Consider the following 230,686-nt stretch of genomic DNA (forward strand, 5'->3'; position numbering starts at 1 on the left):
ATCCCCTGTATAAAACTTTCCCGTCAACAATAGAACCTTCCATTTTGAAGTAATACCATTTCTTGGGTTCGAAAGTCTGATAAATACCCAGATCTGTCCACGGCTTAGGATTATGAGGATCCCAGTATCTCCACTGAGGAGCCCCTTCTCCCACATTCTGCCATTGAAGCGCGAATTCATATCTCTTTGATAAATCCCACTTGCTCATACTGAATTCAATTGCCTGTATAGTGGACGGAGCTCCTTCATTGTTAAATGTTGTTTTGGGGCGAAACATAAAATACAGGGATAAAGAAAAATCAACCGCTTCAGGCTCAGGAAACAAATCGGCAAAAAAATGGACATTCGCATAAGGGGACCCTTTAAGTATCGAAATCTTCAGGGCATCCCCGTCCAGAGAAGGGTTATTGACCTTTTTTATGGACCATGCCGGGGCTCCTTTGCAAAATGTAAACCAGGAAGAATCATATTCTTCTAAATCGTCAATCGCGGAAATATAATGCCTGACATTGTTTTCAGTCGAACAACCAAACGGAAAGAACAAAACACATAAGGCCAGTAAAACCGCCGTCTTAATCTTGAAAATATATTTCATCAGTCCCTCCTCAAGGAAGCAAATCTCATATAAACCGCGTAAAAAACCCTTTGAACGCAAACACAACACAAAAAAGCGCAAATACGCTGATCGGCAGCAATCCCCAAAGTATTTTTTGATATAAGGGGCTTTCTCTCATATTAACTATTGTCCTTATCCCGTCCGGCCGGCCTTTTGTCCATACCGAACATTCCCTGCTTTTTTTCCCGATTTCCGCTTTCAATGTCCACCCCGTACTTTTCAGGAACGGGATATAATACCCGCTGAAACAGAATACATAATTAAGGTCGTAATCCTCGGAATCCTCCAGTATTTCAAGTAATGCCGCTCTTCCCTGTTCTCCGAAATATTTCGTATTATCTATCTTTTCAATCGGATATCTGTTCAGGATATCAAGCTCCCTTGAAGCATGGAGGTTGCCGTCCAGCGTTTCGGCCTTCGTCAGATACGAAATGTTTGAGATCTTGTCTCCTAAGCCGAGAGTAATATATCTCGCGTTATTTTTGACCGTATTATTTATAAAATCCACAGTTTCTTCAATACTGCCGCGATACTCCTGATGAGGCAGCCAGAACGAAGAAGTTTGACAAACGACAAACGCCGCCAGCACCAATATGCAGAGTACATAAAAATGGAAGCGCCATTCTTTTCTAAGGCCGTATAATATCGAAGATGCGACAGGCAGGACAAAAATCGTCGCCCAAAGAGAAATCCTGTCCAGCGTTATTATATAAAACAGCCTTCCGAGCACCCTTTTTGAAAAAGCAAATGTATCTCCCAAAGATACCAAAAACGAAAAAATAAAAACCATTAGAAGAAAACGGTCTCTTTTGCTTAATCTGAAAACAAACAGAAAGGGAATAAAGGGAATATAAGTCAGGTACGGCAGAAAACAGAAAACGAGAAAAGCTCTGAAATCTCTCAGGTAATTTGCCCGGCTTAAATGATATATCGACTCCGCTGATTTTTTTATAAAAAGCTGGAGATTCCAATAAGGATACAGGACTATAAAATCAAATACCAATAAAAGGAGCCCGAAGCAGAACAGGTGTTTTAAAAACATCCCGCGCATTGCATATTTTCTGAATTTATAAAAAACATTTACGGCGAAAAAAACAGGGAAAATCAAAATTCCGGTAAAATGATGAGAAAAAACAACAATTAAAGCCGCCAGAAACGATATAAAAAAATACAGTCTTTTGCCTGTCCTGTGCCAAAGAACAAAATAAACAAGCGAATACATGGAAAAAGGCAGGCTCCACATGGTCGTAATCTGCCCGTTTCTAAAAACGGTAAGAGATATTGAAGAAAGAAATACGGCGAGGAAAGCGGCATAAACGGCCCGGCGCTTACCCTGCCACAACCTGGCAAAAAGATATATGGAAGAAGGAAGGAGAAAATATATCAATACCAGAATAAAAGAATAAGACGCCTTAAGCCCTATGAACAGCGAAAATACGGCGATAAGCTGATGGAGCAGGGGAGGATAATGCGCAATGGAAAATCCGCCGTACCAGCTGCTGTCCCACAGCGAGAAGAAATTGTTTGAGTAGTGTGAACCCAAAAAAACATGCGTGTAAGCGTCAAATGTATTCCACTGCCAGCCAAGACAAACAAACAGCAGGCATACAATCGCTGATGCCAGGGATGCAAAAAGTAAAATTTTAAAAACTGATTTATCCATAAATACTATCTTTTAATTTTCGCGTGCATTAGTTCTTCCACCATTTCTCCGGCAATATTCGAAATATAAATTTTCTGACCTATCCTGAAATTATGCGTTCCGTCTGTCCTTTGTTTTTCAAAATCATTAAGATACTCTTTTATTCTGGCTTTAAAAGCTGTTTCGTCCCCTATGGTAACCCGGGAAATCCTGGCACCTGTATTTTCGATAAGGTCTTCTATTTCAAGAGAATCATAAGCCACTATGGGACGGCCGTAATTAATCGCAAGGTGCGCGATTCCCGATGTTCCGGTATAAAAATCGTACGGTATTACAACTACATTAACGTCTGAAAAAAGCGCCGGCAGATGTTCCTCAAGGACATATCCGCGGAAATCGATGAAATTATGCAGAGAATGTTCAATAACTTCTTCCACATGACCTTTAAAATAAGGATGGCTTCTTCCCGCTATTATCAGTTTGACTTCACAATCTTCTTCAAACAGATCCTTCGCTATCTCAATTATACGGTCGAGTTTTTTATATGCGCCGAATTTACCCATTACCAGCACATTTTTTGATTTTTTGTGCGGAAGGGGATCTTTTAATTTTAGAAAACAGCCGTGCGAAACATACCTCACATTTCCGGCCTTGTATCTGGATTCAAGGAACTCCTTATACCTTTCCACAAGAACAAAAACCTTATCGGCCAATTTGAATGACCTTGTTATAAGGTTGCATCCCATTTTAAAGATCGTGGTTTTTGTCTTTCCATAAATACCCATATCGATATTTTCATAAAGATGATGCAGGATTACCCCTGTTTTAAATCCCATGATTTTAATCAGCGCAGGGGTCAAAAGGTTAATAAAAGACCTGTATCCCCTGAAACTGAATGAGCTGAAGATCAAACTGAATATCACCAGATCAGGCTGTTCTTTTCTGATAAGTTTTGCAATGTTGTACCATGAAGAATATGAATCGAACTTCCACACTCTTCTTATTACGACTTTCGTGCATTTAACCTTTTTAAGGTTCTTTTTCTCTATATCCGTAAGCATATTGGATATAGCGATACATTTATGCCCCAATTCCCCGATAGCCCTGCTTAAATGGCAATTATACTCGTTCAGCCCCTGTTTGCTCGGGGGAAAACATCCTACTACGGCTATTTTTAATTTATCACCAGAAATATCTTGATTCACAATACACCGTGGTTAAATTTTTATCTCTCGACCTTGGAAATCTATGGAATATGTCAGCCTTATAACCTATTATAAACTCAACAGGGTTTTGAAAATTTATTTCCCTGCCTTCAATAACCTGTTCGTTACGCACAAAATCCTTATAAACAAACTCGCCTCTTAACTCCCAGTAATCAAATGTATCATACCCCGGGCAGTGGAAATAACTCCCCGACGCCCTCAAAGAAAAAATATCATTAAGTTTAAATTTTATGCCCGCTCTCGGTTTTATTATAATCGTATCTATATCGGGACCCGTTTTAATCGTATCAAGATGATAAACAGCTTCCAGCTCGGCAAATATCCTCAGCTTTTCATTATTAATGTTTTTATCAAAAAACAGGACCCCTTTATATCTGTAATCATAGTTCGGATAATCAGGACCCTGTATCGAATAGTAAACTTCGCCGTCACAGAAAAAATAAGACTTATCGGGAAATTCCTTCAGCAGCCTGGCTCTCAGCTGATGGCTCCTGAAATGGTCCGGGTCGTCCCTGTAATCACCGACTCCAAAGACATATTCAGTCTCTAATTTAACGCCTATATCTTCAAATATCCAGGCAGGCAAAGCTCTTATTCCGAAGTTATAGATATCTATCCTGAAATCGGACTGGAATATTTTATCGATACTGAAGTTGGACCCGTGAAGATACGCATATTTAAAATAAGGGAATACCGTGATATCACCCATAAATGTATCAGGAAACGTATGCTCCAATTCAGTCCTGTTTATCAATTCTATATCTTCAACAAGAGGATCTTTCCTGTTTATTTTCCTGTCATATGAAAAATAATTATGAATAAGCGGAAGGTTGCTGAAATTCAGGTTCACATTACTTTCGACAAAGTTTCCTTTTGTCAATTGGGCGGGGGGAAGATCTTCGCTGTTACGGGAAACCTTATCGAATCTTAAGCCCCTTATCATATTTTCTATATTGCTGAGCTCGGGTTCGTATCTGTAACCGAAAGATACCGAGGCAGGCAGGCCAAAATGATAACCGCTCGTACCCGTCTGAGAAAAATAATCATTCCTTATACTACGGTTGATATCGGCGAATTCCTCATCATCGGCTTTCCGGACAGCTTTTTTCAAATACATATTTCCTTCTTTGTATAAGCGTCTTGAGCGGTAATGGTAAGAAAGAGCCATTAAAAGATGCGGATCTTCGGGAGATAACGCCAGGGCCCTCTTCAGTTCGAGTTCAGATTCTTCCATATCAAAATTTCTCAGGTTCCAGGCCCTGATCTCGTGAAGATACGGCATGGCAGGATTCAGGCCGATAGCTTTCTGATATTCCTTATCCGCTTCTTTATATCTGTTCCGGCTCCTTAACACTTCTCCTTTAAGCAGGTGCACCTCATATGTATCTCTTATGCTCTGTATTTTGTCAATTATTTCATTGGCTTCGCTTATCCTTCCTTCTTTTATGAAAATCTTTGCGAGAATTAACATCGCCCATTCATAATTGTTGTCTATATTATTTAAAATATACTTACAAATTTCTTCCGATTCTTTTATATCCTGTTCATTTTCTTTTCTCAGTAAAATATCGGCTTTCGCCGCGAGAAAAACCTTATCATCTTTATATGAATCAAGCGCTTTATCTATTTTCCCTTCCACTGAATCATATGTGCCCCGCCGTGTTAAGCCTCCCTCCTCTTTCTGTTCCTCTTTTTCTTCGGCAAGCACAATCTTATATTTATCCGGCTTGAGTTCATCTTCTATTCTCTCCGCCATCAAGACCTTCTGGGATTTATCTTCTACCAGTACATACCGGTCGCCGGCATCCCCGGTAATATCCGATATTTCCGTATCTATCTGTTTTGACAAAGCGATAAATACATCCAGATTTTCGGGATTAAGTTTAAGAGACCTTCTGAATTCGGCTTCAGCGGAAGCCGGGTCATAATTTTTCAGGTTCCATGCTCTCATCTCGTGAAGATAGGCGTCGTCCGGCTTCATCCCGATGGCTTTCAGGAATTCAGAGTCGGCTTCCCTGTATTTTCCCTCCCCGCCCAATGTCTGCGCCCTCAGGAGATGTATCTCGTACGTCTCTTTTTTCTTCTCGAGTTTATCAAGCAGGCTGTAAGCTTCGCCGTACCTCTTTTCCGCCGTGTATATCTTGGCGAGAGTCAGTATCGGCCAGTCATATTCGCTGTCAAGTTTGCTTAGAATGTAATCGCACAGGTCTTCGGATTCTTTAAAATCGCCGCGGATAAAAAGCTGGTCGGCTGCCTGCGCCATTAACAGGGTGCTGTTATCTTTTCTCAGTTCCTCTGAATATTTTTTCTCAATGTTTTCTATCTTTTCTTTTTCGTATTCGATCTCTCTTTTCCTGTTTATTTCAACCAGGTTGATAATCTCTTTTCCCGCATTCTTATTTCCCGGGTCCAGTTCCAAAACTATCTCGAATTCTTTCTGAGATTCAGCCGGGTCATAATTTTTCAGGTTCCATGCTCTCATCTCGTGAAGATAGGCGTCGTCCGGCTTCATCCCGATGGCTTTCAGGAATTCAGAGTCGGCTTCCCTGTATTTTCCCTCCCCGCCCAATGTCTGCGCCCTCAGGAGATGTATCTCGTACGTCTCTTTTTTCTTCTCGAGTTTATCAAGCAGGCTGTAAGCTTCGCCGTACCTCTTTTCCGCCGTGTATATCTTGGCGAGAGTCAGCATCGGCCAGTCATATTCGCTGTCAAGTTTGCTTAGAATGAATTTGGAAAGGTACTCGGATTTATTATATTCTCCTTTCTGAAAAAGATCGTCCGCCTTTTGGGCAAGGAGCATCACTCCTTTATCCGATTCAAGTTCATCCTGATATTCAACTTCAATCTCATCAAACTGTTTTTCCTCAAATTTCCGCTGTCTGAGCTCTTTCTCCGAAGCAATCTCCGATAAGACAACGGCTAATCTTGAATTTTGCGGGTCGGATCTGATGAGTTTCTGAAAAAGTTTTTCGGCTTCGTCTATATCATAATTTTTCAGGTTCCATGCTCTCATCTCGTGAAGATAGGCGTCGTCCGGCTTCATCCCGATGGCTTTCAGGAATTCAGAGTCGGCTTCCCTGTATTTTCCCTCCCCGCCCAATGTCTGCGCCCTCAGGAGATGTATCTCGTACGTCTCTTTTTTCTTCTCGAGTTTATCAAGCAGGCTGTAAGCTTCGCCGTACCTCTTTTCCGCCGTGTATATCTTGGCGAGAGTCAGCATCGGCCAGTCATATTCGCTGTCAAGTTTGCTTAGAATGTAATCGCACAGGTCTTCGGATTCTTTAAAATCGCCGCGGATAAAGAGGATTTCCGCTTTCGCAGAAAGTAAAATAGGATTATTCCCGATTATTTCCAGAGATTTATCGATTATTTCGGCGGCTTTATCTTCGTCTCCTTCCGACATCAGCTTATGATAAGCCCCGATAACCTCTTCGACACCGGAAATATGAATGTTTCCATCGGCAAACAGAAATGAACAAAACGCGAAAATCCCAAACACCAAAATAAAAAAGACGCCTTTGTGCATTTCCATTATATATCCGCTTTCTCACCGATTTTTAATTCGATATTGTATCACAACGGATAAATCGTATTCAATCTTTGTTCCGTGGATAGCGAGAATAGGGGCAAGGTATTATTTGAAAAGACCGGCCGCGCGGTCCGCCAGCCGTAAAGATTCGTTATCTCCGATATCAAACCATTTTCCCTTAAAAACATACCCGTAGACTTCTATCTTTTTATAAAGCCACTGATTAAAAAAACCGGGGGCGTCAGGATTGCCGCCGGCATCAAGATAATCAGTTATCATCGGTAATACACCGCCGGGATAATAATAAATGCACATCGAGATCAAAGTAGTTTCCGGGTTTGCCGGTTTTTCCTCAAATCTGACTATTTTGCGTTCCTTATCCAGAGTAACAGACGCATATTTCGCCGCCAACTCTTTGTCTCTCACATCATAAAGGCATATTGCGGCGCCTTTTGATTTTGCGAATGAAACAAAGTCCGCCAGATCCAAATCAAACAGATTATCCCCTCCGATAACCAGAAGGTCGTTTTTTATCTGAAATTTATCGATGGTCAGGCGGATATCCCCGATTGCGCCAAGTTTTCCGCCGTCTTTTTCCGATTTATCATTTAATATTTTGATGGGAGTCCGGGAAGGGCTGTTTTCGGCCCAATGGATAAAATCGCCATTGAACTTATTATTACAAACAACGTTTATTCTCTTTAAACCGTCAATCTTATTAACATTATCAACTATATAGTCTATTATACGCTTGCCGCCCACCTTAAGAAGCGGTTTAGCCCTGTTTAATGTGAGAGGATACAATCTCGTAGCATATCCGGCGGCTAAAATTAAAACTTCCATTGATAGTCCTCATTATTCAAAACATAGATATTACCGGCTTATAAAACCCGATTCCTGTAATACATGGAGCGTATCCTGCGCAATTTTCAAGTCTTCATGTGTGGGGATAACCATTATTCGAGAATTGGATTTATCAGCGCTGACCACCATTTCATTCTTCTCATTTTTGCTTACATCCAGTTCATAGCCCAATGGTTCCAGCCCGCTGCATACTTTTTCCCGCACTACAGGCACATTTTCTCCTATGCCGGCAGTAAAAACCAACGCTTCGACTTTGCCGATTACAGCAGTATACGCGCCTATATATTTTTTAATCCTGTAGCAAAATACATCAAGCGCCGCTTCCGCTTTCTTATTGCCGTCTTTAACAGCCTTTAATATATCCCTCATATCGCTTGTTCCTATCTCAGCCAATCCCAGCAACCCGCTTTTCTTATTCAATAATCGGTCAATTTCATCTCTGGAATACCCTTTATGTTCCATCAGATGAAAAACTATCGCAGGATCGATATCACCGCACCTGGTTCCCATAACCAAACCTTCAAGGGGAGTAAAACCCATACTTGTATCAATTGATTTGCCGTCTTTAACCGCGGTTACGCTGCATCCGTTGCCGAGGTGCACCGAAATTATATTGACGCCATTTTTACTCTCGGGCAACAATTCTGCGCATTTACCCGCAATAAACCTGTGGGATGTGCCGTGGAAACCATATCTCCTTATCCCTTCGTTTTCATATAATTCAATGGGCAAACCGTATAAAAAAGCGTGTTTCGGTATGCTCTGATGAAAAGCGGTATCAAAAACACCGACCTGTTTTATCCCGGGAAACATCTCTTCGCAAGCTACAATCCCCATAAAATTAGGCGGATTATGCAGCGGCGCCAGTTCAAAACAGTTTTTTATAATTCTTTTTATCTCCTGATCTATAAGAACAGGTTTTGATATAAATTCGCCGCCGTGCACTACACGATGGCCTATTGCCTGAATTTCATTCTTCGACTTTATAACTCCGTGTTTCTTATGCAACAGAAATTTTACCGTCTCGGCAAGCGCGTTTTTATAATCACTGCCTTTTACGGATTCCTTTATTTCTTCCTGTCCGTATTTTTTATATTTACATGTAGAGCCTTCCTGCCCGATCCTCTCGATTATACCTTCTGCAAGGACCTTATGCTCAACCATTTCAAAAATGGAAAATTTCAAGGAAGAACTGCCCGCATTAATCACTAAAATATTCATGATAACCCTCTTAATAAACCGTATTTGCCAACCGGATAAAAACAAAGAATATAACAAAATGAAATTACATTAAAGGTTTTTTTCATTTTCAATGTTATGTTCTTTCATCTTTTCCCATAATGATTTTCTGCTGATACCAAGTATTTTCGCCGCAAGAGATTTTTTTCCGCCGGCTTTCTTCAAAACCTCCGCTATATGCCTCGCCGAAAGCTTCTCGACGTAATCCCTGAGTTTCAGATTATCCGCAATTCCGTATAAGGCGTCTTTTTTCTGCGACAGGAACAGGTGCTCCTCTTTCAGCCTTTTGTTTTCTCCCGACAACGCGATTGCCCTTTCGATTGCATTTTCAAGCTCCCTCACGTTTCCGGGCCAGCTATAAGTCATCATCTTTTCAAGAATCCGGGGCTCTATACTGTAATCCACTCCTCTGCCGTACATCTTTATAAAATGTTCCGCCAAAAATTTTATATCCTGCATATGGTCTCTCAGAGGAGGGATGAATATAGGGATCACATTCAAACGATAATATAAATCCTCCCGGAAAAAACCCTTTTCAACTAATTTCCCGAGATCTTTCTTGGTAGCGGCAATGATTCTTATGTCTATATGCACGGTTTCCGTGCCTCCCAGCCTTTCAAAACACCTTTCCTGAAGGACCCTGAGAAGCTTAACCTGAATTTTCGGGCTTATATCATCGATATCATCAAGAAATATCGTGCCTCCGTCCGCCTGTTCAAACCTCCCTATTTTTTTTGCTTTTGCATCCGTATACGCGCCCTTCTCATGTCCGAATAATTCATCTTCAAGAAGTGTTTCGGGAAAAACAGCACAGCTCAGCTTAACAAGCGTTTTTCTTTTTCTTAAGCTTTTCGCATGTATAAGATTTGCCACGAGTTCCTTGCCTGTACCCGATTCACCGCACAGCAAAACAGATGAATCCGCCGGAGCGACCGTTTCAATCAGGTTAAAAATCTCTTTCATTTCCCGGCTGCGGCCTACCAGATTGCCAAATCCGGCATCTCCCGATATTTGTTGCTTTAATTTAAAGTTTTCGACCTTCAGTTCATGCAATTCCTCTATCTTTTTTACTTTCAGGATTACTTCTTCGTTCATAAACGGTTTTACAATATAATCATTCGCGCCCAACTTCATAGCCTGCACAGCCTGTTCAACATCTCCAAACGCCGTAATCAGTATCACCTCCGTCTCGGGCATTTCATCTTTAATGTATTTAAGCAAAGATATACCGTTCATACCGGGCATGCGGATATCGGAAATTACACAGTCGAATTTCCGTTCTTTGAGCATATTAACGGCTTCATTCCCGTTTTCAACGGCAAAGACCGAAAATCCCGATTCTTCAAGGCTGTCTTTCAGCGTCAGCCTTATGCCCTGTTCATCATCAGCTATAAGAATTTTCACGCGTTATCTCCGGCAGAAGGAAATTTAATCACAAATTCCGTCCCGTAATCTTTTTTGCTCCTGACATCAATCATACCGTTATGATTTCTGATTATGTTATGTGTGATAGACAATCCAAGGCCTATTCCCCGGCCTGAGATCTTAGATGTATAGAAAAGGTCGAATATCTTAGGCAGTTCAACATCGTCTATTCCGCAGCCGTTATCCTTAATTTTCACAATCACAAAACCGTTTTCCGTTTCAGTGCTTATCTCTATTTTCCCCCCTTCGGAAACCGCGTCAACCGCATTAAGCAGGAGGTTAAGGAAGGCCTGCTGCAAATCGGACATATCGCCCGTAATTTTAGCACCTGAAATTTTAAACTTTGTTTTAACTTCAACCTGTTTCTCTTCTATCTTGTGCTCTATAAAAGCCAGCGATCTTTCCAATGCTTCGTTAATATTTACAGGCGCCGCGCTTGTTTTGCTCTGAGAAAATTCAAACCTTAAAATTTTTCTTACAGTATCGCGTATTTTCTGCAATCCGCTGTAAACCATATCCAGATATTCAATCTCCTTTGATGAAAGGTCCTGCTGTTTTCTCAATTGGGCAACAGCATTTATCATGCCCCCGAGAGGATTATTAATTTCATGGGCTATACCGGCTGCAAGCTGCCCGGTCGCGGCCAGCCTTTGAGCAATAATCATCTGCCTTTCTTTTTTATCAACTTCATTGTGAAGGCTTTCAAGCTTATTTTGATTTATATCCTTAAGGTTCTGCAGCTCAGTCGTCATCTTATTAAAAACGTTTATAAACGATGATATTTCATCTTGCCCCTTAAAAATTTCTATTGTTTTGCCGTAATCCTCTCTGGATATGCTTTCCAGCCGTTCTCGAAGGCGTTCAAGAGGCCTCAATATAAAACCTGAAATCATCATATACGCGGCCCATGATATTACAAGCATGCTCAATATAAAAATCAGTATTGAAAAATTAAAAGTGTTTGCTATTATTTTGCCCGTGAAAGGTTCCCTGTCTATGCCGGCGGAAATAAACAACGAGTTTTTATTATTCGAAACATAGATATCGCTGCCAGGCCTTATCAGGCTATTTTCCTTTTCGCTGACATTCACATTTACTATATAAGGGAACTTCTCGGACAGGGAAGCGAGTTTCTGATTCGCGGCATCGGGAAGGTTTATATCCGATACATTTAATCTGATGATTTCTTCCGCAAGACCGCTAAAATCCGAAACCGTGTTCCTCTCTATGATAAGCGCCTTTGTATAGAGGGCTGTGAAATAGGCAATGAACAAACCGCAAATAAGCACCATAAAAGCAAAGATAACAATTATAAACTTCTGTTTCAGGCTCATGGAATAGAAGACCCCGAGAAGCAAATACCAAAACAAGAGGATTCAGGAATAAGCTTTCTCGTTTTGTGCCCGCCTCTTTTATAAGTATCAAAAACCTGTTTTGCTATCCTGAAAGCTTCTGGATTAAAGCAATTAAAGGTAAAAACAGAGCTATGACAATAAAACCGACTATCACGGCCAATGAGACAATCAGCACAGGTTCCAAAAGAGAAGTCAACCCGGCAACCGCATTATCAACATCCTCATCATAATTGTCGGCTATTTTTATCAACATTTCCGCAAGTTCACCTGTTTCTTCGCCGACGTCTATCATACTTACGACAACAGGCGGGAAAACTTTACTCTGCTTCAGCGGTTCTACTATCGATTCTCCTTCCCTGATGCTGTCATGGACACTTTCGACAGCCGTTGATATCACTTCATTACCGACAGTATCTTTTACTATCGACAGCGCCTGCAGAATGGGAACTCCGCTCGTAATCAGCGTGCCGAGTGTTCTGGTAAACCGCGCAATCGCGACTTTCCTCACCAGCGACCCGAAAACCGGAGCATTGAGTTTCAGAGAGTCCATGGCAAACTTTCCTTTTTTGGTTTTCGCGATTAATTTTATCGAAACTACTATTCCCGCAATGGCTATAATAGGGACATACCAGTTCTCAATGCAAAAATCACTGGCATTAATCAAAAATTGTGTAACAGGCGGTAGCTCAAGTTTCATATCCTTAAACATATCTCCGAACTTGGGCACGATAAAAGCCATAAGGAAAGCCAATACGCCAAGAGCCACTATTATAACGAAAGCGGGATATATCATAGCCGATTTGACCTTAGCCTTCAGTTTTTCGCTTTTCTCCATAAAATCGGCAACCCTGTTCAGAACAAGCTCGAGAACTCCTCCCGCTTCGCCCGCTTTTACCATATTTACGAATAACTTTGAAAAAATCTTCGGATAATGAGCCAGCGCTTCGGAAAAGGTGCTGCCCCCTTCAACCATATCCGAAAGTTCGTTTACGGTTCTCTTCAATGTCGCGTTCTTCTCCTGACTCTTCAATACATTAAGACACCTTAAGAGCGGAAGCCCGGCATCAATCAATGTCGCAAGCTGTCTTGTGAACATAGCAAGATTTTTGCTTTTTACACCGCCGCCGAGAAAACTGAGTTCCATCTGCATAAAACTTTTCTTTCCCTGCTGAGGAGAACCCATCACCGGTTTTTTTGCATCCTGCTGTGTAACTTTAGTGGGAAATAAACCTTTATCTCTTAATTTCGCGATAGCATCATTGACATTGCTCGCATCAATTGTCCCGTGAATCTCTTTCCCCTTGGAATCCATGGCATTATAATTAAACATTCCCATATCGTTATCCTCCGAAGGATTTAACTGATTTCAGTCCACAAAGCCACTTCTTCTATGGTCGTGTCCCCGTCAAACAATTTTATCATGGCATCTTCATGCAAAGTCCTCATTCCGAGTTCTTTCGCTTTTTCTTTTATTGCCACCGCGGGGGCTTTTTCCATAATAAGTTCCCTTATTTCATCCGTTATGATAAGAAGCTCAAATATCCCCGCTCTACCCTTATATCCGGTATTGTTGCAGTTATCACAACCTTTACCGAAATAGAATTTTTTCCCTTTTACTTCATCGGGAGTCAATCCCACCTGTATAAGCATCTCTTCAGTCGGTTCAAACTCGGTTTTACATTTCGTACAAGTCGTTCTTACCAGCCGCTGCGCAAGAATCGCCTGGAGCGTCGACGTTATAAGGAACGGTTCAACATTCATATCTATCAGCCTGGTAATACTTCCTGACGCATCGTTGGTATGGAGCGTGCTGAAGACCAAATGTCCTGTCAGGGACGCCTGGATAGCAATTTCCGCCGTTTCAAGGTCGCGGATTTCCCCAACCATTATTTTATCGGGGTCCTGCCTCAATATGCTCCTGAGACAGCGGGCAAAGGTCAATCCTATTTCTTCTCTTATGGCTACCTGGATAATACCTTCTATATCATATTCAACGGGATCTTCCGTTGTTATAAGTTTTTCTTCTATCTTGTTTATTTTCCGGAGGCAGGAATATAACGTGGTTGTTTTCCCCGAACCTGTCGGACCTGTTACTATAACAATACCGTTTGGTTTGATTATCAAATCTTCAATAATTTTCATGGTGTCTTCTTTGAGTCCAAGCGCCTCGAGGTCAAGCTGGACATTGCTTCTGTCAAGAACTCTCATAACGACACTTTCGCCGAATTGCGTCGGAAGCGTGGAAATTCTCAAATCAACATTTCTTCCGCTTATATTCAACTGTATCCTGCCGTCCTGGGGAAGCCGCCTTTCCGCAATGTCAAGGTTCGCCATAACTTTTATTCTTGAGGTTATGGCCAGCGCCAGATGTTTAGGGGGCGGAACCATCTCATACAAAACTCCGTCTATCCTATAACGTATTTTAAATTCATCCTCGAAAGGTTCAAAATGGATATCGCTCGCCCTGTCTTTAATAGCCTGAATTAAAACAAGATTGAGGAGCCTTACTACGGGCGCTTCGCTCGCCAGTTCTTTCAGGCTTGTAAGGTCCATATTCTCCGAATCTTCAACCGAACCTGAAGGCATTTCTTCTTCTATCTCTTCCAAAAGTTCCGTAAATGTCTCGGTCTCATCTCCATAATATTTTTTAATAGCATCCTCTATATCCTGTTTGTTGCTGATAGCGCCTTTTATATCCATATCAATCATAAATCTCAAGTCATCAAGCATATTGGGATTGAGAGGATCCGCCATAGCAATAATCAAAGTATTGCCTCTTAATTCACAGGGTAAAATTTCATACAGCCTCGCCATATTTGAAGGAATCTTATCTATAACTTCTTTGGGGATCTCGGCTTTTTTTAAGTTAACTGTTTCCATGCCGAGTTCCTGGCCGAGAGCCATTATAATATCTTCTTCCGAAACATACCCGAAATCAACAAGAACATGTCCGAGCAGCCTGCCGGTACGCTCATGTTCATCTTTGGCTTCTCCAAGCTGTTCCTTTGTAATAAGCCCTCTCTCAACCAAGAGCTGTCCTAAAAAAATACTGTCGGTGGTCATCCTGTGTCTTACCTCTTGCCCTTGTTAAGTTTCTCGATAATTTCACCCGGGTCCTGAGCATATGCTATCAAATCCTCATACCTGATAAGATTGGCCCTGTAAAGTTCATACAGATGGGCATCAAGCGTATGCATTCCGAGTTTCTGTCCGGTCTGAAGATCCGAAACGATTCTGAAAGTTTTCTTCTCCCTGATATGAGCCCTTATCGAATCTGTGGCAATCATAACCTCAAAGGCGGCGATTCTGCCTTTGCCGTCGGCTTTTACCAATAACTGCTGGGATATCACAGCCTGGATGGACGCCGCAACCTGCTGTCTTATCTGCTCCTGCTGATTTGCGGGAAACGCATTGATTATCCTATCCATCGTCCTGACCGCGCCCGTCGTATGTAACGTCGCAAAGACAAGGTGCCCGGTTTCCGCCGCTGTTATCGCAGCCTCCATCGTGGTAACATCTCTCATTTCACCTACAAGCACTACATCCGGGTCCTGCCTTAATGCTCTCCTCAGCGCTTCGGAAAAGGATGGGACATCCACCCCTATTTCTCTTTGTGTTACAATACAGTTTTTGTGCTTATGATAATATTCAATAGGATCTTCAATAGTTATAATATGCGCTTTCCTCTCATCATTAATAAAGTCGATCATGGTGGCAAGCGTCGTGGTTTTTCCCGACCCGGTCGGGCCTGTAACCAGAACAAGTCCTCTCGGTTTATACAAAAGGTCTTTAAGTCCGGGGCCAAGCCCTATTTCTTCAAAACTCATAAGTTTAGACGGTATCAACCTCAAGCTTAATGCATACCTGCCTTTCTGACGGTAAACACTTACCCTGAACCTTGCCTGTTCTCCGAATCCGAAACCGAAATCGGTGCCACCCTCTTCTCTCACCCTCTGGATATGGACTTCGGATGTCACGGCTTTCATAAGACGTTCCGTGTCTGCGGGCGTAAGTTTTTCCCCTTCGATAGGGCACAGTTCCCCATCCATCCTTAAAACGGGCGGAGAATCAACGGTTATATGAAGGTCCGAAGCACTCTCATCCACAACCAACTGCAGAAGATCTTTCATCTCATACATATTTTTTCCCTCTCAAATTCATACTATTCAATATCCATCTGTGTAATGCGAAAAACTTCATCCAAAGTAGTAATCCCGCCCAAAACTTTTCTTATACCGTCTTCCCGCAAAGTTCTCATCCCCACTTCTCTTGCTTTCTGCCTTATAACTCCGCTCGTACATTTCTGATATATCATCTTTCTTATTTCATCATTGACTATCAGCAACTCATAGATTCCTATTCTTCCTCTATATCCCGTATTGTTACACTCGCTACAGCCGGCGCCTTTATAAAATTTCATATCTTTTATTTTCTCAGGGTCAAGTTTCGCGGCGGACATTTCATACTCGCTGGGCTTATATTCCTGTTTACACGCATTACAGATTTTCCTGACCAGCCTCTGAGCTAAAATAGCCTGTACGGAAGACGCAACCAGGAACGGTTTAACACCCTGGTCTATCAGCCTCGTAATGGCCCCCGATGAATCATTGGTATGAAGCGTGGAAAATACCAAATGACCTGTCAGGGACGCCTGTACCGCAATATTTGCCGTTTCAATATCACGGATTTCACCGATCATTATAACATTGGGAGCCTGCCTTAATATTGATCTCAGCACATTTGCGAATGTAAGACCTATATCCTCATTAACCTGCACCTGATTTATCCCTGACAGCATATACTCGACAGGGTCTTCAACCGTTATAATTTTTCTGTCAGGCCGGTTTATATAATTCAGAGCGCCGTACAGCGTCGTGGTTTTTCCGCTGCCGGTAGGGCCTGTTATAAGCAATATCCCGTTGGGGAGAGCTATGAGACTTTCAAAAGTTTCCTGGTCGTCGGCAAAAAATCCGAGTTCGGAAAGGCCCAGGAGAAGGCTTGATTTGTCAAGCAGCCTCAATACAACACTTTCCCCGTGATTGGCGGGCAGGGACGAAACACGCAAATCTATCTCTTTTCCCATCAGATTGATTTTTATCCTGCCGTCCTGAGGAAGCCGTTTTTCGGCAATAGACATATTGGACATAATTTTTATTCTCGAAATAATGGAACCCTGAAGTCTTTTGGGCGGAGACTGCATTTCATGAAGGACACCGTCTATTCTGTAACGGACCCTGAATTTTCTTTCCAGCGGTTCCAGATGAATATCGCTTGACCTCATCTTGAACGCTTCTAAAATCAGCAAACTTACAAGTTTTATAACGGGAGCTTCTTCGGCTACTCCTTCTTCTTCCGCATTGCGCGTTTTTTCATCTAAAAAAGTTATATCCCCCTCGCTGAGTTCGGCAATCATTTTATCCACTGTTTCTTCGGTAACTCCATAGTATTTATCAAGAGCCGCCAGGATGTCCTCTTTTGTGGCTACTACCCCTTCTATATTACACTTCAGAACAAAACTTAAATTATCAAATATATCCGCATCAGTGGGTTCGAACAGCGCAACCGTAAGAGTGTCTCCTTTCTTTTTGATGGGAACAATCTTGTACTTTTTTGCGGTTTCGGGCGGGATTAATTTTATTATGTCCTTGGGAATATCTATATCGCTTAACTGGATGAACTCCATTCCGAATTGGACTGCCAGAGCTTTAAGAATGTCAATTTCCCTGCACAAACCGAGCTCAACAAGGGCTTCCTGAAAACTTTTTCCTGTTTTGACAGAATGTTCCTTGGCCTTTTCAACGGATTCTTCATCAACCAGGCCGACATCCATCAGAATACTGGCAATATAATCACTTTGTTGGGTCATAAATATCCATCAAAATTTTAAAATAGAAATAAAAGCAAAGCCAAAAGAATCAGAAAGACCGTTACAAAAATGTAACATGTCTCACCTATAAGTTCAACTAATTACTATATTTTCAGATTGGGGTCTGCATGAAATCCGCCGTTCAGGCCTCTTCTGATAATTTCAAATCCCAAGCCGGCAACCATCGCCGCATTGTCAGTACACAAATCTAAAGGAGGGATAAAAAGCTCTATATTGTTTTTTTCACAATCTATCGAAAATTTCTCTCTCAGCCTGCTGTTGCATGCGACCCCTCCGCCTAAAATTATTCTGTTTATGCCGTATTTAAAGGAAGCCTTTATGGTCCTGGAAACAAGAACATCCGCTACCGCTTCCTGGAAAGATGCGGCGATAGACGGAATGTCCAGCCCGGATTTTTCGTTATCTTTCACATAATATAAAACCGCCGTTTTCAATCCGCTGAAACTGAAAAAATAAGGGTTCTTCTTCACTCTTGCTCTTGGAAAATTAATTAAAGAAGGGTTTCCCCCCGCGGCAATTTTTTGTATTGCGGGCCCGCCCGGATATTCAAGCCCCAAAAGTTTGGCGACTTTATCAAACGCTTCACCCGCAGCATCATCAACTGTCGTGCCCAATAGCTCATATTCGTCAATATCTTTCGCTATACCGAGTAATGTGTGGCCTCCGGAAACAAGAAGCCAGATAAAAGGCATTTTTAAAGAATCTTCCGAAAGGAAATTCGCATACACATGCGCATGCAGGTGATTGACGCCTGCAAGGGGTTTTTTTATAGATTCGGCAAATGCTTCGGCAAAAGAAATGCCTACCAATAATGCTCCAATCAAACCCGGGCCCCTGGTAACAGCTACACCGTCTATATCCGAAACTTTTATGCCGGCAGACTGTATCGCGATATCCACAATGTTCCCTATGCTTTCAAGATGAGCCCTGCTGGCTATTTCAGGGACAACACCCCCGAATCTCCTGTGTATATCGACCTGTGAAGAAATGATATTGGATAATATTTTTTTACCTCCGGAGACCACGGCGGCTGAAGTTTCATCACAGGAAGTTTCAATACCTAATATTTTCAATATCCATCCCCTATTATTACCATTTCGGACGCGGGAACGATTTTTAAATCATTATATTTTATCACATCCAGATAAGAAATCAGAATCTTCAGCGTCTGTTCGCGGTAATGCCCAATACCAACCGCTTTGCCTTCCTTTTTTGACAGCCTTATTAAATTTTCAAAAGCATCCCTTATCGCTTTATCTTCTTTGACATTGTCCAGGAAAATATCCCTTTTTATGACAGGACACCCGATTTCTTCCGCAACCTCACAGATGACGGAACTACTTGAGGTAAGGCTGTCGACAAAGAAAAGACCTTTTTCATCCGTTTGCTTCAGAACCGTCCTGATAAGATTCTTTGCCCCGCAGGCTTTTGATCCCATATGATTATTTATTCCGGCGGCAAAAGGAACGGATTCAAGGTTTTTTTCCAGAGTTTCCCTTACCTCCTGTTCATTCATATCCGAAAGGATTACCCCTTTACCCGCATCAACTGTCATGGATTCAGGCTCCATCGGACAATGAAGCATAACTTCAAAACCCATTGAGTTCAATTTAGCCGCGCTCTCTTTCGAATACCGCAGGTGCGGAAGCACGGCACAGTCAACAGGTTCTTTTATTTTTTCAAGCAGACGGAAATAATTCAAACTGTTGCCGAAATCATCGATTATTATGGCCACGTAACCCGAATATACGCGGTTGAACCTCAAAACCCCCGTTTTCTTCCTTTTAATGAAAATAAGATGTTTTTCAAAACACCCAGTCCCATCCGACAGCTCTATCTTTTTCGCCGGCTGAACTTTCGCCCCGGATCTGACGAATATGCTTTTCAAGCCGTCCGTTATATCCTTTGCTAAATAATCCTCAGAGGGTTTCAGAAAAATATCGACACAAAAACCCGTATTCCTCTTTTCTGCGAAGCTGATTTTATTGGCAATACCTTTCTGGCGGAGGTATAAAGAAACTTCTTCCACAAGTTTTACCGGCTCTTTTCCGGAAGGCCCGGAGAGCGTTCTTTTTTTCCTGGCGGACAACGATTCTGTTGGGAGAAACAGGATAAAAACCAATAAAATAGTCAGAGAAAAACGGCACAATACGGAATTAGTTAACACTTTTCTCCTTGGCAAAAGAAGCATCCGACAACGTCTTATCAAATATATCCATAGCTTTTAAAAGGTCTATTGCCCTTTGAAGCTGTATGTCTTTGACTTCTTCTTCATCTACTGCATTTTTTTCGGCATTATCAGTCTGTTCACTCTGCTTCAAAGCTTTTTCAAGCTCCGCATATTTCTTTAAAACAAGTTTTACTTCCTCTTCATCAGAAATGTCAACTTCAATATCGGGAATAATTCCCACCCCGTGTATGGTAACTCCGCTGGGAGTAAAATATTTTGCGGTAGTCAACCTTAATGCTGAACCGTCATTCAGGGGTATAACACTCTGCACAGATCCCTTGCCAAATGTTTTTTCCCCTATTAAAATAGCTTTTTTATAGTCCTTAAGCGCGCCCGCAACTATTTCAGAACCGCTTGCAGAACCATTGTTTATAAGCACCGCGATAGGGTATTCTTTATGGGTTGTCCTGTCTTTCGCGTTAAAAACTACGTTTTGCGAAGGCAACTTGCCCTGTATGGACACTATGACTTTGCCGTTTTCCACAAACCTGTCAGCCACTTCAACGGCTGTCTGCAATAACCCGCCGGGATTATTTCTTAAATCAATTATCAATGACTTCATGCCTCTGGTTTCCATATCCGTTAACGCTTTTTCAAAATCTCTGCCTGTATTTTCCTGGAACTGTACAATCCTGATATAGCCGATACTATTCTCAAGTATTTTGGCATCTTTAATGCTTTCGACTTTTATGATGTCCCTTACAACATCAAAATCCAATACTTTTTGATTTGACCTTAATACAACAATATGCACTTTTGTGCCCGGCTTTCCCCTCAGCTTGCTGACGGCTTTCATTAAAGTCATATCCTTCGTGCTTTCACCGTCGATTTTAATTATTTTGTCGCCGGTTTTTAAACCTGCGCGCTCGGCAGGCGTTCCTTCCATCGGCGCAATAACCGTAAGCAGGCTATCCCTGACTGTTATTTCTATCCCGAGGCCGCCAAACTCACCTTCCGTTTCAACTTTAATTTCCTTATACATTTCCGGTTCCATGAACTGGCTGTGAGGATCAAGTTCCGCAATAATCCCTTTCATAGCCCCGTAAACAAGCTTTTTCTGGTCAACATCATCAACATAATCTTTCTCAACAATCGCAAAAACAACAGCAAGCTGTTCCATCTGTTTATAAATATCATCGTCAGGCTGGGATGGAGCTTTCTCGCCGTCTAAAGCTGAATAAGATAACGTTGCAATAAGCAAAATTGATGTTATCAATACAAATATCTTTTTCATCAGAGTCTCCTCATAATAATCATTTTTTCATTTTTATGACTTTTCTGGCTCCCTTACATATGTTTTCAGGAGTCATATTATATTCTTTCAAGAGCGACGCCGGCTCACCGGATTGCCCAAAACAATCCCGCGTTCCTATTCTATAGACAGGCAGCGGATGGTTTTCGCTCAAAAATTCACATACAGCCCCGCCCAAACCTCCAATAATACTATGTTCCTCGGCCGTCACCATACAACCGGTTTTCCGGGCATATTTCATTATTATTTCAGTATCAACAGGTTTTATCGTATGCATATCTATTACCGAAGCTTTCACTCCATCTTTTTGCAGGATATCCGCAGCTTTTAAAGCGGCATCCACCATTATCCCGCAGGCAATAATACTTACATCGTCTCCGTCTCTTAACACTTCAGCTTTACCTACCCTGAACTTGTGTTTTGGATCGGTAATCATAGGGACTTTTTCCCGTCCAAGCCTTATATAAAAAGGTCCGGGCGCGGCAGCCGCCGCCAACACCGCATTATGACTTTCATTAGCGTCACACGGAACTATAACCTTCATATTAGGGATGGCTCTCATTATCGCAATATCTTCAAGGCTTTGATGGGAAGAGCCATCCGCGCCTACGGATATTCCTCCGTGCGATGCCACAATTTTGACATTAAGATTCGAATAAGCCACCGTATTTCTTATCTGTTCCCACGGCCTTCCGGTAGCAAACAGGGCAAAACTGCTGGCAAAAACAATCTTTCCGCAGGTTGAAAGCCCCGCAGCAACATTAATAAGATTTTGCTCGGCTATTCCGATATTTAAAAATCTATCAGGAAAATGCTTCCTGAATTTCGCGGTTTTTGTCGAAGCAGATAAATCAGCGTCCAAAACAACAATATTTTTATTGTTTTTGCCTATTTCTACAAGCGCTTCCCCATACGCATCCCTGGTTGCTTTTAACTCAGTCATCAATAACTCCTGAACAATTATGGGTTCATTTTATCCAATACTTCTTTAAGTTTAACCGAAGCGTCCTTGCCTTCTTCTTCTGTAGGTGCCTTTCCATGAAAACCAACAACATTCTCCATAAAATAGACACCTTTTCCTTTTACCGTTTTCGCAATTATAGCTGAAGGTTTACCGTCGTTTGAGGACCGAGCCCATTCCCAGGCGTCAAAAATCTCATTAAAATTATGTCCATCAATAGGCCTTGTCTTCCATCCGAAAGCCCGGAATTTATCTTCTATCGGGTAAGGACTCATCACTTCTTCCAGCCTGCCGTCAATCTGAAGTCCGTTATTATCAACCGCAATCATCAAATTGTCCAATTTATAATGGGCCGCTGCCATAGCCGCTTCCCAAACCTGGCCTTCCTGTAATTCTCCGTCTCCTAAAAGAGCGTAAACCCCGTAATCCTTTTTGTCCAATTTGCCGGCGATAGCCATCCCGACAGCCACGGATAAACCCTGCCCCAATGACCCTGTAGATATATCTATCCCGGGGACTTTTCTCATATCAGGATGCCCCTGTAAAATGGATCCAATCCGGCGCAGCGTGGATAATTCCTTTTTAGGGAAAAACCCGATATCGCTTAAGATACTGTATATGGCGGGAGCGGCGTGCCCCTTGGACAGTATAAATCTGTCTCTGTCCTCCCACCCGGGATTTTCAGGTCTTATATTCATCACACAGTAATATAATACGGCAATCAAGTCCACCGCGGACAATGAACCGCCCGGATGACCTGAGCCCGCTTTTGTTATCATTTCCACAATACTGAGCCTGAGTTCCGCCGTTTTCCGCTTTAAAAAACTTTCATCGAATTTCACGTTACAAACCTTTCTAATGCTGTTTTATCTTTTCTTCAAACCATTTTATGGTTTTCATCAGCCCTTCCTCAAGGATTATCAGCGGTTTCCAACCCAATTCCTGCGCCGCTTTCGAAATATCAGGCCTTCGCACTTTCGGATCATCCACAGGTAATTCTTTTTTGACAACGGCACTTGCCGACCCGGTTAATTCAATAACCTTACGGGCAAAATCCATAACTGTCATCTCATCAGGATTGCCGAGATTGACAGGATCGTTCAGAGTCGAACTGGCAAGAAGAAATACACCGTGAATCAAATCCGAAACATAGCAAAAACTTCTTGTCTGCCTGCCGCTTCCGAAAACTGTCAGCGGGCTGTTCTGTAAAGCCTGGCAGATAAAAGCCGGGACCACTCTTCCGTCGTTAATTCTCATCCTTGGCCCGTAGGTATTGAATATCCTGACAATTTTGGTATCGACACTATGCGTTCTGTGATAAGCCATGACCATCGCCTCGCCAAAACGCTTTGCTTCATCATACACGCCTCTGGGGCCTATCGGATTGACATTACCCCAGTAAGTTTCGGGCTGGGGGTTAACAAGCGGGTCACCGTAAATTTCAGAAGTAGAGGCAAGCACATAACGCGCTTTTTTATCTTTCGCCAAACCAAGCGTTTTATGAGTTCCCAAAGAGCCGACTTTCAATGTCTGGATAGGAAACTCCACATAATCAATCGGAGAAGCGGGGGATGCGAAATGAAAAACAAAATCTATTTCGCCTTTTATCGAAATCTCCTGTGTGACATCCTGTTCTATTAACTTAAAATTCTTCTCTTGCCCGAGATGTTCTATGTTGTTCCTGGAGCCCGTAATAAAATTATCTATACAAATCACTTCATGATTCTCTTTTATAAGATAATCACAAAGGTGGGAACCGAGAAAACCGGCTCCTCCAGTAACAACCGAACGGACCATAATAAGAACTCCGGAAATCCAATCTATAAATTACAATATTTAAAATACAAGCAAAAGAATATACATTATATTTTCATCATGCCGCAATTATCAACAAAAAATTATTTTTATGCATCAATAACCTCGAATACCTGCTCCGGCGCGTGCATAATATATCTGGCCCCCGCCGCAATAAGTTTTTCAGCCGCTTTTTCAGGTTGGTTCAGGGCATAGACGCAACCTACGGGGATAACTTCATATTTTCTGCAATTAACCGCTGATATCATATCATCCGTAGTATCGCCGAAATAATAAATTTTGCCCGAACAGCTGCTTTTGCTGATAACTTTTTCAATAATATGGGGATTCGGCTTGGACAGCCCCTGCTTACCGAGACTTTTCTCATCTTTTCCTACGTCGTCGTCGTTTATCACCACAGAAAAATATTTGCCTATCGAGAACCTTTTCATAACCATACCGCACTCATACGCGTCCCTGCCGGTTGCGACAGAGAGGGCAAGAACTTTCCGCAGCTGATCCAGGAGAGCAGATGTAAACAGCAATTTCTCTTTTATAAAAAATCCTTCCTGCCTGTTAAATTCAGGTTCAAGTCCAAAACGCTGCCTGAATTTCTCCGCGCCGAAATAATACTCCTGAAAAATCCTTTTTATAACATTGCCGCCGCATACATCGCCCGAATACTTTACTCCCGGAGGCACCCCTCCCAGCACTTTTTCAACCGCTGGAAATCCGCCGCCGTTCATCTTAACAGACTTCAGAAACTCATCCAGTCCGGACTTAATGTCATTCCTGCTTACTGAAACGACGTAACTGATGATTGAGGCCGTAAGGTCCCAATCGTTATTAAATCCGCCGCACTCCTTAAAAGAGCTGACAACCGCGTCATTAACGGTAAAAGGTATGCGGAAATCCAACTTTAAATATTCCGTCAAATAAGTAAGGGTTGTCTGGACTATGGCTTTCCTGTACGATTCTCTCACATCAACCAGAACACCGTCTATATCAAAAATTCCCAAACCGGCTTTCAAAGGGTTACCTCAATCTTTGCCGGGACAGAACCGAATTGTACGCTGTTATCTGATATTTCAACAGGTTTCCCGTTTAGTGACGCTTTGACTGCCCTGAATCCGGCAGGAAGCAGAATCAAAAATCCTTTTGGAGGCCTGGCATCCCCGCTGAATTCAAACACTATCTTATTCTGCCTCTTTTCCGCAGAATAACTTATTTTCCCGTACATAGTCGAAAGACTTGAAACTCTTATTCCTTTATCAAACCATTCCGGCAGAATCCCGGATCCTGTAATCAGCATTTCTCCTTTTTCATACACCAGCATTGTTCTTACGGCGCTTATGTAACCGGAGCCTACCCATGTATGCGGCATATCTCCGATATATGAAGGCGCTCTGGGGTCTGCGTGCACTACTTCGGCGAAATGGTTCCACGCAAAAGGCCTGACTGAATCCGTAATAAAATATTTTAGCATATTGACCGCTCTTTCTCTATCATTCATTCTCAGAAAGGCGTCCGCAGATCTTACTTCGTACGGGGTAAAAGTGGCCGCTCCTCCCGGTAACAGTCTTTTACTGAAATCCTCATAATATTTATCGAAGGTATATCGCAGCGGTTCCTTCGGCAATAAATCCTCTTCACCGCATGCCATAACAGCTATGGCTGTTGAGGTAGCGTCAAAGTCCCCTTTTTCAACGCAACCGGGAATATATTTAATGCCGTCACGCTGCATTACCCGGTCAATCGATGAGTACAGGCACCGGCGGAAATCCAGCTCCTCGTCAGTCAACCATTTTAAATCCGAACTCCTGTTAAGCGCCTGCGCCAGATGAATACCGTCTTTCAGCCCTCTCAGATACCAGAAATCGTCCCAATAACTGTGAACCGCCGGAAAATATCCCTCATGGCTGTTTGATTTCGGCAATATCCCATAAAAAGGCGTGTCTTTCAAAGATTCAATCTTATTCTCAGCCCGGAGCGAAGCGGCAAACCTCAGGGCCCTGATAACCGCGGGGTATAATCTTTCAAGATACATCGTATCTTTGCTGTAATCATAATACTGCCTGACCAGGAAAACATATTCCCCCTGGCTGTCATATTCATGGCCCTCTCCGCTCTTATCAGCATTAAAGCCGACAGGATTTTTCCCGTTAAAGAAAATCCAGGGGACCCATCCGGAATCACCTATCATAGGAGTAACCGCATCGATATATTTTTTAACTTCATCCGTCAACCCCGCTCTCAGCAGCGCAACACATGTCATGGTCCCGTCTCTCACCCATGAATGGTCATAGTTTCTTGGGCCGGGTTTGATAAAAGGCCCGTCTTTATTTATAAGTATATAAGCTACATTGCTTTTCATTATGTCAATAAACCTCTGTTCCGGAATCCCGATATCATATTTATCCAGAATAGTGTGCCAGTATTTCCTTCGAGCCTGCCATTCGCTGTTAAAATAACCGCTCTTATCGGCGGTTTCGATCCAATCCTGAAAACGCGAACCGGCATGTAACGGAAACAACAAAATAACATCTTTCGATTCTCCGGCTTTAAGTTTTATATCAAACAACAAACCCGCGCTTACTTTCCCCTCGGGATCAACGGCATTTTTAGCCGGCGGAACATTAAAATCACCGATATACTCCGATATGTCCCCTTCCGCAAGCGCCGCCGCTCCGAATCTATCCGGTTTTACCAACGGCACCAGCGCAGTCCTTCCGTTGATGATTAAAGACACCAGACCGTCTTTCTCAATAAAATCCGCCGAATTTATCGGAGAAAATCCGCCGTGCTGCCAGACGGGATTCAACTGCACGGGCCTGATACCCAATATTAACTTCGACGATAAATCCGCGGGCGAATTGTTTCTAACCGTATATTTAACCGCCGCGTAAGAATGTGAGACATCTCCCGCTGAAAGCACCGATATTTCGATATCCCAATCTTCCCCTTCCCATATCACCGAAGGCATCGGCAGATATGAATCTTTCAGATACTGATGCAGCCTCACATCAGACCAGGTGTAAACTTTGCCGTCGTTACATAGAAAAGGCATTATGCTGAAACTGTTAATTTTCGGTTCAAATGTGCCCGTTTCCCCGATAAGGGATTCATGTTCATCATTAATAACGCCGGAAACAGTCCAGAACTCCTGTTTTCTTCTTAACCACATAGGGAAAAAGCCTTCTCTCAGGTCTTTAGCCAATGCCTGATAATTTTTAACCGGAGTAGCCTGTTCTTCCCCGCTTTTAAGCTCGAATTCCGCAATTTCGCAGGCTCCTGATTTTCCGGGTTCCAAAAGACAGAATCTTATGAAATTCGCATTCCGGGCATTAAAAAAAATCCAATCCCTGGCTCCGTTCCCTTTTTCTTCAAGAAAAACCCTTTTCCATTCTCTGCCATCTGTAGAGACTTCAACGGCATACGACCGGGCGTAATTTTCCCCCCAAAGTATTTCCACACCGCCCAGATTAAATGTCCGCGGCAATTTTACAGTCAGGCATTCATCCTCTTCAGCCATCGATTTCCAATACGTGTCCTTATCTCCATCCGCGGCAAATTCAGGTTTATATTCACTGCCCGGACTTTCAGCAATAAATTTTAACGCATCCTGTTCGCGGAAAAATTCAATTTCAAAAATAGAATATCCCCATCCTGTCCCTCTCTGATAACCTTCCATTTTGAAGAATTTCGCTTTCACCGGCTTGAAAAAAATTATATCCGTTTTTCCGTCCCCGTCCGATGTTTCATAAACTTTTTCCCAGTTTTCGCCGTCTGATGATACCTGCAAGGCGTACTTTTCGCCAAAGGCCGTTTCCCATATGATTTTTGCGCCGGCGAGTATGATTTCGTCTTCAAATTCCCCGACCCACCATTCATCATCGGTAAAGCTGCTGCTCCATCTTGTCTTGAAATCTCCGTCAACCGCTCGTTGCGGATCGTATGCTCCGTCACCCGAAGAAGCCGAGGCATGGATTTTCACAGGATCCGGCTCGTTGAACATAATCTCAAATAGTGAACTACCCCATTTGGTGGCTCTTTTCAGGCACATTATTTTTATAAATCTCGCTTCAGCGGGTTCAAACCTGATAATCTCCTTGCCCCCCGCCGAATCGTTTTTCGAAACGATATCTTTCCATCCCTGCCCATCGGCAGAAAAAAGTATTTTGTAATCCGACGGATACGCATCTTCCCAATAAATCGTGATTTTACCGATCGTTTTAATCCCGCCTAAGTCTATTTCAAGCCATTCCCCGTCATTAAACCGGCTGCTCCACCTTGTAGCCAGGTCCCCGTCAATCGCGCAGGACGCCCTAAAATCATTCTCCTGAGATGACGCAAAGGCTTTCCAGTTATCTCTGTCGATAACAGGATACAAACCCGCGGAAAAACATTCACATGAAAAAATTACCGCCAAACAAAACAAAGCCGCTTTGAGGCTTCTTCCGAATATATCCTTCATTAATCCTCCCGGATGTAAATCAGTAAATTATGCCCTCGGATGAGCTTTATCATAGACTTTCTTTAACTTTTCGGTCGTGACATGTGTATATATCTGCGTTGTTGAAAGGCTTGAATGGCCTAATAATTCCTGAACTGAACGCAGATCCGCCCCGGCATCAAGCATATGAGTGGCAAACGTATGCCTGAATACATGCGGCGATATTTTGTGTTCAAGCGCAACGTTCCGTATATATTTATCAACAATCCTTCTTACGCTCCTGTCTGTTATCCTCTGCCCGTATTTATTCAGAAAAACGGCGGTAAAATCAGCCCTCCGTCCTTTATAGTCACCCTTCTTCCTCTTATTGATATATTCATTCAGTATGTTGACCGCGACAGAACCTATCGGCACAAGCCTTTCTTTTTTACCTTTTCCTTTTACTTTCAGCACCTCGCCGATTAAATCCACACTTCCGGCGTTCAGGCCTACCAGCTCGCTTACCCTGATCCCCGAACTATACAATATTTCAAGAATAGCCCTGTCCCTCAACCCGTCCAGGATATTAACATCCGGAGCTTCAAGTAATTTACCGATTTCCTTCATATCCAGGAAATTGGGCAGTTTTCTCTCTTTTTTAGGCATAATCATACCCACGGCGGGATTCGCTTTTATGAAACCTTCCCTGAGCATATACCGGAAAAAAGACCTTAAAGCCGCTATTTTCCTGACGACCGTTGCCCGGGAATAATTTTTGTCTTTAATATTCGCCAGGAAATTTCTTATCGTTATATGGTCTATCTCGTTAAGCCTGTCCAGGACGGAATAACTTTTATCTGAGATAAATTCCACAAATTGAAGAAGGTCATTCCTGTAATTTCTTATGGTATGAGAAGACGCGTCTTTCTCAACTCTCAAATAATTAAGAAACTGGGCAATCTCATTAATCATCGGTTTTGAGTATCCACCCTTTATTGCTTCTTCTTTTTGTCCCGCTCCATTCTCTCTTGAATACACGGCAGGCTAAATCCGCGCTGAAATCGGGCACCTCTATCTTCATCAGCCCATTCCGCGATTTAACTTTACCTTTCTTGAACCATCCGCCCTTATAAGTATCCCACCATTCTATACAGTAAAATCCGTCTTCCATTCCTCTTAGATTAAACACGGTATTTTTTATTTCCCCGGGTTTAACGGAATTATAGGAAGATGAGGCGTTATTAGCTTTATTCTGAACCCACAGGATGGATTCTTCATCCCTTTTTAAACCCAAAACCCTCACTTCAGGAAAAGAAGCGTCTTTATATCCGGTTAACTTTATATTGACTATCTGCATCCAGTCTTTCCCTTCGTTTTCAAGCATTATAGTGTGTTTCCCTTCGGGAATATCAACGGCATATGCGGAATTATATATAGCCTGATAAATATTCCATTGCTTCTGAAATTCGGTTTTTTCCCAGCCGCCTTCCGTTTTCGTTTCCGGGGCCGTCGGAAAATATTTTCTGAAAATTTCCCGACCATCGGCATAAATCCTAAGGTCTCCGCTCTGGGATACCTTGCCGATAGTTACAATAAACCGGCCGGGCACCTGATAATCAACATGGAAAACCGGCTTTATCCTGATATCTTCCTTGTCGGTTCCATGAAGATACATGTTTAACTGTCCGCCGCTTACCTGTCCGTCGCTGCCCACCGCGAATTCGCGCGATGACATATCCCCCCAGATATTGGAAGGCCATATCACCATATCGGTATATTTGACTTCATCGTTATCCGATACTATAACCGGAATCGTTGTTTCGGCTTCCGAAAAATCTCCTTTTAACCAGTCAATCTGTTCAATAAACCCGCTGAATGGAAGGTAGTGAGAATAAAGATTTTTTCTGTATACATACTTATCCCACCACCAGTTTATGGTGCCCCCGAATGACCCGGACATTGCGGAAGACCACAATCCATTATGCAGATTCACCCCTTCCCCTTTAGTGTCATAATAGGCATCATCTTTATGAATGTCTATCCCGTATTCGGCGACAAGGCACGGCTTCCGGTATTTATCAACCATAGCGCCGACATTTTTGGCGATATTCCCGACATGATCTTCAGTCACAACTTCGCCGTAGATATGCAACTGAGTAAAATCTATATTCTCAATAGACCACGTCTTGTCCTTGTCATAATTTTCTCCCCACGGGTATCCCAGGCTTAGAGACACGCAGTGTCCGTAAGGGTCTGTTTTCTTAACATAATCCGCCATTTCTTCAAGCCATTCATGTCTCGCATTAACCTCATTCCAAAATTCTATACACATGAGATTCGGCAAATGCCCCCATCTTGAAATCACATAGGAAAGCTGTTTTTTGTAAAATTCCCGGGCTTCCGCATTGTTCCAGAAATCTTCCGGCTCATCGCAGGGTCCGCCGTTTACCTTATTATAAGGATTATTCTCCCAGTCTTCTTCACCCCAGTGCCCTTTTTCCCGCATAAATTCCCCGTAAGTTCCCAGGGTTAACATTATATAAATACCTTTTTCTCTTGCTTCTTCAAAAATATGGTCAAGCCTCCATGAATTTTCCAGAGAATAAAATCCTATCCCATACAGGTCTCCCGGGGCTTTTCTTTTTTCGGTCCATTCAAGGTCCAGGTTCCACCTGACAGACCAGATTCTTGCGAAATTGCATCCGTTCTCCGAAAGCTTGCCGAAATACCTGTCATAATCAAACGTCTGCCTCATATCATCAGCCCAGGCAATATTCATCCCAACCGCAAAGAACGCTTTCCCGTTTTCAAAAAAAGGATATTTCCTGGTTTTTGATAAATCAACGCGCACAAAACCGTTTCTGTCTGACGGTTCAACGCCAAAAGAATACCGTTCGGATTTTAATCCGCCGGACTTGTCCTTTAAACAAATATAGAAGCTGTAAGCGCCTGTTTCCTCAGGGGTAAAACATATTTTCCAGCGGGGACTGTCTTTTTTAGACAACTCTTCCTTGTGGAACGAACCGCCTCTTTCAAATTGCTGAAAGAAAAAACCTCTTATGTTCTTTTCCGAGCCGGAAGGGGAGATAAATATTCCGGATAACTCGATTTCATCGGCATCAAAAGGGTTATTATATGAAGCTGTCAGCTCCACGGTTATTTCAAATGGTTCATACAGTCCCACTGTCTCCGCCGACTTAACGACCTTTATCAAAGAAAGCTGTCCGTCTGAAGAAAACATGCCGGGTTTTTCTTCGGGAAACGCAAAATCCAAATACGCGGAGATAAAAGTGAAAAAAATAATCAGAAAGCAAATTCTTCTCATATAGATAAAACCCCTGCCGGAACAGTATTTTAGTATTTTATATCAAACGGAATGATTTTGTAAGACAAAACACACTTATTTTATATCTTCAAGATTTTTTGCGGAGAAAGTACAATCCGGATAATTACCGCAACCGTAAAAAAACCTTCCTTTAAACCTTTTTTGTATGATTTTTCCGCCGCATTTAGGGCACTTTTTGCCGGTTGGAAGAGGTTTGGTATTTTTACAATTCGGAAAATCAGAGCAGGCAATAAAAGGGCCGTATCTTCCCATTTTAACCACCATCTGTTTCCCGCATTTATCACATTTAACTTCTTCTTTTAATTCCGGAAGCTTGATTTCCTTAGAGCCATTCCCGAGAGGTTCCGTATAAGTGCAGTGTATAGAAGCATCCTCAGACGAAAAATTTTCGCACCCAAGGAATTCCCCGCTTTTCCCGAACCTTTTCACAAGATAAGCTGTTACTCCTTTTTTCCCGCACTCGGGACAAATTTTGTCTGTTTTTGTAACTTCTTTCTTTACTTCGGTCATCTTCTCGGATGCGAGGGACAACGCTTTTTTAAACGGCGCATAAAAATCATCAAGCACTTTTACCCAGTCTTCCTTTCCTTCTTCTATATCATCGAGTTCATTTTCCATCCGCGCGGTGAAATCATAATTGATTATCTCCGGAAAAGCGCTTACCAGCATGTCATTGATGACTTTCCCCAGTTCTGTAGGCAATAATCTTGATTTCTCCTTCAAAACATACTGCCTGCGCATAATGGTCTGTATTATCGGCACATATGTACTGGGCCTTCCTATCCCTTTTTCTTCCAGTGTCTTTACAAGCGTGGCCTCGGAATACCTTGCCGGCGGTTTCGTGTTCATCTCTTTACTGTCGATGTTCAGCAACTTTAACCGTTCCCCCTCTTCCATTTCAGGCAATATCACACTGTCCTCGCCGTTATTTTCATCCGATAAATCATCCCGCTCGCTGTTAACTTTTTTCTTTGCGGATGACAATGAGTAGACTTTTCTGAAGCCGTCGAATATAATAATGCTCCCGCTTGCGCGAAAAAGGTATTTATCAGCCCGGATATCAACCGAAGTCGTCGCAATCTCAGATTGCGACATCTGGCACGCGACAAATCTCTGCCATATAACTCTATAAAGCTTATTTTGATCGGCGTTAAGAGCATTTTGAAGTCTTTCCGGGGTCATGAAAACGGATGTCGGCCTTATAGCTTCATGCGCATCCTGGCTTGTTTTCTTTGTTTTATAGCGCCTGGGCTGGTCAGGCAAATACGAATCTTTGAAGTTTTCCTTTATGTATCGCCTTGCATCCTGAACCGCATCATCCGATATTCTGACAGAATCGGTCCTCATATAAGTTATTAATCCTACATGTCCTTCTCCGGGAATATCCAACCCTTCGTAAAGGCTCTGGGCCACATCCATAACTTTTTTTATGCTCCAGCCCAGATAATTCACTCCAACCTGCTGCAGGATGCTTGTGGTAAAAGGGGGGGGCGGCGACTTTGAAATATTCCTTCTTGAAATCTTAGAAATCAAAAAATCTGTTTTATCAAGTTCTTCCTTTATTTTTTCGGCCTGCTTTTCAGACTCGATGGAAATTTCACCTTCGTTTTTCTTATCCTGAACCACCTTGCGTGAATCTATGCTGATCAATTTAGCCCTGAAAGAGTTTGCCTCCCCCTCCAGCTTTTTTAATTCAGCAAAAATATCCCAGTACTTTACGGATGTAAATTTATCAATTTCAGATTCTTTTTCGCATATTAATCTTAGAGCAACGGACTGAACCCGTCCGGCGCTCTGTGAACCCCTTATTTTTTTCCACAATATGGGGCTTATCTTATAACCTACTATCCTGTCCAGTATTCTCCGCGCCTGCTGTGAATTAACTTTTTTCATGTCAATTTCATGGGCGGAATCAAAGGCTTTTTTGACGGCGCTGCTCGTTATCTCATTAAAAGTCACTCTCTTTACCTTATCCGCGGCGGCCTTGATGACTTCTGAAAGATGCCATGCAATCGCCTCCCCTTCCCTGTCCGGATCAGGCGCGAGAAATATCTTTCCCGACTTTTCCGCGGCTTTCCTGATTTTGGAAACAACGGTTTTTTTACGCTGGATAGTGACATATTTCGGCTTGAATTTTTTTTCTATGTCCACACCGATTTCCTTCTCCGGCAAATCCCTTACATGGCCTTCGCACGCCATAACTTCAAAGTCTTTTCCTAATATTTTATTGATTGTCTTTGCTTTCGCAGGCGATTCAACTATAACAAGCGACTTCATCTATTCTCCCGTTTTAATTTTTAACTTTCTTTTAAAAGCGCAAAATACTAACAGATAAAAACTTTTTTGTAAACCCTATAAAATATTTTTAACATTTCCCGAAGATATTTCCGGGAAGTTTTTTTATCAGATGCTTCATCTGAAGGTTGAAAAGGATTGTTGACAAATCCACAGTCCCCATCCCACTCAACACAGAAATATCTTCTATGCTCAATTCATCCGCCTCAAGCAATCCCATAACCTTTCGCTCGTCATGGGAAAGGACCTGTTCGCCGTCATAAAGTTTGTTTCCGCGCACATAATCGTCCGCCAGGCCAAAAATGAAATCGTCATGCACGGCGACACAGTGAGCGCCGTCTTTTATAAGCTGGTTTGAACCTTCGGACAATTTTGAATCGATTCTGCCGGGTACAGCATACACGTCCTTCCCTTCTTCCAGCGCAAAATTCGCAGTTATAAGAGACCCCGACTTCAAAGAAGCTTCAATAACCAGGACTCTTGAGCTTAATCCGCTGATTATCCTGTTTCTTCTCGGAAAATTGCCGGGATTGGGATTGCTTTTTAACGTGAATTCGCTGATGACCAGTCCTTTTTCGGAAATTTTTCCGGCAAACTTACCGTTTTCCCGCGGATAGACATTGAGAATCCCGCTTCCAAGAACAGCAACTGTCGCACCGCCCGCATCCAACGCTCCTTTGTGGGCGCTTATATCAATTCCCCTTGCCAAACCGCTGACAATATTTATTCCTCTTGAAGCCGCTTCATAGCTTATTTTATACGCTGTTTTTTTCCCGTAATCGCTTGCCCTGCGGGAACCGACAATGGCAACAGACGGTTTTAAAAGACATGAAAGGTTTCCCCTCGCATATATGACAGGCGGCGGCTGCCGGAGATTCAGCAATGAATCAGGATATTCCCTGTCAATAACAGTGATTGCGTGAATTCCGTTCTCCTCGCATAACTCTTTCTCAGCCCGCAAATCAAAACATTCTTCATTTCTTTTAATGATGCTGATTTCATCTCGGGAAAGAGCGGAGTTTTTCAATCCTGCCGTTCCGTTAACCTTGAATAAATCGGCGGGATTACCGACCGCATCCAGTATTTTTCTTATCTTGACCGGGCCAAAACCCGGAAGCGCGTTCAAAATAATGATAGCATCACGATCTGTCATCGCATCCCACTTTTCGCTAAACCCGGAATAATAATGACGCTAAAATACCTGTTGTAAATAAAATCTTCAAGGAAAATCTGACATATGGCCGGAAAATCAGATAAAAACCGAATCAACAGCTTTCAATATCAAGGCATCATCAACATCGTCCGTTATTATAACCCTGCCGATTTTTACGGGAAGGACGAATCTGATTTTGCCGTCTTTAACTTTTTTATCATTCTTAAGAGCCCTGATAATATCCCCCGGACTGAATTTCGACTGTGACACCGGAAGACCGGCATCCCGAAGCAGTCTGTTCTGTCTTTCAAGTTCTTTTTCCGGAAATATCCCCTTTAATACCGCTATGCGCCCCGCAACAGACATACCTATGGAAACAGCCTGGCCGTGCAAAACAGACCTGTACGAAGAAAGGGATTCAATAGCATGGGCTACCGTATGCCCGTAGTTGAGGATCGCCCTCAGCCCGGATTCCTTCTCGTCTTTCGAAACTACTTCCGCCTTAATCCTGCAGGAAACGGCGATCATCTTGATCAGCAGATTTTTATCCCCGGCAAGGATACCCTTCAGGTTTTCCTCAAGGAATCCGAAATAATCCGCATCTTTTATGACCCCGTGTTTAATAATCTCCGACATGCCTTCCGCAAACACATCCTTCTCCAGGGAATCAAGGACATCAACGTCTATAAATACCGCTTTGGGCTGATAAAAGGTCCCTATGAGATTTTTTCCCGAAGGAAGATTAACCGCCGTTTTGCCGCCGATACCGGCGTCAACCTGCGCGAGCAAAGTAGTCGGAACCTGGATAAACGGGATTCCCCTCATATATATTGAAGCGGCGAATCCGGTTAAGTCTCCTATTACGCCGCCTCCCAGAGCCATGAGGGAATGAGTTCTGTCTATATTGTTTTTGATAAGCTCTTCGCAGATATGTTTTGCGGCTTCCACTGATTTCTGCTCTTCTCCGTCCGGAAGCGCAACAGTCACGACTCTGAAACCGGACCGCTTCAGCGAAGCCCTCGCTCTTTCAAGGTAAAGAGGGGCCACGATATCATTGGTTATAACTGCAACAGTGCTTCCCTGCAATACGTCCTTAACATATGCGCCGATATTATCCATCAGTCCCCTGCCTATACTGACAGAATAACTGTTCTTGCCGAGCTTCACGATAATTTTTTCCTGTTTCATCTATATTACTCCCTGTCTGGATAAATATACCAAATTTAACGGGAAATAAAAAATTAAATTAAAAAATAATGGATTTTTTTGCCATGAGATACTATTCTTATTATTATGAAAAAGATATTTATCTGCGCCGGTTTGCTGCTGTTATCATGCAGGATAACAACATCCTGCCCGGCCGAAGATGTTGTGCCTGTCAATAACTCCGATTACGGGGCCGTGCTGGAAAGAGAAATCGCGCTTACAAGAAAAAACATTTATATAATCCATTATTCTTTCTATGACAGCGGAACCCCGGGGAAGCTGATAAAGTTATTGAAAGACGCTTCGATAAAGGGAGTGGATGTAAAAATACTGCTGGATGACAATTCCAGGCACAGCAAATCATTTGTCAAAAAATATTCTTCATATTTCAAAATCAAACTTGACTCTCCCGAAAAGACAACCCATTGCAAACTGATAATATTTGACTCAAACAGGGTGCTGATAGGCTCAACCAACCTCAGCGATAATTCAATAAGAAATAATAATGAAACAAATGTTTTGATTTATTCTCAGGATACCGCAAACTATTTCACGGATTATTTCAAGGAGATGTGGAGAAAATCGGACGAAGATATAACTATCGGGAAAAACGGCTCCGCATCTATAGAACCTCTTGCAGACAGGGACATATACCCCGCATTAATAAGCCTCATCTCGGCAACAAAGGATCGTTTATATGTCTGCGCATATATTGTCAATTCGGACCACGAAAAACCGGATGACAAAACCAAATCAATTCTCGATGAGATTATAAAGGCTAAAAACCGCGGCGCTGAAATCAAATTTATTATGGAAAAAAATGATATGGACGATTATGTAAACGCCATCAACAAAAACACGTTTGCCTACCTTAAGAAAAACGGCATCGATGTCCGATTCGACAACCCCGAGACTATCACCCACGCAAAACTGCTGATATCAGACAATAAAGTAATGCTGGGTTCCGCCAACTGGGGATACGGAGGCCTCAATCTTTATCATGAATCGGGCGTTATCATTAATATTCCCGAGGTGACGGCGGGTTATGCCGTTTACTTCAATGAATTATGGGAAAACAGCAAATGAGAATAAGTCTCTCTGACCCCAAAAAGTTCTTTGTGTTTTCCCTGTTGATTATATTCACGCTGATAACTATTCTGGTCTTTATCCAACACTCCCTGGAAAACATTAATTCCTTCTGGGAAATAGAACTCGGCGAAGGGATTACCTTAAATGAAGTTTACAGATTAAACGCCGGTCTCCCGATTTATAAAAGCCTGGACACTTATCCGCTCATACAGGTTTGTTATCCTCCCCTTTCTTTGTGGTTGATGTCTCTTATTATTCCGGAGAATCCGGATTTTATGTTCGGCGCATGCAGGATTCTTGTTTTCATCTCATCGCTTGCGGTATCATTGATCATCTTCCTCATTATTAAAAACCTGACCGACAACTGGTTTTCGGCTTTTATGGGACTGGGGATTTATTTCTCATTTACACATATACTGATGTGGGGTTCATTGCTGCGCGTAGATTTTCCGGGAATCCTCCTTATGATGTTTTCCTTATACCTGTTTATGCTTACCGAAAATAGAAACGGTTTTTTAAGATACCTTTTCGCATTCCCTTTGATACTGGGACTGCTTGCAAAACATTCACTTCTCGCCGTGCCCGCAGGCCTTTTCACATTCTGCCTGCTTGAAAAGGATGGCAGGAGATTGCTGGCTCTTATAGGCAGTTTTGCCGCCGCAGGCATTATTTTCGTAATAATAAACATAACAACCCGCGGAGAATTTTTCCGGCACATATTTCTATATACATCGCCCATATGGAGCATCGACCTCTTGATTCTGCAGCTGCCGCCGGTCATAGTAGATTTCATTCTGTATGTCCCGATTCTTTTTTTCTGGTTCGCCGGTAAATTGCGGCTTTATAAGAAATACCTGCTTCTCTCAATCCTGCTGGTATTTTCCGCTCTTGAACTGTTCGCGATGAGCAGGGTCTGGTGCACATCAAATTTCAGCCTGGAGTTATTCTGCATCCTTTCCGTCATTATCCCTGTCGCGGCGTTTGAACTGGAAAAACATTATAAAAACCTTATCGCTTTAACATATATCCTTCTTGCGATAATCAGCTCTTTCATCATAAGAAACTCCTACTATGCGGCCAATCCGATGTATTCCTACCACCTGTACAGACACAAAAGCAATCTTTATGAAACGCCGAAAATCATCTCAAAAATAAAAAAAGAACCCGGCGATGTGCTGACACAGAAAGCCAGCTGGTCTTTGTTAAGCGGTAAAAAATTTATTTTCGACCCGATGGCAATGAGCCTGCTTGAGCAAAAAGGCCTATGGGACCAAAATAATTTCCTGAAGGACATCAAAAACAAAAAGTTTTCCCTTATCGTGTTAAGATTTAATGTGTCTGACTGGCCGAATGTCGACAGTAAATATGATTTTACGGATGAAATCCCTTTTGCGATAAAACAAAATTACGACCTTGATGGGATTGTGTATGACGCCTTTATTTATAAACCTAAACCTGAAAATAAAATTATCCAGAAACGGAAATAGGCCGCTATGAAAGAATTGAATCTGTCCTCCGAACAGACTGTTTTGGCTGTTCTGCTTGTAATAATAATAATAGCCGTCCCTTGTTACAGGTTCCTTTCTTACTCCATCGATTCTGTTTTCTACCCGACAGAAATAGATCCGGGTGAAGGCATAACACTCAATGAAGCTTATATGATAAAGGGAAACATGCCGATTTATAAGGATATTGACAGCTATCCTTACATCCAGGTCTGTTATCCCCCGTTATACCTGTGGTTCTTATCAATTATAATGCCCGAAAATACACTGACATATTACGCCATCGGCAGGGTCATGGCTCTTATAAGCTCAATAGGCGTCGCGCTGCTTATATATCTTATCCTGAAGCATTATACAAAAAGTTACCTGATAAGCATTGTGGGTATAGGTATTTATGTCTCGTCACTACTCATTATTCAATGGAGCTCCCTCGCAAGAATCGATTTCCCGGGAATATTTATGATGATGCTGGGTTTGTTCATGTACATAAAAAATCTCGAAAATAAAAACACAATCGCAAGATTCTATGTAATCCCCCTTATATGCGGCATACTAATCAAACACACCCTGATAGCAGTCCCCCTTTCCATTATATCCGCAAGCATCCTTTCCAAAGATGAAGAGAACATAAGAACGGTTCTTTTCGGTTTCATAATAACGGCAATAACATTTTTAACGATAAACTTTTTTACCGACAACGGTTTTTTTAACCATATTTTTATTTTTTCGAGCAGCTTCTGGGATATAAATTTAATTCTGAGAAAGTTCTTTATAATAAATATCCTGATGGCTTTGCCGTTTATAACAATCTGGTTCGCCGACAAGAGCCGTTTCTACAAGAAATATTCTTTGCTGACATTCCTGGTTATTTTCTCGCTCATCGAAACTTTCGCGATGGCGCGGGAAGGATGCAATACAAACTTCAGGCTTGAGTTCAGCATCGCCATGACAATAATAATATCAATCCTCCTTTTTGAGTTTTTAAATGCCAGACATCTCTTCGGCGCTGTTATGCTTTATATTTTAATTCTTCTTTCATGGTTTTTCCCAAATGGAGAACCCAGAAAACTTGCGGAGTGGAAAAATTACCATGCTTTACAGAAAAGGGTGGATAATATAAACCGGATCATAAAAAAATCGGAAGGGCCGGTCCTCACGCATTACGCCTGCTGGGCGCTGTTTAACGACAAGGATTTTCTTTTTGACTCTTTCGGTATGAGCTCAATGTCATGGGCAAAACTCTGGGATGAAAAACCGGTTATTGATGATATCAAAAACAGTAAATTCTCCCTGATCATCCTCCAGAAATCCGTGGACACGCCCCAGTATGAACCCGGATACCGCACATGGACAGGGCAAATCCTGAGAACAATCAGGGATTCTTACAAGTTATACAAAGAAGATATCGGCACGTACATCTATATACCCAAAAAGGCGCAGCAGAAACAGGATAAAGACAGCCGTCAGAACAAAGGCTATATTACAGGAAAAAGACCGCCGAAGATAAGATAGCTTACTCTCCCCGTTTAATCAAACCCGCAAAAAATCCGCTGTTCCACGATATAAATCCGGCGGCGGCCAGGCCGGCCATCACAGTATCAAAGCCGGTAAATACCAGCAGGGATAACGCAAGTAACACATTAAACAGAAGAAAAGCGGGAAAACCCGAAAAACATAATAAGATGATATAAACAACCGTTATCGCCAGCAACGCCGACGGGACAAGATAAATCTTCCTGAATACCCGGTGTTTTTTCATAAGTAAAGACTGAACCAGCCCGTAATTATAAAGCTTGGACATAAAAACCGAAAACTTACCCGGAGGATAATGCATGACTACCGATTCAGGATTAAAAAAAATTTTATATCCTTTTTTCTTCATTCTGATGTCAAGGTCAATATCTTCTCCCGGCCACATTCCCTCTTTGAAGCCTCTCAGTTCAAGGAACGCCTCGCGCCTGTACATAACATTGCAGGACGGATTATGCGACACTTCAACCGGTCCCCGGAAACTATCTTTCTTCATATAATCGGTAAGAGAAACCGCTTTCCTGTACAATTTGAATATTCTTCTCTCAAAATCAGAGGCGTCAGGCGGTAATTTTTGTGTGCCGCCGCAGGAAACAGCTTCAGGTTTTTCAATGAATACCCTGTGCAATTCATAGAGCCAATTTTCGTCCGCAACACAGTCTGAGTCGGTAAAAGCCACAAATTCGGAGCCGCATTTTTTCACGGCGATATTACGTCCGCAGGAAGGCCCCTTATGTTCACTCGAAACGATCCTGACTTCAGGGTATTTTTCCCTTATAAAACTGCCCGAATCAAACGATAAGCCGTCATCAACCAGAATTACATCGAATCCAAGCCCCTTCTGGTTGAATACAGACTCCAGGCATTTCCCGATATATTCAGGGTATCCCTTTGCCGCTATTATCACTGATATTCCTTCAGCCATAAAAACCACGCGGGTACTGCAGTTTAATCATTGCCGGACTTCTTAAAAATGAATTTTATGTGGCGCCAGGCATCGGGCAGGGCTCTCAGTTTCGACTTCCCCTCACGGGGGAAATAATTCACGGGTACTTCTTCGATGGACATATGATTGTTTATCGCCTCCATGACCATTTCAGCCGCAAATTCCATCCCTTTGCATTTAAGATCCATCTTTTCATAAGCTCTTCTTGTAAAAGCCCTCATCCCGCAGTGAATGTCGGAAATTTTTGTCTTAAAAACCATCCTGTACAATCCGGAAAGCACCGGATTGCCGAAATACCTGTTAAAAAAAGGCATGGAACCTTTATGTATCCTGCCCTTGAACCTGTTGCCTATAACAAAATCAACATCTCTTCTCAGAGGGTTGATAAACTTCGGTATTTCAGAAAAATCATATGTATTATCCCCATCCGCTATTATTATAAGATCTCCCTTCGCTTCTTTCAGCCCCGTAATATACGCGGATCCATAACCCTCTTCATTCTCAAAAACGACTTTTGCCCCCGCAGATAAAGCTATTTCGCCTGTTTTGTCGTCCGAACCGTTATCAACGACAATAATTTCACCCTTAATATTTTCTTTTTTAAATACTCTTTTCGTTTTTTCCAGGCAAATTTTGATACCCGCTTCTTCATTCAGGCATGGTATTACAACAGATATTTCCGGATTGCCGCTCATTCCATCACCATTTTATTCTGTAGATACAAAGTCCGCTTCCGCGGTCACAATAAACTTTTTTGAAATATTCGAGATTATTCCCGTCAAGAAACATTGCTTCCGAAAACAACGTGTTGATTAAAGGCTCATCCAGAACGACAGAAAAATAATCCCTGTCTTTTCTGTATATCCAATATGCCTTCCGTCCGGGACTTTCCCCGTCTGCAATTCCTGAAAGCCTGATCTTTCTTTTACCTTCGCTGACAAATACAAGTTCCGGAACCGTATAACCGCCTTTTCCCGCATTATACAGCTTTACCTGTTTTGCTTTCACATTATAGACCAGGCCGTTTTCGAAAAACACAACGCCCTCTTTCTCCGTTCCTTTCGCAGGTGTTGAATAGAACAGGCAAGGCTGCGACAGCTCATCGTATCCCTTTCCGACAGATCCTTCTTTTATTTTTATAACTTCCGCTTCAGCTTCGCTAAACGGCATATTAAAATTTTTAACAAGATAGGATATCAGGTCACTATTCTCTTTTTCAATATTCCTGATTATATAAAGCCTTCCGAAATTCCAATTGCCTATGTAGGATATAAAAGGCATCTTAGCCAGTAAACCCTTCTCCAGAACCAGATACGCGCTGCCGGGATCTTCATTCAGGTAGTTTAATATATTTGCGGTATCTTCGTTTGTAAATCCATGACCCTCTAACATCTTTCTCCTCTCATCATTGTCCGCTTTGATCAAATCATTTAAAATGACATGGCTTTCAAAAGAGTCCTTTGTTATCGAATTAATCTTTTCGTACGCGCAATATGAAGCGTTATTAAGCATCCGCAGTATATTTCTGGCTTCCTTTTCATCCGAAAGCAGCGCTCTTGCAAACCAGTAGGCAACAATATCATTTTGATTCTGGCCGTCAAATATAACCCTTCTTTCCGAAACGGCTTTATACAAATCTCCGTAATCCCACCAACAATTGATTATTGCATCGCTTGCGGTATCGCTTTTTATCCAGAGCAGGGTTTCCTGCAGGTCATCATCGACGCACGGATAAACTTTTGTAACCATCCCATATGCCCTGATAACAGTTCCCGTCGAAACAAGTAAAACCAGAAAAGCCGCTGCCGTCCACATAAGGTTTTTCGCAATCCCCTTGTCCCGGAAACACAAACTGACAACTTTTTCCGCGAAAAAACCGAAGAAAAAACCTAAAGCCACTACAAAAAATACAACAAAACGCACACCCGACAAAGAGGCAAACCACATAAACACCAGCCATATGAACATCAGAAGAAAAAAATCAAATGATTTGTCATCCTTTTTTTCTTTTAACAATAATAAAAATCCCGCGAAAGAAAGAGCAACCCCCCATATCCCGCCCGATGAATTTATCACCTGCAACGCTTCTGTTTTCTCAAGCTCGCTGACCGTATAAAACACCGACGGATAAAAAGACATTTTTGAAGAAATAACGAGTCCTATCGTTTCTCTCAGGCTGTTTACGATAAGACAGACAGGATTAAAACCCGTCAAAAGAAAAGCCGCGGCAAAACCACCTGAGATTACAATTGTTAATAAAACAGCTAACTTCATATTATCTTTGTTTCTGCCGATACGGTCTCTGCGGGAAAGAAAAATATTGTTGGCTATAAGGAAAAACCCGTAAAAAACAATTATTAAAAAGGAAAACCACCACCCGGACCATGAAAAAGCGAATAGGCCGGCCAACAGTGCGCTTATAAAAGCAAACGACCGGCTTTTTAAGTTATTATCCCTGTTCCTTATCGAAAGATAAAAGAACCAGATTGAGGAAAAAGGAAGGATAAGATTAAGCGCGTCATAATCATACCGGCCCGCGGATGTCCTGACAGCCAGCATCCCGTTCAACCCTATATAAAGACCGGTTAAAAAAGAACTGACCGGCGAATAAAACGTTCTCGCGGCAAAATAAACGATCGCCACGAAGACCAAGGCATAGAAAACCGGCACGAAAAAGAGAAAATTCTGCAGCGACAGATTATCCGCAAACAAAGAACAAAACCTGAAACAAAACGCGCTCAAATAAAAAAGAAACCGCGCATTCGATATCTTATTGCCAACAGGCGCCAGCGTAAAACTGTCATACGCGTCCCCGTCTTTCTTTATATCCCCGGGGAATCCGTTAATCAGGACGTTTTTTGTCCGCAACAGGTACTGGTATGAGTCTACGTCAAAGAAATACCTGTCGCCGTTTTCGTCAATATAGTTTTTAAGCGGATATTCATATTTTTTATCCGTTAGATCTCCGCGATTATCTTCCGGCGCCCCCCGTATGGACAGCTGCCCTGAAATGTTTTCCTTAAGCTGCGGCATACAGGAAGGGATATACCTGACATATAAATTCACCGCTATACATAAGGCAAAAAAAATAAAATCAACTGTTTTCTTATTCATATCTGAAAAAATCCGGTTTAAAAACAATAAAGAATTAACTGTTTACAACTAACTATAAGCCAAATTGTTACGGGCGTCAATATATCGAGCAGCGCTATTTTCTTTTTTACTTATCAGTCTATTCTGCTATAATTTATCTTAATCAATAACGATTTGAGAGGAAATGATAATGTTGAAATTTCTTTCTGCGGGCGAATCCCACGGGAAATGTCTTACCGGAATCCTTGACGGCTTCCCCGCCGGCATAACAATCGATACAAAATTTATCAACACCGAGCTTGCCAAAAGGCAGTCAGGATTCGGCCGGGGCGGGAGAATGCGCATAGAATGCGACAGGATTACAATCAATTCCGGTGTCAGAAAAAAAATCACGATAGGCTCCCCGATTTCGTTTTGCATAAGGAATAAGGATTTTTCGATAAACTCACTGCCTGAAATACATAATGTGCGGCCGGGACACGCCGATTTGGCCGGTTTGCTCAAATATTCCCGGGATGATGCCAGAGATATTCTTGAGCGCGCCAGCGCGCGGGAAACCGCAGTGAGAGTGGCGGCCGGCGCTTTCTGCAAACTGTTATTGTCCGAATTATCCATCAGCGTCTTCAGCCATGTGGTATGTATCGGAAGTACAAGCGCGGACTGCTCGAAACTAACACTGGAAGAAATCAAAGAGAGGCAAAAAATATCTCCGCTTAGATGCGCTGACCTTAATGCCGAAAAGAAAATGCAGAAAGAAATCAAAGGGGCGTTCAGTTCAGGGGATAGCCTGGGCGGCTGCTGTGAGATAATTGCCGTGAATGTCCCTGTGGGTCTGGGAAGCCACACCCAGTGGGACAGAAAACTCGATGCTTTAATTGCCCGGGCCATGATGTCTATAAATGCCATAAAATGCGTTTCCATCGGCAGCGGCGACAGTTCATATAAATTAAAAGGGTCTCGCGCTCATGATGAAATTCTTTTCTCAAAAGATAACTATTCAAGAGCGGGCGGATATTACAGGAAAACCAACAATGCGGGGGGCATAGAAGGCGGAATATCAAACGGCGAACCCATATCCGTTAAAATTTTTATGAAGCCGATTCCGACTTTGGCAAAACCCCTTAATACAATAAATGTTAAAACTCATAAGATTACAAAAGCTTCTAAAGAGAGGTCCGACTGCTGTGCCGTTCCTTCCGCGGGTATCATCGGAGAATCCATGCTGTCTTTTGTCCTGGCAGATGAAATTATCAAAAAATTCGGCGGAGACTCCATTGCCGAAATAAAAAATAATTTCAACGAATACATCATCCGCCTGGGGTGCAGATGAATATAGTGTTATTCGGTTTCATGGCTTCGGGAAAATCAACGGTTGCGAAAATCCTGTCCAAAAAATTAAACATGAAGTATATAGAAATGGATGATGAGATTGAAAAAGAAGCCAACATGTCCATCCCGGAAATTTTTAATAAAAAAGGCGAAAAATATTTCAGAAACCTTGAGAAAACACTGTCAAAAAAACTATCCGGTTCCGAGAATTTAATTATATCTACGGGCGGAGGAGTTGTGCTGGACGAAGAAAATATAAAAAATTTAGGAAAAAACGGGATAACCTTTTCTCTTATAGTCTCACCGGAAAAAGTTATTAAGAGAACGGAAAAAAGCACTCACAGGCCGCTGTTAAACACATCTGACAAGAAAAAACAGATCGGCAAACTCCTTCAACAGAGAAAAACTTATTACGAAAAAGCTGATTACATCGTGGACACAAATAATCTTTCTCCGGAAACCGTTGCGGACACAATAATAGAAAAACTCAACAGGACATCCTGATATGTCTAAAATAGTTATAAATTTCTGGCTTATGCCGAATGCGGATTTCGATACACTGGGCATCCTGCAGAAGGAAATATCGAAGTTCGAGCAGCAAAACCGGAATATCCATATTGAACCCACGATTATTCCCTGGGCACATGCATGGGACAGGCTTATGAATTATTATAAGCACCAGGATGAATTGGCGCCTCCTGATGTGATTCAGATAGGGACAACATGGGTTCCAAGCCTTACATACCTGGGAGTATTAAGGGACATGAGAGATTTCTTCGATTATTCGATAACCGAGGATATTATCGAACCGCTAAAAAATGTTCCCAAGTCGCCAAATACCGATATGATTCTTTGTATCCCATGGTTTTCCGACATAAGGCTTCTCTATTTCAGAAAAGACATACTGAAAAAGTTCGGTTTCGGCGTAGCCGATATCAGCGACTTTGAATCTTTCAGAAATGTATGCATGACAATACAAAACAGCATAAAATCCGACAATGATATTATGGCTTATAAGCTGTCGGGACATCCCGAAACCATCTTTATCCATGATATCGCCCCGTGGTTGTGGGGAACGGGAGGCAATTTCCTTTCCTCCGACCTGAAGAGAATAGCTTTTGATAAACCCGAAGCAAGAAACGCTTTCAAATGGTATTTCCGACTGGTAAATGACCTGTTTGCCGGAACGGAAGGGAAGTACGGGATAATCCCGCCCGGAACATTTTTCTCAGGCAGATACGCGATGGAGATAAACGGAAAATCTCCGTTTTACAATTTAGCAAACTTAAAGCACTCTGATTTTTCTCCCGAGGTAGTTGAAAATTACGACCTGACGCAGGTTCCAAAGGGCCCGAAAGGGAGTTTTCCTTTTGTAGGCGGGAGCTGCCTTGCAATGCCCAGATTATGCCGTTATCCGGAAGAAGCATCCGAATGGATAAGATATCTGATTTCGCCGGAATCCCAGCTCAGGCACTGTTATATAATAGGAGCATTCCCTTCCCGGACATCCCTTTTGAAAGAATTCTTTAAAGGTCATGAACAATACCATGAAGCTATAACTACCGCGCTTAAAAACGGTATAACGTTTTTATATACGCCGTATTCATCTCTTGTCGGTTCTCTTGAAAAAATAATAACCGCATTCACCGACAGGGTGCTGCTGCAGATCCGAACCGGGAAATTTTCCGAAAAAGCCGTTGATGAGGAAATAACCAAAGCGGCGGCGGAAGCCAATTACATAACATCAATACATAGTTAGGATATATGTATATGCCAGAGAACGCCGGAAAAAAGAGAAAAAAGATAAACACAGCCCCTTCAAGTGTTGTTTTTTCGAAAGAATCCATTCATCTTATAAGCCAGGACAGGGATACGGATTCTTTATTCACTCATGCGCTTTTACTGCTGGGAAGGTCACTCGGAAAAATCGAGGCGACAATATTCGCATGGGACAAACATGAAAATATTCTGCGCTGCCAGAAAGTTCTTTTTATGGGGGTTATACAGGAAGGGGCCGAACTTATCGCCCTGACAAAAGAAATGCCCCTTTGGCAGCTTGTAACCGGCACAACCGATATTGTAATCGACAGGGGCCGGCATAAAAGCGCCTGCTTTGCGTTAAGGTTTAAAAATGAATTTCTCGGAATGGTCCGGGTTTCACTCCTGACCGGAACCAGCCTCACTCAGAATATAATCTCACAAATTCACACATTCTGCATGGAACTTGCCATTTCCCTGAAGAACCTTACCCTGTTTCTTCAAAACGAAATTCACATGCGGCAACTTAAAGGTTCTTTCGAAATAACTTCCAATATTGTAAAAAGCATCTATTTAAATAAACTCCTGGGGCTTGTGGTAAAAAGCATAGTCAAAAACCTCGGTTTTGACAGGGTGCGCCTTTACCTCGTAAATAAAGATGAGAAATTATTAAAAGGCGAAATATCCTACGATATGAGAGGAGAAACAACTTCCCTGGAAAAAGAATGTTACTCTCTTGAACACGGTATCCATCCCTTTGTAGATATGGTTTTACAATTTCCGGACAGGGAAACGGCTGTTGAGTTTCATGACAGGGTCGTCTATGTGCCTCTTCACGTTAAAGACCAGGTTGTGGGGATCCTGGTTGTAGATAATATACTGAGCCAGGAAAAAATCAGTTCCGATGAAATACAAACAATAAAATCATTTGCCGGCCAAATTGCCATGGCAGTAGAAAATGCGCGGCTTTTTGAAAAAGTTCAGGAGTTGTCCATAACCGACGGCCTGACAAGATTATTTATTATAAGGCATTTTAAAGCCCGGCTCGAAACCGAACTTTACAGGTGCAAGAGATACGGCGATGTGTTGACATTATTTATTCTGGACGTAGATAATTTTAAATCCGTCAATGATACATACGGGCATCCCAACGGGGATGCTGTCCTTCAGTCCATAGCAAAAAATATAAAAGAAAACCTGAGGAAAACCGATTTTGCCTGCAGATACGGGGGAGATGAATTCATGGTCTGCCTTCCAAATCTTAAATCACAAGATACAATTGAGTTCGGAAAACGGGTTTTAAATTCCATTCTTCTAACCGCTCCCATTGTTAACGGCGCAAGGATTCCCGTAACACTCAGCATAGGAGCATCCTGTTTCCCTGAAAATTCCGAAGACATCGAAGAAATTATAAAGCAGGCTGACAGAGCCCTGTATAAGGCAAAAAATCAGGGAAAGAACCAAATTTGCATATGGACGCCGGATCTGCGGTAAAACCTACGATATCCCGCAAAAAGAAAAATACCAGCTGATAATGGCCTTTCCGAAGAGAACCGATATGACAGCCCCTGCCGCCAGATAAGGCCCGAACGGTATTCTCCCTTTCAGGTTCCTGGTTTTGAAAAGCATAAGCGCCCCGCCCAAAACCGCCCCGATAAAAGACGCTGTCATAATCGTAAGCAATACCATCTCCCAGCCGGTGAAAGCGCCTATCATTGCGATAAACTTAACATCCCCAAAACCCATTGCATCCTTTTTCAGCAGCCTGGAACCCGCAAACGATACGAATCCCAATGTCGCAAAACCCGCAAAAGCCCCCAGCAAAGAATCCCCCAGAGCCAGATACCATATATCACGGCCCTGGAGATAAGGGAATAATATGGACATCGATACGGCAAAAATAAAGCCTATCAGATTAGATTCATCGGGGATGACAAAATGTTTTATATCGATAAAAGAGGCAAGCACCAGGACCGAAAATAATACAATTTTGAACATTACCGCCGGAACAGTATATGAAAACAGATATGCCGACAGGAAGAGGATCGCCGTAAGAACTTCGACTATCAGGTAAAGGGGGGGAATCGGTTTGCAGCACTGCCTGCACCTTCCCTTCAGAAACAAATAGCTTACGACGGGTATGTTATCGTACCATAATATCCTTGAATTGCACTCGGGGCAGTGAGACGGGGGCGCTATTATCGAAAGTCCCCTGGGCATCCTGTAAATGCAGACATTCAGAAAACTTCCCATTATAAGTCCCAGAATAAAATATATTACAGACCAGAAAAAAAACGGGCTCATAATTCATCAACACCGAAATGTTTTTTTAAAGCATCTTTCATCCTATCATGAACGGCATTATCCGGACGCAGTTTTAGTCCTGACCGGACGTTATATTCTTCTATCCAGAGCCTGAACGCATGCCATCCCTGATAAAAAAGCATTGAAAGGCCGTTACAGCAGATAACACCTTTTCCTTTAGCTTTTTTCAGCAAAACCGTCTCAACGGGATTATAAACTACATCAAATAAATACTGGCCTTTATGCAGCAAATCCGTATTGATTGGGGTCCTTGTGTCTTTCCCCGTCCCAAGAGGAGTGGCATTTATGATAAGGTCGGCTTTTTGTATCTCTTTATCAATATCATCCGCGCTTTTCGCGGCAAAATCAATGCCGGGCATCCCTGCTTCAGCTTCTATCCGGGCAGCTTTAGGCAAATCAATATCCGCTATTACAACACCTGAGGGTTTATCAACTTCCAAAGATAATCCTACCGCGGCAACAACCGCCCTTCCTGCCCCCCCGGCGCCGACTATTAAAATGTTCTTACCGGCAAAATCAATTTTCAGCTTTCTTTTCGCCGCTTCCCTAAAACCTGTCACATCCGTATTATAACCGCATAATCGGCCATCCTGTCTGCGAACAACAGTATTAACCGCGCCTGTTATCCCGGCAAGACCGCTGTCATCAATCTCATCCAATAATTTGATAATATCGGTTTTATAAGGAATTGTAATATTACAGCCAAGATATTGGTCGGATTTCCTGATTTCATTGATTTTATTATCCAATTCCCCGGGACCAATATCGCAATTCTCATAGGAAACATCCATGCCGAGAGCACTAAAACCGGCATTCTGGAAAATCCCGGAGGCGGAATGTCCCAGAGGATGACCTATAAGCAATACCTTCATAATTATATAAGCCTTCCGGTTTTTACGGAAACCCTGCCGGATATCAACTTATTAACCGCATTAAGATATGCTTTCGCGCTTGCTTCAACAACATCCGTGCTGGCGCCGCGTCCGTTAACGATACGACCGTTTCCGAAATCTACTCTCACCAGAACTTCTCCTATAGCATCTTTACCGGAAGTCACCGAATGAATACTGTAATCAAGCAGTAACCCATTTATTCCTGTAATCTTATCTATAGCTTTGTATATTGCGTCCACAGGGCCGTCACCCGATGATCTTCTTGTTATTTTTATTTTTTCCTTGTCGAGAATAACAGTAACCTCGGGAGTGCTTCCTGTTTTATAGCTTATGTCAAGCGTGCGAAGCCTGAAAACCTCTCTGACCTCCGCTATTTCGTCGGTTACTATCGCAATAAGGTCATCATCATAAACGGTTTTTTTCTTGTCGCAGAGCACTTTGAACCTTTCAAACGCTTTTTCGGCATCCGGCTCACTGAGGTCAAAACCGAGTTCTTTCACCCTTTCCTTAAACGCATGCCGGCCGGAATGTTTTCCAAGCACAAGTTTGCTTTTTTCGACACCGACATCCTGAGGAGACATTATTTCATAAGTCTTTCTTTCCTTAAGTACGCCATCCTGATGTATCCCCGCCTCATGGGCAAAAGCATTTTCCCCCACTATAGCTTTGTTCGGCTGGACGACAATACCCGTAACGCGAGTGACCAGACGGCTCGCTTTCATTATTTCCGTAGTGTCCACACCGGTGCTGCACTTAAAGATATCGCGCCTTGTTTTAATTCCCATCACGATTTCTTCGAGTGAACAATTTCCTGCCCTCTCGCCTATCCCGTTAACGGTGCATTCAACCTGTCTGGCGCCATTAACAACGGCTTCAAGAGAATTAGCGACAGCAAGCCCGAGATCATTATGGCAATGGACACTTACTACCGCCTTATCTATATTATCCACATGAGAAAATATATATTTGATAAGACCGCCGAATTCCATGGGTATGGCATATCCGACGGTATCGGGTATGTTAACGGTGGTGGCTCCCGCCTTTATCACCGCTCTTACAACCCTTGCAAGGAATTCAGGTTCGGTCCTTGACGCATCCTCAGGCGAAAATTCTATATCATCGCACATTTTTTTCGCATACTTCACCGCATCAACAGCCTGAGAAAGTATTTCTTCCCCGGCTTTCTTGAGCTTGTACCTCATATGTATCTTGGAAGTCGCGAGAAAAACATGGATTCTTCTTCTTTTGGCTTTTTTCAGAGATTCATAGGCCACATCTATATCTTTAGGCAGAGACCTCGCAAGGCCCGAAATAACCGGGCCCTTTATCTCCGATGAAATAAGCTTCACGGCTTCAAAATCACCGGGAGAAGCTATCGGGAAACCCGCTTCTATCGCATCAACATTAAGCCTGAGAAGCTGTTTTGCAACTTCAAGCTTCTCTTTTATGTTCATGCTTGCCCCGGGCGACTGCTCTCCATCCCTGAGCGTGGTATCATAAATTATTACTTTCTCGTTACCGTTTCTTTTTATCATTTAGAACCATCACCTCATTTACTTACTGAGCCACTTCATCATAGCTCTCAGTTTTTCCCCGACTTTTTCAACCAAATGTTCTTTTCCCTGTCTGACAAGCGCATTATATACAGGCCTTCCCACTCTGTTCTCAAGCAGCCATTCCCTTGCAAATTCGCCATTCTGGATTTCAGTCAGAATTTTCTTCATTTCTTTTCTTGTGTCTTCCGTGATAATCCTCGGACCCCTTGTAACATCACCGTATTCGGCCGTATCCGATATGGAATATCTCATGCCCGCCATTCCTTTGGCATACATGAGGTCAACTATGAGTTTAAGCTCATGAAGACATTCAAAATATGCTATTTCAGGCTGGTATCCCGCGTTTACAAGGGTATCAAAACCCGCTTTTACAAGTTCGGTAGTTCCCCCGCATAATACACATTGCTCGCCGAAAAGGTCTGTTTCGGTTTCTTCTTTAAATGTTGTTTCCAAGACTCCTGCGCGGGTTCCGCCGATCCCCTTTGCATAAGACAGAGCCATCTTTTTGGCGTTCCTGCTGGCATCCTGATAAACAGCAATCAGGCAGGGCACACCTCCGCCGCTTTCGAAAACGGACCTTACCAGATGTCCCGGACCTTTAGGTGCTATCATAATTACATCGATATCTTTCGGAGGCACTATCTGTCCGAAATGGATATTAAACCCATGTGAAAAAACAAGTGTTTTCCCTTTCTTCATATATTTTTGTATCATCTCTTTATATACCATGGCCTGAACCTGATCGGGAACAAGCATCTGGATTACATCAGCCGACCGGGCGGCTTCATCCGCGTCAACCGGCTTAAAACCATGTTTTACCGCAAGTTTATAGTTATCGGTACCTTCAAGTTCGGATACGATCACTTTAACTCCGCTGTCACGAAGGTTCTGAGCCTGGGCATGCCCCTGGCTTCCGTAACCGACTATAGCCACCTTTTTGCTTCGGATCAGCTTAATATCCGCGTCCTTGTCATAATACATCTTTGCCATTTCCAGTTTCTCCTTTCTCAGTGATTGAAATTTTTATCCTCTCGCAATAGCGATTTTACCGGTTCTTGCAAGCTCTTTTATCCCGAAAGGCTTCAGCATATCTATAATAGCATCAACTTTGGAATCGCTGCCCGTTGCCTCAATAGTCATGCTTTTTGCCTTAATATCTATTATCTTTGCCCTGAATATTTCAACTATCTGCAGCACTTCATGTCTTGTTTTGCCGTCTGTTGAGACCTTTAACAGTATCAGTTCTCTGTCTACGAAATCTTTTCCCGCAAAATCCTGCACTTTAATGACATCAACCAGTTTATTCAGCTGTTTGCAGACCTGCTCCAAAACAGCATCATCACCCCGGACTACTATAGTCATTCTCGAAATAGCGGCGTCCTGAGTTTCCCCTACCGCTAAACTATCTATATTAAATCCTCTTGCGCTGAATAAACCGGCAATTCTCGCGAGGACGCCGGACTTATTTTCAACCAACGCGCTTATTGTATGTTTCATCATAACCCCCGTTTTCGCTTTCGATTTTTGTATTTCGATATTTGAATCCCGAATTTACATTTTTTACGCCATTGATTCTATCATCTCATTAAGCGAAGCTCCCGCAGGAACCATGGGAAAAACATTTTCCTCAGGATCAACAATACATTCTATAATATATGTTTTATCCGATTCTATTGCTTTCTTTAAAGCGGGAATAACTTCGGAATCTTTCGAAATTCTCACTCCTTCCGCGCCAAAAGCCCCGGCTAATTTTATAAAATCCGGCAAGTAAGGATGGCATTTGTTTTCCTCGCAGAATGTAATGCCTTTCTCGCCGTCAGGCCCCTTGGAATTTAAAATCGTGGAAGAATATCTTCCTCCGTAAAACAGTTCCTGCCACTGGCGGACCATTCCCAGACAGCCGTTATTCAATATGATAATTTTAACCGGCAGTTTATTTAATACACAGGTAGTCAATTCCTGTATATTCATCTGAATGGAGCCGTCGCCGGCAATATCAAAAACCAGTTTGCCGGGACATCCCGCCTGAGCTCCCATAGCAGCCGGAAGCCCGTATCCCATCGTACCCAGACCGCCTGACGAGAGGAACGTCCTTGGGCGGGTATACTTATAGAACTGCGCAGCCCACATCTGGTTCTGCCCGACCTCAGTCGTTATAATCGCATCCCCTCTGGTCAGTTCATATATCTTTTCTATGACAAACTGCGGCTTAAGCCCGCCTTTTCCGTAAGAAAGAGGATATTCTTTTTTCCATCCTGCTATCTTTTTCAGCCATGGCTGTGTATCACACTTCTTTATGTTTTTTATAAGCTCCGCCAGAACCTTTTTAACATCTCCGACAACAGGAATGTCTACGTTAACATTTTTCCTTATGGATGTCGGGTCAATATCAATGTGTATAACTTTCGCATGAGGCGCAAACTCGGAAACTTTACCCGTAACCCTGTCATCAAACCTTGCCCCGACAGCTATTAAAAGATCCGTATCCTGAACCGCAAGATTGGCATATTTTGTCCCATGCATACCAAGCATTCCGAGAGATAAATCATCTGTCGACGGAAAAGAACCGAGTCCAAGCAATGTGGTAGTAACGGGTATCCCCGCTTTTCCGGCAAGCTTAGTCAGTTCTTCCGAACCGTTAGATATTATTACGCCGCCGCCCGCATAAATAACAGGCCTCTGGGCCGCCATTATCATCTCGGCCGCCTTTTTTATCTGTTGGATATGCCCTTCGTAATTAGGCTTGTATCCGCGCATTTCGACAGAATCAGGATACTTATTATCAGTCGAAGCATTCTGGATGTCCTTGGGTATGTCAACCAGGACGGGACCCGGCCTTCCGGTATTGGCTATATAAAAAGCCTCTTTAAGTATTCTGGGCAGTTCATCAATATCTTTAACAAGATAATTATGTTTGGTGATAGGCCTTGTAATCCCGGTTATATCAGCTTCCTGAAATGCGTCATTTCCTATCATCCTTGTAGGAACCTGCCCTGTTATAGCAACCATGGGAACGGAGTCCATATATGCCGTAGCGATTCCGGTAACCAGGTTAGTCGCCCCCGGCCCGGAAGTCGCAATGCAAACTCCTGTTTTCCCTGTAGCTCTGGCATATCCGTCAGCCGCATGCGCGGCGCCCTGTTCATGCCTTGTCAATATAAAGCGCAGGCCTGATTTATAGATAATGTCAAAAATATCAAGAACAGAACCTCCCGGATAGCCGAAAACAACATCGACTTTTTCTTTCCTAAAACTTTCAATCAGAATCTCAGCACCTTTCATATTTATCCCCTTTAAAATAACTTCACTTTTTAAAAACCGCGCCGGTCCCGGCAGATGTAACCATGTCGGAATAACGGGCAAGATAACCATTGTTTATCCTGCGGTTTTTAATTTTCATAGTTTTTTTTCTTTTTTCTATTTCGTCTTTCCCTACCTCAAGTTCAATTTTACGCGCGCGGATATCCAGCCTTATTTTATCCCCGTCTCTTATATAAGCTATCAGTCCCCCGGCAGCGGCCTCAGGCGACACATGTCCGACACAAGGGCCTCTTGTGCCTCCGGAAAAACGCCCGTCTGTCATAAGCGCGACCGAATTCCCAAGTCCCTTTCCCATCAGGGCAGCGGTGGGGGAAAGCATCTCTCTCATACCAGGCCCGCCCTTAGGACCTTCATATCTTATGACAACAAACATTCCTTTCCTGATTTTGCCTCCGACTATCGCTTTCATAGCGTCTTCTTCCCTGTCAAAACATTTTGCGGTACCTGCAAACTTCATCATATCGGAATCAACCGCAGACTGCTTGACCACAGCACCGCCTTCTGCCAGGTTACCCCGCAGAACAGCTATACCTCCCTGTTTATGATGAGCCTTATTCATCGGCCTTATAACATCATCATTTCTTATTTCCGCTTTTTTAGCTATTTGAGCCGTGGTCAGGCCGGAAACAGTCGGCCTGGCCGCAATCTTTTTGCCCAATCTTTTAAATACGGCCGGAATACCCCCGGCATAATGCAGATCTTCCATAAAATATCCGCCGGGCGACGGATTCATTTTAGCTATATGCGGCGTCTTCATGCCGATTTCGTCAAAAACTTCCAGAGGCAACTCTATTCCCGCCTCATGCGCTATAGCCGTGATATGCAATACCGTATTAGTTGAACCTCCCAGGGCCATATCTACCTTAACGGCATTTTCAATAGATTTACGGTCAACAATCTTTTTCGGTGTAATATTTTTTCTCGCCAGTTCAACTGCTCTTATCCCGCTCTCATGCGCTATTCTCTTTTTCTGCGCCGAAACAGCAAGCGCGGTCGCGCAATAAGGCATAGACAGTCCCATCGCTTCGGTGACACAAGCCATCGTATTGGCCGTAAACATCCCCTGGCATGATCCGGCGCCGGGACACGCGACTTTCTCCAATTCACATAATGTATGTTCTGATATCTTTCCGGCTTTAAATCTCCCGACAGCTTCAAAAGTATCGCTTACAAGCGATGTCCTTCTATCAAAATACCTGCCAGTTAACATCGGGCCCGCAGTAACGACCAACCCGGGAATGTTAAGGCGGAACAACGCCATTATCATACCCGGTGTAATTTTGTCGCAGTTTGTCAGCAAAATAATCCCGTCAAGGGCATGAGCCGTAACTATAGTCTCAACCATATCGGCAATCAGTTCCCTTGAGGGGAGAGAATATTTCATGCCGTCATGACCCATGGCGATGCCGTCACAGATTCCGGGTATTCCGAATATAAAAGGCCTGCCTCCGCCTGCATAGACGCCATTTTCTACCGACCGTTCAAGCTGCTTCATATCAACATGACCGGGTATCAGGTCTGTTACGGAGGATGCTATACCGATAAACGGCTTTTTTAAATCTCCATCAGTTACCCCTGTCCCATAAAGCAAAGCCCTATGGGGAGCCCTTTCAATCCCTTTTTTGACAGCATCACTCTTCATAACAGGAACTCCTTCTTATGGTTATAGATTTTTGAAAATAACAGAACACTCAAAGCTCTTATAATACTTAAATTAAAACACCATGTAAATAAAAAACCCGCTGCCTCTCTTCGAGGCAGCGGGTTTAATTCCCACTCGATCTCTTTATTAAAAACGCACAGAGATCACCGCTACCTCGTCCCTTTTAAGGACAAGCACTAACAACACCACAATAATAGCTTTGATAGCGGTAATCATAATTTTCCTTTCAAAATATCATTTATAAAATAATATCAGGGAGAGAAAATGTCAAGATATAATTTTTCAGCCTGCTGCCCGGATATAAATACAAGATAAAAAAATCACATATAATAAAAGAAAAAAAACACCCTCTCTTCTCCCTATCTTCCTTCTCTTATAGGCTATAAGGCTGATAAGAACAGACCCTGCCAAAAGGTACCAGTTGTCAAATCTTATAATATCCTTTGAAACGGTAAGAGGAAAAAACAATGAGACAATACCGATGACAAAACATATGTTAAAAATATTGCTTCCCAATACATTTCCTATAGATATGTCGCCATGTTGTCTAAAACTTGCGACAGAGCTTGCAAAAAGCTCCGGAAGAGATGTCCCGACAGCCACGATAGTCAAACCTATGAACAGTTTGTTTATATTAAAAGCGTCGGCTATCCCCAACGCTCCTTTGAGCGTAAGGTCTCCGCCTACAATCAGAACGGCAAGGCCCGAAACCGCTACAGTCAAATCCCGCGCTATTTTCCTTTTTTTGACTCCCAAAACAGTATTGTCCCCTATTGATCCTTCTCTGCCGTTCTTTACAAGCAGTAACAGATACAGCAGCAAAAAAATGACCATTATTAAACCCGTTATCCGTGTTATTTCCCCCAAAAAACAAACTGCCGTAAAAAATCCGATGGTGATCAAAAATACGGGGAAATCTATCTTTAGAAGCTGGACATCGATTTTAATCGGTCTTATGATAGCCGCAATACCAAGGACAAGGAAAACATTCGCTATGTTGCTGCCCACCACATTTCCCAGGCAAACATCGTAAGATTTATTAAGCCCCGCCAGAAAACTAACTATGAACTCAGGCGAAGACGTCCCGAACGCGCATAGAGTAAGCCCTATTATCACCTTTTTTATCCTTAAACTGAGCGCGATATTTACCCCGCCCCTTACAAGAAATTCCGAGCCGAAATAAAGCATGACAAAACCGGTAAATAATTTAAGTGTATCGAAAACCATTCATATCCTTTCAGTTTTTTTCAGGCAATCATTTTAAGTGAATAGCGTTCTTTCTTTTTCAATTTTTTTACTATCTGCAATCCTGTATATATCCGTCGGCCTGTCCTGCCATGTTAATATGACATCTGTTCCATTTAACACCTTGTCGGACAGCACTCCTTTTATAAGGCCCGCAACCTTTTCAGGGATATTATGGTCACGGCTTAAATGAGCCAGGAAAATAAACTGCAGTCCTTCATCGGCGACTTCATGCAAAAGAACCGCAAGGTCATCATTGGACAGATGACCTTTCCTTCCGACAATTCTTTGCTTGACATCCCATGGGCGGCTGCCGTTAAACACAAGATTCTCTTCATGATTGGCTTCTATCACAATAATATTGCTGCCTTTCAGTTTCTCCTTAACAAGGTTGGAAGGATAACCTATATCCGTCACTATGCAGATTTTGCCGTGCTCATGGATCACCTCATAACCAACCGGATCAACCGCATCATGTGAAATGGGAAAGGAACTTATCTTAAATTTGCCGAGTTTCACTTCTTCCCCGTTTTTGTAAGGGCTCAGGGCATCGGCGCCGCCGAATATTTTTCTTATTTCACCGGCCGTAAGTTCATTTGCCAGTACGGGACATCCGAAAAAATCCGATATGGGAATTACTCCTTTTATGTGGTCTGAATGTTCATGTGTTATAAGAATGACATTAACCGGCCTGCGGGAAAGCCCCTTCTCATGAAATCTTTTCAGAAATTCTCTTTTGCTTAACCCTGCGTCTATAAGAAACCCTTTGTTCCCATCGCTTATATAAATGCAGTTGCCCCTCGAACCGCTGGCCAGGACACAAATTTCCACCATATCATCCGCCTGTCGACAATTCAGTGTCGTCACATCATTTTCACGGTTGTCTGTTTTTTTATAAAATCCATTTTCATATTTCATTTGTTAGATTGACACTCTGTGTTGGTAAATGATAGTTTAATATTAAACACAATCAGAGGCAATATGCAATATGAATTAGGGCAAATACAGTCCCAGCAGCAAAAATTAATGATGAGCCCCCAGATGAGGCAGGCTCTGGAAATTCTCCAGCTGCCTCTGCTCGAACTCAGGACTATAATCCAGCAGCAGATTCAGTCCAACCCCGTGCTTGAAATCGAAGAAAACGCCGAAAAAACCGACGCCGAAGAAACGGAACCGGAAGACACACCCGATAAAATCGAAGAACTGGATTTTAAAGAGGAATTCGATTCTCTCGTCAGCGCGGACGAAGAAATGAAGGAATATTTCAAAAGCAGCGGGGAGTTCAAAAAATATTCAAACGCGGATAAAGAAAGAAGGGATTACCTTGCGAGCCTTATAACACGTCCCGAAACATTTGAAGAATACCTGGAATTCCAATTGAATATCATGCTTGATTCAGATAAAGAAAAAACCATAGGTAAAATCATCATCGGGAACCTTGACAAAAACGGTTATCTGAAAGCTTCTCTGGAAGAATTGGCAAAAGAAAGTTCCGAATCCGAACCAGAAGTATCAGCAGTCCTTTCGAAAATCCGGCAATTTGACCCGCCCGGAATCGCGGCCAGCAACATAAAAGAATGTCTTTTGATTCAAGTTGAAAGGAAGGGGATAAAAAATAAAACCGTTGAAAGTATTATAAACGGAAATCTTGAACTCTTAGGGAAAAAACAGTTTGATAAAATATCAAAGGACCTGGATGTTTCCATTAATGAAATCAGGGAAGCCGAAAAGATAATATCATCATTGAATCCGAAACCGGCAATTTCTTTCGAACAGGCTGAGATACCCTACATAAGCCCTGATGTTACGATAGAGAAAACGGACGACGGGTTCGAGGTAATATTGAATGACGAGTACATCCCGCATATAAAAATCAGCAATTTCTATAAAAAATCCATGCAGGATGAAAGCACACCGAAAAATATCAAACAGTATATAAGGGAAAAAATCAGCGAAGGAAAATGGCTCATAAAAAACATTTATCAAAGGCAACAGACCCTGTATAACATTGCGACAGAGATACTCTCATGCCAGCTTGATTTTTTTGAAAGAGGGCCTAAATCTCTGAAGCCGATGGTTCTCCAGAACATCTCATCCAGGCTTAACATACATGAATCAACCGTGAGCAGGGCGATAAACAGCAAATACCTGCAGTGTTCATGGGGCCTTTACCCGATAAAATATTTTTTCACTTCATCGCTTAATACCGCAAGCGGCGAAACGGTTTCCGCGCAAAGAGCAAAAGAACTGATACGGGAAATTGTATCATCCGAAGACAAATCAAAGCCCTATAGCGACGACGCCATTGCCGAAATGGTAAAAAAAGAAGGAATAGATGTCGCAAGAAGGACAGTGGCTAAATACCGCGAGGAGGCGGGCATTTATTCCTCCCGCATGAGGAAAAGATACTGATATCAATCCCTCCTTTTCCTTATTTTGCCGTCCGAGACCCTGTTCCTGCTGTCCCTTTTCTTTTTAACGTCTTCAAACCTTTTCTCCAGATCTCTTTTCAAAAGAGTGCAGGCTTTAATTAAAGCTGCTCCGGCATTACCGGAATTTTTTCTTATACTCACACTGGCGGACCATATAACCGTACCGGTCTTAACATCAACCAGCCTTATGTTAAAGGACAAATCTGTCCCCCAGAAAACAAACTCCTGCCAGGAAAAATACTCAATGACATTTCCCAAGACAACAGCATCACAGCCCAGAATATTTCCTACCTCCTGTACGGATTTATTTTTTATGATGTCTGTCATCTGCAGGTCCTGTTCTTCCAGTATGTGCTTCACCTGGTCTCTTTCTATCACCTTATAATCCGGAAATGAAAGAAGCATCGAAGCCACTCCGTCCGCCACAAGTTCCCCCGCATTATCAACTCTCCATGTCTTACCGCCCGGCAGCTCAGATTCATAGCGCTCGGTATTCCCTTCAAGATTTAAGACCGCAACCTTAACTGTTTCCGGATTATAAGCGGAGACGGACATATTTATCATCACCGAATCCCCGGCGTATAAACACACCGGCATAAAAAGAACCGCGAAAAAAATCAAATAAATAATACTTTTTTTCATTTTATCTTCCCTTTATCATTTACCTGGTATAAGCGATTTCAAGGTATCTGTTACTGATTTCCCGACTGCTTTTGTCGCATCAACGGTGGTTTCCGCCGCCGATTTACCGACATCAACAGCTGTTTCGGAAGCTTTTGTGCCTATTTTCGCCGCTTTTCCCGTCACATTCTGTATCATCTTAAGACTGTTTTTTATCAGTGAAGATATTGAAGCGGATATTGCGTCTGTAAACTGCCTTTCTATGTTAAACTGCGGATTATTGATATCACCCGAAACAGTAAATCCGACCTTAAAAGACCCTTCCTCATTTTTCAGGAATTCTATAAATGCCTGGGCGGAAAAGCCAAAAACAACAGAATTCAAATCAGCCGTTTTATCAACCTCAATATCCTCAAAGACAGCGGTGTTTTTCGCTTCTATATTATCTTCCCTGCACCTGACGCTGCTTGTGAGGCTCATATAACCTTTGCTCAGCGATAAAGACATTTTTTCGCTGTAATAAGGTTTTACCCTGGTTAAATCGAGTCTTCTGATTTCAATATCGGCGTCAAAATTACGTTTATCAGACCACAATAAAATTTTACCTTTCGCGGCGCAGGACCCTCCATTTTCCGGATTGACCGCGCATTCCATGTTAAAATAAGAATAATTATCCTTATCTTTTTCTCCGGTCCCGATTTTCTTTATGTTGAATCTAATGCCGTCGAACACGGTAAGATGCGGGGGACGGGATATATGGCCGTCATAAAAATTGATTTTCCCGTCATTAATGCTTATCTCATCAATAAAAAAACAGGCTGATCTGCTGGTCTTCTTGCAGTCTATATTCCCCACCAGGTTTTTATATTCGCCGGTATTTTCAATATTGTCTCCTATTTTTAAATCAAACTCAATGCCGTTCAGGCCCAAAGACCTGACCAACACCTCTTTTCCGAAGAATGAACCGAACGACAGGTCCGCGTTAATACTGTCCGCTTTAAACAGTATATTTCCGTCATCTTTTAAAAGCTTGAAATCCGTCAGATGGACCCGGCCGATAAATAGATTCACGTCCGCCCGGTTAAAATCAATGTTTAGAGATAATTGCTTCTTTACAAGAGGAACCGCTATTTTTTTAATCACAGAGCTCATATGTCTCTGGGCTATAAACAGGGCAAGCGAAAAAACAAAAAATAATATTACCGTAAACTTTAGGATTTTCTTCATTCAACACCTTGCCGCATCTTGTCTTTTTTCCTTAAAAACCTCAACTGCCCGCATGCCGCGTCGATATCCGAACCTTTCGACCACCTCACGGTAACTTTCAAGCCGGCATCCGATAATTTTCCGCAAAATAACTTCAGCGTTTCATTATCCGGCGGAATAAACTCTGAATACAGTGCTGCGTTATACGGGATAATATTTATCCTGCTCTTAAAACCTTTGACCAGTTTTACAAGGTTTTCCGCATCTTTTTCGGAATCATTCATACCCTTAAGCAACACATATTCGAAAGTCACTTCTCTTTTTGTCTTATTATAAAAATATTCGCACGCTTTTAACAATTCTTTTAACGGGTATTTCTTATTAACCGGCATAATCCTGTTTCTTGTTTCATCCGCCGCCGCATGCAATGAAACCGATAATTCATACTGTTTTCCCAAATCGGCAAACTTTATTATCTGCGGGGCTATGCCGCATGTTGAAACCGTTATTTTCCTCTGGCCTATGTTAAAACCGCTTTCCGAAGTAATGATTTCAAGACTCTTTGCCACATTTTCAAAATTGTCCAGAGGTTCCCCCACACCCATATAGACAATATTATTCAGCCTGCCGGCGGCTAACCTCTGTTTCGCGACAAGAACCTGAGAAATTATTTCCCCGGCATTCAGATTTCTTGAAAAACCGGATTTTGCGCTTGCGCAAAAAGAACACCCGTATTTACACCCGGCCTGCGTCGAAAGGCATAGAGTATTTCTTCCTGAATGCTTAATCAGGACGATTTCTACGGCTTCTCCGTCCTCCAACCCGCAGAGCAATTTAACACTGCCGTCCGCCGATATCCTTTCATCTGAGATTTTAACAAGGCATATGTCAAACCTGTTTTTTATCAGATTTCTCGTATCAAGTGAAAGGTCTGTCATCTTCTCAACATCGCTAACGGACTTCTCATAGACCCACCGGCAGAACTGCTTCCCTTTATAGGGAGGCTCCCCCATATTTTTCAATATGCGCCGTATTTCTTCAGGCGTAAAATTTAGAACCTTGATCTTATCATCCATTTTATTTTTCAAGAAAATGATGTATATGGGAAACAGAATTAACGGACATCACTATAACTCGCGTGGCTGAAACACGGACATGCGTTATTGAACCGTTATCAATGACAAGTCTCAATATCAGTGTGTCAAAATCAGCTTTGAGCCACCAGGCAAGCAGAGCTGTTATAACCCCGCCGTGCGTAACAATAATAGAATTGCTGTCATGCAGCTTTGGGAAAAGGGTATCCCATGCTTTTTTTACCCTTACCTGAAATTCTTCTATGGTTTCCGCCCCTGGAATAACAATACGCGAAGGTTTTAAAAGCCATTTTTTAAACCCGTCGTCAAAATGGAAATCCACCTCTTCGGGAGTCATCCCCTCCCAATCACCCAGGGCAATTTCTCTTATGCCCTTTTCATACAAAATTCTTTTATGCAGGACGTCGGAAAAGCATTTTGCCGTTTCTCTCGCCCTCTTCAAATCACTGGAAAAAACTTTAAAGTCCGTTCGGCTGAGACGGGAAAAATATTCGGCCGCGGCTCCGGCCTGTTTTCTTCCAAGTTTTGTAAGCGGAGGATTTTTCTGGCCCTGTATTTTTCTTGAAAAATTCCAGGTCGTTTCTCCATGTCTTACCAAATAAACGTCTTTTCCGCTTTTTTCAAACATGCAAATCCGTTGGATTGCCGGAAAGGCAACCCTTCCCGACAGTATTAACAATTCTCTGTATAATATTATTTATTGTTTCGTCCGGGACCCCCTCATAATAGAGGGATTTAAGCCTCAGGTCACACGGGTCATTGACATAATCCACCACCACAAATTTATCCTGTCCCGAATAGCAGATCTCGGTCGAAAAAATATCCAGCCTTGATACAAGGGCGATCTTATGGACTATCTCCCGGATTTCGCCAAGGTTAAACCTTTTTTCATCCTCATCGCTAAGGATCTCATACACATGAGTATTGTCATCCCACCAGGATATATATATTTCTCCACACACATAAATCGGCCTGAACCACGCTCTTTTGCCGTCAAGATACAATGGTTCAACTTTCTCCTGGATAAGGTATTTTTCGTTCGGGTATTCCGATCTGGCCCTCTGCACATCATCAATAGTGCAGGCTGTCTGGACCCCCTCCCCGCCCCCAAAAGACGAAGGTTTTATTATGAACGGCATGTTAATCTTCTCAATTCCCGAAAGGTTTATTTCGTTGAATTCATTAAAAGGCGGCAGCAGAAATGTATAAGGAACGTTTAAATTAGCGGCAAGAAATTCAAGATGCATGGTTGATTTGTCGGAAGCCCTCAGCGCATAAGAATTCTTATTGAATATCTTTCCTCCCCTCATTTCGATGATATTCTCAATCGGGAGAAACCTGTTATCCACATCCGACGCCCTGTCGAGATAATAATCAAACGTCATTCCATGTTCAAGGAGTCCGATTGTCTCAAATACGTTGCCCGGATTAATAACATAGGACGATAATCCGTTATCTATCAATTCTTTGTCCAGTTTGCTGATAAAAACATCATCGTATTTCCATTCCCATGCGATTCCAAAATTCAATTTTGTCCTGCGCTCATTTTCCATAATTCAATCTTAAATTATATCAGTCTGATATTTTCTGTTTCGCGGTTTTTTCCAAATCGGCAATATTGAGTATATCCGCCAACCCTGATTTTTCAAGCACGCGCCTGACATTATCATTGAAACCCCAGAAACAATACCTGCCGCCGCATTTGTCTATCATCTTGACGCAATTCAAAAGCTCTCTGATGCCAAAACTGCTCAGATAAGGAACTTCTCCCATATTGAATATGATTTTCCTGTTAGTTCCGTCATTGCACAGAGATTCAAGTTCTTCTTTGACATCCTCGGCGCCTGATTCGTCAAAATCCCCTTTGAATATCACGGATAAAATATCTTTTTCTTTTGAAAACCCGATTTTCAACATCGCACCTCATTTTTTAAAGGATTTAAAACAGGTTTATATTATAGCACAACAAAAAAGAAGTTTGCTATTTTAAAGGGGTGTCGGGTATTTATATCAGAAAAATTAAAACCAGCCCTGGGATTTAAAAGGTTGTTCGTAAGGATGTTCTGTCCCGCTCATAGGAGTATCCAGCGAAAAATAAATTCTTTCAGGAACAAAACCCACATGCCCGTCAACATACAATACGTTTATACCGTTATGGGGAAGCTTCGGTTTCCCGGCAACATCATCCCAATCTCCCCAGCAAGTGTCAAATACAAGACACGCTTCAGACTGATGCGGGACATTCTCTATTTTTCTCCCCTTGCCAACCGCATTCTGGGAAGATGTCCCTCCTCCACACGAAAACCAGTAATTATATCTGTAATACTTTTCATTCTGCGGCTCTGCTCCTCCCCATTCAAGCAACTGTAAATCGGCAGATCTGCATATCCAGACTTCGCCCAGTATGCCGGCTTCGCCGGATTTGGAGGCTGCCAGCAGGTAGGGTTTTAAAACATCGTGGAGATAAGCCGAACCGGGATTGGGGTTCCATGCTCCTGTATTGTCAGGCTCCCATGAAAATGTCACGGCAAAAGGCAGTGTGCCGTCATAATCGCAGGTATACATGTATATCGCATTGCCTATCTGCTTTAAGTTAGACTGGCACATAGCGTTATACGCCTGCTCCCGGGCCTTTTTTAATGCAGGAAGCAGAAGTCCCGCCAGAATGGAAATTATGGCGATAACAACCAGAAGTTCTATCAGCGTAAAGCCACGATTTTTTATATCGTATACACCGGCCATCTCATCTACCATACGTTAAATATAACATTCATTTAAAGATCATTCGAAATAAATATCATCAATAACCGTATATCCCCCGCATCCGGTTTCTTTATATTATGATTTTGTCAAATTCTGAAAAAGGGAAACGTCTCGGGGAGTCACATCATGCGTCAGCCCGGTTTATTGCAAAACCCGGGCTTTGATATTATACATTCAATTCAATTCAAGCCGCAGCCGGGGCACCATTCCGCTTCACCGTTAGAAAAATAACAGTTAACACCGTTAGGATGATTCCCTTCTTTGTCGCATATCATAGGGGTTTTCCCGTTATCATCATCCGCGCAGTCACAATCATAAATATAACTCGAATACTCATCGATTTCTTCAGCGGAAGAAATGCGGTCGCAGGTATTCGGACAGGTAAAAATTTCCAAATCGGAGATGTATTCAGGATAAAGCCTTGATAATGTGTCGGGATATGCCATATAACCCATCTTATATACCTGACATGCCGTTCCTATTTGCCGGATACGGCTTATACACATCACCTGTTTTGCCTCTTTCGCGGCAGCGGTGAACTTCGGAATGGCGATCAGTGAAAAAAGTATCCAGATTACGGTCAATGCTATGCTTATATAACCTATTATAAGCCCTGTTACAGCCATTCCGCTTCCGGAAAACTTGCCGTTGGAAGACTTGATTTTTGAGAGGGCTATATGTCCGCATATTACGGCAGGTATTCCAAGGACCGGGCCAAGACAGATACAAAAACCGACCAATCCGATAATCGAAAGGACCATGCTTATAATAGCCAGATTACTTGTTTCTGATTTTTCTGCAACATTAACTGATATGTTTTCAGCCATAATCTTCCTTCTTTTGTTGATTATTTGACTTTTAGTTCTCCTGAATTCTGCCACAGGCCATGGATATTGCAGTAACTTGAAGCATATAGAACCCCGGGCTTATCTGTCTTAAAAGCAAAAATACACCGGTAGTCGGAATAGACAGAACTTGTGTCGGGACCTTTTACCGAAGCCCCGTGGGCGTTAAATTCCGCCATTCCTATCTGACAGGGGAATTTTTCCCCTTCGGGCTGAAAATATAGCTTTATCCAATTTATATGATGCTCGGTTTTATTCGGATGCGGAATTTCCTTGCCTACCGTTACCTTCACTTCAAAGACCTTTCCTTTTTCAACCGTCTCAGGCATATCTATTACCGGCACGTGTTTTTCGCTTTTCCAATCGGCCGACTGGAAAAGATTCCCCATGTTATTCATAACAACCTCCTTATTGGATTGAGATTCAGGTTACATACCGAGTAAAAATGCGATTATAACAAAAGACAGGGAAAAAGATAAGTTCTTTATTCAGGGAAGAAAATGGCGACCCCAACGGGAGTCGAACCCGTGTTGCAGGGATGAAAACCCTGTGTCCTAGGCCACTAGACGATGGGGTCGCGGAAAATAAATGGTGAGCCAGCTGGGACTCGAACCCAGGACACCCGCCTTAAAAGGGCGGTGCTCTACCAACTGAGCTACTGGCCCGAAAAAACAAAAAGAGCAAGGCAGCAATTATATACAAAAAAGGGGTTATGTCAATTAATTTATATGCAAACACACGGAAGGAAATTCAAACTTCCATTATTTCTTTTTCTTTGTGTTTTACCAATTCATCAATCTCTTTTATATACTCATCGGTCTTTTTTTGTGTTTTTTCAACGGCTTCGAATTTCTCATCCTCAGTAACAGCCGACTCCTTAAACTTCATCTCGATTTCATGATTGGCGTGGCGCCTGATATTCCTTATGGAAACTTTCCCGTCTTCCGCCATCTTCCTGACAAGCTTTATCAAATCTTTTCTTCTTTCTTCATTAAGTTCGGGGATGGGTATGCGCAAGATCCTGCCGTCATTATTAGGGGTAATTCCCAGATCCGATTTCATAATCGCTTTCTCAATCGCCGAAACCGCGCCGACATCCCACGGCTGTACAACAATAAGCCTGGGATCCGGAGTCGTAATACCGGCAATTTCTTTAAGCTTCATCTGGGATCCATAATACTCAACCATGATATTTTCCACCAATGCGGGGGAAGCTTTCCCGGTCCGGATTGAAGAAAATTCATCATGAACATTTTTTGCGCTTTTTTTCATATGATCTTCCATTTCAGCAAGAATTTTTTTAAGAGCCATTGCTACCTCCCTGTCTAAAATCAGCCGTGGACAACCGTTCCTATTTTTTTACCAAGCAGGACATTCCTGATCGCGCCGGGGTTTGACATATTAAGGACTATTATGGGCATCCTGTTATCCATACAAAGTGATATAGCCGTGGAATCCATAACTTTAAGGTTCTTTTTCAGCACATCAATGTAAGTCAGGTCTTTAAAAAGCTTCGCTTTTTTATTTTTCATGGGGTCATCCGAATAGACTCCGTCAACTTTTGTAGCTTTAATAATCGCATCCGCGTTAACTTCGCTGGCACGAAGCGCCGCAGTAGTATCTGTCGAGAAAAACGGGTTGCCTGTCCCTCCGGCAAAAATTACGACTCTCCCCTTTTCCAGATGACGGACAGCCCTTCTTCTTATGTACAGCTCCCCGATAGCTCTCATTTCAAAAGCCGTCATAACACGCGTCTGAACGCCTATTTTTTCAAGGTCAGACTGCAATGCCAGTGCATTAATAACGGTCGCAAGCATACCCATATAGTCGGCTGTTGTCCTGTCCATGCCCTTCTCGCTTGCCGATAATCCCCTGAAGATATTACCGCCGCCTATAACAATACCTATCTGTGTGCCTATGCGGGAAATATCCTTCATTTTCTTTGCGATTTCAAGCGTTTTATCCCTGTCTATGCTATATTGGTCCCCTTCGAGGGATTCCCCGCTGAGTTTTAGTATTATCCTCTTATATTTCGTAAACGGTTTAGAGCCGGACATAACTATTCTTCCCCGATTTTAATCCTGACAAAACTGCTGACGTTTATTTCTTTCCCCGTTTCTTTTGATTTCTTTTCAAGATATTGTTTGACCGACATATCCTGATCCTTTATAAAGGGCTGTTCCAAAAGGCATATCTGGTTAAGAAACTTTTTGATTTTCCCTTCCACGATTTTATCAACAATGTTCGCCGGCTTGCCCTTCACCTGATCGGCAAAAATCTCGCGTTCTTTCTCTATGACATCTTTGGGGGCCTGTTCCGCATTCACACAGAGAGGGTTTGCCGCCGCCACCTGCATGGCGATATCTTTACCGGTTATCCTGACTCCATCATCCAGTTCCGCCGAAAGTTCCACGATAACACCGAGTTTATTGTCAAGATGTATATACGGGACAAAACAGCCTTTAGTCGAAAGGACTTTTACCCTGCCGATTTTAATGTTCTCGCCTATGCTTGCCCCGATATCGCCGATTAAATCAATAACTTCTTTGCTCTCTCTCGCCGATTCTCCGTTTTGATAGACTGTTTCAAGCACTTTATCCGCAAAAACCCTGAATTTATCATTATTTGAGACAAAGTCTGTTTCGCAATTCAATTCGACCAGCGCGGTTTTTTTACCGTCAGCTGAAACTTTTATCCTGATCAAACCTTCTTTTGCGGCTCTGCCCGAGCGTTTGGAAATCGCAGCGAGTCCTTTTTTTCTTAAGACATCCACCGCTTTTTCCATATCGGCGCCGGTTTCTGCAAGCGCTTTTTTACAATCCATCATACCCGCGCCGGTCTTATCCCTCAATTCCTTAACCTGAGCTGCGCTAATTTCCATCTTTTACTCCTCTCCAACAAAAATACAAGATATTAAAACAAATTAATTCTGCCGGCCTGATGCAGAAAACTGTTTATTCCGGTTTTTCGTTTTTCTTTAACCTCGTTAACTTTCTCTTGGGCTTTTTCTTCTCTTCTTTCTTTTTCTTCTTTTCAATGACATCTTCAATCGTTTCTTCAACTTCCGGTTTCTTCTGCATTAAAGATTTCTTCTCTTCCTCTTCTTCCGCTATCCTCTTAACTTTGCCTTCATTGCCTTCAAGCGCCGCATCGGCAATTTTATTGGCAATCAGAGAAATAGTCCTCATGGCATCATCATTACCCGGTATAGGAATATCCACAATGTCAGGATCGCAATTAGTATCAACAATAGCGATAACCTTTATTTTGAGTTTTTTTGCTTCCAAAACAGCTATTCTTTCCCTTTTGGGATCAACAACAAAAAGCACCCCGGGCAGCTTTTTCATATCCCTGATTCCCTGAAGATACTTCTTAAGCCGTTCTTTTTCTTTTAATATGCTTATAACTTCTTTCTTGGTAAGGGTTTCAAAAATCCCTTCTTCTTCCTGTTTTTCGATTTCATTGAGCCTGGATATGCTTCTTCTTATTGTAACAAAATTGGTAAGCGTCCCTCCAAGCCATCGTTCGTTTACATAATACATACCGCATTTATCCGCGGCATCTTTTATGCATTCCTTCGCCTGTTTTTTTGTGCCCACAAACAGCACATCAAGGCCCGCGGAAACGGTTTCTTTAACCAAACGGTACGCTTCTTCAAGCTGTAAGGCGGTTTTCTGGAGATCGATAATATATATTCCATCGCGCGATTCGAATATATAACGCTTCATTTTCGGGTTCCACCGGTGAGTTTGATGCCCGAAATGAACCCCTGCTTCGAGCAACTCTTTAATAGTGACTACTGGCACAACTTCCTCCTTTTGCTTTGGGATTCCGGCTCCATTTTTTCCAAATGCCCCGCTTTCCGAAAGGATACTTTTCGGTTCCTGTTAATTTTAATTGACCAAAAACCGGAATCCAATCCCCTGTTAAGTATCCTGATCAACAGAAAGCAGGGTTTATATTAACAAAAATCAGTGTATTTTCAAGGGTTTTTTAACTGCCGCTAAATTAAGCGGTTATATTTAACTGTTCGGCGCATAAATTATCAAGACGCCTCAATGTTTCTTCAAGTTTTTTCCTGTATTGCTCTGTCATCTCCGAAGTCATGTCTTCAGGCACATTAACCGGGTCTCCAAACGCGATATGGACTCTGCCGAAAGGTTTTAAGAGAATAAATTTATCCCAGCTTTTCAGCACCCATTTCCCGCTCGCATCATAACTAACCGGAATTATCCGGGCCCCGGTCATCTGCGCAATTTTAATTATGCCGTCATTTACCCTGAAAGCCGGGCCTCTGGGGCCATCCGGGGTAATGGCAACATTATTTCCGCAGGTAATCTTTGAAGTTATCTCTTTAATCGCTTTCTGTCCGCCCCTGCTGGAAGACCCCCTCACTACATCGAATCCGAGGCTCAGAGCTAAAGCCGTTCCGTAATCTCCATCCCTGCTCATACTTATAAGCACTGATATTTTTTTCTTTTTGCAATGGAGGAAATAATAATATGTGTGAAAAAAAAGCCTGTTATGCCAGAATGCGAAGATGTTGCTTCCCTCTTTCGCATATTTATCGAAAATATCACCGCGTGTTGCGGTTATTTTACTTGTACTGCAGACCAATCTCAAAAACAGGCTGAAAATAAAACCTGATATCTTAGTTAAAAAATTTTGCATAGCTGTATACATCAGAGGTTAAACTGAAGATTATAAAGTTTTTTATAAAGTCCTTTTTCGTCATTTAAAAGCGCGCTGTGTGTGCCATGCTGCACTACTTTACCGCGCTCAAGGACAATTATAGAATCAGCATTTTTAACTGTTGAAAGCCTGTGCGCTATCACAAATACGGTTCTTCCTTTCATCAGGACATTTAATGCATCCTGCACAAGTTTTTCGGATTCTGTATCGAGAGAGGATGTAGCTTCATCCAATATAAGTATGGGAGGATTTTTCAGCAAAGCCCTGGCAATCGTTATCCTCTGCTTTTCCCCTCCGGAAAGCTTGACGCCTCTCTCCCCTATTACGGTATCATACCCTTTCTGAAACGATTTTATAAAAGAATCCGCATTCGCTTTTTTCGCCGCATCTGCAATGTCTTCAAGTCCGAGTTCCCGGTTTCCGTAACTGATGTTATTCGCTATTGTATCGTTAAACAATATGGTATCCTGTGTCACTATTCCTATCTTTTGCCTGAGAGATTCAAGTTTGAACCGCCGTATATCTTTACCGTCTATCAAAACAGCACCCGCGACAGGGTCGTAAAACCTCGGGATAAGGTTCACCATAGTGGATTTTCCAGCCCCGCTCGGACCGACAATCGCCAATATCTTACCTGTTTCAACTTTGATGGAAACATCATTAAGAACATTCTCATCGCACCCGCCGTATTTGAATGAAACATCCCTGAATTCGATATTATTCCTGAAACCGGAAAGTTCAACGGCATTATCCTCATCTTTTATATCGGGCTCTTTGTCCAATATCTCAAACAGCTTCGACGCGGCGGCGGCGGCCCTCTGGATATCCACATTTGTCTTTGCCAGAGTCTTAGCGGGTTTCAGACAGGATACAACCAAACCGTAAAAATAAAATAACCATCCGGCTGTCATAGCGCCGGCAACAACCTGTTTGAACCCGTAAATACTTATTCCGGCAAGAACAACTATTCCGACCAGTTCAACAATAGGGCTTACAAATGCTTCCCTTTTAACAGCTTTTATCATAAGCCGGTAGAATTTCTGGTTCTCGACACCGAACCTCTCTTTCTCGTATTTTTTCATATTGAATGCTTTAACTATCCTTATGCCTGTAAGAGTTTCCTGCATTATAGAGCTTATATCCGCCACCCTGTCCTGCGAACTTGACGCAAGCTTTTTGATTTTTCTGCCGATAACGGAAACAGGCCCTATTATGGCAGGCGAAATCAGCAAAACCATAAGTGACAATTTCCAGTCTATAATAAAAATCAGAAACAAACATAAAAACAGCTGCATCCCCTCAAATATTGATTCCGCAACCCTTCCGGAAAGGCCTTCTCTCAACAAGGAAGCGTCATAGGTAATACGCGACATTATTTCCCCTGTCCTGCTTTCACTAAAATACCCGACTGAAAGATCATGGATATGGGCATAGACATCCTCTCTTATATCCCTGACCACCCCTTGCCCCATTTTTTCCATAAGCACTTTCTGCGCAAATGTAAAGACTCCCTTGATCAGCAGAGAAATAAAAATAAATATGATAGCTCCGTAAAGAAGGTTTATTCTGTCGACCGTGTTAAGATAATCCAAAAAAGAATGAAGGATGTGCTTGAAAGGGAAATTAAGAGATGTGGAATCCACAAGCTCTTTGCCCATTAACACCTTGTCCATAATGGGAACCAATGTCCAGAGCGAAATAATACTGAAAATCGTAGCCAGAAACATGCTTAACAGCCCCAGGACAAGGTAGGTCACATAAGGTTTGACATATTTAAAAAGCCTCATGTATTCTCTCATCGGCTTGCCATATTAACGGCAATTTCAGCCGCCCTTCCGCTCGCGCCGGGATCTCCCAGAAGTTTCTTTATCCTTTCAAGTTTTCTTTTGATTTCCATATACCTGCTCTTATCATCCATTATATCCGAAACCTGTTTTGCAATTTTCACAGGGGTCACATCATTCTGAATCAATTCAGGCACAACCCTTTCCCCTGAAACAACATTAGCCAGTCCTATATAAGGTATTTTTATCAGCTTTTTTCCGAGAAAATAAGTGAACCAGCTTACCTTATAAACTATAACCATGGGTGTTCCAAAAAACCCAGTTTGTAACGTAGCGGTCCCCGATGATGCGATAATAAAATCGCTATGCTTCATTATATCAAAAGCCAAATCCATGCTGATTTTTATTTCCAGAGGGATTTTTTCCGTTTCACCGCGTATAATAGGCTCAAGTTCCTTTGAAGCGCATCCGATAACATATTGTTTAATCCCGGTTTTTTCACATAAAATCAGGGCCGCCTTTAAGATTGCCGGCAGAAGCTTTTTAATTTCGTTTTCCCTGCTTCCCGGCAAAATACCTATAAGCTTCCGGTCCGGCCTGAAACCGAGGGCGTCAAAAAAATCTTCTTTTTTCATCCGCGTTTCCAGAACATCCACAAGCGGGTGGCCGACAAATTCAACATCCAAAGATGTTTTTTCGTAATATTTCTTCTCGAAAGGAAATATTACCATCAATTTATCCGCGATTTCGGCCATTTTAATGACCCTGTTCCGTTTCCATGCCCACACCTGCGGACTGATATAATAAAGGACTTTTATTCCCATCTTTTTTACAATTTTTGCCAACCGCATATTAAAACCCGGATAATCGACAAGTATAACCAGGTCCGGTTTATCAGCATGTATAATGCCGGCGATGGAGGAAAAAACTTTTCTAAAATACCCGAGGTGTTTCAGGACTTCAACAAAACCGATAACCGATACCGCCGTTAAATCATAATGAAGGGTCACCCCGTTTTTTTTCATCAGAGGCCCGCCGGCGCCGGCAAAAACCGCCGAGGGGTCTTTTTCCCTGATCTGCCTTACAAGATTTGACGCGTGAAGATCGCCGGAATGTTCTCCGGCAACTATAAAATATTTATTTCCCATATTGCCCTTTTTCTATCTGGTCGGCTATCTGGACAGCGACTTCAAGGGCTTTTGCGCCGTGTTCACCGCTTACAACAGGGTTTATCCTGTGTTTAACACAATTTATGAAAGATTCCAGCTCTGCTTTTAAAGGCTCTACCCGTTCGAAAGGAATCTCCTTTTTCGCTATTCTGAACATTTTTTTCTGATAAAGAACCCCTTGCTGTTTCTCATAATCGAGGGAAATATAAGTATTCGGCTGAAATATCCTGATTTTTCTGAGATTGCGAGGGGAAACCCTGCTGGTGGTCAAGTTAGCTATACACCCGTTTTCGAATTTTATCCTTGCATTGGCAATATCCGCCGTCTTATGTATTACTCCCACTCCGACAGCTTCTATCCGGTCAATAGGCCCGGGAACCATATTAAGTATTATATCTATATCGTGTATCATAAGGTCCAAAACAGCGCTTACGTCCGTGCCCCGGGGATTGTATTTGCACAATCTGTGCGCTTCTATAAACTTCGGCTCGGTCAGAATCTTCTGGAAACTCATTATTACGGGGTTGAACCGTTCAATATGCCCGACCTGAATTATACAGCCCTTTTTCGCCGCCCTCTCCAAAAGGTCGCGGGCCTGGCTTACTTCCGATGTAATCGGTTTTTCTATAAGAATATCTTTTCCGTATTCAAGAACCTCTTTCGCGACTCTATAATGAAGAGTTGTGGGAACCGCAATACTCAGCACATCAACTTCACCCAACAACTTTCTGTAATCCCTGTAAGCTTTGCATCTGTACTTCCGGGCTATCTCAAAGCCCTTTTTCTTGCTCGTATCGGCAATTCCGGTCAGCTCGACATCTTCCAGACCCGCATATATACGCGCATGATGCTGGCCCAGATGCCCGACACCTATTACACCGGCTCTTATTTTTTTATCGCTCATTGCCCAACCGCCTATAAAGCTTTCCGGCTGTCCACGCCCATTATTTTAATGTTATTCTTTTCGGCCATCTCTATTACTTTTTCCTTATCAAAAAAGACCGTTTTCCCCGCTTCCAGAGCTATCACATGGACACCGGCCGAAATCGCGTTTTTGACGGTTTCCAAACCGATGACAGGAACATCGAACCGCATATCCTGCTGGGGTTTCGCAACCTTTACGACAACTGTTCCCGACCCGGCAATTTTTCCGCTTCTCTTTATTGTTTCATCAGTGCCGTCCATCGCCTCAACAGCAACTACAGACTTATTTTTTACAACCACGGTCTGCCCTATATCCAGGCCTGAAATTCCTTTGGCCATCCTGATGCCGAAATTTATATCCATCTTCTGGGCGCGGCTTAACGGCCTGCCTGTAATCAGACCTTCCGGGGCGATAAGCTCTTTAATAAACACCGTCGAGTCTTCCAGCGTTATCCCCTCTCTCTCCATCTCATCCGCTATGCTTTTCAAAACAGTGTCCGCTCTCCTGTCCTTAAGGCGGAAAATCAGCCTGATTAACCTGAAGTCCAGCCCTATAAAATTCCTCAATACTATTCTGGGATTTATCTGTCCTACCATAACCGCGGATTTTACCCCGCTCTTCTTGAAAATTTTTATCAGTTTCGAAAACTGGCCTACTTTAAGCCAATGGAATTCATCAACATATTTTGACAGTTCTTTCATTGTTTCGCCGTAGAAGCCCACGGCGACAATCTTTTTTACGCCTTCCGCCCTGGCCGCTTTCGCGAACTGGACAGGAAACGTATTATTTCCCGCTATCAAGCCTATTTTTTCTTTAACCACAATTTTACCCGTCCGATAAAAAAACACAAAATCCCAATATCTGAGGATTTACCCGGAATTTGCAAAATTAGAATTTAAAATTCCTGCCTGTGGCAGGTGTTTTCGGATTTCGAGATTCGGATTCCATATTTTGTATTTAAAATTTTTTAACTTATTTATCTGCAGAATCCCCGTTCTGATGTTTCAATAGCTTTCGCAAATTTTATAATCTCTTCAGAATCTCCGCATTCGGTTTTGATTTTATCAATAATTTTCCGCAGGTTCTGTGTAAGCTTTACGATTCTAACGGCTTTCTTCAGATGGGATATCACTTCGGGTTCCTTTCCCCGTCTTTTCAGACCTATTGCGTTAACTCCGTAAAGTTTGGCGGGATGCCCGTCGGCCATACAAAACGGGAGCACATCCTGAACAACTTTTGAGCACCCTCCGATTATAGAACTTTCTCCGATTACACAGAATTGATGTATGGCTACAATACCGCCTATAATCGAAAAATCCTGTATTGTTACATGTCCGGCGATAGCCGCGTTATTCGCAATGACTACATTGTTCCCTATAACCGAATCGTGGCCGATGTGGGAATACGCCATTATAAGGCAGTTAGACCCCAGTGTGGTCTTATAATCCCGGGAACTCGCGCTGTTGATAGTCGCGTATTCGCGCACTGTGGTATTATCCCCTATAAGGATTTCCGTTTTTTCGCCCTTATATTTCAAATCCTGATTGCCAAGCCCCACACATACACCCGGCAGCATAACACACGATTTCCCTATTTTCGTTATACCGTCTATATTAACCGATGATATAAGTCTTGTCCCGGCTCCGATAACCGCATCATCTCCTATGATACAGAAAGGGCCTACTTCAACATCATCGCCCAATTCGGCTTTGTGTGAAACAATGGCTGTATTATGGATTTTTTTCATATTAAATCGATGCCGTTAACTGTTTTTCAGAAATAACCGGTAATCATGATTCCACAAGGGCAAACTTTAATTCAGCTTCTGAAGCAAGTTCATCGCCGATATAAGCCTTACCCGACACGATACCGGTTGTGGAGCGCATTTTTATTACTTCTATTTCAAGCCTCAGCTGGTCACCTGGAACAACAGGTTTCCTGAATTTTGCCTTATCAATACCCATAAAAAACGCCAGTTTTCCCGCGTTATCGGTTTTTTTCAGCATAAGTATTCCAGCAAGCTGCGCGAGAGCCTCAATCTGAAGGACGCCCGGCATAACAGGCCTTTCGGGAAAATGCCCGTTGAAAAATTCTTCATTTACGGTTACATTTTTAATACCGACAGCCCTTTTGTCATTCTCGATTTCAATAACCCGGTCAACAAGAAGAAAAGGATATCTGTGAGGGAGAATCCTCTTTATCTGCGATATATCCAGAATTGTTTCCTCATATCCGGAAACGCTTATCGGGACGGCGGAACGTTCTTTCTTCTTAACGGCGGCATTTATCAGGCGCGCAAATTTTACATTGCAGGGATGCCCGCTTTTAACAGCAATGACATGCCCTTTTATTCTGATCCCCGTAAGAAACAGATCTCCCACAAGATCAAGAATCTTATGGCGGACGAATTCATCTTTGAACCTGAGAGCTTCTTTGCTGTATATCGCGTCATCTCCTATGACCACGGCATTATCAAGACTTCCTCCTTTTATAAGTTCCTTATCCATAAGCGCCGCCACTTCGCTATACAAACAGAAGGTGCGGCTCGGAGCGATTTCTTTCTCAAACGTTCCCCTGTTTACGGAAATGGAAAGGTACTGGGATCTTATAGCCGGATGTTCATAAGAAATAGTATATGAAACCTTAAAATCATCGGAAGGCAGCAGTATAAGGATTATGTCACCCTCAACAACGGAAATCGTCTCTTTGGGCGCGAAATATTTTCTTGGATATTCCTGATCCACAACCCCTGCTTTGTTTATCATATTGACAAAAGGCATGGCGCTACCATCCCCGACCGGAGGTTCATTTGAGTCAAGCTCTATAAGTAAATTATCGATTCCGCACGCAAAAACAGAAGCAAGGACATGTTCGACCGTATGGACTTCCACCCCGTTTTCAGCTATAGTAGTCCCTCTCGTAACACCTACTACATTTTCAACCGAAGCCCTTATCGTTGAAGATTCGGCCAAATCAGTTCTGGAAAACTTAATGCCCGAATTCGCGGGAGCGGGCTTGAATGTAATGGCGGTAAGATTCCCCGTATGAACACCTATGCCAGAAAAACTTGTTTCTTTCGCGATTGTTTTCTGCGCATCCATATCATTCTTCCTTTTTGTTTATCATCTCTATTATGTCGGATGTAACATCAAAACCGGGCTTTTTGTAGAGCATAGCCCTGTCCTGGAAAATAAATGTATATCCTTCTTTTTCCCCTTTTTCCTTTACCACAGCCTCTATTTTCTGAATTATTTCGATGTTCATCTTGTTTTTCATAGCTATAAGTTCCTGCTCAGCTTTAACCCTGGCTTTCCTGAGCTCAGCTATTTTTTGCAGTATAAGATTTTCTTTTTCCTGTTTTTCTTTCTCCTTCAACAGTTCCGCTTCCTTCTGCAGATTCCTGATTTCGTCGGTCAGGTTTCTCAGCTCAGCTTCCCTTTTCTTCTCTTCCTGTTCAAATTTATCCTGGGCCACTTTGGTTTCTTTATATTCGGTAAACACCCTTTCAATATCTACATAAGCGAATTTAAACTGCTCGGCGCTGAATGACCTGCCGCAAAAACAGAATATCGAAAATACAAAAAAGAAAACTAATAACCTTTTCATTTTTCCTCCCTTTTTAAATAAACCATAGCTAGAAAGTATATCCCATATTAAAATGAAGCACTCCGTTTTTCTCATAATTGAAATCATCATATTTTATCGGCCAACCGTAATCTATTCTTATGGGACCGATGGGAAGATTCAGCTTTATGCCGATACCCGCCCCCATATTATAAGCAACATTGTAAGGATCCGGGCCGCCTTTACTGAAACTCCACGCGTCAGACCAGACATTGCCTATATCGATAAAACATGCCCCGAAAACTATTCTTTCATAAAGAGGGAACGTCACTTCCGCAGAACCCCAGGCCATTGTTTTGCCGCCTACCGGTTCTCCCCTGTTTATATCATTGTTGCTTTTCGGTCCGCACTCCCTGTAATTGAACCCTCTTATGGTCCCCGAACCGCCGGTGAAAAATCTCTCAAAGAAAGGCACATCATCCGAGCCTGAATGCTCTTCAACTACACCCGCTTCTCCGGCAAGCCTCAACACAATTCCGCTATCATAGTCTATGAGGGGAAAATATACGCTGGTCTGGGCGAAATATTTAACAAAATCAACGTTGCCGCCCAGAAAATCTCCCGCATAGGTAACTACAACCGTATTTTTCATGCCTCTCGAGGGATTATAGAAATTATCCCTTGTATCTCTTGTAATACCCGCGGCGATACTACTTACATCATGTGTCCCTTCCTGCGCTCTTATGATGTCAGGGGCAGACTGGTCAATATTTTTAATTTTTATCTGCTCGTACTTATACATAGTATCCACTCTTGTAAATTCTCCCAGCGGCTTAGCCAGGCGAACATCAAAACCCCTGTCAGCCTGCTCATAATCAGTGCTCAAGTACTTATATTCATTGGCAAAAAGGTCAAAACCAAACGAAAGTTTTTTGCCTAAAAACCAGGGTTCGGTCCAGCTTAAAAGCAGGTCGTATCTCTTGTTTCCCGCCTGAGCCTTAATTCTCAGTTTCTGACCCGCGCCGGTAAATGTAGGCCAGTTCTTCCAATCAAAGTTGGACTGCGTCAACTCGACAAAACCTACAACATCATCAGTTGAGCTGAATCCAGCTCCAAATCCCACCGTACCCGTCTTTTTCTCTTCAACATTTACGACAAGGTCTTTGGTATCAAGTTTTGAACCCGGTTCATAAATTGTCGCTACATCTTTAAAATAGCCGGTGTTCTCAAGTCTTGCTTTGCTTGTCTTTACTTTTACGCCATCTATAATCTCTCCGGGATATACATTTAATTCCCTTCTGACGACAATATCCTTCGTTTTTGTATTGCCCTCAACCCTGATCTGCTCTATTCTGAACTGCCTCCCTTCATCCAAAAAATACGTTACATCTATTTTATCCGTATCAACATTATATTTTGTGTCCTGGTTGACATTCGCGTCAACATACCCTCTTTGCGCATAGTAATTTTTTATCCTGTCGGCATCATCCCTTGTGTCGGTCGGGGTAAATAATATGCCGGGTTTCATTTTCAGCACGCTTTCAATGGAATCAACCGGAAATACATTGCATCCTGAAATTTCCACATCACCCGTATCATATGTCCTTCCTTCGCTTATTTCAATATCCAGCGTCATCCACTTGCCTGTTTTATCCATTATTTTCCTGACATCAAGCACTTCCATATCTATATAACCGATAGAATTGTAGTACATAACCATGCGGTCAAGGTCATATTTCAACATTTCTTCCTGATATAATCCTCTTCTGATAAACAGGAAGTATGTTTTCATTTTCATCCTTTTCAATAATTCTTTTGTTTTTACATTCTTATTGCCGATAAAATTAATTCTTTTAATCCTTATTTTATCATTTTCCTGTATTTCTATTGTCACTATTGCCTGTCCGGCTTCTTTATCTTCAACAAGTTTGTAATCTATTTCAGCATCCGGAAATGCCTTTGTTTCATAAAACGTTTTAATCGACTGCACATCGTTTTTCAGCTTTCTCTCGCTTGCTATCTCTCCCACAGCGCTTTCCATCTGTTTTAACAGAAGCCTGTCCTTTATCTTTTCGTTCCCTTCAAATATAATCTCTTTTAAAATCGGTTTTTCTTTTACGATAAAATAAACATTCACCCCATCTCCGTCTTCGTCAACATCAACGGTTATATTCTCAAAAAAGCCGAGCGAATATAATCTTTCGATATCTTCATTGATTGTTTTCTGGTCAAATACCAGTCCGGGGTGGACTTTTATTTTATTTATGATGACGTTTTCGCTTATAGATTTATTCCCAAGAATGCTGACTTTTTTTACCTCAGGCGCTTCGACGCTTTCCTGGGCGGGACATACAGATGCGGCAAAAAACAAAATCAGGCAAAATAACGCAACCGATTTAACAGAAAAATTCATGTTTTCTCCTTGTGAAATCACAAAATTGATTATGCTTAATAATACCCGTCCTCATCAGCGACCTGCTGCTGTTCAACATAAGCTGAATCCTTTTGAACAAAAATCATAGAATCTTTTTTGAAAACAAGGTCCACATTTCCCTGAGGGCCATTCCTCTGTTTCGCGATAATAAGTTCCGCCTCAACAACAGGCTTATTCACTTCCTCTTTATCATAAATATCCGGCCTGTGGAGCATCAGGACAACATCCGCATCCTGTTCTATAGCGCCGGATTCTCTCAAATCGGAAAGTCTGGGACGATGCCCCTCTTTGCCATGCGCCCTGGTCTCAGGGCCCCGGTTTAACTGAGAAAGCACCACAACAGGGATTTCCAGCTCGCCGGCAAGCGCTTTAAATCCTCTGGAAATCTCGCTTACTTCCATCTGCCTGGACTCTTCCCTTGTACCTGACTTCATAAGCTGAAGGTAATCCACAAATACAATCTTTATCCCATATTGTTTCTTCCATCTTCTTGCCCTTGCTCTCAGCTCCAAAACACTCATATTAGTGCTGTCATCAATATATAATTTTGACTCGGAAACTTTTCCGGCCGCTATCAAAAGCCTGCTGCTGTCTTCTTTGTCTATATACCCTGTTGATACATTATGGTAATTGATCCCGGCATGCGCGCAGATAATCCTCTGGACAATGGAATGTTTATTCATTTCCAGGCTGAAAAAACCAACCGGAATACTGTTATCAACGCCTATGTGATCTATAAAATTAATTGCCAGGGATGTTTTACCCATAGAGGGCCTGGCGGCAAGCACAATAAAATCATTATTATGGAATCCGGCTGTAAGGGTGTTTAATTTAGTTATACCTGTAGGTATCCCTGTAACCGAACTTTTGTTCTGCCTTGCCTGTTCTATCTGCTCAAGAACTTTATTGACGATTATATCAATGCTTTCAAACCTTGTATCAACATTCTTCTCCGAAATCTCAAAAATCCTGCTTTCCGCTTTATCTAAAATCGAAGAAACTTCATCGGAAGACTGGTAACACTCTTCAATAATCTCACCGGAAGCGGTGATAAGTCCCCTTAAAATCGCCTTGCTTCTGATTATCTGAGCATAATATCTGATGTTTTCCGCGGTAGGGACATAATTTATCAGCTTTGATAAATATGAAGCGCCGCCGGCCGATTCAAGTTCTCCGCTGCTCTTTAAATAATCATTGACGGCAACGAGATCGGGTATCGCGTTGCTGTCATTTCTCAATTTGACAATAGCATTAAATATCCTGGCATGCGCGTCCGAATAAAAATATTCTTTTCGCAACAATTCGATGGCAATTTCAATCGCGTTTTTATCAAGCATCATCGAACTTAATACAGCTGCTTCAGCATCGCTGCTGAATGGAGGAACCCTTGTCTCTGTATTTTTTTTATTTTTTGCCATTGAAACCAGCCAAAATATTACTTCTTAACCACCCAAAGTTTGAACGTGGCTTTTACATCTCTATAAAGGTTAACAACTACATTATATACACCGAGTTTTTTAATCGGAGAATCTAATTCAATCTGTTTTTTATCTATCTCCAGGCCTTCATCCTTAAGGACTTTCGCAATATCGGCCGTAGTAACAGAACCAAAAAGCTTGTCTTCCTCTCCCGCTTCGGCGGATATAGTACAGGACACATCGGATAATCTGGTTACCATATCCCTGGCGCTTTGCACAATCTGCTCTTCTTTCTTCTTCTCTTTTTCGGATTTTTTCTTAAGAAACCGCATATTCGCATCCGTTGCCGCCACAGCCAGTTTTTTCGGAAAGAGATAATTCCTGGCATGGCCGGGCGCGACATTCGCGACATCTCCTATTTTCCCCAATTTATCAACATTTTCTGAAAGAATAACCTTCATTTAACTTCCTCCGACAATCAGTTTTTAATCATACACTTTTCGTAAAAATTAATCCATAACATAAGCAACCAATGCCATGTACCTGGCGTGTTCAACTGCGGCGGCAAGCTGTTTCTGGTGTTTTGCGCATGCCCCTGTTATTCTTCTCGGAAGTATTTTTCCTCTTTCCGTCAAATACTTCTTGATTAAATTGACGTCCTTATAGTCAATTTCCCGGACTTTATCCTGGCAAAATCTGCATTTTTTCTTTTTGAAAAACTTTAAGTCATTCATTTTCTGTTAACTCTCCTTTTTTTAAAACGGTATATCATCTTCGCTTTGCTCAGACCCTTCATCCTGCACATCCGAGGGGACATCGCCTGAGACCTGGCTGCTTTCAGTCTTTGAACCTCTAGACAAAAATTGCACCCTCTGGGCCCTTATCCTGATCTTGCTGCGTTTCTCCCCGTTACTGGTTTCCCATGTGTCCTGCTGTAAACTGCCTTCGATAAGAACAGGAGACCCCTTATCAAGATATTCAACGCATGTTTCCGCCTGCCTGGCCCAAACAACAACATCAACGTAACAAACTTCCTCCTGCTTTTCCCTGTCCTTATTAAGAAAATTTCTTGAGACGGCAATGCGCAGGTCGGTTACGGATGAACCTTCTTTTGTAGAACGAAGTTCGGGTTTCTTTGTTAAATTACCTATTATAAAAACCTTATTCAAACTAGCCATAATTCACTCCTTGTGTAATTAGCTTTTCTTCAAAATAAGATTCCTTAAGACTTTCTGGTTCAACTTAAGCTTTTCCTGAATTTTTTGAAGGGATGGGCCCTGTAACTTAAAGTTAATCAGGACATAAAATCCTTCTGAATTGCGCTTAATCACATAAGCAAGCTGTCTTTTGCCCATGCTTTTACTCTCTATTATCTCTCCTTTGTTTTTTTTGATTTCATCTTCAATCTGAGAAATAACATGCCCTAAATCATCATCGCTGGCTTTCCCTTCAACAATAAATAATCCTTCGTATTGGCTCAATCTGCACCTCCCGAAATACTCTCATTCTGATCTTTTCTTTCTTTTCTGTTAAACTTATCCATAGCTTCTTGAATATCTCCCATAATAATCATTTCAACTGCTTCGGCAGCCTTTGACAACGCTTCGGCGATAAAACCGGCCTCGGTTTTTCTGAATTTACCCAGCACATGGTTTACTATGTTACCGGAACCGCCTATCCCGATTCTCACTCTGGGAAAATCACTGTTTCCCAGACAATCTATTATTGATTGAAGCCCTTTATGGCCCGCGGAGCTTCCGCCGCTGCGCACTCTTATATTGCCCACGGATAAACAGGCGTCGTCCAGAACAACAACCAGGTCTGAACACCGGCATTTAAACCAGTTCAACGCGCTTACCGCCGAACGCCCGCTGTTGTTCATAAAAGTATGAGGTTTTAAAAGAACTATCTTTTTTTTATTTAATGAAACCCTGGCGCTTTCGCCGAATAACCTGGAATTGGATAAAAGTTTTACATCAAGCTTATCAGCAAGATAATCTACAACCTCAAATCCTACATTGTGCCTGGTATGGATGTATTCGTTTCCCGGATTTCCAAGTCCAATAACTATCTTCATTTATATCCATCGCGAAAAAGAACAAGAGTTCCTTACTTTTGTTCTTTCTCTTTACTTTGTTCTTTCTCTTTACTCTGTTCTTTCTCTTCCTCCGGTTCTTCTTCCTCTTTACCGCCTTTTCCGATAACTTCAGGTTCTGCGGCGGCGGCTCCTTCTTCAGAAACTTCTCCGGCGGCAGGTTCTTCAATCTCTTTCGGTATGGCAACGGAGAAAATCGCTTCTTCAGGATCAGTAAGTATCCTGACGCCCTTGGGAATCATCAGGTCAGATACATGTATTGATGAGCCAAGTTCCAGATTCGAAATATCAACATCGATCTTTTCGGGAATTTCCCCCGGCAAACATTCTATTTCAAGCTCGCGGAGAATATGTTCAAGTATTCCTCCCTGGTCTTTTACTCCCCTGGCTTCGCCTTTTTCAACAACCGGCACATGCGTCTTTATTTTTTCATCCATATAAACTTCTTTAAAGTCTATATGGATTATCTTATTGGACAGGGGATCTATTTGCGCTTCTTTTATCAGGACTTTTCTTTTTTTCTTCTCCTGCTCGATTTTTAAATCTATAAGAAAATTTTCGCCGCTGTGTCCATGCGTAGCTTTATTGAACTGTTTTTCATCAACCGCAATGGGAACAGATTTATCGCCGTGCGAATATATCACAGCCGGTATTTTACCCGCTCTTCTAAAAGCCCTGGCGCTGCCTGTGCCGCTGACTTCTTTCAATTGTGCATCCAGATGAACTTCACTCATAATTTTATAATCCTCCTAATTAATTTTAATCAAATAAACAAAGAACTGACCGATTCGTTCTCATGAATTCTCTTTATGGCCTCCGCAAGCAATCCGGATACAGACATAACCTCTATTTTGGAACAGCCGGCCAATTTATCTCCCAGCGGAATTGTATCCGTTACAAGAAGTTTGCTTATCACGGAATCATTCAGCCTGTCCAGGGCCGGACCCGCCAAGACGGGATGGGAAACCGCGGCATAGACCTCTTTCACTCCCTGTTCTTTCACCATTTTTGCCGCATCACATAATGACCCCGCAGTACTTACGATATCATCCACTATTATCGCCGTCTTGCCTTTGACGGCTCCCATTATGTTATACACCTGCGTCTCTGTTCCGGTTATTCTCCTTTTATCTATCGCCGCAAGCGCCGCATTTAATCTTTTCGCCCAGGCATGAGCTGTTTTTATACCGCCCTCATCCGGAGAGACGATAACTATTTCTCCGTCTCCCAGATTCTTCTTTCTGAAATAATCTATAAATACGGGCGCCGCATACAGATGGTCAACGGGTATATCAAAAAATCCCTGTATCTGGTCGGCGTGAAGATCCATCGTCAAAACCCTGTCAGCTCCCGATGCCGTAACAAGATTTGCCACCAGCTTGGCTGTTATAGGAACACGAGGCTGGTCTTTCCTGTCCTGCCTTGCGTAACCGTAATAGGGAATAACGGCCGTAATCCTGTCCGCCGAAGATCTTCTTACAGCATCAATCATAACAAGAAGCTCCATCAGATAATCATTCACTCTGGGCGGACATATGGGTTGGACGATAAAAACATCCCTGCCCCTGACATTTTCAAGTATTTTGACCATTATCTCGCCTTCAGGGAATGTCTTAACATCACATCCGCACAATTTTGTTTTAAGATTTTTCGCGATTTTTTCCGACAATTCAGGATTGGCATTTCCGGTTATTATTTTCATAGAACCATCACCCCAGCTTTTGCAAAACTGTTTAAAGATTAACGATTTTTTCTTATTAACATTCATATTATGCTCTGAAATATATACACTCAGGTAAATATTCTGCTGAATTTTATATGAAAAACCCCTTTATCCGGGCATCCGCTGTAATTTAAGATGCTATTTTTACGAAGCCCAAATTTGGCTGCCCGGCCAGGACTCGAACCTAGACAGAGGGCTCCAAAAACCCTTGTGCTACCATTACACTACCGGGCAATCAAAAGAACAAAAAAATAGCTGCGGAACAAGACCCACAGCTAATAAAGAAAAAAAATCAAACATTCTTTCTGAGTGTGGGTAAAATCCTCTTAAAATCAAAGGATACTCAAAACACCGGATTATATAAAAAACAAAAAATATTGTCAACCATCAAAATGAAAATCAGTACTCAGGGTTTCCCGCGACCTCTCCGGGCTGTCTTTCCCCTACATTCTGAAGGTCTTCCTTATACGCATCGATTACTCTGCCCTGTATATATTCCCTTGATTCAGGCGTTATAGGATGAGCAATATCACGATGCTCATTCTGGCGGACTTCTTCATCGAATTTTTCTTCTCTCCTGGGAATTATTTTAGATCCGCAGTTAGCGCAGAATTTATCTTTTGAAGCATTCCTGTGTCTGCACCTGTCACAGGGATATGTGACTTTTCTGCTGGGCATAGCTACAAAAAGGCCTTTCTTCCCTTCAATCACCTTAAGATCCCTCACCACAAAAGCATTATCAAAGGTAATTGTTGCAAAAGCCTTAAGCTTCCCGTCTTCCGATCCCTTTAAAGTTATCCTGACCTCAGTAATCTCCATAATCAATCCCCCCAGACAGATATTTTGAACATGTGTTAAAAAGAGTCAACAACAAATATGGAAATTTTGCCGCCGTAATGTTCAAGAATGGATATTTTAGCACGCTGAGCATCAGATGCTGTTCTATAGAGTCCAAAAACCGTCGGTCCGCTTCCGGACACCATTGCCTTCAAAGCGCTATTTTTATAAAGAACATCAATAATATCGGTTACAAAAGGTATTTTCTCTTCACAAACCCTCTGCAATCTATTAAACATATTTTTTGCCGAACTTTCTATGTCATTATTTTGCAGGCTGCGAAGTAATATGTTAATGTTTTTAACCTGGCCTGTCAAGAATGATTTTAGGCTCGTATAACTATCGGCTGTAGACAATGTTACATTTGGATTTACCAGAAGAAAATGCATTTTAAAATTTATTTCAAAAGGATTTAATATATCTCCTATGCCATGACAAACAGCGCTCTTCGTGTCAATAAAAAAGGGGATATCCGCTCCAAGCTTTGAACTTATTTCTTTAAGTTTTTCATTGCTTAAACCCAAATTACATTCGGTATTCAAAAATTTTATTGAAGCGGCGCAGTCACTGGATCCTCCGCCGAGACCGGCTGCCACAGGTATGTTTTTTTTCAAAAAAACGCGGACGCCTCTGATTTTTCCGGGAAAAATAGATTTCAACAAAGAAACAGCCCTGTAAATGAGATTTCCGGTCCCTGAAAGTTCTTTAACATCGCACAGCACTTCTATCTCATCCTTCCCGGTCACGGATATTTCAAGCTCATCAAACAGCGTAACAGGAACCATCAGTGTTTCAATATCATGGTACCCATCGTTCCGTTTTGAAAGGACTTCCAGAAATAAATTTATTTTGGCGGGAGCTAAAACTTTCAATCATTAACTTCTTCTAATTTATCTTTTAATTCGCTTCTGCCGGGATTAAGCTCCAAGGATTTCTTCCAGTGCTTTATCGCAAGTTCTTTCATCCCCCTTTTATAATAAACATCTCCCAGATGTTCTATAACAACCGGGTCATTATCAACAAGCTCCGCCGCTTTTTTCAAAAGCCGCGTCGCGTCCAGAAGCCGGCCCTGTTTATAGTACACCCAACCCAAACTGTCTATAAAAGCCCCGTTTTCAGGGTCTTTATCAATGGCTTTTTTTATTAAACGGACGGCTTCTTCGAGATTTTCACCCCGTTCCGCATACATATATCCCAGGTAATTCATCGCATTTGCGTTCTCAGGATCATTTTCAATTACATACTTAAATGTTTCAACCGCTTTTTGATATAAGCCCGCCTGTTCATATGCGGCTCCAAGGTGAAAATAAACCGAAGACCTGTCTCCCCCGAGTTCAATCGCCCTCAAATAAGCGTCTATGGACTGGTCTGTTTCCCCCATTTTAAAATATATAAGGCCAAGAAGCAGAAATAACTCCGGAACTTCAAAGTTTTTTTCTCTTCCTTTCTGGACAATGCTCAAGGCATCCTGAAGTTTGTCTTCCTGCAGATAAATACTTCCGAGAGAAATATAATTTCTAAGATTGCTGGGATCAAGATAAACCAGAACGCTGTAGTATTTTTCCGCGTCCTCCAGATTGTTTTTAAAATCCGATAATTCCGCAAGACGCCTGTAAATGTTAACGTCACCCGGATTTATTAAAACAGCTTCTTTATAGATTTTAATAGCTTCTTCGTATTGTTCATTTATCTCATACGCGACAGCAAGCGCCAGTTTTGATTGAAGCCATTCGGGGTCCAGTTCGCATGATTTCAGCAGGTATTCGATGGCCTTATTTAATTTCTTCTCCTTGCTGTAAAGCAGCCCTATCTTAAAATACAGAGTGGGGTCTTCGGGAAAAAATTTTAACGCTTTCTTATGAATTTCTATCGCGTCCGCGATTCTTTTTTCCTGTATATACAGAGCTCCCAGTCCAATATAAGCAGCCAATTCCTCATGATTTTCTGAAATAGCTTTTTTATAAGTCCTTTCCGAATCCCCCACCTTTCCCTGCGCATAATAAATAGTTGCCAGCATTATATGTCCCAGATAGTACTCAGGAAATGCCTTGGAAGCTATTTCAAATGTTTTTTGGGCTTCGGGAAATTTTTTAAGACGGTACTGGGCGTTACCCAACCTCAAAAGCACATTAAAATTCGAAGGGTCTTTTTCAAAAGCTTTTTCGTATTCGTCCAGGGCTTTCTCCATGTCGCCAAGCGCTTCATATCTCATTCCCGCGAGATAATGAGCTTTTGCCATGGTAGAATTAAGCTTAAGGACATTGATTTCTTCGTCGGGGAAGAAACTAACGATGTGCTTCGAGGCATAGGAAGGGTAAGCAGACCCCAGCATTGCCATACACACGGCTAAGATTATAGTGCCTTTCTTCAAAAAAACCACTTCCTTTATTTCTTCTTGTGGCGATTAGCCCGGCTTCTTTTTTTTCGTTTGTGTTTATTAATTTTAGATTTTCTGTGTTTTCTTCCACAGGGCATTTTACTTCCTCCTTTTATAGACGTTTTAATCGATGACTTTGTTCAAAGGGTATTCAATTATACCGCGCGCGCCCGCTTTTTTCAGCGAAGGGATAAGATCCCTGATAATTTTTTCATCAACAACAACTTCCAGGGCACACCAACCCTTTTTATTAAGATGAGAAACCGTCGGGGAAGTGATTGAAGGCAGTGTTTTAATCACTTTATCTATGCTGCTTTCGGCTACATTCATCTTAACTCCCACTTTACCCGCAGCCTTAAGCGCTCCCTCCAGAAGAAGGGCTATTTTCCCGATTTTCGCCCTTTTCCACCGGTCTTCCCATGATTTTTTATTAGCGATAAACCTTGTTGTAGATTCAAGCACCGTATCCACTATCCTCAGATTATTGGCTCTCAGGGAAGAACCTGTTTCCGTAAGTTCTATTATTGCGTCAACAAGTTCGGGAGCCTTAATTTCAGTAGCGCCCCATGAAAATTCAATTTCAGCGGATACACCGTTCTTTTTAAGATATTTCTTCGCCATATTCACCGCTTCCGTAGCGATCCTTTTGCCTTTAAGGTCCTTAACCGACTTTATCGCTGAATCGGCGGGAACAGCCAAAACCCATCTCACCGGCCTTAAACCCTGTTTCGCATAAATAAGGTCTGATACTTCGACCACTTTCGCCCCGCATTCCTCTATCCAGTCTTTCCCGGTAATCCCCGCATCAATTACACCCTGCTCAACGTATCTGCCCATCTCCTGAGCCCTTATTAGAATCACAGACACTTCCGTGTCGTCTATTACAGGTTTATAAGACCTGCTTGAAACAGATATCAAATAGCCCGCTTTCCTCAGCATATCGAAAGTAGACTCCTGCAAACTTCCCTTAGGGAGCCCCAACTTTAATATTTTTCCCATATTCTACCTCCTGATTAACTAAACCCCTTAAAAACCCGACAGGCCAAGAACAATACCAGAGAACCGGCCTAAAGGCAATGATATTTTAGACAAATCCATATTTTAGATGAAAAAAATATTTTTATACAGCAAAAAAACTTACTAATATATAATATTAGCAATATAGGGAAAGAGAAATAATCATCCAGCTAATAGGAGATTAACCGCACGGAGGAAAACATGATGACGGAAAACAAAGGTAAAATAAGAAAAATAGCAGTCCTGACAAGCGGCGGCGACAGTCCGGGAATGAACCCTGCCATCAGGGCCGTTGTCCGGACGGCAATGTATAATAAAATCGAAGTGCTGGGAATAAAAAACGGATATGACGGGCTTATAAATGACTGGACGGTTCCTCTGACAAGCAGAAGCGTGGGGGGCATAATAAACAGGGGCGGAACCATACTGTTTTCCGCCAGAAGCGAAAAGTTCAAAACACCCGAAGGGAGACAGCAGGCGTTCAAAACCCTGAAAAACCATAATGTCTCCGGACTGGTTGCCATAGGAGGAGACGGGACATACCGGGGCGCGCATGAATTCCATAAAGAAACGGGCTTCAGCGTAATAGGCGTTCCCGGGACAATCGATAATGATATCGCCGGCACCGACTATACCATAGGTTTTTATACGGCAATAGATACGGCAATGCAGGCAATAGATAAAATCCGCGATACCGCAATATCCCACAACAGGCTTTTTCTTGTTGAGGTTATGGGAAGACACGCCGGTTTCATCGCAGTCGCAAGCGCTATTGCCGGAGGCGCGGAAGACGTGCTTATTCCTGAAACGAAAACCGACATTAAAGATTTATGCAAACGGCTGAACGAAGGCAGAAAAAGGGGGAAAATCAGTTCTATAATAGTGGTTGCCGAAGGCGATGAAGAAGGAAATGCGATGGAAATCGCAAAAAAAATAGAAAAAGACGAGGAATATGAAACCCGTGTATCGGTCATAGGTTATCAGCAGCGCGGCGGCAGCCCTTCCGCGCTCGACAGGATACTCGCCACAAGGCTCGGAAGCTCAGCAGTCGAAGAATTGCTTAAAGGCACACAATCGGCAATGGTGGGCATTCATCAGAATAAAGTTGTAACCCATCCTCTCGAAATGGCATGGAAAGAAAAGAAGCCGATAAATGAGGATATCATAAAACTTGTTGAAATAATGTCAAGCTGAGAAACCTTGCGATGTCTAAGAGCAGATTTTATGAACAACAGGTTTTCAAGCCCTCGGTAGCAGCCTTGTTAATAGCTAATATCGCTCCGGTTTACGGAGTCGTTTTCCTCGGCTGGACGGTTTTCCCTCTGATGCTTCTTTTCTGGCTTGAAAACATAATAATAGGGGTTTTCAATGTTTTCAGGCTTCTGGCCTGTTCTCCCGGCAATGTCAGACTGTGGTTCGCAAAGATATTTTTGATACCGTTCTTCTGTGTGCATTACGGGATGTTCACCGCAATACACGGAATATTTGTAATAGCGTTGTTCGGGCACAAACCATTCAGAAATTCTCCCCTCTCGGATTTGAACCAGATCATCCATATTATAAAATCGGAAGATCTGATATACGCTGTTCTCATCTTATTCTTAAGCCATGCTTTTTCGTTTTTGTGGAATTTCATCGGACAAAAGGAATATGCAAAAACCACTCCCGAAGAACTTATGACCAGGCCTTACGGACGGGTTGTAATACTTCACTTCACTATTATACTGGGCGGATTTTTCGCTATGGCCTTCAGGTCAGCCACACCGGCACTGATACTGCTTATCGTAATAAAAATTATTTTCGATATCAAATCGCATGTAAGGGAACATTTTCCGAAAACGCCCGCGAAAGCCCGTCTTTGACCTTATTATATTTTTGAATGCTTTGTTTCAGAAAGATGCGAATATACGATATTTTTCAGCTCAAGGATTGTGAACGGTTTTTCAAGATAACGCTGGCCCAAAGAAGAAAAGAATTTCTGGGTTTCGGGATGCAATGAATCGCCGGTCATAAACAGAAATTGTTTTCTGCCCGCGAGTTTCTCTTTCAGCGCCTTGTTGAAAAATTCCTCGCCCGTCATCCCGGGCATTTTATAATCCACAACTATCATATCAAAACTCTGTTCCCTGAGTATTCTTAGCCCTTCTTCCCCGTCTTTTGCTATTGTGACGATTTGACCGTCGCTTTCAATCACTTCTTTTATCAGTTCGGCAACAACTTTTTCGTCTTCAACTACGAGAATTTTTGCTTTTGAAGGCAGGCAGAATTCCGTCGGTATTTTCTCTCTCGCCTTAAATTCAGTTATGCTTTTTACGGGAAGCTTTACCTTAAAATCAGTGCCGACCCCCTGTTTGCTTTCCACATATATGTTGCCGCCGTGAGACCTCACAATGCCATAAACAAGCGACAGGCCAAGCCCCACTCCGGATTTCATGCTCTTAGTAGTAAAGAAAGGTTCGAATATTTTACTTAAATCTTTTTCCGGTATACCGATGCCGTTATCGGACACTTTAATAAATATCGATTCGGCATCGTATGAAGTTGAAACCTCTATCTTTTTGATTTTACCGCTGGTCTCCTCCAAAGCCCCCTCGGCATTCAGCAAAAGGTTTATAAGAACCTGTTCTATCTGATAGGGATCAAGGCACGTCTGGGGCAGATTTTTATCAGGATTAAATTTAAGCTGTATCCCTTTCAATCTCATCTGGTAAAGCCTCATCTCTACTATCTCTGCCACCAGTTTGTTTGCATCCGCCGGCACCGCCTCTATATTAATTTTCCTTGCGAAGGAAAGCATATTCTGAACTATTTTCTTGCATCTTTTAGCCGATTGTTCCAGATAGTCTATTTTTTCTTTTTTCAGCGGGTCTTTCTCTATATTCCCCAGGACTTCAGCGTATCCCACAACACCGGAAAGGGGATTGTTCAATTCATGGGCAGCCCCCGAAAGCAATTCGGCCATGGAAGACAGTCTTTCATGCTGAATCAGCTGGTCCTGATTCCTCTTCAAAGAGGCCGCCATATCATTCATTGAATTGGCTATTGTGCTGAACTCAGGACCTCCTTCCATTCTGATGTTATAATCCAGGTTTCCGGAGCTGAACTGTTCCGAACCTTCAACCAGCTTCCTTACTTTGGAAGCAATATTCCCCGCCGTAAGATAGGATATAAGGATTACTATGGAAAATATTGAAATCGCTATTATTATATTACTTTTATAGAACACATCCGCAATGCTTTTGGCTTCTTTAAATGCGGAAACAACGGGGATGATAACCCGTTTCGCGGAAAAAACATCTATATAAACAAATCCGGTGTCGCCGACTTTGGCATAAGATATTATCTTGGATTCATTGCCCAACCTGATATTTTTTACAATACTCCCTTCCCTGCCCAGTATCTTCTGAGCAATCCTGCGGGCATCAAAATCGGCGGATGAGGTGATTTTATAATCGTCGCCAATTCTCGAGACGTTTACCACATCTTTCCCTGTCCTGATATCCGCATACCTGGGAATCTGGAAATCCCTGTAACCTTCGTCAGGCATACCCAGAACGACCCCGTCCGAATAAAGCAAAAATCCGTATCCGCCCTTTACCCTGCCGTCCCTTATAATAAGCTCTTTTATGCTGTCTGTTTTTATATCAAGACATACCACGCCTTTGTACAAATCCCCCGAATACACGGGAATCGCGCATGTTATAACCCAACCCTTATTGAACATATCAATATAGGGATATGTCCAGACAGCTTTCTTATCAGGATTTTTCTCCGGGCCCGCCAGCCCAAAGTAAAATATATAATCTTTTAAGTCCTTTCCCTCCGGCAGATAATCCATTTCAACCGCAGGGTAACAGCGCCCGAAATTTTCCGAAACAAAATAAACCAGATGTATCATGGGCAGTTTTTTCAAAGCGCTTTTAAAAGTGACATCAAGAAATTCAGACGCCTTAATTTCTTTTTTAAGGTTATCGGTCAGGGGAACATTGGGGGGAACTATCAATATGGACTGGTCATCGACAACCCTGTTGGTATAATAACCTTTATTATCTCTGTAATAGTAATATTTTTCCGTGCTTCTTCCGCAAAAGGCATCTACTTTGTTATATATATATGTCACAAATTCCGCAATTCCCATACCCACAGATTCAACTTCAAGCAAACGTGTATAAACTATTTCCGCATTTAAGTCGGTAACTTTCTGAAGGGATTCTTCTTTCGAGAACGTAAGCTCTTCCATCCCTTCCGTGTAGACGTGCTCGGAAACTAATTCTGCGGTGCGGATAAAATGAAAGGCAAAATAACCCACAGGAATAATCACAAGAACAAACAGAAGTAAAAGGATCTTGAAAAAAATAGGAAATCTTAATCCTGCTTTTGCCAAAAGACTGCTCCTCTCAATAAGTAAGAACTTATATGCTGTCTGCTATTTTACCGGAAATTTCAAATGTAGCACCGGGTCTGCCGATTTTCGCGGCATTTACGCTCAGTTCCCTGACAGCTTCAGGGGAATTCGCTATCTCAAACGCTTTTTCCGCAAGAGAGCCTATGTCTTCTATTCTCAGACACGCCTTGGCTCTCTCAAGCGCCCGGCAGTTAGCTTCTTCCTGCCCGGGAATAGGCCTGAACGCGATTAATACCTTACCCATAGCTGTTAACTCCGAAGTTGTCAATCCGCCGGATTTAGACACCACAACATCGGCCGCTTTGTAAAATTTTTCGATATCGGGCCTTAATTTATCGCAGAAAATCCTGTTTTCTTTCGCGAATCCGGATTCCGTGTCAAGGTACGCTCCTATTTTTTTTGACAGCATAAACACTCCCGTACCGGGATATTTAACTTTATGCTCTCTGAGCTTCTTCTTAAATCGCTCCGAGCCGACATAATCCCCGATAAACAGAATGTTGTTTTTCCCCATATAGGGTTTTACCATGCTTATGTCCGGATCGGAACAGAATTGACTGCCTATTGGTATGCCTGTCACAAAAATTCTATCGGAGCTGCAGCCCAACCTGATAAGACCTTCTTTAACGAAATCGGAAGCGACAAAGAACATGTCGACTTCCCTGTGAAACCAGATCGAGTGCGCCATATAATCGGTTATTACACAGGCAAGTTTTGAATTTATCTTTTTTAATTTTTTCAGATGGCTTATGATTTCTTCGGAGTGGAAATGAGTGAATATCACGCATTGCGGATTTTCATCTGTAACAAATTTTATTAATTTCCGCGCGAATAGAACATCGGTATAAAGCTGCCATTTGTAATATATCCCTCCGGGACTGGCTCTGTTAACCCCCGAGAATATCAGCTTCCACAACCACTTTGCTTTATCAATGCTCCAATAATAAACCGCCTTGGTGACTATCCTGTAAATCGCAAAAACATAATCAAGGGAATCAAAAATCCTTACATCATAGCCGGGATAACGTTCTTTAATATGATTATATAACGCCTCAGCCGCCCTTTTATGGCCGGAACCGTATGTGGCATGAAAAATAAATATTTTTTTCATGGACAGCAGACCCTTAGAATCTTGGGGACAACGCTTATATCAACAGGAAGTTCACAGAAAGGATCCCCGTCAACCTGGACTTTTACCCTTTTTTCGGAAAAGACCCTTATCTGTTTAGCCTTCAGGTATATAACATCCTTATATTTATGGTGACTCTTTGTCAAAAGCCCCCACAGATACCTTATCATCTGCCTTTTGCCGCTCTTTGTGAAGATGCAGACGTCAAGGAATTTGTCATCGGTGGAAGCATAAGGAGCCATAACAAACTTACCCGCATAATACCTGACATTACTTACTACTACGAGACAACCTTCATATCTCTCCTTTTGGTCTATAATTATATTCATAGACGGGAAAGCATATTTTGCGGAAACACCGAAAGCAGAAACGATGTAAGCAAATTTCCCGGTCCTTGCTTTTAATTTCAAATCTATCGAATTCACGACTTCAGCGTCAAATCCCGCGCTGGCCATAAGCATAAAATACGAACCGTTTATCACCCCGAGGCTTATTCTTCTTTCATTGCCTCTCAGTATTATGTCGCAGGCTTTATAGAGATTATCCGGAACATGCACTTCTTTGGCAAAAACATTTGTTGTCCCCGCGGGAATAATTCCCAGCGCAATATCAATGCCGACTATACCGTTAATTATTTCATTTATCGTTCCGTCTCCCGCAACGGCGGCTATCTTATCAATTCCTTTGGAATACGCTTCAGCGGCAATATTAGTCGCATTACCGCGAAAAGAGGTATATTCGACAGAAACGTCTGCGCCCCTGGAAGATAAATAGGAAGCGGCTTTTTTTGTTTTATCCTTAGAGTTCTTTCCGGCAACAGGATTTGATATCATAAGAAGTTTCATCAGTTATTCATCCGGATTCTGCGCAAATTTAAAATCTTTGGTCAAAATATACTCTTCGCCCGACAACACGTCTCTTATGGTAATTTTTAAAGTGTAGTTGCCGTCTATTAAACCCGTAAAACTGAAATTAAGGTTCAATGAAATATCCGTGAAAAACGTCGTGTCTTCTATTTCAAAATCGCCGAATTCCTGTTCTTTTGCCAGCTCGCGGCTTTCACTGTCAAGAAGTTCATAATCAGTTTCAAGATGCGCAAAATAACCGCCTTCTTTTTCCTCTACCGAAAAGCCCACCGGCTCCAGATAAATAATGATATTTTCTCCGCCCGCAAAAGGCCTGTCTTCCCTGATAACAAATTTCTGGAATCCTGAATTACCGTCTTTAACAAAATTAATATTTCTGGCCGAAAGAGCCGCCGCTTCCCACGCAATCTTTACCGCATCTTTGAGGTTGTCCACGGCATCGATGTGCCTGCCCTGTTGATAGCAATCGTCCGCTTTGTCAATCTTATCCCCGAATTCACCCGCAAATAACACTCCGCCGGACAAAAATACAAAAACCGCAAATATTATCCCTGTGTTAAATACTGCCTTTGACATATCATTTGAACTCCAGCTCATAAATAACACCCTTTGAAACGGATTCCGCTTCAAAGGAAACTGCATTTTTTGTTGTTTTCATCCTGCCCGGCCCTTTTTTGCCTTCCCTTTCCACCAGCAATACGGAAGGCTTGTTTGCGCCGCATTTGATTTTCAGTTTTACGCCCGGATGTTCCGAAAAGACCATAATTTTCATTTTCTTCAAATCAAAAGAGGCCGAAATATCACAGGGTTTGGAGGAAGAGATTTCCCATGAATCGAACTTCAGGCAGGGAACGGCGGATTTTTTAGCATAATCGTTCAAACCTTTTAAAATAAAACCCCTTATATCATTTCCTTTAATATAGACCGCTGAAATTCCGCCGGGGACACTTTGCACATGGAGCTCTTTTTTCCCTGCCCGGGCCTTATATACGGATGTTTCGGAATTTTTGGATATCAGATAAATTACTTTCTCGTCCTTCTCGGCCGATACGGTTACATCATACGCGGCGTATTCCCCGCTTTTTTGTCCCAGTATCTTTTCTAATTTTTTATCATCATTCAGTATATCCCCGGCCGCAAAAATGATTTTACCTTTTCCGATATTCTTTTCGATGTCCTGCGGCACGCTGTTCTTTTTCGGGAACAGCGCTTTCAAGAGTATATTCGACGGTTTAAAATCATCGTCAAGATACGGAATTGTCCCGAAAACAATCAATTTTCCGCCGGTTTTCACATATTTTAAAAGTTTTTGCTGAACTTTTTCCCCCATCCAGTCAGAAAGCTTCAAAATGATAACTTTCGCTTTTGCAAGTTCCGCATTCTCCTCATAATCCAAATATTTAACGCCGGTTTTCAAACCGCGCCGGGCCGCTTCTTTCATTAAAGGGATAAGCCCCTCCCCAATACATACAGGCTTCTCTTTTATTCCTGAATTTTTCCACGCATGGTCACCGGCCTTCCAGGAAGCCGCCCAGCAATAAGGCATGTAGCAACCCCAGTAAATATCTTTTTCAACTCCGGATTCCACAGCGTTTTTACTGAAAGAATTAAAAAACAGGTTTATCATTTTCGCCAGGTAAAATTTATTTGTTCTGACACAATCATGAGTTATCGGCGCGGAAGCCGGATACGGCTTTTCGCATGATGAATCTATGTTAATATCCCACAGGTCTGTTCCCACTCCGGTATAATAGTTCATTCCCTTGGCGCCAAAAGCAAAATAGAGCATGCTCTGATAATAACTCGGGGTGGATTTTTCAAACATCTTATGGTATATCCTGCTAAAACCCCAATTTTCTTCAAGGCAGACCCCCGGATGTTTTCCGGCGACAACCTGATAAATACAATATGCATTCTCATCTTCATAAGGATATTTCGTCCAGTTGGTAAATCCCCATGAAGCAATGTCCCCGAAGACATGTAGATTACTTCTCGAAAAATATGAGTCGGCTTCAGACAGCCAGAAAGGATTCCAGTTTACCACAACAGGAACTTTTAAACTGGCAAGATATGACTTGCACCGCGACAACACTTCCCTGTAAAACACTCCGGAAAACTCAGCCCAGTCTATATTTTTTCTGAAAGTTTTTACTTCCCCCTGCTGAAATTCCGTAGGAGGAAGGATTTCATCAAAACTCTGAATCTTCACAAAGTTTCTCGAGTTATATTCCCTGACCGTATGGTATTTTTTCTTCAGGAAGGACGAAAAACCCGCAGCCCCGCTCCTGGAATAATCATAACCGGTAATATGGGGAAGGCAGAAAGTATATATTCCTTCATTAAGTATCTGAACCCCTATAACAGGCCCTTCCGGGTATTGCCTGCCCCTGAGGACATCCCGGTCAACAGCCTCAAACCATTTTTTCACATGTTCATGGAATTTATCATCTAAGGGCGCCGGAAGCGCTTTATGCCAGAGCGTCGGCTCCCCGAGGGAATTCCTTATAGGTTCAATACCGCTCTCGGCGACAGGCTCAACATAATCAGCCAAACCCGCATAATCTGTTTCAGCATGAATAAGCGGACCCGGTTTAACAATACAATATAAGCCCAGCTCTTTAATTATTTCAAGAAACCTTATTATATCGGTATTCGGCACTGTTTCCCCGTTAAAATAGAACTTGCCCGGCGCTGGAGAATGATGTCTCCATGGAATATAACAGGTAATAACGTCCGCGCCCATTTCCCTGAGAAGCTTCAATTTCTTTTCCCATAAGTGACGTCCGTCCCTGTAATAAGGATAGTCCGCGGAAAGAAGCATAAAAGGTTTGCCGTCACGGTAGAATATCCCCTTTTTAACCTCTATTTCTTTTGGAGAAAGCCTGGTTTTTTTCCTTCCCATTATTTTATTTTCCCTTCCGAGCTCAAATAAATTTTTAATTTATAGCGGCTGATAAAGCAGTATTATATCATAACAGTATATTCAATAACTCCAATAAACTAAACAATATTTTATATTTTTGAACGTTCATCGGCTTCGGGAGTCTAAATAAACAGGAAACTTAAAGAAAGGAGTTTAAATGAAGCAACTGGCGGTTTTTTTATCTCTGATTTTTTTGTTGAGTACATTATCAATTGGCGCAGAATCACTTAAGAGCACGCTGGATGACCAGAGAACCGTGGCAATAACTATTTATAATTCAAACCTGGCGCTTGTCAAGGATGTCAGGGACATATCGCTTCCAACGGGCACTTTTGAGCTCAGGTTCATGGATGTGGCCCAAAACATCAACCCCGCAACCGTCTATATTAAATCCGTAAATCAGCCGGAAAAACTCAGCATCTTAGAGCAGAACTATGAATATGACCTTCTGAATCCGCAAAAACTCATGGAAAAATATATTGATAAAACCGTTAAAGTGGTCGATAAGAACTATTACACGGGGGAAGAAACAATATACGACGCAAAAATACTGTCGACAAACGGAGCTCCTATTTTTGAGGTCAACGGCAAGATAATGGTCGGGCTCCCTCACAGGATAATATATCCTTCAATCCCCGAAAACCTTATCGCAAAACCCACTCTGGTATGGCTGCTCGACAACAATTACAACAAAAAACATACAGTGGAAGCGTCATACCTTACGGGTGGAATAAACTGGAAAGCGGATTATGTCGCTGTTCTTGACAAAGATGATAAAAAAGTTGATTTGAACGGATGGGTAACAATTAACAATAACAGCGGCGCCGAGTACAAGGATGCCGCGATCAAGCTGGTGGCGGGCGATGTAAACAGGGTTTACGACGAGTTTAGCAGACTCCGCAGCGATAAACTCCTGGGCGCAGCCGAAGCCAAGCACGAGTCCGGGTTCACCGAAGAGTCCCTTTTTGAATATCATCTCTATACCCTGCAGCGGCCCGCGACAGTAAAGCAAAACCAGACAAAACAGATAAGCCTTCTGCAATCAACGGACATCCCTGTCAAAAAGGAACTGATCTACTGGGGCGCCGAATACTATTACAGGGGCCAGTACGGACAGCCGGTCTCCAACCAGAAAATCGGAGCTTACATAAACATTGAAAATAAAAAAGAAAACCACCTGGGGATGCCGCTGCCTAAAGGAACGATCAGGGTTTATAAAGCCGACAGTGATGGAAGCCTTCAATTCATCGGCGAGGACAGTATAGACCATACGCCCAAAGACGAAAAAATCAAGATAAAACTCGGAGACTCTTTCGATGTTGTCGGAGAAAGAAAACAGCTTGACTGGAAATCTTTCGGCGTTTTAAGGAACATATATGAAGTGGAATGGGAAATCTCCCTCAGAAACCATAAAGACGAAGATACCGGAGTAAGGGTAATTGAACCGGTGCCCGGAGACTGGGAAGTGCTGGATTCGACCCACAAATGGGAAAAAACGGAAGCTCACACCCTTGAATTCAATGTCAAAATTCCGAAAAACGAAGAGGTAAAAATAAGATACAGGATAAGGACTCATTACTGAAATTAACCTCCAGAGCAACAGAAAGCGCCCGTTTTTGATTTGAAAACGGGCGCTTTTATTTTATAATGCGAAGAAGGCGTATATGGATATAGAACAAAAAAGCTCTATCGAATATAAAATTTCTTTTGAAAAACCTTTTTCAAAAGAAGATTTGCTCTTACTGCTGAATTTAAAAAACCAATCCGAGCTCAAATGGCTGTATTCGACTGCGGACAGGGTCCGCAGAAAATACATGGGAGATGAAATTTTTCTGCGCGGCATCATAGAATTTTCAAACCGTTGCGGAAAATCCTGTGATTACTGCGGCATAAGAGCCCCTAACAGCAAAGTCAACCGATACCGTATCCCCGACCAGGAAATAATCGACATCTGTATGATACTTGAAAAGCAAGCCATAACAACCGTTGTCTTACAATCGGGAGAAGACCTTTTCTATACAAAAGAAAAAATGGGCGGGATAATAAAAACAATAAAAGAAAAAACAAATCTCGCTATAACACTGTCGGTCGGGGAAAGAGACAAAGAGACTTACCGGTACTGGAAGAATTGCGGTATGGACAGGTATCTGCTCCGTTTCGAAACATCAAACCAAAAAATATTCAAGGACATTCATCCGGATGATAACTTTAAAGAAAGGCTGAATTGCATCAGAGTTTTAAAGGAACTCGGGATCCAGACAGGTTCGGGTTTCATGATAGGACTGCCCCAAACGGGGCTGGATGATATAGCAAATGATATACTCTTATGCAGGGAACTGGACCTCGACATGATAGGAATCGGGCCTTTTATCCCTCACCCCGATACTCCTCTGTATATAGACGGATTTACATTTGACCTTGATTTCTATACAAAAGTTCTCGCCGTGCTGCGCATGGTCAACTATAACTGCCACATTCCCGCCACAACCGCTTTTGATGCATTTAAAAAAGAAGGGCGCAACCTTGCCCTGCAGCGCGGAGCAAATGTATTTATGCCCAATGTCACCCCGGAGAAATACCGCAGGGATTATCTTTTATACCCCGGGAAACCCTGTGTTGATGAACCGGGAGAAAAATGTATTGCCTGTTCGGCCGTAAGAATAACGTCCCTCGGAAGGGAAATAGGCAAAGGCAAAGGGCACAGCTTAAAAAAACCGGGGGCATGCCAGGGTCTTTCAGCTTTTTAATAAAAACAGAAATACGCCTATTAAAACATATATTAATCCCCCCGCCCGATAAAATAACGGAGGGGCTTTGGCTATTATTTCGGCGGCTTTGCCCGTCAATCCTGAGTTTAACAGGATAACAGCTTTGATTATACCCGCGATACCGAAGAATAGTATTACTTTCGGGAATACGCCTGGCTGTTTCAAGCCGAATGAAACAAAGGTAACGCCTAAAAACAATGCAAGCGGAAATAATACTCTTCTGACGGTCCTTGCGCCTTTTCTTTTCAGCCTGTCAATAAATGATGCCGGCCTTAAAACAAAATACAACCCCGCGACAATCCAAAAAACACCGATTATTTTAAAAAACATTCCGTTTTATCCTCACGCTTTAACCTTTGAACATTCCGGTACAGACAGCTTAACCTTATAAAGTCTCCTTATGGAATTAGCCAGGTAAATATCATCGCATTCCCGCAAATCATTCAGGCGAAGAACTTGCTCTTCCAGCTTGCCGAGCCCAATAAGATAATCCCTGAAAGTACCTGCAAGCAAACCCGAGGAAACAGGAGGAGTAAACAGCCTGCCCCCCATGTCCAATATAACATTTGCAATCGTAGATTCCGTCAGTTCCCCCGACTCATTAAACAATATTACATCATCATATTCCGGCCTTGATCCAGATGCCTGATCATAAACAGCGCGGTTCGTGGTCTTATGATACAAAAAAATATCGGATGTATTAACCGGTTTTAACGCAACAGCGACTTTCTGCAATTTTTCTCCGTGCCCGCCGGGCAGGAACTCCGCGCTTATCGATACAAAACCATTTTTTGATACAGTCAGGCGCACCTTGTACTTTTGACGTGTAAACTTCTTTTCTTCTTCGGCAAGCAATTCTTTAATGCGGCGTATGTCAACTCTAAAGGAGAAAAAATCGGCGGAAGCGGATAACCTTTTAATATGCCTGTCCAAAAGAAAAAAACCCTTATCCTTTTCCCACAGTATAGACTCAATAAGCGAAAATTCGTGTTTTCCGGGAATTAAAATCCCGGTCTTTCCGCCGCATTCTTCGAACTCCTTTTCAGCCGTGGAATCCCATACAATACCGCTACCTGTGCCATACTCGGCAGTCCGCCTGTTTTTATCTATCAGAACAGACCTTATCGCAACATTAAAAACCGCCCTTCCCGCAGGTTCGACAAAACCCATGGAACCGGTATATACCTTCCGGGGTGTCTTTTCAAGTTCTGATATGATTTCCATTGTCCTTGCTTTAGGAGCGCCTGTAACCGAAGCAGAGGGAAACATAGCTTTAAAAATTTCGGAAATACCCGATTTCGTCTTTGAGCTTACCGTCGACGTCATTTGCCATACATAAGGATGTTTCTCCAATTTGAAAAGATCCCTGACTTCAACGGAACCATATTCTGATATGCGGCCCATGTCATTTCTCATCATGTCCACAATCATAATGTTCTCCGCGCGTTCTTTATCGGAATTAAAAAGTCTTTCGGATTCCAGTTTATCCCGCGCGCAATAAAATCCCCTGGGTGCGGTGCCTTTCATCGGCCGGGAAATCAGGTTATCACCCTCAAGGCAGAAAAACAGCTCCGGAGAGAAAGAACAAATCGCCCATTCATCTGTTTCTATGAAAGCTGAATAAGGAGGAATATCTTTTCCTATTATACCACTGAAAAAATCATAGGCATCGCAGGAAAAATTACTTTTGAGCCGGTAGGTGAAATTGACCTGATAAGTGTCTCCCCTCTCAATAAACCCCTTTATTACAGCCATATCTTCTTTATACCGGTAACGGTTAATATCAGCTTTCCAGCGCGGTGTGTTCTTTAAGAGATTTCCCGTCCCGCCGACAGAATCAAGAACTACGGGTTTTTCATAAATTCCGAACCAAAGAAGAGGAAAATCGCCGATTTCTTTAGTCCTGAGAGCTTTGTCAAATGCCGGCGCCGCCTCATATGAAAGAAACCCCGCGGCATAGCATTTTTTTTCTCTCACGTACTCTTCCACAAGCTTCAGGGCGGAAATAACCTGATTTATACGACCGGCGGAAATTACTTTTACAGGTTTATCGAACTTAAGGAAAATTTTTTTCTCAACATCAAAAAATATTACTGCGGGATTTTTCAAAAAAACCTACCTTTTTCCGGAATTTTTGGATTTTTCCGCCGCCGGCGCAGAACTTATTGCCCTGATAAAACACCACGTCAGCCCGCCGAATACCAGAAATCCTATAATGGCAAGTATAATCATCGATGTCGCAGACAAGGACATTTCCTTCTTAACCGTATTTTCGGCATGCATGGTAATAAAGGCAAGTGACACGCCGAGCGAAGAACCTATACAGAAAGTGCTTAAAGCCGCCCCGGAGCGCAGCCAGAAACTGGGAGTTGATTTTAACGATTCATACCTGAATACTCTCCTGCCGCTGATAAGCGCCAATGTTATCGAAACAGTAATCGATACCGCACATAACAACGGGACCGCCATTCCTTTTGACAGCGCGATTTCCGCCGCTTTAATATGAACGGTTTTCGCAAACGTAAAAAGTATCAATACCGATAAAGCACAGGCCGCATAAAACACTTTTTTTCCAAATTTCGCACCTTCAAGCTTACCTGAATCCACCTGTTCTTTCCGGTCGTTTTTCCTTTTAACATGCTTTCTGTAAGTGACTATAAACGATATTAAAGGAACTATTAACGCTATAGAAATACCGGCAACCGAAGGGAAAGAAAGGCTGCCGTCGGTATTATGAAAAAGCCCGCCCTCTTTTGAAAGATCATCGAACAAACTCCATATAAACAACGCCGATAAAATTACAGGTATAATAACCCTTATAAGGATATCCCACCATTTTCCTATACGCCAGTCACTTCGCTCATTCGCGTGTTCACGCAAAATACCCGTATTGAAAAGCCAGCCCAAAACAATACATTCCAAAAGCCCTAAAAGCGCAATCCCCCACGTCCCGTTAATTATGCCGTCAACAAGCCCGACCCAGTTAAGGCCCCCGTTTGTGCAATAAAAAAGGCCTGTTAACAAACCCGCCGCGCTCATGATTATCAGAACTCCGGATCTTTTCCATCCGGTTTTGTCAATTATACTCGCCAGGACAGTTTCAGTAATAGAAAACGCGGAGTCAAGCCCCAGAGTTATAAGGGTTATAAAAAAGATAAAACTAAACCATGCCGAATAAGGCAATTGGGCCAATGCATACGGAAAAGCTATAAACGCAAGGGAAGGGCCTTCCTTTGCCACTTCCGAAACAGGCACCGGATTTCCTGCTATCCGGGTCGCATAGGCCATTCCCCCCAAAGTTGCGAAAACAGCAAGACCGCATATAAAACTTGTTCCGAAATCCGCAAGCCCGATGATGGTTGCATTGTTGTTAATATCACTTTTCCTGTGTAAAAAACTCGCATATGTTATCATAACCCCGAACGCCAGGCTCATCGAAAAAAATACCTGACCGAAAGCCCATTTCCATGTAGTGGGTTCGGCCAAACGGCTCCAGTCAGGCTCCAGATAATAAGCAAGCCCTTTAACCGCTCCGGGTAATGTCAGCCCTCTGACGGTCAGAATGACCAGCATAATCCACGGAAGCGGTACGGTAAGCCAAACCACCTTGCTTACCAGATTCACTCCTCTGAAAATACACAGATACATCGCAATCCAGCTTATAACAAGGGTCACGGCTATTTCCATCCGGAAGCTTCCCAGAGAAAAGCTTTCATGATAACCTAAATATGAATCAAAAAAGAAATTTGTCGCTTTTTTTACACCGGCAACCCCTTCCCCGGCCCATGGAAGATGCCCGCCGTTAAATATACCTTTTATGCTGAACCACAAAAAATTGAAACAATATGCAAGGATAACCGGATAATACGTTATTATCACAAAACCGAGCAGGACTCCCCACCATCCCACGGTCTCAAAATGCCTGTTCGCCTGAGAAAAAGCGTCCGGCGCAGCTTTCTGGAATTTATGCCCTATGGAGAATTCAAGAATCATCAGCGGTATTCCTATGACAAACATAGCCAATATATACGGTATAAGAAACGCTCCGCCTCCGTATGAATAAAGTTTATACGGAAAACCCCAGAGGTTTCCAAGCCCGACCGCGGAACCAACCGCGGCGAGCACAAAACCCGCCCTGCTCCCCCAGTTTTCTCTTGTTTCTTCCCTGATTTCCGGTTTTGGCCGTTTCACAGATAATCTCCCTTAACATTATCAACATTTTAAAAAGATTATAGATTATCGCAATATGCGTGACAATGATTTTTCAAGCTTCAACCGGGATGAGTTAGATATGATAAGCAAAAATTCTTCTCTCTTTTTTTGCTTAAACAATGGGCGCAGGTCAGGGAGGATAAGTAAGTGTTTCGAACGGATTCGGGAGCTGAATGTTTTTCTCAGCGACTGACCTGTCCCCACTGTTTTGATTTGTTTTTATTTTTAAAAACAAATCAAGGGGGACGAGGAGGACAGCGAGAATGTCCCCTGCCATTTTGCTCCGCAAAATGAAGATGCGGGGACTAAAAAGAGAGTGAGAAATACTTGCTTATTCTCCTATTATCTTACTCGTTATCAAAAAGAGAAAAGAATTTTTGCTTTATCTTAAATCTTTATTAAGGCGCAAACCACAGACAATCAGAATTTATTGATTGGAGGAGCAAAGACTGATATATTTATCTTATGGAAAATATCATCAGTTATATGAACGAGCTTGTTTTCGCATCCGAGTTGACTTATCACGTGATTTTTTTCAGGCTTATACTCGCCGTTATCGCAGGCGGACTGATAGGGCAAAACCGCGAACGCCATTTTAAGCCCGCCGGATTGAGAACACATATCATAATATGCACAGGCGCGTCGCTTCTTATGCTGCTGTCAATTTATCTCCCTTCAAAAACAGGGGGAGATCCCGGCAGAATTGCCGCCCAGGTCGTAACGGGTATCGGCTTTCTGGGCGCCGGCGCTATTTTCCGGCTCGGTTTTAATGTAAGGGGACTCACAAGCGCCGCCAGCATATGGACAACCGCAGCCATCGGCCTGACTATAGGCGCCGGCATGTATGCGGCAAGCGCCTTTGCCGTTATCATAATGCTTTTAACACTACATGTCCTGAATATAGTGGAACCGAAGATTTTCAGATACAGAACCGCAAAAATACTGAGCGTAATAACAGATAAATACTCGGGCGCCGTGGATAAAGTAATCGATTACCTTGAAAAAAAAGATGTGGAGCTGAATGATATCAGTATTGAAGAAGATATTGAGACAGGCACAATAGAACTGAAATCCGTTGTTTATATCCTCAGGAGAGAGGGCACCAAGAATTTTTTTGAAGGACTGCGGAACATAGAGGGGATTAAAAAGATCTCCCTCGAGTAACACGTTTTCTCTGTTTTAAAAGCCAATCGAATACTTTTATATTTTTAAATGTCATGACCCATGAATCATGTTCTCCCTCCGGGTATTCGGTATAACATGGATTTCCTCCCTCTTTTCTAATCGCATCAATCATGTTCCTTGACCTTTTGACAGCGACAACTTCATCAAGTTTTCCGTGAAAAGCCCAAATCGGAATTTTCACTAAACTCCCGGCTTTTGAAATATCTCCCCCGCCGCAGATAGGAATAGCCGCGGCGAAATACCCGGGGCGCCGCTCAAGAGCATCCCAGACCGCAAAAGCTCCCATAGACAAACCCACGACATAAATCCTTCGCGCATCTATCGGTTCTTTCCTTACCGTATCATCTAAAAGTTCCAGGGCAAGCTTCAGGGCATTGGTGGGCTTACCGGTCATTTTGTGGGATTTTCCCGAATATGAGAGTTTAACCCATTCTTCCCGCCTTGAACACTGCGGCGCCAGTATAAACACCGGCTTATTACGGGCCTTGCTGTAATTAATCAGCTCTCTGATACCATAAGACATCTGTTTTAAATTATCAGAGCCTCTTTCAAGAGAACCGTGAAAGAACAGGATAACGGGGTATTTCCTTTTTTTGTCTGATACGGGAGGGGTATAACTCCTGTACGGAATTTTTTCACCGCGGCCATTTTTGAAAATACGAGCTTCCGTTTCATCTTTTATCCTTGTATACAAAAAAACCGCGGGGCACAACATAAGCGCCGATAAAAAAAATAATTCTGTTGACATAAACATCCTTTCCGCGCGCTGAAATTTTTCAATAATCTTCAATGAAGGATAGCATTATACGGTTTCCGCCGAATATTGCAACCGATATTTTATCGGCAGATAAAACGCCGGATAAAAAAAGAAAATTTAAACTGTTTTGCCTTTTTATCCGTTTCAAAAAGTATTCTTCTCTCTTTTACGGCGCTTATATATCATAATTCCGTAAATAATTATTAGTCCGGCAAGATTAGAAAACCACACCCATGGCGTCACCCATGAGACCCCGTCAAAAGTGATATCTGACAGGGGCCATAAAAATTTAGTCGGGAAAAACTCTTCAGAATGAGTCGGTATATCTAAGAGTATATGAAAAACCCAGGCAAACATGGTAAATGCCGCAATCTTATTAATTCTCCATACCACAGCTATCGCAACCAAAGCCACTACAAGGCTGTGAGACCAGTTATAAGCGACAAATGTCCATGCCGGAATACCTGCCAGATCCGGTTTCCCAAACCGGAAGGATCCGTTTACAATATTTACCGCCATCAATATTCCAAATGAAATCAAGTCGGGGAATACGCCGAAAAAACAGGCCATCCAGGCTAATCCTCTCCGGCCGAAAAGGGCGTAACCCCAGAGCCCATGACTGAAAATATCCAAAATTCAACTCCTGTTTATATAACCGGGCGGGGAAACTTTATTTAATAAACTATTGTAATTCCATAACCCTAAAAGTGCAGGGGTTCGAAAGCTCCCTGTAAGGAGATGTTGACAGCAGGGTCTCCTGGGTTTTGGATATTGCATCGGTGTCGCTCGGATCAATGCTTATCCGGAATTTATCTCCTCTTTTAGGATCCTTCACGCCAATAAGAGACCACGGAATAGCCGCTTCAAGATTATACCCTGCGTTAGTCCTGCTAAAAGAAAACTTTATCTCTTTCTCAAACTTTTTTCCATCCACATCGGGATACCAGACAACAAACCTGCTGTTTTGAGGTGTAAAATCGCCCGGCGCAAACCCAAACTGAAAATCATCTTCATCGGCGACAGAAACTTCCCTGTCTTTCTCAAACTGAGAATCTATCCAGAGTTCAATGTGGTCTATGTTAAGTATTTCCTCACTGTCATCCTGTATCAGGACGTCATCGGTAACCTCCAGGGCGATATAAAGGTTTTTTTTATCCCATGCTGTCCCGGCCAGGACACTTAAATCTTTTACTCCCATCCAGGTGCTTCTGCCGTAAACCACATATTTTTTATCGTTTAAAATAACCGGCTTAACCTTTCCCCATTCCTCTTTGCTTATCAGACCCTCAACAATTATCGACTCATTGTTAATACACTCTATAACGGGAAGTTCCGGGTACTTTTTCGCAGACGTTACCTTCAGCCCGCCTTTTTTCATTGTCTTATAACTTGTATAGTAATGAATCGCAATACCCCCGAAAGACCTTTCCTTTGTCAGCTTACCCGTAACTTTATCAAGGATTTCATCCATTTTTTCATAACCTTCTTCGGCAAAAGTTATCACGGGTGTAACCCCATATTTCGCATTAGGCGCCTGTGTTTCCACTCCTATTATAACCTTGCGGCTTTTCCTGTTTCCGGCCTCCAAAGCATTTTCCGCGGCAGATATTATTCTGCCGAAAGAATCAGAATAATCCATTAAGACAACGCAATCGGCGTAAGATAAAACATCATAGAAATATTCTTCATCGTAAAAAGTAGGCAGATCCACGGCAAGCCTCAGGTTTGTTTTGGAATCCTGTATTGTTTTCCTGCATTTTTTAAGCAGGTCCACATATCCGTTTTTAATCTTATCCTGGTATTCAGGTTTATGAAAAACACTCAACACATGCCCCTCTATATCCCAGTGAATACCGTAAAATCTTTCATCTGCCGCAACGGAAGCATTGTACTCTATTAGCGAGTTAAGCAGCCTCAAAGGAGTTGTATGCTGATATGACCAGTTGGCGTCACCCGCAAGATATTCAACCTTTATCCCTGCCCCGCTCGCCTTTTTTATAAACGACCGGATTTTTTCAAAATTCTGGTTTTTTAAACTCTTCGGTCCCGAAAGATATATAACGTTGATTTTCTTTGCAGCATCTCCGTGAGGGGCGCTTATAAAATCAAAGAAACCGCTTTTCGCCGTTTCATCATCCAAAACAGATGATGTATGCCAAACCCACAGGCCTCTTTCCATATTTAAACGGCTAAAGCATAAGCCCGGGCAGATGAAAATCAATATTGATAAGAAAACGGCTGAGTAAAGCTTCATAAGCGGATCTCTTCCTACAGGCAACCTGTATCAGAGCAGGTTCTTGATTTCTCTTTCAAAGGCGTCTTCGCTCATATAGCCTATATGTGTTTTTACTATGCTGCCGTTTTTATCAATAAAGAGAGTATGCGGAATGGAACGGACCTTATATTTTCCGGACAGATCTCCGGAATCAAGATACACCGGGTAGGAAATATCATTCTCTTTGACGAAATTATTGATCCTGTAAGGGCTTGTTTTGTCAACCGCAACAGCAATAATTTCAAGGCCCTTGTCCTTATATTTCCTGTAAAGGTTTGTGAACCCGGGAACCTCCTGCTTACATGGAGGGCACCACGTAGCGAAAAAATCAAGTATAATAACTTTCCCGCGGTTCCCGGAAAGAAGTTTGTCCATGGCTGTTTCATCGAGAGTTTCAACCTTGCCGACCATTGTAGAATCGCTCTGGTCTCCTTCTTTGCCCGCAGAGGAAAGCCCTTTATCACAAGAAACCGAAAGCAAACCGATAATTATAACAGATATCAATACAAATATTTTTTTCACTGCACCCCTCCGGATTTTATATTTAGAGCACGTAAACACATACCGCCGCTTCCGCAAAAAAGCAGCGGACTGAAATATTGCTTGCGGCTATCAGTCTTTAATATGTTTTCTTACTTCCGTAACAGGAAAAACTGCGTAGTAATCGGAACCGTCATGCCCGTTAGACACAAACTTTGCGCAACTTCCTTTTCTTTTTCTGTTCTGAGAAGCAGTCTTGGAAAGGTGAACTTCTTTACATCTCCATCTCATGCGGTTTCTCCTCCTTTGAATATCCCGATAAAAATAAAAGACCCCGATATTATCGGGGTCCTATATTACATACATTAAAAATAAATATGGTATTTTAATAAGCCTGCCTCTTTTAGATAAAAGCTGCATTATTAAAACAACTCCTCTTTCAAAAATAATATACCCGGAAAATATATAAGTCAAGCAATAATTAAAAAGCCCTCTTGACTTCGAAAAGCATACCCCCTAATATAAAATCCGCCATGAGCAAAGGAAAAGAAAAAACCGTAATCGTCTTCACCGATCACAACGGCATGCGCTTTAACATGATAGGCGCCATGCCGGATGAAGCAGAGCATCCTTCCATAGGAATAATCCAGTTTGCGGTAAAATGGAAAACTCCCGCCGGCGGTGTTTTTGCAAGGCAGTTTCCAAAAAGGATTGAAGAGTCATTCCGTTATTTCAGCGATATTTATCCTTTCTCATACCTGTTCACCGCAAAAACAAACGAAGGCGAAACACGATATGCCGTCTTTGACAATGAATTCAGCCCGTCCCACCTCTCTGATTTCGCCAAAGCATATAAATTGGATTATATACTGACCGGTTCCATAAATATCGATGATGGATTCGAAATGACAATAAAGCTTTTTCACAAAATTGAAAACCAAACAGTATACGAAAAAAACTACCAGACAAAAAACCATGAGGATATCATCCTTCTTCTCGATGGTATTCTGAAAGATATCGCGGGAACCCTGGGGCTTAAAACAGGTAATTTCAATTACTTTGAAGGGTTAACTGAAAATCCGATGGCTTTCCTGTTTTACTGTGAAGCAATGAGCAAACTGGATACCAGATATCTCGACATCGTCTACGATCCTTTTGATACGGCGACTTCTTTGCTGAAAACCCTCCGTTTTGACAAATTTTTTGACGAAGCTTCAAAAAAGCTCCTTGCTATCTGCCTTGAAATGGATGAAACAGGCAAGCCTGAAATAGGGCTGGAACTCGTAAACACCTATCTGCAAATAGACCCTAAAAATCTGTTTTCAAAAGACGTGCAGACCTCCCTGGGGGAAAAAATAAACAAAAAAAAGTCAGAATGATTATTTTATGACTGTTCTGGCGGGTATTACGGCTTTCTTCGGGATCACCACTATGCCGTCTTTAATAAGATAATTCTCTTCTTCCCTGTCTTCTATGCTGTCTCTGGGGTTAATAACCACTCCGTCTCCTATTCTCGCATTTTTGTCTATAATAGTCCTGTTGATCCTGCATTTCCGGCCGATTCCGATTTCGGGGAGCTTTTTCCTGCGGTTTTCCTTTTTATCCACCTCCCGCTCATAAAAATCCTGTCCCATAATTATCGAATTCGTTACATGGCTGCCGGCTTTAATAGTGCTCCTGATGCCTATCACACAATTTGATATCCTCGATTTGCTGATTATGGCTCCCTCGGCCAGAATGGATTTCTCGATGAAACTGCTTTCCACCATCATCGGCGGAAGGAACCTCGGATGAGTATAAACGGGATGGCTGGGGTCATAAAGATTAAAATCGGGCGAAGTGTTGGCGAGGTTCAAATTGGCTTCATAAAATGAACGTATTGTGCCTATATCTTCCCAGTAACCCGTATAGGGATACGCAAACACTTTATATTTCCCGATTGAATTAGGTATGATATGTTTTCCAAAATCCTCTTCTTTCCCTTCAAGCACCCGCCTTAACGCCTCGTTTTTGAATATATATATACCCATAGACGCAAGATACGCGCAGGAAGTGTTCTTTTCCCCGAACAAACGCACCGTTGACTGGTCTGATTTGAATTCTTCAAAAACTTCCCTGGTTGAAGGTTTTTCCACAAATTTTTCAATGTGAAAATTATCTCCCGTCTTCATTATCCCGAGTCCGGAAGCTTTTTCCTTAGAAACAGGCTTTACGGCAATTGTTATATCCGCTTTCTTTTCAACATGGAACATAAGCATTCTATGAAGCTTCATCATATAAAGCTGGTCGCCGGAAAGGACAATGTAATGCTTGACGGAAGAATCATCAAAGTGAGAAAGATTTTGCCGGACGGCATCGGCGGTACCCTGATACCATGTTGTATTCGTCAGGGTCTGTTCGGCAGAAAGTATTTCAATATAGCCGTGATTAAATGAATCAAATTTATAACTCTGGAAAATATGCCTGTGAAGGGACGCCGTATTGAACTGGGTTACAATAAATATTTTTGTTATGTCGGAATTGATGCAATTGCTTATCGGAATATCGACAAGCCTGTATTTTCCGGCTATGGGGACTGCCGGTTTTGCCCTGTACTTGGTAAGAGGATAAAGCCTTTTCCCTACTCCCCCCCCAAGAATTATTGCCGCGACATTCTGCATTTAGATACCGCAATCCTTTATAACTTTTTTCAAAGTTTCCGCTGATTTTTTAAATAAAACCTGTTCTTTATCATCCAGGCTGATTTTCAGCACTTCTTTAATCCCCCTGCCGCCTACAACCGACGGAAGGCTCATATACACATCGTTAACGCCGTAGTAACCCTCAACCAAAGTGGAAACAGGCAGAATCGAACGCGTATCATGAACAACGGATTGAACTATTTTAACCAAAGCCAATCCTATCCCATAGGATGTTTCCCCTTTTCTGTCTATAATCTTATAGGCGGAATCCCTGACTTCGGAAAAGATACCGCTTAACTCCTTCTCTCTATCGCAGCAACTGTTTTTTTCACAGATAGGACAATACTCCTGAAAACACATGCCCCCTATCATTGCCCTGCTCCACACGGCGAATTCGCTGTCTCCGTGTTCGCCCAGAATATACGCATGGATGTTTCTGGCGTCCACATTACAATGCTTACTCAGCAGAAACCTTAAACGGGCGCTGTCAAGCACTGTCCCCGAGCTGATTACTTCTCCGGGCGGTTTGCCCGATATCTTATATGCCGCATAAGCAAGGATATCGACCGGATTTGAAACTACGAGAAGAACGGCCTCCGGGGAATACTTCATTATTTCAGGAATAATTTTCCTGTACAGCGCGATATTCTGTTTAACAAGGTCTATTCTGGATTGGCCATGTTTCTGTTTAGCGCCCGCCGTAATAATTACAATCTCAGAATCATGAATATCCGGATAACCTCCGGCGATAATTTCAACAGGCCTGACATAAGGAGCTCCATGGTTTAAATCCATTGACTCCCCCTCCGCCCTGTTCCTGTCAAGATCCACCAGCACTATTTTCCTGACAACACCTTTTATAACAAGGGCGTAAGCGCACCTTATGCCTACATTGCCGCATCCGATTATTGATATTTTAGGTTTTAATCCAGGCATAACCACCGTTATATATAAAAATATATTATAACACTATAAATCTTTTATTAAAAATAAAATTAAAATAAGGGCGGCAAGTTACCTTGCCGCCCTTAACACCCGGTTTTCGGCGCACGTTATTCGAACTTCATATTATCGATGTAAATAACACCCTCTTTATCCGTGCATATCTGATCGAAAACGATTGTAAACTCATACATAGAGGACCAGTCCTTTATCTGCGGGAACTTATTCAAAGGAACCTGGACTTTCTGCCACTCTCCCGTAACTCCTCTTACCTGAAATCTGGACACGCCTCCCGCGTTATCTTTAAGTTCAACCCAGAAAGTCTGCGTAAAACCATCTTCCTTGTCACCCTTGACATAGAAAGTAAGGTTTTTTGCTTCCGAAACATCCATATCATTAAGCCTGCTCCAGTAACCGTTATAGGCAATGCCCGGGTACCCATCGATATAATTAGTCCCCGTTGTCAAATCATAGCTCAACATAAGGGCGCTTCCATTTTCACCGACTCTCTCGTCTTCGGTTATCTCGAATTCACAGTATTGTTCCGAGTCACTGTCATTACAGTTCCAAACGCCTCTTTCTCCTCCAAGAGAATTTTCAAGCCCGTCTTCATCAAAATCATCAACCAGAATTTCTTCGGCGAATGCCGTCTGGCAAAACAGAAAAACCGAAACCAGCATCAAAAGACTCAGTATTTTCGACATATACAATTCCTCCTTTTCCTTTAAATCAGTTTTTCTTTAGGCAGGTTCTTATCCGTAGACTGTCTTAAAATAATCTTGCTTTTCAATTTTACGATTTTGCTGGAAAAATCCTTTTCTTTGATAGCTTCAACAAGCATCCTTGCCCCCTCTCTGCCCATTTCAAACATCGGCTGTCTGACCGATGTCAGAGGAGGATAGCTTATCCTGCTGAACATCATATCGTCAAAACCCATCACCGCAATATCCTCCGGTATCCGCTTGTTTAACTCTTTCAGCGCTTCCATTCCCGCATAAGCCTGGACGTCGCTCCCATAAATGATTGCGTCAACGGCAGGCTCTCTCTCTATCAATTCAGCAGTCGCAAGCGCGGATTCTTTCAATTGAAATGATGTTTCCGAAACCATCAGATACGGGTCGTAGCGGATTGTATTTTCAGCAAGCGCCTTTTTATAACCCTCCAGCCTTTGGAACCATACATTTTCGGTGGATTCGGAAGGCATTATGATCCCGATTTTCCTTCGGCCGAGTCCGATAAGTTCCTTTACGGCATCATAGCACGCTTCGACATTATCAATATAAACACTCATGCCGCAATCAGACTTGTTATTAAGAAGAACGACAGGGACCCCGCTTTTATGCAAACGCGCGATATTGGAATCCGAAATATTCAGAAATACCGAGATCAATCCCGCTATGCTTTTATCCTGCATAATTTTTTCAAGAAAAATAGACTTTCTTTCCTCATTGTACATCTGGCTTTGAAGATTCAGCGAATATCTCAATTCATACAGCCCCGAATCATGGAGGACAGAATCCACCCCGTTCTGGATCTCTCTCGTCAGATGCTCCCCCGCCGAAGCATATATGACCCCTATATATTTTAACGTGCTTGCATACATTCCCGACTGCCTGGCTTTTATATAGGGAGAGTATCCCAGCCTCTGCGCGGTTTTTTCTATTTTCCTCTGAACAGGAAGGCTTATACCTCCCCTGTTGTTAAGGGCTTTAGATACTGCCGCAGGAGAAACACCCGTTTCTCTGGCAACATCAGCTATTGTCACGCTTGTGTTATTCTTTTTCATTGGTATAGCCCTCAGGATTTTAGAGGCCTGTTTCAAGTTTATCCGCTTTCCTTGTGGGGGAAGAGGGAAACATGAGATTCAAAACAGACCTCCGATTAATCTTAAACCGATTTTTCATTAATTGATTTATAAATAGTAAAATGTTTTACTAAACAAGAATATACATCCTGTTATAAATTTTGTCAAGCCGGAATTATTAACCCGTATAAGAAGAAATTGACTGCCTCTTGATAAGCTGAGGCTTAAATACAGTGGCAATCTCGGGTATCTGTTTTTTATCTATGATTTTTAATATTTTCATAGCGGCTTCCTTCCCCATTTCTATCAAGGGGACCTTAACCGATGTCAGCGTGGGGTTAACTGCCGGGAGAAACAGCATATCATTAAAACCTGTTACAGAAACATCTTCAGGCACAGATAAGTTGTTCTTTTTAAGAGTCGTAATACATGCAAAAGCCATGACATCATCAGAAGCCGCAACCGCGCTGAATTTCTTTTCCTGTGAAATAAAATCTTTCAGCGCTTCCGCCGTATTTTCATATTTAAAAAATCCCTCGAGCACATATTGCCCGTCAAATTCAATATTGTTATCTTTAAGAGCCTTCTTATAACCGCTTAACCTGTCCTGATCAAGCTGATATTTTAAAGAACCCGCCATAAAAACTATTTTCCTGTGTCCGAGCTTTATCAGCTCCGATGTAACATCATACAACCCCTTTTGATTATCCATAAGGACCGACGGGATCTCTTTCCCTCTGATATACCTGTTGACAAGAAGCACGGGAAATTTCTCCTTCCACAGGCTTAAAATTTCCTTTTCATTTATCGCCTCACTCAAAATAATAACACCGTCAACCCTTCTTTCTTTTATAGCCTGAAGATAATGCTGGGATAACGGTTTATTCCTGGCGGAAACCGTTCCCAAAAGCTGAAGATAATAACCGTTTTCCTGAAGCACATATGCGATGCCGCTGATTATCTGGCTGAAATAAGGCCCCACAACATCCTTAAAATCCTCAAGAGCCACCGCGACGGAAAAACTCTTTTTGCTGACAAGGCTTCTTGCAATGATATTAGGGGTATATTTCATCTGTTTTATAATTTTCTCAACTTTACCCCGGGTTTTGCCGCCGACTTTATGCAAATCCTTTTTATTCAGGACTCTTGAAACTGTGGAAATGGAAACTCCGGCTTTCTTCGCAATGTCCTTGCATGTATAAGCCATATTATTTGTTCTCCAGGATAATGTCATCTATACAGATTCTCTTTTCCGAATCGGTTCTTTTGGTCATAATTTCGATTGAAAACTCGCGTATCCCGTCCGCATCTATAATTTTATTGCCGTAAGATGAAAAAGCGGCAGATCTTGAAAAATCATTTTTTATGTCAATTACAAACCTGTTCTTTTCACCCCGGGAAACGGATATCGGATAAGTCTCGAAAGGCTCCCCTTCCCTGTCCTTGATTTTCAGTTTAATTATAACCCCCGCATCATCGGTATAAGCGGAAAAAGCCAGTCCGGAATACTTGCTCCAGTCCTGGGGGTAAAGGAAAGGCCGGCTGATAATGCCTGACGACAATTTTGCGTTTTTCCCGGGGCTTAAGATTATTTCCATACAACTTCCTTCGGACAGTTTCCCGTTTGTCGAAAGATGCCTTTTAATCTCTGCATTACTGCCCAGAATAAGTTCTTTCAGATAGGCGTTTTCGAACTTTACCTCTGTTTCCTCGAAATCGTCCACAACCGGCGCAAAATAATACCTGGGGTCGTAATCAATTTCCCGGACTGTTTTATTGTTTTCCTCATCCTTCTGGTCCATTGAAAAAGGATTGAATTCCTCCTTTGCGAATATATACCAGGCTGTGCTGGAAACACATACGGGTTTATCCTGCATCATCCAGCTGCCGTAAGCCGGTGTTCCCTCGTTGGTGGCATACGGCAAAGCCGCGGCATATTTATGAACAGCGCTCGGGGTCAGCGCTTTTTCTATTTCTTTAAGGTATTTGTTCCTCTCGCCTTCTCTGCCCGCCCTGCCAAAAGCAAGCACCATCTGTCCCGTCCCTTCCAGCCATATGGCATCTTTATCGGGGAAAGGCGAATTTTCATAACTTGAACCGAAATCGAAACCCTCTATTTCGACGTTATTTACTTTATACAACTGTTTGTTCATGCTTTTTTCAATCGCAAAATCCAGAGTGCCCGAATATTTCTTGCCGAGGCTCAACACAGCCCAGCTTGAGAGATCCGTGGCATAGTTGGGATTATACTTTTTCCTCCCCATATAAAATCTCTCCGTTTTTTCATCCCATGGATCATTTTCAAGCCAGTTTTTTATATCTTTAGCCGACTTAAGATACTTATCGTTACCGGTCAATATGCCTAAATCCCTCAATGCCGCATAACAGTCAAAATTATGCTCTGTCGCCATCCATGCCATAGGAGATCCGTCGCCATAATAACCGCCTATTATCCCCCCTTCGAATGACTGCAGCGAAAGCAACCACTCCGCAACCGCTTCCGCTAAAGGAAGGTATTGCGTATCATCCGTAACATAAGTATAGTGGTTTACAGCAAGAAGTATCCACGCGTTGGGCCCGGCGGCCCATGTTTCTCCCCATACCCCTTCTCTGGAGTAAGCATCGCAGAATCCTATGAACTTGCCGTATTTTAATAACTGTTCATCGTATGTTTCCTGAAAAAATCCGAGGAGTAATTTTGCCCTGTCATAATCACCGTGAAGAGTAAACACCATTACTGCGAGAGCCTGGTCATAGGTAAAAGCTGAATTCCCGCCTTCATGACTTGGAACAAGCCCGTTATGAAAAATAAACCGGTTTCTGTTAGCCCTCTGCTGGGCGATAAACCATTGGTATGAACGTTCAAGCCCGCTCCAACCTTCCGCTTCTTTCCCGGGAAAGAAAAAAAAATCAATATTAACAAGCCACAGGATTGCACATATCAAAGTCATCGCCGGTATAAAATATAACAAAAAAAAGAGGCGCTTTTTATTCATCTTTCATTTCCAGTCTTTTTAAATCCTTATCGGCAAAAGACGCGTAGCTGCTGTCCGGAAACCCGTCGATGACTTTTTTATAACAGGTTTTCGCATCCTCTGTCCGTTTCTGTGACTCATACAGAGAGGCAAGCTGATATGTCAATTTGACCAAAACCGCCTTGTCAATATCCAGAGCCGTAACTTTTTCAAGAAAAGGTATCTCCTTCCCGACCCTTGCATCATGAGGATATTTTGCAAATATACTCATCATCTTCGGTATGGCATCAAGGGCAAAAGAGCTTTCAGGATAATTAAATATAATCCTGCTGTATTCATACTCCGCTTTCTTCAACTGGCCCCTGGAATCATAAATCCGGGCCAGGCGGCTTATCGCTTCCACGGTTTTGCCGGCTTTGGGATATTTATCGACTATGAGCTGGAAGACATCCACCGCTTTGTCGTAAAGCTGCCGTTCCTCGTACAGATTGCCCAGACTGAACAGTAATGCGCATGACTCACTCTGGTCATTCTTATTTACAGCGACCTCTATATATTTCCCGAATAAGACACCTGCTTCAGATATCCTTTCGGGTTGAAGCATTTCCTCCTCTTTCCCGGCATCAAAAAGAATATCCGCCGCTTTGTCAGGCGAGAATTCAGAAACAATCATATCGGCATACTTTTCTATCAGTTTTCTGGAATAAACCGGTTCCCCGTTTTCTGAAAGAAGGGCCGCGTATTCCTTTAATATGTCCGGGTCGGAAGTTTCCGTTGAATACAGTAAAAGCATATCATAAAGCTTCTCCAATGCGACGCGTTCATTCCGGTCCATCAGCTCGCGATGGGCAAGCCAGTTCAGATATTGATATTTTATGCTGTTTTTATCAGGCCTGAGAGGCGAAGAATTCTTTTCTGTTTCTTTCAAAATCTCTCTCAGAAGATTCCCGCTCACTTTAGCATAAACAGCCCAATTTTCTCCGGTTTCAAGCTTCCTGAGATAAACCCACTTTTCAAAAGCATCGGCCTTCAATATATCCACAGCCGGAAATTGTCCGGCTTCAGGTTTATAAAAAGCCGGGACCGGTTTTTTGTTCAATATAATCCTTTTTATGCCGCTCAGCCAATTAAGAAACCGGTCAAAAACAGACAGGGAACCTTTCAGCGCGCCGTACCCGCTTTTCGGAGCCCTGTAACCGTCGTTAATGCCCCAATGTTCTTCTATGGTATCATCCAGCTCGCCGGGCCTTCCCGATTTATTCCAGTTATCGCACCATTCAAAAAGCAAAAAACCCATAAGTTTCTTATCAACGGCTTTTATCTGGCGGCTGACAACTTCCCTCTGTGTCATGCCTGAAGATTTTTCCCAGAAAGTGCTGTACCCCATTTCTGAAATCAAGGCCGGTTTGCCGAATTTCTTTGACAGGGAAAGGATTTCATTCACCATCCTGTCGGCGTACTCAGCGTCAAATGTCCCGTTCCAGTCCTTCAAACCCACATAAGTATTAAAACTCATAAAATCAAGAAACCCGGAACCGACCGCGGCGCCTTCTTCATAATGGATCATGTTAGAACCCGTAACAGGCCTGGAAGGGTCTGTTTTTTTCACCGAACTATATATCTTTTTCAGGAAAGCGTTAACTTTTTCAGAACCGTATCTTTCTATAACATCCCCTTTCTCGGAGCCGAAAGTAAATGGCGCATCATTCCATATAGCCCACGCAATGACAACTTTCCTGTCCTTATGCTTCAAAACATTTGATACGGCCTGTTTCTGGAGGATATTCAACTGGAAAGGCGAAGTGAAATCCGTCCACCCGCCCGGGAAACACACTGTTTCAATGAGATAAATCCCTTTTTTCTCCGCAATATCGAGCACAAAATCAGGAAGCATATCATACGTCCTGATGGTATTGATTCCCGCCTGCTTCATCATCTCAAAATCTTTTTCTATCACCTCAGCGGGAACCTGCGAAAAATGCGTTGTCCTGGGATAGCATAAGGAATAATTCACGCCTCTTATCTGCCCTATATCCGCGGGAATTAACAGAAAGAAGACCAGGAGCAGCAGGGCAGAGGAAAACAGGCTGACCCACAAAATTCTTTTTCTTGATTCCATCGCTTACACTCCGAATACTTAAAAATGAAGGAAGGGCGCACGGTAAAAACATGCCCTTCCCGAAACCTTAGTGCTCATTATTGGTAAATATAAAGCTGTCTATATATATTGTATCGCCTTTTGTGTTTCCTACATCGGGCCCGAAAGCGATTCCGACATTGTCAAGATGTTTTAAATCAACTTTTTTCCTTATTTCATCCATGGGTATTACGACTTTTTTCCATTCCTTTGCCGCATCCGGAACATTATATTTCACCTGCGGCATATAATTTAAGGCGTTAGCGTCGCGGAAAAGAATCTGAATATGCTCCCCCCCATTTTCACCTTTAAGCCAGAAAGTAAGATATTTATATCCGGAGACATCTTTGCTGTCGACTGTTATGGGCATGGTTGTTAAATCAAGGGTTGGGCCTAAGTTCATCGAAAAACTTCCCCATGATTCATTGGGTTTGCTGCCCATCGCGTTTACCAATCTGAATGAATGTTTTCCGTCATAAACATTTTCCACGCTGTAATCCGCGCACGGGGGCTCATAAACCCAGCTGTACGGCACTGTATCTTTTTCTTCCCAATTAGGCTCAAGCGAGCCGTATACCCCTATTTCCCCGCCCAGATTATTGGGCCAGCCTTCAAAATCCGCTACAAGCATTTCTGTCTCTTCGGCAAAAACATGGATACTGACAGCCAAAACAAAGACACCCGCCATTAGAAATATTCTCTTCACAATACCCTCCTTTTCTTTTAAGGGAAACCTGTCTTTTAGGAAAACGTTTTACTAATAAATAACATCTTTTTCGGTGGTTGTCAAGCTGCCTGTTTGCCTGATTACATCCCTGATTATACCCCCGCCGATTACAATATCATTATCATAAAGAACAACTGATTGCCCCGGTGTGACGGCTCTTTGCAAATCATTAAACTCTATGCGTAACTCATTACCCATAAGCGAGATACTGCAAGCCGCCTCCTTATGGGCATATCTTATCTTAGCCTTGCATTTCCGGGGAAGCTTTTCCGTAAACAAATTCAGATTATCGGCAATCAAAACCCTTGACCCCAAGTATTCCTCTCTTCCCGCAACCAGTATATTTTTTTCTGCATCGATGTTAATTACATAATAAGGCCGGCCGCCTCCTATGCCCAGTCCCTCCCTCTGTCCTATTGTATAATAAAGGAAACCCTTATGCTCGCCGATAATATTGCCTTCCAAGTCGATTATCTTCCCGGATTTTACAGGACCCGCCCGATTCAACAGAAAATTTCTATAGTCTCTATCCTTTATAAAACATATATCCTGGCTTTGCGGCCGGCGCGATAACCCCCAGGGTTGGCCGCCGGCAATTTTAATGACTTCGCTTTTTACCGACTCACAAAGCGGAAAAATGACATAATCCAGGCATTCCTTTCTTATTCCATAAAGAAAATACGTCTGGTCTTTTTTTTCATCCTTCGGTTTTGAAATAAATAAAGAGCCGTCTTTTTTGGCAATAGCGGCATAATGGCCTGTCGCAATAAGGTCAAATCCGGATTCCCTGGCATATTCAAGAAAAAGGCCGAATTTGATATGCCTGTTGCAGATTACGCAGGGATTGGGGGTCCTTCCAGCTTTATATTCATTTATAAAGGGTTTTATTACTTTTTCTTCAAGTTCTCTGGAAAAATTTACACTTTTGTGTTTTATATCAAGCGCCGAACAAACTCTCGAAGCATCAGTTACGTTGTTTTCGTCACTCGATTCATCAACACCAAAACACATAGTAACCGCTTCGATGCTGTATCCCTGTTTTTTCAGCATATATGCCGCGACCGAAGAATCCACACCTCCGCTCATGGCAACTAACACTTTTCTGTTCATAAAAAACCCAATTGGAAATATTTCTACAATTAAACCATATCGCGGGTAAGTTAAAAAGCAAAAGATGTCATTTATTTGCGGTTTTTAATAAGTTTATCTAAAGGGCTTTTGTTAACTCTTTTTTCAAGCACATCCACTGCCGCATCCGAAAGCAGTATTTTCATGATTTTCCCGTTTACATCGGTGTTATTCATGCTTTTATCGTATCTATCGGATATTTCCGCGGCAAGATCCCCCTTGTTTACTTCAAACTTCACATCGTTCATTTTCCTTGCCTTGTCATATATGCCGATTAAAAAATCCGTTTCCTCTTCTTCATCCATATTAGGCTCCATAAAATGATATTTTATACGCTGTATGAAACGTTGCGCTATCTCCTCTTTCCTGGCATCGTAAGCCTTTTCGGGAAGAACCCTTATCTGTTCAACATGCTTAATGTACTTCTCTCCGGAATCAGCCTGGCCTATCCTGTTCCCCTCCTTCGGGGGGATAACACAGGGCTTGTAAGATTTGATGGCTTCTATCTGGTAGCTCTCCAGTCTGGATTTCACCAGGTCGGCTAATTCTTCCATCTTCTTAAAATATTCTATCTCCGTCTCCTTTTCCCTGCGGTGAGCCTCAGCGTACTTCTTTCTTGCCGCATCGGATATATTCCTGCCGTCTTCTACTTCACTTTTTACCTCATCCAGCGCTTTGCCTATGCTGTTCTTCCTGCTTTCCCTGTTTTTCAGGAATTCGCTCCTGTCTTTTTCCGCCTCTTTCGCATATTTAAGCAACCAGCCTGCCTGCTCATCGCTAAGTTCAAGGCCGTTCAACAGATTTATAACCACTACTTCATCCCTGGCACCCCTGTATTCACCATTTCCGGGGGCGGAAAGCACATCGGGAGCAGCGCAGGCAACAGAAGCAGAAAGAAATACAACAACAAAAAAAAGCTTCATACTTATCATATCCCATCAAGTTACGCGGGTTCGCGTTTAATATGATTTTATTTTTTTCTAAACCCGGCTGATTCCGCTTCAGCGCCTGATTCGAATATAAGAAGGTTTTCCCGCTTTATGCCCTCGTAGCCCGCGGATCCCGGCAAAAAATAGGTTCTTTCCGAAGAATCGGCCCTGATAAGGAACCTGTCCTCATAAGGGTCGTTTTCATGGCATATAAGACACCCTAATCCGAAAATATCGATAAACGGCGCGTATTTCAAAAAAACTATTTTTTCCCAGCTTTTGTCGCCGGATCCGCGGGGGAGAAGACGGGTATCGGCACAGGTATTTTCCAGCAACGGGAAAAATTTGGTAAGAAAGTTATATTCTTTATCGTTAATAAACACAACGGGTTCAATCTTCCTTCAAAGCAATAAACCTGCTGCAATTCTCGCATATATAAACATGATTTCTATATTTAATCTGGTTCTTAAGGCCTGTGGACAGGTTCATATAACAGCCCTGACACACACCGTCAACTACATCTACTATGGCAGTGCCGTATCTCTTTACCAGCCTGTCAAAACGGTTCAGATAATCGCTGTTTACATCGGAGCGCAGCATTTCAAGCTCTTTTTCCAGTTTAGGGCTTTTTCTCTTGAGTTTCGCCCGTTTTCTTTCAAGGTCCTGAAGTTTTCTCAAAATGGAAGCGGTACATACTATTTCGGCTTCCGCTTCCTCTATGACCTTTATTTTAATCGTAGACAGGAGCTCTATCATTTCGGTTTTATTTTTAGCCGATAAAATACTGTTTCTAAAATCCTGCTTCCTGAAGCTTTTTATCAGTGAGGAAAAAAGCTGGGTGAAAAGGATAGGAGTGGAAGGCTGCCAGACAACAAGAAAAACAAGATGGACGGGTTTTTTGTCAAAAGCGTTAAAATCAATTCCCTTGCTGCTTTTTCCCACTGCGATTGTCAGTCCCTTTCCCGTTTCAATTCTCGCATGCGGAAAAGCGATTCCATGGCCGATTGCCGTGGAATCCATCGATTCGCGGCGCAACACTCTTTCCACGATAACATCTTTGTTTAAATCTTCAAATGTCCCTGCAAGCTGCTTTATGACCGATTCGGAATCAGACCCTTCCAATTCTATTAACACGTTTCCGGATGATATAAATTCTGATAGCTTTTTCATTTGTTTTCTCCATTTCTCCCGCTGTCAAACCAAGAAGAAAATCCATTCTAACCGAAAAATTCTTTTTTTTAAATATATTTTTCAAAACCCGTCCTGTCTTTTGATCACAGGCAGGCTGAACCTGACAAAATAAATATACCCGCTTATCAGGCAACCGGCTGCAAAACAGATAATTATATGTCCGGCAGAAGCCGGTATGGATTTCCGCAACACCGCTGACAGCAATTATCATAGAGTTTATATATACTGATTTTCCCGCGCCTTATGGTATAATATCTCTGCCCTTTCAGGATTTGAGCATATGCAGGATAAAGAAAAAAATGAATACAATACCCGGATGGAGCTGCTCCGCAATTCCATGGAAAATGAGCTTTCCACCGCAATAACAATGGAAAAACTAAGCACTCTTTCCAGAAATGAACCTCTTTCGAAACTGCTTAAATACTTATCCTCTCAGGGCGAAATCCACCATGACAGGCTTCAGGAACTATTCAAGCTTGTAAAGTCTTCCGGCGAATTATCTTTGCTCCAGAAAATAAAGATGGCTGTTTTCCCCTCTGTAACCTTTGCATCCAAAACAAAGCATTTAAAGGTAATCGAGCAGATACGAAAAAGGATCCGCGCAGATGAAGACCCGCTGAAAATATGCGAGGATATCATAACATTAATGACAAACCTGATACACGAGATCAATGAATTGAAAAAACACTCGCTTAATAACAATGAACTCGATATTATTGACTGGCTTATGGAAGAGAAAACAAGGCTTATAACAGAAATTGAAAAAACCGGATTTAAAAAGGAATTTAAAATAGGCCTTTTTTCCAAAACATAAATAACTTGACTTTTATTTCCGTGAATATAAAATAATCTTAACAATAAGGACATATGTTCTTTACAGAATTTTAACCATAGATAGAGTTATATTCTGTTTGTACCAGAAAAAAGAAAATACGGGAGGAGGAATACATGTTGAAGAAAGCCGGATTGGTTATGCTGGTTGCCGTCTTTGCGTTATCCTGCACCAGCACTTTCTCAATGCAGAGAGATGTGGGTAAAATCGCCACCCCAAGGGTCGAAGATGAGACACTTGATCTCAAAATCGCCAGGAATCAGGCGCGGGAAGATTTTAACGCCGCTAACAAATCTTTGTATAAAGCAAGGGTTGCATACAACAAAGCAAGGCTTTGCGACCGTCCTAAAGAAGAGATAGAGCAAAAACACCAGGATTATCTTAAAGCTAAAACCGCTAAGGATAATGCGCAGGCTAAACTTGATGCCGCTGTATCGACTTATGCCGACGCAATTAAAGCGGCAAAGGGCGAGAAATAAGTTACATTGAGCTGAAAGGGGCATCCTCTTTTGATGAGGGATGCCCCTTTTTTTTAAAGAATTCAAACCTTCCCATAATCAGAAGCCTCATGGACGCGCAAAAAAACAGGCATAGGGGGAATAACTTTTCACTGCTGGTGAGCAAGAGCCTTTAAAATGCTTATCCTGTCCTGAATGGAAGGATGCGTGCTGAAAAGGGATGCTGACTTTGACCGCGCCTCAAAAGATTTTACGGGATTTACAATATAAAGGTGCTGAGTGGCTCTATTGGCCGCTTCCAGAATTTCCATGTCTCCGGATATCTTTTCGAGTGCTCCGGCAAGAGCCAAGGGGTTTCTTGTAAGTTGAACACCTGTCGCATCCGCAAGGTATTCTCTCTGCCTGGATACCGCAAGCTGGAGAAGCTTGGCAAAAAGAGGCGCTAAAATGGCAAGCGCTATCGCGATTATCATCAATATTGCCTGGGCTCCCCCTCCCTTTGAATCCTTTCTTGACCGGCGGCCGCCCGAAAAAAATGTGTACCTGAGGAAAAAATCACACAACAAGGCGACACTCCCCACAAGGACACCTACAAGCGTCGCATATAAAATATCATAATTTTTTACATGCGACATCTCATGAGCTACAACACCCTGTAATTCGTCTCTGTTTAATTTCTGCAGCAAACCGAGCGTCACCGCAATTTTCGCGTGTGCGGGATTTCTGCCGGTGGCAAATGCGTTCGGCGCGGTATCATCTATTATATATATTTCAGGCATCGGAAGGCCGGATGCAACGGACATCTCTTCAACCACATTGAATAACTGGGGGTTATCCTTCTTTTCAATCTTTTTGGCTCCGCTGATACCGAGGACAACGGAATCTCCGCCGTAATAAACGGCAATACCTGTAACCAGCGCGACCGAAAACCCGATGGCAAGCCCGTAATATCCATTGCCATACACATAGCCGAAAACATATCCCAGAACCGCCATAAAGACGATAAAAATCACTATAAGAACAAACGTATTCCTTTTATTTTTTTCTATCAACGCCCACATATCAATATTTTTGTTCATAAAGGTCCGTTGCGCATTTCAGGTTAATATGATATGGCAGAAAAACCAGTTTCCGGTTTGATTCATCAAATTTTCAGAATTTCACATTAACAGGTTTTTTCTCTTCTTCGCTCTCAACTTCAAAAAATTCCTGCTGCTTAAAACTCAGTATGGATGCGACTACATTGGACGGAAACATCTCTATCTTGGTGTTAAACACCATAACACTGTCATTATAATGCTGTCTTGCAAAAGAAATCTTATTCTCCGTTGAAGTTAATTCTTCCTGCAAGGCAAGCATATTCTGGTTGGCTTTAAGGTCCGGATAATTTTCGACAACCGCAAAAAGGGAGCGGAGTGTCTGGGTCAGGAAATTTTCGGCTTTGGCCTGGTCAGCAACCCCTTTATCCGCCTGTATAGCCTGTGTGCGCGCTTTTGTGACATTTTCAAGCACTTCCCTTTCATGCTTCAGATATCCTTTGGCTGTCTCTACAAGATTAGGGATAAGATCATAGCGCCTTTTCAGCTGCACATCGATCTGGCTCCATGCATTTTTTACCCTGTTCCTGAGCTTCACCAGTGAATTATATATACCGATAAACATCAGCACTATAACCAGCAGCAGCACAAAAAACATTATTGAAATTAAGGCCATAAATACCTCCTTTACTGTTTTCCGTAATCTATCAGCTGCATAAGGACTTTGCCGTCCTTTACGCTCTTTACCAATCCGGAAACCGGAATATCGGTGGATATCCAGTTAGTCATACCGCCCGGATAAGTAACCACCGTGCACTCTATCATTTTATCCTTTATCCTTATAAAATCCTTCGAAGTGGAGCCGGTTTTTGAAGCTGAGCCGGCCTGCGCGCTGTACCTTGGAAGCACTGTTTCCGATTTGCTTATCACTTTCGCCCGGCCGAACATATCCTTGATGATGGTGGAATACTCCACTACCATTTCCCGGCTGTTCACTTTAACGACTTTCTGCAGTTGATACGCCTTGCCCTGTGTATCATAAAAAGCCCACTCCCCAGGCCTTACTTTTAACGCCCTGGGCGCCGAAAGGACATATCCTGAAACCGGAATCGCCACGATAAAAAAAAGAACCGAAAACAATGCTTTTAATGACAATGTTCTCATGATTAATTATAACGGCCTTTTGATAATGTACAATTACAAATACAGCGATTTTTTATAATAGCATACATCAAAAGGTTTCTTCAATATGATAATCTTCAAAGAACTTTCATTTTGTGGTTGAACAGATTTTTCGATTTGTTATAATTGGGTTCACTTTTTCAATGAAATTAAAGGGCAACCAAAAAAGGAGTTATTTATTATGTCTAGTTACAAAGACCTGGGACTTGTCAACACGCGCGACATCTTTAAAAAGGCCGTAAAAGGCGGATATGCGATACCTGCCTATAATTTTAACAATATGGAGCAGCTTCAGGCAATAGTCACTGCCTGCCTTGAAACCCAGTCGCCGGTTATACTGCAGGTATCAAGCGGGGCCAGGAAATACGCCGATCAGACCCTTTTAAGGTATATGGCGCAGGGCGCGGTAGAAATGATGAAGGAAATGGCAAAAGAAAAAAACCTCAAAGAAATTCCGATTGCGCTTCACCTTGACCACGGCGATACCTTTGAGCTCTGTAAATCATGTATCGAAACCGGGTTCTCGTCCGTGATGATAGACGGTTCTCATCATACCTACGAAGAAAACGTGGCTCTTACAAAGAAAGTAGTTGATTTTGCCCACAAATACGACGTTACGGTCGAAGGGGAGCTTGGTATGCTCGCCGGGATAGAAGATGATGTTAAAGCGGAAAAATCCACATATACAAAACCGGAAGAAGTAATAGATTTCGTATCAAGGACAGGGGTTGATTCACTTGCCATCTCAATAGGGACATCACACGGCGCCAATAAATTCAAACCTGAACAATGCGTAAGAAATAAAGACGGAATACTGCTTCCCCCCGAGCTGAGATTTGACATCCTTGAAGAAATAGAGAAGAAACTTCCCGGATTTCCCATCGTCCTCCACGGCTCTTCTTCAGTTCCCATCGAAGCCGTTAAAATGATAAATGAGAACGGCGGCAAACTCAAAGACACAATAGGTATTCCTGAAGAACAGTTAAGAAAAGCGGCGAAATCCGCCGTATGCAAAATCAATATCGATTCCGACGGAAGGCTGTGGATGACAGGAACCGTAAGAAAGGTTTTTGCCGAAAAACCCGCAGAATTCGACCCCAGAAAATACCTTGGTCCCGCAAGAGATTCCCTTATCAAAATGTACAAACACAAAAACGAACATGTCCTGGGTTCAGCGGGAAAAGCGTAACTAACATTAAACTAAAACCCCGCTAGAGAAAAACAACTTCTCTAACGGGGTAAATAATGCTATTGAAAAAGAAATTAGAAACGGCGATTGCCGCCCCTATCCCCTCTGCCATGTCTCGGTTTCCCGCTTCCGTGCCTGCTGCTATCCCTGCCGCCGGCGCCGCGCGGCCTGTCAGGACGAGGACGGGCTTCATTAACATTAAGCGCTCTTCCCTTTAAGTCTTTGCCGTTTAACCCGTCAATCGCCGCCTGCGCTTCACTTTGCGAACCCATTTCTACAAACCCGAATCCTTTTGATCTTCCACTATATTTATCATTTATTATAGTGGCTGAATCAACCTGCCCAAACGGTTCAAAAGCAGAACGCAAGTCTTCTTCAGTTGCCTCATACGACAAATTCCCTACGTAAATCTTCATTCTCTTCTCCCTGTTAAACTACTGTTCACCTTCAAGAAATGGATCCAACCATTAATTTGAGAGGCAATCCTTTCTGTCCGGCAGTTTATCTGCTTATCAATTTATTGTCAACAAATACTATTAACTTATATTATCACAGCCTACTTTAAAAACCTGATTGCCAGGGGATATCTGTAACTTTCGCCTTTGGACGCTGTAACCGCCGCGGATATGACAAATATGAGGTTGATAATAGCTATGGCAAATAAAAGAAAGAATCCGACAACGGCAAAAATGAGGAAAAACGAAACAATTGCGTATATTGTCATCGAAATCTGGAAATTAAGCGCTTCTTTTCCCTGCTCGCTGACAAAGGGCATTTCATCTTTTTTAATAAGCCATATGACAAGTGGGCCTATTATATTGCCGAACGGTATACCTATATAACAGCTCAAGGCGCTTAAATGGCAGAACATCGCCCAATTATTGGTTTCTTTCTGTTCGGCGATCTTAAAGCTCCTTATTTTATGTCAATCCTTTTTAAACACCAATGACACAATACCTGCCGCCGCAATTGATTTAAGAAAATCCCCCGCCGCGAACGGCAAAAAACCAAGCGAAAAAGCTTTTAGAAGGCCTATGTTCATATAAAAAGACAGGTAAAGGCTTCCTAAAACAAGAATGACAATGGAACAGAGAAAAAACACGCCGCAGAAGCTGATAAAAGTTTTCGGCATTTTACTAATCAGCGTCGCGCAAAAAACAGGAATAATTAACCATGAAAGGAGATATCCCCCAGTAGGTCCGAAAATGCCTCCCGGAACGGCAAAAATCGGCATGCCGGCAACACCCATGCCTACGAACAGCGCCTGCGAGATAAATCCGAATTTTCTCCCGAGCAAAGCGCCTGAAAGAAGGACAAAGAAAGTCTGCAAAGTAACAGGAACGGGCGAAAAAGGCAGGGGCACCTTCACAAAGGAACCCAGCGCGGTAAGAAAAGCGAATAAAACCGCGCCGCTTATCATTACCAATCTGGTATCCGCCAGCAAACCATATACGTTATTTTTCGCCTGCAGATGGTCCACTAAATTGATTCCTCCCGTCTTTCAGGAATGATAATTTATAATATGTTTATTGTCAACGAAATTATAACCCGGGGTAGACATTTCATATCGTTCAATTGTCTTTTTCCCTGAGGAAAAATGTTTTTTTCGCCCACAGGGAAGAAAAGCTTTTCCAATCCTCGGTTGTGGAAGCCCAGTTAGACATTACCGCAACTCCCTTTATTTTTGATATATCGGTGTCCTGATTATGAATTGCCGTATCGATGCCGACCAGAGCATTACCCATATTTTCAACAGCGGCATTGTGCTCATCCGTTGAATCTTTTACTGTTGACACGCCTATGAATACCGGACACCGGCTTATATTACTCACCGCTGAAATCTGCTCTTCGATCCAGGCTATATATATATCGGTATTTTCAAAATAGGCGTTATAACACGGCAAGACGGCAAAATCAGAAAGCGCGCTGACTTCTTTGTAATATTCCGAATCCCATACATCGATATCTCCTTCGCTGCCCAGTTCCATTGTTACAACTCCTGTTTTTTTATCCGGAAGTTTTTCTCTTATTTCCTTTATAAGAGAAACAAAATTTTCGTTTCCGTTCGGAACGGGAAACAAATTCAGCAGAACACCGTCAAACGCATACTCGGAACACAAAGACTTTGCGGTATTTACAATATTACTAAAATCCGACTCTTCGGAAATGTCTGTATTGGGTTCCTCATTAAACTCAGTTCTGGCTTCGACCCACGCAAAAAATTCAAATTCCCCGCTTACTTTCTTCATCTCGCCTATGAATGAACCGACATACGTCAATTTCTCGGGCGACCACAGCCAGTCAACATCCCTTCTTACTTTAACGAAAATATTTTTAACGCCCAGTTTCTTAAAAATCCCGCCGAGTCTCTCGATATCCCCGATATCCCGGCTCTGGTCAACCCATGAAAGGTCCACCCAGACAGCATTATCGTTAAAGGTGTACGCCTTCAGTTTTCCCGATTTTGCTTCTTCGGCTATTTTCTCCTCATATGTCAGGAATTCATAATTATCGACTTCCGATTTGTTGATATCTATAACCCCATACTGAATCTGAAGCCGGATTTTATCTTTGCTCTGCGATAATATCTTTCCAACCATAGTGGTGCTGTTCTTGAATGTAACCTTTACATCATCGCTCTTGAATTTATCCCTCAACACATTTAATTCTTTTTCATAGAACTCTTTTTTTCTTAAGACTTTCCTGAGTTCCCTTTCCATTGTTTCTTTTGCGACTTTGACTTCCTCAATCTGGCTCTCGATGACATTCTTGGAATCCTCAGCCAGTTCCCTGTCCTCAATGGATTTTTCCATTTTGCCGATTTTGTCCGTAAACTCTTTTATTTTTGATTCAAGATTGTTTTTTTCCGATAAAGATTTATTGAATTTATTTTCTATCATGGTTTTTTCGGTTTTAAGCGTTACATAAGCCTCTTCCGCCTGGCGCCTCAGCAAATCCATCCTGCCGCCCCGCCATAAGGCAAAAGCCAGCGCTATTCCCACAATAACCAAAGATATAATTACTATAGGCATTCTGTGCTTTCTGACCATCGCGTATCTTACAAGAGCCGCCGCGTCAGGTTGTGCTATATCTGTAAACGCGATATGAAGCACATACTCGTTCGGGACCGAAAACTTTTCCTGCTTTGAGGCGACTATCTTACCTTCAACGCGTATCGGGGTTTTCCGGTAAATCAAGTCCAGGTGAAGAAGGATTTTACAATTAGTTTTCTCAAAGAGGTTAACGGTTTCTTTATCCAGGTTCCTTACGACAAGACACATGCCTCCTTTGCTTATATCCATGGTGAAACCCTGTCTTATATCCGTCAGCGGTTCACCGGAAGCAGCGTCCGTAAACTGGAACTCGACCGGAAGCACGGTGTCAATCCTTATATAACGTCTTCTGCCGAGGTAAGATTGCGCGCTTGTCATTTTTCTCCTTTGCTGTCGATTAACGGTATCCTGAGCTGTTCGCCATATGTATTAACATCATCCATATCCTGGAGCCTTAAAAGCAGGGGCTTCCTGCCCGAAGGCTTTATTTTATAATTTAATATTTCCTCCGAACCCGCCCTGATGTTAAGCGTGTTGTTCTTTTCTCCCTCGAGCACCGCTCCTTCCACAAAAAGATTTGCCCTGACTTCCTGGTCCAAAACCCCTTTATTGCGGACTCTGGCAACAGCTTCGGTTTCTTTGCCTTCGATAATTTCCGCGGGCAGTTCAAGTTCAATTTCGATAAACCTGGATATATCAATAGCCAGATGCTCTCTGTCGCCTGAAATAAGATCTATTTCCTTTTCAAAGTTTTTCCCTTCGGCATATACTTTGAAAATATATTTTTTCTGAGGCTGCAAAATCACCGGACCAAACACGCCGCTCTCATCGGTTTTTAATTCCGTAATTTTTTTCCTGTCGCAATAAACCTGTATTACGGCTTCCTTTACCGGTTTTTTGTTGTTCGATATCACACCGCTTATCTCAGCATCCAGTTCCAGAACAGGCATAAGGGCAAGGCAATAAGAATTGTGAGGAAGCCAGTACTCCCCGCTTGAAGCCGCTTCTCCCCACCACTCAGGCTGTTTACCTGTTGCATCCATAATACCGTTAGGTATTCCCCCGGTAATAGGGCCCTTGCCTTTAAACGCGCTCATTACAACAGGCTGTTTCCCTCCGACACCGGAAATCTGGCAGATTCCCAGAGGGTTTTGCCCGAAGACCCACTGAAACTGGTCATCCGCAAAGACCTCAAACCTTACATCATTCGAATACTGCCCCCACTTCATGGCAATCAAACCGTATCCGAAATGGTCGCAATTAAGGCCGTGCGTCTGCGCAGCGGCTCTCCTCGCCGAATCGATATCCCCCGCAAAATAATAAACGTGCCATTTCCCGTCCGATTCCTTTTCAATTCCCATTGCCATCTGCCCGTAAGGGGTTTTTGCGGCCATCGGCAGCAGATAATTTTCCGTAAACACTTTTGCGGCATAATAAACATCCCACCAAAGCGGATCTCCTATATCAAGATACTTGCATAGTTCAATAAGGGCCATATAAATTCCAAGATTATAATTGACCATTTTATATTGGAAATGGAAATCTTTTGTCCTCCTGTCAAAATAGAAGTCGCCGCAGATATTATCCTCCACTTCCGCATAATTATTGAACTGCAGCTTCAACATTTTTTTCGCGGTATCTTTGATTTTTGCGACATATTTTTCATCGTCAAAATACCCATACATTTCAAGCGAGGCATAAATATAGCAACCCATATCAAACGAGGTCGCAAAACTTTTTTTATTCAGGTATTCCCAGTTCCTGGCCGCGGTGGCAACAGCTTCATCGGCGAGGCCCTTATCATGTTTTTCCAGCGCCCGGGCGGCATTCAGCAGCGCAATAATATTAAACGCAGTCGCGGCATTGCTCTTGTCATTGTTGCGGTAACGGGGATATTTATCCTTCGACAGGTCGACCAGCGGAAGGATTTTGGAACAGTAATCGTCCCAGCTCATATTATGGGACACTCCGCTCCACGGGACACTGCCGTCTTCACCCGTGATATCAATACAAAATCTTGTGCCATATTTCAAAGCCCCGATGGAATCGGGGAAATCGCCTTTTTCTATTTTGCTTTCCTGAACAGGGCTGTACAACGAATAATTCGCCATCCCGTAAACAAGATGAGGATGGGACCACATCCTCTTTCCGATATCATCAAGCGTGTCATGGTATCCGCCCTGGACAGGATCCTGAAAATGGCATTTCTCGCCGCATCTCAGATGTTTGAGGAAATTCCACTGCGTCCACCCGATATTCTTCGCGAACACGTTTTTGCCTATCTCAAAGGGATATGAATCGACTTTCACAATTTCTCTGCCGTGCCTGAAAACGGCGCTTACGGTATAAATGCCCTCTTTCGCAAGGCTTGATATATCCCCTTTATAATAAATTCCTTCCCAATCATCAAAATCCTGTTTATAGATATTTTTTGTCAATTCAATTTTGCCTGTCTCCCTGCTGATTACGCTGATTCTTATTTTTCTGGGAAAACTTCCGGATTCAATATTTCCTGTTATCCTCATAATGACAGACTTTTTATCTTCAGGATGAAACCCTATCTGGCTTAACTGCAGTTCGGGAGTAAAAAGCTTCTGGCTGTAATAAAGGTCATCTATTTCGATATAACCTTTATCCCCGTGACCCGTACTCACGGCTAATCCGAGCCTGACCTTGCCTTCCAGTGTCTTATTGCCGCCGCCCCATCCGTAATGAAGAGAATCATATTCAACCCTTTTTTGAGTCCATTTATCCGGAGAAACATCGTTTAAAGGAACTTTTGTAAGGAATGTAGTGTCATCTTCGTCAACAAGCTTGAACTCAAGGACGTTTCCGCCGGAGGCTCCTCTCATATAAAAAGTGAAAATCCCCCCCTTTTGAGGGATTATTTCAAGGGGAAGATATATTTCGCACCATGCGGGAGGATTATTCAAATCGTACTGGATTTTTATGGCATTGCCCGTTCTGCCTTTAACCGAATCGACGCTGAAACTGACGCCTTCTTTGCATCCTTTTTTAATTGTTTGCGGCCCGTCATCAAAATCCTGGGCAAGAATATCCTTTTTTTCTTCGGATTTTTTTTCGCGGGCAGGGTATGGCTCTCTTCTTTCTCTTTTGGAAGCGCCTACCCTTCTTAGCGAGGAAACCGCACAAGTATCAATACATAAAAAAAGAACAAGGAAAACAACCATAATCCTTTTCATTCTCAAACCTCCCGTGAAATCCACAAGGTGTTTCCCTGTTCCCCCGTTAAAACAGATGTAATTAGAAAAATACCATTCACATCGGGTTACGTCAATAGAGATTTACACATTTTGCGATATCATTTACCAAAGTTTACTTTCCCACCTTTCACAAAAAGCCCGCTCAGGAGCGAACATCCTTTTGAATCCACGTATATTTCCGCATCCAGGTTTTTCCTCTCACGGGATTTCTCCAGTTCTCTGCCTTCGCCTTCGGGAACAAAATAACTTTCTATGCCGTATTTTACACTCAAGCTGCCGCTGTGCCCGAAAACATCGGAAACAACCGCGCCTTTTAAAAACACTTCCTCATGAGAAATTTCAGGCCTGCTTACCGATGCCCTGTCATACTCCCACATGTCCCCCTTCTTTTTCAGGACGATAAAAATACTCTTTAAATTATGCGTTTCAAATTTTTTCAAGCCGACATCTTCGGGTTTTATGCTCGAGAAAGGATACCGCAATATAACATAATCTCCCCTGAAAAGGCTGCGCGGGTCTACAGGCTCAACCCTGACTTTTATCGGGGTGCCGTGCTTTTTTATGGAGAGCTTGTTAAAAGCCATTGTATAAACCGAACCGCACTGGAAAATTATAACTATAACTGTAATAATCCATATCTTTTTCATTTTAAATACCTCCCTTGACGAGAAGCTTCTCTTTGTTTTTCTCAAGCACAATACCGGCTGTTATGAGGACTACGCCCACCGAGATAAACATCAGTGACCGCGTCAGAAAATCCCATCCGGAATCAAAATATCTCGAGAATATTTCTAAAATAAGGAATGTAAAACCTGTTATTTTTAATCCGATTCTGTCAATCCTGTATCCGGTAATAATAATCCCCGTAGACAATACAACGATTATTATATTGGATATACCCGATACATAAATGCTGAAATAGCTTAATTTCGCGGCTAAAGCCATCAACACAGAAAAAACAATTCCTGAAGCAAGGGTAAGAAACTCAAACAGTCTTGGTTTTTCTTTCTCCATAAATACTTTTAAGACCATCGCTGAAGAAACCGCGAACAAAAAGGCCCAGAAGATCCAGAACTCAAAATTCATCTTATGGAAATCTCTATAATTATAAACCGGCTCTAAATTAAAAGAAAATATATAGAATATAAACAAGACAATACCAAGCCCCATATACCCGTAAACATATTCCAGTTGTATTTTTCCCGCATTAAATACAAACCAGTTGAATGAATACAGTATCACCCCCGCCAAAATTAATAATGAAAATATTCCCGGCGCCGACTGCCAGCGGATAGAATATAAAAACAGGTAAAAAGGAATATACGCCGAAAGAAGGATAGGGAAAACAGGCTTTCGGGTTTTATCATAAAGCCCCATGGCAAGGACCGCAAGCGGAATCACCGCAATAATTTTGAAATATTTCATCGACGGAAGAAAGAACAGCAGCAGGGCGGAAATCACAGCCAGCGGGATAAATATTTTATCTTTGGTTCTGATTGAATACATTCCGTATAAAACCGCAACGCACACAAGCAATAAAACCATGCAGATTAAAGATGGAAGTTTTATGCTGTTTAAAATATATTTTGCGTCTTCAAAAATTCCCGCATTCGCAAACGCAAACGCGCTTAACAACATAAACGCTGTTCCGCTCCATCTGTAACAGGGCTCTAAGTATTTCACGGTTTCTTTATCCTTGTGCATGTAAGCGCAAAGATAAACTGTCATCCCGAAAAGGAAAGCGGGCATCATCTGAATAACAGACAAATAAGTGTTCACCCATATAAATGAGTTTGCTATCATCCAGTACCAGGCAACGCAGAGGCTGATAACCACTCCCGCGCGCGATTTTAACCAGTAACCCAGAGGAAGCATAATAAGCAAAAGCGCCGGAATAAACAGGTAATTTGCGGTTTTATATCCGATGGACTCACCCAACACCCACATAAGCATAAGAGCGCAGGTGAAATAGTAATTTGTGCGTGACCGGTATAAATAAACAGTCAAGGCAGAGCCCGCAGCGCATAAAAATATACCGTTGGGAAACCTGCTTATTATGTTGAATACCTGAGCCACAAGGTATATGTCGGCGCCGAAAATAATATTTCCGAGCAAAGAAAGGCTGACCGCGCTTTTCTCGTATTTTTTACTGTACAGCAATGCCGCAAGAGCATGGCAAACAAATACAAGAGCCGAAACCGTGCCGATCTTGAAGAAAGGCCCCATATGTTTCCAGTTAAATGAAATAAATAAAATTATTCCCAGGCCCACAAATATTGAGCCGAATACAGTCAAAATTTTCACCGGCGCTGAAAGAGACGGGTGGCGTTTTTCCGGAACCTTTTCAAATGTGTACAAATCGGTAATCTTGCCCGCGGTTTCCGGCGAAATGATATTCAGGGATTTCCACCACTCAAGATGGCGTTTCAGCCAAGTCCACTGGTACAGATTTACAGGACATTTATTCATACCCTTTTACTCCCTTCTTTTCTCCCGCAGGAGAACCTGTTTCTCCAAAGGGATTTACTATGGTTTTAATCCATTTCAGTATTTTATATATAAATTCATCTTTATTTTTTTCAAAAATATGCTCGGCGTGCTGCGGCCCCTCAAATCCAATAAATTCAACATTTGCCGGAGCTTCTTTTTTTATATCCGCAACGTGGCTGTTTCCCACAAGCCAGTCATGTGAAGCGTATATAATAAGGGCCGGCGCTAAAATCTCTCTGATAACGGCCGTGTTGTCTTTTTTCTTATAAAACAGGTTAAAACCCCTGACCTTTTTCCCTGAGCCTATGCTTGTTATTAATGTTCTGATGGCCTCAAGAGTCCAGAACTTAGGAAATATTTTATGAAAATAAGAGGGTATGCTTACAAGTATTAAACCAGTCACATCCTTTCTTCCGGCAGCGGCCTGAAGAGACGCCGAAGCGCCGAGTGAAAATCCCATTATAAATATTTTTGCGTATTTCCCGCTTATAAAATCCAGCGCGGCGGAAACATCCAATTTCTCTTTCGAACCGTAGGTAAAAACTCCCGAGCTTTTACCGTGGCCCCTTAAATCAATGCTCAAAACATCCATAAATAAAGAAAAACGGGATGCAAGCTCTGAAAACGTTTGTGAGTCTTTATACTGCAGAAAACCATGGCTGATGAGAAGGCAGTTGTCATACCCTTCTTTATGCCAGTTGGCGTATATTTTTTCGGAATCCCCTGTCTTTAATATCATCTCTTTCATAATGCATCCGGTTCTCTGAGTTTCTCCATCACCCTTATAACTTCTGATGCTTCCGCGTCCGAAATATCTCTCATTAGTAAATTCACCTCTTTATCATACGCCTGTTCAATCTGATCCACGGTCTTTCTGCCCTTGGAAGTAAATGTAATAAAATAATGCCTTCTGTCTTTTTTATCCGGCATACGCTCAACAAGCCCTGTTTTTTCAAGCCTGTCTATAAGGCCTGTTATATTCGCCCTGTTAACAAGCAGCCTTTCGGCTATTTCGCTTTGTGTTAAATGCGCCAGTCCGCTGTACTTTAAAACCATCAGCAAATTGAACTGCGCCATTGTTACTTCATACTTTGAAAAAAAACTGTCGCCTCTTTTTGAAAGTAAAGAAGCTGTCCTTAAAATATTGAGCAACGCTTCATGTTTTTTATTTTGAAAAGGCTGTGGAAGCTTTAATTCGCGCTGCAGGCTCATGTCAACTCCTTCTTATTGTTAATATATTAATAATATATATATTAACAATTATCAGGATTTTGTCAAGGGGTCATTTAAGAAAAAGTTTATTTATTCAGGATTTTCGCTATTTTATGGATATGGAATCTGCCTATTTCAGGGAGTTTGCCCGCAAGCGGTTTTACGTAGTCTATATATTCTTCAGTTATATTATTCCGCTCTTTATTTATATATTTTTTATCAAGCGGCTTTGTCTTTTTAGCGACATTTTTAAGGTCTGTCCTGTCAAACTCGGCCTTGTAGCTTTTTCCGCCTGCGCGCCTGATTATTACGCTGCCGTCAATATTAGCGCCTGCCGCAAGCTGAACTGCTTTTTCTCCTACAAACCTGGCCTCTTCCGCATCAATTTCGGAAACCACCCCCGGGAAACAACGCTGCAGATACCCGAAAGTATCAGCCCTGACTCTTTTAACCTTAAGTTTTGCCTTAATTTCAGCCGCAAGATAATCGCCCAATGCTCCGCTTCCGCTCAACTGCACGTTTCCATGCGAATCTTTCTCGCCGGTTGTAAAGATTGGATTGCCGTTTTCATCATGCACCCCTTCAGAAACACATATGACAGCCCTTCCGTGTTTCTGATATACCTTATTAACATCTTCCGCAAACTTTTCCTTTTCAAAAACAGCTTCGGGAACATATATCAGGTGCGGGCCGTCATCCTCGTACTTTCTTGCCAGAATGGTAGCTGCGGTCAAAAAACCTGCGTGTCTTCCCATCACAACATTTATTTTTATTCCGGGCAATGACCTGTTGTCAAGGTTATCGCCCATGACCGCGCAGGCCACAAACTTTGCCGCGCTTCCGAAACCGGGACAGTGGTCTGTAACCAGCAAATCATTATCTATTGTTTTCGGTATATGGAAGACCCTCAGCTCATAATCCCTCTGCCTTGCCACATTGTTTACAATATCAGCCGTTTCCGCGGTATCATTCCCGCCTATATAGAAAAAATATCTCACATTATGGGCTTTAAAAACCTCAAACATCCTGATACAGTCTTCTTCTTTCGGTTTCATCCTGACTGAACCCAGCCCGGAAGAAGGTGTATTTGCCACAAGTTCAAGATTCTTAATATCCTCGCGCGTCAGATCCGTGAAATTTTCCTCAAGAATGCCTTTTACTCCATGCAAGGCTCCGTAAACTTTATGCATCTGCGGGTATTTCGAACATTCTCTGACAACACCTATAAGGCTCTGATTTATGACACAGGTAGGGCCTCCTGATTGCCCGACAACAACATTTCCCGTTAATTTATCTCCCATAAAAATCCTCCGTGCGATATTTTAAATTTTCGGTAATTATACCAAAGATGCTATCCATGACAAGACTAAAAATAAATATCAAATATTGACATCAAATACAAGGTATAAGAAAATATTTTAAATGAAAAAGAAAAGGAAATTCAGATTCATAATATCCGTTCTGCTTTTGGTATGCGTTTTTACGTTCGGCAAAGATCTTATAATCAAAAAATCCGCGGAAATAATTTTCGAAGCTAAATCCGGATTAAAGCTGAATATAGAATCGCTGAACCTAAACCTCTTTGAACCATGCCTTACCGTGCACAATGCAAGTATCTTTAACCCAAAAGGGTTTTCCCGGAACCCTATGATTGAAATCAAAACAATAAAAGCAAACTACATATGGAAGGACCTTTTCCGGAATACATTGCACATCACAGAACTTTTTCTGGATATACAATCATTAAATGTGGAGCAGAGAACCAATGGCCGGATCAATCTGCTTGCTTTAAAAAATACGAAGGGCAAAGAGAAAGAAAGCAAATATGCGGAAACGGGAGAAAAAACACAGGGAAAATCTTTTAATGTGTTTATCGATGAACTGATATTATCATTCGAGCGCGCAACCTATTCAGGGCCTTATCTGCTCGGAAATAGACTGGAAATAAAGATATTTATCCAGAACAAACATATCAGCAATATCAATTCTCTCGACCAATTACTGGATATAATAACCGACTCTTCGGGGATATCGCAAATCGAAGATATCTTTTCCGATAAGCCCGGTTCTCTCAGAAACAGCATCGAAAACACAATAGAAAGCATCAAAAAATATTTCAAGTAATAATCTTCAGAATATATTTATGGTATATGGCCGGCCAGGAATAATTAAGCATGACCTTTTTAAAGTTCCTGTGTAATATGCTCTTCTGGCATACCCCCATAATCTTATCCGCAATCTTTTTCGGAGATTCGTTTAAACCGAAATACACCGCGCTTTCACCGAAGACTTCCTGGAGGGGCTTGATATCGCTGCAAAATATAGGCATTCTGAAAAGACCCGCTTCCAGCAAAGGCAGGCCGAACCCCTCCTGACTGGAAGTTAAAAGAAGTATATCGCAAAGCCTGTACAGGTTTCTCAGCCTTCTTGTGTCTATCCGCAATCTCGTGCCCGCGGAAGATTTTACGTTTGTCATAAATCTCACATGCTTTTCCAATCCTCTGGATTTCCTGTAAGACAGCAGGTATTCATAATACTTCACAGCTTCTTTGTTATGCGGATCAGGAGGCCCTGTTATCACATAAAGGACGTCCAGTCCCCTTTTTTTCAGCTCATAGATTATATCCATGCCTTTTTCGATGTTTTTTCTCTTTAAAATCCTGGTGGCGAAAAAAGCGACAAAATCTTTTTCAAAGAAGCCCTGAGTAACCGCAAATTTCCATATTTCATCATCAATATTAAGAAGGCCTTTCACGTCTATTCCGTTGGGCACTATTTTAATATTGCTCTTTTTTATGCCGAATAAAGACGCCATCTGTCTCTGTCTCTCCTCGGAAATTGCCACATATCTTGCATGTTTATTAAATTTTTTCAACAGCGCCCGGGGATATTCATCCTCAAACTTGAGCCTGTAATCGGGGTTTATCATTGACAAGTCATGTGTCCAGACGATAAATTTAACGGTTTTCATTTCATTTATCAGATCATACAGGGCGGCTGTAAGCACCAGATTAAAGTGCATAGTCATAATGTTATGTATGATACAAACGGAAACATCCTTCAGGGAGCTCCTGAGTTTCTTTTTTACCAGTTTTTTTGCCCAGTTAAAAACATCTTTCCTTATTTTCCCTTTTTTGGTGAATGAATTTTTGACTATGGGATTGCCTCCCCATATTTCTTCTATTTTATCGATTTCAATATTTTCGCCGCCGGTCGCTTCGCCTCCCGAAGCGGTAATTATTTTAACCTTATAGCCTATCTCCGAAAGGAGGTTAGCATGTCCCTCTATTACAAACTCCACCCCCCCGATAACCGGAGGATACGAATAATGGATCATCGCGATTTTCCTGTGGCTCTTGTTCTTATACTTATGGACTGACATTTCTACCGCCTCTCACAAATCATGTAACCAGCATAAGCCGTATATCCATCACATTAGTGCCTGTCGGGCCCGTTATATAAAGGCCGCCGCATTTCCTGAAAAAATTGTATGAATCGTTATTCTCCAGATATTCCGCGGGAATGCATTTTTTCTTTAAAGCTTTTTCAAAAGTGCCTGAGTCTACAACAGCGCCCGCCGAATCCGTGGGGCCGTCCGTCCCGTCTGTCCCGACGCTCGCTATAACAATGTTATTAAATCCGCTTATATGTTTAACACAAGCCAGGCAAAATTCCATATTTCTTCCACCCTTGCCGTTTCCTTTGACTGTAACCGTGGTTTCTCCGCCAGAGATTACGCAGGCCGGTTTTTTAACGGGATTGCCTGATAACAGCACTTCCTTAGCGACAGCCGAATGAACTTTGGCAACATCTTTCGTTTCCCCCTCTATCACAGTGGAAAGCAGTAATGCGTTATATCCCAGTGATGTTGCTTTTTTCATAGCCGCGTCACAAGCGAGAAAATTAGTTCCAACAAGAACGTTGGATACTTTTTTAAAAACAGGGTCTCCGGGTTTCGGCGTTTCCATACAAGAGACTTTAGCCCCCCTGTTAAGATATTCCATTACCTGTAACGGCATTTTTTTCCGCAATCTATAGCTCTTTATAATGTTAATGCAATCCGCGAAAGTTGTAGGATCCGGCGCTGTCACTCCGGAAGCTATAAAACCCACATCATCGCCTATAACGTCGGAAAGTATCAGGGATACTACTCTGGCAGGGCTTATCAATTTTGCAAGCCTTCCGCCTTTAACGGAAGAAATATGCTTCCTGACCGTATTCACTTCCTGTATTGTAGCCCCGGATTTCAGTAAAAGCTGGGTTGTCTTTTGCTTGTCGGAAAAGGAAAGGCCGCCGGCCGGCAGGGGAAAAAGAGCCGAACCGCCGCCGGATATCAGGCAGAAAACAATATCGTTCTCTCCGGCCTGCTTTACAAAGTCACATATTTCCTTCGCCCCCCTTAAGCCATTCCTGTCAGGTACGGGGTGTCCGCATTCATTTATCTTTATCTTTTTCAACCCGGCATTATGCCCGTATTTAGTATTGATGATTCCCCCTGTCAGCCTGGAACCGAGCATTTTTTCCAGCGGCTCCGCCATCCGGGAAGAAGCTTTGCCCAGACCTATAACATAGATATTATTGATATTGTCCAGGTCTATTTTATTTTGCCCGACCGAAAGAAACCGGCCTTTAAGCCTTACTATCCGTGAAACGGCCATCCCCGGGTCAACAGATTTGATGGATTCCTTTATAATCCTGCCTGCGTCATTTTTCATATTCCGTATATTTTTCCTCATCGCGCCCCTCCTCTTTCACATTTTAAGTCGATTTGCGGTATTTTTTATTATATAATTTTTTCTGTGTTTTAACAAAAAAATTCCAATTTTATGATTATCTGATATTATACTGAATATCACAAGGCCGATATATTTCGGCGGATAACATATTCTGTGCCGGAGGGTAAAAAAATGGCAATGCTCAGACAGATAACAAAAGAATTAAGAAATCACGCTCCCTTTACGGTCATTGGATCTGTCTCGGGCATAATACTCATGTTTTTCTTCCAGAACATACCCGAAAAAACCGCATATAATATCTTTTATATCCTTCATCCGACCCATGTAATATTGAGCGCGCTGGTTACGGCTTCCATGTATAAAATTTACAAATGCGGGAAAATCAAAGGAAAATGCAGCTTATTAGGCCTGTTTGTGATAGGGTACACCGGCTCGATAGGGATTGCGACTCTGAGCGATTGCATCATCCCTTATTTCGCCGAGTGGGCGCTGGAAATGCCGAACAGGCACATCCACATAGGATTCATCGAAGAATGGTGGCTTGTTAATCCCCTGGCGGTAGCGGGCATCGCAATCGCATATTTTTACCCAAAAACAAAATTTCCCCACAGCGGACATGTTCTTGTAAGCACCTGGGCTTCTTTATTTCATATCATTATGGCTAAAGGCATGGGCTATCAATGGTACTTATACCCAATAGTATTCATATTCCTATTTGTTGCCGTATGGCTCCCATGCTGCATCAGCGATATTGTATTTCCGCTGCTTTTTATAAATGAAGAAATCCCCCACAGCCATAATTGACCGCGGGGGATTTTATTTTTCCTGTTTTTTCGCTTAAACCAGCCCCTGATCCATCATTGAATCGGCAACTTTTAGAAATCCGGAAATGTTTGCGCCAAGAACATAATTGCCCTCTTGTCCGTAATCCTTTGCTGCTTTTGCGGCAGCTCCGTGTATGGACTGCATAATTATTCTAAGGCGGCTATCAACCTCTTCTCTCGTCCATAACAGTCTCATTGAATTCTGGGACATTTCAAGGCCTGAAGTCGCTACCCCGCCAGCATTTGCGGCTTTACCGGGACCGTATAGAATTCCGGCGTCGATAAACTTTTTAACGCCTTCCGGAACCGTAGGCATATTAGCCCCTTCAGCAACAACATAACAGCCGTTATCAAGAAGGGTCTGCGCGTCATCCCCGTCAATCTCATTCTGAGTAGCGGAAGGGAATGCGGCGTCACATTTTATTCCCCATGGTTTCTTGCCTTCCAGATATTCCGCGCCGAATTTCTTCGCATATTCCTTTATCCTGCCTCTCTTTACATTTTTTAATTCCATTATAAACGCAAGTTTTTCCGCGCTGATTCCTTTAGGGTCGTATATGGAACCGTTGGAATCGGAAAGCGACACGGGTTTGGCTCCCATCTGCAGAAGTTTCTCTACAGTATACTGGGCCACATTCCCTGAACCCGATACCACACATGTTTTTCCCTTTATCGAATCTTTTCTTGTTTTAAGCATTTCTTCGGCAAAGTAAACGGCGCCGTATCCCGTAGCTTCGGGCCTGATTAAAGAGCCTCCCCAATTTAATTTCTTGCCGGTTAAGACTCCCGTAAACTCGTTTTTCAGCCTTTTGTACTGCCCAAAGAGATATCCTATCTCTCTTCCGCCGACACCGATATCACCCGCGGGAACATCTGTATCCGGGCCGATGTGTCTTGCAAGTTCAGTCATAAAAGACTGGCAGAAACGCATAACTTCCGAATCAGATTTTCCCTTCGGATCAAAATCCGAACCGCCCTTACCGCCTCCCATGGGAAGTGTCGTAAGTGAATTCTTAAAGACCTGCTCAAACGCCAAAAATTTCAGTATTCCAAGATTAACTGTGGGATGAAATCTCAATCCGCCCTTATAAGGGCCGAGAGCGCTGTTCATTTCGATTCTGAAACCCCTGTTTACCTGATACTCCCCGTCATCATCCATCCACGGGATTCTGAACATTATAACTCTTTCCGGTTCAACAATCCTCTCAAGCAACTTTGCTTTCTGAAACTCAGGATGACGGTCCATAACGGGCTCCAGAGATTCAAAAACTTCTTCGACAGCCTGATGGAATTCAAGTTCACCTGCATTCCGGCTTTTGACAAGCGCCAGAACATCTTTAATGTAAGACATAAATACCTCCTCTTTGATAGTACCCGTTAAATAAAAAGATGCCCTTTCGGTTTAAGGACATCTTTGTCTCAACCTACTTAAAAACAACCACCACGTCTTTGTGTTGATTGATATAATTAAAAAGTATGTAATAGTATATATGATATCCATGAGTGTTCAATAAAAATTTTAAAATTCCGGGTTTTCATATATCTTGACGTAATATAAATGCTTCTTTAGAATAACTTCTATGAAAATAGCCATCGCACAGTTAAATCCCGTTGTGGGAGACATTACAGGAAACCTGTCCAAACTCGAAAAAATCCTGAAGCAGTTCCGTTTACTCAAACCGGATTTGGCAGTCTTCTCTGAATTATTCATAACAGGTTATCCGCCAAGGGATTTGCTTACAAGCAGGTGGTTTATTAAACTGGTGTTCAAAGCAAATAAAGAAGTGCTGAAAATATCGAAAAAATATAAAGGTACGGGTATTCTGGTCGGGAGCATAACGCCGGCAAAAGAAATCGCGGGCAAAAAACTTTACAACTCCGCTCTCCTCTGCTATAACGGCAGACTGATCGCGACCATACACAAAACTCTTCTGCCCGCATATGATGTTTTTGATGAAACAAGATATTTTCAGCCTTCGGATGAAATCCGGCCGGTATATTTTAAAAATAAAAAACTCGGTATCACAATATGCGAAGACGCATGGAATTCCGGAAAATCGGGCGTTTACAACAAACAATACGCCTCTAATCCGGTAAAAATACTTGCCGGGAAAAAAGCGGATATAATAATCAATCTGTCCGCATCCCCGTATCAGGTGTCCAAGGATAAAATCCGTTTCGAACTTTTCGGCGACCAGGCCAGAAAATTCAATGTTCCCTTCCTCTTTGTCAACCAGGCGGGGGGAAATGATGAGTTGATATTCGACGGCGGCAGCATGTATATAGACAGTAAAGGCCGCCTGAATACCTCGTTGCCCTCATTTAAAGAAACCACTGAATTAATAGATACGGATGGGAAACAGGAACCGATAGTGTTTAGGCCCTTGAATAAAACCGAATCTGTATATAATGCTCTCTGTCTCGGGTTAAAGGATTATGTGAAAAAATGCGGGTTTAAAAAAGTTGTTCTGGGAATTTCGGGCGGCATAGATTCCGCGGTGGTGTGCTGTATCGCGGCAAGGGCGCTGGGAACAGAAAACGTAACGGGAATCATGATGCCTTCAAAATTCTCTTCCATGTCCAGCATTGAGGATTCAAAAAAACTCATAGAAAATCTCGGGATAGAATCAAAAACGATACCTATAAACAGGATCGTCGCTTCATTTGAGTCTTCCCTCAAAACACATTTTAAAAACACCGGCCCCGGCATCACCGAAGAAAATATCCAGGCAAGGGTCAGAGGCAATATTTTAATGGCACTGTCGAACAAATTCGGATGGCTTGTTCTGTCAACAGGCAATAAAAGCGAACTTGCGGTGGGTTATTGCACATTATACGGAGATATGAGCGGCGGGTTGAGCGTACTCTCGGACGTACCCAAGACTCTTGTATATCAAATCGCCCGGCACATCAACAATAACGGCGATATCATACCCCTCAATATAGTTACAAAAGCCCCTTCGGCCGAACTCAAGCCGGGACAGACAGATCAGGACACGCTTCCGCCCTATGGCGCGCTCGATAAAATAATTGAATTATATATAGACAAAAAACTGCCGGTTTCCGAAATCGCGGGGAAAAACCTTCCCAAAAATACTGTAAGATGGGTTGTAAATACAATCAATAAGAACGAATATAAAAGAAAACAGGCGGCGCCGGGTTTAAAAGTCACATCTACCGCATTCGGCATGGGAAGAAGAATGCCCGTCGCGGCAAAATACCTGCTGTAGCGGTCTTCACTTCCCTTTTATTTCCTCCGAAAGGAACACCATCCCTTCCTGTTTCAGGGCGTTTACATGAATATATAAACCGAAGCCTTTCTTCAGTTCAGCCGTATCAATAACATGCACCGCATCCGCGAATGACCCGGAAACATGTGTCAGTTCCTTTAGCTTATTCCGTGCGCCTTCCAAAATCTGATTGTTAATAAAATATTTTTCTCTTTCCGGAAATATCGCGAGATATATTATTTCCATTTCGACCAGATCATTAAAAAAGTGCGTGCCCAGCGATATATCCGGCGTAAGGTCTTTGCGCATTATCGCGAGTTCGCATAGAACCGCCACGTTTTTTATCTCCGAAAAAGAAACGGGTATCCCCAGCGAAGGCATCTTGGTGCCCCATCTTCCCGGGCCGATAAGCATAATATTTTCATCCTTGCTCTTCATATTCGTCAATTTCCCTATCAACCTGGCTACCGAATATCTGTCTGTAATGGGCATATTCCCGTACTTCCCGGGTAAAACAAATATTATTTTATCTATCTTCCGAGAAGCTGTCTGCCCGATAATAGGGCCGCTTGTCTGTAGTATTATGTTTTCCTTAACAATATTGTCCGGAGACTTAATCTCTCTTAGCTCTCCGATAACCTGAAACGGCCTGCACTGCAGCAGGTTTATCCTGTAATCTTTTTCATTCAAAAAATTAGCCGCAAATTCTATATCAACCGGATGGCTGTAAGCTTTCTCTATTTCTTTCATCATCCGGGAAATGTTATCTACAAACGAAGTTTCCGTCAGAAGCTTTTCGAATGATATCATCCACGGGAAAACATTCCTGATATTATATTCCTTCGCTCTTTCTTCCATTTCTTTAACTTTCGTCGCGAAAATTTCCATCGGTATTTCGGGGCTCTTCTTCGCCACCTCCTCAAAATCATATGAGGACAGCTTATTCTCCGAGAGGTCAATGACATCCACAACTTTCTGGGTATATTTTTTTACATCATCAAAAGAAGATTCGGGCCTTATCAACGGGGCATTAAGCGCGACTATTCTGGTATAATCCTCATCATAACGGTCAACCGCGCGGGTTCCCAGCCCGAATACAAGTCTTATTACTCCCTTTGCCGGATCGATTTTGCTGTTCCATACAAAAGGATTAAAAGAATATCCGACACCCGCTATTTGAGGAAAATACAGATCACCGTAAAAAGAGCCTGAAACCCTCTGTACCAGCAAAGCCATCTGCTCTTCTCTTTTCAATATACCCCTGTGAATACGGTATGACAGCGCGTCTTCACTCATTGTGCTCGCATAAACATCCCTGACCGCGGAAATAAGGTTTTTAAGGCGTTCTTCGGGCGTTCCCTGGTTTGCGCAGAAAACACTTTCGTATTTCCCCGAAAAAGCATTCCCGTAAGCATCCTCCAGAAGGCTGCTCGACCTCACAATGAAAGGCGACTGGCCGAAGTAATTAAGCATTTCTTTAAGCTGTTCTATGATATCCTGAGGGAAATTCCCCTTCTCAAGTTTTTGACGTATATTACTCGCGTCATCAAACACCTTATCCGAGTATTTCAGGTTATGTTTTTCCCACCAGCACTTATTCTGAATCACATAAGTATAAAAAACATCCGAACCGATGAAAAAAGAATCATGTGTTTCAAGCAAATCATCCCAACGCGGATTTGTTTTTTTCAATATCGCCCTTGAAAGAAGCATTCCAGCTGATTTGCCTCCGATAAGTCCGGTCCCTATCATCCTCTTCCCTATCGAAATCAAATCGGAAATATCAAAATTCTTCTCGCACAGCCGAAGAAGCTCATCGTCGCGGGTTATTATCATTTTAATCAACTGTTCTTTCAGCGATTTGACTTCCTCCTTGCCCGCCCTGCTGCCCTTTTCCATTTTTTCATAGATGCTCTGAGCCCTGATAAAAGTACTGGTCCACGTATCCTGCGGATTGATATTCCCGTCTATCCATGGCTGAGGGACCCTGGACATGATTTCCGAAACGGTCACGCTTCTTTTAACGGGGAGGAGAACATCCCCTTCCCGGCTGTGAAGCATATACATCGTCGGAGAATACCGTTTAAAGACCTTAAGGGGAAGCAAATACATTTTTTCTCCGCTCTTAAACACATCTATAACCACCTGAGCGGTGCTGTGTATGGCTTTTATGGCAAAGGGGGTATGCTGATTCCTGAAAAGCACAAAATAAGTGGCTGTCTCGAAATCATAAAGATATGGGCAGGTCAACATAAAGAAATTGCCGAGCATCCTGTCGCTGTACCAGTCAACCGCAAGCCCTGAAAGGCAGTCAAAAACATAACAGGCGCCCTTGCCGAATTTTTCAATTACTTTAAATATATCGGATATGAACTGTTCAAACCCGAGGCGGGGTTCGAGTTTATAGATCTGGGCTTTCACATCTTCCGGCAGGAGAGGGCCGTGTTCGGCGAAGCGAAAATATATAAGTTTTTTACCTTCTTTGTATGCATGCCTGCAGAAGGGCTCCACTATCGAAAAATAATCCTTGATATCATCGACCTGCCATACTACGTTATCGCCCGCGAGGATACCCTGAAGCATCAGGTCAAGAGACTGGATTCCCGAACTGAAAAACGATTTATTTGACGAATTATCATTCATATCATGACATTTTATGCGAAAACAGATAAAAAAACTATTTTTTTCTTGACAATATTCCTTAATGATACTATTTTAGTATCATTATATATCACAAGAAGGGGAAAGGGAATGAAACTGTTGACCCGGGATACGGATTACGCCGTAAGGGCGCTGATTTTTATAGGAAGAGCGGATAAGCGGAAAATCAGGATAATCACTGTGGATGAAATCGTGCGGGCTTTAAACCTGCCGAAGGCCCTGCTCAGAAAATTGCTCCAGACTTTATCAAAAAACAAAATCCTCAAATCCGGCAGGGGAAAACACGGGGGGTTTTCATTATTAAAAGCCCCCGAAAAAATCAACGTATCGGATATCATAAGCATTTTCCAGGGACCGGTTGACTTCACAAACTGCCTGCTCAGAAACGAACCCTGCCCGAACAGGAAAATATGCAGTGTCAGGAAAAAAATATTAAGCCTGTCCAGACATGTGGACAAAGAACTGAAAAAAATAACTTTATCATCTTTAACTTAAAGGGGGTTATTATGTTTTGTTACCAGTGCGAACAGACAGCCGGCGGCAAAGGCTGCACAGTACAGGGGGTTTGCGGGAAAAATCCGGATATTCAGAGTCTTCAGGATATACTGCTTTTCGGGCTAAAAGGAATCGCGGCCTATGCTTATCACGCAAGAGAGCTTGGAAAATCGGACCCGGAAGTGGATGCTTTTATGCATGAAGCCCTTTTTAAAACTGTCACAAATGTAAGTTTCGACCTGCAGGATTATGTAAATATAGTGCTGAAATGCGGTAAAATAAACCTCAAGACAATGGAACTGCTTGATAAAGCCAACACCGAAAAATTCGGCAACCCTATACCTACCGAAGTAGAAACAGGCACTAAATCCGGACCCGGGATCCTTATAACCGGCCATGACCTGCTTGACCTGTATGAACTGCTGAAGCAGACTGAAGGAACAGGGATAAACATTTATACGCATTCCGAAATGCTTCCCGCGCACGGTTACCCCGAAATAAAAAAATTCAAGCACCTGGCAGGCAATTTCGGGGGCGCATGGCAGGAACAGAAAAAAGAATTCAACGAGTTTCCCGGGGCAATATTGGCAAATACGAACTGCATCCTGATCCCTCCCGGAAATACTTATCTCGACCGTCTTTTTACATGTTCAATCACAGGGATTGAGGGAGCGGCACATATCAAAGGGCGCGATTTCACTCCGGTCATCGAAAAAGCAAAATCCCTGCCGCCGCTAAAGGAAAAACCCGGCAAAAAAATAATGACGGGGTTCCATCACACCGCAATTCTATCAATAGCGGATAAAATAGTTAAGGCCGTGAAAGAGAAAAAAATCAGGCGATTTTTCCTTATAGGAGGCTGCGACGGCGCAAAACCCGGAAGAAATTACTATACCGAATTTGCCGAAAAAGTGCCCGGGGACTGTGTAATCCTGACACTTGCCTGCGGAAAATACCGGTTCAACAAACTTGATTTCGGCGATATTGACGGCATCCCGAGATTAATAGATATCGGGCAATGCAATAACGCTTACTCGGCGATACAGGTGGCTCTGGCGCTGTCAAAAGTATTTAACACGGGAGTTAATGAGCTTCCTCTTTCCATTGTATTGTCCTGGTTTGAACAAAAAGCAGTTGCAATTCTCCTGACTTTACTTTATCTTGGGATTAAGGGTATCAGGATAGGGCCAAGCCTGCCTGCTTTTATTACTCCGAATGTTCTTAAGATACTTCAGGAAAATTTCGATATCAAACCGATAAAAACACCTGAAGAGGACATGAAAGAAATACTGGGATATTAGAGGCTTTACTGAAATGAAAATAAAGGAAGCGCTCTGCAGCCTTTCATATGGTATGTATATTGTTTCCGCAAAAGACGGAGGGAAACTAAACGGGCAGATCGCCAATGTCGGCGGCCAAATGGTTGATAATCCGCCTGTCCTGGGTGTTTGCCTTAATACGGTCAACCTGACCTGCGGCATGATTGCAAACACCGGCAGGTTTTCCATTTCGGTTCTTGAAGATGCCACCCCCCTGCAATTCATAGGGAAGTTCGGTTTCAGGTCGGGACGCGACATAGATAAATTTTCCGATACTGAACATTTCATCTCTGAAAAAACCGGCCTGCCGATAGTGACCGAAAACTGTATTTCCTATTTTGAATGCGAGGTCCAACAGAAGATCAGCATCATGCACTACATATTTTTCGTCGCAAAGATAATAAATGCCGATATCTTAGCCGTCGGCAAGCCTCTTACCTACGCTTGTTATCATGAAATAAAAGGCGGCAAAACCTCAAAGAACGCCCCCACATACACCGCCGAAACGAAAAAAACCGGAGATTGGGCTGACAGGAAAGGAGATAAAATGAAAAAATATAAATGCGCGGTATGCGGCTACATATATGACCCGGGAAAAGGCGACCCCGAACACGGCATCAATCCCGGAACAAGTTTCCAGGACATCCCCGAAGACTGGGTATGCCCCGTGTGCGGAGTCGGGAAAGACCAGTTTGAAGAGGTTTCTTAAGTGAAATCGATAAAACTCAAAGAAAATATATACTGGGTCGGCGGAATTGACTGGAACTTAAGAAACTTTCACGGCTACATGACCCAACGCGGCTCCACTTACAACGCCTACCTGATAATAGATGAAAAAATCACCCTTATCGATACTGTAAAACATTATCTGTATGAGGAGATGTTAAGCAGGATATCGGATATCATAGACCCGAAAAAAATAAATTATGTTATTTCAAATCATGTCGAAATGGACCATTCCGGTTCCCTTCCGCGTCTTGCCGGACTTATACCTGATGCAACGGTTATCACATCCGTCCCGGGTGAAAAAGGGCTTAAGGCGCATTACGGGAAATCATGGAATTTCAAAACCGTCAAAACGGGAGACAAGCTGAATATAGGCTCACGGGAGCTGTCTTTTGTAATGGAACAAATGGTTCACTGGCCGGATAACATGGCTACTTATTCCGAAAAAGACGCCCTGATATTTTCAAACGACGCTTTCGGACAACATATAGCTTCCTCGGAACGGCTTGATACCGAATATCCCTTTGATATATTAATCGAAGAGGCTAAAAAATATTATGCGAATATCGTTCTCCCGTACGGTTCTCAGGTGCAAAACGTGCTGGAAAGTTTGAAACCTTTTAAAATCGATATGATTGCCCCAAGCCACGGAATCATATGGACGAAACACATTCCTGAGATCTTAAATGAATATGTCAAATGGGCCGGGAACAAAACCGAGGAAAAATGCACCATCGTGTATGACACCATGTGGGAATCAACGGAAAAAATAGCCCGCGCCATAAAAAACGCGTTTGAAAACAAAAATATTAACTGTAATATATACAACCTGAAGTTAACTCATATATCTGATATTATGACCGATATTATAACCTCAAAATATATCTGCCTGGGATCCCCCACCTTGAACAACAATATTCTGCCTACAGTGAGCTCTTTTTTAACCTACTTCAAAGGCCTTGCCCCCAGGAACCGGACAGCCCTTGCCTTCGGTTCATTCGGCTGGGGAGGGCAAAGTGTAGGAATAATCGAAAACGTTTTTAAAGAGATGGGATTAAACCTGTTAAACGGCATCAAAATACAATACATACCAAACGAAGAAAAACTTAAACAAATAACGGAAGAAGTCCAAAAACAAATCGGAGGTAAACATGGCTAAGAATCTGAAAGGGACCAAAACGGAAAAAAATCTGATAGCTTCATTTGCGGGTGAATCACAGGCGAGGAACCGGTATACTTACTACGCTTCCGCGGCAAAGAAAGACGGATATAAGCAGATAGAAGCTATCTTCCAGGAAACAGCAGACAATGAGAAGGAACATGCCAAACGGTTTTTCAAACTCCTTGTAGACGGGCTCGGAGCCTGCAGTAAACCTGCAACGGCAAAAGTCGAGGCGGAGTACCCTGTTGAACTGGGGAATACACTTGACAACCTCAAGGCGGCGGCGGCCGGAGAAAATGAAGAACACACAAAATTATACCCCGGGGCCGCAAAAACAGCGGATGAAGAAGGTTTTCCGGAAATTGCGCACCAATTCAGAAAAATCGCGGAAGTCGAAGTAGCGCATGAAAAAAGATACCTTAAGCTGGCCGCAAATATAGAAAATGACAGGGTATTTAAAAAAGAAAAAACCGTAAAATGGAAATGCAGAAACTGCGGATATATCCACGAAGGGGCCGAAGCGCTTGAAAAATGTCCTACATGCCTGCATCCCAGGGATTATTTCGAGCTTCAATGCGAGAATTACTAGACCTTTACAATTTAAGGAAGGCCGTTATTCGGCAAAGGTTATCGGGTTTCAGGTCTCTGCGGAAAACATCCAAAGATAAAATTTTCGCGGAGCTCTGTTTCTGCCTGTGCACACCCCAGTCAAAAGCGAAGGCAGGCGCGAAAGCCATCCATCTTCTTGAAAAAGAGCGATTACTCGAGGGAGGAACTCATGCGCAGATAAGCCGAACCCTGAAGAAAGCCGGCGTAAGGTTCCATAATAATAAGAGCCGTTTCATCATAGCCGCAAGAAAATGTTTTTCGCCGAGTTTTATCCCGACCCGCGACGCTGAAATGACCTATTCAAAAATCTTGCAAACAAGGGACCTGCTCGTAAAAAACATAAAAGGCATGGGATATAAGGAGGCAAGCCACTTCCTGAGGAATATCGGCTGCGGCGGCGAACTCGCGATACTTGACGTGCACATTCTGAAGAATATGAAAAGACTGAAAATAATAAGATCGATACCGAAATCCATAACAAGAAAACAATATCTTCTTATGGAAAAAAAGCTTAAGGCTTTTTCAAAAAAGACCGGTATTCCCATGCCTGATCTTGATTTGCTTTTGTGGTCCAGGGAAACGGGGGAAGTGTTTAAATAACGAGAAACGTAAAATCCTAATCACTAAATCCAAAATACTAAATAATATTAAAGCACTAATTTTCAAAATTCAAAACATTACTTTGAATATTGGAATTTTGGTTATTGGGATTTGTTTAGAAATTAGATATTAGGATTTAGAATTTAAATCTGTATATATCCTCTGCTGTTTTGCTTTGCAAAATCCTATAAAAGGACTAAAGCCCTGGAATTCTTCGAATCCCTAGTGGTAAATCGCTGAGGACTATTGTCTGAGTAATCTGTAGTTAAAAAATTTTGAAGGTTTTCTGTTTTTACAGTCTTTTGTTTATTTGGTATTGCGGTTTTTTCTCATCTCACAGGAAAGAATAATCGCTTCCGCAATTTCTCTCATGGTCTTTCTGTTATCCATCGCGAATTTCTGGATCCTGCTGTATGCTTCCTGTTCCTTTAATCCTTCTTCCTGCATTAAAATACCTTTTGCCCGCTCGATTTTCTTCCTCGCTTCAAGTTCTTCCTGGATAACTCTTGTTTTGACCATTAATTCGGTATTTTCAATCGCGACGGCGGCCTGATGGGCAATGCTTTTCAATATGTTGATTTCCCCATATGTAAATTCATGTTTTACCGGCGTGTAACAATTTATAACCCCGATAACCTTGTCTTTAACGATAAGAGGCACGCATAAAAGCGACTTAAGCCCCTCTTTTTCCGCCAGTTCCCTGTACTTATAATCTTTCGCATCCATAAGGTCTTTCACAACAATCGGTTTCTTTTCCTTAACGGCTTTTCCCGCTATGCCTTCGGTAGTTTTCAGGGGCGGTTTTTTATTATATTCTTCGCTTACGCTCTGCGACGCCCTGACGACAAACTCCTGTTTCTTTTCATCTACAAGAAGAAGCGAGCAGATCATGGAATTCATCACCTGCGCTGTTACTGCAACGATAAGCTTCAGTATATCTTCAAGATAGTTATCCGATGCGATGGCCTTGCTTATCTTAAACAACGCTTCAAGCTGATCTTCATATGATTTTTTTCCCGAAGGCATGCCATTCCGTCTCCCGATCAGTTCCGCAAACCGAAAATCTGCAGTTTTTTTACATCAAATACTATCATTTCAAAACACCCTTGTCCACAACAGCCGTTATTTTTTGCTTCCTGTTAAATAACCATGTATGGACTGAGCAGCTCTTCTCCCTTCATCAAAAGCCCAGACGACCAGAGACTGCCCTCTGCGGGAATCCCCGGCGGAAAAGACCTTCTCAACAGAAGTCATATAGTTTTCATCCGTTTTTATGTTGCCTCTTTTATCTTTTTCAAGCTTCAAATCGGACACAACTCCTTTATGCTCCACATGAACAAACCCAACCGCAAGAATAACCATATCAGCTTCAATTTCAAACTCGCTCCCTTTTATCTCTTTCATGACAGGACACCGGTCCGCGTCCGTTTCGGAAAAATCAACCCTGACACACGATATTCTCTCAATCCGGTTTTTACTGCCGCAAAATTCCTTTGTCAATACACTCCAGTTTCTTTCTCCCCCTTCTTCATGGCTGGAAGAAGTTTTTAATATCAAGGGGTATAAAGGCCATGGATGCCTATCGCTCCTGCACTCGTCAGGTTTAGGCATAACTTCTATCTGCGCCACGCAGGACGCGCCCTGTCTGTTCGCGGTGCCCACGCAATCGGAGCCTGTATCCCCTCCGCCGATCACGACAACTTTTTTCCCTTTGGCATTAATTATATCTCCGGCTATTTTTTCACCGGAAAATATCCTGTTCTGCTGGCTCAGATAATCCATCGCGAAGTATATGCCTTTTAAATCCCTGCCTTTGATGTCTAAATCCCTCGGCACTCTTGAACCCAGGCAGAGACAAACCGCATCGAACTCTTTTAACATCTTTTGCGCTTTATATTTTTTTCCGACTTCAACATTTGTCTTAAAAGAAATGCCTTCCTTTTTAAAAATATCCGTTCTCCGGTCCAGGATATATTTCTCAAGTTTAAAATCAGGGATGCCATACCTTAATATCCCCCCGATTCCTGAATCCCTCTCGAAAACAGTCACATCGTAGCCCATTTTATTCAGGTTTGCCGCGCAAGACAGTCCGGCCGGGCCTGACCCTACAACAGCTACTTTTTTCCCTGTTCTCTTCTGCGGCGGACGGGGAACAACCAGCCCGCGCGAAAAGGACTCCTCAATTATAGAAAGTTCGTTCTCTCTTATCGTCACGGGGTCGTCATTTATACCGAGGACACAAGCATATTCGCATAGAGCGGGGCATATTCTTCCCGTCACTTCCGGCATTATATTGGTAGAGTTAAGGAGCTCGAACGCTTTATCCCCCAAACCTGAGAACAGATAATCGTTCCATTCAGGAATATAATTCCCTATGGGACAACCCCAATTACAGAACGGAGTTCCGCAATCCATACATCTTGAAGCCTGTTCAGCGGACTTTTCCGGGCTTCTTAAAGCCACAACATCCCTGTAATCCCTGACTCTTTCGCAAACAGGTCTGTATTCTGAAATTGTCCTTTTGACTTTCAAGAAACCTCGAGGGTCACCCATCGGAAACCTCCGTCAACCCGATCTTCTCTTCAACTTCCCGGGATTCGAGTATTTTTTTGTATTCAAGAGGAATAACTTTGACAAAATCAGCCAGTTTATCATTGAAACTTTCGATTATGCCGGAAGCTATACGGCTTCCCGTATACTTAGAATGGTTATGAATAAGGTTGTAAATAACGGTTTTGTCTTCTTCCGTACATTTTTCCAGGCTGACCATTTTTAAATTACATCTATCCCTGAAAAGTTTTTCTCTGTCATAAACATACGCTATTCCCCCGGACATCCCCGCCGCAAAATTTCTTCCGGTTTTTCCCAGAATAATCACCCTGCCTCCCGTCATATACTCGCAACCGTGGTCCCCAACACCCTCAACGACGGCGTTGATGCCTGAATTCCTTACGCAGAATCTTTCTCCCGCTATTCCTCTTATATAAGCTTCTCCCCTGATCGCGCCGTAAAAAGCCGTATTACCAATAACTATATTTGCGCCGGGAGAATACTTTGATTTTTTATATGGATATATTATTATCTTTCCTCCCGACAGGCCTTTCCCCACATAATCATTGGCCATCCCTTCAAGCTCAAAAGTTATTCCTCTTGCCAGCCATGCCCCGAAACTCTGGCCGGCAATACCTGAAAATCCAACATGTATAGTATCTTCAGGCAACCCGCTGTCTCCATAAACCTTACAGACTTCACCGCTCAACATAGCGCCCGCAGCCCTGTCCGTGTTTTTAATAGCAACCATTTCCCTGACCGGCTTCCTGTCTATCAACGCCCTTTTGCATTTGCGGACCAGTTTCTTATCGAGCACCTCTTCAATGCCGTGATCCTGTTTCTCAGTGCAATAAACGTTCACACCGGCTGGAACTTCCGGCCTGTACAATATCCGCGAATAGTCAATCGCGCCGGCTTTCCACGGAATTATATCCCTCTTTAATTTAAGGAGATCCGTTCTCCCTACCATTTCATCTATGGTCCTTATTCCCAGGGAAGCCATGATTTCCCTAAGTTCATGCGCGATAAAATGCATGTAAGTGACGACATGTTCAAATCTTCCCCTGAAATTTTTCTGGAGCATGTCATCCTGCGTCGCAACGCCGACAGAACAATTGTTCAGGTGGCAATGTCTCAGCATCACACAGCCCAACACGATAAGACAAGCTGTGCAAAAACCGAATTCTTCGGCCCCGAGCAGGGCCGCAATCGCAACATCCTTTCCTGTCCTCATTTGCCCGTCAGCCTGCAGCCTTACCCTGTTTCTCAGGTCATTCATCACAAGTGTCTGGTGCGTCTCTGAAACACCCAATTCCCACGGCAGCCCGGCATGTTTTATCGAGCTCAGGGGAGAAGCTCCCGTTCCCCCGTCGCCGCCCGAGATTAAAATCATATCCGCATGGCCTTTAGCAACACCCGCGGCAACAGTTCCAACTCCTATTTCGGAAACGAGTTTCACGCTGATTCTCGCAAAAGGATTCACGTTTTTCAGGTCAAATATTAACTGCGCCAAGTCCTCAATCGAATATATATCATGATGAGGGGGAGGCGAAATCAGAGTAACTCCCGGCGTGGTGTATCTGGTGCTGGCTATTACGACACTGACTTTATGTCCGGGTAATTGTCCTCCTTCCCCGGGTTTCGCGCCCTGCGCTATCTTTATCTGAAGTTCATCCGCGTTCACAAGGTAATTCGTTGTAACTCCGAACCTGCCGGAAGCAATTTGTTTTATCGCGCTCCTTTTCGAATGCCCGCTGTGAAGAGAAATAAATCTGGAAGGGTCTTCACCTCCTTCGCCGGTGTTTGATTTTCCGCCTATCCTGTTCATCGCAAGGGCTAAACTCTCGTGCGCAGGCCTGCTTATCGAACCGAAACTCATAGCTCCCGTAACAAATCTTTTGAATATGCTTTCCGGTTTTTCAACTTCTTTCAACGGTATCGGGTTCCCCCCTGCAACATCCAACAGTCCTCTTAATGTCGCGGGGTTAGCCGCCTGATTGTTTATCATTGAAGCAAATTCTTTATACCTGTCATAGTTCTCCTGCCGCGCGGCATCCTGCAGCGCCGATATGGTATCGGGGTTCCACATATGGAATTCCCCGTCCTTTTTCCACTGGTATATACCGCCGGCAGGCAATATATAATCATCTTTCGATGACGCGTACGCCAACCGGTGCCTTTGAAGGGTCTCTTCGGCAATTATGTCAAGCGTTGCCCCTCCTATTCTCGATACAGTACCGGTAAAACATCTTTCGATAACGTCACCGGCAAGCCCCAGCGCTTCAAATATCTGCGCGCCGCGATAACTTCTCAGAGTAGATATTCCCATTTTAGAAAGTATTTTCAATATTCCCTTATTAACGGCCTTAATATAATTCTTCCTGGCCGTATCCGGGGTTACGCTTATTTCTTTCTCGTCATACAGTTTTCCCACCAGTTCAAACGCCATATAAGGGTTTACGCATCCGGCCCCATAGCCGAAAAGCAGCGCGAAATGATGCACTTCCCTCGGTTCTGCGCTTTCAAGGATCAGGGCGATTTGAGACCTGGAACCGCTGTTGACAAGAGTTTGATGGACAGCCCCGACCGCAAGCAAGGCGGGTAAAGCGGCGTATTCACCATTAACTCCCCTGTCGCTCAGAATAAGGAAGGGGTATCCCTCCTTTACGGCGGCAAGCGATTCGGCGCATACCCTTTCAAGTGCTTTGTGGAAATTCTTTGTTTCTCCGGATTTGAATAAAATTGATATGGTTTTTGAATGCAGGCCTTTTTCTTTTATATTTTTCATCCTTGATAGATCATCATCCGTAAGGATAGGATGCTCGAGCCACAATTTGCCGCAGTGGAGAGGTGTCTCATCCAGAAGATTTTTCCTGGTGCCCATATAACATTCAAGGCTCATTACAAGTTCTTCCCTTATGGGATCTATCGGCGGATTTGTAACCTGAGCAAACAGTTGGCGGAAATAGTTATATAAAAGCTGCGGGTTTTCAGATAACACAGCATGGGGAGTGTCATTACCCATCGAGCCTATAGGTTCTTCTCCCTTTTCCGCCATAGGCCTGATTAAAAATTTTAAATCTTCTCTCGTATAGCCGAATGTTTTAAGGACCTTATACGAAATCTCCGTTTTCCCGCTCTGTTTCACGGGCTCCGGAAGCTTGCTCAGTTTCAGGAGATTCTCATCAAGCCATGTCTTATACGGCCGCCGCCCGGAAACTTCTCTCTTGATTTCGTCATCTTCTATTATCCTTCCGGCCTCAGTGTCAACAAAAAGCATTTTCCCCGGTTCCAATCTTCCCGAAAAAGAGATATCCTCCGGTTTTATATCAAGCACCCCGACTTCGGATGCCATTACGACCATATCATCTCTCGTAACAATATACCTTGCCGGCCTTAAACCGTTCCTGTCAAGAACAGCCCCGATTCTTAACCCGTCTGTAAAAGCTATTGCGGCCGGACCGTCCCACGGCTCCATAAGGCATGCGTGATACCTGTAAAAACTTTTAAGCTTTTCATCCATCAGGTCATTCTGTTCCCACGCCGCGGGTATTAACATCATCATGGAATGAGCCAGGCTCCTTCCGGCCAAAACCAACAGTTCAAATACGTTATCAATTGACGCGGAATCACTCCCGTCCGGGACAATAACATGTTTTATTTTTTCTATGTCATTCCCGAAATAATCACTGCTTAGAAGACCCTCTTTCGCCTTCATCCAGTTTATATTTCCCCGAAGAGTGTTGATTTCCCCGTTATGCGCAAGAAACCTGAACGGCTGGGCCAGGTCCCATGTCGGAAATGTATTGGTGCTGTACCTCGAATGGACAAGACATATCGCGCTTTCAATGTCCCTGTCACTAAGATCCGCGAAAAACCCTTTTAATTGCGAAGGCATTAAAAGGCCTTTATATGCAAAGGTTTTTGATGAAAGGTTTGTTATATAAAAAAATGATTTCTGGGTAATATCGGATTTGCGCACGGCGTTTTCAATCTGCCTTCTTATTATATAAAGCCTGCGTTCAAAAGAATCCGCATCTTTAATCCCGTTCCCCCTTTTAATAAAAACCTGCTCTATAACCGGTTTGGTGCCTTTCGCTTTTTCACCGAGAACAGAATCGTTTACGGGGACTTCTCTCCATCCGAGAAGATGCTGATCCTCGCGTCTTATGAAATCGGAGAAGATCTTTTTGCAGAATTTTCTTTCCTCGGCGGATTCAGGAAGGAACACCATGCCTGAAGCGTAAAAACCTTCTCCAGGCAGGTCAATCCCTGTTTTCCCGCAGATCTTGGCGAAAAATTTATGAGGCGTCTGGATAAGGATTCCCGCTCCGTCTCCAGTTTTAGGGTCAGAGCCTGTGGCGCCGCGGTGAGAAAGCCTGTTAAGGACTTTAATCCCTTTATCAACTATATCCTGCGAGCTCCTGCCCTTAATATCACAGACAAAACCCACACCACAGCTGTCGTGCTCAAACCTCGGATCATAAAGTCCCCTGTTCCTCATTGCAAATATCCCGTTTTTGAATCAAAACCATTTACGACAATTCCGGCACCAAAATTTTTGGCGCCGGAATTGACCTGTTTTTGATACGTTATATTTAAATCATGAACATCATTTCCGCATATGTGGCTAACGGCCACTCATCATCCGGCAGCAAACCTTCAAGGGTATCCACCGCCTTCCTTAATTTCAGCATAAGTTCCTTTTTCTCTTTGGCGCTTCCGCCGTCTTCCGCAGCTTTTTCAAGCTTCTCAATGCCGGCCAGAACATTTTCCGTCTGCTCACATACAGAAGCCGAGAGGCTCCTGAAATGCTTCATCTTGCCGTCCTTAAGGATTTTTTCCGTTTCGTTAATTGTTATCGCCAGATGCCTCTGGTAGTTCATTGCGGCCGGTATAATCATCGTGCGCGCGATAGTTACGGAACATTCCGATTCCACATGTATGATTTCTTCATACTGTTTTTTATAGACTTCATATCTCGAACTCAGTTCCCTCTTTGAAAGAACGCTGTATTTCTCGAAGAGATCCACCGCTTTTTTGCTCTTCAAGATTTCAATCGCTTCGGGCGTATTGACTATATTCGGCAGTCCTCTCTTTTCAGCTTCTTTCTTCCACGCATCGGTATAATTATCGCCGTTAAAAATAATCCTCTTGTGTTTCTTGACTATATCTTTCAGAACCGCCTGGAGGGATTCGTTAAAATCCTTCCCCGCGTCCCTGTCTTTTTCCAGTTGCGCGCAGATCTCATCTATAGCGCTGGCTACTATGGTGTTCAAAGCGACATTAGGGCCGGCGCAATTCTGGTTCGAGCCGACTGCCCGGAATTCGAACTTATTACCCGTAAAAGCAAACGGGGATGTCCTGTTTCTGTCCGTTACATCTCTCGGCAATTTCGGCAGGGACGAAACTCCTATCTCAATAATTCCGCCGTTCTTGGAGCTCTTGGCGCCGTCCTTTTCCACCTGCTCGATAATATCCGTCAGCTGTTCGCCGAGGAATATTGACAATATCGCCGGAGGAGCCTCATTCGCCCCGAGCCTGTGGTCGTTGCCCGCCGTAGCGACGGTCGCTCTCAAAATGTCGGAATATGTATCAACCGCTTTCATCAGCGCGCAAATCACCGTGAGAAATTTCGCGTTCTCATGAGGATTATCTCCGGGGCTCAGCCAATTTTTACCGTCCGGACCTACTATAGACCAGTTATTATGCTTGCCTGATCCGTTCACACCGGCAAACGGTTTTTCATGGAGAAGGCACACAAAATCATGTCTTTCCGCGACTTCCTTCAAAATCTCCATAAGTATCATATTATGGTCCACGGCAAGGTTCAGCGTTTCATAGACATTGGCTATTTCAAACTGCGCAGGGCAGACTTCATTATGTCTTGTCTTCGCCGGAATCCCCATTTTCCATAGTTCCCTGTCGAGGTCATCCATAAAATCTATCACGCGCCTTTTTATGGCGCCGAAATAATGATCTTCCATCTGCTGGTGTTTGGCAGGGGCCTTTCCGAACAGTGTCCTGCCTGTCTGCAACAGGTCAAGCCGGCTCTCATAAAAAGCTTTATCTATGAGAAAATATTCCTGCTCGGGTCCAAGGGTAACATGGGCCTTGTTCCCGTTATCCTCTACTCCGAATAATCTTCCCAGTCGGCAAACCTGTTTTGAAAGAGCATCCATAGACCTCAATAAAGGCGCCTTCTTATCCAGCGCGTCTCCGTAATATCCGCAAAAAACAGTCGGTATACAAAGGACGGCGCCCTCCTTTGATTTTTTAATGAAAGCAGGGCTTGTGGGATCCCATGCGGTATAACCGCGAGCCTCAAACGTCGTCCTTAATCCGCCTGACGGGAAACTCGAGGCATCCGGCTCACCCTTAATAAGCTCTTTCCCCGAAAACTGAAGGATTACTCCGCCTTCCCTGTCCGGAAATATGAATGAATCATGTTTTTCGGCCGTCGCTCCCGTTAAGGGCTGGAACCAGTGGGTGAAATGTGTAGCGCCTTTGGATAAGGCCCATGTTTTCATCGCATCCGCGACTTCATCCGCAATATCGGGATTAAGCGTATATCCCTTTTCAATAGTCGCTTTCAGGGATTCGATGGCCTTATCCGACAGATAATTTCTCATCGTTTTAAAGCTGAAGATGTTTTCGCCGTAGATATCGAAAACAGTATTGTTATTATCAATGTTTTTACCGCTCATATTCATCTCCTTTTAATTACAGTTAAATGAAAAAAGGCATTCAAAAACCATAATGGTTTAAGAACGCCTCTGTTTTACATTATTCCGGCACAACCCTGTGCTCTTAAAAAAATCGAAGTCATTTTTACTATATGCTTTCGTAATTGTCAAGTCAATTTTAAACGATTTCATATAATTTTTCCACATTTTAACCATTTTCCTTACTCGGTCAGAAATATCTGGAAACCTGAATATGATTCCATGCCGTGCTCCCCGATATCAAGACCTTTCAATTCTTCATCCCTGTTGACTCTCAATCCTACTGTTAAATCAATGATTTTAAAAATCACGCCCATAGACAGCACCACAAATAAAATCACGGAACAAACCCCAAGAGCCTGAATAGCGAGTTGCGTAAATCCTCCTCCATACAATAAGCCGTTATTCGCCAGGCCCAGCGTTTTTTGCCCGAATAACCCTACAGCCAGAGTTCCCCACACACCGTTTAAACCGTGTACGGGAACGGCTCCTACAGGGTCATCCACGCCGAACTTGTCAAGCAGCACCACCCCCATGATTACAAGAACGCCGCCTACAGCCCCTATCAGGACAGCGGCCCACGGCTCGATAAAAGCGCATGGGGCGGTTATAGCCACTAACCCGGCCAGAGCCCCGTTCATAGCCATGGAAAGGTCAGGTTTTCCGAACATCTTCCAGACCATTATCATCGCCGCAATACCTCCCGCCGCCGCGGCAAGGTTTGTATTAATGGCGACTCTAGCGATAAGGCTCCCGTCTCCCACACTCAATGTAGATCCGGGGTTGAAACCGAACCACCCGAACCAAAGTATAAAAACGCCGAGTGACGCAAGAGGGATATTATGCCCGGTAATAACGTTTGGAGACCCGTCCTGTTTAAACTTGCCTATCCTGGGCTTCAAAAGTATTGTTCCTATCAGAGCCGCGAAACCGCCTACCGCATGGACAACCGTAGAACCGGCAAAATCCGTGAAGTTAAGCTTTGCAAGCCATCCTCCGCCCCATATCCAGTGCCCTATAATAGGATAAATGAAAGCCGATATCAGAAAAGAATATATAAGGTATGCCGCAAATTTCATCCTCTCGGCCATTCCTCCGGCAACTATGGTCGCAGCCGCTCCGCAAAAAGCCGCCTGAAAAAGCCAGAAGGCAAACATGGGAACACCTGCGCCGGATTCAGCCCCCGCCAGAAACCAGCCTTTCAAACCGATAAAATCATTTCCGGCCCCGAACATTATGGCATACCCGAATATAAAAAACCCTATGGACGCCATGCAGAAATCCAGAAAGTTTTTCGTCAGGATATTACATGTATTCTTAGCTCTTATAAAACCGGCCTCAACCATGCCGAAACCGGCCTGCATGAAAAAAACCAGAAAAGCAGCTATCAACACCCACATCGTATCTATTCCAACGGTACTGGCATATGAATTTTCTTCCGCCGCCTGCGCGACGCCGCCGGACATAAACAGTAACGCAGGAGCAACCGCCCCGGCAACTTTAAAGAACCCCGTCTTCATTAATACCTCCTTTTTCCTGTTTGAATATCCAATTGCGAAACAAAAATCAAAAAATTACCCGATGTTTAATTTTTCTTTAACCATCTTTGCGTAGATTTTGTTTATCCTGTTTGTTTTCATCCATCTTTCAATCGTCGAAACATGGACATCTGTTATCCTCGATAAGTCATATAAGGTATAACCTCTTTCTTCTTTAACAGCCTTTATTTTCTCCATCAATTTTTTGTCTTCCATAACGCATCTCTCCGGTTTTTCGCATATCCTCCCTACCCTATGGCTTCCGAACCTTTTTCACCTGTTCTAATCCTTATGCATTCAGGAAGATCGAGGATAAATATTTTTCCGTCGCCGATTTTTCCTGTTTTGGCGCCTTTGATAATCGCGTCGACAGTCGGCTTGACAAAATCTTCATTAACCGCAATCTCAAGTTTGACTTTTTTAAGCAGGTTTATCTCATGTATTACGCCTCTGTATGTTTCCGTATAACCTCTCTGCTGTCCGCACCCGAGGACATTGCTTACAGTCATCTTATGCACCTCAGCCTGGAACAACGCTTTTTTCACATCCGGCAGTTTATGCGGCTGAATCATGGCAACTATAAGTTTCATATTTGTTTCTCCTTTCCTTTGGCCGGGGGCCTGTCCTTTCCCCCGGCCGTCGTTAATTAATATTTATTCAGTGGTAAATATCTGGAAACCCGCATAGGATTCCATCCCATGTTCGCTTATATCGAGACCTTTAAGCTGCTCTTCATCGGAGACTCTCAGCCCCATCGTTTTCCTTATGATATAGAAGAGCGCAAAAGCAGAACCGAAAGTCCACGCGAAAACAGACGCCACGCCTGTCAACTGGACAAGGAACTGGCTCATTCCGCCCCCAAATAAAAGCCCGTTAACCCCTCCGTACGCCTCCTGGGCAAATATTCCCGTGGCAAGAGTACCGAAGGCGCCGCAGACCCCGTGTACGGAAATGGCTCCTACAGGGTCATCTATATGTAAAACCCTATCAATGAACTCGACACTCAAAACTACCAATACACCGGCTATAGCGCCGATGATTACCGCGCTCATGGGAGAAACATTCGCGCACGAGGCGGTTATCGCGACCAATCCCGCGAGGGCGCCGTTCAGAGCCATACTGGTATCAGGTTTTCCGAACTGCACCCAGATAGTTATCATGGCTGTTATAGCACCTGCCGCCGCAGCCAGATTCGTTGTTACCGCAATGACAGCTATACTCAGATTAGTACCCGCTGTTGTGCTTCCCGGGTTAAAACCGAACCACCCGAACCAAAGGATAAAAACTCCAAGGGCCGCAAGGGGGATGTTATGTCCCGGAATCGCATTGGAACTGCCGTCCTTGTTGTACTTGCCCAACCTCGGTCCGAGGAGAATAGCGCCGGCAAGGGCAGACCATCCTCCGACCGAATGCACAACCGTAGACCCGGCAAAATCTATCATTCCCCTTCCCGCAAGCCATCCGCCTCCCCATATCCAATGCCCGACAACAGGATATATAACAGCGGAAATAAAGACACTGTATACAAGGTACGCGCTGAACTTTGTCCTTTCAGCCATCGCCCCGGAAACTATCGTAGCCGCTGTAGCAGCAAACACAACCTGGAACATCCAGTAGGCAAACTGCCACATTCCTTCTCCCGTCGCAGTTGTGGCGGAACTCAGGAAAAACCCGTTTGTACCGAATAATCCGAACTTATCCGCTCCGAACATCACTCCGAAACCTATGACAAAGAAAGCTATCGATCCGACAGAAAAATCCATAAGGTTTTTCATCATGATATTCGCTGCGTTTTTAGCTCTCGTGAATCCGGTTTCGACCATCGCAAATCCGGCCTGCATAAAAAATACCAGGAAAGCCGCCATCAATGTCCAGACTGTGTCAATCGCTGTCGCATTGGAATCAGCCGTATGGTCAGCGACTGCCTCGCCGCCGATAAACAAAATGGCCGCCACAGCAATAAAGTAAGGCAAATACCGTTTCATATCAAAAACCTCCCTTCTCTATCAGAAGTTGACTTTGAATGAACAGCCCGCGTAGAATTCATCCGTATACTGGCTGTCCATAGCAATCGATTCGCTTACATGAGGTTCTATGGTGAAATATTTCCCGACAGGAACAGTAACGCTCAGCGTCAGCAAAGTATTTGTAAAACTGCCTTCATAGCCCCACTGTTTGTCGTTATATCCCATAGAAGCCCCTAAATTTATGGAAAAGGCCTCGAATTCAAACGAATGGCCGATACCCCATTCAAGGTATGTCCCGTCCCCCTCTTTAAAATCATGGTATGCCGTAAAATAAGGCTGAAGCAGGACATCAAGCGCAATCCCTCCGTAAAATTCCTGTGTATCCGAATCATCTATATTCGGAAAATGGTAGTATATATAGCCGCCGGACAAACTCACTTTTTCAAGCGTTTCATTAATGAATCCGAGATCAAAAGTGACATCGGCGGTAAAATCATTCTCCGTCCACTCCCTTGCAGGGCTGTCATCGTCATTTCTGTCTGCGTCATAATTGCCCCACCAGTTAACAGAGAACCATTTGTAGCCCGCTGTCGCGCTGGGCTGGACGACAAACCCGTCAACAAGCGCCTGTCCCCTCCAGATATACTTTGAATTCAGGTCCACCGCAAGCTCGTAATCCAGCTCTGACAGGGGAGCCGGCACAAATGTCTCCTTCCCGTCTTGAGCGAAAACATCTAAAGCAAACGCAAGTGAAACAAAAAATAATCCCGCTACAACCAGTCTTTTCATCTTTTTCCTCCTTTTCTGAAAAATAAAAAAACCCATTTCGCCGATTCATCGGCGCAAATGGGCTTCACTGCCTGAAAACAAAAAAAGTCCTTTAAGCTATACCCAGCTCAAAGGACTTCGTTATCCGGAATTTCTTTCCCTGAAAACAAAAAAAGCGCTCTTTTACCAAGAACGCTTCATCGCTTTTTAAACACAGGCCCTGTGTTTTTTTTAAATTACGCGTTAATATAACCCGCTATTCAAGGTTTGTCAAGATTTTTTTTCGGGATGATACCCTTCTTTTTTTATGGTATCCTCAATAATCTCCGGCGAAACCTTCCCTTTTATCCTCACTGTTTTTAAATCTATATCCACCGACACCTCTTCTACTCCGCTAATGCCAAACAGGGCTTTTTCTATTTTTTTTCCGCAGTTCCCGCAATGGATATCAGGAACTGAGATTTCAATATCGGGATCTTTAATTTTACACCTTCTTTTAAAAAATCCCGGCGCAATCATCCCCAGCAGCAACACAGCCGAAACAGCTTTGACCCAAACAGGCAGCATCTTGCCGTGCCCCGTTATCATATCCGGGTCTTCGCCGAAAAAAGCCCATATATAATTAAAAATAAGTCCGAGCAGCACTGCGGTGGATATAATACTGACTAAATAAATATAAAATGACCTTTTTCCCAACTTTGCCATGACAAAAGATAAAGTTATGGCATTTGTCGCAGGCCCGACTATTAAAAATATAAGCGCCGCGCCGGGGGAAAATCCCTTAATCATCAGCGCCGCCGCTATGGGAATAGAGCCGGTGGCGCATACATATAACGGGACACCCACAACAATTGCCGCAACAAAATCCCATGGAAAGACAAGGTATTCCGCAAAAAAATCTCCGGGGATAAAAGCGGCTATCGCCCCCCCTATAACAGTACCTGTAATCAGCCATTTCCCGATATCCTGAGGCACTTCCGCGAAAGCATAGTGTATGAGTTCTTTAAATTTCAGCCTGATTTTGACTTTTGTTTTTAATTTTCCGCTGTTTTCGGTCACAGGCGGTTCATTATCTTTTTTGCCGAATAAAAAATCTATTACTCCAACCGCTATCCCGGACAGGAAAGCCGCCAAAGGCCTGAACACGGCAAACAACGGGCCCATTAAAGAAAATGTGGCCAGTATCGAATCTACGCCCGTAGTCGGGGTCGAAACCAGAAAAGCCAGCACACTCGGCGTATTTGCCCCGTCTTTTTTCAGAGAATTTGCAAGGGGGATAACGCCGCAGGAACAAACCGGCAGAGGGACACCGAAAAAAGTGGCTTTTACAATCGAAAGCAAACTGTGTTTGCCGAGGTGCCGTTTAATGAAATCCGCTCCTAAAAAAACATGCAGGAAACCGGCAATAAACATACCCAGAAGCAGGTACGGGGAAACTTCAAGCCACAACTCTATTACATTATTATAAAAGTTTGCAAACATAAATTTAAACGGTCTTCTTCAGGTCGTTAAGCTTTTTTATATGGTTTTCTTCCTGTAAAATGATTTTATCTATCAGCAACTCATCTTCCGCAGACACGGCTTTTTTGGCCTCCTCAAAAAACCTGATCGATTCCTCTTCAAAAGACACGGCCATTTTAACGGCTTCTTCGCTGTCCTTTATTCCCGCCGCAACCTCATGGCCTTTATCTTTTTTCGTGAAGACGCTTTGATCCGCGATTTTTTTCAGGTACGCAAAATATTCTTCAGGATAAAGTTCGACCGGCTCGTAATCCTGGACGGAATTAAGTATCTTGCTGAAAACCTTGACATGCTTTGATTCCTCAACAGCAAGATATTCGAACACTTTTTTTGCTTTCTCATCCCTTATTGCGGAGGCAAGGTCGCTATAAAAATCGAAGCCGTTCTTTTCTATCTGTATGCCCATTTCAACCACTTCACTGCCCGAAAACGACTCGCTCATTTAATCCTCCGGATTATTTTTTACAGGAGCAAGATCGATTATCTTTTCCACATCGACCTCTATAATATACTTCGGTCCCGGCATCAGGGCTTCGGGATGGCTGGGGTGCCCCTTCCGGCCCCTGACGCTGTTTACGATTCTTGTGACTATCCTCCCGTGAATTTTTTTCTTCCAGTCTTCCGCCATATCCGGGGGTATTTCATCCTCATTAATTTCCCTGGCCCTGCCTTTGATGCAGAAGCCCCTGAAACTGTGTTCGTCCACAGCCGTAATAGCTATATGGGGATTGTCTTTAAGGTTTGCGCGGGTTTTACCCGTATAAAGGTCTATCAGATATATTTTTTCTTCATCTATCCTGACTATCCCCTTGCAGGAATTATGAGGATACCCGTCAGCCCCTATCGTGGAAACAACCGTAAAACCCTGTTTCCCCAGAAAACTTATAATCTCTTTTTTCAATTTCATCGCCGGACCATAATATCTATTTTAAAATTTCTTTTAAGGCGTTTAAGGCCGCTTCATAATCGGGATGGCTGGTCAACTCCTTAACATATTCAGTGTATTTTACCATATTATTTCTGTCTATGACAAATATCGCCCTGGCCAGCAGGCGCAATTCTTTTATCAGAACTCCGTATTTTTCGCCGAAATCCGCATACCTGTGGTCAGAAAATGTTTTTACGGCTTTTATCTTATTGTCATGGCAAAACCTTTTCTGGGCGAAAGGCAGGTCCATGGAAATAAAGATTATATCCAGGTTCCCGGACAACTTTGAAGCTTCATCATTAAATCTTCTTATCTGGAGGTCGCAGATTGGGGTATCGAGAGAAGGAACCGAAGCTATAAGTTTGACCTTGTTTTTAAACTCGGCCAGCGTGACTTCCTTTAAATCCGCGTCGAGCACTTTAAAGTCGGGAGCCGGCCGGCCGGCCCGGATCCTGTCTCCGGCAAGCGCCGCGGGTCTGCCTTTAACTGTAATTTCCGTCCTGCGTTCCATATAAGAGCGCCTTTCTTTTTATCATGAAACTCAACGGGCAGTTTAGCGTCATACCCGGGACTGAATAACGCAGCCCTCGCTACAATGAGCCGCAGGCCTTAGCCAGAATCTCACGGTTATTTTCATGCTTTTCCTCCTTTCTCTTTCATATACCTTATCAGTTTATCAATCCGTTCTATGTGTTTGTTTTCTTCGTTAATAATCCTGTCCAGCGCGGCTATGCATCCGCTGTCATCGGTGTTTTCCCGCAAAGTCCTGTAGAAAGCTATTGAGTCATTTTCAATCATCAGCCCGAATCCCAGAACTTCAAAAGGGCTTTTCAATATATCGCTTCTTTCTTTTAAAGCATTGTAAGCGGAAAAAATACCGCTGTCCATATAGTTTACAATATCGTCTTCTTCAAAATTATCACGGCGGGTTTTTAATTCCTTTGCCATTTCTGTTTCAAAAAATTTTAAATGTTCTTTCTCCTGCTCAAGAAGCAGTTTTATTTCCTCTGTTATTTTGTTATCGTCAGAACTGTTTAAGATGCCGGCGTAAAATTTTATTCCTTCCTTTTCAAGATTAACGGCTATTTTATAAGCCTGGATAATATCAAAATCAGCAATTTCAATTTTCCCTTCCTCATTTTTAATTATTTTCATTTTATCTCCATATCCTTTCCGATACCCCCGTTTACCAGTTTCGCTCTTTTCTCCTAAGCAAAAGAAGCTCTTTGAGATTCCTGTTATCAAGATATTTTTCCATATTACTCTTCAACCCGTTCCACAATGACAGGATCCTGCAATCAGAGAAATGTATACATCTTTTCCTTCTTCCTTTTTCCCTGAAACAAACCGGCTTCAACACTTCCCGTTCTATCGCTTTCATTATAGTTAAAACAGATATGTTTTCGGGGCGGGTCTTTAACAAATACCCTCCGCGCCTGCCTCTTATGCTTTTAAGCACTCCGGATCTTTTAAGCAATATCAGGATTTGCCCGACGTAATCGGTCTTTATTTTTTCTTTCCGGGAAATTTCCGTTATCGTTACCGGCACTCTGCTGCCGTATTTGTCGGCGACTCTCAACACGCACGACAGCGCGTAATCAACCCTTGAACTTATTTTCATAAAAAAATTGTATAAAACCCGACAACTTTTGTCAAGTATTAGATTTTTATCCCGCGCTGTTTTAATATTGATTTCCCGGGCTTCAAAAAAATAAAAACCGATTCCCCGGAATATGAGATTTCCTGATCAAAACTCATATATGGAAATACCTATAAGAGCCGACAGGCTGAGCAATCCGGCGATTACACAGACCTGGACCATCCCCAGCACAGGGACAAGGATAGCGCTCGCCGCAAGCGCGCCGAAAAAAGAACCCAGCACATCAAAACCATATGTTTCCCCCGAAACCTGCCCGACCGACTTTTTAAAATCCAGATACAGCCTGTTTGCCAGGGGAAATTGCACTCCTCCCGCAAAACCGGCGACCGCGGGCAGCAGCGGGAAGATAATAAATTCAAATAACACAGCCGTTATATTCCCTCCCGGACAATCCGCCCGCATAAAAATCAGCGGGAGCATAAGAGGATAGACGCACATCACCGCCTGCGCGGCAAAAAAATATTTCCTGGCTTTTCTGTTATCTGAAATGAATCTTGCGGCGAATGCCCCGAGCGCCAGCCCCCCCATAAAAGAAGTTACAAGCAAACCTATCCTGTAATATAAATAACCGTAAAGAACCTGAAACGCTATAATTATCACTATCTGAAATATTATTTCCGCAAAACCCGAGGTAAAAACAGCAAAACACAGCGGAAAGCCCGACCTTCCTCTGATAAAAAACCTCAATATGATTATCATAAGCGGAATGGAAAGAAACCATGATACCCTTATTTTTCCGGCATTTGAGAGGATGTTCCGGAAAGAATCAGAAAATAATGTGCTCCAGTACATTTCAGCATAATAATAACATACAGGAGAAAAATCCGTATTCAGCCTTATCGATCCCTTCTCCCTGACACTTTCGTTGAAATACCTTATCCTTCCGGCGCTCAAAGAATCAAAGAGGTAATATTTTCTCACATATTTTAAATCCAGGTTTCTTTCTTTTACTCTTTTCTCAATGACTGAAGTATCCTGCGTAAGGGCGCCGCGGCTGTTTGAAGACAGGAAAAACAGTTTTCTTCCCGGTATCATTTTTACGTCGGCAAATACCTCCTCAGCCGTTTTATATAAACACGCGATAAGCGATTGAGCCTCGGGGTTGATATAATTTTCGCTCACCGCGATATTAAAGGAAAAGATTCCCCCTTTATTCAACCTTTTGCCGGCGAATGAAAAAAATTCCTCCGTAAAAAGCCGGTTTACCTTTGAATTGGCGGGATCGGAAACATTAATAATAATCACGTCATACAAATCGGAGCTTGTCCGTATATATCTCCTGGGGTCGCTAATTATTATATTCACTCTTTCGCCGCCCGCTTCACCCATATCTTCGCCCAGATATGTTGCGGCGACTTTGATAAGGGCGGGGTCAATTTCAAGATAATCTATTTTTGCTACACTTTTATGCTTTAACGCTTCTTCTATTCCCCCTCCTAATCCGCCTCCCACCATCAATACGCTCAGGGGGCGCCGGTGTTCGAGAAGAGGAATATGCGCTGAATATTCAGCGGACATCCTGTCCGGAACGCTTGCGACCAGGGCCCCGTTTTCAAAAAGAGATAACTGCCCGTTTTCTTCCGTTACAACAATATTGCCGTAAATTGAGTTGGTGTCGCTTATCAAATTAAACCCCCTCCACTGTATACCCTTCGACATCCTGTCAATACGGCCCGCGTTAAAAAAAATAAGAAATGAAAAAAGCAGCATTACCAGAGGCGCCAACCATTGTTTTCTGTTTGATACGCAGTTAAGGGAAAAAATAAATCCGGCCAGTAAAAAAAAGACCGCGGACGATTCAAATACATTCAAAAACCTGATAAAGAAGACGCTTACCGCCAACCCCCCTGATAAGGCGCCTGCCGCTTCGGCGAAATAAACCTTATTAACCGCTTTTTGAGATGACCGGACAATATTCCCGGCGGCGCTGCAGAAAAATGAAAAAATCATACCGTTAGAAAAACAGAGCGGGGCAAGCATAACAAACGAAATAAGCCAGACCGAAGATATCCCGAAAATTTCGCCCGGCTTCATGCCGAGAAACGCTCCGGCGATCCTTATCAGGAAAAAAGTCGCGACAATCAACAGCAAATAAACAACAATCACCGCATGGAGAAAATAAGGAGAGGCATTCCTTGATTTCCGGTTAAGCACCGAAGCGAAGAAACTCCCGCCGGAAACCCACAGGAGCCAGGAAGAAAGAACGACGCCGGCTGACAATTCGTTTCCGCCGAAAAGGACCATGGCCTCTCTCAGAAACAATATCTGAGAACCGGTGGAAATGAATCCAATCACAAATACTGTAAAAAAAATGATCCCTATGATTTACCCCTTTATCATATAATTTCCACATCCCCCGCGTAAATCCATCCGCCTTCACCGTCTATAAGTTTTCCGTAAAACCACTTTCCTCTTTTTTCAACAACAAAAACTTCCGTTCCTTCGTGAACTCTCATCTTAACGGTCTCATCTTCGCCGGGCCCGTATCTGATAACGGATTCTTTCACCATCACGATTGCCTGTTCCTGCCCAAGAGAACATTTCCTGTACAACAGAGAGCCGGACAACAGCAGCCAGCACGCAAAACAGACTGCCGCAAAATAGTATATTATCCTCTTTGAAAAAACAAAAAACGAAACTGACAACAGAACCATAAACGATAAAAACAAAGCCGCGGAAAGATAAACCAATTCTTTCAATGAAAAATACTCCGCCGGGCCCGAAAACATCCCCGCAAAAAAAGATTTTTTAGCCGGAATCACTTTATCTTTTTTAAACCTGGCGACATATTCCAGGTTTGCCTTTGCTTCCGGGTCTCTCGGGTTAATGTTTAAAGCTCTCTTATAGTTAAGGATCGCTCTGCCTAAATTGTCCGCCCGGAAATAGGCATTGCCAAGATTAAAATAAATGTCGGGATTTCCGGGACATTTGTCTTTTACCGCCTCCTCATATTTGATAATTGCTTCCTCATAATCCCCTTTATCATAAAAATCATTTCCCCGGCTTATGATATTATCCCCGGAAAAACAAAAACCGCATAACAAGGTCATTAAACTAAATACGCCTGTTAATCTCATTTATAATCACCTTTGCTTTTTTGATTATATCCTGCATTTCTTCGCGATCGGGTTTATATGAAGTAAATGTAATCTCATCACACCTGTCGAATATCTTCTTTACTTCTTCAACCGTATTTTGTCCGATCCTGTCCCTGAATTTCAGGTTTATGATATCCGCATCAACCGAAGGCGCCGGAATATGGATTTTCCCGCCGATAAACTCTCTTATCGCATTTTTTAAAGAAGTCGAAAATTCCTTTTCCCTGTTTTTTAACGCAAACTCATTCGCCTGCCTGAAAAGGGCTTTCACCTTTTTGCCGGAAAACATTTTTCTCGCGTAGAATTCATTGTTTTTAAGTTTTTCCCTGTGAATGTTAAGAAGGAACGCGGCGGCAAAAAGAACTATTCCCGTAAAATAGATTAAAAATATTACCGCCTTATTCGGGCCGGCGCATACCGGACTTTCTTCATCTTTTACGTTCTTGCGGTAAACAGGCAGATCCGATTTTTCTTTAACAACTTTATCGCCTGATAAGGCTCCCTGCCCGCCGCTTATGGTAACAAGCTGGACAGGCCCCGTGTCCCTTCCCTCCTCAACCTTTAATTTTAACGGTTGGGTAGCAATGGTCTTATACTCATTTTCAACCGGCTCAAAATAATTCAACTTCACCCCGGGAATCACGAACTCGCCGGGCTTCTGGGGAATAACTATATAACTGAATACCTTTTGTCTTTCAAGTGTGTCGCTTGCGCTGAGATTACTTATTTCGGTCTCAATTCCAGCAATATTAAATCCTTCCAGTTCCGAAACAGGAGCTTTTATGCCGGCGATATTTCCGTTCCCGGCAACTGAAAATTTAAATGTAAGCGGTTCACCGGCAGCCGCGGTATTTTTGCTTAACGAAGCCTGCACGGTATATTCTCCGATCTGCCCCGTAAAATCATCGGGTTTTCCCTTTTTCGGGAGCGGTTTAATATCTATTTTATTTTTCTTCCCGCCCAAAACTACCTTTTCAGTCTCATAACCTATCCATTTTCTTCTGTAATAAACATTAAATTCGAATTTAGGGCCCTGTATAAACTGCATCCCTGTATTCATCGGGAAATATGCCGTTCTTATTTCAAAAACCCTGTAGAGCGTATCCCCGACTTTTTCATCGTATTGAATCCTGTCGGCAAAAACTTCCGAAACAAAACCGGGGCTTGCCTGAGGAACAGTCCTCAAGTTATCAATTGCAAGTTTCCCGTCATAATAAAATTTAGTGACCAATACAATCTGTTCTCCCGCAAAAGCGACTTCTTTACTCGGATATTCATGCACAAATACATGTTCATCGGTTTCGGGGGCTTTAGCTGCTTTTTCACCGGAAGGCTTTCCCTGTATTATATTGGCCGGCGGTGAAGCCGGGCCTTTTTTAACTGTTATTTTAATCGGGTCGGTTTGTATTTCCCTGCCATCAATCTTCGCAGTCGCGGCCCCGATTACCAGTTCCCCTTCTCTCTCGGGAACAAGCGTATACATATATTCCTTAACAAAAATGTTCTTCTTCCCGGTCCCCATCGAAAGTTTTGTCGCAATGCTCCTGCCCCTTAAATAAAATCCGCTGAAATCCGGCAGTACGGGATCCGTTTCTATATTGCCCTCTAAAATCACCGTAAAATAAACGGGCTCTCCCAAAACCACCTCATCTGAATTCACCTTTGAGGTCATCTGAAGCCCGAAAACACTCCCCGAAACAAACAACAGTAATATAACTAAAAAGAGTCTCTTCATTTACCAGTCCTTTTCCAAATCTTCAACAGGTATAATTGTTCTCTCCCTGAAATATCCTTTTCTTGCCTCTTTCTCTTCATCCTCCGATATCCCCAGTATAACAGCCTCCTTCTCATCAACAGGTTCTTTCCCTTCGGGGATAACTTCCATAATCACCCCTTCTGTTCCCTCTTCAGGAGATTCTTCCCCGGGCAAGACTTCATCGGGCACACTCACAGGAACTTCCGCGGGTGTTTCCTTTCCGCCTTCGGGAGCGGTCTCTTCCCTGCCCGCTTCTTCATCTCCGGGACGCTCCTCCCGGGGGAACTCACTGTTGGGAAATTCACTTTCCGGCGCAGGCGCCTCTTTATCTCCGGGCCCGCCCGGCGCTTTTCTTTCTTCATCTTCACCGGGACCGCCCTGATCGGGAGCTTTTTTCCCGCTGTCTTTTTTATTCAAATCGTCCAGTTTGCCGCTTTGCCCGATTCCTTTATTATTATTTCCGTCGCCTTTCCCTCCGTCGCCTTCACCCTGGTCTCCATCTCCTTTGCCTTTATCCTTTGACTGGTCTTCTTCTTCCTCAGATTCTTCTTTGCCCTTCCCGGGTTTTTTCGATTCTTCGGTATCTTCACCTTCCGAATCTTCTTTGCTCTCCGAAACATTTTCCGCCCGGCCCATGCCCGCGGTTTCAGACGGGGAATCTTTTTCTTTATCCTGTTCCTGCCGCCTCTGTTCCTGGCTTTCCTCTAATTCTTTTATCTTGTTTTTCGTGTATTCATAATTATATTTGGCGGATTCATTTTCATTGTCAATATTAACGGCCTTTTTATAAAAATCAAGCGCTTCCTTCAATTTCCCCTGCCTGTATTTGACATTCCCCATATTGAACAAAACGTTAAACAACAAATCATCTCTTTCTTCCCACGGTTCGATTGTCTTTAAGTAATTATCTTCCGCTTCGTCATATTTGCCGACTTTATAAGCCGAATCGGCAAAATTATAATCTATTTCCGGTATATCCGGATTCCCCGCTTTTACGTTTCCGTATATACCATAAGCTTCATCGAACCTGCCCTTATTAAAATATTTTTCCGCTCTGCCGAGAGCAATTGACTCCAGGGGAGATATCCTGTGCGTGCTCATCGCAAAAATAATCAGGGCAAGCATAAGCACAAGCGACAAAATAAACAGGATTAAAAATTTTCTAATACTCAACCTCTTTTTTCCTTTCTTCTATCAGTGACTCCAGGATAAAAAGAATAAGCGCGGCAAAAAGGACGATTTGATACCTGTTCTCATATTTCTTGGCGGTTGAAGATTTAATTTCACGTTCCTCAAGTTTTGCTATGCCGTTCCTGTATATTTCTTTCAGGTCTTCATCACCCGGCACAGCCTTGACATATGCCCCCGAGCCCGTAATTGCCGCGATTTTGGCAAAGGTATCTTTCTCAAGCTTTGTGTTTACAAAATTACCCTCTCTGTCTTTTAAGAAACCTTTTGTCCCGTCATCTTTTATTACGGGTATTAACCCGCCTCCCAATGTCCCTACACCCATCATATAGAGGCTTATACCGGAATTTTTCAAAGCTTTCACCGCGGCTTCCGTATGTTTGCCATGGTCTTCCCCGTCGGTTATAAGAAAAATCACATGATATTTCGATTCAGACCCCTCAAATGATCTTGTCGCGGTGTTTATGGCCTTTCCGAGGTCGGTGCCGCCATGTGATACCATATCGGTATTAACATCCTGAAGGAAAAGGTCAAATACGGCATAATCCGCCGTCAAAGGGCATTGCAATATACTTGAACCGGAAAAAATCACCAGCCCCACCCTGTCGCCTTTCAGCAGGCTGATAAGCCTGCGGATTTCGGTTTTTGCCCAATCAAGTCTGTTGGGTTTTATATCTTCCGCCAGCATACTTCTCGACACATCGAGAAGCACCATTATATCAACCCCTCTTGTTTTTGTTTCCTCAATCTTATATCCCCACTGGGGGCCGGCCATCGCAAATACCATTAATACCATCGCAAGCGACAGTATCAGTATCCTGATCTTGCCCAGAAACGGGCTGGCCGTTGAAGAAAGCTTCTTAATCAGCCTGTCATCTCCGAGAACTTTAACCCGGTTGCGCTTCCCTGTATAAAACCTGATCAATAGAATTATCATCAGGCCAACGGGAATCATAAACCAGAGATATTCGTATTCTGCAAATTTCACGGCAATTTCCTGAAAACAGTATTTACGAAGATTAAATATAGAAATAAAATCGCTAATCCCGCAATCAGGCAATACGGGTAAAATTCTTTATACTGCATGTAAAATTTTTGTTTTATTTCCGACCGTTCAAGCTCATCTATTTTTTCAAATATGCCTTTCAGTGAATTTGCGTCGGTCGCGCGGAAATACAAGCCCCCGGTCTTTTCGGAAATTTTATTAAGCAATTCATCATCAAGCTCTGCCGCGACTTTCGAGTAAACAACCTCCCCGAACAAGTCTCTGCCGACGGGAATTGCCTTGTCTCCCTTGCTGCCCACACCGATTGTGTATACCTTAACACCGTATTTCCGGGCTATATTAGCCGCATCAAGCGGATCTATGGTGAATATATTGTTTGCGCCATCGGTAATGAGTATTATCAACTTGCTTTTAGCGTCGGATTTTTTAAGTTTATTAACCGCGGTGCCTATCGCGCTTCCTATCGCCGTCCCGTCTTCTATCATACCCGGCTGAACGGCCCTGATTCTTTCAAGAAGATAGGTATGGTCAAGAGTGGAAGGACAAACGGAAAAAGCATATCTGGAGAAAATTACAAGTCCCATCCTGTCCGCGCTTCTGTTGCCGATAAACTCCGATAAAACCTTTTTTGCGACATCCATCCTGGATACATAAGTATTGTTTTCCTCAAGATCAGGCAGCGTCATGCTGGTCGATATATCCAGGACAATAAGCACATCTATGGTTTCCACCGGGATTTTCGTTTCTTCAATAACCGATCTCGGCCTTGCAAGAGCGATTATAAACGCCGCAAGCGAAAGCATCCTTAAAATATTGAGGATGAATTTCCCCTTTGCTTTCGCAACACCCATCGCTTTTCTTATGTTTTCGACAGATGAAAAGACAATCCCGCCCCCGGATCTCTTCCTGCTCCAGTAAAAACCGAGTAAAGGGACCAGCAGCAAAAAATATAAAAAATTAACGTTTTCAAATTCAATCATAAAAACCGGCTTTTTACTTCCTTATTTCGGCATTTTCCGATTGCTTTGTGCCGTCAACAAAACGCACCGAATCCTCAAAAGAAGCGATCATGTCTTCCCCTGACGGCATATAGTTGGCGAATTTAACTTTGTCGCACTGTCTTAAAAATCTTTTGAGGAACTCCTTTCTTTCATCATTGAAATCATCTGAATCCGAAATCTCCTGCAGGAATTCCTCGGTTGTTCTTTCAGGGGCGCGCAGCCCGAAACGGTCTTCAATATAACGCCTTATTATCGCTGACAGCCGGAAATAAAACATTTTTATCAGACCCTTATTTATTAAATCGCTTTCCTTGAGATCGCTAAAAGCGTTAAATGCCCTTTCATGAGGAGATAAATACGTTTCCCGGAACAGGGAAAAGCGCTTTTTCCCGGATTTCATCAGTAAAATAAAAGCTGAAAACATAAAAACAACAATAATCGCAATGATGAGCAAATAAACGGCAAATGACGGAGCGGCAAAAACACCTTTTATGTCTTTTATGTCGCCGGGTTGTTCATCGAGGACGCTTTTGACTTCAACATATATTTCCTCAGTCTTATAAATCTTCTGGCCTCCTCCGGGAAATATAATTTTTACCTCCGCGGGGTCCAGTATATAGCCTCCTATATTGTATCCGCTTAAAACATACTCATATTCATCCTGTATAAAATCCGCCGTTTTCATCTTTTCCGACTTATGCTTAACGGCTACTATCTCAAGATCTCCTATCTTATTCAGGAATTCGGGAAACTCCGCCGAAGAGCCGTAAGGGTATATCGAACGTACCGTATATTTCACAGGTTGCCCGATCTTAACATATGATTTATCCACAAAAGCATTCGCTGAAGTCTGCATATCCGCCGCTTTAGACCCGGAGGCAAAAACAAAGAAAATTATAAACAATAAGATATACACGGGAAAATTTGTTTTTTTCATCTCACCATACTTCTTCTTGCGCGGCCTCTGAAAAATTTCTCAACGGGATCCAATACCGATTTTCCTGTTTCGACGGGAATGATATCTATGTTCATGGAGCGTATTTTTCTGTAAAGATCCCTGTCTTCGGATGTTGTTGCCTCTTCATATCTTCTGCGGAATCCCTGATCGTTTGTGTCAACCAGGACGATTTCCCCTGTCTCGGCATCTTCAAACTGGACTATGCCCGCCCCCGGAATGGATTTCTCAAGATAATCCCGCACATGGACCGCGATCACATCATGTTTCTTTGAAGATATCATCATGGGTTTTAAATAGCCGGCATCATAGAAATCCGATATCACAAACATTACGCTCCTCTTTATTAAAACCTTATTTGCAAAGTTTATCGCTAAAGCAAGGTCTGTTTTCCTGCCTGAAGGCTTAAAGAATAAAATTTCCCGTATAACCCTCAGAACATGTTTTTTCCCTTTTTTAGGCGGAATATATTTTTCTATTTTATCGGTAAATATCAACAAGCCTACCTTATCGTTATTTTTTATTGCCGAAAAAGCCAGCGCGGCGGCAAGCTGGGCCGCAAGTTCGTTTTTCATCTGTACACGGGTGCCGAACTTGTTTGAACGGCTCATATCAACCAGAAGCATGACCGTTAATTCTCTTTCCTCAACATACAGCTTTATAAAAGGGGAACCCATCCGGGCGGTAACGTTCCAGTCTATTCCCCTGACATCATCTCCGGGAACATATTCCCTTACTTCTTCAAATTCGATTCCCTTCCCTTTGAAAACACTTTTGTACGCGCCGGATAATACCTCATCGACCATTTTAGTCGTATATATCTGTATCTGCCGGACTTTCTTAAATATTTCTTTTTTAAGCTGTGTCTTCTTCATCCCCGCGTCTTTCATCTCCCGTTTGATTCATGCCCCCCGTCCCTACGGGACTTCAATGGTATCAAAAATCTTTTGAATAATTGTCTCGGAATCAATGTCTTCAGCTTCCGCCTCGTAAGTAACGATTATCCTGTGGCGAAGAACATCCATCCCGATGGATTTTACATCCTGAGGCGTTACATAACCCCTTCCCTGCAGAAACGCATAGGCTTTGGAAGCTATGGTAAGATAAATACTGGCCCTGGGGGACGCGCCATATTCGATAAAATCCCTCAAATCTATATTGAATTTATCCGGTTCCCTTGTGGCAAACACGACATCAAGTATGTAATCCTTAATCTTATCGTCAATATAAATCTGGTCTACAAGAGCTCTGGCTCTGATTATATCTTCCGGGTTAATCACGGAATTAACCTGTATATTACCGCCCGTAAAAGCCATCCTCTCAATTATTTTTTTCTCTTCGTCCCTGAAAGGATAGGTTATTTTGGCTTTCAACATAAACCTGTCCACCTGCGCTTCAGGCAGAGGATATGTGCCCTCCTGTTCAATGGGATTCTGGGTGGCAAGCACAAGAAAAGGATCCGTAAGTTTAAAGGTTTCTTCTCCGATTGTAACCTGCCGCTCCTGCATAGCTTCCAGTAACGCGCTTTGAACTTTAGCCGGAGCCCTGTTAATTTCATCAGCCAGAATAAAATTGGCAAAAATCGGGCCTTTTTTAACGCTGAATGTGCCTTCTTTGGGATTGTATATCAACGTTCCGACAATATCCGCAGGCAGAAGATCGGGTGTAAACTGTATGCGCTGGAATTTGGCATTTATACACGACGCAAGCGTCTTGACGGAAAGCGTTTTGGCAAGCCCCGGCACACCCTCAAGAAGAACATGCCCGTTGCCAAGCAGTCCTATAATCAAACGTTCTATCAGGTATTTCTGGCCAACCATAACTTTTGCCATTTCATCAAGTAAATCTTTGATAAAAGAAAATTCCTGTTCAATTTTTTTGGTAAGGACGGTAATATCCCCGCTCATATGGAACTCCTTTCAAATCTCTGATTTCAAAAATCTCAGTTCCGGATAATATAATTTCCTCTGTCAGTCTCTATTTCATAAACACCGCTGTCAATCCCGTCATAAACAGTCCTGGCATCCCCGATGTTATTGACTTCATTGCCCTGCAATTTTATTATCTTATCTCCTCTTCTTATCCCCTTATTGTATCCTTTCGAAGTTTCATCTATGTCTTCCACTATCAGAAAACCGGGCCCTTCTTTATATCCGTCAATTTCCTGTATCCGCATTCCCAGTTCGGGAAGGTTCATGAAAACCGGGGCGTTTTTCCCGCGGGCCTTCCGTAATCCGTCTTTCCGCTCAAGCAGAGGTTTTGACTCAATATCCGCTTTTAGCAGTTTTGTGGTTTCAGGACGGGTGTAAAAACCGGACCGAATCTGCGGTTTTCCAACGGGAGAAAAATCAAATTTTTCGTTCTCCGCGCCGAGGCCGGCAAACTCTTCCCTTTTTGCCGGTTCGGATATGTCAGGCTTATCCGCGGAAGTTTCCCTCTCTAATGTTTTTTCATTATGGACAAAATAATAACCGGCAATAATAAAGATACAGGCAGCCGCGGCAACAACGGCTATACGTTCCGCTTTCAGAAAAAAGATATTTCCTGTTCTGCCGGGCCTTCCGGTTCCGGCGGCTTTTTCCCCGTTTTTTATTCTCCCGGTAATCCTTCCGGGCAGGCTTTCAAAATAGCCTGCGGGAGCATCTGTTTTCCTGCGTTCCAGAAAAATTTCTCTCACCGCCATTATTTTTTCGTATTCGGCTCTGCAACCGGCGCAGGAATTCAAATGTTCAAAAAGCTTTTCAGACTCTTTTTTCTCAATCTCACCCCAGGCCAAATCAACAAGTTTCTCTTTGTCGCACATAACCATCATCCTTTTATTTCGGAAGCCAGCGGTTTCAAACAATCATAAAGCTTCTTTCTCGCGTAATGAAGCCTCGATCTCACAGTGCCTTCGGAAATTTTCAAAATCTTCGCAATCTCAGAATGTGACATCTCCTGAAGGTCAAACATAACAATCACGGAACTGTGTTTTGCCGGCAGTTTTTTTAAAGCGGCGTCAATTATCATTTTCTTATCTTTAATATTCAGTAACTCCTTGGGATCCGACACATCAGGCAAACCTGATTTTTGGCTTGCCCGGCCGCCAAAATTTTCCATTTCATCCAGGCTTGTTTCCTTCCTGATCTTACGCCTGCGAAGCCTGTTTATAGCCTTGTTAACAGCAATACGGTGAATCCATGTCCCAAGTCCGGCTTCCTTTCTGAATTTACCGATATTTTTATAAACACTTATAAAAACCTCCTGCGCTATATCATCCGCGTCCTGGTGAGACCCCGTCATCCTATAGGCAAGAAAATATACATTCTCCTGATGGCTGCGGATTATCTGTTCAAACGCGGATTCGTCACCGACAGACGCTTTCTCTATAATATCAAATTCATTTTTTGCTTTCATATTTATGGACGCCTTACGGCAAAAAATCGTTCAAAATATAATTACACATTTTACAGGCAACATACCTGGTTTCTTCCCTCTTCTTTAGCCGTATAAAGGGCATTGTCGGCCAGTTCTATAAGACGGGAAGGGTTATCACAATCCTCGGGAAAGTTTGAAATCCCTATGCTGACCGTCAGGTCCATTTTTTCTTCCTGAACGATGAAATCATGCTTCATCACTTTTATCCGCAGTCTTTCCGCAACCTTAAACGCATTATCTTTGGATGTATTCGGAAGGGCCATACAGAATTCTTCCCCGCCGTAACGGCCGACAAGATCTCCCTGCCTGGCCCGGTCTTTCAGGACAAACGCAAGTTCTTTAAGTATGATGTCCCCGACCAAATGCCCGTACGTATCGTTATATTTTTTGAAATGGTCTATGTCTATCATAAGAAAAGAAAACGGGCTTTTTATTTTCAGCGCCCGTTCAATTTCGCTGTCAAACCTTTTCATAAAATAACGCCTGAGATATAACCCCGTTAATTCATCTATAATCGATAATTCCCTGATCTTTTCATAAAAAGAGGTCTTCTTGATTTCCAAAGCCGCGTCGGCAATAAGAATCCTCACATTTTCAAGTTCATCGAAAGACACGCCGCCAAAAATAAGGACGCCGAGCACTTCGTCTTCTGTTTTCATGGGAATCGCAATAATATCATACGGGGATAAAGATTCGTTTGATTCTCCGATTCTAAGTTTTCCGGACGCATCTTTATAAATAACTTCCCTGTGCCGCATTACGGAATCAAAGACCTCTTTTTCCTCCTTATTAAAATCTTTATCTGATATATTGCATGTTTTAAGGTCTACAATATCGGGGCTTTTATCCCCCGATTCAATTGAAAGCCTGAATATAATCATCTTGCCCCATTTGAAGTTCGAAAGTTCCCTTATACAGCAGGCGCATTCGCTCAGGGTTTGTGCCATATCCAGGTTTGAACTCATGGAAGTAAGGCCTTTATATAATTTCTCTACTTCATTAACCTCTTTCCTTTTTTCTTCATTCTCCGCTTTTACCGCACGGTGTTTTTCAGAAACATTATCATATCTGTCTCTTGCTCTTCTGTAGTTGCAAAACGCTTCTTCAACTCTGAGAACCTGTTTGTTCCTGTAAAAAAATATAACTGTAATATAAATAACCATATAACAGAGGCTCAATCCTATAAGCCACGGGGATTCATATAAGAAAATACCGTCTTTTTCAAGCATCTTGTATACAAGAAAAATCACGATATGAGCCAAGCCGGCAAAAGAAATAAGACAGGCGACCCTGTAGCTGAAAAACAGGCCGATTATAATAATCAGCGCGGTATAAAACGGTAAAGCAAAAAATAAATTCAGGTTTATTATCAGCCCTTCTGCCATAACACCGCCCTGTTCTTTCCCTGCCCTTTAGCCGCATACAGGGAACTGTCCGCCGCCTCAATTAAATCTTCGGCCTTCTTAAATGCGGAATCCATAAAAGCGACACCCGCGCTTACCGTAACCCTTATCCTGTCTTCTCTTATGGTCTCTTCGGAAGAAGCGATACTTCCGCATATTTTCTCAGCAAATTCAAAAGCTGTCCCGGAAGATATCTCAGGCAATATACACGCAAACTCTTCTCCTCCGTATCTTGCCACTATACCTTTCTGCCCTATAATCGCCTGAATTTCCCCCGCAGTCTTCCTGAGCACTATATCTCCCACAACATGCCCGTATTTATCATTCAACTTTTTAAAATCATCTATGTCCATCATTATCAATGACAGCGGCTTTTCCGTTCCCTGCTTTACATACTCGGTTATCTTCTGCCTGAAATAACCCGCCGTAAACAAGCCTGTTAACCCGTCTTTTATGGCAAGCAGCCTGGTTGTTTCATAAAGCTGGGAATTTGAAAAAGCCAATGCCGAAAGATTCGCGATAATTGAAAGAATCCTCAGGTCATCAACGGAATAAAGTCCGGGTTCCTCATTGTTTATCTTGAGTATTCCCATAATTTTATTGTCACTGATTAAAGGCGAGGCAATTATGCTCTTCGCCATACTGCTGTATTTTCTGCCGAATCTGAAATCTTTATTCAGATCCGATATATGCACAGGCTGTCTGTTCCTGAATATCCATTGGTTTAAATCATCCTTCTCGAAGTACGTAAAATCATCGCTCTTCACCCTGTACGCGTTCAAACCCCGGAGTTCCATGGTCCTCATATCCTCGGTTAAAAGATAAATCTGATAAACCCCGGATTTCTGGATAATCTGAATCATGTTTTTTATCACTTTTTTGATAAGTTCTTCTCTGGTAAGGGAAATGCCTATATCTTTCGAAATAACCCTCAGTTTGGATATCCTGAGCAGTTTTCTGTCAAGTGATTCTCCCAGCAAACTTTCTTTTTGAAGGTCTTTGAACAGGGTATTTGCCGATTCGGAGATATCGTTGGATTTAATTTTTATATCCGAAACTTCATTATTCTGCTTATTCCAGAACCTATACAGCGACATGCTTACCGCGGCAAACGCGAAACCGTTGGATAAAAATTCCCATTTCTGGAATACAGCCGCCACAAACACGGTAACGATTACAGACAGGCCTGCGATTATGCTTCCTGCGATATTACCCATCAGAAACCAGGCTGATGTTATTATCAGGGTGTAGAACGCAACCGCATAAAACGAATAATATTCAAATTTTTTTATTTCGTACCGGTAAGAGTAAGTATAGGTCAGAGATATTATTATATATGTCAGTATGACCGCGGTAACAACGGTAAGAATCTTAAGGTGTTTTTCCCTTATTCCAATCATAATACCCCTTCAAAAAAAATGCGAGCGTATCCCTACCACTCGCAATTTATCTTCTTCAAAAATCCGTGGTATGCTACACAATCGTTTTTTCAGTATCGACATCGAAGAAGTGGGCATGATTCATATCAAATACCAGTTCAAGGTCTTGATTAACCTCTGCTTTTTCATGCGAATCTACTCTGGCTATAAATGGATTTGTACCGGTATTCATATAAAGATATATCTCTGAGCCCATTGGCTCAATGACTTCCACGGTTGCTGTGATAGTAGATTCAGGATCGGCGCTGCTCATAAACAACTTATCAAAAATGTCCTCAGGCCTTATTCCAAAATATATTTTTTTATCAATGTATGTCTCCAGTTTGGGAATCATATCATTCACAATTCTGACCTTGAAGTTTCCTTCATCGAAGAAAAGCCCGCCTTTCTCGCTTATAACCGAGCCTCCCATAAAGTTCATGGGAGGGCTTCCTATAAAACCCGCGACAAATTTATTCGCGGGATGTTCATATAAAGTCAACGGGTCGGCTACCTGTTGTATAAAACCGTCTTTCATAACAACGATCCTATCCCCCATTGTCATAGCTTCTGTCTGGTCATGTGTAACGTAGATCATTGTGGACTGAAGTTTTGTGTGGAGTTTTGATATTTCCGTCCTCATCTGGACTCTCAGCTTAGCGTCAAGATTTGAAAGAGGTTCATCGAAAAGAAAAGCTTTCGGTTTTCTGACTATTGCCCGTCCGACGGCCACTCTCTGCCGCTGTCCGCCCGAAAGGGCCTTGGGTTTCCTGTCGAGGAGAGCCGTTATCCCCAGTATTTCAGCCGCTTCTTTAACCCTTTTATCTATTTCTTCCTTTGAATATTTCCTGAGCTTCAGGCCAAAAGCCATATTCTTATAAACCGTCATGTGGGGATAAAGGGCATAATTCTGAAACACCATCGCAATATCCCTGTCCTTGGGAGGAATATCATTTATAACCTTCCCGTCTATCGTAACAGACCCCGATGTTATTTCCTCAAGGCCCGCCACCATTCTCAAGGTTGTGGATTTACCGCAACCCGAGGGCCCGACCAGCACAAGAAACTCTTTATCCGAAATGTCCAGATTGGCGCTCTGAACGGCAACGACCCCGCCGGGATACACTTTCTTCACATCCTTAAGAACAACTTTTGCCATATAAATACTCCTTAATGGAAATTACATGATAATTATAACACCTATAAGACCTCAAATAATAACACTTTTTTCCGCCAGTTGTCAAAAAAAACAAAGTTAAACAGAGATGAAGTGAAAAACACCTATTTCTGGCCGGGATTTATGTAATCGACAACCCCGTTTACGGTATCGGATATTTTATCTTTTATCTTTTTCACGCCGTTTGAGATGTTCTCTCCGGTAATATCAATGCCTTCTTTTATACTGCCGGCAGCCTTAAGCGGAATATCAAGGGCATTGAGAATGGAATTTATTATCACTTTTTCACTGCCCGGAGCAAGCCTGACCTGCGGGTCGGATATATTGCCCGTTAGAGTATAATGGAATTTCATGTCATTATGTTCCGATATGTGCATCACGACTTTTTCCACGGCAACACCAAAAAGCTGTTGCGAAATAAGACCTTCTTTTACCCTCACGGCAACTTCTTTCAATTCTATATAACCGCCGCCTACAAGTTCCTCGTCCCGGCACGCGCCCCTGCAAAAAACGGATATTTCTCCGCTATCTATAATTATAGGTGAAGCCGGATTATAATAAGGGCTGAACCGGTTAAGCACAACATTGTCCAGATGTATATCAATCTCAAAATCTTTTACGATAGCCGCGGGATCGAATTTCCCGCATATGTGTATTTTTGACCTTTCCATATCCCCTATACCTGCATCAAGGGTCAATTCAGCGTATTTATCTTCCGCGGGAGGCGGTAAATAAAACTTTTCCAGAACGAGATTAATGTCTTTCAGGTCCATGCTGAATTGTTTTTCGGGAAAATCGTCCTTAAACCGGACAATCCCTTCATAAATCTTCAGCGTCCCGATCTGCAGGCCCCGGAGATTTATTTTCCCGGATTCTTCACCTGTATAAGAACTCAGTCTTTTCTTAATCTCAACAATATTTATCTCTTTTTCCCTGTTTCTTTCGACATTTAAAACAGGTTTCTTCACAATCGCATGATTAATCCATAAATGTCCCGACATCAAAGCCCGAAGGTTCAATCCGGCTTTGATGCTGTCCGCCGTAAAAAAAGGGTCCCTGCCGGAATTCACATCTGTCAGGCTTATATTCTCGATCTCTATTTCCCCTGTAATGATTCCCAATTTAAAATCATCAAATCTTATATCGAGGCTTGTTTTGTCATATATCCTGGAAACAACGAAATTCCTGAATATATCGGTAAAATATATATACAGAACACCGGATGTCAGGCAGAAAATCACGAGGAAATATACCGCAAGACGCAATAATATATGTTTTTTTGCGTATTTAGTCTGTTTTTTCATAATTAATACGGATATGGATATATATCAGGGTTAGACACAGGAAAACCTAAAATGCTCGAATATTTTTCCGGACGGGGCTTAATTTTCTGACGCGCTGATGGTCTCATCAACATTTCTTCTGTCGGTTTCCGCTGATTGCCAGATTTTGTTCGCTTCTTTAAGATATCTTTTTTGTGTGCTGGCTGTAGGAGAGTTTTTTGCTTTTATATAAAAGTCTATGGCTTTAAAATACAGTTTCATACATGAATAATAACCTCTGCTTACTCTTTTGCTTATTTCAAGCAGTTTATTACCCACAGCTTCAGCGTCTTTCGCGTTTCTGAAGGGTGGATTTTCAGGGTCGTCCCATATAAGCTCATCAAGGATGTCCGACAGATAGTCACTGCTTTCTTCCGCTGTCAACCGCCTGTTTGTATCCTTAATCTTTTTTGCTCTCTCTGCTTTTAATTCCGCTTTTCTTCTTATAGTTTCAATTTCTTTTTCCTTTTTCTCTTCCCTGGTTATCCATCTCCCTTTAAGCTTCACCAGGCCTTTCGCCTGCTGTTGTTTATCAAACCTGTTTACCAGTTCCGCTTTCTTGTTATAAAGATATATAAGTTTTTCCTTGTCCTCTTCAGGCATCGGAATTATCTCTTTTATCCTGTCCTTAAAAATTCTCATAAGGTTTGAATTAACAGATATCTTCAGATACTCTTTATTCTCTTCAAGTATCCTGCCTTCCATGGTTATTCCATTCTGCATTAATATCTTGTCACGCGGAATATTATCGGAAATTTCCCTGATTTTTGTCAGAAGCAGTATGTATTCTGTTTCAGTTATGTCGCCCTGAGGGATGGCAATAAGTTCATAATCGATATTCGCGGTTTGTGACATTATCAGAGGTTCTGCGGCTCCGACATCAATATCAGGTTCATTCGGGATCTGTTCCTCCGCGTGCGCCGCGGAAAAAACAGCGCAAAAAACAACCGCAAATAAACTTATATGGTTCTTCGCAAAACTCATATATCTACTTGTCTTTCAGGCTCAACTCAACCATCTTTGCCTGAACTCCTTCCAGAAGATTGAGTTTCCTGGCAAGTTCATCCTTTTTCTGTTTCTGGCCTACAAGTTCCAGAATAATCAAACCGCTGTTTGAACAATCATCAAGCAGCCCATCATGTATCCCGAGCCTTGTTTTTATCATGCAGCCCCACTCGGTAAGGATTTTCTGAGCCGTAACGGCGGATTCTTTCCTCTTATCAATCAGCACTATCAATAACGTCTTATCCATAAACCATTCCCCCCTTCCATAACATATATATCAATACCATAAATCAAAAGATTTTCCCACAAGTTTTAGGAAGGCCTGCGTTTTCCCGAAGTGAACAGAGTGAACCGCATCCGTATTCGGGAAACGGTCCGGCTGCCTGCAGATTGTATTATTTCACTTTATCAAATCTTTTTCTCTTTAGATAATGCGTATGCAGAAGTTCATGAGCCTTATGGCTGTTCGGCTTTTCCAGAAAATCCTCATAAAGTTTTTTTATCGCCGGGTTCTCATGGGATTTTCTTATGGTCATGGATTCATCTTCTTCATAAATCGCCCTGGCGCGGGCTTTTCTGATTTCGGGGCTTGTGGGGATAGGCTGGCCTCCACCGCCCAGGCAACCTCCAGGACACGCCATAATCTCAATAAAATGATACTCGGCTTCGCCGCTTCTCACCTTATCCATCACTTTCTTCGCGGCGCTTAATGAATGAGCAACCGCAACCTTGACTTTTGCTCCTTCGAGAAACTTATACTCTTCCTTTACGCCTTCTATAGTTACTTCCGCCTCTTTCACATCTTCCATTCCCCGGACAGGGGTAATATCCAGATTCTTAAACGGAATTTCCCTGCCGGTCACTATTTCATATACAGTCCTCAATGCCGCTTCCATAACACCTCCCGTAGCCCCGAAAATTACGGCGGCTCCGGTAGATATACCGAAAGGATTATCATATTCCTCAACGGGCATATCTTTCAGGTCAAGGCCGGCCATTTTCATCATTTTCGCAAGCTCGCGCGTGGTAAGGACATAATCCACGTCCTTGTACCCGCTGGCATTCATCTCAGGCCTCTCCGCTTCATACTTTTTGGCAACACAGGGCATTATGGAAACTGTTATCATTTTGGCGGGATTTATACCTTCTTTTTCCGCAAAATATGTTTTGGCAAGCGGCCCGAACATCTGCTGCGGACTTTTACAAGTGGATACATGCGTCAAAAGCTCGGGATAAAAATGCTCTATATATTTAATCCATCCCGGTGAACAGCTTGTGGTCATGGGCAGCAATCCCTTTTCCTTGTTTACAAGCGTCCTCTTAAGCCTTGTAAGAAATTCCGTCCCTTCTTCAATAATGGTAAGATCCGCCGTAAACTGGGTATCAAAAATCTTGTTAAAACCCAATCTTCTTAATCCGGCGACCATTTTTCCTGTGACTCTTGATCCGGGTTCCATCCCGAATTCTTCCCCGAGAGCAGCCCTTACCGCGGGCGCTGTCTGGACTACGACATATTTATCCGGATCCGCCAGGGCGTCCCATACGGGCTGGACGCATGATGTTTCGTAAAGCGCGCCGGTGGGGCAGCGGTTGATACACTGTCCGCACATAGTGCAGGAAGTGTGCATAAGCCCCTGATCGAAGAAAGTCCCTATGTGTATATCACTGCTCCTGCCGACCGGTTTCACCGCGTGGACACCCTGCAGCTCTTCGCATGTACGGACACATCTTCCGCACATAATGCATTTATCAGGGTCTCTTGTAATAGAAGGGGTTATTTCAAGCGCTCCGGTTCTTTTGCCTTTTTTAGGGAAGGGTAATTCTTCAATGCCGTATTCTTCGGCAAGTTTCAAAAGTTCGCAGTTGTTGTTTCTGGGACAGGTATAACATTCCCCGAAATGGCTGCCCAGAAGAAGCTGTATGTTCATTTTCCTGGCTTTAATCACCCGGGGAGTGTTTGTCCAGATTTTCATCCCGTTTGAAGCCATAGCCGTGCAGGCAGTCTGTAATGTTCTTGCTCCATCCACATCTACAACACAAATTCTGCAATTGCCGGCAAGACATAAGTCGCTGTGGTAACAAAGCGTCGGGATTCTTACACCGTTTTTTCCCGCAACTTCAAGAATAGTCTCCCCCTGAACCGCTTTGCATTTCTTCCCATTTATATAAATATCCATTAGAGCTTTCTCCTTTCAAATCCTATTTAAGACAATAACTCTTTTTTAAAATTGTCAAGAATGCTGATAAAAGCATTCGTGGATGATTGACCGAGGCCGCATTTACTTGTAAGTTTCATGCAATTGGAAATATCACGGAGATTTTTTAATTCCTGATCCGTAATTTTGCCGTTTTTTATCTTTTCAACGGCATCCACAAAATATTTGGTTCCCTCTCTGCACGGAGTACACTGGCCGCATGATTCATCAAGGAAAAACTCCATGAAATTTTCCATGACATCAATCATTTTTCTCGTTTTGTCGAATACGATAACAGAGCCGCCGGTGGGAATATCTTCAAACGATATTTCCCTGTCAAACTGTGACTCGGGAATCACTATTCCGGACGCTCCCCCGATATCCACGGCTTTCGTATTCTCGGCTTCCACAAGTTTCAGCAGGTCTTTTACCTTCATGCCAAAGGGGATTTCATAAACTCCCGGTTTTTTCACATCCCCGGAAACACTGACCAGTTTTGTCCCCGCTGATTTTTCTGAACCAATGTTTTTAAACCACTGCGCTCCCCCGGTAACGATATGGGGTATATTGCAGAATGTCTCGACATTACTTACCAGGGTCGGGTGGCAGAATAACCCGCTGCTCACCGGAAACGGCGGTTTATTCTTGGCTTCGCCTCTTTTTCCTTCAAGCGATTCAATAAGCGCTGTTTCTTCCCCGCAGACATAAGCTCCGGCTCCCAGAGCTATCCTTATATCAAAATCGAAATCAGCGCCGAGTATTTTTTCGCCGAGAAGATTATTTTTCCTCATCCCATTAAGAGTATTTTCAAGCCCGGCTTTCAGATATTCATATTCGCCCCGAAGATAAACAATGCCTTCTTTCGCGCCTATCACGTAAGCGGTTATAGCCATTCCTTCAAATACTTTTTCAGGGACAGTTTCAAGTATTACCCTGTCTTTAAAAGTACCCGGTTCCCCTTCATCGGCGTTGCATACAACATACTTTATCGTGTCAGCCGCCGCCCCGCACAAATACATTTTCAGCCCCGTGGGGAACCCTGCTCCGCCCCTGCCTTTGAGGCCGGAATCTTTAATCATATCGGTAATTTCCGCCCTGTTTATCTCAAAAGCTTTTTTCAAAGCTTCGCCCTGTTTTCTTTTTTCAAGCACAAACCCTGCTGCCGGCATAAATATCCTCCTATTTATTTTTATAAGACCTGATAATTTCCTTTGCTTTCTCAGGCGTAAGTTCCGTATATACTTTATCGTTTATCAGCATCGCGGGCGCCTTGTCGCACATACCAAGACAATTAGCCCTTTCAAGGGTAAATCTCATATCTTTAGTGGTGCCGCCGAATTTTATCCCGAGCTCATCTTCTATTGCCTCGACTATCTTATCGGCATTTTTTAATTTGCAGGATATTGTTCGGCATATCCTGATTTTATACTTCCCGCTTTTTTTCACGGGCAGAAAAGCATAAAACGAAGCGACGCTGTAAACCTCATTGGGGTCAACACCAAACCGTTTGCCTACCTCCACTGCCATAATATCATTCAGGTACCCGAATTTTCTTACAAGTTCCTCAAGGACACAAAGGAGATTTTCCCTCTCTAAATTTGTTTTCGAAAGAATATTATCGAGTTCATTAATTATTTCTTTTTTCGATATTTTCGATGAAACTGTCATTACTCCTCCATTTCTTATTGTGAATATTTTCACAATATATATTAAAAAAATTATTGGCAAAAAACTACAGTTTAAATAATCGAATAGTACCTTCAAGAAGAAAGTAAAGCCAGAGTATACATTAAAAGTACACCCATTTCAAGTAACTTATTCACAAAAAAATTTTAATTTTTTCGCGGTTTCGGAAAACCGCCTGAGGCAAAGGCGGGTATCTATACGGATAGATATGTCTTTTGTCCTGCGCGGTTACATCTCCCGCGCTTGCGTTAACTCTAAAAATAAAGGTCCCTTTCCCCTTTTTTAATCCTTTCATAATATTCAACCAGACGGGAATAAAAAGCAGGCACTTTTTCTTTTATCTCCCTGATTTCCTTTTCTATAACTTCCTCCCCCGCCCGCCGGGTTTCCTCACCGGCAAAATCATCAAGCCATTCCCTGAATGTAAGAACAGCGTTAAGCTTGCAGAACCTGCCCTCCTGCCCGCTTCTTAAAAGTTCCATAATGCATTTACCGGTCCTGCCGCATCTGTAGCCTGCGGTACAAAAAGAAGTTATATACCCCATCCGGGAAAATTCCCTTATAACCTCATCAAGACTCCTTGTGTCCCCGAGAATAAACTGCTGTCTTGCTTCTTCCTGTTTGTCATAACTCTCACTGTAAGCGCCTATTCCTATCCTTGTTGACGCATCTGTCTGTGTTACCCCCATTCCCAGTGTCGCCCTTCTTAACGCCGCGCTTTCCCTGGCGGTTATTATCATTCCGGTATACGGAATCGCCAGACGGATAACGGTAATGATTTTCTTAAAATCATCATCGCTTACCTTGAACCGCGTATTATCCGAAACAGGTGAATTTATCGCAGGTTCAATTCTCGGAAAAGATACGGTGTGGGGCCCTATCCCGAATTTTTTCTCCAGCTCTATCGCATGTAAAATAAGCCCGATTATTTCAAATCTCCAATCAAATAAACCGAACAGCACTCCGAGTCCGACATCATCAACTCCGGCTTCCATCGCCCTGTGCATTGAATAAAGCCGCCATTTATAATCCCCTTTCAGTGTATCCGAAGGATGCATTTTCCCGTATGCGCCGTGGTGATAAGTTTCCTGAAAAACCTGATATGTGCCTATCCCCACATCACGCAGTATTTTCAAGTCTTCCACGCTCATGGGCGCGGCGTTTACGTTAACTCTTCTTATCTGCCCGAAACCGTTCCTTGTCTTCACTTTCACGCCGTATATGCTCCTGATCGATTCCGCGATATATGCGGTGTCCGTCAGCGGATGTTCCCCGTAAACAGCGATCAGCCGTTTATGCCCTATCTTTCCCGCGAGAATTTCAGATTCTCTCCTTATTTCTTCCATAGATAAAAATCTTCTCTCGACAAGGTCTTTATTATCAGACTTGAAACCGCAGTAAAGACAGTTGTTGACACAGTAATTACCCGTATACAAAGGCGCAAAAGTGACAATCCTGTTGTCATAAACTTTTCGTTTGACTTCGGCGGCGGCAGCCCTCATTTCTTCCAGAAGGCTTCTGTCGTTAACATTTATGAGAGCCGCGGTTTCTTCAGGGGAAAGCGTTTTTATTTCAAGTGATTTCCTGATAATATCCCTGATCCTGGCCGGGTCGGGATCGGAATTTTCTTCCAGGACACCGAAGATTTTATTGTCATCGATAAAATCTTTACCTCCGTCCAGATATTTATCTATCTGATCGGTTCTTATCCTGTTTTTCATCCATGTTCTTACATCAGTATCCGCGCATTTCATCTGTCTCTCCTTTAATTGAACCGCCTGCCTTTATATTTTTTTCCCCAATGCCGATTTAACCGTTACCCCTTCGACAGAGCCGAGTTTTCCCGTCAGCGCCCCCATTTCATCCGTCGTGGCATCTACAATCAGAGTAATGACACAGCATCGCTTTTTCTCATAGGGCATCCCCGTCCTTGAAACTATAATACCGCCGTATTGTGAAAGTATCCTGTTAACCGGAGAAGACGATTTTTCCCTGTTTTCGATAATAATACCCACAAAACCCAGTCTTTTTTCCATAATCACCCCCGCATAGAAAAATCCCGGCCTGCCCCTAAGGTTAAGACCGGGATAAAATCAACTATCCGCTTTCCGGCATAACCCTCGGCATCAGGCGATAACACCCTTTCCTCAGGAAAATAAATCACTTATCTATATGTTTTCCTCAATTTTCTTTAAAAGGACTTCCGGTTTTATCGGTTTTTCCAAAACCGCTTTTACCGGCAGAAAATCCTCATTCGGCTCAAAACCGAAAGGCAGGCTCATTTCTTTCCTTATACCTGTGATCATTATCACCGGAGTGCCTTTTGTCGAACTTTCTTTCTGAAGTTTTCTGGCAATATCAAAACCTTCCGTTTTGGTTGCCATCATCACATCAAGAATTATCAAATCAGGCTTGTTATCCTTTGCCTGATTAAATCCTTCTGATCCGTTTTCAGCCGAAAACACTTCATAATTTTTTGTTTCCAGAAGTGTTTTTATAGCCTCGACAAAATCAACGTCGTCGTCAACTATTAATATTTTCCCGGACATTTAACCCTCCTTGCTCTTTTGGTCCCGTTTTCTGTAACCGTTTATTATCTCAATTATTTTCTGATTGGTCAATTCCCCATATATTTTATCATCTATCATAACAACCGGCGCAAGTCCGCACGCGCCAAGGCATCTTGCTTCATGCAGGCTGAAAAAGCCGTCTTCCGTCGTTTCCCCGATTCCGATTTTCAATTCCTTTTTAATTGTCCGGAGAATATCTCCGGCCCCCTTTACATAACAGGCCGTGCCCAGGCATATGGCAATACTGTGTTTTCCCTGGGGTTTAAGCTTGAAATAATGATAAAAGGTGGCAACCCCCCAAATATGAGATGTCGGAATATTCATAGTAAGGGCAATCTCATCCATAACTTCACGGCTTAGATACCCGAAAAGGTTCTGGGCCCGGTGAAGGACGGCGATAAGGTACGATTCGGGCCTGTCGGTTTTTTCAAGGACATCACCCATATATTTTTTGAGTTTCGCCATTCTGTCATTTTCCAAAGATGTCTGCATGCCTTTATCCTCTCCTATCTCGCGCGCACAAGCCCGCGCGGTATTATTCCTTTCGGTTCTTTCTTTTTATAATGGGTATGCAATATTTTATGGGAAAGTTCACTGAGCGGCCTTCCTAAAAATTCCTTATATAATCTCTGCACATCGGGGTTTTCATGACTTCTCCTGATAGTCCGGTTCCTGTCAAGGTCGTACAGCGCTTTCGCCCTTAACTTCAGGCATTCTTCATCAAGAGGAATGGAATTGGCGTCGGCATAAGGCTGTCCTCCTCCTCCCACACAGCCGCCGGGGCATCCCATAACTTCTATAAAATGATATTTCCCGGGTTCTTTTCTTGCTATGTCAAGAAGGTCGCAGGCATTTCCCAGGCCATGCGCTACAGCGACCCTGATTTCCTTCCCGTCCATTACGATTTTACCTTCTTTAATGCCTTTAAGGCCTCTTAATTCGTTAACTTCTATATCGAGAAGCGTTTCTCCGGTGTACAATTCATAAGCTGTTCTTATCGCGGCTTCCATAACCCCTCCGGTAGTTCCGAATATAGCGCCCGCTCCCGACGAAAGCCCCAGCGGATGGTCGAATTCCTCTCCTTTTATATTCAGAAAATCAATGCCGGCGGATTTAATCATCCATGCCGTTTCCCTCGTGGTCACAACAAGGTCGACTCCGTTTAAGCCGTTAATTTTAAGTTCGGGCCTCTGCGCTTCATATTTCTTCGCTGTGCAGCACATCACAGCCACACTGAAAATTTTCTCCGGCGCAGCCTTGATTTTTTCAGGAAAATGAGTCTTGAGAACAGCCCCCATCATTGACATCGGGGACTTGCAGGTGGATATATTCTCGATAAGATCGGGATAAAACTGCTCCATACATTTCATCCACGCGCTTGAACAGGATGTTATCATAGGAAGCCTGCCTTTTCCCTGCAACCTGTCCAAAAATTCGCTGGCTTCCTCCATTATCGTCAGATCGGCTGAAAACTGCGTGTCAAAAACATAATCAAAACCAAGCCGCTTGAGAGCCGCCGCAGTCTCTTTTTCTTTTGCCGTTCCGGGAGGGATGCCGAATGCCTCGCCGATGGCAGCCCTGACCGAAGGCGCGACCTGAGCCACCTTTATCAGGGATTTATCGCTCAATTTCTCAAAAAGTTCCTGGGTATAATTTTTCTCTATAAAAGAAGCTGTCGGGCATACATTGATGCACTGGCCGCATGTCGTGCACACACTTTCTGAAAAAGGCATGTTATATGCCGGCATCACCACTGTCTTAAAACCCCTGTAAGCCTGCCTCAGGGCATTCACCTTCTGTATCTCCGAACATATCCTTACGCATCTTCCGCATAAAATGCATTTATCGGGGTCTCTTACAACGGAAGGAGAGGATAGATCTTTATCGTAGCTCTTTTTTTCTCCTTCAAAATGCCTTTTTTTAATACCCATTGAATAAGCCAGTCGCTGAAGTTCGCAGTTTCCGTCCCTGTCGCATGTATGGCAGTCAAGAGGATGGTTATCCAGAATCAACTCCACGATATCCCTTCTCGCCCTTCTTATCTCCTGCGTATTCGTATGAATTTTCATCCCGTCGCTGACCGGATAAGAGCAGGAAGCGACATAATTTTTTAAGCCTTCAACCTGCACTATGCAAACCCTGCATGCCCCTTCTATGGAAAGTTTCGGATGGTAACATAAACGCGGAATGTGAAAACCCAGTTTGTCGGCCGCCTGCATCACTGTCTGCTCAGGTTCCACCCGGTAAGGTTTATCATTTATATATATCGTTATTGTCTTTTTTTCCATCTTGGCTCCTGTTTTTCAATAGTTATCATTTTTTATCAATCGCGCCGAATTTACATACTTCATAACACTGCCCGCATTTAATACATTCGGCTTTATCTATGACATGCGGAGTTTTAGGACTTCCGCTTACCGCTCCGGCCGGACAAATCCTCTTGCACGCGCCGCATCCAACACATTTATCGTTTATAACATAATCGAGCAGCAACCGGCATTCGCCGGCTCTGCATTTTTTGTGTTTAATGTGTTCTTCATACTCTTCCCTGAAATTGGTTAAGGTGCTTAAAACAGGATTGGGGGCTGACTGCCCTAAACCGCATAAAGAAGCTTTCTTTATCAGGTTCCCGAGACGCTCAAGCTTTTCTATATCTCCCTGCTCTCCTTTTCCTTCCGTTATGCGGGTAAGGATTTCAAGCATCCTCTTCGTTCCCTCTCTGCAGGGCGTGCATTTTCCGCACGATTCGTTCTGCGTAAATTCAAGAAAAAATTTGGCTATGTTTACCATACAGGAGGCTTCGTCTATAACTATCATGCCCCCCGACCCCATTATCGAACCGGCTTTGGCCAAAGATTCATAATCTATCGGAGTATCCAGATATTTTTCAGGCAGGCATCCTCCAGACGGACCTCCCGTCTGGACAGCTTTGAATTTTTTTCCGTTTTCAATCCCCCCGCCGATATCAAAAATTATCTCTCTCAGGGTCGTGCCCATAGGGACTTCCACAAGACCCGTGTTTTTAACTTTTCCCGCAAGCGCAAACACTTTTGTTCCCTTGCTTTTTTCTGTTCCCACCTTCCTGAACCAATCCGCGCTGTCCAGGATTATGACCGGCACATTCGCCCACGTCTCCACATTGTTTATCAGCGTAGGCTTTCCGAAAAGTCCGTTTACCGAGGGATACGGCGGCCTCGGCCTCGGCATTCCCCTGGACCCTTCAATAGAATGTATAAGCGCTGTTTCCTCGCCGCAGACAAACGCCCCGGCTCCAAGCCTTATCTCAATATCAAAAGAAAAATCCGAACCTAGTATATTTTCCCCGAGAAAACCGCTATCCCTTGCGTCTTTTATCGCTTTCTCAAGTCTTTTTATGGCAAGAGGGTATTCGGCTCTTATGTAAACAATCCCTTTAGCCGAACCTACCGCATATCCCCCTATAATCATTCCTTCGATTACAGTATGGGGGTCTCCCTCAATTGCGCTCCTGTCCATAAAAGCGCCCGGATCCCCTTCATCGGCATTGCAGATAACATATTTCTCATCCGATTTCTGATTTGCCGTAAATTCCCATTTCATGCCCGTAGGGAAACCGGCTCCCCCTCTCCCCCTCAAGCCCGAACGTTTTACTTCTTCTATAACTTTTTCAGGCTTCATATCCGAGAGAACCTTGGCAATCGCCTCATAACCTCTGAGCGAAATATAATCGTCAATGCTTTCCGGGTCTATTATCCCGCAGTTCCTTAATGTTATTCTCATCTGTTTGCCGAAAAACCCGACATCGCCGAACACTCTGAAAAACCTGTTGTACAGGTGGTCCTCATCAATGATAAGGCGTGAAACAGGTTTCCCTTTTACAAGATGGCTTTCCACAATCTCCGGAATATCCTTTTCAGTCACATGTCCGTATATGGTGTATCCGGGATTCACTATCAGTATAGGCCCTTTGCTGCACATTCCGAGACACCCCGATAAAATAATTCTTCCGTTATCCGAAAGACCTCTTTTCTCAAGCTGTGTTTCGATGTCGCGCTTGAGTTCCTTGGATTTGTTATGAATACAGCTCGGGCCGTCGCATAATGTAATAATAAAATTCTCTTTGCTCTTGTTTTTCTTCATAATAAATAAAACCCCGCTTTATTTAATAACCCATTCCTCAATGACTTCGCCTCCCTTAAGATGTCTTTCAATTATCTCACGGGCTTTTTCTTCATTAACTTTACCGTATTTAACAGGTATTTTCCCTTCCTCGATTACTTCGACTGTAGGCTCGAGATTACACCGGCCGGCGCAGCCTTTCTGGCTGAGATACACATCCGTCAGGCCTTTATTTACGGCTTCCTTAAACACTTCCATAACTTCCTTTGAACCGGCCGCGATTTCGCATGTCGCCATTCCCACATATACCCTCTTTGTAGACAGATACCCTTTTCCTATGATCCTGTTAATGGCTTCCGCCCTTTTTTTCCTTATAATATCTAAGGGTTTCATCATTTAAATCCCCCTTTCCATGCTGAATATGACCGAATTCCCTTTTTTGCCGGGTTCTATACTGACTTTTCCCCCGTGTTTTTCGGCTATCTGCATAGTTATGAACAACCCCAATCCCGTGCCCTGGACACGCCTGACTTCCGGCGCATCGAGCCTCGAGAACTTTTTAAACAGTTTTCCTTTTTCTTCTTCCGTTACCGGCCTTCCGTCATTATAGACGCTGATTTCCATCATATCGCCCTTAACTCCGGACGTAATAATTATTTTCCCGTCTTTGCTCCCGTATTTCACAGCGTTGCCTATTATATTATTCGCGGCCATCCTCAGTAAATCCGGATCTGCTTTTACCGTAAGGCCTTTTTCAATGTTATTGCTGATCTCGATGTTCTTATCGGCCGCCTGTTTGAGGAAATACTCGACCGAATCATCAAAAATATCTTCTTTGAGAAGAACCTCCGTCCTGGAAACTTTCATTTCACCTTTCTCAATCCTGCTCAAACTTAAATAATTTTTCACGGTGGCGGCAAAATAATCAAGATTCTTGCAAACTGAATCAAGCGCTTTTCTCTGCTTAAAATTAATCAATCCCAAAAAACCGTCCCTTACCGAATAAGCATTGAGCATGGTGGAAGACAAAATACCTTTCAGTTCATGCGCGACAAAACCGATAAGGTCAATATAACTTCTGTTCAGGGTATCCAGCTTTTCATTCGATACCTTGAGGCTTTTATCCCTCTGGCTCAGTTTTTTAGCCATCTCATTAAACGCTTCCGCAAGCTGGTTAAGCTCTTTTATCTTGGTCTGGGTGCCGACCCTGCAGCTTAAATCCCCTCCGGAAAATTTTCCCGTGCAGTATAAAACTTCCCTTACCGGCTTCGAAATGGATTCGGCAAGGATAAGTCCCAGGATAACAGCTATAAAAACCGCAATCAGAATAGCCAGGAAAAAGAATAAACCCACGTTTCTGAACAAATCCGCATAAGGTTTTTCCAGGATGCCTACATACAGCATGCCTATTATTTCCCCGTTAATATTCCTTATAGGTTCATATGCGGTTATATACCAGGCGGTGACTACAAAAGCCCTGTCAAACCACGAATACCCGTTTTTTATCACCTTTTCATAAACTTCTTTTGACACCCTTGTCCCTGTTGCCCTGTTTCCTTCTTTATCGGGAACATTTGTCGACACCCTGACATCTCCCTGAAAGATAGTGACCGTGCCCAAAGGCATACCCTTATACTGTTTATTCCCGAAAACAAAGCTTCTTATCCTGTCGACGACAGCGGTGTCTTTATTGAGTATCCTTCCTCCGTAAATGACCTTGTTAACCTTACCGGCGGAGGCAAAGAAAGGTTTTGCGTATTCTATTGCCATCACGCTGTCAAGAACAGTTTCTTCGGTAGGAACCGCCATCGGCGTATATAAAAGATCAATAGCGCACCTGCCGGCCAGATCCGCATCCATTTGTCTTAATTCTTTCCCGCCGATAATTCTTGTCCCGCCGCACTCTGTCCCGCCGAATGCCTTAAGCGCGATTTCGCTTTTCAGGCGGTTCTTAACTGTTATATCCGCAAGGAAAAGATAATCCAGCCCGAGTTTTTCCTTCAGAACTTCGAGATTTTCCTTTTCTTCAAACATATTAAAAGCAATTTTCAGTTTTTCTGTTTTTTCCTTGTAAACACTCCATGCTATTTTAAGGTCATTCTGGACCTGAGTCTGGGCCCTGTCGAAAATTTCAGTTTTAATAAGATAAAAACCTATAAAAGCGACAGCTATGCCCAGCGCGGTTATCACGGTCAAAAAAGAGATTATCAGGTTGCTTTTTAAGGTTTTTTTCTTCATTTGGGTTTTTTATCCGTCTTATCCATCGCGTTTACAAAATAAATTAAATTCTCGATTTCAAGTTCCAGATTAACATAATTCACTATTATGTCCGCGGGCGCCCTGAGGTTAATAGGCGCAAAATTAAGTATGCCTTTTATTCCGGAGGATATCATCATATCCGCAACCTGCTGGGCCGCGATATCAGGAACAGCCAGAACACCTATTTTCACCCCGCTCTTTTTTACAAAATCCTTAAGGCGCTCAAGAGATAAAACAGGCACTTCCGGATTCTCCCTGAACTTTGCGGGGTCTATATCGAATGCCGCTATTATCTTTATGCCTTCTTTTTCAAATCCTTTATATTTAAGCAGCGCATTCCCGATATTACCGGAACCGACTATTACCACATTCTGAAGTTCATTTTTGCCCAGTATCTCATTCAATTTTTCAATAAGGGCTTTCACCTGATACCCGCCCCTTTTATTGCCCGTTATTCCGAAAAGTGAAAAATCTTTTCTCACCTGCGCCGCAGTAACACCCACCGCTTCTCCGAGATTATCAGAAAAAACTTTAACAAAACCAAGTTTTTCAAACCTGTATAAGGCATTCTTGTATCTGGAAAGCCTTATTACACAATTCCTGTTGGAAGCCATTTATGTTACTCCTTTCACAATAAATTTAGCAAATATACCATATACAGTCAAGATGTCAAGATTGTTTTGTGATAAATTTCACTTATTTAAGCATCCCCTGTTTGGCCGTTCTGTTTAAATAATTATTGCTTAATAAAAAAATATATCTATAATTTAAGTAAAAAAAGGAGAAAAAAAATGGAAAATACCCAAAACCCGGCACCTGGAGCGGCTCCAAATCCCTACCCTGTTTTCAGCAAAACTTTTTTTATCATGGACCTGGTTTTCTCATCTTTAAGGATACCTCTGGTCCTGCTCGGAATCATCGGCATGATATCACTGCAGAAGGATGACCCCATATATTTTTCAGGGTATTTCGAAATCCTGACCGGGGCAGGAATAGCGGTGTTCGGCCTATGGGCAAATATCGCCCTTCTCGCAAAAAAACCATCGGGAATAACAATGGCATATTATAACATCGCTTTCACCATAGGTTCAGTGCTGGTAGGAATATGGCAGATAATAATTCAGTCATCGGCTGTCGCCGGCGACGCGGTGCGAGTAGCATCTTTTTCAATAGGTTCCGGATTCGCTTTTATAATCAGGATTGCCCTTCTGGCCTGTTATTTTATCGCCGTGAAAAAATTCAAATTGTGGATGGCGCAAAAATAAAATAAGGTTTACAGCGCGGGCAGGGACACATCCGTAAACTCTGTCGAGCGGACATTTTTCGAATCGCATTTAGGGCACCGGATCGTAGTCCTGTAGTCCGCTTTCTGTTTTGAATCACGCGGATTTATTATATGGCCGTCCAGAGTCACTATCTCCCAGCTTAACAGCTGTTTTCTCGAATACTTTAAAATATTCTTGTAACCTTCAAATTTTGTGCCGCAGTCTCTGCATACGAAAAAAGCCGTGACAAACAAAGTATTCTCCCCGCACTTAGGACACTTCGCCGGAGAAGAAGCTATTTCCTCTATTTCAAAAAAATTGCAGGAGGAACATACCCATGTGGCGGGCGCTGTTAAATCTTTTTTATAATAAACGGGTTTAGCGGCAAAAAAAAGGGCAATCAAACTGACAACCATGATAATTGTCAGTATGGACTTTGTGTTGATTTTATGTTCACCGGGTTTTTTCATAGGTGTCACAGCGGTTCCGGAACAATATTATCATCGGTAATATCGGGTTTCCATTCAACATGAAAATCCGCGAAAAGATGGTTGGCTCCTCCGTTATGGCGGTTTTCAAGGACATTTTCATAAAAATCAGGGTCGCTTTGCCACTGACCCTGATGCTCTATCAGCTGATGTCCGTCAAAAAGAACAACTGTCTGGTCCGGGTGAGCCAGCTCATAATAATCCACCTGCTCAGTGTATAACATTAAATTATATGAATAAGAAATATCCATCTCCGTATTTACAGGAGGCCCGTGGTACGCCGGATCCTCGTCTTCATTAACAGTGGCCGTCATAGGCGAATCATCCGACGGGCATACATAAAGCTCCTCCTCAACACAGGCTTCCACAAGGCTTGCGGATTTTCTTTTCGGAACAACCAGAACCACCCACTTGCCGCTTTGCCCGGGAGAAAAAGTAAACAGATAAGGAGGCCAGTTTCCCCCATTCTCCGTAACATACATCCCAAAACCGTATCCAAGCTGTTTCAGATTATTCATACATACAATCCGGTTGGCTTTTTCTTTCGCATTTCGAAAGGAAGGTATGATGATTCCGGCAAGAATAAGGATGATGCTTATCGCGACTATCATCTCAATTAAAGTAAACCCCTTTAAAGAATTTATTTTCTTAAAGGGGTAACTTTTTTGCTGAAAATCCTTAAATAGGCTGACAAATATTTTACTGTTTTTCACTGGAGAGGCTATTTTTTATTTTTTCCAATTCATCAATAAGTTTAGCTCTATCCCTTTCATCATTAAATATCATTCCCTTAACCATCTCTTCGGTTTTTTCGGCATTGCCTCCCACTTTATGGAGGAATTCTATCATCCTGTTAAACGCCTCGCTCATCTCAGGAACAACATCTGTTTCCCTGAAATAAATTTTTCCGGGTATTTTACCGTCGCCGATTTTATTCAGGTAAAGTTCCGTCTTATAGATAGGACCGGCAACCCTGTGTGAAACCAGAATACTTAACAGGAAACAAACCGCCGAAACAACAATAACAGGCGCGATCAGGTATTTCACAACGTTCATATTAAGCGTTTCCAAAGCCTGTTCGGTCAATTTCCCGTCATTCTGAATCGTATTGATAAGCGTATCAATACTTACATTATAGACTATCAACGCGGTAAAAATCATCCCCAGAACCGTTATCCAGATGGTAAAAAGCGCGTATTTGTACTGGAATGGTTTTAGGAAATAATTTCTGAATTTTCTTTTAACTGCCATATAGATAAATTATATCATCAATCGGACGATTATCAACTTTTTTGTTTCACTCAATCCACGGCCTTTGAACGCTTCATTTTCCTGCGCGTTTTCCTGGACGGCACTTTTTCTTTACCTTTTTCCTCCGCTCCCTCTTTTAATTCAAGGCTTCCGACTTTTTCCGCAAGGGAAGCGCAGGCGAGGTAATAAACTGTCTGAGGCAGCCAGTATTCCCTGCTGTTCCAGCTGTTTCCCCATGTCGGCAAATCATTTCTTCCCCCCCCTATGCCGTTAGGCATGCCTCCGGGAATACTTCCCGTACCCATATTTTCAGGCATCAAAGGAGGATTGTTCCGCCCGAGTCCCATTATCATGCAGTAATTAAGCGGGTTCTGTCCGTTTATCCACTGCAGCTGGTCTGTCCCGACATCATACAGTTTCCTGTCGTCCATTACCTTCGCGTATTCAACGGCAAAAAGCCCCAGCGCCCCGTGGTCACAGTTAAGCGCGTGCAGTTTTATCCAGGAAGACGCGGGAGGGAAATATCTGGCTTCATACCCGTTTTCCGTATTTTCCAGGCCGTGGGCAAACTGCCCGTAAGGAGACAAAGAAGCCATCTTTACTATATAATTATCCGCAAATATTTTTAAAGCCTCTTTAATCTCTTTTTTCAGTTCTTCTATCTCTGTCAGAGAATACAGGTCCAGAAGCCCCATATATATTCCCAGATTATGAAAAACTTTATACTGCTGGTTTCCAAAAACATAACCGTTTACGCTTTCGCTGAAATCCCCGTACACCCCCTGCGGCGTAAGGTTCCTGTCTTTGACCTGCCTTCTTAAAAGTTCCGACGCCCGCGTCTCGGCATCCTTCAGAAAATTTTTCTTCCCCGTGGCTTTGTATAATTCAACCGCGGCCCAGACAGCATTGCCTATATCCGAGGTCGTCAGTATTGTATAGCCGGAAAACGCGTTATAAGATTTCCCGGCTGTTTTAACGCATTTTTCCGCCATGCCGGGATCTGTTTTACCGTAACTCTGAGCCGCGCGGGCCAGGCCGACGACATAGGTGGACAGGTAATTGAAACTTTTCCAGAAATATAATTTTCTTTTACTTTTATCATCGGCCGGCCGCAGATCCGTAACAAAAATATCGTCGCCGGGATGTATTCCGGACCAGACGTCCCCGTCTTCTTTCTGCATATCAACGCACCATTTAACGCCATGGTTCAGGAGAAAATACGCTTTCTTTTTATTCTCTCCGTTTCCCAGATTATCATACAGTTCCGCAAGGCAGTAAACGACATGCGGCATAGACCACATTCTTATCGAATAATCACCCGTGGCATCCATAAAACCGCCTGTTACCTTATCCTTCAGGTAGGTATCTATTCCCGCGGCGTACTTTTCCAGAAAATCAAGCTGAATCGGTATCGCGTCTTCCGTAAAAACATCTTTTTTAATCACAAAAGGATATGTCTCAAGGATTGTCTCATCCCCGTTTAAATTTATTTTGGTCCGTATCTTATATCTGCCTTCCGGGGAAAAAGAGGAAAAATCCCCCTTAAAAAATATGCCCGGCCATTTATAACAGCTGGTTTTTGTCATTTTTCCCTGATATTCCGGCACCCCGTTTTTATCCATGTTAATCAATTCAAATTCCGTTTCAGGCCCATCGTATTTATAATTCTTAACCCACAGAATAACAAATTTCGACTCATCCGGCAGATAGCCTATCTGGCTTGCGCTCAGGGTCAATTCAGGCTCCTTGACGGGTTTTTCAGAAAGCGAATTCTGTATATAATACCTTGTATTACGCAAAATTTTCCGGATATCTTCGCTTGCGAGGGAATTTTTTCTTTTACCGCCCGGCAGAGCGGCGACATATACAGCATACCCCGTGCCGAATCTGTTCAATGAAACCGCGACAACTTCATCTTTCACTTCTTTATATTTCTTACCCATTGTTGAGGAATATTTCGGGAAAACAGCTACTGCCGCTGCGGTATCCGGCCTGCAGACCCAGCAGTAAGATGTCTCCCTTCCGAACGATATTTTCTCATCGAGGCCGTCAGTGAGTTTTTCGCCTGTTTTCTTATTTACGGCTTTCAGATAAAAGAAATTATTGTTGGAACCGCTTGTCGACCACTCGTCGCACGGAACGGGGGAAATGCCGAACACATCGCCGAACTCCCAGATGTTAACCCACTCTCCCTCTATATTCCTCGAAAACTCGCCGATGGATACCAGAAGCCCGCCTCTTCCGACAAAGCTCCTGATTTCATGGACTGAGGATAAACCGAGGGCAATTGTATCTATTGAATATAACGCAAGGTAACTATCCAGTTTCCCGCTAAAAATATCCGCTTCAGTTATAAGGTCGCACTGGAAACCGAAAGATTCCAATATGTTTTTAAGGTTCTTTACCTCTTCATTGTAAACTTCGGGGCCGAGCGTCCAGTCATTCGCCGCGGAAAATTCTATGGTCGATTCGGCATTCAGAACGGCGATTTTGGGAAGCCCGGCAAAAACAGGAAGGGATATCAGCATTATACACAGCGCCGCGGCGCAGAAGATTTTTTTGTGCATTAAAAATTCCCCTTTAAAGTCTGGTTTTCGATGTTTTTTATTTCTTCCTTCAGCTCTTCAGGAAGAGAAAGGATATCAACATCCATAAATCCCCTTATTATCAGGGATTGGGCTTCTCCCTCCGAAAAACCTCTTGCGCAAAGATATTCAATCTCCTCTTTGCTTATTTTTCCTATGGCCGCTTCGTGGGACATATCAATATCGCGCCACTCGGTTTCCAGTTCCGGGATAGCGTGGATAGTTCCCTTTTCGGATAATACAAGTCCCCTGCATTCAAGATGGGCCCTGACATCCCTGTTTTCGGCTTTAAGGTGTCCCCGCGCGATTATTCTGCCTCCCAGGCTAACCGCTCTCGAGATAATTTCGGCGCTCGTATTCCTGCCCCTTAATATAACCCTTGAACCGATATCCTGTAAAGACCCCGGATGTGTAAGCATAAGCGAATTGAAGCTGGCTTTTGATCCGTTGCCCTGGAGAACCGCCGTAGGGTACATCACTATTTCTTTAACGGGTTTTAAACAGATATAATTGGATACAAAAGTCGCGTTCTCCTCAACTACGGCAATACTCATGGGTTTAACGGAAACATTTTCTTTCCAGGAGTGCACCATGGTAAAATTCAGGTACCCTCCTTTCTTCACATAAAATTCGGATACCCCGAGATGAAAAGCTTCATCGGCCGCTTTGGAGGCGGAACAGCCGGTTATCAGATATACTTTCGCGCCTTCCTCTATAATAATGAGGTTGTGCACTTTCTGTTTAAAACCCCGCTTCTTCAGGAAAAGGCACGTCTGAACCGGCATCTTCACGGTCTGCCCGCTCCTGACCCTGATGAAATAACCGCCTTTTGTGTCTTCGGGAAAATCTTTTTTGAGGATACCGAAATTTTTTCCGAAATACTCCTTTGCTTCCGGGTATTTTTTCAAAGCATCCTCTGTGCTTAAAATATCAACGCCTTCCAGCATGGTTTTTGAAAATAATATCTCGCTATCCTGCTGAAGGAAACTGCCCGAGCGCGTTTTTTCGGATAAATCCATACCCGAAGACACAATATTCCCCGCATCCGCCGGATCAAAAATATTTTTCAGCTCATCTGATGGCATACGCATCCCTTACATTTTTCATATCCCTGCTCTCTGATGGTTTCGAACATCTCTTTCGGGCTTCCCACACACCAAAACTGTTTATTCAAAAGGACACAACCCCTCTGAGACCTGACATAATCAAGGATATAACCCGTATGTGTTATTATTAGAGCCGACTTGCCTTCTTTGCTCAGATACTCGCTTAACACCCGTCCCATTATAGAAATATTTTCTATATCAACCCCGGATTCGGGTTCATCAAGCAGAAGCAGGTCCGGATTCTGCAGCATCAACTGGAAAAGTTCCGCCCTCTTCATTTCACCGCCGGAAAAACCCAGATTAATATCCCTGTGCAAATGTTTTGCGAGAGATAATTCTTCGGAAAGGCTTTTTATCTTTTTCGCGTCTTTGTTGAGGAAGCCGGCTATCTGCTCAAGCTTTACCCCTCTTATCGCTGGCGGATGCTGATACATAAGACCCAACCCCATCTTCACCCTTTTTTCGGTGGCAAGCAGGCTTATGTCCTTTCCTTTAAATACTATACTTCCCTGTTTAACCGTATAAGCGTTAAAACCCATAATCGCTTTTATCAGGGTGGATTTACCGCTGCCGTTCGGCCCGAAAAGGATTAATGTCTCGCCTTTCTTTATGGTAAGATTGATATTTTCAAGTATTCTTTTGCCCTCAATATCAACGCTTAGATTTTTTATCTCCAGCATATTCTCCCCCGCCGGTAAAAGTAAATTAACAGAAAACACACTCTCAAATTATGCGCCCATAACGCATTTTTTTCAACCCTTATTTATCCCGATTACACTAAAAATGGACAAAAAGAAGCTGCGGCATTATTTCCGCAGCCTTTTCAGGAAAATATCACGGTAAACGCTATATATATGACGGATTCTGAGAATTTCCTATATATACATCGTCAAAATATACGGTTCCGATATTTCCCGTTCCGTTATTATTCCATAAAAGGAGAGTGATTTTGACTTTTGTCGTATTTTCAGGCACTACAGTTTCCACTTTTATCTCATGCCAGTCGCTGGTTCCCGTATTTCCCGAACTTTCTTCGGCAGATATCATTTTATTCCCGCTCCAGAACTCCAGTTTGAGTATAGCGAAAACATTTGTCCCCTGGGCGCCTTTTAACCCGTCCGTTTTAACCCAAGCGGACGCGAAAATATTCTCGCCGGGTTTGAAACTGTCAAGTTCTTGTATAAGAGCGCCTGTTTCGAACGGGCCGTTTTCCGCGTTAAGCGAGGGGGAAGCGCTGAATTTTCCGCCCGGGGTATGGTTTATCGAAGAAGATACCGTATCGGTTACAGCCCATGTTGACCAGCCGCCGATATTACCGGACTCAAAACCCGGATTATTGGCCCTGTTTGAATCGGCGGATACAGCCTGTGAAAAGACAATTAACCCAAAAACAAGCAACAGACAAGAACCCTTTCTCATCATATTCCTCCCTGAATATCATTAATCATTACAATATATTTTTATGTTCGCGGGCAGTTTCGTAAAAACAATTTCTCCGCCGGAGATATTTTCTACCCTTTCGCCGTTAAGTTCGGCGCACACTGCCTTATCCTTAAGCGGAACCTTCAAAACGAAGCCGCCCGAACACCCGGCGTCGCCGTATATATCCGCCGTTATTACATTCTCCTCTTTTTTTATGTCGTAATTTATATCCCCGAAATAAGTCGGCAGGTTTTTCACCTTGACACCCTGCGGTGAATCAAGCCATTTGTCGTCGACTCCGGCCGCGAGCACAATCCTGTTATCCTGCTCATACACAAACATACTTCTTATGAAGTTAACGGCGATAGCCCCTATCCACGTATGGGGCATATCCCCGAGATACTGCGGACGAAAATATTCCTCATGCACGACTTCCGCCCAGTGTTTCCACGGCCGCGGCCGCATATCATTAAGAAAATAATTTATCATTTTTAACGCCTTATCTTTCTCTCCGAGCATAAGGTAAGCTGTGGCATTTCTTATCTCATAAGGGGTGTAGGCGGCCGTAAGCCCTTTTTCTATCCTCGGATAAAAAGTGCCGTCATAATATGTATCCAGCGTATACATAAGGTCTTCCCTCTGCAGGTGCGAATATTCTCCCGTGGGCCACACAGAAATCGCGGTTGAAGTGGCGTCAAAATCGGCTTTCTCAAAACAGCCGGGGATATTTTTTATGTTTTTCTGTTTCTGCAGCAGTTCTATGTTATTAAGCAGGTTTTTCCTTAATTCCGTTTCCTCTTTTTTCATCCACCCTGTCAACTCTTCCCTCCCGGCAACTTTCGCGAGAAACTGTCCGTCTTTCCATCCTTTAAGAGCCCAGAAATCATCCCACAGGCTGTGCTGGGCAGGGAAATACCCCTCATGGCTGTTTGATTCCGGCAGTATGCCGTAGAACGGCGTATTTTTATATTCATCGGTCAACCGTTTCGCCCTGAGTTCTTCAAGAAACTTCAACGCTTTTACAATTGAATCAAAATTCCTTATCACAAAATCTTTATCTTTGGTAAAACGGTAATAATCCGCGACGGCGAATATGTACGCTCCCTGCCCGTCCCACTCAAACCAGTCTTTACCCCATCCGGGCATCTGTCCGTTCAGCTCAAGCATACAGGGAATTTCGCCGCCGGGCTTCTGGCTTTTGCTTATCCAATCCAGGTAATCCCTGACTTCCTCATAATGCCCTGTCTTAAGCAAAGCCGCGCACTGAACGGAACCGTCCCTTATCCATGAGCGCTCATAATTTCTCGGTCCCGGGTGGAGAGAAACAAAATCCCTGTTAACCAGAAGATAGGCAAGGTTGGCCTTCATAACATCCACCAGTTCTTTCTGGGGAATATCTATTTCGAACGTGTTCAACTGCGATTTCCAGTAGTCCTCGGTTTCAGCCAGAATTCCACTGAATTTTTCTTCCGGATTCTTGCAGGACAACAGACCCTCGACGTCAACATCGCCTCTCAGCGGCAGCACAAAGTAAAATTGCTTCTTCCGGCCGGCGGGGATGTTGAAATCAAAAACGGACGCGCCGGAAATAATCCCTTCCGGGTCAAGCACAGTTTTCCTGTCGGGGACCTTGCCGTCGGCGATATATTCGATTATCTCGCCTTCTTTAAAAGATACCCCCCCGGATTCCGAAGGTTTCCGAAGAAAAACAATCGAATCCTTATTGTTAACTTTTACCAGGGCCCCGTCATTTTTCCCGACAAAATCAAGGGCGGATATTTTTGATATGCCGCCGTGCTGCCACTTAGGGCTCAACTGCAAAGCCCTTATTGTAATAAACAGCTTGCCCTTCAGCGGTTTGCCGCCGGTGTTATCCAATGTATAAATCACATAAGATGAGGAAGTGTTTTCATCTCCCCATGTAAATATCTTCTGTTCGAAAATCAGGTTCTGATATTCCCATACAACGGAAGGGATGGGGAGATATTCATCTTCAAGCTTCTGGGTTATTTTCACATCTCCCGCCGCAATGAATTTACCGTCTATATAAAGATACGGCATCAACAGGAAGCTTTCTTTTCCGGGTTCTATCGCCCCGTAGGAACTTATCAGGCTTTCCACAGGGTCGGATGGGGCCCCGGTGACAGTCCAGTATTCCTGTTTATTGTAAATCCAGTCAGGGAAATACCCGGCAGGCGAATCCTCCGCCATCACATTGTATAATCTTTCCACTGTCGCGGATTCATCCTTGCCTTTCAGCGTTAACTCACACAAGGAAAATTTGTTTCCGGCGGAATTTTCACATAAAATTTTTATATGTCTCGCGTCCGTTTCATCTATATATATCAGGTCCCGTCCGCCGTTAGACCTTGAAGTTTCGAAAACTGTTTTCCAGTCTTCTCCGTTTCTTGAAACCTGAATTTTGTAACTTTTGGGATAGGATTCTCCCCACTTTATTTCAAACCCGCCGAGCCCTTTTTCCTTCTTTAAGTCTATTTCGACCCATTCGCTATCGCCGTCTTCACTGTTCCAGCAGGTTGTAAAATCACCGTCCATAATGTTCAGGGGTTCAGCATCCCCTGATGAGACTTTTATATCAGGTGTTTCTCCCGGTTCTTTTAACGTTATTTCAAGTATGGAAGCGCCCCAGCCTGTCGCTCTTTTATTGCATACGATTCTGATATATCTCGCTTCTGTCATCTTAAAATAAATGTCATCTGTTTTACCGTCCGAACTGTTTGTCCCGAAAACTTTAATCCAGTTTTCGGCATCCTCAGAAAGCAGAACATCGTAAGCGGAAGCAAAGGCATCCTCCCAGAAAATGGTCAGGCCGGCAAGTGCCCTGTTTTCCAAAAGGTCTATCTGGAGCCACTGGGGATCTTCAAATTTACTGCTCCATCTGGTCCCCATATTCCCGTCAAACGCCTTATCAGGAGAAAATCCGGGTTCCTGGATGGAAGAAGCTGTGACATTCGCGGGCAGGCCGGAGGACAGGGACGAACCTGAAAGAATCACCGCGAAAAAATATAATATAAATGTTCTTTTCATTATTTTCCCCTGACTTTGGAAAACGGTTATTAATAATTCAATAATACCATATAGGAATTACGTCTTTTACACAAATTTAATCCCGAAAAGGGCTTGCCAAGTATCATTTTCCAAGCTTTCGGCCTCTATGTTCCTGGGGGGGAAAAGAGACTTTGAAGAAAGTAAAAATGATATCTTTGACAAGCCCCCTGAAAATAATGTCTTAAGCGTTTCTTCTTCTCCGGTTATTTATGCACACGTGTAAAATCATCATGAAAAAATATATATTATACAACCGAAGACTCCCTCACTATAAGCCTCGAACCTAATCTTATCTCCTCAACCGGCCTTGAAGGGTTTTCAATCACCCTTAAAAGCATCTCAATCGCCTTCCCTCCTATATCTTCAAGCGGAGGTTTCAATGTAGTTATTGACGGCTTGAAGAAGCGGGCCGCCTCCAAGTCGTCAAAACCCGCAACCGCGATATCCTGCGGCACCTTGAGCCCCATATCCCCGGCCGCTTTCACGGCTCCCATAGCCATAAGATCATTCGCGCAGAACATAGCCGTGGGCCTGCCCGATGGAGCGCACAATATCCTTTTCATCTCTTCATAAGCCTCGTTGAAAAAAAAGTTGCCGCAGCCGGTTATGCTTTCGTCAAATTCGAGTTCAAGCTTTCCAAGGGATTCCTTAAAAGCATTGAACCTTTCAACCCCGTCTACAGAAAGCATTCCGCCTTTTATCATACCTATTCTTTTATGCCCTGTCGCCGCAAGATGGCTTACAGCCTTAAATACAGCTTCATTGTTGTCTATGCTGACATTATTTACCTTATTTTTGCCCAAAAACTTGTTTATAAAAACACAGGGTATGTTTTGTTTTTCCAGTTCCCTGATGTTTTCCGGGACATCCTCATGATAAATAACGTTATATATCAGAACACCGTCAACCAGCCAGTTTCTCACGACTTCGGCATAAGACCGGTTTTCTTCAATCCAGTAATCCGTCGAAAATAACATAAGCCCGTATCCTAGCCTTCTGCATGTATCAGATATCCCTTTTATAACGGGAAGCACATGGGGGTTAAGATCGGGCGTAATAAGGGCAAAAGCATGGGTCTTTCTCCTGACAAGCCCCCTGGCAACCAGGTTGGGCTGGTAGTCAAGCTCTTTCATCGCTTTAAGTATTTTGTCTTTGGTCCTGCCGCTTATGGCCGGGTTGTCATTTATTACGCGGGAGACAGTCGAATGGGTGACTCCGACTTTTTTCGCTATATCTTTTATAGTAGGCCTTTTTTTCATACTATCCTGATTTAATGCTAACGTGTGCATTATAACTGACAACAGAGGTTTTGTCAAGGCGCCTTATTTAAGTGTTTATTCCGGAGCGGAAGAGAAAAGACTAGTGTGTATTCAATATCTTAACAAGATATTTGGACAGTTTTTCCCTTATGTTATCGGAAATACTGACAAAACAAATGGCAATTTTGTATTTCTTGTCGCTTATCCTGTCAACACGCACGACTTTTGCCGTAAGGTCAAGTGTCATATCCACAAGATAAACGCGGACCGCGACAAAACTGGATACCGGGATTAACTTCCCGGAAATAAAGACAAGGCCCCCCGCGCTTATATCCGTGGTACTGGAAGAATAATATATTTTTTCCTGTTCTTCCGGTTTTAAAATTTTATATTCAATGGCAAGTTCCACATTTATCCTGATATAATTTCTCCGGTCAAAAAGATACAGTCTTTCCTTGATGAAAACATCCACGATTTTTCTGTCTAAACGTGTTCCCGCCTCTTTTTTCAGGACGTCAAGCGCCTGATTGACCGTCATGGCCTTCTTATAAGGCCTATCATAACTTATCATCGCGTCATATATGTCGGCAACGGCGATTATCCTCGATAAAAGCGGTATCCCGGATTTTTTCAGGCCGAACGGGTAACCCTTTCCGTTCATCATCTCATGGTGGGTGGACGCCACAAGGGGAATATCCCTGTCTTTCTTTGAAAAATGGATGTTGTCGAGTATCTGTTTGGTGTAATACGCGTGCTTCTTCATCTCCTCGTATTCTTCTTTTGTATAGCGTCCGGGTTTTGTCAACACCCTGTCCCTGACGCCGATTTTCCCTACGTCGTGAAGAATAGCCGCTATTTCAAGCATCCTCATTTTATGCCGGCTTAACTTTAACTGCTCTCCTATTTTCAACGCATAATAAGTGACTCTCTCCGAATGGCCTGCCGTGACAGGGTCGCGCGCGTCAACCGCGGCCGCGAGCGTCTTAATCAGGCTTCTCATAAAAATCTCGGTTTCATCGTGAAGAATGGTGTTTTCAATGGCGATTGACACGTGCAACGAGAAAGCGGCAAGGATTGTCTCGTCCTTTTTTGTGAAATAACCTTTCTTTTTATTAAGCACCTGTATGACGCCGATTATTTCTCTCTCGTGATTGAACAGGGCGGCGCAGAGGACTGACCTGGTATGAAACCCTGTTTCCATGTCAAAATCGGAACAAAACCTTTTATCTTTATAAGCATTCCGGATATTAAGAAGTTTTCCTGTTTTCGCCGTATATCCCGCTATTCCTTTGCCTATCGGCAGTCTTATTTCCGATATTTCCGATTTCTGGGCAATATGGCTCCATATTTCGCCGGTGGTGTGGTCAACAAGGAAAAGAGAACTTCTTTCGGCCTCCAGCACTCGCGTTATCTCTTCCATGATAAGACTCAGGAGTTTCTCGATATCTTTCTCTCCTATCATAGCATGGGAGATTTCAATAAGAGATTTGCAATCTCTTAATATTTTATTGTGTAAAGAACTGCCGGATTTTTTATTTTTTTTATTCATATAAGCGGGTTATTTCAGCGCGAATACGCTGTTATTGTTTTTCACCTTTACCGGGGCCGGGGTTTTTCCGAGATGGACATCATCAAAATAGGCATATCCCGTACTGTCCTTCCCCCCGTCATTTTCAAGCATAAGAAGAAGTTTTGTCATATTGCTGAATTCAGGGACCATCGTATCGATTTTCAGGAATGTCCAGCCATTATCCTCCGTCAGTTTTTCGCTTACCGCCGAATCAATTAACGTGCCGTCTTTCCAGAATTCAACTTTAATAAAAGCATAAACTTTATTTCCGGATTTTCCCTTCAGGTCATCGGTCTTTACCCAGGCGGAGGCGTATACTTTTTCGTTTTCCTCAAATACTTTTTTTTCCTGAATCAGCGCACCCGCCGAAAAAGGGCCTCCCTCTTTTCCCTCCAGCGAAAGCCTCAGGCAGAAAAGCCCGCCGGGAGAATGGTTTTCGGTCATGACCACATCCTCTTTGACAGCCCACGCGCCCCAACCGAAAGTATTGCCGGCCTCGAAATCCGGATTTATCACCAGATTAAATGAACCTGCCGCGCCGCAGAACAGAGGCGCGAATAGAACTATTAAAAAAATCGCCCCTTTTCTCATAAAAGGACACAACCCGTTTCTACTTGATATTATACAAATCAAACTCTACTGCCTGTTCCTTGCCCATTAACGGTATTATTGTAAGAGCCGCTTTTGATTTAAGGTCTATGTCCTTAAGCGGGAAACCCCAGTGATACACGGCATAATACAGGCCGTCCGGCTGTTTATCGCTTAAACTTTTCATCACCGCAACATCCGTCATAAACACTTTGTTTCCCTGTTTCAGGACCGCTTTAAAATCATCGAGATGGTCCTTATGCTGGCTTGTAATAAGAACATAAAATATTATATCATCTTCAAGCATCCTGTATCCGCTCGACATTTCAAGCCTTTCAAGATTAAAATCCTGGTAGCGCTTTGCGGAAAGGAAAGAATCAAACGCCGTAAGAGAATATTTTGTCCATAAAACAACAGAGACATCATAATAATCGGCTTTTATCTCCTGATAAGCGCATAAATCGTTCATAAAACTGATGGGATCCGAATCCCTGTATTTAGCGCCGGCGCTTACGGCCTCATTTATGTCGGCTGAAGAAAGATCCATAATGACCGCATGGGCTGTCGGGCAGAAAACCAGCATGCCCGACAAAATAAATAAAATTTTTAAATGTTGAATTCTCATTTTTCCCTCCGGTATTGTAATTTTTGTTATTTCTGCTGAGTTCCGGCCCTGAAACCCGCATTATATCCCGACTGGTAACCTGCCTGGTAACCGGAATTATACGAGTCCTGGGAAGATGAACCGCCTCCGGAAGAACCTCCATCCCTGTGGAAATTGCCGCCTGAAACATCATCAAGCATATTCCCTTTTGCGCCTGTCAATACCTTTGCCCCTTCATAAACAGCAAGGCCTTTACCCACCGTGTCCCATGTGCTGTGCTTCGCGAATGCAAACTGTTGAACACAAAACAACAGCGTCAGGGAAAGAATCAGAACAAAAAGAATTCTCATATTTTTGACCTCCTTATTTTAACCGGCATAAAAATTTTCCGGAAAACACCATAAATAATTGTATCGCAAAAAAATCATTTGTTCAATTAATCTGTAAATACAAATTATTGGAAAAAGATATGATGATAATGCTATATTTATGTGAAAAATCTGCGGAGGCAAAGTGAAGAAACCCGATTTAAGCATATTGCATATATGCAATATGAGCATAGGCTTTATGGGAATACAGTTCGGCTGGGGCCTGCAAATGGCGAACATGAGCGCGATCTATGAATACCTGGGGGCAAATCCCGATAAAATTCCCATACTCTGGCTTGCCGCCCCGCTGACAGGGCTTATCGTCCAGCCCATAATAGGTCATCTGAGCGATAACACATGGTGTTGGCTCGGGAGGAGAAGGCCTTATTTCCTGATAGGCGCTATCCTTGCCACATTCGCTCTGTTTTTAATGCCTTACTCCGGCACATTATGGATGGCCGCCGGCCTGCTGTGGGTGCTCGATTCGTCCGTTAACATAAGCATGGAACCCTTCAGGGCTTTTGTCGCGGATATGCTTCCCGAAAAACAAAGGACTGTGGGTTATTCGATACAGACGCTCTTCGTTTCCATAGGCGCCGTCACCGCTTCCGCCTTCCCGTGGATTCTCGAGAATATCTTTCACGTAAGTAAAATCCCTCCTGTTCCCCACCCGCTGGCGGTAACGGCAGCCGCGCACGGCTCATCGCATCACGTGCTTTCACACATGCCTCTTTTAAACAGGATACCGGACATCCTCCAGGATAAGCTGCCTTATATAATAAAAATTTCCTTTCATGTCGGCGCGGTTGTATTTATCAGCGCGGTCCTCTGGACCGTGATAACCTGCAGGGAATATCCGCCCGAAAACAAAAAACCACGTAAAAACAAGCGCGCTGTTTCCGGCTTTTTTAAAGAAATCGTCTCCGACCTTTTGAATATGCCCAAAACCATGAAGGAGCTCGCGTGGGTCCAGTTTTTCACGTGGATGGCGATGTTCTGTCTCTGGATGTATTTCCCTGTAACGGTGGGACACCTTTTCGGGAAGGAAAACTCGCCCCAATACCTCGACGGCATAGAATGGGCGGGGATATGTTTTGCCGCATATAATGTGGTCACCCTGTTTTACTCGTTCTTCATGCCTAAAATAGCCATGCTTATAACAAGGAAAAAGACCCATTTTATAAGCCTGCTTTTCGGCGCCGCCGGAATGATGGGGGTATTGCTGCTCCGCGGAGGCGACATAGCGTCCCTGAAAAAATTAGTCCTTCTCCTTATGGTCGGGCTGGGAATCGCGTGGGGAAGCATACTTACCATGCCGTACGCGATGCTGTCGGCGGCGATTCCGAAATCAAAAATGGGCATATATATGGGAATATTCAACTTTTTTATCACGCTCCCGCAGATAGCGATATCCCTCGGGTTCGGATGGATAATGCTGAACGTGCTGGGGAATAACCGCGCGATGGGAGTCGTTTTCGGCGGGTTCTGCATGATAATAGCGGCTTTGCTCACCCTGAGGGTAAAAGACAGGGGAGCGGAAAAAGAAAGGGGATACCCCGAGTCATGGGTATCGCCCAGAAAAAAACACGCTTAACCTTAACGCGGGCCCGGCGCCCGGTTTGAAAAAAGGTGAAAAATGGAAATGATTCTTCTTATCCTTGTTTTAACGATTCTCGCGATAATAATCGCCTTATCGGTCTTCATGCTCAAAAAAACCGCAAATGATCCCCTGCTGAAGGTGGATTCATTCTTAAAAGACAACTTTCTTTCATTTCAATCAAACATCAATAAAGAGCTGAACCAGACCCGTTCCGAAATAAGCAGGTCCAAAGACCTTATATCGGAGCATACGCTTAAAACAGTTGATTCCATCAAGGACATCAACCTTACAATACAAAAGATAATATCCCAGCAGGAAGAATCCCACAGGCTCGGAGAGTCTTTAAAGGATATTCTCCAGGCGCCAAAACTCAGGGGAAGTTACGGGGAAGCCATCCTTGAAGAAATGCTCGGGCAGGCTCTTCCCAAAGGCCTATGGGAGCGCCAGTACTCCATAGAAGGCCGCGAACAGGTCGACGCCGTAATAAAAATGAAGAATCTTATCATACCGATAGACGCCAAATTCCCGAGGGATAACTATCAAAAATATATCTCGTCCGCGACGGACGAGGAAAAAACAAAATACTGGAAAGAATATGAAAAAGACCTGAAGAAACATATTAAAGACATAAAGGACAAATATATAAAACCCGAAAAAGGAACGTCTGAATTCGCCCTGATGTTCATACCTTCCGAATCCATATATTATGAAACCATCACCGAAAAGAATTTTATGGGCCATAAATCAGAAATATTCGACTTTGCCCAAAAAAATAAAGTCGTGCCCATCAGCCCGAACACTTTCTATGCCTTCCTGCAGATAGTCGTATCCGCGATAAGAAACACGGAAATAATAAAAAGCATAAAACATATTCAGGAAGGCCTGTCTTATCTTGAGAAAGATTTTGAAAAATTCTACAGAAAATATGAAGAAGTCGGAAAATATATAGAAAAAGCGTCGGAAGCTTTCAGGATAGGAGACAGCCACGTCGAAAGATATAAAAAGCGGCTTTCTTCAACGCTGGAACTGGAAGGATTGAGTTCCGGACAGGAAAAAACACCGGAAGAACCTTCAGAGGAAAAATAAAGAGCTCCCTTTTTTCAGGAGCCCTTTTTTCCCGCACGAGACACGGTTACTTTTCCAATTCATTCCCTTTTTCCTGCCACTCCTTCAATCCGCCTTTGTAATCGAGAACCGTATAACCCAGTCTCTCGAATTTCTGAGCGGCCATCGTGCTCGCGGCGCACCCAAAACTTCCACAGTAAACGATTATTTTATCATCCTTGTTCAGCCTTTCTGCCGCCGTTTTTTCATTAATCTCAGCCACAGAGAAATTTTCCGACCCGCTTATATGCCCGGACTCATAACTCTCTTTTCCCAGCACATCAAGGATAACAACTTTTTCCCCTGACTTTCTGATTTTCATAAACTGGCCATACGTAATTTCCCTGACCCCGTTCTTCTCGGCGGTTTTTTCGAACACTTTATTGTAAACGCCTTTCTTCGTTTCCATATGTTTCATGGACTCACCGTCTTTAGAACTGGAGCACATTCCGCAATCCGCATAACCATCCGCGATATAGAAAGTTACAACAAAAACACCTATTATTGACATTATCATCATATTTTTCATTATCATCCCTCCTCTTTTTATATTAGATGCGTTAAAAGGAAAAAGGTTTCAAAAATACTCATTTTTTCACTCTGCTTCCAGCAAAATATTATCAAGATAAATCACGCCGTTTCCCCTGGATTTTATATGGAATGATATATCTCCGTGCATCATAGCGTGTTCGGGAATTTCCGGTTCTCCCTTATATTCCACATTGATCGTTTTTTTGAATGTTCTCCACTTGCCCGCGGGGCTGAACTTGAATGTTTCATAAACCGTCTGTTCAATCTTTTGCCCGTCTTTCACTACCCCCTTGCCGTACTCAGCCCAGAAAGCAATGGTGGAATCAATTATCTTGTCCCCTTTATAATCGAATGAAAGAGTATACTTTTTCCCGTGCGTGACATTAAACCTTTCGGATGTTATTTTTATATAATCCCCCTCCGAACCCCTGTCATCAAGGCCGGAGTTATTGTGCGCGTATTTTACCGTCATCCCGACTCTGGCCGGCGTCCCGGGCGCTTCCGGTTCGCTAAAAGTTTCCATAACAGCCCAACTGCTTCTTGCTTCAATTCTCCACGCAGCAGGCCGGTAATACTCTTTTAAAACATCCTTTCCCCCGATCGTAATGCCGTCATTCATCAACATGCCCTGCTGCCGGCCGGTGTTGCGATACACATGTATATATCCGCTGCTGCTTCCGGTAATAAGGTCTATTAACCCGTCATTATCCCAATCCGCGGGGTACACCGTGCTCATTTCTCCTTCTTTTATATCGCCGCCCCCGGTTTTAAACCTTCCCGCGAATGTCATAGGCTTTGTAAAATCTCCCGGTCCGTTTTCATTTATGAAAAGCTCTATGTGTCCCGTTCTCATTCCCATCACTATATCAAGGTCGCCGTCATTATCCCAGTCAACCGCCTCGGGGGTAAGATGTTCCCTGCCTTCGCCGTAAACAAGCACCTGCCGCCTGTCTTCATCGAAAATCTTGCCGCCCATCATATCTTTATTCAGGAACAGGTGGACGGCGTTCGCGGAATATGTCCCCTCTCCGAGAACAAGGTCTTTTATCCTGTCATTATTGAAATCGGCAACGCACGGAGAGCTGTTTCTTCCTATATCTAAAACCCGGCCCTTAAAAAGGAACCTCTCGAATTCTTTCAGTTTTTTTGTTTCCACCGGCGCCGTCGGATCTTCCGTCCCGTTTATAAATTTATAATCGCTAATCGAACCTTTATTGAGCGCGAGCAGGACATCACCCTCCAGTCGGCCGCATAATATGTCCACTTTCCCGTCATTATTCCAGTCGGACAGACAGCTTCTCGCGCATTCGCCGAAATGTGTGACAACAGGAATCCCGTTTTCAAAAGAAGGTTCCTTCCCACTGCCTTTATTCAGGAACACAAATATCGTCCCCTGCGTATCCGATACTATTAAATCCCTGAGCCCGTCATTGTTTATATCGATGAAACCCGGTTTCGGCGCAAACCAGGCCCGAGTATTCCTTGTGCCCGATTCCAGTATATCCCTGTCTATCCTGTAAAACCTGAGATTGCCCGAAGAGTCAACCCCGTCCCAAAGGTTATCCAGTTTAATCTTAATATCAAGATAACCGTTTATTATCAGATTATCACCGGCAAGGACAACGCCCCGCGACAAAATAAATCCAAAAAACAAAAATAATCTTAACAACCCTGTTTTCAACCTGTCACCTCAAAAGCAAATACACAACCACATTAATTCCCATCTTATAGGCGTCTTTTATGGATTCGAGCTCGACATTCTCGTAATTCACCTTGTCTCCCCATTTACCCAGTCTCTGATAAAGGTTGTCGTCATCTCCCTTATACCAGTTAAAGTCTATTTCATCCCTGTCATTCAAACCCGTCATCCATAAATCACCGTAATCGTTGAGAGTGTAGATAACCACTATCCTGTCCCTGATTTTTATCGCTTCGGTCGTATCGTTTTTCCAGTTCATCCCGCCGGGAAGTTTATTGAAAGTATAAAAAGAATTATATACGGGATGATTGATATCTATCTCTTCGAACTCCCTGTCAGGCAAAACCCTTTTCATCTCTCTCCTGAAAGCCATATCAAACCTGGAACGCCTGCCGGGAAGGCTGTTATCGCAATAAACAGCGCCGCCTTTTAAGAGATATTTCCTCAAATTAAGGACTTCTTCTTCGGTAAACGTAAAATTATCGTGGCCTGTCATGTACACAAACGGCGCTTTAAAAATCTCATTTGAATCCACGCTCCTTACAAGGATGTCGGCGCTGGCTTCTATGTTCGTCCAGCGGTTTATCTGCTCTATCAGGTTTATAACTCCCCCGAACTGGCAATCCCAGTCTCCTCCCGCATATTTCGCTACGCTGAGCTGTATTTTGGCTTTCGTGTTTTTACCTCTCCCAGATAACTCGAACTTTTCGACAAAATCCTTATAATCCTGTTTTCTGTCATCCTGCCTTTTAACAAATTCTCTCTCGGATGAGATCTTGGGGGTTTCGGCTTTCACAAGCTCGGGTTTTACCGCCGTCTGTTTCTTAAAAAGGCTTTCTTCAACGACTTTCTGCACTTCAAGCGTTTTCTTTTTCACCGGCAGTTTCTTAGCCATCTGCACGGGGACTTCCCTGACCATCTCTTTCCTCAACTGCCTGAGGTCCACTTTCTGTATCGGAGTTGATTTGCTTAAAAATTTCCCGCTCAGGAGCGCGTTATCGGTTACGGGCCTTACGATATATATGGAACCGAGAACAAGGAGGACTATCACGTGAAATAAAATCGCGGATGTAAGATAAGGCGCTTCTTTGAAACTTTTTTTCAGGAACCTGTATATTCTAAGTTTGTTTATCATTTTTCTCAATCTTCCGAAAGGAACGATATGCTGCCGATTTTGGCAGCGGCGCAGGCGTTAAGGACATCAACGACACGGCCGTGCTTTACGCCTTTCTCAATATCGATAATAACACCCTGTTTTTCGTAAACCATTTGCAGTTTATATAACATCGTTGTAAGCTCATCGAGCGTCTCGCTTTCCGGGGAATCATATTCTTTGTTGTTCACAAAAACACTGTTGCCGCTTTTTATTGTAATCAGCACCTCATCCGGGATCTCATCCGCCTGCGCCTGCTCGGCGGACTGTGTCGGGATATCAACGCCAAGCTGGGTCTCCTGTATCTTCAGGCTCGACGTGCTTATAAAAAATATTAAAAGCAGAAAGACGACATCTATCATGGGAGCTATTTCAAAATCTGTCTTTTCCGTTGAAGAGTCTTTTGAGAATTTCACCTGTTTCCTCCGCCCGCGGGATTTTCCTCTTTATAAGTGGCAAACCACACTTTCCATATCCCCTTTTGAGCGCAAAGCTCCATAATCTTCATAACATGCTTATGGTCCGTATCTTTATCGCCCCTTATCAAAACCGAGGCTATTTCCTGTTTTTCCAGGATACCCGAAATCTGTTTTCCCAGCTGTTCAGGCGTATAAGTATAATTCTGGAAAGTTATCATCCCCGCATTATCCACGTTAACGACCATTCTTCCTTCAGTTGTTTCCTCCGTCTTTGATTTGTCGGCAACAGGAAGGTCGATGCCTTCCCTGCTTTCAAGGTCGTGGAACGTCGAAGCGCACATGAAGAAAATGAGCAGAAGAAACACCACATCTATCATGGGCGCCATCTGAAAACCCATTTCCTCGAATTTACCCGATTTTTTCGATACTCTCACTGTTGTTTTTCTTCCCCTGTATTTTCCGCCCGGCCGGTCTGCTGCGGATTTTCTTCCCCGGGCGTTTCAGCTGTCATCTGCCCGTCCGGCTGTTCTTCGGCCTGTGAATCTCCGGCGCTTTCATTTTTATAAGACGCTCTGGAATAAATCTTATCTATTATCACATCCACTTTTTCTTCGGATACGGCGATGAGATTCGCAATATGCGTTTTAAAATAAAAATAGAACGCCATGGCCGGAATCGCGACTATCAGCCCGAAAGCCGTGGTTACAAGAGCTTCACCTACGCTGGAAGCCAGAAGGGACGGCTTACCCGCCGCGCCGGCAAAAGCTATCGCGTTAAAGGATTTTATCATACCGGACACCGTTCCCAGCAGGCCCAGCATCGGGGCGATAGTCGCTATGACAGAAAGATAATTGACCATTACTTTAAGCGCTTCGCCCTCTCTTTCCCCTCTTTCTTCAATAGCTTTTTCCATGTTGTCCCTGCCCAGATGGGCTTTTTTCAGGCCCGCGAGCAGTATTTTCGCGAAAAAGGAATCGTTTTCCACACAGGAATTCGCGACGCCCTGCAGGTTTCCCCCGTCAATATCTTTTTCTATGGAATCGAGAAAAGAGGTCGGTATCAATTTTTCGCGGGAAAGAGTCATAAAACTTCTTATGATGATATAGACCATAACCACGGAAACCAGGCCGATGATTATCA

Annotated in this window: 203 protein-coding genes, 3 tRNA genes and 4 pseudogenes (2 of these 210 running past the window's edge); 30 read left to right on the plus strand and 180 right to left on the minus strand. The window is 43.0% G+C overall.

The genetic code is table 11. From position 1 onward, the window contains the following. From M0R36_02155 to aroB, 25 genes are all read right to left on the minus strand, one after another. Positions 1 to 595, minus strand: partial view of a hypothetical protein gene (locus M0R36_02155; GenBank protein ID MCK9554607.1) — the 5' portion only. 239 nt of this gene lie to the left of the window's left edge; only the first 595 of its 834 coding nucleotides appear in the window; its start codon is at positions 593 to 595; its stop codon lies off the left edge, out of view. 25 nt (positions 596 to 620) lie between these two features. Next, on the minus strand, positions 621 to 2,279 hold the full coding sequence (locus M0R36_02160; GenBank protein ID MCK9554608.1) for a hypothetical protein: 1,659 nt from the start codon (positions 2,277 to 2,279) through the stop codon (positions 621 to 623). Between the two features lie 5 nt (positions 2,280 to 2,284). Next, entirely contained in the window at positions 2,285 to 3,463 is a 1,179-nt protein-coding gene (locus tag M0R36_02165) for a glycosyltransferase (GenBank protein ID MCK9554609.1), read from the minus strand. After that, positions 3,441 to 7,016: a hypothetical protein gene (locus tag M0R36_02170; GenBank protein MCK9554610.1), complete on the minus strand. Its 3,576-nt coding sequence runs from the start codon at positions 7,014 to 7,016 to the stop codon at positions 3,441 to 3,443. Before M0R36_02170 ends, M0R36_02165 begins: the two co-directional genes overlap by 23 nt. A gap of 102 nt (positions 7,017 to 7,118) precedes the next feature. Then, positions 7,119 to 7,856, minus strand: coding sequence for a nucleotidyltransferase family protein (locus tag M0R36_02175; protein MCK9554611.1), 738 nt, complete (start codon positions 7,854 to 7,856; stop codon positions 7,119 to 7,121). Positions 7,857 to 7,886: 30 nt separating this feature from the next. Next, entirely contained in the window at positions 7,887 to 9,098 is a 1,212-nt protein-coding gene (locus tag M0R36_02180; GenBank protein ID MCK9554612.1) for an acetate kinase, read from the minus strand. A gap of 69 nt (positions 9,099 to 9,167) precedes the next feature. Further along, positions 9,168 to 10,520, minus strand: a complete 1,353-nt coding sequence (locus M0R36_02185) for a sigma-54 dependent transcriptional regulator (GenBank protein ID MCK9554613.1) — start codon at positions 10,518 to 10,520, stop codon at positions 9,168 to 9,170. Then, positions 10,517 to 11,875: an ATP-binding protein gene (locus M0R36_02190; protein MCK9554614.1), complete on the minus strand. Its 1,359-nt coding sequence runs from the start codon at positions 11,873 to 11,875 to the stop codon at positions 10,517 to 10,519. The genes M0R36_02185 and M0R36_02190 overlap by 4 nt, the downstream gene beginning before the upstream one ends. A gap of 103 nt (positions 11,876 to 11,978) precedes the next feature. Next, positions 11,979 to 13,232, minus strand: a complete 1,254-nt coding sequence (gene gspF / locus M0R36_02195) for a type II secretion system inner membrane protein GspF (GenBank protein MCK9554615.1) — start codon at positions 13,230 to 13,232, stop codon at positions 11,979 to 11,981. 20 nt (positions 13,233 to 13,252) lie between these two features. After that, entirely contained in the window at positions 13,253 to 14,959 is a 1,707-nt protein-coding gene (gspE, locus tag M0R36_02200; GenBank protein ID MCK9554616.1) for a type II secretion system ATPase GspE, read from the minus strand. Positions 14,960 to 14,967: 8 nt separating this feature from the next. Next, a complete protein-coding gene (locus M0R36_02205; protein ID MCK9554617.1) occupies positions 14,968 to 16,035 on the minus strand; it encodes a PilT/PilU family type 4a pilus ATPase in 1,068 nt (355 codons plus the stop codon). Between the two features lie 23 nt (positions 16,036 to 16,058). Beyond that, on the minus strand, positions 16,059 to 17,762 hold the full coding sequence (gspE, locus tag M0R36_02210; protein MCK9554618.1) for a type II secretion system ATPase GspE: 1,704 nt from the start codon (positions 17,760 to 17,762) through the stop codon (positions 16,059 to 16,061). A 104-nt stretch (positions 17,763 to 17,866) separates the two neighbouring features. Next, positions 17,867 to 18,856 carry a tRNA (adenosine(37)-N6)-threonylcarbamoyltransferase complex transferase subunit TsaD gene (gene tsaD, locus M0R36_02215; protein MCK9554619.1) on the minus strand — a complete coding sequence of 330 codons (990 nt, stop codon included), beginning with the start codon at positions 18,854 to 18,856 and terminating at the stop codon, positions 17,867 to 17,869. Then, a complete protein-coding gene (locus tag M0R36_02220; GenBank protein ID MCK9554620.1) occupies positions 18,853 to 19,950 on the minus strand; it encodes a divergent polysaccharide deacetylase family protein in 1,098 nt (365 codons plus the stop codon). The genes tsaD and M0R36_02220 overlap by 4 nt, the downstream gene beginning before the upstream one ends. Beyond that, positions 19,940 to 21,247: a S41 family peptidase gene (locus tag M0R36_02225; GenBank protein ID MCK9554621.1), complete on the minus strand. Its 1,308-nt coding sequence runs from the start codon at positions 21,245 to 21,247 to the stop codon at positions 19,940 to 19,942. The genes M0R36_02220 and M0R36_02225 overlap by 11 nt, the downstream gene beginning before the upstream one ends. Before the next feature lie 19 nt (positions 21,248 to 21,266). Beyond that, a complete protein-coding gene (locus tag M0R36_02230; GenBank protein MCK9554622.1) occupies positions 21,267 to 22,208 on the minus strand; it encodes a transketolase family protein in 942 nt (313 codons plus the stop codon). A gap of 17 nt (positions 22,209 to 22,225) precedes the next feature. Next, positions 22,226 to 23,005, minus strand: coding sequence for a transketolase (locus M0R36_02235; GenBank protein ID MCK9554623.1), 780 nt, complete (start codon positions 23,003 to 23,005; stop codon positions 22,226 to 22,228). A 76-nt stretch (positions 23,006 to 23,081) separates the two neighbouring features. Then, complete coding sequence (locus tag M0R36_02240; GenBank protein ID MCK9554624.1) at positions 23,082 to 24,023, minus strand: SDR family oxidoreductase; 942 nt, start codon at positions 24,021 to 24,023, stop codon at positions 23,082 to 23,084. A 107-nt stretch (positions 24,024 to 24,130) separates the two neighbouring features. Continuing rightward, positions 24,131 to 25,051 carry an HAD hydrolase-like protein gene (locus M0R36_02245; GenBank protein MCK9554625.1) on the minus strand — a complete coding sequence of 307 codons (921 nt, stop codon included), beginning with the start codon at positions 25,049 to 25,051 and terminating at the stop codon, positions 24,131 to 24,133. After that, complete coding sequence (locus tag M0R36_02250) at positions 25,048 to 28,494, minus strand: discoidin domain-containing protein (protein MCK9554626.1); 3,447 nt, start codon at positions 28,492 to 28,494, stop codon at positions 25,048 to 25,050. Before M0R36_02250 ends, M0R36_02245 begins: the two co-directional genes overlap by 4 nt. Positions 28,495 to 28,521: 27 nt before the next feature. Continuing rightward, positions 28,522 to 29,424, minus strand: a complete 903-nt coding sequence (gene xerC, locus M0R36_02255) for a tyrosine recombinase XerC (GenBank protein MCK9554627.1) — start codon at positions 29,422 to 29,424, stop codon at positions 28,522 to 28,524. Continuing rightward, positions 29,417 to 31,777 carry a DUF5060 domain-containing protein gene (locus tag M0R36_02260; protein MCK9554628.1) on the minus strand — a complete coding sequence of 787 codons (2,361 nt, stop codon included), beginning with the start codon at positions 31,775 to 31,777 and terminating at the stop codon, positions 29,417 to 29,419. Before M0R36_02260 ends, xerC begins: the two co-directional genes overlap by 8 nt. Positions 31,778 to 31,852: 75 nt before the next feature. Beyond that, complete coding sequence (topA, locus tag M0R36_02265; protein ID MCK9554629.1) at positions 31,853 to 34,075, minus strand: type I DNA topoisomerase; 2,223 nt, start codon at positions 34,073 to 34,075, stop codon at positions 31,853 to 31,855. 88 nt (positions 34,076 to 34,163) lie between these two features. Then, complete coding sequence (gene dprA, locus M0R36_02270; protein MCK9554630.1) at positions 34,164 to 35,246, minus strand: DNA-processing protein DprA; 1,083 nt, start codon at positions 35,244 to 35,246, stop codon at positions 34,164 to 34,166. 96 nt (positions 35,247 to 35,342) lie between these two features. Next, complete coding sequence (gene aroB / locus M0R36_02275; GenBank protein ID MCK9554631.1) at positions 35,343 to 36,434, minus strand: 3-dehydroquinate synthase; 1,092 nt, start codon at positions 36,432 to 36,434, stop codon at positions 35,343 to 35,345. A gap of 105 nt (positions 36,435 to 36,539) precedes the next feature. On the opposite strand from aroB, the gene M0R36_02280 reads away from it, so the two are divergent. The 3 genes from M0R36_02280 to M0R36_02290 are packed head-to-tail and all read left to right on the plus strand — an operon-like array spanning position 36,540 to position 40,558. After that, positions 36,540 to 37,538, plus strand: coding sequence for a phospholipase D-like domain-containing protein (locus M0R36_02280; GenBank protein MCK9554632.1), 999 nt, complete (start codon positions 36,540 to 36,542; stop codon positions 37,536 to 37,538). Further along, positions 37,535 to 39,028, plus strand: a complete 1,494-nt coding sequence (locus tag M0R36_02285) for a glycosyltransferase family 39 protein (protein MCK9554633.1) — start codon at positions 37,535 to 37,537, stop codon at positions 39,026 to 39,028. Before M0R36_02280 ends, M0R36_02285 begins: the two co-directional genes overlap by 4 nt. Before the next feature lie 6 nt (positions 39,029 to 39,034). After that, entirely contained in the window at positions 39,035 to 40,558 is a 1,524-nt protein-coding gene (locus M0R36_02290; protein ID MCK9554634.1) for a hypothetical protein, read from the plus strand. 1 nt (position 40,559) lies between these two features. On the opposite strand, the gene M0R36_02295 is transcribed toward M0R36_02290, so the two are convergent. The 3 genes from M0R36_02295 to M0R36_02305 are packed head-to-tail and all read right to left on the minus strand — an operon-like array spanning position 40,560 to position 44,636. Next, positions 40,560 to 41,501: a glycosyltransferase gene (locus tag M0R36_02295; protein MCK9554635.1), complete on the minus strand. Its 942-nt coding sequence runs from the start codon at positions 41,499 to 41,501 to the stop codon at positions 40,560 to 40,562. Between the two features lie 23 nt (positions 41,502 to 41,524). Further along, on the minus strand, positions 41,525 to 42,217 hold the full coding sequence (locus M0R36_02300; protein ID MCK9554636.1) for a glycosyltransferase family 2 protein: 693 nt from the start codon (positions 42,215 to 42,217) through the stop codon (positions 41,525 to 41,527). A 4-nt stretch (positions 42,218 to 42,221) separates the two neighbouring features. Continuing rightward, entirely contained in the window at positions 42,222 to 44,636 is a 2,415-nt protein-coding gene (locus M0R36_02305) for a dolichyl-diphosphooligosaccharide--protein glycosyltransferase subunit STT3 (GenBank protein ID MCK9554637.1), read from the minus strand. Between the two features lie 169 nt (positions 44,637 to 44,805). On the opposite strand from M0R36_02305, the gene aroC reads away from it, so the two are divergent. The 4 genes from aroC to M0R36_02325 are packed head-to-tail and all read left to right on the plus strand — an operon-like array spanning position 44,806 to position 49,196. Beyond that, positions 44,806 to 45,945: a chorismate synthase gene (gene aroC, locus M0R36_02310; protein MCK9554638.1), complete on the plus strand. Its 1,140-nt coding sequence runs from the start codon at positions 44,806 to 44,808 to the stop codon at positions 45,943 to 45,945. Then, entirely contained in the window at positions 45,942 to 46,448 is a 507-nt protein-coding gene (locus M0R36_02315) for a shikimate kinase (GenBank protein ID MCK9554639.1), read from the plus strand. The genes aroC and M0R36_02315 overlap by 4 nt, the downstream gene beginning before the upstream one ends. Before the next feature lies 1 nt (position 46,449). Continuing rightward, positions 46,450 to 47,703 (plus strand): extracellular solute-binding protein, encoded by a 1,254-nt coding sequence (locus M0R36_02320; GenBank protein MCK9554640.1) that lies wholly within the window; start codon positions 46,450 to 46,452, stop codon positions 47,701 to 47,703. Positions 47,704 to 47,714: 11 nt separating this feature from the next. Continuing rightward, entirely contained in the window at positions 47,715 to 49,196 is a 1,482-nt protein-coding gene (locus M0R36_02325; protein MCK9554641.1) for a sensor domain-containing diguanylate cyclase, read from the plus strand. A 3-nt stretch (positions 49,197 to 49,199) separates the two neighbouring features. Here M0R36_02325 and M0R36_02330 read toward each other — a convergent pair whose 3' ends face one another. From M0R36_02330 to M0R36_02370, 9 genes are all read right to left on the minus strand, one after another. Then, positions 49,200 to 50,006: a prepilin peptidase gene (locus tag M0R36_02330; GenBank protein ID MCK9554642.1), complete on the minus strand. Its 807-nt coding sequence runs from the start codon at positions 50,004 to 50,006 to the stop codon at positions 49,200 to 49,202. Next, entirely contained in the window at positions 50,003 to 50,899 is an 897-nt protein-coding gene (locus M0R36_02335; GenBank protein MCK9554643.1) for a shikimate dehydrogenase, read from the minus strand. Before M0R36_02335 ends, M0R36_02330 begins: the two co-directional genes overlap by 4 nt. A gap of 2 nt (positions 50,900 to 50,901) precedes the next feature. Continuing rightward, entirely contained in the window at positions 50,902 to 52,455 is a 1,554-nt protein-coding gene (locus tag M0R36_02340; protein MCK9554644.1) for a 2-isopropylmalate synthase, read from the minus strand. 18 nt (positions 52,456 to 52,473) lie between these two features. Next, positions 52,474 to 53,466: a ketol-acid reductoisomerase gene (gene ilvC / locus M0R36_02345; GenBank protein ID MCK9554645.1), complete on the minus strand. Its 993-nt coding sequence runs from the start codon at positions 53,464 to 53,466 to the stop codon at positions 52,474 to 52,476. A 33-nt stretch (positions 53,467 to 53,499) separates the two neighbouring features. Next, positions 53,500 to 53,973, minus strand: coding sequence for an acetolactate synthase small subunit (ilvN, locus tag M0R36_02350; GenBank protein ID MCK9554646.1), 474 nt, complete (start codon positions 53,971 to 53,973; stop codon positions 53,500 to 53,502). Between the two features lie 63 nt (positions 53,974 to 54,036). Then, a complete protein-coding gene (ilvB, locus tag M0R36_02355) occupies positions 54,037 to 55,758 on the minus strand; it encodes a biosynthetic-type acetolactate synthase large subunit (protein MCK9554647.1) in 1,722 nt (573 codons plus the stop codon). Positions 55,759 to 55,780: 22 nt separating this feature from the next. Then, on the minus strand, positions 55,781 to 57,439 hold the full coding sequence (gene ilvD / locus M0R36_02360; protein MCK9554648.1) for a dihydroxy-acid dehydratase: 1,659 nt from the start codon (positions 57,437 to 57,439) through the stop codon (positions 55,781 to 55,783). A gap of 303 nt (positions 57,440 to 57,742) precedes the next feature. Then, positions 57,743 to 58,687: a calcium/sodium antiporter gene (locus tag M0R36_02365; GenBank protein MCK9554649.1), complete on the minus strand. Its 945-nt coding sequence runs from the start codon at positions 58,685 to 58,687 to the stop codon at positions 57,743 to 57,745. A 33-nt stretch (positions 58,688 to 58,720) separates the two neighbouring features. Continuing rightward, positions 58,721 to 59,623 (minus strand): MBL fold metallo-hydrolase, encoded by a 903-nt coding sequence (locus tag M0R36_02370; GenBank protein ID MCK9554650.1) that lies wholly within the window; start codon positions 59,621 to 59,623, stop codon positions 58,721 to 58,723. A gap of 63 nt (positions 59,624 to 59,686) precedes the next feature. On the opposite strand from M0R36_02370, the gene rpoN reads away from it, so the two are divergent. Beyond that, entirely contained in the window at positions 59,687 to 61,117 is a 1,431-nt protein-coding gene (rpoN, locus tag M0R36_02375) for an RNA polymerase factor sigma-54 (GenBank protein MCK9554651.1), read from the plus strand. 2 nt (positions 61,118 to 61,119) lie between these two features. Here the strand turns inward: rpoN and M0R36_02380 are convergent, their stop codons facing one another. From M0R36_02380 to hisG, 37 genes are all read right to left on the minus strand, one after another. Further along, on the minus strand, positions 61,120 to 61,779 hold the full coding sequence (locus M0R36_02380) for a CsgG/HfaB family protein (protein MCK9554652.1): 660 nt from the start codon (positions 61,777 to 61,779) through the stop codon (positions 61,120 to 61,122). Positions 61,780 to 61,794: 15 nt separating this feature from the next. Next, complete coding sequence (locus M0R36_02385; protein MCK9554653.1) at positions 61,795 to 62,985, minus strand: DUF748 domain-containing protein; 1,191 nt, start codon at positions 62,983 to 62,985, stop codon at positions 61,795 to 61,797. Beyond that, positions 62,982 to 64,052, minus strand: coding sequence for a 23S rRNA (adenine(2503)-C(2))-methyltransferase RlmN (rlmN, locus tag M0R36_02390; protein MCK9554654.1), 1,071 nt, complete (start codon positions 64,050 to 64,052; stop codon positions 62,982 to 62,984). Before rlmN ends, M0R36_02385 begins: the two co-directional genes overlap by 4 nt. Continuing rightward, on the minus strand, positions 64,042 to 64,686 hold the full coding sequence (locus tag M0R36_02395) for a histidine phosphatase family protein (GenBank protein ID MCK9554655.1): 645 nt from the start codon (positions 64,684 to 64,686) through the stop codon (positions 64,042 to 64,044). The genes rlmN and M0R36_02395 overlap by 11 nt, the downstream gene beginning before the upstream one ends. Beyond that, positions 64,679 to 65,611 (minus strand): hypothetical protein, encoded by a 933-nt coding sequence (locus tag M0R36_02400; GenBank protein MCK9554656.1) that lies wholly within the window; start codon positions 65,609 to 65,611, stop codon positions 64,679 to 64,681. Before M0R36_02400 ends, M0R36_02395 begins: the two co-directional genes overlap by 8 nt. A 19-nt stretch (positions 65,612 to 65,630) precedes the next feature. Continuing rightward, positions 65,631 to 65,975: an STAS domain-containing protein gene (locus M0R36_02405; GenBank protein MCK9554657.1), complete on the minus strand. Its 345-nt coding sequence runs from the start codon at positions 65,973 to 65,975 to the stop codon at positions 65,631 to 65,633. Between the two features lie 102 nt (positions 65,976 to 66,077). Continuing rightward, positions 66,078 to 66,812, minus strand: a complete 735-nt coding sequence (locus tag M0R36_02410) for a type II secretion system GspH family protein (protein MCK9554658.1) — start codon at positions 66,810 to 66,812, stop codon at positions 66,078 to 66,080. 188 nt (positions 66,813 to 67,000) lie between these two features. Then, entirely contained in the window at positions 67,001 to 67,648 is a 648-nt protein-coding gene (locus tag M0R36_02415) for a DUF4190 domain-containing protein (GenBank protein ID MCK9554659.1), read from the minus strand. A gap of 20 nt (positions 67,649 to 67,668) precedes the next feature. Then, positions 67,669 to 68,064, minus strand: a complete 396-nt coding sequence (locus tag M0R36_02420) for a class II SORL domain-containing protein (GenBank protein ID MCK9554660.1) — start codon at positions 68,062 to 68,064, stop codon at positions 67,669 to 67,671. Between the two features lie 103 nt (positions 68,065 to 68,167). Then, a tRNA-Glu gene (locus tag M0R36_02425) sits at positions 68,168 to 68,243 on the minus strand. Between the two features lie 12 nt (positions 68,244 to 68,255). Further along, a tRNA-Lys gene (locus tag M0R36_02430) sits at positions 68,256 to 68,331 on the minus strand. An 85-nt stretch (positions 68,332 to 68,416) separates the two neighbouring features. Further along, the gene (gene frr / locus M0R36_02435; GenBank protein MCK9554661.1) at positions 68,417 to 68,977 is read right to left on the minus strand and encodes a ribosome recycling factor; all 561 of its coding nucleotides are present in this window, start codon (positions 68,975 to 68,977) and stop codon (positions 68,417 to 68,419) included. A gap of 20 nt (positions 68,978 to 68,997) precedes the next feature. Beyond that, positions 68,998 to 69,723, minus strand: a complete 726-nt coding sequence (gene pyrH, locus M0R36_02440; protein MCK9554662.1) for a UMP kinase — start codon at positions 69,721 to 69,723, stop codon at positions 68,998 to 69,000. A gap of 2 nt (positions 69,724 to 69,725) precedes the next feature. Next, entirely contained in the window at positions 69,726 to 70,547 is an 822-nt protein-coding gene (gene tsf, locus M0R36_02445; protein MCK9554663.1) for a translation elongation factor Ts, read from the minus strand. A 73-nt stretch (positions 70,548 to 70,620) separates the two neighbouring features. After that, positions 70,621 to 71,472 carry a 30S ribosomal protein S2 gene (rpsB, locus tag M0R36_02450; protein ID MCK9554664.1) on the minus strand — a complete coding sequence of 284 codons (852 nt, stop codon included), beginning with the start codon at positions 71,470 to 71,472 and terminating at the stop codon, positions 70,621 to 70,623. Between the two features lie 202 nt (positions 71,473 to 71,674). Next, the gene (locus tag M0R36_02455; protein MCK9554665.1) at positions 71,675 to 72,289 is read right to left on the minus strand and encodes a lysophospholipid acyltransferase family protein; all 615 of its coding nucleotides are present in this window, start codon (positions 72,287 to 72,289) and stop codon (positions 71,675 to 71,677) included. A gap of 59 nt (positions 72,290 to 72,348) precedes the next feature. Continuing rightward, a complete protein-coding gene (locus M0R36_02460; GenBank protein ID MCK9554666.1) occupies positions 72,349 to 74,157 on the minus strand; it encodes an ABC transporter ATP-binding protein/permease in 1,809 nt (602 codons plus the stop codon). Beyond that, positions 74,154 to 75,290, minus strand: coding sequence for a lipid-A-disaccharide synthase (gene lpxB / locus M0R36_02465; GenBank protein MCK9554667.1), 1,137 nt, complete (start codon positions 75,288 to 75,290; stop codon positions 74,154 to 74,156). The genes M0R36_02460 and lpxB overlap by 4 nt, the downstream gene beginning before the upstream one ends. Then, positions 75,280 to 76,215: a Gfo/Idh/MocA family oxidoreductase gene (locus tag M0R36_02470; GenBank protein MCK9554668.1), complete on the minus strand. Its 936-nt coding sequence runs from the start codon at positions 76,213 to 76,215 to the stop codon at positions 75,280 to 75,282. The genes lpxB and M0R36_02470 overlap by 11 nt, the downstream gene beginning before the upstream one ends. Positions 76,216 to 76,226: 11 nt before the next feature. Then, the gene (lpxI, locus tag M0R36_02475; protein MCK9554669.1) at positions 76,227 to 77,057 is read right to left on the minus strand and encodes a UDP-2,3-diacylglucosamine diphosphatase LpxI; all 831 of its coding nucleotides are present in this window, start codon (positions 77,055 to 77,057) and stop codon (positions 76,227 to 76,229) included. Between the two features lie 155 nt (positions 77,058 to 77,212). Next, positions 77,213 to 77,983, minus strand: a complete 771-nt coding sequence (gene lpxA, locus M0R36_02480) for an acyl-ACP--UDP-N-acetylglucosamine O-acyltransferase (protein ID MCK9554670.1) — start codon at positions 77,981 to 77,983, stop codon at positions 77,213 to 77,215. 43 nt (positions 77,984 to 78,026) lie between these two features. Next, positions 78,027 to 79,337 carry a bifunctional UDP-3-O-[3-hydroxymyristoyl] N-acetylglucosamine deacetylase/3-hydroxyacyl-ACP dehydratase gene (locus M0R36_02485; GenBank protein ID MCK9554671.1) on the minus strand — a complete coding sequence of 437 codons (1,311 nt, stop codon included), beginning with the start codon at positions 79,335 to 79,337 and terminating at the stop codon, positions 78,027 to 78,029. A 1-nt stretch (position 79,338) separates the two neighbouring features. Next, the gene (locus tag M0R36_02490; GenBank protein ID MCK9554672.1) at positions 79,339 to 79,842 is read right to left on the minus strand and encodes an OmpH family outer membrane protein; all 504 of its coding nucleotides are present in this window, start codon (positions 79,840 to 79,842) and stop codon (positions 79,339 to 79,341) included. 28 nt (positions 79,843 to 79,870) lie between these two features. After that, complete coding sequence (bamA, locus tag M0R36_02495) at positions 79,871 to 82,213, minus strand: outer membrane protein assembly factor BamA (GenBank protein ID MCK9554673.1); 2,343 nt, start codon at positions 82,211 to 82,213, stop codon at positions 79,871 to 79,873. Positions 82,214 to 82,248: 35 nt separating this feature from the next. Then, positions 82,249 to 83,652, minus strand: a complete 1,404-nt coding sequence (dnaB, locus tag M0R36_02500; GenBank protein ID MCK9554674.1) for a replicative DNA helicase — start codon at positions 83,650 to 83,652, stop codon at positions 82,249 to 82,251. A 17-nt stretch (positions 83,653 to 83,669) separates the two neighbouring features. Next, on the minus strand, positions 83,670 to 84,113 hold the full coding sequence (gene rplI, locus M0R36_02505; GenBank protein MCK9554675.1) for a 50S ribosomal protein L9: 444 nt from the start codon (positions 84,111 to 84,113) through the stop codon (positions 83,670 to 83,672). Positions 84,114 to 84,161: 48 nt separating this feature from the next. Then, positions 84,162 to 84,386, minus strand: a complete 225-nt coding sequence (gene rpsR, locus M0R36_02510) for a 30S ribosomal protein S18 (GenBank protein MCK9554676.1) — start codon at positions 84,384 to 84,386, stop codon at positions 84,162 to 84,164. 21 nt (positions 84,387 to 84,407) lie between these two features. Beyond that, positions 84,408 to 84,830, minus strand: coding sequence for a single-stranded DNA-binding protein (gene ssb / locus M0R36_02515; protein MCK9554677.1), 423 nt, complete (start codon positions 84,828 to 84,830; stop codon positions 84,408 to 84,410). A gap of 18 nt (positions 84,831 to 84,848) precedes the next feature. After that, positions 84,849 to 85,133 carry a 30S ribosomal protein S6 gene (rpsF, locus tag M0R36_02520; GenBank protein MCK9554678.1) on the minus strand — a complete coding sequence of 95 codons (285 nt, stop codon included), beginning with the start codon at positions 85,131 to 85,133 and terminating at the stop codon, positions 84,849 to 84,851. After that, a complete protein-coding gene (gene pth, locus M0R36_02525; protein ID MCK9554679.1) occupies positions 85,130 to 85,729 on the minus strand; it encodes an aminoacyl-tRNA hydrolase in 600 nt (199 codons plus the stop codon). Before pth ends, rpsF begins: the two co-directional genes overlap by 4 nt. A gap of 32 nt (positions 85,730 to 85,761) precedes the next feature. Then, the gene (locus M0R36_02530; GenBank protein MCK9554680.1) at positions 85,762 to 86,481 is read right to left on the minus strand and encodes a 50S ribosomal protein L25; all 720 of its coding nucleotides are present in this window, start codon (positions 86,479 to 86,481) and stop codon (positions 85,762 to 85,764) included. Between the two features lie 29 nt (positions 86,482 to 86,510). Further along, positions 86,511 to 87,449, minus strand: a complete 939-nt coding sequence (locus M0R36_02535) for a ribose-phosphate pyrophosphokinase (GenBank protein MCK9554681.1) — start codon at positions 87,447 to 87,449, stop codon at positions 86,511 to 86,513. Between the two features lie 181 nt (positions 87,450 to 87,630). After that, positions 87,631 to 87,704 (minus strand) — tRNA-Gln (locus M0R36_02540). Positions 87,705 to 87,869: 165 nt separating this feature from the next. Then, positions 87,870 to 88,289, minus strand: a complete 420-nt coding sequence (locus tag M0R36_02545) for a septation protein SpoVG family protein (GenBank protein ID MCK9554682.1) — start codon at positions 88,287 to 88,289, stop codon at positions 87,870 to 87,872. 35 nt (positions 88,290 to 88,324) lie between these two features. Continuing rightward, entirely contained in the window at positions 88,325 to 89,179 is an 855-nt protein-coding gene (ispE, locus tag M0R36_02550; protein MCK9554683.1) for a 4-(cytidine 5'-diphospho)-2-C-methyl-D-erythritol kinase, read from the minus strand. After that, entirely contained in the window at positions 89,176 to 90,678 is a 1,503-nt protein-coding gene (locus tag M0R36_02555; GenBank protein ID MCK9554684.1) for a tetratricopeptide repeat protein, read from the minus strand. Before M0R36_02555 ends, ispE begins: the two co-directional genes overlap by 4 nt. 129 nt (positions 90,679 to 90,807) lie before the next feature. Continuing rightward, positions 90,808 to 91,683 carry an ATP phosphoribosyltransferase gene (gene hisG, locus M0R36_02560; protein MCK9554685.1) on the minus strand — a complete coding sequence of 292 codons (876 nt, stop codon included), beginning with the start codon at positions 91,681 to 91,683 and terminating at the stop codon, positions 90,808 to 90,810. Positions 91,684 to 91,902: 219 nt separating this feature from the next. Between hisG and pfkA the strand changes: the two genes are divergently transcribed. Continuing rightward, entirely contained in the window at positions 91,903 to 92,895 is a 993-nt protein-coding gene (pfkA, locus tag M0R36_02565; protein ID MCK9554686.1) for a 6-phosphofructokinase, read from the plus strand. An 11-nt stretch (positions 92,896 to 92,906) separates the two neighbouring features. Beyond that, on the plus strand, positions 92,907 to 93,563 hold the full coding sequence (locus tag M0R36_02570; protein ID MCK9554687.1) for a DUF6498-containing protein: 657 nt from the start codon (positions 92,907 to 92,909) through the stop codon (positions 93,561 to 93,563). A 5-nt stretch (positions 93,564 to 93,568) separates the two neighbouring features. Here the strand turns inward: M0R36_02570 and M0R36_02575 are convergent, their stop codons facing one another. From M0R36_02575 to M0R36_02595, 5 genes are read right to left on the minus strand one after another with little or no spacing between them, the layout of a single operon-like run. Next, entirely contained in the window at positions 93,569 to 96,085 is a 2,517-nt protein-coding gene (locus M0R36_02575) for an ATP-binding protein (GenBank protein MCK9554688.1), read from the minus strand. Positions 96,086 to 96,113: 28 nt separating this feature from the next. Continuing rightward, the gene (locus tag M0R36_02580) at positions 96,114 to 97,217 is read right to left on the minus strand and encodes a hypothetical protein (protein ID MCK9554689.1); all 1,104 of its coding nucleotides are present in this window, start codon (positions 97,215 to 97,217) and stop codon (positions 96,114 to 96,116) included. Further along, a complete protein-coding gene (locus tag M0R36_02585; protein ID MCK9554690.1) occupies positions 97,214 to 98,080 on the minus strand; it encodes a diacylglycerol kinase family lipid kinase in 867 nt (288 codons plus the stop codon). Before M0R36_02585 ends, M0R36_02580 begins: the two co-directional genes overlap by 4 nt. A 3-nt stretch (positions 98,081 to 98,083) precedes the next feature. Next, positions 98,084 to 98,677: a ferrochelatase gene (locus tag M0R36_02590; GenBank protein MCK9554691.1), complete on the minus strand. Its 594-nt coding sequence runs from the start codon at positions 98,675 to 98,677 to the stop codon at positions 98,084 to 98,086. A 1-nt stretch (position 98,678) separates the two neighbouring features. After that, complete coding sequence (locus M0R36_02595; GenBank protein MCK9554692.1) at positions 98,679 to 101,003, minus strand: beta-galactosidase; 2,325 nt, start codon at positions 101,001 to 101,003, stop codon at positions 98,679 to 98,681. Positions 101,004 to 101,181: 178 nt separating this feature from the next. On the opposite strand from M0R36_02595, the gene M0R36_02600 reads away from it, so the two are divergent. Both M0R36_02600 and hydE read left to right on the plus strand, forming a co-directional pair. Continuing rightward, complete coding sequence (locus tag M0R36_02600) at positions 101,182 to 102,606, plus strand: DUF4139 domain-containing protein (GenBank protein ID MCK9554693.1); 1,425 nt, start codon at positions 101,182 to 101,184, stop codon at positions 102,604 to 102,606. A gap of 82 nt (positions 102,607 to 102,688) precedes the next feature. Then, positions 102,689 to 103,771, plus strand: coding sequence for a [FeFe] hydrogenase H-cluster radical SAM maturase HydE (gene hydE / locus M0R36_02605; protein MCK9554694.1), 1,083 nt, complete (start codon positions 102,689 to 102,691; stop codon positions 103,769 to 103,771). Here hydE and M0R36_02610 read toward each other — a convergent pair. Genes M0R36_02610 through M0R36_02620 form a run of 3 tightly spaced genes read right to left on the minus strand, consistent with a single transcriptional unit; the run spans position 103,760 to position 107,983 of the window. Continuing rightward, the gene (locus M0R36_02610) at positions 103,760 to 104,122 is read right to left on the minus strand and encodes a hypothetical protein (GenBank protein MCK9554695.1); all 363 of its coding nucleotides are present in this window, start codon (positions 104,120 to 104,122) and stop codon (positions 103,760 to 103,762) included. The genes hydE and M0R36_02610 overlap by 12 nt on opposite strands. Before the next feature lie 12 nt (positions 104,123 to 104,134). After that, positions 104,135 to 105,901 carry a chorismate-binding protein gene (locus M0R36_02615; GenBank protein MCK9554696.1) on the minus strand — a complete coding sequence of 589 codons (1,767 nt, stop codon included), beginning with the start codon at positions 105,899 to 105,901 and terminating at the stop codon, positions 104,135 to 104,137. Between the two features lie 6 nt (positions 105,902 to 105,907). Then, positions 105,908 to 107,983: a sodium-dependent transporter gene (locus M0R36_02620; protein MCK9554697.1), complete on the minus strand. Its 2,076-nt coding sequence runs from the start codon at positions 107,981 to 107,983 to the stop codon at positions 105,908 to 105,910. Between the two features lie 486 nt (positions 107,984 to 108,469). Here M0R36_02620 and M0R36_02625 point away from each other — a divergent pair, with 486 nt between their 5' ends. Next, on the plus strand, positions 108,470 to 109,168 hold the full coding sequence (locus tag M0R36_02625; GenBank protein MCK9554698.1) for an MgtC/SapB family protein: 699 nt from the start codon (positions 108,470 to 108,472) through the stop codon (positions 109,166 to 109,168). On the opposite strand, the gene M0R36_02630 is transcribed toward M0R36_02625, so the two are convergent. The 5 genes from M0R36_02630 to M0R36_02650 all read right to left on the minus strand — a co-directional run bounded on the left by M0R36_02630 (position 109,146) and on the right by M0R36_02650 (position 112,992). After that, positions 109,146 to 109,937 (minus strand): dienelactone hydrolase family protein, encoded by a 792-nt coding sequence (locus tag M0R36_02630; GenBank protein MCK9554699.1) that lies wholly within the window; start codon positions 109,935 to 109,937, stop codon positions 109,146 to 109,148. The two genes, M0R36_02625 and M0R36_02630, sit on opposite strands and share 23 nt — an antisense overlap. A gap of 153 nt (positions 109,938 to 110,090) precedes the next feature. Next, positions 110,091 to 110,579: a hypothetical protein gene (locus M0R36_02635; protein MCK9554700.1), complete on the minus strand. Its 489-nt coding sequence runs from the start codon at positions 110,577 to 110,579 to the stop codon at positions 110,091 to 110,093. A gap of 49 nt (positions 110,580 to 110,628) precedes the next feature. Then, the gene (locus M0R36_02640; protein ID MCK9554701.1) at positions 110,629 to 112,200 is read right to left on the minus strand and encodes a hypothetical protein; all 1,572 of its coding nucleotides are present in this window, start codon (positions 112,198 to 112,200) and stop codon (positions 110,629 to 110,631) included. A gap of 30 nt (positions 112,201 to 112,230) precedes the next feature. Beyond that, positions 112,231 to 112,743 (minus strand): TlpA family protein disulfide reductase, encoded by a 513-nt coding sequence (locus tag M0R36_02645; GenBank protein ID MCK9554702.1) that lies wholly within the window; start codon positions 112,741 to 112,743, stop codon positions 112,231 to 112,233. 90 nt (positions 112,744 to 112,833) lie between these two features. After that, positions 112,834 to 112,992 carry a hypothetical protein gene (locus M0R36_02650; GenBank protein ID MCK9554703.1) on the minus strand — a complete coding sequence of 53 codons (159 nt, stop codon included), beginning with the start codon at positions 112,990 to 112,992 and terminating at the stop codon, positions 112,834 to 112,836. A gap of 242 nt (positions 112,993 to 113,234) precedes the next feature. On the opposite strand from M0R36_02650, the gene M0R36_02655 reads away from it, so the two are divergent. Then, the gene (locus M0R36_02655; GenBank protein ID MCK9554704.1) at positions 113,235 to 114,080 is read left to right on the plus strand and encodes a hypothetical protein; all 846 of its coding nucleotides are present in this window, start codon (positions 113,235 to 113,237) and stop codon (positions 114,078 to 114,080) included. Here M0R36_02655 and M0R36_02660 read toward each other — a convergent pair whose 3' ends face one another. The 12 genes from M0R36_02660 to M0R36_02715 form a co-directional block, all read right to left on the minus strand. Further along, entirely contained in the window at positions 114,081 to 115,361 is a 1,281-nt protein-coding gene (locus M0R36_02660) for a glucose-1-phosphate adenylyltransferase (protein ID MCK9554705.1), read from the minus strand. It abuts the gene before it with no gap. Continuing rightward, positions 115,362 to 116,318, minus strand: coding sequence for an L-lactate dehydrogenase (locus M0R36_02665; GenBank protein MCK9554706.1), 957 nt, complete (start codon positions 116,316 to 116,318; stop codon positions 115,362 to 115,364). It lies immediately after the preceding gene. Positions 116,319 to 116,434: 116 nt separating this feature from the next. After that, a complete protein-coding gene (locus M0R36_02670) occupies positions 116,435 to 117,028 on the minus strand; it encodes a hypothetical protein (GenBank protein ID MCK9554707.1) in 594 nt (197 codons plus the stop codon). Between the two features lie 20 nt (positions 117,029 to 117,048). Next, positions 117,049 to 118,110, minus strand: a complete 1,062-nt coding sequence (locus M0R36_02675; GenBank protein ID MCK9554708.1) for a LacI family transcriptional regulator — start codon at positions 118,108 to 118,110, stop codon at positions 117,049 to 117,051. 196 nt (positions 118,111 to 118,306) lie between these two features. Next, a complete protein-coding gene (locus M0R36_02680; GenBank protein ID MCK9554709.1) occupies positions 118,307 to 119,335 on the minus strand; it encodes a LacI family transcriptional regulator in 1,029 nt (342 codons plus the stop codon). Position 119,336: 1 nt separating this feature from the next. Then, positions 119,337 to 121,079, minus strand: a complete 1,743-nt coding sequence (locus tag M0R36_02685; GenBank protein ID MCK9554710.1) for a hypothetical protein — start codon at positions 121,077 to 121,079, stop codon at positions 119,337 to 119,339. Between the two features lie 37 nt (positions 121,080 to 121,116). Next, the gene (locus M0R36_02690) at positions 121,117 to 123,222 is read right to left on the minus strand and encodes a tetratricopeptide repeat protein (protein ID MCK9554711.1); all 2,106 of its coding nucleotides are present in this window, start codon (positions 123,220 to 123,222) and stop codon (positions 121,117 to 121,119) included. Between the two features lie 67 nt (positions 123,223 to 123,289). Further along, on the minus strand, positions 123,290 to 123,946 hold the full coding sequence (locus tag M0R36_02695) for a hypothetical protein (GenBank protein ID MCK9554712.1): 657 nt from the start codon (positions 123,944 to 123,946) through the stop codon (positions 123,290 to 123,292). Between the two features lie 51 nt (positions 123,947 to 123,997). Further along, positions 123,998 to 125,077 carry a tRNA 2-thiouridine(34) synthase MnmA gene (mnmA, locus tag M0R36_02700; GenBank protein MCK9554713.1) on the minus strand — a complete coding sequence of 360 codons (1,080 nt, stop codon included), beginning with the start codon at positions 125,075 to 125,077 and terminating at the stop codon, positions 123,998 to 124,000. Between the two features lie 71 nt (positions 125,078 to 125,148). Further along, the gene (locus M0R36_02705; GenBank protein ID MCK9554714.1) at positions 125,149 to 126,018 is read right to left on the minus strand and encodes a hypothetical protein; all 870 of its coding nucleotides are present in this window, start codon (positions 126,016 to 126,018) and stop codon (positions 125,149 to 125,151) included. A gap of 47 nt (positions 126,019 to 126,065) precedes the next feature. Continuing rightward, the gene (locus M0R36_02710; protein MCK9554715.1) at positions 126,066 to 126,407 is read right to left on the minus strand and encodes a hypothetical protein; all 342 of its coding nucleotides are present in this window, start codon (positions 126,405 to 126,407) and stop codon (positions 126,066 to 126,068) included. A 7-nt stretch (positions 126,408 to 126,414) separates the two neighbouring features. Then, complete coding sequence (locus M0R36_02715) at positions 126,415 to 127,194, minus strand: PTS sugar transporter subunit IIA (GenBank protein MCK9554716.1); 780 nt, start codon at positions 127,192 to 127,194, stop codon at positions 126,415 to 126,417. A 301-nt stretch (positions 127,195 to 127,495) separates the two neighbouring features. Between M0R36_02715 and M0R36_02720 the strand changes: the two genes are divergently transcribed. Both M0R36_02720 and M0R36_02725 read left to right on the plus strand, forming a co-directional pair. Next, positions 127,496 to 128,029, plus strand: coding sequence for a hypothetical protein (locus tag M0R36_02720; protein MCK9554717.1), 534 nt, complete (start codon positions 127,496 to 127,498; stop codon positions 128,027 to 128,029). Positions 128,030 to 128,163: 134 nt separating this feature from the next. Continuing rightward, on the plus strand, positions 128,164 to 128,526 hold the full coding sequence (locus M0R36_02725) for a hypothetical protein (protein ID MCK9554718.1): 363 nt from the start codon (positions 128,164 to 128,166) through the stop codon (positions 128,524 to 128,526). A gap of 128 nt (positions 128,527 to 128,654) precedes the next feature. On the opposite strand, the gene M0R36_02730 is transcribed toward M0R36_02725, so the two are convergent. From M0R36_02730 to M0R36_02740, 3 genes are all read right to left on the minus strand, one after another. Then, positions 128,655 to 129,584, minus strand: coding sequence for a M48 family metallopeptidase (locus M0R36_02730; protein MCK9554719.1), 930 nt, complete (start codon positions 129,582 to 129,584; stop codon positions 128,655 to 128,657). 73 nt (positions 129,585 to 129,657) lie between these two features. Further along, entirely contained in the window at positions 129,658 to 130,218 is a 561-nt protein-coding gene (locus M0R36_02735; GenBank protein ID MCK9554720.1) for a LemA family protein, read from the minus strand. Between the two features lie 11 nt (positions 130,219 to 130,229). Beyond that, a complete protein-coding gene (locus M0R36_02740; protein ID MCK9554721.1) occupies positions 130,230 to 130,706 on the minus strand; it encodes a hypothetical protein in 477 nt (158 codons plus the stop codon). A gap of 199 nt (positions 130,707 to 130,905) precedes the next feature. Between M0R36_02740 and M0R36_02745 the strand changes: the two genes are divergently transcribed. Then, positions 130,906 to 131,913 carry a class II fructose-1,6-bisphosphate aldolase gene (locus M0R36_02745; protein ID MCK9554722.1) on the plus strand — a complete coding sequence of 336 codons (1,008 nt, stop codon included), beginning with the start codon at positions 130,906 to 130,908 and terminating at the stop codon, positions 131,911 to 131,913. 74 nt (positions 131,914 to 131,987) lie between these two features. Here the strand turns inward: M0R36_02745 and M0R36_02750 are convergent, their stop codons facing one another. From M0R36_02750 to M0R36_02795, 10 genes are all read right to left on the minus strand, one after another. Further along, positions 131,988 to 132,329, minus strand: coding sequence for an RNA-binding protein (locus tag M0R36_02750; GenBank protein MCK9554723.1), 342 nt, complete (start codon positions 132,327 to 132,329; stop codon positions 131,988 to 131,990). A 140-nt stretch (positions 132,330 to 132,469) separates the two neighbouring features. Then, positions 132,470 to 132,784 (minus strand): DUF4870 domain-containing protein, encoded by a 315-nt coding sequence (locus tag M0R36_02755; GenBank protein MCK9554724.1) that lies wholly within the window; start codon positions 132,782 to 132,784, stop codon positions 132,470 to 132,472. Between the two features lie 54 nt (positions 132,785 to 132,838). Further along, complete coding sequence (locus M0R36_02760) at positions 132,839 to 133,393, minus strand: biotin transporter BioY (GenBank protein ID MCK9554725.1); 555 nt, start codon at positions 133,391 to 133,393, stop codon at positions 132,839 to 132,841. Positions 133,394 to 133,484: 91 nt separating this feature from the next. Continuing rightward, positions 133,485 to 135,344 (minus strand): PilZ domain-containing protein, encoded by a 1,860-nt coding sequence (locus tag M0R36_02765; GenBank protein ID MCK9554726.1) that lies wholly within the window; start codon positions 135,342 to 135,344, stop codon positions 133,485 to 133,487. Next, positions 135,341 to 138,169, minus strand: a complete 2,829-nt coding sequence (locus M0R36_02770; GenBank protein ID MCK9554727.1) for a glycoside hydrolase family 9 protein — start codon at positions 138,167 to 138,169, stop codon at positions 135,341 to 135,343. Before M0R36_02770 ends, M0R36_02765 begins: the two co-directional genes overlap by 4 nt. A 119-nt stretch (positions 138,170 to 138,288) precedes the next feature. Then, a complete protein-coding gene (locus M0R36_02775; GenBank protein MCK9554728.1) occupies positions 138,289 to 138,837 on the minus strand; it encodes a GDYXXLXY domain-containing protein in 549 nt (182 codons plus the stop codon). A 1-nt stretch (position 138,838) separates the two neighbouring features. Then, positions 138,839 to 140,659, minus strand: a complete 1,821-nt coding sequence (locus M0R36_02780; GenBank protein MCK9554729.1) for a DUF2157 domain-containing protein — start codon at positions 140,657 to 140,659, stop codon at positions 138,839 to 138,841. Beyond that, complete coding sequence (locus M0R36_02785; GenBank protein MCK9554730.1) at positions 140,652 to 141,428, minus strand: lysophospholipase; 777 nt, start codon at positions 141,426 to 141,428, stop codon at positions 140,652 to 140,654. The genes M0R36_02780 and M0R36_02785 overlap by 8 nt, the downstream gene beginning before the upstream one ends. Continuing rightward, positions 141,425 to 141,892 (minus strand): MarR family transcriptional regulator, encoded by a 468-nt coding sequence (locus tag M0R36_02790; protein MCK9554731.1) that lies wholly within the window; start codon positions 141,890 to 141,892, stop codon positions 141,425 to 141,427. The genes M0R36_02785 and M0R36_02790 overlap by 4 nt, the downstream gene beginning before the upstream one ends. Before the next feature lie 86 nt (positions 141,893 to 141,978). Then, a complete protein-coding gene (locus tag M0R36_02795; protein MCK9554732.1) occupies positions 141,979 to 143,193 on the minus strand; it encodes a 6-phosphofructokinase in 1,215 nt (404 codons plus the stop codon). 121 nt (positions 143,194 to 143,314) lie between these two features. On the opposite strand from M0R36_02795, the gene M0R36_02800 reads away from it, so the two are divergent. Then, complete coding sequence (locus M0R36_02800; GenBank protein MCK9554733.1) at positions 143,315 to 144,016, plus strand: hypothetical protein; 702 nt, start codon at positions 143,315 to 143,317, stop codon at positions 144,014 to 144,016. On the opposite strand, the gene M0R36_02805 is transcribed toward M0R36_02800, so the two are convergent. Both M0R36_02805 and M0R36_02810 read right to left on the minus strand, forming a co-directional pair. After that, the gene (locus M0R36_02805) at positions 144,009 to 145,274 is read right to left on the minus strand and encodes a glycosyltransferase family 4 protein (GenBank protein MCK9554734.1); all 1,266 of its coding nucleotides are present in this window, start codon (positions 145,272 to 145,274) and stop codon (positions 144,009 to 144,011) included. The genes M0R36_02800 and M0R36_02805 overlap by 8 nt on opposite strands. Positions 145,275 to 145,293: 19 nt before the next feature. Further along, a complete protein-coding gene (locus M0R36_02810; protein ID MCK9554735.1) occupies positions 145,294 to 146,628 on the minus strand; it encodes a glycerate kinase in 1,335 nt (444 codons plus the stop codon). A 177-nt stretch (positions 146,629 to 146,805) separates the two neighbouring features. On the opposite strand from M0R36_02810, the gene M0R36_02815 reads away from it, so the two are divergent. Continuing rightward, the gene (locus tag M0R36_02815) at positions 146,806 to 147,432 is read left to right on the plus strand and encodes a hypothetical protein (GenBank protein ID MCK9554736.1); all 627 of its coding nucleotides are present in this window, start codon (positions 146,806 to 146,808) and stop codon (positions 147,430 to 147,432) included. Between the two features lie 33 nt (positions 147,433 to 147,465). On the opposite strand, the gene gdhA is transcribed toward M0R36_02815, so the two are convergent. Continuing rightward, on the minus strand, positions 147,466 to 148,803 hold the full coding sequence (gdhA, locus tag M0R36_02820) for an NADP-specific glutamate dehydrogenase (GenBank protein MCK9554737.1): 1,338 nt from the start codon (positions 148,801 to 148,803) through the stop codon (positions 147,466 to 147,468). A 229-nt stretch (positions 148,804 to 149,032) separates the two neighbouring features. On the opposite strand from gdhA, the gene M0R36_02825 reads away from it, so the two are divergent. After that, positions 149,033 to 150,682 (plus strand): NAD+ synthase, encoded by a 1,650-nt coding sequence (locus tag M0R36_02825; GenBank protein MCK9554738.1) that lies wholly within the window; start codon positions 149,033 to 149,035, stop codon positions 150,680 to 150,682. Between the two features lie 6 nt (positions 150,683 to 150,688). Here M0R36_02825 and M0R36_02830 read toward each other — a convergent pair whose 3' ends face one another. Beyond that, complete coding sequence (locus M0R36_02830; GenBank protein ID MCK9554739.1) at positions 150,689 to 153,325, minus strand: PEP/pyruvate-binding domain-containing protein; 2,637 nt, start codon at positions 153,323 to 153,325, stop codon at positions 150,689 to 150,691. A gap of 108 nt (positions 153,326 to 153,433) precedes the next feature. On the opposite strand from M0R36_02830, the gene M0R36_02835 reads away from it, so the two are divergent. From M0R36_02835 to M0R36_02865, 7 genes and pseudogenes are all read left to right on the plus strand, one after another. Next, entirely contained in the window at positions 153,434 to 153,838 is a 405-nt protein-coding gene (locus tag M0R36_02835) for an Rrf2 family transcriptional regulator (GenBank protein ID MCK9554740.1), read from the plus strand. 11 nt (positions 153,839 to 153,849) lie between these two features. Then, the gene (gene hcp / locus M0R36_02840; GenBank protein ID MCK9554741.1) at positions 153,850 to 155,139 is read left to right on the plus strand and encodes a hydroxylamine reductase; all 1,290 of its coding nucleotides are present in this window, start codon (positions 153,850 to 153,852) and stop codon (positions 155,137 to 155,139) included. Positions 155,140 to 155,191: 52 nt separating this feature from the next. Then, positions 155,192 to 155,539, plus strand: a pseudogene (locus tag M0R36_02845) (flavin reductase family protein). A 165-nt stretch (positions 155,540 to 155,704) separates the two neighbouring features. Then, a pseudogene (locus M0R36_02850) lies at positions 155,705 to 155,860 on the plus strand (rubredoxin). Between the two features lie 6 nt (positions 155,861 to 155,866). Then, complete coding sequence (locus M0R36_02855) at positions 155,867 to 157,042, plus strand: FprA family A-type flavoprotein (GenBank protein MCK9554742.1); 1,176 nt, start codon at positions 155,867 to 155,869, stop codon at positions 157,040 to 157,042. Beyond that, the gene (locus tag M0R36_02860; protein MCK9554743.1) at positions 157,035 to 157,634 is read left to right on the plus strand and encodes a rubrerythrin family protein; all 600 of its coding nucleotides are present in this window, start codon (positions 157,035 to 157,037) and stop codon (positions 157,632 to 157,634) included. The genes M0R36_02855 and M0R36_02860 overlap by 8 nt, the downstream gene beginning before the upstream one ends. After that, complete coding sequence (locus M0R36_02865; GenBank protein ID MCK9554744.1) at positions 157,619 to 158,254, plus strand: N-glycosylase/DNA lyase; 636 nt, start codon at positions 157,619 to 157,621, stop codon at positions 158,252 to 158,254. The genes M0R36_02860 and M0R36_02865 overlap by 16 nt, the downstream gene beginning before the upstream one ends. A 306-nt stretch (positions 158,255 to 158,560) precedes the next feature. On the opposite strand, the pseudogene M0R36_02870 reads toward M0R36_02865, so the two are convergent. The 45 genes and pseudogenes from M0R36_02870 to M0R36_03090 all read right to left on the minus strand — a co-directional run bounded on the left by M0R36_02870 (position 158,561) and on the right by M0R36_03090 (position 208,079). After that, positions 158,561 to 158,755 (minus strand): annotated as a pseudogene (locus M0R36_02870) (ANTAR domain-containing protein). A gap of 87 nt (positions 158,756 to 158,842) precedes the next feature. Next, a pseudogene (locus tag M0R36_02875) lies at positions 158,843 to 159,145 on the minus strand (GAF domain-containing protein). Positions 159,146 to 159,376: 231 nt separating this feature from the next. After that, positions 159,377 to 160,807: a glutamate synthase subunit beta gene (locus M0R36_02880; GenBank protein ID MCK9554745.1), complete on the minus strand. Its 1,431-nt coding sequence runs from the start codon at positions 160,805 to 160,807 to the stop codon at positions 159,377 to 159,379. Then, positions 160,800 to 165,308 (minus strand): glutamate synthase large subunit, encoded by a 4,509-nt coding sequence (gltB, locus tag M0R36_02885; protein MCK9554746.1) that lies wholly within the window; start codon positions 165,306 to 165,308, stop codon positions 160,800 to 160,802. The genes M0R36_02880 and gltB overlap by 8 nt, the downstream gene beginning before the upstream one ends. Before the next feature lie 94 nt (positions 165,309 to 165,402). Continuing rightward, complete coding sequence (locus tag M0R36_02890; protein MCK9554747.1) at positions 165,403 to 167,511, minus strand: glutamine synthetase III; 2,109 nt, start codon at positions 167,509 to 167,511, stop codon at positions 165,403 to 165,405. A gap of 200 nt (positions 167,512 to 167,711) precedes the next feature. Then, complete coding sequence (locus tag M0R36_02895; protein MCK9554748.1) at positions 167,712 to 169,049, minus strand: ammonium transporter; 1,338 nt, start codon at positions 169,047 to 169,049, stop codon at positions 167,712 to 167,714. A gap of 54 nt (positions 169,050 to 169,103) precedes the next feature. Continuing rightward, positions 169,104 to 169,283, minus strand: coding sequence for a hypothetical protein (locus M0R36_02900; GenBank protein ID MCK9554749.1), 180 nt, complete (start codon positions 169,281 to 169,283; stop codon positions 169,104 to 169,106). Positions 169,284 to 169,315: 32 nt separating this feature from the next. After that, positions 169,316 to 169,657 carry a P-II family nitrogen regulator gene (locus M0R36_02905; protein MCK9554750.1) on the minus strand — a complete coding sequence of 114 codons (342 nt, stop codon included), beginning with the start codon at positions 169,655 to 169,657 and terminating at the stop codon, positions 169,316 to 169,318. A gap of 63 nt (positions 169,658 to 169,720) precedes the next feature. Continuing rightward, positions 169,721 to 171,052, minus strand: coding sequence for an ammonium transporter (locus M0R36_02910; protein ID MCK9554751.1), 1,332 nt, complete (start codon positions 171,050 to 171,052; stop codon positions 169,721 to 169,723). Positions 171,053 to 171,073: 21 nt separating this feature from the next. Further along, complete coding sequence (locus M0R36_02915) at positions 171,074 to 171,823, minus strand: hypothetical protein (GenBank protein ID MCK9554752.1); 750 nt, start codon at positions 171,821 to 171,823, stop codon at positions 171,074 to 171,076. 249 nt (positions 171,824 to 172,072) lie between these two features. Then, positions 172,073 to 173,284: a permease gene (locus M0R36_02920; GenBank protein ID MCK9554753.1), complete on the minus strand. Its 1,212-nt coding sequence runs from the start codon at positions 173,282 to 173,284 to the stop codon at positions 172,073 to 172,075. A 4-nt stretch (positions 173,285 to 173,288) separates the two neighbouring features. After that, entirely contained in the window at positions 173,289 to 173,765 is a 477-nt protein-coding gene (locus M0R36_02925) for a ferritin family protein (GenBank protein MCK9554754.1), read from the minus strand. Further along, positions 173,766 to 174,224, minus strand: a complete 459-nt coding sequence (locus M0R36_02930; protein ID MCK9554755.1) for a pyridoxamine 5'-phosphate oxidase family protein — start codon at positions 174,222 to 174,224, stop codon at positions 173,766 to 173,768. Positions 174,225 to 174,246: 22 nt separating this feature from the next. After that, positions 174,247 to 174,762: a thiol peroxidase gene (tpx, locus tag M0R36_02935; GenBank protein MCK9554756.1), complete on the minus strand. Its 516-nt coding sequence runs from the start codon at positions 174,760 to 174,762 to the stop codon at positions 174,247 to 174,249. A 122-nt stretch (positions 174,763 to 174,884) separates the two neighbouring features. Next, entirely contained in the window at positions 174,885 to 175,406 is a 522-nt protein-coding gene (locus tag M0R36_02940) for a ferritin family protein (GenBank protein ID MCK9554757.1), read from the minus strand. A gap of 31 nt (positions 175,407 to 175,437) precedes the next feature. Beyond that, positions 175,438 to 175,872: an Rrf2 family transcriptional regulator gene (locus M0R36_02945; protein MCK9554758.1), complete on the minus strand. Its 435-nt coding sequence runs from the start codon at positions 175,870 to 175,872 to the stop codon at positions 175,438 to 175,440. 126 nt (positions 175,873 to 175,998) lie between these two features. Next, positions 175,999 to 178,206 (minus strand): fused MFS/spermidine synthase, encoded by a 2,208-nt coding sequence (locus M0R36_02950; GenBank protein ID MCK9554759.1) that lies wholly within the window; start codon positions 178,204 to 178,206, stop codon positions 175,999 to 176,001. Between the two features lie 41 nt (positions 178,207 to 178,247). After that, positions 178,248 to 178,988, minus strand: coding sequence for a tetratricopeptide repeat protein (locus tag M0R36_02955; GenBank protein ID MCK9554760.1), 741 nt, complete (start codon positions 178,986 to 178,988; stop codon positions 178,248 to 178,250). After that, positions 178,966 to 180,744, minus strand: a complete 1,779-nt coding sequence (locus M0R36_02960) for a BatD family protein (protein ID MCK9554761.1) — start codon at positions 180,742 to 180,744, stop codon at positions 178,966 to 178,968. Before M0R36_02960 ends, M0R36_02955 begins: the two co-directional genes overlap by 23 nt. Next, entirely contained in the window at positions 180,745 to 181,938 is a 1,194-nt protein-coding gene (locus M0R36_02965; GenBank protein ID MCK9554762.1) for a tetratricopeptide repeat protein, read from the minus strand. After that, on the minus strand, positions 181,928 to 182,941 hold the full coding sequence (locus tag M0R36_02970; protein MCK9554763.1) for a VWA domain-containing protein: 1,014 nt from the start codon (positions 182,939 to 182,941) through the stop codon (positions 181,928 to 181,930). Before M0R36_02970 ends, M0R36_02965 begins: the two co-directional genes overlap by 11 nt. Further along, positions 182,938 to 183,939, minus strand: a complete 1,002-nt coding sequence (locus M0R36_02975) for a VWA domain-containing protein (protein ID MCK9554764.1) — start codon at positions 183,937 to 183,939, stop codon at positions 182,938 to 182,940. The genes M0R36_02970 and M0R36_02975 overlap by 4 nt, the downstream gene beginning before the upstream one ends. 13 nt (positions 183,940 to 183,952) lie before the next feature. Beyond that, positions 183,953 to 184,897 (minus strand): hypothetical protein, encoded by a 945-nt coding sequence (locus tag M0R36_02980; GenBank protein ID MCK9554765.1) that lies wholly within the window; start codon positions 184,895 to 184,897, stop codon positions 183,953 to 183,955. After that, positions 184,894 to 185,805, minus strand: a complete 912-nt coding sequence (locus M0R36_02985) for a DUF58 domain-containing protein (protein ID MCK9554766.1) — start codon at positions 185,803 to 185,805, stop codon at positions 184,894 to 184,896. The genes M0R36_02980 and M0R36_02985 overlap by 4 nt, the downstream gene beginning before the upstream one ends. 27 nt (positions 185,806 to 185,832) lie before the next feature. Then, positions 185,833 to 186,822 (minus strand): AAA family ATPase, encoded by a 990-nt coding sequence (locus M0R36_02990; GenBank protein ID MCK9554767.1) that lies wholly within the window; start codon positions 186,820 to 186,822, stop codon positions 185,833 to 185,835. A 35-nt stretch (positions 186,823 to 186,857) separates the two neighbouring features. Then, positions 186,858 to 187,718 (minus strand): hypothetical protein, encoded by an 861-nt coding sequence (locus M0R36_02995; protein ID MCK9554768.1) that lies wholly within the window; start codon positions 187,716 to 187,718, stop codon positions 186,858 to 186,860. 5 nt (positions 187,719 to 187,723) lie between these two features. Further along, complete coding sequence (locus M0R36_03000; GenBank protein MCK9554769.1) at positions 187,724 to 188,311, minus strand: sigma-70 family RNA polymerase sigma factor; 588 nt, start codon at positions 188,309 to 188,311, stop codon at positions 187,724 to 187,726. A gap of 50 nt (positions 188,312 to 188,361) precedes the next feature. After that, entirely contained in the window at positions 188,362 to 189,717 is a 1,356-nt protein-coding gene (locus M0R36_03005) for a GGDEF domain-containing protein (GenBank protein ID MCK9554770.1), read from the minus strand. After that, entirely contained in the window at positions 189,702 to 191,135 is a 1,434-nt protein-coding gene (locus M0R36_03010) for a sensor domain-containing diguanylate cyclase (protein MCK9554771.1), read from the minus strand. Before M0R36_03010 ends, M0R36_03005 begins: the two co-directional genes overlap by 16 nt. A 73-nt stretch (positions 191,136 to 191,208) precedes the next feature. After that, the gene (gene ugpC / locus M0R36_03015) at positions 191,209 to 192,312 is read right to left on the minus strand and encodes a sn-glycerol-3-phosphate ABC transporter ATP-binding protein UgpC (protein MCK9554772.1); all 1,104 of its coding nucleotides are present in this window, start codon (positions 192,310 to 192,312) and stop codon (positions 191,209 to 191,211) included. 122 nt (positions 192,313 to 192,434) lie between these two features. Further along, complete coding sequence (locus M0R36_03020) at positions 192,435 to 193,634, minus strand: DUF748 domain-containing protein (GenBank protein MCK9554773.1); 1,200 nt, start codon at positions 193,632 to 193,634, stop codon at positions 192,435 to 192,437. 78 nt (positions 193,635 to 193,712) lie between these two features. Continuing rightward, positions 193,713 to 194,636 (minus strand): hypothetical protein, encoded by a 924-nt coding sequence (locus M0R36_03025; GenBank protein ID MCK9554774.1) that lies wholly within the window; start codon positions 194,634 to 194,636, stop codon positions 193,713 to 193,715. 4 nt (positions 194,637 to 194,640) lie between these two features. Further along, complete coding sequence (locus M0R36_03030; GenBank protein MCK9554775.1) at positions 194,641 to 194,904, minus strand: hypothetical protein; 264 nt, start codon at positions 194,902 to 194,904, stop codon at positions 194,641 to 194,643. Positions 194,905 to 195,052: 148 nt separating this feature from the next. Next, a complete protein-coding gene (locus tag M0R36_03035; GenBank protein MCK9554776.1) occupies positions 195,053 to 196,834 on the minus strand; it encodes an NADH-dependent [FeFe] hydrogenase, group A6 in 1,782 nt (593 codons plus the stop codon). Between the two features lie 26 nt (positions 196,835 to 196,860). After that, positions 196,861 to 198,021: an SLBB domain-containing protein gene (locus M0R36_03040; protein MCK9554777.1), complete on the minus strand. Its 1,161-nt coding sequence runs from the start codon at positions 198,019 to 198,021 to the stop codon at positions 196,861 to 196,863. A 10-nt stretch (positions 198,022 to 198,031) separates the two neighbouring features. Beyond that, entirely contained in the window at positions 198,032 to 198,520 is a 489-nt protein-coding gene (locus M0R36_03045; protein MCK9554778.1) for an NAD(P)H-dependent oxidoreductase subunit E, read from the minus strand. A 272-nt stretch (positions 198,521 to 198,792) separates the two neighbouring features. Then, positions 198,793 to 200,292 carry a [FeFe] hydrogenase H-cluster radical SAM maturase HydG gene (gene hydG, locus M0R36_03050; GenBank protein ID MCK9554779.1) on the minus strand — a complete coding sequence of 500 codons (1,500 nt, stop codon included), beginning with the start codon at positions 200,290 to 200,292 and terminating at the stop codon, positions 198,793 to 198,795. 30 nt (positions 200,293 to 200,322) lie between these two features. After that, positions 200,323 to 200,574 carry an iron-only hydrogenase system regulator gene (locus M0R36_03055; protein ID MCK9554780.1) on the minus strand — a complete coding sequence of 84 codons (252 nt, stop codon included), beginning with the start codon at positions 200,572 to 200,574 and terminating at the stop codon, positions 200,323 to 200,325. A 132-nt stretch (positions 200,575 to 200,706) separates the two neighbouring features. Continuing rightward, positions 200,707 to 201,087: a response regulator gene (locus M0R36_03060; GenBank protein MCK9554781.1), complete on the minus strand. Its 381-nt coding sequence runs from the start codon at positions 201,085 to 201,087 to the stop codon at positions 200,707 to 200,709. After that, positions 201,088 to 201,600: an NAD(P)H-dependent oxidoreductase subunit E gene (locus M0R36_03065; GenBank protein MCK9554782.1), complete on the minus strand. Its 513-nt coding sequence runs from the start codon at positions 201,598 to 201,600 to the stop codon at positions 201,088 to 201,090. It abuts the gene before it with no gap. 14 nt (positions 201,601 to 201,614) lie between these two features. Then, a complete protein-coding gene (locus M0R36_03070) occupies positions 201,615 to 203,396 on the minus strand; it encodes an NADH-dependent [FeFe] hydrogenase, group A6 (protein ID MCK9554783.1) in 1,782 nt (593 codons plus the stop codon). Positions 203,397 to 203,421: 25 nt separating this feature from the next. Beyond that, entirely contained in the window at positions 203,422 to 205,227 is a 1,806-nt protein-coding gene (gene nuoF / locus M0R36_03075; GenBank protein ID MCK9554784.1) for an NADH-quinone oxidoreductase subunit NuoF, read from the minus strand. Positions 205,228 to 205,245: 18 nt separating this feature from the next. Next, positions 205,246 to 205,602 carry a (2Fe-2S) ferredoxin domain-containing protein gene (locus tag M0R36_03080; protein MCK9554785.1) on the minus strand — a complete coding sequence of 119 codons (357 nt, stop codon included), beginning with the start codon at positions 205,600 to 205,602 and terminating at the stop codon, positions 205,246 to 205,248. Beyond that, on the minus strand, positions 205,603 to 207,444 hold the full coding sequence (locus M0R36_03085; protein MCK9554786.1) for a cache domain-containing protein: 1,842 nt from the start codon (positions 207,442 to 207,444) through the stop codon (positions 205,603 to 205,605). Continuing rightward, positions 207,441 to 208,079 carry a redox-sensing transcriptional repressor Rex gene (locus M0R36_03090; GenBank protein ID MCK9554787.1) on the minus strand — a complete coding sequence of 213 codons (639 nt, stop codon included), beginning with the start codon at positions 208,077 to 208,079 and terminating at the stop codon, positions 207,441 to 207,443. Before M0R36_03090 ends, M0R36_03085 begins: the two co-directional genes overlap by 4 nt. A gap of 177 nt (positions 208,080 to 208,256) precedes the next feature. On the opposite strand from M0R36_03090, the gene M0R36_03095 reads away from it, so the two are divergent. After that, on the plus strand, positions 208,257 to 208,730 hold the full coding sequence (locus M0R36_03095; protein MCK9554788.1) for a hypothetical protein: 474 nt from the start codon (positions 208,257 to 208,259) through the stop codon (positions 208,728 to 208,730). A gap of 8 nt (positions 208,731 to 208,738) precedes the next feature. Here the strand turns inward: M0R36_03095 and M0R36_03100 are convergent, their stop codons facing one another. The 13 genes from M0R36_03100 to M0R36_03160 form a co-directional block, all read right to left on the minus strand. Next, the gene (locus M0R36_03100; protein ID MCK9554789.1) at positions 208,739 to 209,200 is read right to left on the minus strand and encodes a hypothetical protein; all 462 of its coding nucleotides are present in this window, start codon (positions 209,198 to 209,200) and stop codon (positions 208,739 to 208,741) included. 5 nt (positions 209,201 to 209,205) lie between these two features. Then, a complete protein-coding gene (locus M0R36_03105; protein MCK9554790.1) occupies positions 209,206 to 209,829 on the minus strand; it encodes a hypothetical protein in 624 nt (207 codons plus the stop codon). A gap of 88 nt (positions 209,830 to 209,917) precedes the next feature. Beyond that, positions 209,918 to 210,469, minus strand: coding sequence for a hypothetical protein (locus M0R36_03110; protein ID MCK9554791.1), 552 nt, complete (start codon positions 210,467 to 210,469; stop codon positions 209,918 to 209,920). A 50-nt stretch (positions 210,470 to 210,519) separates the two neighbouring features. Then, positions 210,520 to 213,036 carry a glycoside hydrolase family 9 protein gene (locus M0R36_03115; GenBank protein ID MCK9554792.1) on the minus strand — a complete coding sequence of 839 codons (2,517 nt, stop codon included), beginning with the start codon at positions 213,034 to 213,036 and terminating at the stop codon, positions 210,520 to 210,522. After that, positions 213,036 to 214,139 (minus strand): SufD family Fe-S cluster assembly protein, encoded by a 1,104-nt coding sequence (locus tag M0R36_03120; GenBank protein MCK9554793.1) that lies wholly within the window; start codon positions 214,137 to 214,139, stop codon positions 213,036 to 213,038. The genes M0R36_03115 and M0R36_03120 overlap by 1 nt, the downstream gene beginning before the upstream one ends. Beyond that, on the minus strand, positions 214,121 to 214,840 hold the full coding sequence (locus M0R36_03125) for an ATP-binding cassette domain-containing protein (GenBank protein ID MCK9554794.1): 720 nt from the start codon (positions 214,838 to 214,840) through the stop codon (positions 214,121 to 214,123). The genes M0R36_03120 and M0R36_03125 overlap by 19 nt, the downstream gene beginning before the upstream one ends. A 166-nt stretch (positions 214,841 to 215,006) precedes the next feature. After that, complete coding sequence (locus M0R36_03130) at positions 215,007 to 215,582, minus strand: carbohydrate binding domain-containing protein (GenBank protein MCK9554795.1); 576 nt, start codon at positions 215,580 to 215,582, stop codon at positions 215,007 to 215,009. Positions 215,583 to 215,600: 18 nt separating this feature from the next. Next, positions 215,601 to 218,630: a discoidin domain-containing protein gene (locus tag M0R36_03135; protein MCK9554796.1), complete on the minus strand. Its 3,030-nt coding sequence runs from the start codon at positions 218,628 to 218,630 to the stop codon at positions 215,601 to 215,603. 266 nt (positions 218,631 to 218,896) lie between these two features. Next, complete coding sequence (locus tag M0R36_03140) at positions 218,897 to 219,910, minus strand: LacI family transcriptional regulator (protein MCK9554797.1); 1,014 nt, start codon at positions 219,908 to 219,910, stop codon at positions 218,897 to 218,899. 100 nt (positions 219,911 to 220,010) lie between these two features. Next, positions 220,011 to 221,459 (minus strand): GAF domain-containing protein, encoded by a 1,449-nt coding sequence (locus tag M0R36_03145; protein ID MCK9554798.1) that lies wholly within the window; start codon positions 221,457 to 221,459, stop codon positions 220,011 to 220,013. A gap of 9 nt (positions 221,460 to 221,468) precedes the next feature. Beyond that, on the minus strand, positions 221,469 to 222,071 hold the full coding sequence (locus M0R36_03150; GenBank protein MCK9554799.1) for a carbohydrate binding domain-containing protein: 603 nt from the start codon (positions 222,069 to 222,071) through the stop codon (positions 221,469 to 221,471). A 19-nt stretch (positions 222,072 to 222,090) separates the two neighbouring features. Further along, the gene (locus M0R36_03155) at positions 222,091 to 222,693 is read right to left on the minus strand and encodes a hypothetical protein (protein ID MCK9554800.1); all 603 of its coding nucleotides are present in this window, start codon (positions 222,691 to 222,693) and stop codon (positions 222,091 to 222,093) included. A gap of 26 nt (positions 222,694 to 222,719) precedes the next feature. Then, the gene (locus tag M0R36_03160) at positions 222,720 to 223,022 is read right to left on the minus strand and encodes a hypothetical protein (GenBank protein MCK9554801.1); all 303 of its coding nucleotides are present in this window, start codon (positions 223,020 to 223,022) and stop codon (positions 222,720 to 222,722) included. A 163-nt stretch (positions 223,023 to 223,185) separates the two neighbouring features. On the opposite strand from M0R36_03160, the gene M0R36_03165 reads away from it, so the two are divergent. Together M0R36_03165 and M0R36_03170 are read left to right on the plus strand one after the other, a co-directional pair. Then, the gene (locus M0R36_03165) at positions 223,186 to 224,634 is read left to right on the plus strand and encodes an MFS transporter (protein ID MCK9554802.1); all 1,449 of its coding nucleotides are present in this window, start codon (positions 223,186 to 223,188) and stop codon (positions 224,632 to 224,634) included. Between the two features lie 42 nt (positions 224,635 to 224,676). Continuing rightward, positions 224,677 to 225,726: a DNA recombination protein RmuC gene (locus M0R36_03170; protein MCK9554803.1), complete on the plus strand. Its 1,050-nt coding sequence runs from the start codon at positions 224,677 to 224,679 to the stop codon at positions 225,724 to 225,726. Between the two features lie 46 nt (positions 225,727 to 225,772). Here the strand turns inward: M0R36_03170 and M0R36_03175 are convergent, their stop codons facing one another. The 6 genes from M0R36_03175 to M0R36_03200 all read right to left on the minus strand — a co-directional run. Next, positions 225,773 to 226,273: a rhodanese-like domain-containing protein gene (locus tag M0R36_03175; GenBank protein MCK9554804.1), complete on the minus strand. Its 501-nt coding sequence runs from the start codon at positions 226,271 to 226,273 to the stop codon at positions 225,773 to 225,775. Between the two features lie 66 nt (positions 226,274 to 226,339). Then, positions 226,340 to 227,911, minus strand: a complete 1,572-nt coding sequence (locus M0R36_03180; GenBank protein ID MCK9554805.1) for a VCBS repeat-containing protein — start codon at positions 227,909 to 227,911, stop codon at positions 226,340 to 226,342. Between the two features lie 49 nt (positions 227,912 to 227,960). Beyond that, on the minus strand, positions 227,961 to 229,109 hold the full coding sequence (locus tag M0R36_03185) for a DUF4159 domain-containing protein (protein MCK9554806.1): 1,149 nt from the start codon (positions 229,107 to 229,109) through the stop codon (positions 227,961 to 227,963). A 5-nt stretch (positions 229,110 to 229,114) separates the two neighbouring features. Beyond that, positions 229,115 to 229,543, minus strand: a complete 429-nt coding sequence (locus M0R36_03190; protein ID MCK9554807.1) for a biopolymer transporter ExbD — start codon at positions 229,541 to 229,543, stop codon at positions 229,115 to 229,117. After that, the gene (locus tag M0R36_03195; protein ID MCK9554808.1) at positions 229,540 to 229,980 is read right to left on the minus strand and encodes a biopolymer transporter ExbD; all 441 of its coding nucleotides are present in this window, start codon (positions 229,978 to 229,980) and stop codon (positions 229,540 to 229,542) included. The genes M0R36_03190 and M0R36_03195 overlap by 4 nt, the downstream gene beginning before the upstream one ends. Then, a protein-coding gene (locus tag M0R36_03200; GenBank protein MCK9554809.1) for a MotA/TolQ/ExbB proton channel family protein crosses the window boundary here: on the minus strand, positions 229,977 to 230,686 show its 3' portion. Its footprint extends 145 nt past the window's final position; the window shows 710 of its 855 coding nt (coding positions 146–855); its start codon lies off the right edge, out of view — the gene reads right to left on this strand; its stop codon occupies positions 229,977 to 229,979. Before M0R36_03200 ends, M0R36_03195 begins: the two co-directional genes overlap by 4 nt.

This window comes from bacterium (genome assembly GCA_023228325.1).
In the GTDB taxonomy this organism is placed as follows: Bacteria; Auribacterota; UBA6266; order UBA6266; family UBA6266; genus UBA6266.

What these genes read in the sequence shown, in the direction of transcription:
- M0R36_02160 (MCK9554608.1), bottom strand. Translation starts at nt 2,279, where the DNA reads ATGGATAAATCAGTTTTTAAAATTTTACTTTTTGCATCCCTGGCATCA.
- M0R36_02170 (MCK9554610.1), bottom strand. Translation starts at nt 7,016, where the DNA reads ATGGAAATGCACAAAGGCGTCTTTTTTATTTTGGTGTTTGGGATTTTC.
- M0R36_02175 (MCK9554611.1), bottom strand. Translation starts at nt 7,856, where the DNA reads ATGGAAGTTTTAATTTTAGCCGCCGGATATGCTACGAGATTGTATCCT.
- M0R36_02180 (MCK9554612.1), bottom strand. Translation starts at nt 9,098, where the DNA reads ATGAATATTTTAGTGATTAATGCGGGCAGTTCTTCCTTGAAATTTTCC.
- M0R36_02190 (MCK9554614.1), bottom strand. Translation starts at nt 11,875, where the DNA reads ATGAGCCTGAAACAGAAGTTTATAATTGTTATCTTTGCTTTTATGGTG.
- gspF (MCK9554615.1), bottom strand. Translation starts at nt 13,232, where the DNA reads ATGGGAATGTTTAATTATAATGCCATGGATTCCAAGGGGAAAGAGATT.
- gspE (MCK9554616.1), bottom strand. Translation starts at nt 14,959, where the DNA reads ATGACCACCGACAGTATTTTTTTAGGACAGCTCTTGGTTGAGAGAGGG.
- M0R36_02205 (MCK9554617.1), bottom strand. Translation starts at nt 16,035, where the DNA reads ATGTATGAGATGAAAGATCTTCTGCAGTTGGTTGTGGATGAGAGTGCT.
- gspE (MCK9554618.1), bottom strand. Translation starts at nt 17,762, where the DNA reads ATGACCCAACAAAGTGATTATATTGCCAGTATTCTGATGGATGTCGGC.
- M0R36_02225 (MCK9554621.1), bottom strand. Translation starts at nt 21,247, where the DNA reads ATGAAAAAGATATTTGTATTGATAACATCAATTTTGCTTATTGCAACG.
- M0R36_02230 (MCK9554622.1), bottom strand. Translation starts at nt 22,208, where the DNA reads ATGACTGAGTTAAAAGCAACCAGGGATGCGTATGGGGAAGCGCTTGTA.
- M0R36_02235 (MCK9554623.1), bottom strand. Translation starts at nt 23,005, where the DNA reads ATGATAACAAAAGCGGGCTCAGGTCATCCGGGCGGTTCATTGTCCGCG.
- M0R36_02240 (MCK9554624.1), bottom strand. Translation starts at nt 24,023, where the DNA reads ATGGTCCGTTCGGTTGTTACTGGAGGAGCCGGTTTTCTCGGTTCCCAC.
- M0R36_02250 (MCK9554626.1), bottom strand. Translation starts at nt 28,494, where the DNA reads ATGAAGGATATATTCGGAAGAAGCCTCAAAGCGGCTTTGTTTTGTTTG.
- xerC (MCK9554627.1), bottom strand. Translation starts at nt 29,424, where the DNA reads ATGATTAATGAGATTGCCCAGTTTCTTAATTATTTGAGAGTTGAGAAA.
- M0R36_02260 (MCK9554628.1), bottom strand. Translation starts at nt 31,777, where the DNA reads ATGAGAAGAATTTGCTTTCTGATTATTTTTTTCACTTTTATCTCCGCG.
- topA (MCK9554629.1), bottom strand. Translation starts at nt 34,075, where the DNA reads ATGAAGTCGCTTGTTATAGTTGAATCGCCTGCGAAAGCAAAGACAATC.
- dprA (MCK9554630.1), bottom strand. Translation starts at nt 35,246, where the DNA reads ATGACAGATCGTGATGCTATCATTATTTTGAACGCGCTTCCGGGTTTT.
- aroB (MCK9554631.1), bottom strand. Translation starts at nt 36,434, where the DNA reads ATGAAACAGGAAAAAATTATCGTGAAGCTCGGCAAGAACAGTTATTCT.
- M0R36_02280 (MCK9554632.1), top strand. Translation starts at nt 36,540, where the DNA reads ATGAAAAAGATATTTATCTGCGCCGGTTTGCTGCTGTTATCATGCAGG.
- M0R36_02285 (MCK9554633.1), top strand. Translation starts at nt 37,535, where the DNA reads ATGAGAATAAGTCTCTCTGACCCCAAAAAGTTCTTTGTGTTTTCCCTG.
- M0R36_02290 (MCK9554634.1), top strand. Translation starts at nt 39,035, where the DNA reads ATGAAAGAATTGAATCTGTCCTCCGAACAGACTGTTTTGGCTGTTCTG.
- M0R36_02295 (MCK9554635.1), bottom strand. Translation starts at nt 41,501, where the DNA reads ATGGCTGAAGGAATATCAGTGATAATAGCGGCAAAGGGATACCCTGAA.
- M0R36_02300 (MCK9554636.1), bottom strand. Translation starts at nt 42,217, where the DNA reads ATGAGCGGCAATCCGGAAATATCTGTTGTAATACCATGCCTGAATGAA.
- M0R36_02305 (MCK9554637.1), bottom strand. Translation starts at nt 44,636, where the DNA reads ATGAATAAGAAAACAGTTGATTTTATTTTTTTTGCCTTATGTATAGCG.
- aroC (MCK9554638.1), top strand. Translation starts at nt 44,806, where the DNA reads ATGTTGAAATTTCTTTCTGCGGGCGAATCCCACGGGAAATGTCTTACC.
- M0R36_02315 (MCK9554639.1), top strand. Translation starts at nt 45,942, where the DNA reads ATGAATATAGTGTTATTCGGTTTCATGGCTTCGGGAAAATCAACGGTT.
- M0R36_02320 (MCK9554640.1), top strand. Translation starts at nt 46,450, where the DNA reads ATGTCTAAAATAGTTATAAATTTCTGGCTTATGCCGAATGCGGATTTC.
- M0R36_02325 (MCK9554641.1), top strand. Translation starts at nt 47,715, where the DNA reads ATGCCAGAGAACGCCGGAAAAAAGAGAAAAAAGATAAACACAGCCCCT.
- M0R36_02330 (MCK9554642.1), bottom strand. Translation starts at nt 50,006, where the DNA reads ATGAGCCCGTTTTTTTTCTGGTCTGTAATATATTTTATTCTGGGACTT.
- M0R36_02335 (MCK9554643.1), bottom strand. Translation starts at nt 50,899, where the DNA reads ATGAAGGTATTGCTTATAGGTCATCCTCTGGGACATTCCGCCTCCGGG.
- M0R36_02340 (MCK9554644.1), bottom strand. Translation starts at nt 52,455, where the DNA reads ATGATAAAAAGAAACGGTAACGAGAAAGTAATAATTTATGATACCACG.
- ilvC (MCK9554645.1), bottom strand. Translation starts at nt 53,466, where the DNA reads ATGGCAAAGATGTATTATGACAAGGACGCGGATATTAAGCTGATCCGA.
- ilvN (MCK9554646.1), bottom strand. Translation starts at nt 53,973, where the DNA reads ATGAAACATACAATAAGCGCGTTGGTTGAAAATAAGTCCGGCGTCCTC.
- ilvB (MCK9554647.1), bottom strand. Translation starts at nt 55,758, where the DNA reads ATGAAAGGTGCTGAGATTCTGATTGAAAGTTTTAGGAAAGAAAAAGTC.
- ilvD (MCK9554648.1), bottom strand. Translation starts at nt 57,439, where the DNA reads ATGAAGAGTGATGCTGTCAAAAAAGGGATTGAAAGGGCTCCCCATAGG.
- M0R36_02365 (MCK9554649.1), bottom strand. Translation starts at nt 58,687, where the DNA reads ATGGTTTTCGATACACTTAAATTATTTACCGGTTTTGTCATGCTTTAT.
- M0R36_02370 (MCK9554650.1), bottom strand. Translation starts at nt 59,623, where the DNA reads ATGAAATATGAAAATGGATTTTATAAAAAAACAGACAACCGTGAAAAT.
- rpoN (MCK9554651.1), top strand. Translation starts at nt 59,687, where the DNA reads ATGCAATATGAATTAGGGCAAATACAGTCCCAGCAGCAAAAATTAATG.
- M0R36_02380 (MCK9554652.1), bottom strand. Translation starts at nt 61,779, where the DNA reads ATGAAAAAAAGTATTATTTATTTGATTTTTTTCGCGGTTCTTTTTATG.
- M0R36_02385 (MCK9554653.1), bottom strand. Translation starts at nt 62,985, where the DNA reads ATGAAGAAAATCCTAAAGTTTACGGTAATATTATTTTTTGTTTTTTCG.
- M0R36_02395 (MCK9554655.1), bottom strand. Translation starts at nt 64,686, where the DNA reads ATGTTTGAAAAAAGCGGAAAAGACGTTTATTTGGTAAGACATGGAGAA.
- M0R36_02400 (MCK9554656.1), bottom strand. Translation starts at nt 65,611, where the DNA reads ATGGAAAATGAGCGCAGGACAAAATTGAATTTTGGAATCGCATGGGAA.
- M0R36_02405 (MCK9554657.1), bottom strand. Translation starts at nt 65,975, where the DNA reads ATGTTGAAAATCGGGTTTTCAAAAGAAAAAGATATTTTATCCGTGATA.
- M0R36_02410 (MCK9554658.1), bottom strand. Translation starts at nt 66,812, where the DNA reads ATGGTAGATGAGATGGCCGGTGTATACGATATAAAAAATCGTGGCTTT.
- M0R36_02415 (MCK9554659.1), bottom strand. Translation starts at nt 67,648, where the DNA reads ATGGCTGAAAACATATCAGTTAATGTTGCAGAAAAATCAGAAACAAGT.
- M0R36_02420 (MCK9554660.1), bottom strand. Translation starts at nt 68,064, where the DNA reads ATGAATAACATGGGGAATCTTTTCCAGTCGGCCGATTGGAAAAGCGAA.
- frr (MCK9554661.1), bottom strand. Translation starts at nt 68,977, where the DNA reads ATGGCTCTTAAAAAAATTCTTGCTGAAATGGAAGATCATATGAAAAAA.
- pyrH (MCK9554662.1), bottom strand. Translation starts at nt 69,723, where the DNA reads ATGTCCGGCTCTAAACCGTTTACGAAATATAAGAGGATAATACTAAAA.
- tsf (MCK9554663.1), bottom strand. Translation starts at nt 70,547, where the DNA reads ATGGAAATTAGCGCAGCTCAGGTTAAGGAATTGAGGGATAAGACCGGC.
- M0R36_02460 (MCK9554666.1), bottom strand. Translation starts at nt 74,157, where the DNA reads ATGAGAGAATACATGAGGCTTTTTAAATATGTCAAACCTTATGTGACC.
- lpxB (MCK9554667.1), bottom strand. Translation starts at nt 75,290, where the DNA reads ATGGGAAATAAATATTTTATAGTTGCCGGAGAACATTCCGGCGATCTT.
- M0R36_02470 (MCK9554668.1), bottom strand. Translation starts at nt 76,215, where the DNA reads ATGAGCGATAAAAAAATAAGAGCCGGTGTAATAGGTGTCGGGCATCTG.
- lpxA (MCK9554670.1), bottom strand. Translation starts at nt 77,983, where the DNA reads ATGAAAAAAATCCATAATACAGCCATTGTTTCACACAAAGCCGAATTG.
- M0R36_02485 (MCK9554671.1), bottom strand. Translation starts at nt 79,337, where the DNA reads ATGGATGCGCAGAAAACAATCGCGAAAGAAACAAGTTTTTCTGGCATA.
- M0R36_02490 (MCK9554672.1), bottom strand. Translation starts at nt 79,842, where the DNA reads ATGAAAAGGTTATTAGTTTTCTTTTTTGTATTTTCGATATTCTGTTTT.
- bamA (MCK9554673.1), bottom strand. Translation starts at nt 82,213, where the DNA reads ATGAATTTTTCTGTTAAATCGGTTGCGTTATTTTGCCTGATTTTGTTT.
- dnaB (MCK9554674.1), bottom strand. Translation starts at nt 83,652, where the DNA reads ATGGCAAAAAATAAAAAAAATACAGAGACAAGGGTTCCTCCATTCAGC.
- rplI (MCK9554675.1), bottom strand. Translation starts at nt 84,113, where the DNA reads ATGAAGGTTATTCTTTCAGAAAATGTTGATAAATTGGGGAAAATAGGA.
- rpsR (MCK9554676.1), bottom strand. Translation starts at nt 84,386, where the DNA reads ATGAATGACTTAAAGTTTTTCAAAAAGAAAAAATGCAGATTTTGCCAG.
- ssb (MCK9554677.1), bottom strand. Translation starts at nt 84,830, where the DNA reads ATGGCTAGTTTGAATAAGGTTTTTATAATAGGTAATTTAACAAAGAAA.
- pth (MCK9554679.1), bottom strand. Translation starts at nt 85,729, where the DNA reads ATGAAGATAGTTATTGGACTTGGAAATCCGGGAAACGAATACATCCAT.
- M0R36_02530 (MCK9554680.1), bottom strand. Translation starts at nt 86,481, where the DNA reads ATGAGTGAAGTTCATCTGGATGCACAATTGAAAGAAGTCAGCGGCACA.
- M0R36_02535 (MCK9554681.1), bottom strand. Translation starts at nt 87,449, where the DNA reads ATGAAAATAATAACCGGAAATGCCAATCCTGAATTGTCGGAAAAAATC.
- M0R36_02545 (MCK9554682.1), bottom strand. Translation starts at nt 88,289, where the DNA reads ATGGAGATTACTGAGGTCAGGATAACTTTAAAGGGATCGGAAGACGGG.
- hisG (MCK9554685.1), bottom strand. Translation starts at nt 91,683, where the DNA reads ATGGGAAAAATATTAAAGTTGGGGCTCCCTAAGGGAAGTTTGCAGGAG.
- pfkA (MCK9554686.1), top strand. Translation starts at nt 91,903, where the DNA reads ATGATGACGGAAAACAAAGGTAAAATAAGAAAAATAGCAGTCCTGACA.
- M0R36_02570 (MCK9554687.1), top strand. Translation starts at nt 92,907, where the DNA reads ATGTCTAAGAGCAGATTTTATGAACAACAGGTTTTCAAGCCCTCGGTA.
- M0R36_02580 (MCK9554689.1), bottom strand. Translation starts at nt 97,217, where the DNA reads ATGAAAAAAATATTTATTTTTCATGCCACATACGGTTCCGGCCATAAA.
- M0R36_02585 (MCK9554690.1), bottom strand. Translation starts at nt 98,080, where the DNA reads ATGAAACTTCTTATGATATCAAATCCTGTTGCCGGAAAGAACTCTAAG.
- M0R36_02590 (MCK9554691.1), bottom strand. Translation starts at nt 98,677, where the DNA reads ATGTCAAAGGCAGTATTTAACACAGGGATAATATTTGCGGTTTTTGTA.
- M0R36_02595 (MCK9554692.1), bottom strand. Translation starts at nt 101,003, where the DNA reads ATGGGAAGGAAAAAAACCAGGCTTTCTCCAAAAGAAATAGAGGTTAAA.
- M0R36_02600 (MCK9554693.1), top strand. Translation starts at nt 101,182, where the DNA reads ATGAAGCAACTGGCGGTTTTTTTATCTCTGATTTTTTTGTTGAGTACA.
- hydE (MCK9554694.1), top strand. Translation starts at nt 102,689, where the DNA reads ATGGATATAGAACAAAAAAGCTCTATCGAATATAAAATTTCTTTTGAA.
- M0R36_02610 (MCK9554695.1), bottom strand. Translation starts at nt 104,122, where the DNA reads ATGTTTTTTAAAATAATCGGTGTTTTTTGGATTGTCGCGGGGTTGTAT.
- M0R36_02625 (MCK9554698.1), top strand. Translation starts at nt 108,470, where the DNA reads ATGGAAAATATCATCAGTTATATGAACGAGCTTGTTTTCGCATCCGAG.
- M0R36_02630 (MCK9554699.1), bottom strand. Translation starts at nt 109,937, where the DNA reads ATGTCAACAGAATTATTTTTTTTATCGGCGCTTATGTTGTGCCCCGCG.
- M0R36_02640 (MCK9554701.1), bottom strand. Translation starts at nt 112,200, where the DNA reads ATGAAGCTTTACTCAGCCGTTTTCTTATCAATATTGATTTTCATCTGC.
- M0R36_02650 (MCK9554703.1), bottom strand. Translation starts at nt 112,992, where the DNA reads ATGAGATGGAGATGTAAAGAAGTTCACCTTTCCAAGACTGCTTCTCAG.
- M0R36_02655 (MCK9554704.1), top strand. Translation starts at nt 113,235, where the DNA reads ATGAGCAAAGGAAAAGAAAAAACCGTAATCGTCTTCACCGATCACAAC.
- M0R36_02660 (MCK9554705.1), bottom strand. Translation starts at nt 115,361, where the DNA reads ATGCAGAATGTCGCGGCAATAATTCTTGGGGGGGGAGTAGGGAAAAGG.
- M0R36_02665 (MCK9554706.1), bottom strand. Translation starts at nt 116,318, where the DNA reads ATGCCTGGATTAAAACCTAAAATATCAATAATCGGATGCGGCAATGTA.
- M0R36_02670 (MCK9554707.1), bottom strand. Translation starts at nt 117,028, where the DNA reads ATGTCGAAAATACTGAGTCTTTTGATGCTGGTTTCGGTTTTTCTGTTT.
- M0R36_02675 (MCK9554708.1), bottom strand. Translation starts at nt 118,110, where the DNA reads ATGAAAAAGAATAACACAAGCGTGACAATAGCTGATGTTGCCAGAGAA.
- M0R36_02680 (MCK9554709.1), bottom strand. Translation starts at nt 119,335, where the DNA reads ATGGCTTATACATGCAAGGACATTGCGAAGAAAGCCGGAGTTTCCATT.
- M0R36_02685 (MCK9554710.1), bottom strand. Translation starts at nt 121,079, where the DNA reads ATGACTTTGATATGTGCAATCCTGTGGCTTGTTAATATTGATTTTTTT.
- M0R36_02690 (MCK9554711.1), bottom strand. Translation starts at nt 123,222, where the DNA reads ATGGAATCAAGAAAAAGAATTTTGTGGGTCAGCCTGTTTTCCTCTGCC.
- mnmA (MCK9554713.1), bottom strand. Translation starts at nt 125,077, where the DNA reads ATGAACAGAAAAGTGTTAGTTGCCATGAGCGGAGGTGTGGATTCTTCG.
- M0R36_02705 (MCK9554714.1), bottom strand. Translation starts at nt 126,018, where the DNA reads ATGAAGCTTTTTTTTGTTGTTGTATTTCTTTCTGCTTCTGTTGCCTGC.
- M0R36_02715 (MCK9554716.1), bottom strand. Translation starts at nt 127,194, where the DNA reads ATGAAAAAGCTATCAGAATTTATATCATCCGGAAACGTGTTAATAGAA.
- M0R36_02720 (MCK9554717.1), top strand. Translation starts at nt 127,496, where the DNA reads ATGCAGGATAAAGAAAAAAATGAATACAATACCCGGATGGAGCTGCTC.
- M0R36_02725 (MCK9554718.1), top strand. Translation starts at nt 128,164, where the DNA reads ATGTTGAAGAAAGCCGGATTGGTTATGCTGGTTGCCGTCTTTGCGTTA.
- M0R36_02730 (MCK9554719.1), bottom strand. Translation starts at nt 129,584, where the DNA reads ATGAACAAAAATATTGATATGTGGGCGTTGATAGAAAAAAATAAAAGG.
- M0R36_02735 (MCK9554720.1), bottom strand. Translation starts at nt 130,218, where the DNA reads ATGGCCTTAATTTCAATAATGTTTTTTGTGCTGCTGCTGGTTATAGTG.
- M0R36_02740 (MCK9554721.1), bottom strand. Translation starts at nt 130,706, where the DNA reads ATGAGAACATTGTCATTAAAAGCATTGTTTTCGGTTCTTTTTTTTATC.
- M0R36_02745 (MCK9554722.1), top strand. Translation starts at nt 130,906, where the DNA reads ATGTCTAGTTACAAAGACCTGGGACTTGTCAACACGCGCGACATCTTT.
- M0R36_02750 (MCK9554723.1), bottom strand. Translation starts at nt 132,329, where the DNA reads ATGAAGATTTACGTAGGGAATTTGTCGTATGAGGCAACTGAAGAAGAC.
- M0R36_02755 (MCK9554724.1), bottom strand. Translation starts at nt 132,784, where the DNA reads ATGTTCTGCCATTTAAGCGCCTTGAGCTGTTATATAGGTATACCGTTC.
- M0R36_02765 (MCK9554726.1), bottom strand. Translation starts at nt 135,344, where the DNA reads ATGACAAGCGCGCAATCTTACCTCGGCAGAAGACGTTATATAAGGATT.
- M0R36_02770 (MCK9554727.1), bottom strand. Translation starts at nt 138,169, where the DNA reads ATGAAAAGGATTATGGTTGTTTTCCTTGTTCTTTTTTTATGTATTGAT.
- M0R36_02775 (MCK9554728.1), bottom strand. Translation starts at nt 138,837, where the DNA reads ATGAAAAAGATATGGATTATTACAGTTATAGTTATAATTTTCCAGTGC.
- M0R36_02780 (MCK9554729.1), bottom strand. Translation starts at nt 140,659, where the DNA reads ATGAATAAATGTCCTGTAAATCTGTACCAGTGGACTTGGCTGAAACGC.
- M0R36_02785 (MCK9554730.1), bottom strand. Translation starts at nt 141,428, where the DNA reads ATGAAAGAGATGATATTAAAGACAGGGGATTCCGAAAAAATATACGCC.
- M0R36_02790 (MCK9554731.1), bottom strand. Translation starts at nt 141,892, where the DNA reads ATGAGCCTGCAGCGCGAATTAAAGCTTCCACAGCCTTTTCAAAATAAA.
- M0R36_02795 (MCK9554732.1), bottom strand. Translation starts at nt 143,193, where the DNA reads ATGGGAGATAAATTAACGGGAAATGTTGTTGTCGGGCAATCAGGAGGC.
- M0R36_02800 (MCK9554733.1), top strand. Translation starts at nt 143,315, where the DNA reads ATGAAAAAGAAAAGGAAATTCAGATTCATAATATCCGTTCTGCTTTTG.
- M0R36_02805 (MCK9554734.1), bottom strand. Translation starts at nt 145,274, where the DNA reads ATGTCAGTCCATAAGTATAAGAACAAGAGCCACAGGAAAATCGCGATG.
- M0R36_02810 (MCK9554735.1), bottom strand. Translation starts at nt 146,628, where the DNA reads ATGAGGAAAAATATACGGAATATGAAAAATGACGCAGGCAGGATTATA.
- M0R36_02815 (MCK9554736.1), top strand. Translation starts at nt 146,806, where the DNA reads ATGCTCAGACAGATAACAAAAGAATTAAGAAATCACGCTCCCTTTACG.
- gdhA (MCK9554737.1), bottom strand. Translation starts at nt 148,803, where the DNA reads ATGTCTTACATTAAAGATGTTCTGGCGCTTGTCAAAAGCCGGAATGCA.
- M0R36_02825 (MCK9554738.1), top strand. Translation starts at nt 149,033, where the DNA reads ATGAAAATAGCCATCGCACAGTTAAATCCCGTTGTGGGAGACATTACA.
- M0R36_02830 (MCK9554739.1), bottom strand. Translation starts at nt 153,325, where the DNA reads ATGAATGATAATTCGTCAAATAAATCGTTTTTCAGTTCGGGAATCCAG.
- M0R36_02835 (MCK9554740.1), top strand. Translation starts at nt 153,434, where the DNA reads ATGAAACTGTTGACCCGGGATACGGATTACGCCGTAAGGGCGCTGATT.
- hcp (MCK9554741.1), top strand. Translation starts at nt 153,850, where the DNA reads ATGTTTTGTTACCAGTGCGAACAGACAGCCGGCGGCAAAGGCTGCACA.
- M0R36_02860 (MCK9554743.1), top strand. Translation starts at nt 157,035, where the DNA reads ATGGCTAAGAATCTGAAAGGGACCAAAACGGAAAAAAATCTGATAGCT.
- M0R36_02865 (MCK9554744.1), top strand. Translation starts at nt 157,619, where the DNA reads ATGCGAGAATTACTAGACCTTTACAATTTAAGGAAGGCCGTTATTCGG.
- M0R36_02880 (MCK9554745.1), bottom strand. Translation starts at nt 160,807, where the DNA reads ATGGGTGACCCTCGAGGTTTCTTGAAAGTCAAAAGGACAATTTCAGAA.
- gltB (MCK9554746.1), bottom strand. Translation starts at nt 165,308, where the DNA reads ATGAGGAACAGGGGACTTTATGATCCGAGGTTTGAGCACGACAGCTGT.
- M0R36_02890 (MCK9554747.1), bottom strand. Translation starts at nt 167,511, where the DNA reads ATGAGCGGTAAAAACATTGATAATAACAATACTGTTTTCGATATCTAC.
- M0R36_02895 (MCK9554748.1), bottom strand. Translation starts at nt 169,049, where the DNA reads ATGAAGACGGGGTTCTTTAAAGTTGCCGGGGCGGTTGCTCCTGCGTTA.
- M0R36_02900 (MCK9554749.1), bottom strand. Translation starts at nt 169,283, where the DNA reads ATGGAAGACAAAAAATTGATGGAGAAAATAAAGGCTGTTAAAGAAGAA.
- M0R36_02905 (MCK9554750.1), bottom strand. Translation starts at nt 169,657, where the DNA reads ATGAAACTTATAGTTGCCATGATTCAGCCGCATAAACTGCCGGATGTG.
- M0R36_02910 (MCK9554751.1), bottom strand. Translation starts at nt 171,052, where the DNA reads ATGAAACGGTATTTGCCTTACTTTATTGCTGTGGCGGCCATTTTGTTT.
- M0R36_02915 (MCK9554752.1), bottom strand. Translation starts at nt 171,823, where the DNA reads ATGAAAAGACTGGTTGTAGCGGGATTATTTTTTGTTTCACTTGCGTTT.
- M0R36_02920 (MCK9554753.1), bottom strand. Translation starts at nt 173,284, where the DNA reads ATGTTTGCAAACTTTTATAATAATGTAATAGAGTTGTGGCTTGAAGTT.
- M0R36_02925 (MCK9554754.1), bottom strand. Translation starts at nt 173,765, where the DNA reads ATGAGCGAGTCGTTTTCGGGCAGTGAAGTGGTTGAAATGGGCATACAG.
- tpx (MCK9554756.1), bottom strand. Translation starts at nt 174,762, where the DNA reads ATGGAACGCAGGACGGAAATTACAGTTAAAGGCAGACCCGCGGCGCTT.
- M0R36_02940 (MCK9554757.1), bottom strand. Translation starts at nt 175,406, where the DNA reads ATGAAAATAATTAAAAATGAGGAAGGGAAAATTGAAATTGCTGATTTT.
- M0R36_02945 (MCK9554758.1), bottom strand. Translation starts at nt 175,872, where the DNA reads ATGAAAATAAGTTCAAGGGTTGATTACGCGCTGTCGTGCGTGTTGAGA.
- M0R36_02955 (MCK9554760.1), bottom strand. Translation starts at nt 178,988, where the DNA reads ATGAGATTAACAGGCGTATTTAGTTTAATGACCTTGTTATGCGGTTTT.
- M0R36_02960 (MCK9554761.1), bottom strand. Translation starts at nt 180,744, where the DNA reads ATGAAGAGACTCTTTTTAGTTATATTACTGTTGTTTGTTTCGGGGAGT.
- M0R36_02975 (MCK9554764.1), bottom strand. Translation starts at nt 183,939, where the DNA reads ATGATTGAATTTGAAAACGTTAATTTTTTATATTTTTTGCTGCTGGTC.
- M0R36_02980 (MCK9554765.1), bottom strand. Translation starts at nt 184,897, where the DNA reads ATGAAAAAAACAAATTTTCCCGTGTATATCTTATTGTTTATAATTTTC.
- M0R36_02985 (MCK9554766.1), bottom strand. Translation starts at nt 185,805, where the DNA reads ATGAAAGACGCGGGGATGAAGAAGACACAGCTTAAAAAAGAAATATTT.
- M0R36_02990 (MCK9554767.1), bottom strand. Translation starts at nt 186,822, where the DNA reads ATGAGCGGGGATATTACCGTCCTTACCAAAAAAATTGAACAGGAATTT.
- M0R36_02995 (MCK9554768.1), bottom strand. Translation starts at nt 187,718, where the DNA reads ATGTGCGACAAAGAGAAACTTGTTGATTTGGCCTGGGGTGAGATTGAG.
- M0R36_03000 (MCK9554769.1), bottom strand. Translation starts at nt 188,311, where the DNA reads ATGAAAGCAAAAAATGAATTTGATATTATAGAGAAAGCGTCTGTCGGT.
- M0R36_03005 (MCK9554770.1), bottom strand. Translation starts at nt 189,717, where the DNA reads ATGGCAGAAGGGCTGATAATAAACCTGAATTTATTTTTTGCTTTACCG.
- M0R36_03010 (MCK9554771.1), bottom strand. Translation starts at nt 191,135, where the DNA reads ATGATTGGAATAAGGGAAAAACACCTTAAGATTCTTACCGTTGTTACC.
- ugpC (MCK9554772.1), bottom strand. Translation starts at nt 192,312, where the DNA reads ATGGCAAAAGTTGTTCTTAAGGATGTGAAGAAAGTGTATCCCGGCGGG.
- M0R36_03020 (MCK9554773.1), bottom strand. Translation starts at nt 193,634, where the DNA reads ATGAAAAAACAGACTAAATACGCAAAAAAACATATATTATTGCGTCTT.
- M0R36_03025 (MCK9554774.1), bottom strand. Translation starts at nt 194,636, where the DNA reads ATGAGTTTTGCGAAGAACCATATAAGTTTATTTGCGGTTGTTTTTTGC.
- M0R36_03030 (MCK9554775.1), bottom strand. Translation starts at nt 194,904, where the DNA reads ATGGATAAGACGTTATTGATAGTGCTGATTGATAAGAGGAAAGAATCC.
- M0R36_03035 (MCK9554776.1), bottom strand. Translation starts at nt 196,834, where the DNA reads ATGGATATTTATATAAATGGGAAGAAATGCAAAGCGGTTCAGGGGGAG.
- M0R36_03040 (MCK9554777.1), bottom strand. Translation starts at nt 198,021, where the DNA reads ATGCCGGCAGCAGGGTTTGTGCTTGAAAAAAGAAAACAGGGCGAAGCT.
- M0R36_03045 (MCK9554778.1), bottom strand. Translation starts at nt 198,520, where the DNA reads ATGACAGTTTCATCGAAAATATCGAAAAAAGAAATAATTAATGAACTC.
- hydG (MCK9554779.1), bottom strand. Translation starts at nt 200,292, where the DNA reads ATGAAATGCGCGGATACTGATGTAAGAACATGGATGAAAAACAGGATA.
- M0R36_03055 (MCK9554780.1), bottom strand. Translation starts at nt 200,574, where the DNA reads ATGGAAAAAAGACTGGGTTTTGTGGGTATTATTATCGAAAACAGGGAA.
- M0R36_03060 (MCK9554781.1), bottom strand. Translation starts at nt 201,087, where the DNA reads ATGTCCGGGAAAATATTAATAGTTGACGACGACGTTGATTTTGTCGAG.
- M0R36_03065 (MCK9554782.1), bottom strand. Translation starts at nt 201,600, where the DNA reads ATGCAGACATCTTTGGAAAATGACAGAATGGCGAAACTCAAAAAATAT.
- M0R36_03070 (MCK9554783.1), bottom strand. Translation starts at nt 203,396, where the DNA reads ATGGAAAAAAAGACAATAACGATATATATAAATGATAAACCTTACCGG.
- nuoF (MCK9554784.1), bottom strand. Translation starts at nt 205,227, where the DNA reads ATGAAGAAAAACAAGAGCAAAGAGAATTTTATTATTACATTATGCGAC.
- M0R36_03080 (MCK9554785.1), bottom strand. Translation starts at nt 205,602, where the DNA reads ATGATGAAACCCTTAGATATTATAAGGAAAAAAAGGGCGGAAGCCATT.
- M0R36_03085 (MCK9554786.1), bottom strand. Translation starts at nt 207,444, where the DNA reads ATGAAGAAAAAAACCTTAAAAAGCAACCTGATAATCTCTTTTTTGACC.
- M0R36_03090 (MCK9554787.1), bottom strand. Translation starts at nt 208,079, where the DNA reads ATGGCTTCCAACAGGAATTGTGTAATAAGGCTTTCCAGATACAAGAAT.
- M0R36_03095 (MCK9554788.1), top strand. Translation starts at nt 208,257, where the DNA reads ATGGAAAATACCCAAAACCCGGCACCTGGAGCGGCTCCAAATCCCTAC.
- M0R36_03100 (MCK9554789.1), bottom strand. Translation starts at nt 209,200, where the DNA reads ATGAAAAAACCCGGTGAACATAAAATCAACACAAAGTCCATACTGACA.
- M0R36_03105 (MCK9554790.1), bottom strand. Translation starts at nt 209,829, where the DNA reads ATGATAGTCGCGATAAGCATCATCCTTATTCTTGCCGGAATCATCATA.
- M0R36_03110 (MCK9554791.1), bottom strand. Translation starts at nt 210,469, where the DNA reads ATGGCAGTTAAAAGAAAATTCAGAAATTATTTCCTAAAACCATTCCAG.
- M0R36_03115 (MCK9554792.1), bottom strand. Translation starts at nt 213,036, where the DNA reads ATGCACAAAAAAATCTTCTGCGCCGCGGCGCTGTGTATAATGCTGATA.
- M0R36_03120 (MCK9554793.1), bottom strand. Translation starts at nt 214,139, where the DNA reads ATGCCATCAGATGAGCTGAAAAATATTTTTGATCCGGCGGATGCGGGG.
- M0R36_03125 (MCK9554794.1), bottom strand. Translation starts at nt 214,840, where the DNA reads ATGCTGGAGATAAAAAATCTAAGCGTTGATATTGAGGGCAAAAGAATA.
- M0R36_03130 (MCK9554795.1), bottom strand. Translation starts at nt 215,582, where the DNA reads ATGATGAGAAAGGGTTCTTGTCTGTTGCTTGTTTTTGGGTTAATTGTC.
- M0R36_03135 (MCK9554796.1), bottom strand. Translation starts at nt 218,630, where the DNA reads ATGAAAAGAACATTTATATTATATTTTTTCGCGGTGATTCTTTCAGGT.
- M0R36_03140 (MCK9554797.1), bottom strand. Translation starts at nt 219,910, where the DNA reads ATGAAAAAAAGGCCTACTATAAAAGATATAGCGAAAAAAGTCGGAGTC.
- M0R36_03145 (MCK9554798.1), bottom strand. Translation starts at nt 221,459, where the DNA reads ATGAATAAAAAAAATAAAAAATCCGGCAGTTCTTTACACAATAAAATA.
- M0R36_03150 (MCK9554799.1), bottom strand. Translation starts at nt 222,071, where the DNA reads ATGAGAAAAGGGGCGATTTTTTTAATAGTTCTATTCGCGCCTCTGTTC.
- M0R36_03155 (MCK9554800.1), bottom strand. Translation starts at nt 222,693, where the DNA reads ATGAGAATTCAACATTTAAAAATTTTATTTATTTTGTCGGGCATGCTG.
- M0R36_03160 (MCK9554801.1), bottom strand. Translation starts at nt 223,022, where the DNA reads ATGAGAATTCTTTTTGTTCTGATTCTTTCCCTGACGCTGTTGTTTTGT.
- M0R36_03170 (MCK9554803.1), top strand. Translation starts at nt 224,677, where the DNA reads ATGGAAATGATTCTTCTTATCCTTGTTTTAACGATTCTCGCGATAATA.
- M0R36_03175 (MCK9554804.1), bottom strand. Translation starts at nt 226,273, where the DNA reads ATGAAAAATATGATGATAATGTCAATAATAGGTGTTTTTGTTGTAACT.
- M0R36_03185 (MCK9554806.1), bottom strand. Translation starts at nt 229,109, where the DNA reads ATGATAAACAAACTTAGAATATACAGGTTCCTGAAAAAAAGTTTCAAA.